At 48.3% G+C, this 230686-nt stretch carries 169 protein-coding genes, 1 tRNA gene, 3 pseudogenes, 2 CRISPR repeat arrays and 1 riboswitch (2 of these 176 running past the window's edge); of the genes and pseudogenes, 137 read left to right on the top strand and 36 right to left on the bottom strand.

Going from position 1 to position 230686, the window contains the following annotated elements; all coding sequences use genetic code 11:
* Positions 1 to 118, bottom strand: partial view of a ketoacyl-ACP synthase III gene (locus KJS63_RS16410; RefSeq protein WP_213620059.1) — the beginning only. It extends 869 nt beyond the left edge of the window; 118 of the gene's 987 nt are visible here — the first part of the coding sequence; the start codon lies at positions 116 to 118; the stop codon falls past the left edge of the window.
* Positions 119 to 535: 417 nt separating this feature from the next.
* On the opposite strand from KJS63_RS16410, the gene KJS63_RS16405 reads away from it, so the two are divergent.
* From KJS63_RS16405 to KJS63_RS16330, 17 genes are all read left to right on the top strand, one after another.
* Positions 536 to 2671, top strand: a complete 2136-nt coding sequence (locus KJS63_RS16405; RefSeq protein WP_213620058.1) for a DNA topoisomerase III — start codon at positions 536 to 538, stop codon at positions 2669 to 2671.
* Positions 2672 to 2756: 85 nt separating this feature from the next.
* Positions 2757 to 2888 carry a hypothetical protein gene (locus KJS63_RS26450; RefSeq protein WP_262363142.1) on the top strand — a complete coding sequence of 44 codons (132 nt, stop codon included), beginning with the start codon at positions 2757 to 2759 and terminating at the stop codon, positions 2886 to 2888.
* Between the two features lie 310 nt (positions 2889 to 3198).
* On the top strand, positions 3199 to 3462 hold the full coding sequence (locus KJS63_RS16400; protein WP_213620057.1) for a DUF1294 domain-containing protein: 264 nt from the start codon (positions 3199 to 3201) through the stop codon (positions 3460 to 3462).
* Between the two features lie 101 nt (positions 3463 to 3563).
* Positions 3564 to 3998, top strand: a complete 435-nt coding sequence (locus KJS63_RS16395; RefSeq protein ID WP_068614385.1) for a universal stress protein — start codon at positions 3564 to 3566, stop codon at positions 3996 to 3998.
* A 174-nt stretch (positions 3999 to 4172) separates the two neighbouring features.
* A riboswitch (purine riboswitch) is annotated at positions 4173 to 4274 on the top strand.
* 224 nt (positions 4275 to 4498) lie between these two features.
* A complete protein-coding gene (gene purE, locus KJS63_RS16390; RefSeq protein WP_213620056.1) occupies positions 4499 to 4996 on the top strand; it encodes a 5-(carboxyamino)imidazole ribonucleotide mutase in 498 nt (165 codons plus the stop codon).
* Positions 4993 to 6204 carry a 5-(carboxyamino)imidazole ribonucleotide synthase gene (purK, locus tag KJS63_RS16385; RefSeq protein WP_213620055.1) on the top strand — a complete coding sequence of 404 codons (1212 nt, stop codon included), beginning with the start codon at positions 4993 to 4995 and terminating at the stop codon, positions 6202 to 6204. Before purE ends, purK begins: the two co-directional genes overlap by 4 nt.
* The gene (purB, locus tag KJS63_RS16380; RefSeq protein WP_068614395.1) at positions 6201 to 7499 is read left to right on the top strand and encodes an adenylosuccinate lyase; all 1299 of its coding nucleotides are present in this window, start codon (positions 6201 to 6203) and stop codon (positions 7497 to 7499) included. Before purK ends, purB begins: the two co-directional genes overlap by 4 nt.
* A 30-nt stretch (positions 7500 to 7529) precedes the next feature.
* Entirely contained in the window at positions 7530 to 8411 is an 882-nt protein-coding gene (locus tag KJS63_RS16375; RefSeq protein ID WP_213620054.1) for a phosphoribosylaminoimidazolesuccinocarboxamide synthase, read from the top strand.
* An 850-nt stretch (positions 8412 to 9261) separates the two neighbouring features.
* Complete coding sequence (gene purS, locus KJS63_RS16370) at positions 9262 to 9504, top strand: phosphoribosylformylglycinamidine synthase subunit PurS (protein ID WP_068614404.1); 243 nt, start codon at positions 9262 to 9264, stop codon at positions 9502 to 9504.
* 5 nt (positions 9505 to 9509) lie between these two features.
* Positions 9510 to 10199: a phosphoribosylformylglycinamidine synthase subunit PurQ gene (purQ, locus tag KJS63_RS16365; RefSeq protein WP_213620053.1), complete on the top strand. Its 690-nt coding sequence runs from the start codon at positions 9510 to 9512 to the stop codon at positions 10197 to 10199.
* Complete coding sequence (gene purL, locus KJS63_RS16360) at positions 10177 to 12423, top strand: phosphoribosylformylglycinamidine synthase subunit PurL (RefSeq protein WP_213620052.1); 2247 nt, start codon at positions 10177 to 10179, stop codon at positions 12421 to 12423. The genes purQ and purL overlap by 23 nt, the downstream gene beginning before the upstream one ends.
* Positions 12408 to 13886, top strand: coding sequence for an amidophosphoribosyltransferase (purF, locus tag KJS63_RS16355; RefSeq protein WP_213620051.1), 1479 nt, complete (start codon positions 12408 to 12410; stop codon positions 13884 to 13886). Before purL ends, purF begins: the two co-directional genes overlap by 16 nt.
* A 343-nt stretch (positions 13887 to 14229) precedes the next feature.
* The gene (purM, locus tag KJS63_RS16350; RefSeq protein WP_213620050.1) at positions 14230 to 15273 is read left to right on the top strand and encodes a phosphoribosylformylglycinamidine cyclo-ligase; all 1044 of its coding nucleotides are present in this window, start codon (positions 14230 to 14232) and stop codon (positions 15271 to 15273) included.
* The gene (gene purN, locus KJS63_RS16345) at positions 15273 to 15887 is read left to right on the top strand and encodes a phosphoribosylglycinamide formyltransferase (RefSeq protein WP_213620049.1); all 615 of its coding nucleotides are present in this window, start codon (positions 15273 to 15275) and stop codon (positions 15885 to 15887) included. Before purM ends, purN begins: the two co-directional genes overlap by 1 nt.
* Positions 15888 to 16144: 257 nt before the next feature.
* Positions 16145 to 17692 carry a bifunctional phosphoribosylaminoimidazolecarboxamide formyltransferase/IMP cyclohydrolase gene (purH, locus tag KJS63_RS16340; RefSeq protein ID WP_213620048.1) on the top strand — a complete coding sequence of 516 codons (1548 nt, stop codon included), beginning with the start codon at positions 16145 to 16147 and terminating at the stop codon, positions 17690 to 17692.
* A 398-nt stretch (positions 17693 to 18090) separates the two neighbouring features.
* Positions 18091 to 19356 (top strand): phosphoribosylamine--glycine ligase, encoded by a 1266-nt coding sequence (gene purD / locus KJS63_RS16335; RefSeq protein WP_213620047.1) that lies wholly within the window; start codon positions 18091 to 18093, stop codon positions 19354 to 19356.
* Between the two features lie 449 nt (positions 19357 to 19805).
* Complete coding sequence (locus KJS63_RS16330) at positions 19806 to 20720, top strand: muscle M-line assembly protein unc-89 Uncoordinated protein 89 (protein WP_213620046.1); 915 nt, start codon at positions 19806 to 19808, stop codon at positions 20718 to 20720.
* 176 nt (positions 20721 to 20896) lie between these two features.
* On the opposite strand, the gene KJS63_RS16325 is transcribed toward KJS63_RS16330, so the two are convergent.
* Positions 20897 to 22945 (bottom strand): PTS fructose transporter subunit IIABC, encoded by a 2049-nt coding sequence (locus KJS63_RS16325; protein ID WP_213620045.1) that lies wholly within the window; start codon positions 22943 to 22945, stop codon positions 20897 to 20899.
* Between the two features lie 172 nt (positions 22946 to 23117).
* Positions 23118 to 25070 carry a BglG family transcription antiterminator gene (locus tag KJS63_RS16320; protein ID WP_213620044.1) on the bottom strand — a complete coding sequence of 651 codons (1953 nt, stop codon included), beginning with the start codon at positions 25068 to 25070 and terminating at the stop codon, positions 23118 to 23120.
* Positions 25071 to 25332: 262 nt separating this feature from the next.
* Here KJS63_RS16320 and ilvA point away from each other — a divergent pair, with 262 nt between their 5' ends.
* Complete coding sequence (gene ilvA / locus KJS63_RS16315; protein WP_068614445.1) at positions 25333 to 26595, top strand: threonine ammonia-lyase IlvA; 1263 nt, start codon at positions 25333 to 25335, stop codon at positions 26593 to 26595.
* Positions 26596 to 27186: 591 nt separating this feature from the next.
* Here ilvA and KJS63_RS16310 read toward each other — a convergent pair.
* Complete coding sequence (locus KJS63_RS16310) at positions 27187 to 27891, bottom strand: DUF1129 family protein (RefSeq protein ID WP_213620043.1); 705 nt, start codon at positions 27889 to 27891, stop codon at positions 27187 to 27189.
* A gap of 648 nt (positions 27892 to 28539) precedes the next feature.
* On the opposite strand from KJS63_RS16310, the gene KJS63_RS16305 reads away from it, so the two are divergent.
* The 11 genes from KJS63_RS16305 (at position 28540) to corA (ending at position 40275) form a co-directional block, all read left to right on the top strand.
* The gene (locus KJS63_RS16305; protein ID WP_213620042.1) at positions 28540 to 29427 is read left to right on the top strand and encodes an ABC transporter ATP-binding protein; all 888 of its coding nucleotides are present in this window, start codon (positions 28540 to 28542) and stop codon (positions 29425 to 29427) included.
* The gene (locus tag KJS63_RS16300) at positions 29428 to 30240 is read left to right on the top strand and encodes an ABC transporter permease subunit (protein WP_213620041.1); all 813 of its coding nucleotides are present in this window, start codon (positions 29428 to 29430) and stop codon (positions 30238 to 30240) included.
* A gap of 437 nt (positions 30241 to 30677) precedes the next feature.
* The gene (locus KJS63_RS16295; protein ID WP_213620040.1) at positions 30678 to 31256 is read left to right on the top strand and encodes a TetR/AcrR family transcriptional regulator; all 579 of its coding nucleotides are present in this window, start codon (positions 30678 to 30680) and stop codon (positions 31254 to 31256) included.
* Positions 31257 to 31403: 147 nt separating this feature from the next.
* A complete protein-coding gene (locus KJS63_RS16290; protein WP_213620039.1) occupies positions 31404 to 31727 on the top strand; it encodes a hypothetical protein in 324 nt (107 codons plus the stop codon).
* A 127-nt stretch (positions 31728 to 31854) separates the two neighbouring features.
* Positions 31855 to 32685: an alpha/beta hydrolase gene (locus KJS63_RS16285; protein ID WP_068614463.1), complete on the top strand. Its 831-nt coding sequence runs from the start codon at positions 31855 to 31857 to the stop codon at positions 32683 to 32685.
* A 295-nt stretch (positions 32686 to 32980) separates the two neighbouring features.
* A complete protein-coding gene (locus tag KJS63_RS16280; protein ID WP_213620038.1) occupies positions 32981 to 33652 on the top strand; it encodes a hypothetical protein in 672 nt (223 codons plus the stop codon).
* Positions 33653 to 33826: 174 nt separating this feature from the next.
* On the top strand, positions 33827 to 34618 hold the full coding sequence (locus KJS63_RS16275; RefSeq protein WP_068614468.1) for a DODA-type extradiol aromatic ring-opening family dioxygenase: 792 nt from the start codon (positions 33827 to 33829) through the stop codon (positions 34616 to 34618).
* Positions 34619 to 34830: 212 nt separating this feature from the next.
* Complete coding sequence (locus KJS63_RS16270; RefSeq protein WP_213620037.1) at positions 34831 to 35895, top strand: DUF3048 domain-containing protein; 1065 nt, start codon at positions 34831 to 34833, stop codon at positions 35893 to 35895.
* 338 nt (positions 35896 to 36233) lie between these two features.
* Positions 36234 to 36848: a DUF47 domain-containing protein gene (locus KJS63_RS16265; protein ID WP_068614471.1), complete on the top strand. Its 615-nt coding sequence runs from the start codon at positions 36234 to 36236 to the stop codon at positions 36846 to 36848.
* 164 nt (positions 36849 to 37012) lie between these two features.
* Positions 37013 to 38002 (top strand): inorganic phosphate transporter, encoded by a 990-nt coding sequence (locus tag KJS63_RS16260; protein ID WP_213620036.1) that lies wholly within the window; start codon positions 37013 to 37015, stop codon positions 38000 to 38002.
* Positions 38003 to 39315: 1313 nt separating this feature from the next.
* A complete protein-coding gene (corA, locus tag KJS63_RS16255) occupies positions 39316 to 40275 on the top strand; it encodes a magnesium/cobalt transporter CorA (RefSeq protein ID WP_213620035.1) in 960 nt (319 codons plus the stop codon).
* 288 nt (positions 40276 to 40563) lie between these two features.
* On the opposite strand, the gene KJS63_RS16250 is transcribed toward corA, so the two are convergent.
* On the bottom strand, positions 40564 to 41091 hold the full coding sequence (locus KJS63_RS16250; RefSeq protein WP_244862632.1) for a hypothetical protein: 528 nt from the start codon (positions 41089 to 41091) through the stop codon (positions 40564 to 40566).
* A gap of 207 nt (positions 41092 to 41298) precedes the next feature.
* Here KJS63_RS16250 and KJS63_RS16245 point away from each other — a divergent pair, with 207 nt between their 5' ends.
* The 15 genes and pseudogenes from KJS63_RS16245 to KJS63_RS16175 all read left to right on the top strand — a co-directional run bounded on the left by KJS63_RS16245 (position 41299) and on the right by KJS63_RS16175 (position 57571).
* A complete protein-coding gene (locus KJS63_RS16245; RefSeq protein WP_068621942.1) occupies positions 41299 to 41589 on the top strand; it encodes a YerC/YecD family TrpR-related protein in 291 nt (96 codons plus the stop codon).
* Positions 41590 to 41594: 5 nt separating this feature from the next.
* The gene (locus KJS63_RS16240) at positions 41595 to 42362 is read left to right on the top strand and encodes a sirohydrochlorin chelatase (RefSeq protein ID WP_213620033.1); all 768 of its coding nucleotides are present in this window, start codon (positions 41595 to 41597) and stop codon (positions 42360 to 42362) included.
* A 22-nt stretch (positions 42363 to 42384) separates the two neighbouring features.
* Positions 42385 to 43266 (top strand): diacylglycerol kinase, encoded by an 882-nt coding sequence (locus tag KJS63_RS16235; RefSeq protein WP_068614492.1) that lies wholly within the window; start codon positions 42385 to 42387, stop codon positions 43264 to 43266.
* 587 nt (positions 43267 to 43853) lie between these two features.
* On the top strand, positions 43854 to 45608 hold the full coding sequence (rlmD, locus tag KJS63_RS16230; RefSeq protein ID WP_213620032.1) for a 23S rRNA (uracil(1939)-C(5))-methyltransferase RlmD: 1755 nt from the start codon (positions 43854 to 43856) through the stop codon (positions 45606 to 45608).
* Positions 45609 to 46174: 566 nt separating this feature from the next.
* Positions 46175 to 48139 (top strand): lamin tail domain-containing protein, encoded by a 1965-nt coding sequence (locus KJS63_RS16225; protein ID WP_213620031.1) that lies wholly within the window; start codon positions 46175 to 46177, stop codon positions 48137 to 48139.
* A gap of 131 nt (positions 48140 to 48270) precedes the next feature.
* A complete protein-coding gene (locus tag KJS63_RS16220; RefSeq protein WP_213620030.1) occupies positions 48271 to 48612 on the top strand; it encodes a hypothetical protein in 342 nt (113 codons plus the stop codon).
* Between the two features lie 81 nt (positions 48613 to 48693).
* Positions 48694 to 48804 (top strand): annotated as a pseudogene (locus KJS63_RS26600) (S-layer homology domain-containing protein); the annotation flags it as partial.
* Between the two features lie 15 nt (positions 48805 to 48819).
* Positions 48820 to 49050: an S-layer homology domain-containing protein gene (locus tag KJS63_RS16210; protein WP_244862650.1), complete on the top strand. Its 231-nt coding sequence runs from the start codon at positions 48820 to 48822 to the stop codon at positions 49048 to 49050.
* An 817-nt stretch (positions 49051 to 49867) separates the two neighbouring features.
* A complete protein-coding gene (locus KJS63_RS16205) occupies positions 49868 to 50905 on the top strand; it encodes a PIN domain-containing protein (RefSeq protein WP_213620028.1) in 1038 nt (345 codons plus the stop codon).
* 633 nt (positions 50906 to 51538) lie between these two features.
* Entirely contained in the window at positions 51539 to 52489 is a 951-nt protein-coding gene (locus tag KJS63_RS16200) for a hypothetical protein (protein ID WP_213620027.1), read from the top strand.
* A 241-nt stretch (positions 52490 to 52730) separates the two neighbouring features.
* Positions 52731 to 54242, top strand: a complete 1512-nt coding sequence (locus KJS63_RS16195) for a DUF3800 domain-containing protein (RefSeq protein ID WP_213620026.1) — start codon at positions 52731 to 52733, stop codon at positions 54240 to 54242.
* 475 nt (positions 54243 to 54717) lie between these two features.
* Positions 54718 to 54894: a hypothetical protein gene (locus tag KJS63_RS16190; RefSeq protein ID WP_213620025.1), complete on the top strand. Its 177-nt coding sequence runs from the start codon at positions 54718 to 54720 to the stop codon at positions 54892 to 54894.
* Positions 54884 to 55381: a hypothetical protein gene (locus tag KJS63_RS16185; RefSeq protein ID WP_213620024.1), complete on the top strand. Its 498-nt coding sequence runs from the start codon at positions 54884 to 54886 to the stop codon at positions 55379 to 55381. Before KJS63_RS16190 ends, KJS63_RS16185 begins: the two co-directional genes overlap by 11 nt.
* Position 55382: 1 nt before the next feature.
* Positions 55383 to 55715 (top strand): hypothetical protein, encoded by a 333-nt coding sequence (locus KJS63_RS16180; protein ID WP_213620023.1) that lies wholly within the window; start codon positions 55383 to 55385, stop codon positions 55713 to 55715.
* Positions 55712 to 57571 carry a coiled-coil domain-containing protein gene (locus KJS63_RS16175; RefSeq protein WP_213620022.1) on the top strand — a complete coding sequence of 620 codons (1860 nt, stop codon included), beginning with the start codon at positions 55712 to 55714 and terminating at the stop codon, positions 57569 to 57571. Before KJS63_RS16180 ends, KJS63_RS16175 begins: the two co-directional genes overlap by 4 nt.
* A gap of 344 nt (positions 57572 to 57915) precedes the next feature.
* Here KJS63_RS16175 and KJS63_RS26265 read toward each other — a convergent pair whose 3' ends face one another.
* The 8 genes and pseudogenes from KJS63_RS26265 to hcp all read right to left on the bottom strand — a co-directional run bounded on the left by KJS63_RS26265 (position 57916) and on the right by hcp (position 67959).
* Positions 57916 to 58140: a hypothetical protein gene (locus KJS63_RS26265; RefSeq protein WP_244862631.1), complete on the bottom strand. Its 225-nt coding sequence runs from the start codon at positions 58138 to 58140 to the stop codon at positions 57916 to 57918.
* Between the two features lie 29 nt (positions 58141 to 58169).
* Positions 58170 to 58427, bottom strand: coding sequence for a hypothetical protein (locus KJS63_RS26260; protein ID WP_244862630.1), 258 nt, complete (start codon positions 58425 to 58427; stop codon positions 58170 to 58172).
* A gap of 398 nt (positions 58428 to 58825) precedes the next feature.
* A pseudogene (locus KJS63_RS16165) lies at positions 58826 to 59702 on the bottom strand (anaerobic carbon-monoxide dehydrogenase catalytic subunit); the annotation flags it as partial.
* A gap of 158 nt (positions 59703 to 59860) precedes the next feature.
* The gene (gene cydC / locus KJS63_RS16160; RefSeq protein WP_213620021.1) at positions 59861 to 61603 is read right to left on the bottom strand and encodes a thiol reductant ABC exporter subunit CydC; all 1743 of its coding nucleotides are present in this window, start codon (positions 61601 to 61603) and stop codon (positions 59861 to 59863) included.
* On the bottom strand, positions 61600 to 63468 hold the full coding sequence (gene cydD / locus KJS63_RS16155) for a thiol reductant ABC exporter subunit CydD (RefSeq protein ID WP_213620095.1): 1869 nt from the start codon (positions 63466 to 63468) through the stop codon (positions 61600 to 61602). The genes cydC and cydD overlap by 4 nt, the downstream gene beginning before the upstream one ends.
* 71 nt (positions 63469 to 63539) lie before the next feature.
* Positions 63540 to 64553, bottom strand: coding sequence for a cytochrome d ubiquinol oxidase subunit II (locus KJS63_RS16150; RefSeq protein ID WP_213620020.1), 1014 nt, complete (start codon positions 64551 to 64553; stop codon positions 63540 to 63542).
* Positions 64550 to 65914 carry a cytochrome ubiquinol oxidase subunit I gene (locus tag KJS63_RS16145; protein ID WP_213620019.1) on the bottom strand — a complete coding sequence of 455 codons (1365 nt, stop codon included), beginning with the start codon at positions 65912 to 65914 and terminating at the stop codon, positions 64550 to 64552. The genes KJS63_RS16150 and KJS63_RS16145 overlap by 4 nt, the downstream gene beginning before the upstream one ends.
* A gap of 356 nt (positions 65915 to 66270) precedes the next feature.
* Complete coding sequence (hcp, locus tag KJS63_RS16140) at positions 66271 to 67959, bottom strand: hydroxylamine reductase (protein WP_213620018.1); 1689 nt, start codon at positions 67957 to 67959, stop codon at positions 66271 to 66273.
* Between the two features lie 262 nt (positions 67960 to 68221).
* Here hcp and KJS63_RS16135 point away from each other — a divergent pair, with 262 nt between their 5' ends.
* The 6 genes from KJS63_RS16135 (at position 68222) to KJS63_RS16110 (ending at position 74734) form a co-directional block, all read left to right on the top strand.
* Positions 68222 to 69244 carry a 2-oxoacid:acceptor oxidoreductase family protein gene (locus KJS63_RS16135; RefSeq protein ID WP_213620017.1) on the top strand — a complete coding sequence of 341 codons (1023 nt, stop codon included), beginning with the start codon at positions 68222 to 68224 and terminating at the stop codon, positions 69242 to 69244.
* A complete protein-coding gene (locus KJS63_RS16130) occupies positions 69241 to 71535 on the top strand; it encodes a thiamine pyrophosphate-dependent enzyme (RefSeq protein ID WP_213620016.1) in 2295 nt (764 codons plus the stop codon). The genes KJS63_RS16135 and KJS63_RS16130 overlap by 4 nt, the downstream gene beginning before the upstream one ends.
* Before the next feature lie 528 nt (positions 71536 to 72063).
* Positions 72064 to 73053 (top strand): tRNA dihydrouridine synthase, encoded by a 990-nt coding sequence (locus KJS63_RS16125; RefSeq protein WP_213620015.1) that lies wholly within the window; start codon positions 72064 to 72066, stop codon positions 73051 to 73053.
* Between the two features lie 137 nt (positions 73054 to 73190).
* Entirely contained in the window at positions 73191 to 73760 is a 570-nt protein-coding gene (locus tag KJS63_RS16120) for an SF0329 family protein (RefSeq protein WP_213620014.1), read from the top strand.
* 51 nt (positions 73761 to 73811) lie between these two features.
* Positions 73812 to 73994, top strand: a complete 183-nt coding sequence (locus tag KJS63_RS26595; RefSeq protein WP_374706292.1) for a DUF4368 domain-containing protein — start codon at positions 73812 to 73814, stop codon at positions 73992 to 73994.
* Between the two features lie 11 nt (positions 73995 to 74005).
* Positions 74006 to 74734, top strand: coding sequence for an HNH endonuclease (locus KJS63_RS16110; RefSeq protein WP_213620012.1), 729 nt, complete (start codon positions 74006 to 74008; stop codon positions 74732 to 74734).
* Positions 74735 to 74808: 74 nt separating this feature from the next.
* On the opposite strand, the gene KJS63_RS16105 is transcribed toward KJS63_RS16110, so the two are convergent.
* Positions 74809 to 75558 (bottom strand): WecB/TagA/CpsF family glycosyltransferase, encoded by a 750-nt coding sequence (locus KJS63_RS16105; protein WP_213620011.1) that lies wholly within the window; start codon positions 75556 to 75558, stop codon positions 74809 to 74811.
* Between the two features lie 217 nt (positions 75559 to 75775).
* On the opposite strand from KJS63_RS16105, the gene KJS63_RS16100 reads away from it, so the two are divergent.
* The 4 genes from KJS63_RS16100 (at position 75776) to KJS63_RS16085 (ending at position 84484) form a co-directional block, all read left to right on the top strand.
* Complete coding sequence (locus tag KJS63_RS16100; RefSeq protein WP_213620010.1) at positions 75776 to 76003, top strand: hypothetical protein; 228 nt, start codon at positions 75776 to 75778, stop codon at positions 76001 to 76003.
* Positions 76004 to 76032: 29 nt separating this feature from the next.
* Entirely contained in the window at positions 76033 to 76602 is a 570-nt protein-coding gene (locus KJS63_RS16095) for a GNAT family N-acetyltransferase (RefSeq protein WP_213620009.1), read from the top strand.
* 468 nt (positions 76603 to 77070) lie between these two features.
* Entirely contained in the window at positions 77071 to 83688 is a 6618-nt protein-coding gene (locus tag KJS63_RS16090) for a DUF7601 domain-containing protein (protein WP_244862628.1), read from the top strand.
* A 19-nt stretch (positions 83689 to 83707) separates the two neighbouring features.
* Positions 83708 to 84484, top strand: coding sequence for a class B sortase (locus tag KJS63_RS16085; RefSeq protein ID WP_213620008.1), 777 nt, complete (start codon positions 83708 to 83710; stop codon positions 84482 to 84484).
* Between the two features lie 155 nt (positions 84485 to 84639).
* Here KJS63_RS16085 and KJS63_RS16080 read toward each other — a convergent pair whose 3' ends face one another.
* The 3 genes from KJS63_RS16080 to KJS63_RS16070 form a co-directional block, all read right to left on the bottom strand.
* Positions 84640 to 85020, bottom strand: a complete 381-nt coding sequence (locus KJS63_RS16080) for a VOC family protein (protein ID WP_213620007.1) — start codon at positions 85018 to 85020, stop codon at positions 84640 to 84642.
* 145 nt (positions 85021 to 85165) lie between these two features.
* Positions 85166 to 85945, bottom strand: a complete 780-nt coding sequence (locus KJS63_RS16075; RefSeq protein ID WP_213620006.1) for a class I SAM-dependent methyltransferase — start codon at positions 85943 to 85945, stop codon at positions 85166 to 85168.
* Positions 85946 to 86143: 198 nt separating this feature from the next.
* Positions 86144 to 87013: an SDR family NAD(P)-dependent oxidoreductase gene (locus tag KJS63_RS16070; protein ID WP_213620005.1), complete on the bottom strand. Its 870-nt coding sequence runs from the start codon at positions 87011 to 87013 to the stop codon at positions 86144 to 86146.
* A 178-nt stretch (positions 87014 to 87191) separates the two neighbouring features.
* On the opposite strand from KJS63_RS16070, the gene KJS63_RS16065 reads away from it, so the two are divergent.
* The 5 genes from KJS63_RS16065 to KJS63_RS16045 all read left to right on the top strand — a co-directional run bounded on the left by KJS63_RS16065 (position 87192) and on the right by KJS63_RS16045 (position 92710).
* Positions 87192 to 87698, top strand: a complete 507-nt coding sequence (locus KJS63_RS16065) for a MerR family transcriptional regulator (RefSeq protein ID WP_213620004.1) — start codon at positions 87192 to 87194, stop codon at positions 87696 to 87698.
* Between the two features lie 397 nt (positions 87699 to 88095).
* A complete protein-coding gene (locus KJS63_RS16060; protein WP_244862627.1) occupies positions 88096 to 88806 on the top strand; it encodes a formylglycine-generating enzyme family protein in 711 nt (236 codons plus the stop codon).
* 223 nt (positions 88807 to 89029) lie between these two features.
* Entirely contained in the window at positions 89030 to 90034 is a 1005-nt protein-coding gene (locus tag KJS63_RS16055) for a carbohydrate-binding protein (RefSeq protein WP_213620002.1), read from the top strand.
* 338 nt (positions 90035 to 90372) lie between these two features.
* Positions 90373 to 91554 carry an oxalate decarboxylase family bicupin gene (locus KJS63_RS16050; RefSeq protein ID WP_280520819.1) on the top strand — a complete coding sequence of 394 codons (1182 nt, stop codon included), beginning with the start codon at positions 90373 to 90375 and terminating at the stop codon, positions 91552 to 91554.
* A 58-nt stretch (positions 91555 to 91612) separates the two neighbouring features.
* Complete coding sequence (locus KJS63_RS16045) at positions 91613 to 92710, top strand: L-dopachrome tautomerase-related protein (protein WP_213620093.1); 1098 nt, start codon at positions 91613 to 91615, stop codon at positions 92708 to 92710.
* Here the strand turns inward: KJS63_RS16045 and KJS63_RS16040 are convergent.
* On the bottom strand, positions 92705 to 93181 hold the full coding sequence (locus KJS63_RS16040; RefSeq protein WP_213620000.1) for a GNAT family N-acetyltransferase: 477 nt from the start codon (positions 93179 to 93181) through the stop codon (positions 92705 to 92707). The genes KJS63_RS16045 and KJS63_RS16040 overlap by 6 nt on opposite strands.
* A 160-nt stretch (positions 93182 to 93341) precedes the next feature.
* Here KJS63_RS16040 and KJS63_RS16035 point away from each other — a divergent pair, with 160 nt between their 5' ends.
* The 4 genes from KJS63_RS16035 (at position 93342) to KJS63_RS16020 (ending at position 96117) form a co-directional block, all read left to right on the top strand.
* Complete coding sequence (locus KJS63_RS16035) at positions 93342 to 94049, top strand: DNA alkylation repair protein (protein ID WP_213619999.1); 708 nt, start codon at positions 93342 to 93344, stop codon at positions 94047 to 94049.
* 267 nt (positions 94050 to 94316) lie between these two features.
* Complete coding sequence (locus tag KJS63_RS16030; RefSeq protein ID WP_235847570.1) at positions 94317 to 94688, top strand: hypothetical protein; 372 nt, start codon at positions 94317 to 94319, stop codon at positions 94686 to 94688.
* A gap of 159 nt (positions 94689 to 94847) precedes the next feature.
* The gene (locus KJS63_RS16025) at positions 94848 to 95405 is read left to right on the top strand and encodes a PadR family transcriptional regulator (RefSeq protein ID WP_213619998.1); all 558 of its coding nucleotides are present in this window, start codon (positions 94848 to 94850) and stop codon (positions 95403 to 95405) included.
* A complete protein-coding gene (locus tag KJS63_RS16020) occupies positions 95398 to 96117 on the top strand; it encodes a CPBP family intramembrane glutamic endopeptidase (RefSeq protein WP_213619997.1) in 720 nt (239 codons plus the stop codon). Before KJS63_RS16025 ends, KJS63_RS16020 begins: the two co-directional genes overlap by 8 nt.
* Before the next feature lie 94 nt (positions 96118 to 96211).
* Here the strand turns inward: KJS63_RS16020 and KJS63_RS16015 are convergent, their stop codons facing one another.
* Positions 96212 to 100681 (bottom strand): AAA family ATPase, encoded by a 4470-nt coding sequence (locus KJS63_RS16015; RefSeq protein ID WP_213620092.1) that lies wholly within the window; start codon positions 100679 to 100681, stop codon positions 96212 to 96214.
* 268 nt (positions 100682 to 100949) lie between these two features.
* On the opposite strand from KJS63_RS16015, the gene KJS63_RS16010 reads away from it, so the two are divergent.
* From KJS63_RS16010 to KJS63_RS15990, 5 genes are all read left to right on the top strand, one after another.
* Complete coding sequence (locus KJS63_RS16010; protein ID WP_213619996.1) at positions 100950 to 101120, top strand: hypothetical protein; 171 nt, start codon at positions 100950 to 100952, stop codon at positions 101118 to 101120.
* 98 nt (positions 101121 to 101218) lie between these two features.
* Entirely contained in the window at positions 101219 to 104878 is a 3660-nt protein-coding gene (locus tag KJS63_RS16005) for an invasin domain 3-containing protein (protein WP_213619995.1), read from the top strand.
* A 509-nt stretch (positions 104879 to 105387) separates the two neighbouring features.
* Positions 105388 to 106791 carry an MATE family efflux transporter gene (locus KJS63_RS16000; protein ID WP_213619994.1) on the top strand — a complete coding sequence of 468 codons (1404 nt, stop codon included), beginning with the start codon at positions 105388 to 105390 and terminating at the stop codon, positions 106789 to 106791.
* Positions 106792 to 107112: 321 nt separating this feature from the next.
* The gene (locus KJS63_RS15995; protein WP_213619993.1) at positions 107113 to 107430 is read left to right on the top strand and encodes a DUF6442 family protein; all 318 of its coding nucleotides are present in this window, start codon (positions 107113 to 107115) and stop codon (positions 107428 to 107430) included.
* A 1-nt stretch (position 107431) separates the two neighbouring features.
* The gene (locus KJS63_RS15990; RefSeq protein ID WP_213619992.1) at positions 107432 to 107641 is read left to right on the top strand and encodes a helix-turn-helix transcriptional regulator; all 210 of its coding nucleotides are present in this window, start codon (positions 107432 to 107434) and stop codon (positions 107639 to 107641) included.
* 232 nt (positions 107642 to 107873) lie between these two features.
* Here KJS63_RS15990 and KJS63_RS15980 read toward each other — a convergent pair whose 3' ends face one another.
* From KJS63_RS15980 to KJS63_RS15970, 3 genes and pseudogenes are all read right to left on the bottom strand, one after another.
* Complete coding sequence (locus KJS63_RS15980) at positions 107874 to 108602, bottom strand: suppressor of fused domain protein (RefSeq protein ID WP_213619991.1); 729 nt, start codon at positions 108600 to 108602, stop codon at positions 107874 to 107876.
* The gene (locus KJS63_RS15975; RefSeq protein ID WP_213619990.1) at positions 108556 to 109044 is read right to left on the bottom strand and encodes a hypothetical protein; all 489 of its coding nucleotides are present in this window, start codon (positions 109042 to 109044) and stop codon (positions 108556 to 108558) included. Before KJS63_RS15975 ends, KJS63_RS15980 begins: the two co-directional genes overlap by 47 nt.
* A 271-nt stretch (positions 109045 to 109315) precedes the next feature.
* Positions 109316 to 110207, bottom strand: a pseudogene (locus KJS63_RS15970) (DUF2268 domain-containing putative Zn-dependent protease).
* A gap of 224 nt (positions 110208 to 110431) precedes the next feature.
* Between KJS63_RS15970 and KJS63_RS15965 the strand changes: the two are divergent.
* The 6 genes from KJS63_RS15965 (at position 110432) to KJS63_RS15940 (ending at position 122779) form a co-directional block, all read left to right on the top strand.
* A complete protein-coding gene (locus tag KJS63_RS15965) occupies positions 110432 to 111901 on the top strand; it encodes a type I restriction-modification system subunit M (protein WP_213619989.1) in 1470 nt (489 codons plus the stop codon).
* Positions 111894 to 113039: a restriction endonuclease subunit S gene (locus tag KJS63_RS15960; protein ID WP_213619988.1), complete on the top strand. Its 1146-nt coding sequence runs from the start codon at positions 111894 to 111896 to the stop codon at positions 113037 to 113039. The genes KJS63_RS15965 and KJS63_RS15960 overlap by 8 nt, the downstream gene beginning before the upstream one ends.
* A gap of 31 nt (positions 113040 to 113070) precedes the next feature.
* Positions 113071 to 116418 (top strand): DEAD/DEAH box helicase family protein, encoded by a 3348-nt coding sequence (locus tag KJS63_RS15955; protein ID WP_213619987.1) that lies wholly within the window; start codon positions 113071 to 113073, stop codon positions 116416 to 116418.
* A gap of 270 nt (positions 116419 to 116688) precedes the next feature.
* Positions 116689 to 119259, top strand: coding sequence for an ATP-binding protein (locus KJS63_RS15950; RefSeq protein ID WP_213619986.1), 2571 nt, complete (start codon positions 116689 to 116691; stop codon positions 119257 to 119259).
* Entirely contained in the window at positions 119249 to 121582 is a 2334-nt protein-coding gene (locus KJS63_RS15945; RefSeq protein ID WP_213619985.1) for a hypothetical protein, read from the top strand. The genes KJS63_RS15950 and KJS63_RS15945 overlap by 11 nt, the downstream gene beginning before the upstream one ends.
* Before the next feature lie 12 nt (positions 121583 to 121594).
* Positions 121595 to 122779, top strand: a complete 1185-nt coding sequence (locus KJS63_RS15940; protein ID WP_213619984.1) for a DNA cytosine methyltransferase — start codon at positions 121595 to 121597, stop codon at positions 122777 to 122779.
* Positions 122780 to 122837: 58 nt separating this feature from the next.
* Here the strand turns inward: KJS63_RS15940 and KJS63_RS15935 are convergent, their stop codons facing one another.
* Positions 122838 to 123062: a helix-turn-helix domain-containing protein gene (locus KJS63_RS15935; RefSeq protein WP_213619983.1), complete on the bottom strand. Its 225-nt coding sequence runs from the start codon at positions 123060 to 123062 to the stop codon at positions 122838 to 122840.
* A 107-nt stretch (positions 123063 to 123169) separates the two neighbouring features.
* Here KJS63_RS15935 and KJS63_RS15930 point away from each other — a divergent pair, with 107 nt between their 5' ends.
* The 7 genes from KJS63_RS15930 to KJS63_RS15900 all read left to right on the top strand — a co-directional run bounded on the left by KJS63_RS15930 (position 123170) and on the right by KJS63_RS15900 (position 130726).
* Positions 123170 to 123646, top strand: coding sequence for a hypothetical protein (locus KJS63_RS15930; protein ID WP_213619982.1), 477 nt, complete (start codon positions 123170 to 123172; stop codon positions 123644 to 123646).
* Between the two features lie 114 nt (positions 123647 to 123760).
* Positions 123761 to 124663, top strand: coding sequence for a prenyltransferase/squalene oxidase repeat-containing protein (locus KJS63_RS15925; protein WP_213619981.1), 903 nt, complete (start codon positions 123761 to 123763; stop codon positions 124661 to 124663).
* Between the two features lie 168 nt (positions 124664 to 124831).
* Positions 124832 to 125416: an RNA 2'-phosphotransferase gene (locus KJS63_RS15920; protein ID WP_213619980.1), complete on the top strand. Its 585-nt coding sequence runs from the start codon at positions 124832 to 124834 to the stop codon at positions 125414 to 125416.
* Positions 125413 to 126198: a TatD family hydrolase gene (locus KJS63_RS15915; RefSeq protein ID WP_213619979.1), complete on the top strand. Its 786-nt coding sequence runs from the start codon at positions 125413 to 125415 to the stop codon at positions 126196 to 126198. Before KJS63_RS15920 ends, KJS63_RS15915 begins: the two co-directional genes overlap by 4 nt.
* 34 nt (positions 126199 to 126232) lie before the next feature.
* A complete protein-coding gene (locus KJS63_RS15910) occupies positions 126233 to 127111 on the top strand; it encodes an ADP-ribosylglycohydrolase family protein (RefSeq protein ID WP_213619978.1) in 879 nt (292 codons plus the stop codon).
* A 742-nt stretch (positions 127112 to 127853) separates the two neighbouring features.
* Positions 127854 to 130082, top strand: a complete 2229-nt coding sequence (locus KJS63_RS15905) for a DUF1430 domain-containing protein (RefSeq protein WP_213619977.1) — start codon at positions 127854 to 127856, stop codon at positions 130080 to 130082.
* A gap of 2 nt (positions 130083 to 130084) precedes the next feature.
* Entirely contained in the window at positions 130085 to 130726 is a 642-nt protein-coding gene (locus KJS63_RS15900) for an ABC transporter ATP-binding protein (protein WP_213619976.1), read from the top strand.
* 68 nt (positions 130727 to 130794) lie between these two features.
* Here KJS63_RS15900 and KJS63_RS15895 read toward each other — a convergent pair whose 3' ends face one another.
* Both KJS63_RS15895 and KJS63_RS15890 read right to left on the bottom strand, forming a co-directional pair.
* Positions 130795 to 131619 (bottom strand): WYL domain-containing protein, encoded by an 825-nt coding sequence (locus KJS63_RS15895; protein WP_213619975.1) that lies wholly within the window; start codon positions 131617 to 131619, stop codon positions 130795 to 130797.
* Positions 131606 to 132916, bottom strand: a complete 1311-nt coding sequence (locus KJS63_RS15890) for a helix-turn-helix transcriptional regulator (RefSeq protein WP_213619974.1) — start codon at positions 132914 to 132916, stop codon at positions 131606 to 131608. Before KJS63_RS15890 ends, KJS63_RS15895 begins: the two co-directional genes overlap by 14 nt.
* Positions 132917 to 133096: 180 nt before the next feature.
* On the opposite strand from KJS63_RS15890, the gene KJS63_RS15885 reads away from it, so the two are divergent.
* The 3 genes from KJS63_RS15885 to KJS63_RS15875 all read left to right on the top strand — a co-directional run bounded on the left by KJS63_RS15885 (position 133097) and on the right by KJS63_RS15875 (position 135855).
* Positions 133097 to 133156, top strand: a tRNA-Ser gene (locus tag KJS63_RS15885).
* 331 nt (positions 133157 to 133487) lie between these two features.
* Positions 133488 to 134987, top strand: coding sequence for a TROVE domain-containing protein (locus KJS63_RS15880; protein WP_213619973.1), 1500 nt, complete (start codon positions 133488 to 133490; stop codon positions 134985 to 134987).
* A 79-nt stretch (positions 134988 to 135066) separates the two neighbouring features.
* On the top strand, positions 135067 to 135855 hold the full coding sequence (locus KJS63_RS15875; RefSeq protein ID WP_213619972.1) for a nucleotidyltransferase domain-containing protein: 789 nt from the start codon (positions 135067 to 135069) through the stop codon (positions 135853 to 135855).
* 160 nt (positions 135856 to 136015) lie between these two features.
* Here the strand turns inward: KJS63_RS15875 and KJS63_RS26590 are convergent, their stop codons facing one another.
* The 3 genes from KJS63_RS26590 to KJS63_RS15860 form a co-directional block, all read right to left on the bottom strand.
* Positions 136016 to 136243 (bottom strand): DUF4181 domain-containing protein, encoded by a 228-nt coding sequence (locus KJS63_RS26590; RefSeq protein ID WP_213619971.1) that lies wholly within the window; start codon positions 136241 to 136243, stop codon positions 136016 to 136018.
* Complete coding sequence (locus KJS63_RS15865; protein ID WP_213620097.1) at positions 136159 to 136371, bottom strand: hypothetical protein; 213 nt, start codon at positions 136369 to 136371, stop codon at positions 136159 to 136161. The genes KJS63_RS26590 and KJS63_RS15865 overlap by 85 nt, the downstream gene beginning before the upstream one ends.
* 212 nt (positions 136372 to 136583) lie before the next feature.
* Positions 136584 to 137783 carry an MFS transporter gene (locus tag KJS63_RS15860; protein WP_213619970.1) on the bottom strand — a complete coding sequence of 400 codons (1200 nt, stop codon included), beginning with the start codon at positions 137781 to 137783 and terminating at the stop codon, positions 136584 to 136586.
* 237 nt (positions 137784 to 138020) lie between these two features.
* Between KJS63_RS15860 and KJS63_RS15855 the strand changes: the two genes are divergently transcribed.
* Together KJS63_RS15855 and KJS63_RS15850 are read left to right on the top strand one after the other, a co-directional pair.
* Positions 138021 to 138569 (top strand): PadR family transcriptional regulator, encoded by a 549-nt coding sequence (locus KJS63_RS15855; RefSeq protein WP_068614703.1) that lies wholly within the window; start codon positions 138021 to 138023, stop codon positions 138567 to 138569.
* Positions 138570 to 138600: 31 nt separating this feature from the next.
* On the top strand, positions 138601 to 139050 hold the full coding sequence (locus KJS63_RS15850; protein WP_213619969.1) for a hypothetical protein: 450 nt from the start codon (positions 138601 to 138603) through the stop codon (positions 139048 to 139050).
* A gap of 299 nt (positions 139051 to 139349) precedes the next feature.
* On the opposite strand, the gene KJS63_RS15845 is transcribed toward KJS63_RS15850, so the two are convergent.
* Positions 139350 to 139871, bottom strand: a complete 522-nt coding sequence (locus tag KJS63_RS15845) for a VanZ family protein (protein WP_213619968.1) — start codon at positions 139869 to 139871, stop codon at positions 139350 to 139352.
* 601 nt (positions 139872 to 140472) lie between these two features.
* On the opposite strand from KJS63_RS15845, the gene KJS63_RS15840 reads away from it, so the two are divergent.
* The 11 genes from KJS63_RS15840 to KJS63_RS15790 all read left to right on the top strand — a co-directional run bounded on the left by KJS63_RS15840 (position 140473) and on the right by KJS63_RS15790 (position 154133).
* On the top strand, positions 140473 to 141630 hold the full coding sequence (locus tag KJS63_RS15840; RefSeq protein ID WP_213619967.1) for an ROK family transcriptional regulator: 1158 nt from the start codon (positions 140473 to 140475) through the stop codon (positions 141628 to 141630).
* A gap of 94 nt (positions 141631 to 141724) precedes the next feature.
* A complete protein-coding gene (locus tag KJS63_RS15835; protein ID WP_213619966.1) occupies positions 141725 to 142735 on the top strand; it encodes an asparaginase in 1011 nt (336 codons plus the stop codon).
* Positions 142736 to 142817: 82 nt separating this feature from the next.
* Positions 142818 to 144428, top strand: coding sequence for a glutathione ABC transporter substrate-binding protein (locus KJS63_RS15830; protein ID WP_213619965.1), 1611 nt, complete (start codon positions 142818 to 142820; stop codon positions 144426 to 144428).
* A 333-nt stretch (positions 144429 to 144761) separates the two neighbouring features.
* Positions 144762 to 145688, top strand: a complete 927-nt coding sequence (locus tag KJS63_RS15825) for an ABC transporter permease subunit (RefSeq protein WP_068614717.1) — start codon at positions 144762 to 144764, stop codon at positions 145686 to 145688.
* An 11-nt stretch (positions 145689 to 145699) separates the two neighbouring features.
* On the top strand, positions 145700 to 146611 hold the full coding sequence (locus KJS63_RS15820) for an ABC transporter permease subunit (protein ID WP_068614718.1): 912 nt from the start codon (positions 145700 to 145702) through the stop codon (positions 146609 to 146611).
* Positions 146612 to 146625: 14 nt separating this feature from the next.
* The gene (locus KJS63_RS15815; RefSeq protein WP_213619964.1) at positions 146626 to 147648 is read left to right on the top strand and encodes an ABC transporter ATP-binding protein; all 1023 of its coding nucleotides are present in this window, start codon (positions 146626 to 146628) and stop codon (positions 147646 to 147648) included.
* On the top strand, positions 147626 to 148609 hold the full coding sequence (locus tag KJS63_RS15810) for an ABC transporter ATP-binding protein (RefSeq protein WP_068614723.1): 984 nt from the start codon (positions 147626 to 147628) through the stop codon (positions 148607 to 148609). The genes KJS63_RS15815 and KJS63_RS15810 overlap by 23 nt, the downstream gene beginning before the upstream one ends.
* A 173-nt stretch (positions 148610 to 148782) precedes the next feature.
* Positions 148783 to 150480: a leucyl aminopeptidase family protein gene (locus tag KJS63_RS15805; protein ID WP_244862626.1), complete on the top strand. Its 1698-nt coding sequence runs from the start codon at positions 148783 to 148785 to the stop codon at positions 150478 to 150480.
* A 76-nt stretch (positions 150481 to 150556) separates the two neighbouring features.
* Positions 150557 to 151249, top strand: a complete 693-nt coding sequence (locus tag KJS63_RS15800) for a copper homeostasis protein CutC (RefSeq protein ID WP_213619963.1) — start codon at positions 150557 to 150559, stop codon at positions 151247 to 151249.
* Between the two features lie 336 nt (positions 151250 to 151585).
* Positions 151586 to 152533 (top strand): ROK family protein, encoded by a 948-nt coding sequence (locus tag KJS63_RS15795; protein WP_213619962.1) that lies wholly within the window; start codon positions 151586 to 151588, stop codon positions 152531 to 152533.
* A gap of 316 nt (positions 152534 to 152849) precedes the next feature.
* Complete coding sequence (locus KJS63_RS15790) at positions 152850 to 154133, top strand: alpha-L-fucosidase (RefSeq protein WP_213619961.1); 1284 nt, start codon at positions 152850 to 152852, stop codon at positions 154131 to 154133.
* 235 nt (positions 154134 to 154368) lie between these two features.
* On the opposite strand, the gene KJS63_RS15785 is transcribed toward KJS63_RS15790, so the two are convergent.
* A complete protein-coding gene (locus KJS63_RS15785) occupies positions 154369 to 155334 on the bottom strand; it encodes a bifunctional helix-turn-helix transcriptional regulator/GNAT family N-acetyltransferase (RefSeq protein WP_213619960.1) in 966 nt (321 codons plus the stop codon).
* A 313-nt stretch (positions 155335 to 155647) separates the two neighbouring features.
* Between KJS63_RS15785 and KJS63_RS15780 the strand changes: the two genes are divergently transcribed.
* The 13 genes from KJS63_RS15780 to cas2 all read left to right on the top strand — a co-directional run bounded on the left by KJS63_RS15780 (position 155648) and on the right by cas2 (position 174023).
* Positions 155648 to 157024, top strand: coding sequence for an amino acid permease (locus KJS63_RS15780; protein WP_213619959.1), 1377 nt, complete (start codon positions 155648 to 155650; stop codon positions 157022 to 157024).
* Between the two features lie 389 nt (positions 157025 to 157413).
* Positions 157414 to 158439, top strand: coding sequence for a LacI family DNA-binding transcriptional regulator (locus tag KJS63_RS15775; RefSeq protein WP_213619958.1), 1026 nt, complete (start codon positions 157414 to 157416; stop codon positions 158437 to 158439).
* A 232-nt stretch (positions 158440 to 158671) separates the two neighbouring features.
* Positions 158672 to 159922: an ABC transporter substrate-binding protein gene (locus KJS63_RS15770; RefSeq protein WP_213619957.1), complete on the top strand. Its 1251-nt coding sequence runs from the start codon at positions 158672 to 158674 to the stop codon at positions 159920 to 159922.
* Positions 159923 to 160007: 85 nt separating this feature from the next.
* Positions 160008 to 160877 carry a carbohydrate ABC transporter permease gene (locus tag KJS63_RS15765; RefSeq protein WP_068614741.1) on the top strand — a complete coding sequence of 290 codons (870 nt, stop codon included), beginning with the start codon at positions 160008 to 160010 and terminating at the stop codon, positions 160875 to 160877.
* Positions 160874 to 161698: a carbohydrate ABC transporter permease gene (locus tag KJS63_RS15760; RefSeq protein WP_068614743.1), complete on the top strand. Its 825-nt coding sequence runs from the start codon at positions 160874 to 160876 to the stop codon at positions 161696 to 161698. The genes KJS63_RS15765 and KJS63_RS15760 overlap by 4 nt, the downstream gene beginning before the upstream one ends.
* A gap of 88 nt (positions 161699 to 161786) precedes the next feature.
* Positions 161787 to 163934, top strand: a complete 2148-nt coding sequence (locus KJS63_RS15755) for an alpha-galactosidase (RefSeq protein ID WP_213620090.1) — start codon at positions 161787 to 161789, stop codon at positions 163932 to 163934.
* A 389-nt stretch (positions 163935 to 164323) separates the two neighbouring features.
* Positions 164324 to 165839: direct repeats of the CRISPR family, unit length 33 nt; unit sequence GTCGCACTCCGTATGGAGTGTGTGGATTGAAAT.
* Between the two features lie 236 nt (positions 165840 to 166075).
* On the top strand, positions 166076 to 168511 hold the full coding sequence (gene cas3, locus KJS63_RS15750; RefSeq protein ID WP_213619956.1) for a CRISPR-associated helicase Cas3': 2436 nt from the start codon (positions 166076 to 166078) through the stop codon (positions 168509 to 168511).
* Between the two features lie 16 nt (positions 168512 to 168527).
* Positions 168528 to 169250, top strand: a complete 723-nt coding sequence (gene cas5c / locus KJS63_RS15745) for a type I-C CRISPR-associated protein Cas5c (RefSeq protein WP_213619955.1) — start codon at positions 168528 to 168530, stop codon at positions 169248 to 169250.
* Complete coding sequence (gene cas8c / locus KJS63_RS15740; RefSeq protein ID WP_213619954.1) at positions 169247 to 171166, top strand: type I-C CRISPR-associated protein Cas8c/Csd1; 1920 nt, start codon at positions 169247 to 169249, stop codon at positions 171164 to 171166. Before cas5c ends, cas8c begins: the two co-directional genes overlap by 4 nt.
* Positions 171167 to 172045, top strand: coding sequence for a type I-C CRISPR-associated protein Cas7/Csd2 (gene cas7c, locus KJS63_RS15735; RefSeq protein WP_213619953.1), 879 nt, complete (start codon positions 171167 to 171169; stop codon positions 172043 to 172045).
* Entirely contained in the window at positions 172032 to 172691 is a 660-nt protein-coding gene (gene cas4 / locus KJS63_RS15730; RefSeq protein ID WP_213619952.1) for a CRISPR-associated protein Cas4, read from the top strand. Before cas7c ends, cas4 begins: the two co-directional genes overlap by 14 nt.
* Positions 172688 to 173719, top strand: a complete 1032-nt coding sequence (gene cas1c / locus KJS63_RS15725; RefSeq protein WP_213619951.1) for a type I-C CRISPR-associated endonuclease Cas1c — start codon at positions 172688 to 172690, stop codon at positions 173717 to 173719. Before cas4 ends, cas1c begins: the two co-directional genes overlap by 4 nt.
* A 13-nt stretch (positions 173720 to 173732) precedes the next feature.
* Positions 173733 to 174023 carry a CRISPR-associated endonuclease Cas2 gene (cas2, locus tag KJS63_RS15720; protein ID WP_213619950.1) on the top strand — a complete coding sequence of 97 codons (291 nt, stop codon included), beginning with the start codon at positions 173733 to 173735 and terminating at the stop codon, positions 174021 to 174023.
* A 181-nt stretch (positions 174024 to 174204) separates the two neighbouring features.
* Positions 174205 to 176531: direct repeats of the CRISPR family, unit length 33 nt; unit sequence GTCGCACTCCGTATGGAGTGTGTGGATTGAAAT.
* Positions 176532 to 176610: 79 nt separating this feature from the next.
* Here the strand turns inward: cas2 and KJS63_RS15715 are convergent.
* A complete protein-coding gene (locus tag KJS63_RS15715; RefSeq protein WP_213619949.1) occupies positions 176611 to 178164 on the bottom strand; it encodes an acetate--CoA ligase in 1554 nt (517 codons plus the stop codon).
* 358 nt (positions 178165 to 178522) lie between these two features.
* Here KJS63_RS15715 and KJS63_RS15710 point away from each other — a divergent pair, with 358 nt between their 5' ends.
* The 9 genes from KJS63_RS15710 (at position 178523) to KJS63_RS15665 (ending at position 190364) form a co-directional block, all read left to right on the top strand.
* Positions 178523 to 179095, top strand: coding sequence for a class I SAM-dependent methyltransferase (locus KJS63_RS15710; RefSeq protein ID WP_213619948.1), 573 nt, complete (start codon positions 178523 to 178525; stop codon positions 179093 to 179095).
* 6 nt (positions 179096 to 179101) lie between these two features.
* On the top strand, positions 179102 to 180253 hold the full coding sequence (locus tag KJS63_RS26530; protein ID WP_306432914.1) for a phosphatase PAP2 family protein: 1152 nt from the start codon (positions 179102 to 179104) through the stop codon (positions 180251 to 180253).
* Positions 180254 to 180271: 18 nt separating this feature from the next.
* Positions 180272 to 180889, top strand: a complete 618-nt coding sequence (locus KJS63_RS15695; protein ID WP_306432912.1) for a DedA family protein — start codon at positions 180272 to 180274, stop codon at positions 180887 to 180889.
* Entirely contained in the window at positions 180889 to 181584 is a 696-nt protein-coding gene (locus KJS63_RS15690; protein ID WP_213619947.1) for a response regulator transcription factor, read from the top strand. The genes KJS63_RS15695 and KJS63_RS15690 overlap by 1 nt, the downstream gene beginning before the upstream one ends.
* Positions 181577 to 182668, top strand: a complete 1092-nt coding sequence (locus KJS63_RS15685) for a sensor histidine kinase (protein ID WP_244862624.1) — start codon at positions 181577 to 181579, stop codon at positions 182666 to 182668. The genes KJS63_RS15690 and KJS63_RS15685 overlap by 8 nt, the downstream gene beginning before the upstream one ends.
* Positions 182669 to 182934: 266 nt before the next feature.
* Positions 182935 to 183393: a CcdC protein domain-containing protein gene (locus tag KJS63_RS15680; protein ID WP_213619946.1), complete on the top strand. Its 459-nt coding sequence runs from the start codon at positions 182935 to 182937 to the stop codon at positions 183391 to 183393.
* Positions 183394 to 183454: 61 nt separating this feature from the next.
* On the top strand, positions 183455 to 184708 hold the full coding sequence (locus KJS63_RS15675) for a sensor histidine kinase (RefSeq protein ID WP_213619945.1): 1254 nt from the start codon (positions 183455 to 183457) through the stop codon (positions 184706 to 184708).
* Positions 184708 to 185385: a response regulator gene (locus KJS63_RS15670; protein ID WP_213620086.1), complete on the top strand. Its 678-nt coding sequence runs from the start codon at positions 184708 to 184710 to the stop codon at positions 185383 to 185385. Before KJS63_RS15675 ends, KJS63_RS15670 begins: the two co-directional genes overlap by 1 nt.
* A gap of 167 nt (positions 185386 to 185552) precedes the next feature.
* Positions 185553 to 190364, top strand: coding sequence for an MBG domain-containing protein (locus KJS63_RS15665; RefSeq protein ID WP_213619944.1), 4812 nt, complete (start codon positions 185553 to 185555; stop codon positions 190362 to 190364).
* Positions 190365 to 190669: 305 nt separating this feature from the next.
* On the opposite strand, the gene KJS63_RS15660 is transcribed toward KJS63_RS15665, so the two are convergent.
* The 3 genes from KJS63_RS15660 to KJS63_RS15650 are packed head-to-tail and all read right to left on the bottom strand — an operon-like array spanning position 190670 to position 194716.
* Positions 190670 to 191782: a GerAB/ArcD/ProY family transporter gene (locus KJS63_RS15660; RefSeq protein ID WP_213619943.1), complete on the bottom strand. Its 1113-nt coding sequence runs from the start codon at positions 191780 to 191782 to the stop codon at positions 190670 to 190672.
* A 53-nt stretch (positions 191783 to 191835) separates the two neighbouring features.
* Positions 191836 to 193077, bottom strand: coding sequence for a Ger(x)C family spore germination protein (locus tag KJS63_RS15655; RefSeq protein WP_213619942.1), 1242 nt, complete (start codon positions 193075 to 193077; stop codon positions 191836 to 191838).
* 13 nt (positions 193078 to 193090) lie between these two features.
* Positions 193091 to 194716: a spore germination protein gene (locus KJS63_RS15650; RefSeq protein WP_213619941.1), complete on the bottom strand. Its 1626-nt coding sequence runs from the start codon at positions 194714 to 194716 to the stop codon at positions 193091 to 193093.
* Positions 194717 to 194966: 250 nt separating this feature from the next.
* Between KJS63_RS15650 and htpG the strand changes: the two genes are divergently transcribed.
* From htpG to KJS63_RS15615, 7 genes are all read left to right on the top strand, one after another.
* Positions 194967 to 196850: a molecular chaperone HtpG gene (gene htpG, locus KJS63_RS15645; protein WP_068614783.1), complete on the top strand. Its 1884-nt coding sequence runs from the start codon at positions 194967 to 194969 to the stop codon at positions 196848 to 196850.
* A gap of 279 nt (positions 196851 to 197129) precedes the next feature.
* The gene (locus KJS63_RS15640) at positions 197130 to 197981 is read left to right on the top strand and encodes a manganese catalase (protein ID WP_213619940.1); all 852 of its coding nucleotides are present in this window, start codon (positions 197130 to 197132) and stop codon (positions 197979 to 197981) included.
* 576 nt (positions 197982 to 198557) lie between these two features.
* Positions 198558 to 203039 carry an S-layer homology domain-containing protein gene (locus KJS63_RS15635; protein ID WP_213619939.1) on the top strand — a complete coding sequence of 1494 codons (4482 nt, stop codon included), beginning with the start codon at positions 198558 to 198560 and terminating at the stop codon, positions 203037 to 203039.
* A gap of 250 nt (positions 203040 to 203289) precedes the next feature.
* Complete coding sequence (locus KJS63_RS15630; RefSeq protein ID WP_213619938.1) at positions 203290 to 204477, top strand: MFS transporter; 1188 nt, start codon at positions 203290 to 203292, stop codon at positions 204475 to 204477.
* A 325-nt stretch (positions 204478 to 204802) separates the two neighbouring features.
* On the top strand, positions 204803 to 205486 hold the full coding sequence (locus KJS63_RS15625; RefSeq protein WP_213619937.1) for an IseA DL-endopeptidase inhibitor family protein: 684 nt from the start codon (positions 204803 to 204805) through the stop codon (positions 205484 to 205486).
* 75 nt (positions 205487 to 205561) lie between these two features.
* Positions 205562 to 206515 carry an AraC family transcriptional regulator gene (locus KJS63_RS15620; RefSeq protein ID WP_213619936.1) on the top strand — a complete coding sequence of 318 codons (954 nt, stop codon included), beginning with the start codon at positions 205562 to 205564 and terminating at the stop codon, positions 206513 to 206515.
* Between the two features lie 154 nt (positions 206516 to 206669).
* A complete protein-coding gene (locus KJS63_RS15615) occupies positions 206670 to 207569 on the top strand; it encodes an SDR family oxidoreductase (RefSeq protein ID WP_213620085.1) in 900 nt (299 codons plus the stop codon).
* A 290-nt stretch (positions 207570 to 207859) separates the two neighbouring features.
* Here KJS63_RS15615 and KJS63_RS15610 read toward each other — a convergent pair whose 3' ends face one another.
* Positions 207860 to 209302, bottom strand: coding sequence for a DHA2 family efflux MFS transporter permease subunit (locus KJS63_RS15610; RefSeq protein WP_213619935.1), 1443 nt, complete (start codon positions 209300 to 209302; stop codon positions 207860 to 207862).
* Positions 209303 to 209578: 276 nt separating this feature from the next.
* Between KJS63_RS15610 and KJS63_RS15605 the strand changes: the two genes are divergently transcribed.
* From KJS63_RS15605 to KJS63_RS15570, 8 genes are all read left to right on the top strand, one after another.
* Positions 209579 to 210475: a TetR/AcrR family transcriptional regulator gene (locus KJS63_RS15605; protein WP_213619934.1), complete on the top strand. Its 897-nt coding sequence runs from the start codon at positions 209579 to 209581 to the stop codon at positions 210473 to 210475.
* A 589-nt stretch (positions 210476 to 211064) separates the two neighbouring features.
* On the top strand, positions 211065 to 213284 hold the full coding sequence (locus KJS63_RS15600; RefSeq protein ID WP_213619933.1) for a sensor domain-containing protein: 2220 nt from the start codon (positions 211065 to 211067) through the stop codon (positions 213282 to 213284).
* Positions 213285 to 213482: 198 nt separating this feature from the next.
* Positions 213483 to 214283: an AAC(3) family N-acetyltransferase gene (locus KJS63_RS15595; protein ID WP_213619932.1), complete on the top strand. Its 801-nt coding sequence runs from the start codon at positions 213483 to 213485 to the stop codon at positions 214281 to 214283.
* Between the two features lie 112 nt (positions 214284 to 214395).
* Positions 214396 to 214848, top strand: a complete 453-nt coding sequence (locus KJS63_RS15590) for a HEAT repeat domain-containing protein (protein ID WP_213619931.1) — start codon at positions 214396 to 214398, stop codon at positions 214846 to 214848.
* Positions 214849 to 214926: 78 nt separating this feature from the next.
* Entirely contained in the window at positions 214927 to 215718 is a 792-nt protein-coding gene (locus KJS63_RS15585; RefSeq protein WP_213619930.1) for a DUF4261 domain-containing protein, read from the top strand.
* A gap of 260 nt (positions 215719 to 215978) precedes the next feature.
* Entirely contained in the window at positions 215979 to 222824 is a 6846-nt protein-coding gene (locus tag KJS63_RS15580; RefSeq protein WP_213619929.1) for an alpha-amylase family glycosyl hydrolase, read from the top strand.
* Positions 222825 to 223091: 267 nt separating this feature from the next.
* Positions 223092 to 224300, top strand: a complete 1209-nt coding sequence (locus KJS63_RS15575) for an MFS transporter (protein ID WP_213619928.1) — start codon at positions 223092 to 223094, stop codon at positions 224298 to 224300.
* A 237-nt stretch (positions 224301 to 224537) separates the two neighbouring features.
* Positions 224538 to 225140: a restriction endonuclease gene (locus KJS63_RS15570; protein WP_244862623.1), complete on the top strand. Its 603-nt coding sequence runs from the start codon at positions 224538 to 224540 to the stop codon at positions 225138 to 225140.
* 160 nt (positions 225141 to 225300) lie between these two features.
* On the opposite strand, the gene KJS63_RS15565 is transcribed toward KJS63_RS15570, so the two are convergent.
* Positions 225301 to 227439 carry a glycoside hydrolase family 52 protein gene (locus KJS63_RS15565; protein ID WP_213619927.1) on the bottom strand — a complete coding sequence of 713 codons (2139 nt, stop codon included), beginning with the start codon at positions 227437 to 227439 and terminating at the stop codon, positions 225301 to 225303.
* A gap of 220 nt (positions 227440 to 227659) precedes the next feature.
* Between KJS63_RS15565 and KJS63_RS15560 the strand changes: the two genes are divergently transcribed.
* The 3 genes in view from KJS63_RS15560 to KJS63_RS15550 are tightly spaced (at most 55 nt apart) and all read left to right on the top strand, a layout consistent with a single transcriptional unit that may run on beyond the window.
* A complete protein-coding gene (locus KJS63_RS15560; RefSeq protein WP_068614841.1) occupies positions 227660 to 228553 on the top strand; it encodes an AraC family transcriptional regulator in 894 nt (297 codons plus the stop codon).
* A 55-nt stretch (positions 228554 to 228608) separates the two neighbouring features.
* Positions 228609 to 230414, top strand: a complete 1806-nt coding sequence (locus KJS63_RS15555) for a sensor histidine kinase (protein ID WP_213619926.1) — start codon at positions 228609 to 228611, stop codon at positions 230412 to 230414.
* Positions 230389 to 230686, top strand: the 5' portion of a protein-coding gene (locus KJS63_RS15550; RefSeq protein ID WP_213619925.1) for a response regulator transcription factor. The gene runs 491 nt beyond the window's last position; 298 of the gene's 789 nt are visible here — the first part of the coding sequence; the start codon lies at positions 230389 to 230391; its stop codon lies off the right edge, out of view. The genes KJS63_RS15555 and KJS63_RS15550 overlap by 26 nt, the downstream gene beginning before the upstream one ends.

The raw sequence follows: 230686 nt of genomic DNA, 5'->3' as shown, positions 1-230686 counted from the left end.
CTGTGCGCTTAACAATCCATTCGTCATTAGTATCGACCAGCTTTTCAAGGGCCTCGTTAGTCAAAATATGCTCAGGTACATAGGAGCCTATGGCGGAAATACGTGCAGCAGATTTCATAATCAGAATCACTCCTTGATTAATTTTGATTTGATTATAACACAAGGTACTAGAACCTGGTACTAAAAAGCGAAAAAACTTGTTAAATTTATCATAAGTACCGGCTGTCCCGATTTCAAGAAAGGCAAGGCGCGATATAAGCTAACTTAAGCATTACTAATAGGCAGTGTGTGAAATGTTCATGAGAATCATAGCGTTTCCCTTGATGGCCGAACTTCTGTCTTATAAATTGAAATCAAGAAATCTGGGAGCAACAGCTGCCCTAAACAACATTTCACGTTCCGCGTTATTTATAAATCAATCGTTCAACTTTAAAATCTAATCTAATCTAATCTTGATTCAAAACCAGGCGGGTCGAACACAGGTAAGCATCGATGTTATAATAAGTTTAAGAAGAAAGGGGAGCTTTTATTTATTATGAAAATTTTAGTATTGGCTGAGAAGCCCTCGGTAGCTCGGGAAATAGCCAGAGTTATGGGGAGCCGCGAAAAGCATAAGAGCCATTTTGAAGGTCCTAAATATATAGTTACCTGGGCGCTTGGACATTTGGTTGGACTTGCCGAGCCCGAGGATTATGATCATAAATACCAAACCTGGAATCTGGAGGATCTCCCAATTCTTCCAGGTAAAATGAAGCTCAAGGTCCTGCGCGAGACGAATCACCAGTTCAAGGCTGTCCAACAATTGATGAGACGTGCGGATGTGGGCGAGCTAATCGTAGCGACAGATGCGGCCCGGGAAGGTGAACTGCTGGCCAGATGGATCATGGATATGGTGAAGTGGAACAAGCCATTTAAGCGTCTGTGGATTTCGTCGCAGACCGATAAGGCTATTAGAGAAGGCTTCGCCTCATTGAAACCGGGCAGCCAATTCGACCGCCTGTATCAGTCTGCACGATGCCGGGCAGAAGCGGATTGGATGGTTGGGCTTAATGTAACCCGGGCGCTTACGGTGAAATTTAGTGCCCAGCTCTCGGCGGGACGGGTGCAGACGCCTACCCTTGGCATGATTATGCAGAGAGAGAATGAGATTGTTAACTTCAAATCAGACGCTTATTCGCAGCTGGCCTGTGATTTGGGCGATTTTGAAGCCTTGTGGCGTGCACCTGGCGGGGATTCCAGAATTTTTGACGATGAGAAGACTGCAGGATTGAAGAGCAAGCTCGAAGGACGTAGAGGACGGATTGCCAAATTGAATAAGAGCGAGAAGGTGGTCCCTCACCCGCTGGCTTATGACCTCACCGAGCTGCAGCGTGATGCTAACCGCAGATACGGCTTCTCGGCCAAAATGACCTCCAACGTGCTGCAGAGGCTGTATGAACAGCACAAGCTGGTGACCTACCCGCGTACAGACTCCCGCTATCTTACTTCCGATATGACGGGTACACTCAAAGAACGTCTTGAGAGCATTGCCGTGGGGCCGTATGCTGCTCTGGCACGCCCGCTGCTCCGTAAGCCTCTACCGCTCACCAAGCGGATTGTGGATGACAGCAAAGTGAGCGACCATCACGCCATCATTCCTACGGAAGAAACAGTAATCCTGAATGCTCTGAATTCGGATGAGCGCAAGCTTTATGATTTGATCGTAAGACGATTTATCAGCTTGTTTTACCCGGCTGCCAGATACGACAACGTTAATGTCACGGTTGAAATTGATAAGGAATCGCTTCATGCCAAAGGTACAACGATAAAAGAAAGCGGCTGGCATGCTGTGTATGATGGTGAAGGGTTCGACGAGAATGAATCTGATGATAATGAGACAGATGAGGAGAAGACGGGACGGACGCTCCCTGAGCTCCATGTTGGGCAGGAGATTCAGGTTAAACGCGTCATCATTACCAAGGGAAGAACACTTCCACCCAAACGCTACACCGAGGCTGCCCTGCTGTCCCAGATGGAGAAGCACGGCCTTGGCACACCAGCGACCCGCGCGGATATTATCGAGAAGCTGGTGAACTCTGATACAATCGAGCGTCAGGGCAATTCGCTACATCCAACCGGAAAAGGAAAGCAGCTGATCGAGCTTGTCTCTGCGGATCTGCGGACCCCTGATCTTACCGCCAAGTGGGAGAATGAGCTGGAGCGGATTGCAAAAGGGCAGGGGCAGCCGGAACCTTTTCTGAAAGGTATTCGTGAAATGGCCGAACGTCTTGTACAAGAGGTTAAGAAGAGCGCTGCCTCGTATAAGCCTCACAATGTATCGAACAGTCATTGCCCGGATTGCGGCACCCGGCTGCTTGAGAAGAAGAGCAAGCGCGGGCTTATGCTGGTATGTCCAAGTGAGGACTGCGGATACAAGCGCTCTGGCGAGAAGCGGCTGTCCAACCGGCGGTGTCCGCAGTGTCATAAGAAGATGGAGATGAAAGAGGGCAAAGCTGGGCTATATGTCCAATGCCTGTCTTGTGGCATCACCGAAACCATGAACAAAGACAGCAAGCATATGAACAAGCGAGAAGCGCAAAAGCTGGTTAAGCAGTATGCCAAACAAGAATCGATAGGTTCCAATCTGGGGGAACTGCTCAAAGCGGCCATGGAGCAAAAACAAGGAAAATAGAACCCGCGCCAAGCTAACTTTTTGCCACGACAATCCCGCATAAAACGGCTCTTCCACAGGAACATTAAGTTCGGAGGTGTTGATCATGCCGCATCACGAGCCAAGAAAGATCAATAATCAAAAGAACAACTCAAGCATCATGGAAGAACCGACACAAGCCAAGCCAAAAAAGCAGAACGAACGCCCACCCAGCCTGAACGGTGTTCCGAAGCTGTAAGATTGGCCAGAAGGTTGTAACCGAAATCCAAGCTGAGTTAAATCGCCATAAGTGTGCTGCAAGTTGTTGGATAAAGCCTTCAATTCCGTTTTGAGCGGATTGGGGGCTTTTGCCTGATTAAGTCCAGGGATAATCCGGGTCAGGCAGAAATGATCTGAAAATGATCCGAAAATAGTTCAAATATGTCCTAGGCTCTGCAATGTAGGAGAACAGGATGCCGGGTTTGTTATTCCAGCCGGTTTGGAACTATAATAGAAGCAGATTTGATTACCCGCTTGCTCAGAGCAGGATTGGGGGGATGTGGATACATATGAGGTTGGTAATTGGGATATGGTTTATTATCATTAATTTAATTGGTTATTTTGTGATGTCTGAGGATAAGAGGAAAGCTCGACGAAGGCAGGAAAGGACACCTGAGCGAACCTTGTTCCTGCTGGCACTGATTGGCGGAGCGCTTGGGGTGCTGATTGCCATGTACCGTTGGAGGCATAAGACGAAATATCTCAGCTTTGTTGTGGGAATCCCGGTACTGCTGTTCATCAATGCGGTGCTGTATGTCTATTTTCTAAGGTAGAAATAATAAGCAGGATAAGAATTAGATAGTTTCTTATTACCGCATTTGGGTTTATTATGTACTTATTTAATAATATATATATCTAGAGAGAGGTGCTTGTCATGCTGTTCAACAAAATTCTGGTTGCCTACGATGGATCCAAAGCATCAAATAAAGCGCTGGACAAAGCTGTCGAGCTTGCGAAGCTGTCACCTGAATCCGAGCTGGCTGTACTGCACGTGTATGATTTCCCGCGGTTCTATATTGCTGAAGGGTTCGCACCTGTGCCTGATACGGTTAATATGGAATTCTACGAGCTTGCGGAGAAGACTGCCGACGAGGCGAGGAACCGCCTGGCAGCTGCCGGTGTGAACGGAAAGGTTGAGCTGGCTCAAGGCGCTGCGGCAGAGGTTATTCTTCGTTATGCGGGAGAGCAATCCTGTGATGCCATAGTCATTGGAAGCCGGGGACTTGGCGGCATTCGGGAATTTGTGCTTGGAAGCGTCAGCCACAATGTGGTTCAGCATGCACAGATTCCGGTGCTTGTAGTTAAATAACGTAATGGAGAGGGAATGCTTGCGGAGCATTCTCTTTTTTTATGGCAATAAAACGGATTATAAGTTTGTGATTTATTGTAAAATACGAACGTTCAGTTTTTACCTGTTTTTATTGTTCGTGTTTAGGTTGACAGCCCTAGGTCAGATTGCTAAACTAGGAGAGAAGAAAGCGCAAGAAGCGCTGCATAATGCTCTCGTATATCGCCGGGAATAAGGCCCGGAAGTTTCTACCTGAAAACCGTAAATTTTCGGACTACGAGTGACGTGTTGGGAAAGGTCGATGGCATGAACAGACCTTCTTTTGCTTTGTGGGCAGGGTATGTGCTCCAAGCAAAGTGCAGATGTCCCTTATTCATGTCCTCCAGTAGTCCGGTAGCCTGAAAATACTCGGTATTTTCTCAGGTACCGGATTTTTTTAATGAAATAAGCAGTCCCGGATGGGAAGGGTATAACTTCTGGGCTGCATAGATAGATTATCCTAATAGAAAGCGGGTTGGAACATGACAGCGCAGGTATCAGTGATTATGGGGAGCAAGTCGGATTGGGAGACGATGTCCCATGCATGCGAAGTGTTGAATGAGCTGAATATCCCGTATGAGAAAAGAGTCATCTCGGCGCACCGCACTCCGGATCTGATGTTTGAATTTGCGGAATCCGCTGCACAGCGCGGAATTAAAGTAATTATTGCCGGAGCGGGCGGAGCCGCTCACTTGCCAGGAATGGTAGCGGCCAAGACGGTTCTGCCGGTCATCGGCGTGCCGGTCAAATCCGCAGCCCTAAACGGTCTTGACTCCCTCTTGTCCATTGTGCAAATGCCGGGAGGAATACCGGTGGCCACGGTGGCCATTGGGAAAGCTGGAGCCACCAATGCGGGCCTTCTCGCCGCGCAAATGCTTGGAGCGTTCGATCCGGCCGTCGCAGCGAGAGTGCAGGAACGCAGGGACCGGATTCAGCATGAAGTTCTGGAAGGCAGCTTTGACTTGGGAGAGACGAAATGATGACGAAGAACCTGCTGCAGCCGGACAAGGTTATTGCTCCTGGCTCAACCATCGGCATCCTGGGCGGAGGACAGTTGGGACGAATGATTGCCCTGGCTGGGACCAACCTCGGCTACCGTTTTGTTACCTTGGAGCCCACGGAAGACTCCCCTTGCGGACAGATTGCGGATCAAATCACCGCTTCTTATGGGGATAAGTCCGCAGCTAGAGAGCTGGCTTCACGTTCGGATGTCATCACCTATGAATTTGAAAATGTGGATTCCGAGGTTGCCGCCCTGCTTGAGGATTTATCGTATGTGCCGCAAGGAAGCCGGCTTCTGTACACGACCCAGCATCGGCTGCGTGAGAAGAGAGCGATTGAAGCCGCAGGCGTGCCGGTCGCCCCTTACCGGGAGGTCGTCAGTCTTCAGGATTTGCAGGCGGCGGTGAAGGAGCTGGGCCTGCCGGCCGTACTTAAGACGGCAACAGGCGGATATGACGGGAAAGGCCAGTGGGTGATCCGCTCTGAAGCGGAGATCACCGAGGCTTTTGATACATTAATGAAGGCGGGTACGGAGCTGGTTCTTGAGAAGTTTATCCGCTTTGACAAAGAGCTGTCGGTCATTGCAGCCCGCAGTCCACGTGGTGAGATAAGGACGTTCCCGGTGGCAGAGAACATTCATGTGGATAACATCCTGCATGCCTCTATTGTTCCTGCTAGAGTGGACGAGCGTATACAGCAGGAGGCGGAGCAGCTGGCAGCCCGGATTGCGGAATCGCTTGAAGCTGTAGGACTGCTGGCGGTGGAGCTGTTCCTGACAGGGGACGGTGAGTTATATGTCAATGAGCTTGCTCCAAGGCCTCATAACTCCGGACATTACACGATGGAAGCCTGCAGAACCTCCCAGTTCGAGCAGCACGTCAGAGCGGTATGCAACCTGCCGCTTGGGAATACTTCCCTTATGACCCCGGTGGTGATGGTGAATGTGCTTGGCGAACATATGGAAGAGGTTGAGATGAGGCTTATGGACGGGAAATGGACGGACAATAAGGATCAGGAACAGAAGGGCGTGAATCCTGTTTCCGTAGTACCGAAGGTTCATCTGTATGGCAAGAGCGGCGTGGTGGCCAAGCGGAAGATGGGACATATCAATCTCTTATGCGATAATGTAGAAGAGGCTGTGAGTTTTATACAGCAAACCAAAATTTGGAGGAATCAGCAAAAATGATCGAACGTTACAGCAGACCGGAAATGAGAGCGATTTGGACGGAAGAAAATAAATTCAACGCCTGGCTTGAAGTGGAAATTTGTGCAGCTGAGGCATGGGCTGAGCTGGGGGTCATCCCGAAGTCTGATGTGGCTCTGCTTCGCCAGAACGCTTCTTTTGATATTGAACGGATCTATGAAATTGAACAGGAAACCCGCCATGACGTGATCGCGTTCACACGTGCAGTGTCCGAGAGTCTTGGGGCAGAGCGCAAATGGGTGCATTACGGGCTGACTTCTACCGATGTGGTGGATACCGCACTGGGCTACCTGCTAAAACAGGCCAATGAGATTATTGAGAAGGACATTATTAATTTCATTGGGATTTTGAAAGATAAAGCCATTGCTTACAAGGATACTCCAATGATGGGGCGTACGCATGGCGTTCATGCGGAACCGACCACATTCGGTCTGAAGATGGCGCTGTGGTACGAGGAAATGAAGCGGAACCTGGAGCGTTTCCGTCATGCGGCAGCAAATGTGCAGTTCGGCAAAATCTCCGGGGCAGTGGGCACCTATGCCAACATCGACCCGTTCGTGGAGCAGTTCGTATGTGATAAGCTCGGCACCTCTGCCGCGCCGATCTCTACCCAGACGCTCCAGCGTGACCGCCATGCTGAATATATGGCTACACTGGCACTGATCGCGACCTCCCTTGATAAATTCGCCACTGAAATCCGCGCATTGCAGAAGAGTGAATTCCGTGAGGTTGAGGAAGCTTTTGCTAAGGGACAAAAAGGGTCATCGGCGATGCCGCACAAGCGCAACCCGATCGGCTGTGAGAACATTTCTGGCTTGGCGCGTGTAATCCGTGGGCATATGATCACCGCTTATGAGAACGTGACGCTGTGGCATGAGCGGGATATTTCCCACTCCGGTGCAGAGCGTATCATTCTGCCGGATGCGACCATGCTGATCAACTACATGCTGAACCGCTTGGGCAATATCATCAAGAACTTGACGGTGTTCCCGGAAAATATGAAACGCAACATGGCGCGCACCTTCGGGGTTCCTTTCTCCGGCCGTGTCATGACCAAGCTGATTGATAAGGGCTTCAGCCGCGAGCAGGCATATGACACCGTTCAGCCGCGCGCGATGCTGGCCTGGGAGACTCAGCGTCAATTCCGCGACATCATTGAAGAGACTCCTGAGATTACCGAGGTGCTGAGCAAGGAAGAGATTGAGGATGCGTTCAATCCAGCTTGGCATTTGAAGCACGTGGATACGATCTTTAAGAAGCTTAGACTTATAGACTAGTTACAGATCAGGGAAGAGGAGGACGGCTACATGTCATCACAGGCTGTGTCCACGGCAGTGGATTACGTCGACGCACCGCTGCTCTATAAAGGGAAGGTCCGCGAGCTGTACGATTTAGGGGAGCATTATCTGATCGTCGTGACCGACCGCATTTCTGCCTTCGATTACGTGCTGGAACCGCCGGTTCCTGAAAAGGGAAACGTACTCAACCGGCTTAGTGCTTACTGGTTCAAGCTTACAACTGATCTGATCGAGAATCATGTGGTGCACACCGATGTGGAGAAGCTGGGAGAGGTCATTAAGAATAAAGAGCTGCTGAAGGACCGCATCATGGTTACCCTCAAAGCTGAAAGGATAGACATTGAGTGTGTTGTCCGCGGTTATATTACGGGCGGGGGCTGGCGTCAATATGAGCTGAACGGGGCGATCAACGGAATTCAGCTGCCTGAAGGGCTTCGCAAGAATGACAAGCTGCCGGAGCCGATCTTCACCCCCGCGGCCAAGAACGATGTGGGTCACGATGAGGACATCCCGTTCGAGCGGATGCAGGAGCTGGTAGGCCGCGAACTGGCGGACAAGCTGAAGGCCAAGAGCCTAGAGCTTTACGGCTTTGCACGTGACTATTGCGAGGAGCGTGGAATCATCCTGGCAGACTGCAAGCTGGAGTTCGGCTTGATTGATGGGGAGCTAATCCTCATTGATGAGATCTTCACACCGGACGCCTCCCGCTTCTGGGCCAAGGAGAATTATGCCTTGGACATCGAGATCGACAGCATGGACAAGGAGCCGGTCCGCTCTTACCTGGCCGGCACGGACTGGGACAAGAACAGCCAGCCTGATCCTCTTCCGCCGCATGTGGTGGAGGAGACCACCCGCCGCTACCTGAACATTTACCGCCGTCTCACGGAGTAATCGGGTAGAAGCCAATTGCTGTCGCTAAAAAGACATATTTCGTTAGTCTAATAAGATAAAGGGGTGAGGGACTGGCCGCGTACAGGGTTGTTAGGGTCTCCGATCGCTGTTATCCCTGGATTTCCTGATTGGAATAACCGCCGAATGCGGATGAAATCCAGGGATAAAGGCGAACGCTGACGCTTCTCCGACTCCTAACATCCCTTCCCGCTTCACCCTCACTTTGTAAGCTATCAATAGACTAACTCAAGATGGGGTGCCGATCAGCAATTGGTAGATGGAGAGATAGTAATTTAATTGGTTATGTTGAAGAACTCAACACCCCGTTTAATTAAGTAGGTTGTATGCGGAGAGCATCCAACTGCATCCAACAAGCACACTCTGCTAGCTAATCTAGCTCATTTCTTGGTTTTAGATAGGTGCTCGGCAGGCCGTCCTTATACGAATTCAAGAGGTTTCATCTAAGTTAAATTGCTAAAGACGAAGCACCACAGTAAAGCGGGTCCCGAAAGGGACGGCAAGCGGCTCATTCACAAATCATACAGTTACCAATCCCAATTAACTCCTTCCACCAAACTTTCGGGTGTCCAGAGGGCAAAGCCCTTGGGGCCCTCCCTTTCAGGGAGGGTTTGGGAGGGTGGGAACTGTTGGTTTGGGAGGGTAGAAACAAGAGGAGTACAGAGGGCGTAGCCCTTTGAAGTGTGGTAAGGGAGTCCCAGAGGGCGCAGCCCTTTGAGTAAGCAGGGATTACAGAGGGCACAGCCCTTTGTCAAAAACACGGGTTTTATCAAATTTTTCGGGTGTCCAGAGGGCAGGTCCTCGGCGATAACCCTTCCGGAGGGAATTTCAAGTGAAAGCAATCGTCTATGTTACTATCAAGCAAAGCGTACTGGATCCACAAGGCGTAGCCGTACAAAACGCGCTGCATTCTGTAGGTTTTCAAGAAGTCGAAAGCCTGCGTATCGGAAAATATATCGAGCTTGAGCTGAACACGGACGACCGTGCTGAAGCGGAGAAGAGAGTGGCAGCAATGTGCGAGAAGCTGCTGGCAAACACTGTTGTCGAAGAATACCGCTTTGAACTGGAGGGCTAACCAACATGAAATTCGCAGTACTGGTATTTCCGGGCTCCAATTGTGATATTGACTGCTACAAGGCGGTTGAAGATACGATTGGCGAACCTGTTGATTATGTATGGCATACAGCAACCGATCTATCGGCATATGATTGCATTCTCATTCCGGGCGGGTTTTCTTACGGGGACTACCTGCGCTGCGGCGCCATTTCCAGATTCGCTCCGGTTATGGCGGAGGTCGCCAAGGCTGCGGAGCAGGGCAAATACGTGCTTGGCATCTGCAATGGCTTCCAAATCCTGACCGAAGCTGGCCTGCTTCCGGGTACTTTACGCCGGAACATGTCGCTGAAGTTCCTCTGTCATGATGTTGTGCTCCGCGTAGAGAACAACGAGAATCCTTTTACACGTGAGTATGCCGAGGGGGAAGAAATTGTGATTCCGATCGCCCACGGTGAAGGCAATTACTACTGTGATGACGAGACGATGGCCAAGCTGCAGGCGAATAACCAAATTGTATTTACGTACGCAAGCAACCCGAATGGGTCGCTGAACGATATCGCAGGCATTTCTAACGAGCAGGGTAACGTAGTTGGCATGATGCCTCACCCGGAGCGTGCAGTGGATAGTCTGCTGGGATCAGAAGACGGTAAAAAGATGTTTACATCCATTTTGAAGACATGGAGGGATCGACATGACGCAGCAGTTGTCCGCTAAAGAACCGACGGCGGAGCAAATCGCCGAACAGCAAATTTACAAACAGATGGGTGTATCTGACAGCGAATATGAGCTGATCTGCGGTTTCCTCGGCCGTAAACCGAATTATACGGAAATTGGTGTGTTCAGCGTAATGTGGTCCGAGCACTGTGCTTACAAAAACTCCAAACCGCTGCTTCGCCGCTTCCCGGTAACGGGACCTCGCGTCCTGATGGGACCGGGGGAGGGAGCAGGGATTGTCGACATTGGCGACAACCAGGCTGTGGTGTTCAAAATTGAGAGCCATAATCACCCTTCTGCTGTCGAGCCTTATCAGGGCGCGGCAACCGGGGTGGGCGGGATTATCCGCGATATTTTCTCCATGGGTGCAAGACCGGTAGCGGTACTGAATTCCCTACGGTTCGGGAAGCTGGAGAGCGACCGGGTAAAATATTTGTTCGAGCATGTGGTGTCCGGGATTGCCGGATACGGGAACTGTATCGGAATTCCGACTGTCGGCGGCGAAGTGATGTTTGACGACAGTTATGACGGCAATCCGCTCGTTAACGCAATGTGTGTCGGTCTGATCGACCATGACAAAATCCAGCGCGGTGTCGCCAAAGGTGTAGGTAATCCGGTGTTCTACGTAGGTCCTCCAACCGGGCGTGATGGAATTCACGGTGCGACTTTCGCATCCGAGGAATTAACGGAAGAATCTGAAGCGAAGCGTACGGCTGTTCAGGTCGGCGATCCATTCATGGAGAAGCTGGTCATGGAATCGTGTCTGGAGCTGATTGATTCCGGCATTGTGCTGGGAATTCAAGATATGGGCGCAGCAGGTCTAACTTGCTCAAGTGCGGAAATGGCAAGTAAGGCAGGAAATGGTCTGGAACTGTACCTTGACCAGGTGCCTCAGCGGGAAGAAGGCATGACACCATACGAGATGATGCTTTCGGAATCCCAAGAGCGCATGCTGTTCGTGGTGGAGCCGAAGGATGAGGCCCAGGCGATGGAAATTTTTGAACGGTGGGGCGTAATCTGTGCCAAGGTCGGCAAGGTGACAGACGATGGACGTCTGAAGCTGTTCCATCATGGTGAAGTGGTTGGAGATATGCCGGTAACTGCGCTTGTTGACGAATGCCCAATTTACAACAAACCGTCTGCAGTCCCTGCTTACTATGAAGAGAATGCCAATGTGGATACCCTGCGTTACCCTGAAGTTACGGATCTTGGCGGCGCGCTTGAGACGGTTCTGGCTTCCCCAACTGTAGCCAGCAAAGCATGGATCTACGAGCAATATGATTATATGGTGCGCACGAGCACTGCCGTACGTCCGGGTTCGGATGCTGCTGTAGTGACCATTCGCGGAACCCGCAAGGGTCTGGCCATGACAACGGATTGCAACGGACGGTTCGTCTACCTTGACCCTGAAGTTGGGGGCCGTATTGCGGTGAGTGAAGCAGCGCGCAACATTGTATGCTCCGGTGCTGAGCCGCTGGCCATTACGGATAACTTGAACTTCGGAAGTCCGGAGAAACCGGATATTTTCTGGCAAATGGAAAAAGCGGTTGACGGCATGGCTGAAGCCTGCCGGGTGCTGGACGCGCCGGTTATTGGCGGTAATGTCAGCTTGTACAACGAGAATGCCAAAGGCGCCATTTACCCGACTCCAGTTGTCGGTATGGTAGGTCTTGTACATGATGTAGACCACATTACAACACAAGGCTTTAAGCAAGAAGGAGATGTGATCTTCCTTCTGGGAGAGACCAAGGCAGAGCTTGGCGGCAGTGAATTCCAAAGTGCTGTTCATGGCGTAACGGAAGGCCGTCCGCCAGAGCTTGATTTGAACGTGGAGCGCAGATTGCTGGATACGGTGCTTGCGGCAATCCAACAGGGACTTGTCCAGTCTGCACATGATTTGTCCGAGGGCGGTCTGGCCGTGGCTCTTGCAGAATCCTGCATCAGCGGCGGCGGATTGGGTGCCCAGGTTAACCTCGATACTAACCTTCGTCCCGATGTGGCCTTGTTCAGTGAATCGCAATCGCGCATTCTGCTGACGGCTGCACCTGAGAAGGCAGCTGAGCTTGAGAAATTCATTTCGGAACGCAGTGTTCCGGTTGCAGTGATCGGCCGTGTGGAAGGAACAAGTCTTGTAATTGACATCAACCGCGCTTCGGCCTTGAACAAACCGGTGGAGGGCTTGAAGCAGGTCTGGGAGGAAGCTATTCCATGTCTGATGAAGTAATACCGCAAGGGTTATGGACAGGAGACTATTTCAACGAGGGCTCTGGACGGGATGGAGTTTTTGACAAGTTAAAAGAGGAGTGCGGCGTCTTCGGCGTGTTCGGTCACCCGGATGCTGCAAGTCTCTCTTATTACGGACTTCACGCGCTTCAGCACCGCGGGGAAGAGAGCGCCGGACTCTGTGTCACAGACGGTGGCGACTTCAATTACCACCGCGGCATGGGCCTGGTGAAGGAAGTGTTCGACAAGGATCGCCTAGCTTCGCTTATCGGTGACCGGTCGATCGGCCATGTCCGCTATTCTACCAGCGGGGACAGCAAGCTGACGAATGCCCAGCCGCTCGTATTCAAATACCGCGATGGGGACCTCGCGGTGGCGACAAACGGTAATATCGTCAACGCGCCGAAGATCCGCCGTGAATTAGAGAGAAGCGGCTCGATCTTTCAGACAACGAGTGATACCGAGGTCATTGCCCATCTGATTGCGCGGTCACCGAAGGATTTTGTGGAAGCGGCCAAAGATGCCCTTCAGCAAATCGTCGGGGGATACGCCTTCCTGTTGATGACAAATGACAAACTTCTCGTTGCATCCGACCCGAACGGCCTGCGGCCTATCTCGATGGCCCGGCTTGGGGACGCTTATCTGTTCTCATCTGAGACTTGTGCATTCGAGACGATCGGCGCGGAGATTATTCGCGACATTGAGCCTGGTGAGCTGCTGATCTTGGACAAAGACGGTCTCCATGAGGACCGGTTTGCCGAGCCGCAGCGCAAGGCGCTGTGTGCAATGGAATATATTTATTTTGCAAGACCGGATAGTGATTTGAATGGCTCCAATCTGCACTCCTCCCGCAAAAGAATGGGGCGCCGGATGGCCCAAGAGTCATTCGTGGATGCGGATGTAGTCACGGGTGTTCCAGACTCTAGCATTTCCGCTGCGATCGGTTACGCGGAGCAGACTGGGATTCCGTACGAGCTTGGTCTTATTAAAAATAAGTACACTGGACGCACGTTCATCCAGCCGAGCCAGGAGCTGCGCGAGCAGGGCGTGAAGATGAAGCTGAGCGCCGTGCGCCGTGTTGTTGAGGGCATGCGCGTTGTGATGATCGACGATTCCATTGTGCGCGGTACGACCTCCCGCCGGATTGTGAACCTGCTTCGCGAAGCCGGTGCGGTCGAGGTACACGTGCGGATCACATCTCCGCCGTTCAAGAATCCGTGCTTCTACGGAATCGACACGCCGGACAGTCGAGAACTGATTGCTTCCTCGAAGTCGATCGAAGAGATCCGTCAGGAGATCAACGCGGACTCGCTGGAGTTCATCAGCCCGGAAGGCTTGATTGAAGCGGTTTCCGGCAATAACGTGAACGATTATAAAGGCGGGCTTTGCATGGCCTGCTTTGATAATGACTACCCGACCCGGACGGACTTCGACGGGGAAGAGCAGTTCGGTTGCAGCTGTTAGGGAGCTGTTGGGTGGATAATCTTTAGGCTTATCCTCCTTGAACAACCCAGCGGAGTGGACGGAATCGTCCTGAAGAAGCGAAGCGTGCGCCTAAAAGCTTTCTGAAAGAAAGCTACTTCGAAAGCATATGCTTCACCGGATTTCTACCGTGATAAGCGGTTCAAATCAAGAAATCTGGGGGCAACAGCGATCGTAAGGATCATCCGTTGGCGGAGCGGGCTTTTAATCTACTATTTTCCCATTGAATACTTCACCATCTTAACCATTAACACCAACAGCATGAATTATACAGTAGGTGGTTCTATTTAGAACCTCAATTAAACCATAAGGAGCGTGTCCTTACGTGTCTGAAGCATACAAAAGCGCCGGGGTCGATATCGCGGCAGGCAATGAAGCAGTGGAACGGATGAAGAAACACGTCAAGCGGACCTTCCGTCCTGAAGTGATGACGGATCTTGGAGGGTTCGGGGCCTTGTTCGGCCTGAACAAGGATAAATACGAGGAGCCGGTGCTCGTATCCGGCACCGATGGAGTCGGCACGAAGCTGAAGCTGGCGTTTGCCATGGACAAGCATGATACCATCGGGATCGATGCCGTGGCGATGTGCGTGAACGATATTATTGTTCAGGGCGCGGAGCCGCTCTTTTTCCTCGATTATCTGGCATGTGACAAAGTCATCCCTGCGAAGATTGAAGCGATTGTAGCCGGTATTGCTGAAGGCTGCGCACAGTCGGGATGCGCCTTGATCGGCGGCGAGACAGCGGAGATGCCAGGCATGTACAGTGAAGGCGAGTATGACATTGCCGGGTTCACCGTGGGTGTGGTCGATAAGAGCAAGATTATTAACGGAAGAACAATTAAGGCAGGAGATACGGTCATCGGGCTGGCGTCCAGCGGAGTTCACAGCAATGGCTTTTCCCTGGTCCGCAAAGTGCTGTTGGAGCAGTCGGGATACAGCCTTCAAGACAAGCTGGATGAGCTGAACGGTGCGGTGCTTGGGAATGTGCTGCTGGAACCAACCAAGCTGTACGTCAAACCTGTGCTTCAGCTGATTGAGCAGGTGGAGGTTAAAGGCATGGCTCATATCACCGGCGGTGGGTTTATTGAGAATATCCCACGGATGCTGCCGGAGGGTGTGAATGTCGATATCGAATTCGGTTCTTGGCCGGTTCTGCCCATTTTTAGCTTGCTTCAAGAAAAGGGCGGAGTAAACAACCGCGACATGTTCACCACGTTTAATATGGGAATTGGGCTTGTGATTATCGTCCGCGCGGATCAGGCGGATCAGGCTGTACAAGTATTGAAGGAACAAGGGGAAACTCCTTATATCATCGGAAAAGTTACCGAAGGTGAGAAAATCGTCACGTTTACAGGGGCTGAAGTGTAATGGGTTCTTACCGGATCGCGGTATTTGCTTCAGGCCAGGGTACGAATTTTCAAGCCTTGGTGGATGCGGCAGAGCGGGGGCAGCTGGGCGGCGCGGAAATTGCGCTGCTCGTCTGTGACAAGCCACAGGCTCCGGTGGTTGGACGGGCCGAGAAAGCAGGGGTGGAACAATTTCTGTTCCAGCCAAAGAGCTATGCCAGCCGGGAAGATTACGAAAGGGAGATTGCTGCCGAGCTTGAGAAGCGCGGGATTGATCTAATCGTACTTGCCGGCTATATGCGTCTGATTACTTCAGTACTTGTCGAACCTTATGCGGGTCGGATGATTAATATTCACCCTTCTCTGCTCCCCTCTTTTCCCGGTGTGAACGCTATAGGACAAGCTTATGATTATGGCGTGAAGGTGACCGGAGCAACCGTGCATTTTGTGGATGGCGGTACGGATACCGGGCCAATCATTGCTCAGCGAACCGTGGAGATTTACGAAGGGGAAAGCATTCAGTCTGTAGAAGACCGCATTCATACCGTGGAGAAGGAAGTCTATCCCCAGGTGGTCACTTGGCTGGCTCAAGGCCGTGTAAGGCTCGAGGGACGTAAGGTGATCGTGGAGAACTAAAGTCCCGCAGGCAGCTTGCCGGATGATTCAGGGGATTGATAAGGATCTTTGACGTCTTTGTATAATTGGCGGGAATGGTGAAACCTTGATGAGGCTTGGAATCGACGCTTTGTTCAGTTTCGATATTTCCCGAGAAATATTGCCGTATATTGGAAGAGTGTGGCCTTGCTGCTGGCGGGTTCAGACATGCTGTAGAACCTTGATGTAGAAGATGATTTAAGACAAAACATGCTGTCAAATCAAAGGAGGAGCCAATCGTGAGTATCAAAAGAGCACTGGTCAGCGTATCGGATAAAACAGGTATCGTGGAGTTCTGCCGAGAGCTGTCGCAATTGGGAGTGGAGATTATTTCAACTGGAGGAACCAAGAATCTTCTCGCAAAGGAAGGGGTTCCTGTCATTGGAATTTCAGACGTAACCGGATTCCCGGAAATACTGGATGGACGCGTAAAAACTCTTCACCCTGCTGTACACAGCGGCCTTCTGGCTGTCCGTGACAGCGATGAGCACCAGGCTCAAATGAAGGAGCTCGGACTGGATTATATCGATCTGGTGGTCGTTAACCTGTATCCTTTCCAAGAGACGATTGCCAAGCCAGAAGTAGCGTATGAAGATGCCATCGAAAATATTGATATCGGTGGGCCTACGATGCTTCGTTCTGCTGCGAAGAACCATGCTTTTGTCAGTGTGGTTGTGGATTCCTCGGACTATGCTCAGGTGTTGGACGAGATTCGCACTCAAGGCGACACGACTCTCGAAACCCGTAAGCGTCTTGCCGCCAAAGTGTTCCGTCATACGGCAGCTTACGATGCGCTGATCTCTGACTATTTGTCGAACGTGACAGGAGATCCGCTTCCTGAGCGTTTTACTGTGACCTATGAGAAAATTCAGGACCTCCGTTATGGGGAGAACCCTCACCAGAAGGCCGCATTCTACCGCAAGCCGCTGGCTTCGGAGGATACGATCACAACGGCTGAACAGCTGCATGGTAAGGAGCTTTCCTACAACAATATTAATGATGCGAATGCAGCCCTGCAGATCGTGAAGGAATTTGATGAGCCTGCGGTTGCGGCAGTCAAACATATGAACCCATGCGGCGTGGGAGTTGGCCGCAGTGTGCTGGAGGCTTTCCAAAAGGCGCACGCGTCCGATCCTACGTCAATCTTCGGCGGCATCGTTGCGGCCAACCGGATGATTGATGAGGACACGGCGGTTCTGCTCAGCGAGATTTTCCTTGAAATCATCTTGGCTCCAGGCTTCACGAAAGAAGCGCTGGAGGTGCTGACGAAGAAGAAAAACATCCGTCTTCTCAAGGTCGGAGAGTTGAAATCAGGTCAAAGCAGAAAGAGCCAGTTCATTGTCACTTCCATTGATGGCGGTATGGTTGTGCAGGAGAGCGATGTTCATTCCCTCGATGCCTCCGATTTGAAAGTAGTAACAGACCGTGAACCGACAGAAGATGAGCTGAAGCAGCTCCTGTTTGGTTGGAAGATTGTGAAACATGTGAAGTCCAATGCGATTCTGCTCGCCAAGGATAGTATGACCGTAGGTGTCGGAGCAGGTCAAATGAACCGTGTCGGTGCGGCGAAGATTGCTATTGAACAAGCCGGAGAGAAGGCCAAAGGCAGCGTACTGGCTTCAGATGCCTTCTTCCCGATGGGAGATACCGTCGAAGAAGCAGCGAAAGCGGGAATCACGGCGATCATTCAGCCAGGGGGTTCGGTGAGAGACGAGGAATCGATCAAAGCTGCGAACGAACATGGCATCGCCATGGTGTTTACAGGGGTTCGTCACTTTAAGCACTAGGAGCTGTGAGAGCCAGGCCTAGGCAATAGGCCGGAAATTACGGCTAGCTTTTGAATGGATTGCTGGGCCCAGGATTGAGCAAGTGAAGATTTGTTATATAAAATGAACTTTAAGGATTAACCGATCTCAGCGGGGAGGACGAGTGATTCTGAAGAGGCGGAGCGTCCACCTTTGTTTCCGAATGCCCCAATGGATATCTAGTTCAAGCATTTCGGGGACAACAGCGGCCTTAAAGAACATTCGGCATCGCAGCGCCTCCAAAAGGGTAACCTTCATAAGTTCATTTTATATAGATGGCCTGATAGTCTGATACTTGGTTAATCCAAGGAAGAATTGTATGGGACGGTCATGGATAATAACCAACCGCAGCTCTGCTGTCGGATAGGGGGATTTTTAGTATGGATATTTTGGTAATTGGCGGGGGCGGGCGTGAACATGCGATCTGCTGGGCGCTTGCGAAGAGTCCTAAAGCCGGAACCATATACTGCGCTCCAGGCAATGCCGGGATCGGCGAAGTGGCGGAATTAGTGCCTATTCAGGTAGGCGAATTTGACCGTCTGACGGCTTTTGCCAAGGAGAAGCAGGTAGGGCTCGTTGTCGTTGGACCGGATGACCCGCTTGCGGATGGGATCGTAGATGCTTTTGAACAGGAGAACATTCCTGTCTTTGGACCACGCAAAAACGCGGCTCATATCGAGGGCAGCAAAACATTCATGAAAGACCTGCTGCGCAAATACAACATTCCGACGGCCGCATATGAGAAATTCGACAATTATGAAGCTGCGCTGGAGTACCTGCGCAGCCAGCCTGTGCCGATCGTAATCAAGGCAGACGGACTTGCAGCAGGGAAGGGTGTTACAGTAGCGTTCACCCGGGAAGAGGCGGAGAAGGCACTGTCAGATATTATGGTAAGTCAAGTTTTTGGAGCGGCAGGAAGCCAGGTCGTTATCGAGGAGTTCATGAGTGGTCAGGAAATGTCGATTCTAAGTTTTGTCGATGGGGAGACGGTGCGGCCGATGTCGGCAGCGCAGGATCATAAACAGGTGTTTGACGGGGACAAGGGCCCGAACACCGGTGGAATGGGGACTTACTCCCCGCTGCCGCATATTCCGGAGTCGATCATTGAAGAGGCGGTGGAGACGATTATTAAGCCTACCGCCAAGGCGATGGTGGCTGAGGGTCGGCCGTTCCGAGGCGTCTTGTTCGCGGGTCTAATGATTACACCGGACGGCAAACCAAAGACGATTGAATTCAACGCCAGATTCGGAGACCCGGAGACTCAGGTCGTGCTTCCGAGACTGAAGAGTGATCTGCTTGAAATTTTCCTCGCTGCGGTCAACGGCACCCTGGATCAGGTGGAGATTGAATGGAGTGAGGAGGCTGCCGTCTGTGTGGTCCTAGCTTCTCCAGGATATCCAGCCTCCTATCCGAAGGGGCTTGAGATTAGCGGCCTGGATCAGGTGCAGGAAGCGCTGGTGTTCCACGCAGGAACTGCCAGAAATGTGGACGGCGGCTGGACCACCAATGGAGGCCGTGTGCTTGGCGTGGTGGGGCTTGGACGCGACATCGCGGAGGCCAGAAGCAAAGCCTACGCAGAGGCTGAGCGGATCACATTTGAAGGCAAGCACTTCCGTACGGATATTGCCGCGAAGGCGCTGAAGTAGCCGGTTTTTATGGGGGAAACAGAACGGATAACAGACTAGAGATAGCACTAAAAGCGAGGACTTCATCACAGCGGATCGGGGTCTTCACAGGAATGATTATTAATCAGGTTAAAAGGAATAAACAATTATAGCCTAATTGATAAGAGAGGCTCTCCCTGAACGTGCGGGGGGAGCCTTTTGTAGACTCTTGTTTTAAATCCACTTTGGTATCAGGCTGTGGATTAGCGATTTTCCAAATCGTTTTGTAAGAGTTGGGCCATGTAGTTATTTTAATCGTCTGCTTACGGACCTTCTGCCAATTATAAAAGTTCCTTTGGCCATTTTGGCATTGCTATTGGTCTATAGCGCTATCTCAATTATTTTACATTAAACAAAATCTACAAAAAGGCCGATATATAAATTGTATTTATTTAGTACAATATATTACAAAATAGGAGGCTGAAAGTGGAATGAGAATATCTACCCCCGGGCCGCACCCGATACCTGGGTTGAACGACCATGGTCGTTCGCAGCGCAGTACGATTACCATGGGACAGCGGCTAAACTCAAATTTGAAGAATTCGGACAAAGAGCAAGTGAAGCTGATTGACAAATTGAATGAGCAGAAGCAGGCCCTAATTGAACGACGTACCAATTATATGAGTAATGCGGTCAAAAATGGGGTCAATCCAAAGGTCATTAAGGCAGAAACTGACTCGATAGACGAGCAGATCAAGGAACTGGAACAGAAAATAGCAGAGCAATCTCTTGAGCAGCAGCGTAAAGCACTCGGTATGGATGAAGACAAGAAAAAGAAGGAAGCCGAGAAAGATCCAACAACTGAGGATCCTGACAAGCAGACCCCTGAAGAGCAGAAGAAGGCCTACACGACGTACGTGATGAATAGCATTGTGTCTGCCAAAAATGATTTGAAAAAATTCGAACCTGTCCAGACAGCACAGAATATCCTGCGGACAGAGGCAAAGTCTTGGGAGCACAATGACCCGGCGAAGTCGGCAAGTCTGTTGAAAAAAGCCGCAAATCTGGATGGAAAATTGGGCGATATAGCTAAGAAAGCCCAGGAGCAGGTGACAGAGAGCACCCAAGCAGCAGAGAAGGCTCAAGTGAAAGAGAGCGCCCAAGCAGCAGGGAAAGCCCAAGCGACTACAGAGAACACCCAAGCGGCAGAGAATACCAAAATGACAGAGGGTACCCAAGCTGCAGAGCAGCAGGTGAATTCAAAGGAATCTCCTTCTGAACTGAAGAACAGTGACAAGCAGGACCCAACTGCCAAGGACAAGGAAGAACGCTCAGCTGTTGGACCCACTGTAGAAGTCAAAAGACAGTCAGCCCCTCCAGGCAGCCACATCGATAAAATCGTTTAGCATCTTAGATTACATAACAGCACCCTTTAATAAAGTATCTCATAAATAACGTAGCGTAGTAATACTTTAGAGTATCTTACGTCCTTCAAAGTATACCAAAGAGACTCCCCTAATAGGCGGGGAGTCTCTTTGAGCTTTATAGATTTGATTAGCAATCGACCCGGAACCCGGTTAAATTATCGTACTTCATCCAGCAATCGGTAAGCTTCTTCCTTCGTCTTCACGGCAAGCAGCGCCTCTCTGAAAGGATCGTCCATCAGTTTGCGGGAGAGCATCTGAAGCACTTTCAGGTGGGCATTTCCCTTACTGCTGCGTGGTACGGCAATCATAAAGACCAGCTTGGCCTCGCTGCCGTCCAGACTACTCCAGTCGACCCCGTCCTGCTTAATGCCAAAAACTACACTTGGCTTCAAGACTGCGTCCGATTTACCGTGAGGAATAGCGATATTCATACCGATGCCTGTCGAGCTTTCTTCTTCGCGGGCCAGAATGGCCTTTTTAAAATCATCGGGAGAGCTTACTGCTCCGGTTCTATCCAATGCCCCGATCATTTCATCAATCACTTCATCCCGGGAAGCTCCCTCGAGATCCAGGTTAATCAGATCCAGGTTCATGATATCTGTCAGTTTCTCAATCTGAACAGCTTGCGCTTCATCTCCGGTCTGTTCTTGATCTGAGGCCGATACAGTTGTGGCTGTAGGGGAACCAGGAGCAGGAGTTGTAGGAACTGTCGGATTCGCTGAAGCTGTAGGAGTTGGAGCTACAGGAGTCCCCACAGCAGACGCCGCAGGATGATTAAGCTCGACTCCTTCGGCAGTAACCGGACCAGCCATTTCGATGTCTTTCTTCAGCAGACTGATCAAGATTACCGAGACCGCTGAACCGACAATAACAGCAATGAAGAACATGACTACGTTATCTACTGCACCAAGCAGGGCAACAATCGGTCCCCCATGGGCTACGCGGTCTCCGACATGCCCAAGCATTGCGATGACGGAGCCTGCCATCGATCCTACCATGATACTTGGAATAACCCGGAGCGGATCTTGGGCTGCAAAAGGAATTGCCCCTTCGGTAATTCCGAACAGCCCCATCGTAAAGGCCGCTTTGCCAGCCTCCCGCTCGGCAGGTTCGAATTTGCGCTTATTCAGCATAGCCGCAAGGCCCATACTGATAGGCGGAATACAAATGGCCGCCGCAATGGGACCCATAATTTCGTAGTTGCCTTCTCCAATCATGGCTGAACCGAACAGGAAGGCAACCTTGTTCACGGGCCCGCCCATATCGAAAGAGATCATAGCTCCGAGAATCAGGGCGAGCAGAACTGAACTGGTTCCCTGCATGCCCGCAAGCCATGCTGTTAAAGCCTCAAACAGCTGGGCGATTGGTGCCCCAATAAGGAAGATGAAGATTAAGCTTACAATCAAGGAAGCCAATATCGGGATAATGATGATAGGCATAATAGGCTGAAGGGCTTTTGGAATCTTAAGCTTTTTGATCCCGAGCGCAACATAGCCTGCCAGGAATCCAGCGATAATCCCGCCAATAAAACCGGCTCCCGCTTCACTTCCATAGAAGCTGCCGTTCGCTGCGATAAATCCGCCGACCATACCGGGAGCCAGACCCGGTCTGTCCGCAATACTCATGGCGATGAAACCGGCAAGGATCGGTACCATGAAGGTAAATGCGGCAGATCCGACATTCTGGATCGTCTTCCAGAACGAGCCGTCGGGAATCACAAGCCCGCCCGGCGTCTTATGTCCCCCTAGAGTCAGGGCAATTGCAATAAGAAGACCTCCGATTACGATAAACGGCACCATATAACCTACTCCGTTCATCAAATGGCGGTACACCGGATTCTGCCGGGATTTCTTCTCCTGTTTGATATCCTCGGCCGATCTCAACTGAGCCCGGTACACGGGGACGTCTCCACTAATCACACGCTGGATGAGCTCTTCTGGATGACGAATGCCTTCTTGCACGCCAACCTCAAGCAATTTTTTGCCGACGAACCGGTCCTTCAGAACCTTTTTATCCGCCGCGATAATAATTCCGTCCGCTTCACGGATTTCCTGCTCGGTTAGCTGGTTCTCCACCCCGATGGACCCTTGGGTTTCGACCTTCATCTCAATGCCAAGCTTGGCCGCCGCCCGCTGAAGATTCTCAGCAGCCATATACGTATGTGCAATTCCGTTAGGACACGAGGTAATCGCTAATATTTTCATGGCCATTCTCCTTTTAACTTAATTGTTTACGCTTACATGATTAAGTATAAACACCAGATGGGCCGTTATCAGACTAATCTTTTACCGGAACTTCCGGAAAAAATCGTTTTTTTGCCTGCATAAAAAAGCAGGACCCTCGGGTCCCGCCTTCTCATTAGCTATTATTATCCGGTTAAAATTCACCTTTCAGCTTGCTAAGGAAGCTCATCACATGGGTCTCTTGAGATAATGTCCCTACATAGGCTGGACGTTCACTGATCAGGGATAGCTCCCTAAACAGCTGCCTCACTTCTTCCCGTTCATCATTCTGTACCGCAAGCATGAAGACAAGCTGCACCTTCTCAGTTCCCCATTTGAGGGGCTGCTTCAATGTGGCAATCGCAATGGCCGATTCCCGGATCAGCTCAGGACTGCCATGGGGAATGGCAACACCTCCCCCGATGGTTGTAGAGGACAACTTTTCTCTGGCAAGTGCGCTCTGCGAATACCCAGGTTCCACATATCCCTTGTCGATCAGCACTTGAGCCAGCTTGGCAATCAGTTGTTCCGGTTGTTCAGCATCCTGCTGGAGAAAGACAAGGAATGGCGTTGTGTACTTCAGGAAGGCAGATTCCTCTCTGTGACCCGGTTCATCCAGCTGCCGGATCTTCTGCTCCAGCTTTCGTTCATCCCTGGCTTCCAGAAGGGGAGAGACCAGGATGTGTGGAAGCTGCAGATTTGGAAGATCAACTGTGGAAATGACCAAGTCCACCTTGTGATCCGCCAGATAGCTCTGGACTTCCGCTTTAGCCATGGAGGCTTCCACCTGTACGGACGGAAATTTACGTTCGATCTTTGATCTAAGCAGTTGGGACATGCCAATGCCCATGTGGCATACAATGATGACTTTTTTGGGATCGGGTACGCCTTGATGCAGCCGTTCAACCGAGGCTTGAAAGTGCAGGGTCAGATAGGCTGCTTCCTCCTCAGGTATGGAGACTTGCAGCAAATCGTGCAGATCCCCCAGGGCCACGATGATCCGGTCAAACATATAAGGATACATCTTCTTGATCTCGGCCAACATGGGATTGGACACGGGAAGCCCGTAGCGAAGACGGTTCAGGGTTGCGTATAAATGCACTTTTAAGCCATGAATCAGCACCTCGTCCTGGGAGAACTGAATCCGGTTCAGCTCTGACATTCTCTGGATCAGAAGGGCCACCAGATTGGACAGGTGGGAATCCCGATCCACCAGCTTACGTTCCAGGCCCTCACCCTTCTCCTCACGATAGTGGAATTTTCCACCTAGCAGGTGCAGGGTCAGATAAGCAGCTTCCTCCCTTGGAAAAGGAACGGCAAATACCGGCTTCAGCGCTTCCAAAAACTCCTCTGCCCAAGCAAACTCCGCTTTTTCCTCTAATGTGTCAATTTCTAAGTCTGGAAGAGAGATGGGCTGTTTAAGCTTGGTTCTCTTGATCATCAACAGAATATGCAGGATCAGGCTTTCAAAGGTTTCATCTGTAAATGGAAGCGAATGCCGCTTCTGAAGTGCCCTTAATTCATGATAGACCGCAGATACCTCGTGCGGCTCGAACTGCTTCCTGAGCATCTGCCCTGTGAGCTCGGGACTGTCGATCAATTGATCAAGGCGTGCAAGAGCGGTCCGTTTGCTTTTCTCAGAGCCTTCAACCCCGAGGCCAACCCTTTGCTTGGAGAACAAAGTTAGATCAAAGCGCCGCAGCCACTCCCTGATTTGATCCAGATCCTTGCGGATCACGGCTTTGTTCACATAGTATTCTGAGGCTAGATCCTGAATGGCCACAGGCTTCGCGTTCATCAGCAGCCGGTAGGCCAGATGCAGGACTCTTTCTTCGTCGGACTTGTGATCGGTCAAGATCTCCCCGGCATACAGACGGTCTATAAGATCGGCGCGGTCAGCTTCCTCGACCTCCAGATAAATGCCCAGACCTGGTTTCCGGATCAGACTGGCCCCCGAGTTTCTGTCCAAAAATTCCTCTATTATGTTCAGGTCGCTTCGGATGGTCTTCTCAGAACATCCCACCTCATCCGCAAGATCCTGAACCAGCCATAGCCTGTTCTCTTCGTTTAAGAGCATGCGCAAAATTTCTCTTTGCCTATTGTTCATCCGGGTTCCCCTGTTATCCAAGTGTGATGGAGAGTCCGCCCTCACAGGGCGGTATAATCTATTTGTATAATAGCCCAAGCCGCTGTATTAATCCATTGTCCTTAAATATCCAATTGCCTGACCTGCGGATAATTTGACCATTCCTTGTAACAGGGCTTGAACAAAAGCCGAGATAAGTGTATTTTAGACTTCAAATGTATGTACAGGCTCGGCGTTAGCGCTTTGAAGTCCTATATCTGTAAATAGAAGTGAGGAGAGAGAAATGGCACAAGGGGAGAACCCTGCTGTAGGGATGGAAGACATTGTACGGGCACATCATGTGCTAAGGGAAGTGGTGACCCGCACACCGCTTCAACTGGATCAGACGCTGTCTGCGAGGTATGACTGCCAGGTATATCTGAAAAGAGAGGACCTTCAGGTCGTCCGCTCCTTCAAAATCCGGGGCTCCTATAACCTGATCCGCAACCTGACTGAAGAACAGCGGGAGAAGGGCATTGTGTGCGCCAGCGCAGGCAATCACGCTCAGGGCTTCGCTTTGTCCTGCCACACGCTCGGGATACGCGGGCATATCTATATGCCAAGCACCACACCGAATCAGAAGGTGAAGCAGGTCAAGCGGTTTGGCGGAGCCGATGTCGAGGTGATTCTTACCGGAGATACGTATGACGACGCTTATGCCGAGGCGATCAAGGCGTGCCGGGATCACGGCATGACATTCGTGCATCCGTTTGACGATCCGATGATCATTGCCGGGAACGGGACTATCGGTATGGAGATCATGGAGAATTTGAGCACTCCGGCTGATTATGTCTTTGTGACTATTGGTGGGGGTGGGCTGGCTGCCGGGATCGGTTCTTACTTGAAAATGGTCAGCCCCAACACTAAAGTTGTCGGAGTGGAGCCGCTGGGGGCGGCTTCCATGAGTGAAGCGCTTAAGGAGAAACAGGTGGTTACTCTGGAATCGATCGACAAATTTGTCGATGGAGCGGCTGTGAAACGCGTGGGGGATTTGACCTATGAGATTTGCGCCAACGTACTTGATGATGTCGTGACCGTTCCGGAAGGCAAGGCCTGTACCTCGATCCTGGAGCTCTATAACGACAACGCTATTGTTGTAGAGCCTGCGGGATCACTGCCTGTGGCCGCACTCGACCTGTACCGCGAGGAAATCAAGGGCAAGACGGTGGTGTGTGTGATCAGCGGGGGCAATAATGATATCGACCGGATGCAGGAGATTAAGGAACGCTCGCTAATTTACGAGGGATTGAAGCATTATTTCCTCATTAACTTCCCTCAGCGCGCCGGAGCTTTAAGGGAATTCCTACAGGACGTGCTGGGGCCGAATGACGATATTGCCCGCTTCGAGTATACGAAGAAGCATAACAAAGAGAATGGGCCGGCGTTGATCGGCATTGAGCTGACGTATCAAGAGGACTATGTGCCGCTTATTGAGCGCATGAGAGCCAAGGGGATTGCCTTCACGGAACTCAACCGTGATTTGAATTTGTTTAATCTGTTGATTTAGGATCACCAGCTGGAACCGGATGACGGGATAAGTAGTGGAAGTTAAGATGTAGTAAAAGTAAATGTAAAAGTAAAAGTAAAAGTAAAAGTAAAAGTAGGAGTTAGAAGCAAGGAGAAAGGAGAAGAGAAAGAGAACGAGTAAGAGCCTGCCGTTAAGCGGTCAGTCCCATTTAACGGCAGGCTCTATTCATTGCGTTGTAAAGCTAAGCGCCCGGTCTGTGACATGAACGAGTGTGGACACAGAACCAGGCGGACATATAGGGGCACAAAGCACACCACAGACCATAAGTAACATCACAGTATAAAAAATACATCATGTCACCACAGCACACTACAGCATCAAAAGTACATTATGTCACCACAAGCACACTACAGCATCAAAAGCACATCACATCAGCTAAGTCACATCATGTTATCACAAATATCGCAGCATCAAAACATCACAGACGATTCACAATTCACAAGCAAGATTACAGATTACTAGCACCTCACAGCATGATAAGACATCATCACAATCCATCACATTATAAGGACATCACACAAGCTAATCACAAGCAAACTAGCTACAAGCAAGCATTTCGGAAAGGTCTTTCTAAGCCTCACCCGATGCTTGTCTTGATCGTTCCGGCTTGCGCAGGAAGAAGAAACGCTGCCCGAGAAGGCCTACGATGAAGATGATCAGGCTGTTCCAAGGCGACACGACAAAAGCCGGTAGGAAGATAACGAGCAGTACCCCGACAACCACAATGCCGCCCATGATGCCGATGTATATGCCCATTTCCCTCGGGGTAAGCTTGATCTGCTCGGCTGGCTTGCCCTTCTTGGATTCGGGCTTGAGGAACCGGGTCATAAGTTCGACAAGCAGGATTGAACCTACGGCGATAATCAGCAGGGTTGCGGTACTAATGCGCGTGTAGGTAAGATCACCGCCAAACCATTTGCTGAAGAAGCCTGTCAGCATCATGATGAAGAACACCCAGGTGAGGGCCACCCATGGGATCATTGCGTAATATTTCACTTTATCCTTCATGCTTCGGGGCTGTCTGATGGACATATCCGCGACCAGCTGGGCGCAGTAGGCATTGGGGCTATCCCCATACAATTCCTGAATCGGACGGTTTCGGTTCTGGGCTTCCAGTATCTCCTTAGCCAGCCTGAGCAGCACTTCCTCGCCTTTGGCTTCCGCCAGGGAGCTCGAACGCAAGCTTCGGACCATCTCCCCAAAGTAAGCGTCATTCTCCGGGGTCATATAATCCCTTAAGCGGTTAGTTTCCTTAATCATTTCGTGGATGTACATGGCTTTTTAAATTCTCCTCTTCGTGTATGTTTGCTGTATACACTTATTTTCTAGGTGACTCGGCTATGAAATCCTATTATTACCATTCAGAACACTTCACAACAATAGACCAGGATCGTACCGGTTAAGTAAGTTTACCGGAAATCCAGTGTTATTCTTGCCCAAAGTATACTTAAGGCGCTTTAAGTTCACAAGGGACCAGGGAAGTGTTCTGAAGTCGAAAAAGCAGGAAATCTGAATCACAAATTTTACATATATAACAAAAAAGCTATCTTGAGATAGGGGATGCGAAAATAACAGGCTGCGGACCAGGAACCCTGCCTCTTGCGAATCAGTACAATTTTCCCGGTAGAGTGATGTCAGGAATACCTGCCGGACTTATAACAGCTATTATGAACGAGACAGACTCCAGCTATGTGCTGCCGCTTCCGTGCCTTAATGCCAATAAGTAATGGTAAGGCCACGATTGCTAGCTGGAAAAAGGATGCACAGATATATTTTATCGAAATGTACTTGATTATATATCATAGTACAAAAATGTATTGATTATTTTTAATGTAGGTATATACTGTACTTATTACATTTATCGAGTATAAAAATTGTAAATGATATCCCGCTCGGTAAATATTACTTTGGGAGGGGCTAGCCATGCTGAAGGTTCAACGTTTAAGCAAGCAATTTGCAAATGGCAGGGGTGTATTTGATCTATCGTTCTCTGTGGAACGTGGGGAGGTATTTGGCTTCCTTGGACCGAATGGCGCGGGAAAGTCCACGACGATCCGTCACATCATGGGGTTTATGAAGCCAGACCAGGGATCGGTAGAGGTCAACGGACTGAACACCTGGGAGAAGCAGGGGAAGGTACAGAAATTCATGGGATATCTGCCTGGAGAGATTGCTTTTATGGAGGGCATGACTGGCCGATCCTTTTTGGGCTTTATGAGCCGGATGCAGGGGTTAAAGGACACAGCCAGACGTGAGGAGCTTATTGAACGCCTACAGTTTGATGTAAATACCCCGATCCGCAAGATGTCCAAGGGGATGAAGCAGAAGGTGGGTATTGTTGCCGCGTTTATGCACCGGCCGGATGTCATTATTTTGGATGAACCCACTTCAGGGCTTGATCCGCTTATGCAAAAGGTATTTGTTGAGCTCGTGCTTGAAGAGAAGAGGAGGGGCACCACATTCCTCATGTCCTCGCACAGCTTCCCGGAGATTGAGTCCACTTGTGACCGGGCTGCCATTATAAAGGACGGCCGTCTGGTAGCGATCAACAATATCCATGATCTCCAGCAGATGCAGCGGAAGATCTTCGAGGTGGTCTTCCATAATCGTGAGGATGCGGAGCGGTTCGCAAGCTCGGAGATGCTTGAGATCGAGTCACGTTCTGATCTGCGTGTAAGTGTGGCAGTGCAGGGCAATTATGATCTTTTTACGGCAGAGGCGGCTAAGTATAAGATCCGAAATATTGATATTCATACCCAGAGTCTGGAGCAGATCTTCATGAATTATTATGACCGGAAGGGGAATCAGTAGATGAATCTCTCACTCTATGCACAAATGCTTAAGAACAACGCAAAGGGCATTAGCAGTTATGCGCTGGGCTCGGCCTTCTATATTATGTTGATGCTCTGGCTGTACCCGAGCATTGCGGAGCACGCTCAGGTTATGAACGACCTGCTTAAGTCGATCCCTTCCGGAATTACCAAGGCCTTTGGGCTTGAGAATGGAATGGGGGATCTGGAGTCGTTCCTTTCGGGTGAATATTATGGACTGATTTTCATTATAATTCTGTCTATCTTCAGCCTCATGATCTCCACCCAGCTGATGGCTCGCATGGTCGATCAGGGCTCTATGGCTTATCTGCTGTCTACACCAACGACAAGAGCCCAGGTGGCAAGCACCCAGGCCGCCGTGATGATTACCGGTCTGCTCATCATTATGGCAGCAACCACACTGGCCGGTTTTGCAGGGAATCTGCTGTTCATTTCTGATCCTGGGGCTTTTCATGCGGGTAATTTTCTTCGCCTCAATCTAATGGGCTTTCTGATGTTCTTTGCACTGAGCGGGGCAAGCTTTCTCGTATCCTCGGTATCGAATGACGAGAAAAGGGCGATGTCGATATCCGGTGTGATCGTGATCGGCTCGTACTGTCTTGATCTGATTGGAAGGTTGAGCGAGCAGACCGGCTGGATGCGGAATCTGTCGGTTTTCTCTCTGTTCAGACCTAGCGAGCTGGTCAAGGGAAGTGCGGAATGGACTGGACAGCTGTGGATTCTACTTAGCATTGGCGCCCTCTTCTACATCCTTGCCGTGGTGTTGTTCAGGAGAAGAGACCTGCCTCTATAAAAATGCTGGCTTAGAATTACAGCGGGTACTCCCTTGGAAAGCGGGTCCGTCCGGCCCCTGGCCCCTCCGCGTGCTGCAGTGCCGGCTTGATTGTTATTGCCTGCTGGTTGTCACTGTACCCGGAAGGCACCTTCGGTCTTTATTTCGCTTCATATATTTAATAAACTAAGGACAGAGGGCGAAGGTTGATCCGGCGCGTTAATCGATTTATATAAAATGAACTTTAGAATTAATCGATCTCAGCTTCGATCCCGAGTGATTCTGAAGAAGCGGAGCGTCCGCCTTTGTCTCCGAAATGCCTCTACTTGGATATATAGTTCAAGCATTTCGGAGACAACAGCGGCCTTAAAGAACACCCGGCATCGCAGCGCCCCTAAAGGGTAACCTTCATAAGTTCATTTTATATAGTTGAATAAATCCAAGGGAGCCAATATCCATTGAAGGCAAAAGAAGAACAAATTCTGCTTACGGCCCAGCGCCTGTTCTATGAGAAGGGGATCGCTGCTACAGGGATGGAAGAGATCGCTGAAGCTGTGCCTGTCTCGAAGATGACGATTTATAAATATTTTGGCAGCAAGGAGGGCCTTGTCCAAAAGGTCATTGATCATTTGGTGGAGGCAACCACCACCGACTTTAAGATGATGGTCGAGGAGTCGAAGGATACGCTGGAGCTGCTTCATAAGCTGCTGCATTACCGGAAGGTGGATGACATCTCGATCCTGTTCCTGAACGAGCTGATGAGTGATTACCCCCATATCGCTGAGCAGGTTAGGGCGTATAGTGAGCAGTACATCATTCCATCCTTTGAAAATGCGCTTTTCAAAGGACAGCAGATGGGGCAGATTCGAAAAGACATCTCCCCGCATCTGCTCGTGATGTACCTGATCTCCATGAAACAATTTCTGTTTCAATCCGGCAAGCTTGAGAACATTATGACCATGCGAACCTTGTCGGAGCAGATGCTGTCTCTGCTGTTCCATGGGATTGTGGCCAATCCGGCTGATCTCAGAGAGTAGAGGACCGAACCGGGCTGGCGTTGTGTCCGCCGGGAGGAAGCGGAATAAAATAACTCCTTGTCTCTCACACTAGGTGAAATGAATTGGATTCAATTCAATTCAATTCAATTCAATTCATCCTCAATTTGGGACAAGGAGAATGCATACATGAGCAAATTCAAATCGGAGCTTACCCGGCGCTACCTGCTGAACAGCAATTCGCGTGAAGTGATGGACGAAGTGGTCAAGGACCATGAGGATGTGGAATTCGGAGGCGACCCCGAGGCGGTGAGCGATATCCGTAGGATAAGAGGAACGGGTTCCGACCGGAACTTGGTGATTGGCAAGAATGTGGAATTCGCGGATGAGGCTGACCTAACGGGCCGCTCCGGAGACGAGCTGGACCTGTCTAAGCATGGGAACGAATCGTTCCTGAACGAGTGGGATGGCAAGGAAGAGACACACGCGATGTATCGCCGCTCATATGAATAACGAGCTTTTGTTACCGTAAGGATTGACACCTTGTTCCGGTGATGCTAAGATGAGTTTAACTAATTCATATTAAACTTATCGGATTTATGTATATATGTTTTACCGGAACAAGGAGGCGTCCGCAATTATGGAGAGACAAATTGTGATTCATCATGGGAATGAAGAGATAACGGCCAGTGTCCATTACCCGGCTGAGGTTGCTAAGAAGAGCGGCCGCTGCAAGGACAGGGTGCCACTGGTTGTGATCTGCCATGGTTTCGTCGGCAGCCGCATCGGCGTTGACCGCCTGTTCGTGAAGACAGCCCGTGAGCTGGCCGCAGAAGGTTATCTGGTGGTCCGTTTCGACTATATCGGGTGTGGTGAAAGCACGGGATACTATGGCCGGGAAGGATTAGAATCTATGGTGAACCAGACGCGCACAGTGCTGGAGTATGTGCTCAATCTGGGTGATGTCGATCCGACGCGGGTTACGCTGCTTGGCCACAGTCTGGGGGGAGCGGTGGCACTCCTGACCGCAGTTCGGGACCGGCGTGTGAAGAATCTGGTGATGTGGTCCTCCGTAGGCTACCCGTTCAACGATATTGTGAAGATCACGGAACGCAAGGTATACGATGATGCGGTGAAATACGGGCATTCCGATTATTTAGGGTATGAATTCACCCCAGTCTTCTTCGAGTCGTTGGGAATCTTCCAACCCTTCCAGGAGGCTATTAAATTCACAGGGGATGTGCTGGTCATTCACGGCACCTCCGATGATGTCATTCCTGTGGACTATGCCTTCTTATTCCAAAAGGTGTTCTGGATGCGTCCGGAAGGGCGATGCGACAAGGAGATTATCTTTCAGGGCGACCATACCTTCTCGGTGGGGGACCATCGGAGCCAACTGCTTAAGCGGACCAAGGATTGGCTGAATGAGCAGGAGGCTGTGCAGACCGATTGGCAGCATTGGATGATCTAATGGGTAATGAAGAGGGCAGGCGTGTACCGCGGCAGTTGGGCGGTGTGCGTCTGCTTTTTTTTTGCTGATGATAAGGAAGGGGAGGAATTAGCGGGGAGAGAGAAGGTTGATAGCGGTAAGCGCTAAAAACAAAAGCCGGTGGCATTCATGGCAAAGGGAAAGGATATACTGTGCCTTTACCACTCTCAGCATATTTTCAGGTAGCCAGGCCCTTTTTCTCAGTTTAATTTCAGATAACTTAAGTAAGCTGATCTTGCATGCTAAGAGTAATGATTGAAGGAGTGAATGATGCCTTATGAATAAAAGCCGAAAAGTGTTTATCCCCGCCGTCCTGCTTGCTTTGGCGGCCTTGGGCTTGATCCTGTATGCTGTTGTCGGGCTTAAGGAGACAAGGCCTGCTCACATGAAGCCTCCAGCTTCCGCTTCCGCTGGGTCAGCTTCGGTGCAGCAGTCCGGAGACGCAGCAGGTGCCCCAGGCAGACCGAATCGTCCGGACCATGGGGCAGAAGGAATCTATAAAAATCTCGGTACGGCTGCGGTGTTTCTCTCCGCTATCAGCTTTGCCTGGATTTGCCTGAAGAAGAAAAGACGCTCAGCCAGTAAATGGCTGCGTAAGGGAGCCAAGTTGTTCTACGCCGTGCATACGTATGCCGGTTACCTGGCTGTGCTTCTAATCGTGGTGCATGGGATTTATTTCCTGATTAAAGGCAGCCATCAGGATGCGATATATACCGGGATAGCGGCATTTGCCCTGCTGCTGGCCGGGGGAGTGTACGGCTTCCTGATCAGACGTGTGAGAAACAAGTATATGCGGGTGATCCATTTGGGATTAGGATCAGCTTTCTTGGCCGCTTGTCTTGTTCATGCGGGAGGTTCAGCCCTTCTTGCCGTCGGAGGAATTGTTGTGCTGTGGGTTTTGGTTGGTATTTTGGATCGTACCGCTGTGGCCCCGCAGACTGCGGCTTAATACAAGGATACATGTCCTTTATCCTAGGCGGCTGTTATATGGTTAGAGATCGGGCCATAATGATCATAATGAACCCGTAAGCATGGACCTTACAGGATATGTGGTATTCTGCTGCGGGAAGCGATACAATGAAGATGTACCTATATTTTTTGGCGCAAGGAGGTTGGCATTATCGTGACATTACCCGCATTTTTTGTTGCACACGGTTCGCCTACACTAGCCTTGGAGGATAATGAATACACCAGGTTTCTACAGAGATTGGGGCAATCCCTGCCTGCGCCGAAAGCCATTGCCGTCTTCTCGGCCCACTTCGATTCACCCGATCAGCTGCTGACGGGGGATCAGGACCTCGAGACCATCCATGATTTCTATGGATTTCCGCAGGAAATGTACGAGATCCGCTATCCGGCACCCGGCAGTCCCGAGTTAAGCGAGGAGATTGCCAGCCTGCTCAAGGCAGGAAATCTGCCTTACAGGATTGTTACGGGCAGAGGGCTGGACCATGGGGCCTGGGTGATTCTCAGAATCATGTACCCGCAGGCCAATGTGCCTGTGATCAGCCTGTCGGTGGACTCCAAGCGGTGCCCGCAGGAGCAGTATGAGATTGGACGCATGCTGCAGAGTCTCAGAGAGCAGGATGTGCTGATCATCGGCAGCGGGGGCACGGTGCATAATTTGCGTCTGCTTGGACAGGGTTCTGCGGAGCCTTGGGCAGTCGAATTCGATGATTGGATTGGAGCCCATCTGGAGCAGTGGAACCTGACGGCCCTGTTCAATTATGAGAAAAAAGCGCCCCACGCCAGGGAAGCCGTACCGGAATATGGCCAGGAGCACTTCATTCCCCTCTTCTACGCGATGGGTGCCGCTGACAATGACCGCCATGCCAAGCGGCTGTTCCAGGACTATCAGTACGGAACGCTGAGTCTGAACTGCTGGCAGTTCGGCAGAATGGATTTGGACAAGTGATTACATCAATGAATAACTTAGGCGCAGAACCGCTGAGCGGGTCTGTGCCTTATTTCTCGTTCTGCTTGGTGCGATCGCTTGTCCAGAGGCACTTGTTTGGGTGGTCAGGCCCTGGTTCATTCTGGATAGGAGGTGTAAGTAGAGTTTAATTCTTCCACCTGGGCATGATTACAATTATAATGTTGTCAAATAAGATTTCCCGGAGGTATTTCATGCAGATTCGTGCTCTGAATAAAATGCTGCTGATTCTGTCAGCGGCTGCAGTGCTTCTGGCTGGCTGCCAGAACGGCGGCGAGGCGGCAGCGCCGAACGCCCCGGTGCAGACGGGGGAGAACCAGGCCCCTGCCGAGCCGGCGGTAACCCAGCCGGCAGCGTATGTATCGCCGCTGACCGGAGAGCCGGTGGATGCGCCGCTCGAGACGAGGCCCCTGGCCGTCATGATCAACAACGCCCCGGCGGCACGGCCTCAGTCCGGGCTGATGGACGCGGACATCGTGTATGAGGTGCTGGCAGAGGGCGGGATTACACGCCTGGTTGCCATTTATCAGAGCGCCGAGAAGGTAGAGAAGATCGGACCGGTGCGCAGCATCCGGCCGTATCTGATTGATCTCGGCGAGAGCTATCACGGCGTGCTTGTGCATGCCGGAGGCAGCACGGACGCTTACGCCCTGATCCAGAGCCTGCATAAGGAGGATCTGGATGAGATCTCCAATGCGGGCGCCTACTTCTGGCGGGATAAGTCCAGGAAGGCCCCGCATAACTTGTACACAAGTGTGGAGAAGCTGCGGGCGGGGGCGAAGAAACGGGGATACGGGCTTGTGGACAAGCAGGTGCCCGCCTACACGTTCCGTGAGGCCGATGATCCTGTAGAGGGAGAGTCCGCTTCCCAGGTGGAGATCAAGTTTCTGTTGAACAATTACCGGGTCTCCTACCATTACAACACGAAGACAAGGCTGTATGAGCGCTATGTTGGCAAGAAGCCGCACAAGGATCTGGATACGGGGACCGGGCTTACCGCCGCGAATGTGGTCATCATCGGCGCGGACCATCAGACGCTGGACAAGGTAGGCCGGCTTAGTGTGGATCTGAATTCCGGCGGCAAGGCGATGCTGCTTCAGCGGGGCAAGCTGATCCAGGGACAATGGGTGCGCAAGAAGAACGATGTGATCCGGTTCGTGAAGGATGGGGCGGAGGTCCCGCTCTACCCGGGAAAGACCTATTTCAACATCGTTCCGAATACCGGAGGCTTCAGCAGTCACGTTACAATTACAAAGTGACAGAAAGGGTAATCTGAAGCGTGTATGTAAGATATAGGATTGATAGGGATTACAGTGGGAAAATTGGGGCAATCCTATGAAAACTGGGGATAAAATTGTTTGCTGTAAATATTACATTTACTTTACAATCGGATATAGCTTTATGGTAAGATAACAAAGGTTATCTCGCTGACATGCAAGTGGGATCTGGGAAGGCCGAGTCATTTGGCATGGACTGAGGATTTGACGTTCTAGAAGAAACATTACCTATATATACAGCAGGAGCGGTCACACAGCCTTTGGTTCTGGCATATAGGTCTTTCTGCAGGCCGGCAGACTTATTGAAAAGGGGACTTCACATGCGAGTGAAAAAGAAAGATATCTTTTTCCAGACGTTAGAGAATATGGCGGAGGCTGTTGTTAAGGCGGCGGATTATTTCGCCGAGCAGGTGTCCAAGTTTAACAATGTGGAAGAGTTCGCCAAGGAAATGAAGGCGTTCGAGAACCAGTGTGACAATTACACCCACACCATTATTATTGAGCTTAATAAGACGTTCATCACGCCGATCGAGCGCGATGACATCATGAACCTGACTACGACGCTGGATGATGTGCTGGACGGTCTTGAGGCCACAACCTCCCGTTTTTATATGTACAATTTAAGTGAGCCGGATGAGTATATTGTGAATTTTGCCGAAATCCTCAAGAACTCCGCTTATGAAATCCAGAAGGCGATCCGGCTGCTGTCCCAGAAGAAGCTGCTGGCCATCCGGGAGCATACGATCCGTCTGAATGACCTGGAGAACCAAGGGGACGAGCTGCTGCGCATTGCGATTAAAGAGTTGTTCGTGAAAGTGCCTGACCCGATTGAACTGATTAAGAAAAAAGAAATTTACGAACGCCTGGAGACGACGACAGACGCCTGTGAGCATGTAGCGAACATGCTGGAATCGATCATCATGCGCAATTCATAATTCGAACACATGGAGGAGGCTGGAATTGCGCGGATTGGTTCGGTACTACGGGGAGGATTCAAGTTCGGCTTCCGTTTTAGTTATAGGGGCCAGTGCCTGCAGAAGGCGGCTTGATTCTTAAGAATACCTCCGTATACAGGTATCCTCTGTGCAATGATATAACCATGGATACAATGTTTATTATCATGCTTGTAGTCATCGTGCTTGCACTCGCCTTTGACTTCATTAACGGATTCCACGACACAGCGAATGCGATAGCCACCTCGGTATCCACGCGTGCGCTTAAGCCAAGAACGGCGATTCTGATGGCGGCCGTGATGAACTTCCTTGGAGCGTTAATGTTCACGGGGGTGGCCAAGACGATCGGGGGCAAGGTTGCCGATCCGACAAAGCTCGATAACGGTCTGGAAATACTGATTGCCACACTGCTGGCGGCAATTATCTGGAATCTGGTGACCTGGTGGTTCGGGATTCCCTCATCATCTTCCCATGCCTTGATCGGGGCATTGGCTGGAGCCGTGTACGTGGGCGGAGGTCATGACAAGGTCAACTGGGGCGGATTCAGCACCATCATTGAAGGACTGCTGATATCTCCACTGATTGCTTTTGCTCTAGGTTATATCGTCATGACGATACTCAAGTGGATATTTGCCTCTAAGAGCCCGCATACCGTGAATAAAGGCTTCCGGACGATGCAGATTCTTACGGCGGCGCTTCAATCCTTCACTCACGGAACGAACGATGCCCAGAAAGCGATGGGGATCATCACTTTTGCCCTGGTTACGGCCAAGTACCAAAGCACGATGGATGTCCCTCTGTGGGTTAAAATCTCTGCGGCTACAGCCATGGCGCTGGGAACCTCGATTGGCGGCTGGAAGATCATCAAGACGATGGGTACGAAGATTTTCAAAATCGAGCCAATCAATGGCTTCGCGGCGGATATGTCCGCAGCCTCGGTTATTTTCTCCGCAACCCTGACGAACCTGCCGGTCAGCTCTACACACGCAATCACCTCGGCTATTCTGGGTGTGGGCTCTGCCAAGCGTTTCTCCGCAGTGAAATGGGGCGTGGCTGGAACGATCGTAGTTTCCTGGGTTATCACCATTCCAATTTCGGCGGTACTCTCGGGACTGATCTTTACTGTTCTTTTCTAAAATAGATAAATAGCATTGAGCTGAACATACAACGAGGAGCCAACTTTAGAGGTTGGCTTTTTGCGTGGGAAGATTTAAGAGGGCTGTAGAGGCGCGGTGAATCCGGTGTTAGGGAAGAGGTCAGAACACATGTCACGGGAAGTCAGGGGCTGCGGGCCTTGAAGAGTCTTTTGCAGCAGCATTCGGGGTGGCCGGTATGGCGGTATTGCGGTTTGTTATGTTGTGCAAAACTGGGTAAGGTAGTCTGGTTCTGATTTGTGCGGTCTGTTAAAGTGGCATGAACTCCCGGGGAGCGTGGGGTGCACAAGGGAGTATGGGAATGGACAGCTGATTAAATGGCTGTAGATAAGTTGGGTATGGGGAGCATAGCCTGACTAAGGTGTTTAGATAATGAAGCAGTTTGGTGTGCATGGCTGATTCATGTGTTGTGGGTGAGTGGGAATTTGTGTGCATAGCTGATTAAAGTGATGTGTACAAGTGAATGCATGCGAGGTACAGCGGCTAAGTGGTGTAATAAGCTAGGATGTGGAGAGTATTGCGGTTAACGTGCTATGCACGGGAGTGTGGGTTTGCGCAGCCGATAAACGTATGTGAATAAGTTAAGTATGCAAGGTGCATAGCCGATTACATGTTGTGTATAAGGAGCAGCTTGGTGTGCATAGCTGATAAAGGTGTGTACAAGTTAATATGCGGGGTACGTAGCAGCGAGAATGGGAGAGCATAGTGGTTAACGGTGTGTGTGTGTAAGCAAGTGTGTAGGGTACCTTGTGGTTAACGTGATTGTATCAAGCGAGTATGAGGTGCTGCATATCGATTAGCATGTTGTGTATAAGCGAGGATAGGGTGTACATAGCGGTTAACGTGGTATGTAGAAGCCAGTATGTTATGTGTATAACCCGAGTAACATGGTGTGTATAAGCGAGTGTGTGAGGTACATAGCGGTTAACATGGTGTGTACAAGCCGGAATGTGACGTGCATAGCTGATTAAAAGGGTTGTATGAGTGAATGCTTGCGGGGTACAGCGGCTAAAGTGGTGTGAATAAGCTAGTATAAGTGTGTATGGCGGATTGATGTACTGTGTACAAGGAACCAGCTTGGTGTGTATAACTGATTAACGTGGTGTGCACAACTGAGTACGAGTACTACAGCAGCATGGCCAAAAGCAATGCTGACCTCGAGTATCTTTTTACAGCGGCACGCAGGGAGCAAATGCTGTACCCCCCGGCGGGATCGGGCGGGACGGGCAGCGCCTCTGATCATGGAATAGATTTTTGAAACGGGAAGATTAACGACGATAAAAGGGGCGAAAGCCATGATACGTACACTGGGTATCACACATCAGCATCAGGTGGATGCAGATGTCCCGCTGGATCAGCTGGACAATCCCAAATATGCTTGGGTCTGGACAGACTTTAACGAGCCGACCAAGGAGGAGTCAGCCCTGCTGGATACGCTCTTCCATTTTCATCCGCTTGCCATAGAAGACTGCCTCCATGTGCTTCAGCGGCCCAAAATGGATTATTACGAGGACATGGAGTTCATGGTCGTACATTCGCTGGAAGCAGACACTCTGGATACGACCGAGGTCGATTTGTTCATTGGGCGCAGGTTCCTGGTGACCTACCACCATAAGGACCTGATCGAGGTGAACAATGCCTGGAACAAGGTGATGCAGCGGGCGCATGACCGGAAAATTTGGGCCAGGGGGCCGATGGCCGCAGCCTATCTGGTCATTGACGAGCTCGTGGACCTGTACTTCCCGTGCGTCTTTGCTATTGAAGACGAGCTGGATGAGTTAGAGAACAAAGGCGGCCACGAATCGGTGGAGGATCTGATGAACCAGGTGTTCGACCTGCGCAGCCGTCTGCTGAAGCTGAGACGGACGATCGTCCCGATGCGGGACCTGATGTACCGGGTTGTGAACTCCGAGCATATTCAGGGTGAGCGGGAGCCAAGGGCATATTTTACGGATATATACGATCATCTGCTCAAGCTGACCGATATGATTGAAGCCGACCGGGAGATGACGGCGGATCTGCGAGACTCGTATATCTCGCTGAATTCCAACCGGATGAACAGTATTATGAAAACCCTGACGGTCATCACCACGATCTTCATGCCGCTAACTCTGATCGCGGGTATCTACGGAATGAACTTCATTAATATGCCGGAGCTGCATACGCAGTACGGGTATTTTGTAGTGCTGGGTGTGATGCTGGCCTTGAGCGTCTGGATGATTCTGTGGTTTCAGCGGCGAGGCTGGTTCAAGTAGCTGGGGGAGGTTGGGCGCGATTGATGCTTGTCCTGAGGATTTGGCGTTCGGTTATTGTTAGTCAGTTTAATGTTATAGTTATCTAAAATTAAGCTGAGAAAGAGTCCTTTGATGTGGGCGCCTGTGGTGAACCTCAGTCTGTAATCTGTAATACCACTCCGGTCGCCGCGAAGTGTACCACGTGCGATCGGGTACTTAAGATAACTGAAAGCACGACGATATATGTTATAAAACACCGGCCGGCGTGCAAGCGGCGCCTCGTAAAAGCGGAAAGCCCGCCGATATCTGTTATCGGCGGGTCTTCTTCTTGCTAGTCTGGCTCTTGGAGGTAGAGCGTGAGCTGCTGCCTGAGCCAGTTTTCTTTTTCTTCGAGCCGGATTTAGAACTTCTGGAGCGCTTGCGCTTCGGTCTGAATTCGTCCAGCTTACCTGAGCTGGCCCCGGTTGTCTTGCCCTTGCCTCCCGGCAGCAGACCCATGAACAGCTTCGCCATCGGGGCGAACTGCTGGATGCCCTGCATGACCTTCTGTACCTGGCCCATCGTGGAAATGACCCCGTCAATGCCGCCCATCTTGTCGATGATGCCTTTAAGATCTCCAAGCTTGGGCAGGGAGAGTCCGCCGCCGCTCTTCGCAGGGGATGCCGCCGGGAGCACTGTTGGGGCTGCTGCATTCTCGAGCGGAGCTGTATACGGAACGAGTGATGACGACTCGAAAGGGATGGAGGGGTCATAAGGGGTAAGGCCTGGGTAGGAGGAAGCGCCGTACGGATAGCCCGGCGGAACGACACTCCGCTGCTGGTGCTGAAAATGTGGCATGGAAATCACATTCCTTTGTTATTTTTTCCAATTCTTAATACAATGTATGTGGTAGGCTAACGCAGGGTATAGACGAATGTCCCGGTTTTTGAGGCAAAAGCGGAATTGGGCGGTTCTTTTCTGTACTGCGTGAAATCGTTAATGCTTGAAAAGGATACGTCCGCAAAGTACAATGAGGGTACAGTAACCGTAGGGGATGATAAATCAGTGCAGCTGAAGAAGTTGAATGATAAAAGTATCGACCAATTATTCGAGGCCATTCTTACACTTAAAAATGTCGAGGAGTGTTATGTGTTCTTCGATGATCTTTGTACCGTTAACGAGATTCAGTCGCTGTCCCAGCGCCTGGAGGTTGCTCGTATGCTGGGCAAAGGATGCACTTATAATCAGATTGAAGCGGAGACCGGTGCAAGCACGGCCACCATTTCCCGTGTGAAGAGATGTTTGAATTACGGTAATGACGGATATAAAATGTCTCTGGAACGACTGGGACGTTAAGTCAAATGAAGCCGGGTGTACTTATCATTAGCCACGGCTCCCCCGATGCCGCCTGGGTGCGGCTCGTGGATGACTCTGTAACGAAGCTGGAACTGCCGGCAGAAATGCCGGTAGCGGCTTCGTTTCTTGAGGTTGTGGAAGGAAGACTGATTCAGGATGGAATAGACCATCTGGAGGGGGCGGGCGTAACGGATCTTATTGTGATTCCGTTATTCGTCTCTTCCGGCAGTACACATATTGATGAAATAGCTTATGCGCTTGGGGTGAAGCCGTTCCCGGAGAAGGAGACGGATTTGGAGCCTTTTCGGGTGCGGGCTAGGGTACATTTTGGCGAGCCGGTGGATGATGATCCGGTGATCGCTCATATGGTCTGGGACAAGCTCAAAGCGATATCCGCCGAGCGGGAGAGAGAAGTGGTGCTCCTGGTCGGCCATGGGAGCGTGCATGACGGCTTCCGCCAGCGCTGGGAACGCGGAATCAGCTCGCTTGCCGAGCATGTCCGCGAGATTGGCGGGGTGAAGCATGCGGATTATGCGCTGCTGAACCCTGACAGTCTGGCCGCCAAGACGAGGTACTGGTCTGAGGAGCGCGGCATGGACGTGCTGGTGGCTCCGCTGTTCTTAAGCGGGGGATATTTTACGAAAAAGGCGATTCCCGGCAGGCTTGAGGGGCTGAAGTACCGCTACTCTGGAGAAGCATTACTGCCGCATCCGATGCTGAATGACTGGATTCAACGGCAGATATTCACTATAATGAAGTCATTGACATTATGATAAACGGGTGGCGTTACAATATATGAAGAGAGCTAGGCTGATCTATAACCCGTCCTCCGGACGGGAAGAAATGCGTCGCCTGTTACCGGACGTCCTGCACCGGCTTGACCGGGCAGGAATTGAGACATCCTGCTTCGCCACAGAAGGCGAAGGGGATGCAACCCGCGAGGCCGCGGAAGCGGTGGACCGCGGATACGATATTATTATTGCCGCCGGCGGGGACGGCACGTTGAACGAAGTCGTCAACGGCATGGCCGGCAAGGAGAACCTGCCGCCGCTTGGCGTGTTCCCGCTCGGGACGACGAATGACTTCGCCCGTGCCATGGGCATTCCGCGGCGCTGGGAGGATTATTGTGATCTCGTCATTGAGAACAAGACGAGATATATCGATATCGGCAAGGCGAACGGCCGCCACTTTATCAACATTGCGGGCGGAGGCTCCCTTACCGAGCTGACCTATGAAGTGCCCAGCCGACTGAAAACGCGCATTGGCCAGCTGGCTTATTATATGAAGGGCATCGAGAAGGTGGCCAGCCTGTCACCGACCGAGCTGCTCATCAAGGCCGATGGCCAGCCGCAGATGCACGGCGAATTCATGTTATTCCTCATCGCTAACAGCAACTCCGTTGGCGGATTCGAGAAGCTGGCGCCGGGCGCGGTTATCGACGACGGCTTGTTCGATGTGATCGCCGTCAAGAAGTGCAACCTCGGCGAGTTTCTGCGCCTGATGACGCTGGCGCTGCGCGGGGAGCATTTTAATGATCCGCACGTCGTCTATTTCAAGACGAACCGGATGGAAGTGACTTCGCCGAGCATGGTGCAGCTTAACCTGGACGGCGAGCTCGGGGGCGAGCTGCCGGGCGTGTTCGAGATGCTGCCGCAGCATTTGAGGATTTTTGCATAAGGTGTAGTTGACTTTGGGGCTGAGGCACAGCTCGGCTGTATTAAGCATATGGCCGACCAGCTATCCAAGCATGCTCCCGACCACGCAGCCGTGTTGTTCACAGGGAGCCGTGCGCACGATGTTCAAGGGAGCAGCTAGCAGGTTAGTTGGTTTTTGGTTGACGGCGTAGCAGTTGCTTAAGCAGAGAAGTAAGCTTACGGGATAACTGTTGCTTGAGTAGAAATGTAAGATTACGGGATAACAGCTGCTTGAGTAGAAAAGTAAGATTACGGAATAACAGTTGCTTGCGCAGAGAATTTAGAGATGGTTCTAACTGACGGCATAGCTGCTTGAGCAAAGAATTATTCGGTCAGTTTTAATGTTTAAGAATTTGCAGTTCTTTTGTGCTGGGTATAATCATACATGCATCAAGCTTGTGGTAAAATAAAGGAAGTCACAGATGGAATGGAATGACCGGGATGGAGGAGAACGCCTCTTGGCTGGCCCTGACGGCAGCGGGATGGTTGTTCTTTCTTTCGTTTTAGTGGTCTGTAATATAGATGGCTAGTGGATATCAACCTAATTGGAGAAAGAAGTGAAGCGGCAGGATGAACAAGCAGCAGGGCGGACGGTCTGGGAGCAGAAGAGGGAGCGGGCGCGGTCCGTCGGGAGTGAAGGGCAGCGAGCGTGAGAGAGGGAGAGGAAAAGGAGCAGGCCTCGAAGGCCGTAATCTTCGTGGATCACGGCAACAAGGCAAAGGCTTAGTCAGTCATAACCGTAGGGGAGAGCAGGAGTCGGCCGTAATTGCGGGCCTACCTGTAGCTAAGAACGATGAGCTCGAAATCGAGATCATCGGTATGAACCATGACGGTGAAGGCGTAGGTCGCGCCGACGGCTACACCTTGTTTGTCCCTGGAGCCCTGCCCGGCGAGAAAGCACGGGTCAAAGTGCTCAAAACGAAGAAGCAGTATGGCTATGCCAAGCTGCTTGACGTCGTGCGGGCCAGCGCGGACCGCGTAGCCGCGCCGTGCGCGATCTACGACAAGTGCGGCGGCTGCCAGCTGCAGCACCTGAGCTACGAAGGCCAGCTGGCCTGGAAGCGCCAGCATGTGGTCGATGCGCTGGAGCGGATCGGGAAGCTGCGCGTGAGCGGGAGTGGAAGCGGGGCAGGCTCATCTGCTGCAGGAGTACGGGTGAACGAGCATGGGAGTGCTTCAGGTGAAAAGGTAGCAGCGAATGATCTAATGGCTGGACAGGTTGGTGGAGTAGTGGGAGATGGAGCGGACGTGGCCCATGGCAGTATCACAGCAGGTAGCCATGCTGGTGGTTCTGGCGACGGGATTGTTGTCCTGCCTACCCTCGGAATGTCCGATCCTTGGCGTTACCGTAATAAGGCACAGGTGCCTGTCGGCGTTCTGGACGGCGCTTTAGTGGGCGGTTTTTACTCCAAGGGCAGTCATCGTATCGTCGATATGGAGACCTGCCTGATCCAGCATGAGCATAACGATGAAGTGGTGAACCGTGTCAAAGAGATCGGCAGCAGCCTAGGCATCAGCGCCTACAACGAAGAGACAGGCCGAGGCCTGCTCCGTCACGTGGTTGTGAAGAAGGCATTTCGCACGGGTGAAATGATGCTTGTCCTTGTCACTAACGGACGAGACATTCCGCATGTAGATGCCTGGATCGGCAGTATCCGGGAGTACATTCCGCATGTCGCGAGCATTTGCCAGAATGTGAATACGAAGCAGACTAATGTTATTTTTGGTGATGAGACCCGTACCCTCTGGGGACGTGATGTGATCTACGATTACATTGGAGACGTGCAATTTGCTATATCGGCTAGATCGTTCTACCAGGTGAATCCGGTACAGACCGAGGTGCTGTACGGCAAGACCGTAGAGTATGCGGGACTCACAGGCAAAGAAACCGTAATCGATGCTTACTGCGGCATCGGGACCATTTCACTGTTCCTCGCCCAGCATGCGGATCAGGTGTACGGGGTCGAGATCGTGAAGGAAGCGATTGAAGATGCACGCATAAATGCCGAGCTTAACGGCATGCGCAATGTGAAGTTCGAAGTAGGAGCATCTGAGGTCGTGATTCCCCGTTGGAAAGAGCAGGGCATTGAGGCGGATGTGATCGTGGTCGATCCACCGCGTAAAGGCTGCGATCCGCAGCTGCTGGACACGATCCTGGCGATGAAGCCGGAGCGGGTGGTGTATGTGAGCTGCAACCCGTCGACCCTGGCGCGGGATTTGAGGGTGTTGGAGGATGGTGGGTACCGGACAGTTGAGGTGCAGCCGGTGGATATGTTCCCGCATACCGTGCATGTAGAATCGGTTTGCTTGCTGGTGAGAGAGTAGTACAGATATATTAATTAAATAAAGTACCCAAAAGAAAACAAGATGCAGGCTATTAGCTTCCAGCATCTTGTTTTTTTGTCCTTTATTTTTGATTCCTCAATAATAACAGCACCTTTGAGCGCGTATATAAGCGATTGCCCTACGTCAATGGCGCCGTTCTTCCAGTCTACATACTTTTATTCCAGCCCCAGCAGCTTGCCCCCTACGCTTTCCTGTTGTCAATGCTAGTGTTATCATCATGCGCCAAACCTCGGTTTTCCGTGTAATTACATTCAGATAACGAGCCATCACAGAACGATTGGGAAAAGCTGTAACACATCCATTATATCAATCTCTCGAAAGGCATACATTACACTATAATCGGAAATTGGCTCACCATCTCTTATGAGATGGAATAAAGTGATTGCGGATTTAATAAACTTATTACATAAAGTACATTTAAATTTTTCCATTATGCCCCATTATTACCATGACGTTCGGAATAAAGCTTGGTTTACGAGTCCATATATGATTGTGGCGTTTCGCAAGTGTCTAATAAAATCATAAAATGAATAAGGAGCGGTGAAATGAAAAACAGGAAAATAGCAATGAGTATGTTAACCAGGTTTATTATTGCATCCATAGTATTATTTCCAATGCAGTATGTACAGGCATCAGCTTATGCAGTTGGTACATATTCAAGGGTTTCAGACGGTACAGGAGAATTTGTTGATCAGGGACCAGCCAAAGGTAAGTTAAATATTGTAGAGAAAGAAGAGTTACCTCAACATAGAGTAATAATTAATGAGATTAATTCTTCACCGGATGATTGGGTAGAGTTTATTAATCTAGGAACAGGAGAAATAGATCTTTCTGGTTATGAAATTCGTGCCAATTCTGATGACCATCGTTGGAGATTTGCGGAAGGAACAAAACTGCCAGCAGGTGAATTATTTGTAGTTGATGCAAATACGGAGGGTCAAGTATATGATGATCAGACAGATGCTTATGTTGCAGGTAAATTCGCAGTAGCAATTGGTATTGGTTCAGGAGATTCTATTCGTTTATATGACAAGGCAGGGAAGCTACTGGATGAATATTCATGGACTGAACATGCTAGTTATAATGGCGATGAAGCATTGGCATCTTTCGGAAGATATCCAGATGGAACAGGCGAATTTATGGAATTTCCCACTTCGACTAAGGGAAAAGCAAATATGATAACAAATCCAGTTATATTAAATGAAATCCAGTCAAATGACTTAAAGGGTGGATATGATTGGATAGAACTTGCTAATCCAACAGGAAAAGTGTTAGATATTTCGGGAATCGTAATTAAAGACAGTGATGATACTCATCAATATGTTATCCCCAAAGGCACAACTATCCCCAAAAATGGGTTTTTGGTATTGACAGAGAAAAAGTTAGGTTTTGGACTTGGAAAGAATGATTCTGTACGTCTGTTTGAAAAGGAGAAATTAATAGCCAGCACAACATGGAAAGATCATACAAATCCTACTTGGGGATTGTATCCTGATTTAACTGGAACTGAGTATAGAAATACAAAAGAAGCAACCCCTAACGCACCCAATAAATTTAAAGAAGTAACTAATGTTATTGAATGGCCGGGTAACGGTAAAGTTGTAATTTTTGATCAAAAACCAACATTTTTAGAAGATTCTTCAGGGTTGGATTTCTTTAAAGGCCAATTATATGCGGTTGATAATGGTGCAGGTAAGTTTTGGATTTTAGACGTTTCGAAAAATGGAGAGTTAAGTTTTGCAAAAGGCTTTGAAAAAGGTAAGCGTGTTCGATTCCAAAAAGATGCAAACAATGCAAAAGCAGCAGGTCCGGATGCAGAAGGAATTACAGTAGATGGAGATGGGTTTGTTTATATCGCTTCTGAACGTGATAGTAATGTTAAGGATGTTAACTTTAATATGATTTTGAAAGTTGATCCACATAAAGAAGGCAACGATTTAGTTGCATTACAGCAGTGGGATTTAACAGCTTCATTACCACAGGTTTCTGCCAATATGGGGATTGAAGCTGTAGAATGGGTATCAAACGCAGATGTTGTTGGTAAGCTTTATGACCAAAATACGGGTAAAGTTTTTGATGCAGCTAAATATCCAAATGCAATTGCAAATGGTGTGTTCTTTGTGGCATTGGAGGATAATGGTCATGTATATGCCTATGTTCTAAATAAAGATGGAAGTTCTGTACAAATTGCTGATATTGACGGAAAAATTGGTGGAGCAATGGCTCTTGACTATGATACCTATGAAAAAGTATTGTGGGCTGTTGCAGATGATGGATATAAAAACCGTGCAGCAAAAATATCACTCAATGGAAAGAAAAATCCGGATATTGTTCATGTATTGCCTCCAAGTGGTGTCGATATTAGTGCTAATAATGAAGGATTTGCAATTGCAGAGGCAAGTTTTACTAAAGATGGTCAAAGACCGGTGTATCGATTTAAGGATGGCGATAAATCGGGCTCTTTATCTATAGGTTCTATTGCATCAGATTATAAAGAAGGTGTAAATTGATGACCCTGGAAATGGAGGCAGCAACAATGGAATAGTACTCCAACACCAGGCAGACCGAAAGTAGATCAGAACAAAATCAACGTTACTTCCGTGTAACACAAACTTCAAAAGGCAGCATAGCTGCAGCGGCTTTGACTGATCAAGCATTAGCCGAAGCCATTGCTTTCGTGAAAGCAAACCCAACAGAAACCACTGTTCAGGTTAAAGTAGAAGCTGGTGCAAATGTCAAAACCGTTGAAATGATCATTCCAAACAAATCGATCAGAACATTAGCCGATGCTCGGGTAGAAGATTTAGTAATTGAATCACCAATTACAACCATCATGTTTGACGATAGAACTCTACAAACAGTTGCCGAAGCGCTAAGGCCCGATGTAAAGATATCTGCTAGCGTTGTTGATTCGAGCACGCTTTCAGTGTCTGGAGTTACCAAAGAGCGGACTGCGGACAGACCGATATCGATTTTACAGTAACAAGCGGTGATGCAGAGATCCGAAATTTTAAAGGTGGTTTAGCGAGCGTATCCGTTCCGTACACATTACGCCAAGGATTGAATCCGAACGCTAGATGCTTGGTATGGCGCTTCAATTGCCTGGGCAGCTGATAATAAGATTGTATCAGGTATAGGAAATGGAAAATTTGATCCAAGTGCACCTATCACTCGCGAGCAATTGGCTGTGATGATCTATAACTTTATTGAATACAAGAGCGCTAAATTAGTAGGCACAAACAAGCCAGCCTTTCCAGATGCAAATGCAGTGAGCGATTGGGCAAAGGATGCAGTGACAACACTTCAAAGTTATGGCATTATAAGCGGAATTACCGGAAACACATTCGCACCAAAGGCAAATGCCGACAGAGCAGCAGTGGCCACCATATTCAAAAATTTTGTAAAAGCGTTTGTTAAGTAAATGAAATAGAAAATCTCCCTTTGGAATTAACAAAAGGGAGATTTTTGTGGTGCGCCAGCTTGGGGGCAGTTGTAGGGTGAGAGTCGCGAACTGTGAAGGCAAAGTGGCAGTCGCTTAACGCGGGCGGTGTCTGCGGTGACGCAGAATCTGAAGTAAGTATGGCAACCAGCAAGGTGCATCGGTTGGCGTCAATAGCTTTAAGCGTGTGTGAAAAAGTTACCACCCCCTGCTTATGTTTGGAGGCCAGTCCAGGATGTTTGTCAACGCTGCACTTCGCTCAAATGGCACTTATATCGTATATAAAACCGTAGAAGGTCAAGTTGTAAAGGAATACAACAACGGGAATATTGTTCTTGTTGTCAACTCGGTTGGCTCTCATTCATGAGCAATCGCCAATAATAATATTTGAAATCTATTTATAATAGCTCGATAACTGGCTTAGGTATCCCTTTTTATTTTGTAATTTCATGTGTCGAGTCTGTTTACTTAACATATGTGGAAACAGTTGTATTTCTTATACACAAGTAGTTCTAATGAATTTTGTTCATATTAAAACCTAAGCGTGTTAGTTCCGCTTAGGTTTTGTTTATGTCTGGATAAATTAAAAAAGACATCATAAAAACACTCGAAAATTGAAAAGATTGACTTACACACGTCTAAGTATTGAGATACAATAGATTTGGGTAGGATGTTCAAAGCTATAAAACTAATATTAGTCTCTTATGCTTGTCGAAAAATGTGTTTTAATAAACTAATTAAATTTCATTTTTCTATGTGATTCGTAGAGAAAGATTCATACTCAAAAAGGAGATCATTCATGTCATATTTAATATTTTTAGACACAAATATAATTTTCAATGATTTCTTTTTCAAATCCTCGGATATGAAGAAGTTACTTAAATATACTCGACATGAACCAGTAGATCTTTGTATTACAAAGTTCAATTATAATGAAATAATAAAAAAATACAAAGATGAAATTAGACCGCTTGTTAAAAAGGTGAAGAGTACAAAAAGTGATCTATTAAAACTTGAGGCAGCAGAGATTATTGATTTTGAGAGTTTAAATGCTAATAAAATAACTTTAAAATACAAAGAATTCTTAGATAGAACAATTAAAGAAAATTCAATAAAGGTAATTGATTACCCTATTTCTAAAAATATTACAGAAACTATTTCTAACAAATACTTTAATAATATAAAGCCTTTTGATGAGAATAAAATTTCTTTTCAAGACGCTATTATATGGGAAAGTATTGTTGAATATTGCAATATTAATAAACCAGATAATGTAGCGTTTATATCTAGCAATCATAAAGATTTTGCTAATAAAGATCTAAATAGTATTCATGAGGATTTAGCTGCTGATATACAAGATTTAAATTACTATAATTCAATATCAGTATTCTTAGAAAGTGAAGAAGATAATTTAAAAGATTATTTTACTGACAATTTTGAGTACAACAAAGAATTGTTAGAAGATGAACTAAAACTATATTTTGAGAGAAATGATTACCTTCAAAATACTGTTGATGACCTGCTAATGAATTCTGAATTTAAGGGGGATTATTTTACTGGCTGGGGTACTGATGCTTACATTGATGACTACATAATAACTTTGAATGAAACCACTCTAGATATTGAAGAGAATGCAATTCTAATATCTTTTGATATTGAAATAGAGGTGAGTTTTAGTATTGAGACAGTTGATCCTACATATGACAGAGGAGATCCTGGTGATGGTATGATTTCAGAGGGGAGCAGTACAAGTATATTGATACAGGGTAATATTACGTATTTGTTAGATAATAAAGAGTTTATAGATTATGTTGAATTGGACATTGAATTTAATTAAAATGCATGAAATAGTAAGTAAAGTATCGATTTACAAAATTAAAGTATTAATAATACGGTTTAAGCTTTTTCAACCAAAAACTATGGGGAAAATTCATTTTGATTTACAACTGAGCAACATGAATTGTCTACTTGACACCTCTGGAGTGCTGTGCGTTGCTGGTTAGGGAGTAGTGTTTGGAAGCCACATTTACCTCCTTTAAAATAGCTACTTTGCCCGAAGATTCTAGAGTTCTGGCTATATTTGTTATAATCGAAGCAATTAATTGAGCGTAGAGGATTCAATGAGCCTTGGTTTATCAGTGAAAGAAATTGTTTTGGATAATCATTAGTAGAGTTGATGTTCGTCCGAACAATATCAAGTTTTCCAGTTTATCAGGCGTATGAGTGTTGGGGTGCGAAGTTAGATGTACATGTTTATATTGACTGAATAAGGTCTATAGAACTAATTGAAAATGGGGCTCCTGTTACATGCAGGAGTCTTTCTTTTTGTCGAAAATGGGAATATTTTCTGGAGTTTAAAACATAAATGGTCTATGATTATTGTAGAATAGCACATGGCTAAATCGCGATTTCGGTAGCGAAACCGAGCGGCAATAATCGAGTATTTTAAACTAGAATGTGGAGGGCTAGTATGAGTTCAAAAATAAAGATGAGTTGGGCACTACACCCTACTGCTGGAAGAGTGTCAGTCGATGATATTCAATTAGATGAAACATTAAATGATTCACTTAAATGTGAATTTTGTCATGTTGATTTAAGTTTTGTAGGAACGTATATAAAGCAGGACAAATATGTTGCACCCATTTTACGATTGAAAAAAGGTAAGAAGAACCATTTAGAATATGACGGTGGAGAATGTCCTTATAATAAATCCAACAACCAAACTCAGACACTTCGTAAGAGTAAAGTGGCGGGTGTTGTCCTTGATAAGGAAACTGTTATTAGAGTTAACATCCCCGTTGAATTAAAAAAATCTTTGATGGATTTATTATCTCAAGACTTAATTCCTAATAAGGAGAAAGTGGAGAAGCATAAGGCTAAAAAATCACCAGGGAATTATTCAAATAGTGAGGGTGAACTATCAGACTACATAAACTCAGCAAGAGCTTTCGCAAAAATAGCTAAATATTTTGAGCAAAATAAAGTTCAAAATTATCTTGAGTTTAAGTTTTTTGGGATCACGGCAAGATGGATGGATATATATTTTGAAGAGTGGGATAAAGTCTATGAAAAATTCCAATCAAAATCACCAAAAGAATTGGTTTGCTTAAGAGGAGTCTATGCTTCAACGGGTCAACCATATGTAGATAATAATGGGTACGAGTGGGTGCATATTAAATTAATAAAGAAATCCATAACATCACAAACCACTTCTCAGACATTTACGCAAATCAAACTGTTTAAACCGATGTTCACCAATTTTTTAAAACAATTAGATGAAGCAAAGATAAAGGCTGAGCCTATAGAAATAACCTTCTTTGGAAGGATTGAAAGATATGAAAAGGATGGCAATAAAAACATAAAAGGGGTTGCAGTGTTAAGAAGACAGATTCATTTTGAAAAAAGAAATATAAAGCATTAATCAAAGTTATGAAGGGTCTATATTGGAAATGCCAGAATTAAATGATCCTTCCTCATAGCAAGAGTCTCTATCACAGAAAATACGGATAGTGCGCATTTGCTAGAGGTAGATGGGATATGTCCGATATATGGAAATTACTTGCTTATACAAAAAGGTAAACGTATGAAGTTCTTAGTTTACTAGAAATAACAATGACAAGTACTAATAAAGGATTGATTGGAAAAGAGCAAGGGAGAGAGGTATGTTTTTGGGAAAAAACTTCAATTTTTATTATGATGAATCTGAGCACAGTAGAAAAATCAACCATTCTACAGTTGTTTCGGATAATTACTACGATAATTTTGTTACAACGATTGTTGGGTGGCGAACTGAAGATGAAAATTCTATACTTCAACGATATCTTGAGTTTGAAGAGAAGTATTCATACCGTAAATCAAATGGAGAGTTAAAAAGCTTGACATTGAAGACAAAGCAACTTAAAAATGGATTGGCTTCTTTAAGTTGTGACAATGTAGCATTTATCCTTGACTTTTTAGATGTGTTTGATGATCGTATCTTTTTGTATTTTTCTGTAACAAGCAAAGTAGAATATATCGTTAATCAACTCTTTCTAAATTATAAGAATAGTATATTTGTAGATGTGGATGCGATGAAGTATTCAATCGTTAAGGCAATAGTAATGTACCAGCCACTAGAAATTGTTAGTGGAATGTATGAAAATACAGGCGAATTGGTTCGGTTATTAAAAGCGTTTTTCCATAAACGAATCGCTGCCAATCGAACAAACCCAAGTTTGAAAGAGCGTGAAAATTTAGCTTTTTCACAAATCTTGATATTATTAGAAGATATTAATGAACACATGGATATTAATTGGAATTATCAAATTGCTTTTGATGGATTTAAAAAATATTTGCTAGAGAAAGGCATTTCTAATTATGCACTGTTTATAGATAAAGAAGGTGATGACAGCGATACATTGAAAGCGGCAAAACAAATAGGATTCTCCCCTGTTACAGAGGTTGATTCAAAAGAACATGTAGGGGTTAGGATAGCGGATATGCTTGCTGGTATAATATCTAAATTGCTTAAATCCTTACATACTGAATTGAAATATGATTCCTTTGAAGATGGGGTCAATAAAAAAACATTAGGAGGAAAGTGGTTTGAATTAAATGATCATCAGCTCTATTTATATAAACGATTGATGTATATCATATGCCATATGAATAATGCGTGGTATAAGGCTTTTTCAGGAAATTACTCGGATGACTTGATTACCTTTATTTCTTTGCTCAATTATATGAGTAGCTACAGAACAATTGATAATGTTAGAGCCATTGATAAAAAAATGCATGGCGAGTACTTTAATGCACATGTATGTGAACGCTTAGCAAAACATTATGATGATATGAGATCAAAATTGCAAGTTGAACCGATAGGAGAAACTGATAAGGTTTATTACTTTAACCGAAGAGGAGGAAAAGTATTCTTTGATTCGAGTAAGCAACCGTCATTAAGATTAAATGAAGGTTCCTACACTTTGGATGTTTTATCAGTTGGTTTTACAAAGGATGGGACTCCCATGGTTATAGTTAGTGAAAGAGAGGGTCCTATTTGCTATAAGCTGCCGCATGAATTATATGCGTGGGCAATGGACTGTGTAGCTCTTGCAAACATGGGAACTAATAATTTTCCTTCAAAAGTAGAGTTTACAAAATCTAATGGCTATTTTTATGCGAATTTTATAGTCTAATAGGTTGAAGAAAGTATTTATTGATAAGATTGAGATAAACACTTTCCATAAAGAGGATATTAGCTTTTTGAAGCATCGTTATTGTTTACTCAAGGCACGTGGGTGCTGTATGTCGCTTATAAGGGAATAGTTTATTGGACCATATTAACCTGCAAGTTGAAGCCTGACCTTATACGGTTTGGGCTTTTATGTATTTATAGATATATCGGGATAATTTAGGATTTGATTTTGGTAGACATTTTGTACCGCACTTATGTTTAATTTCTAATATTGATGGCTTGAAATGAATAGATGATTTGTGGCAGGTAGACTCAAGCGGTTTCTATTTTTCAGTAGCTAAATCCGAGCTTTTCAATATCTCAGGTTTCTACTGCATGTAGTGCAAAAGTAGCATAAAAGTTTGACTCGTTACTATTCGAGGCGAAGTGATTGTGATAGAATTTAGGTAATATATTCAAGTGGAGGGGAAAAATTCATGGATACTTGGCTTCGAGAACTATTGACACATGTACTTGCATTTTCCGGGGGAGCCACCATAACTATGGTATTAAATAAAATCAGAATAAGTAACAAGAAAAATTATAAGGTAAATCAGAATAATAACACTGTACATGGTGATTTAGTTGGAAGGGATAAGAGTGTTGGAAAATAGTGTAGAGCAAACTCATAATACTGTCTCAGGTGATTTGGTCGGAAGGGACAAGTATATAATTCAGACCGTTATGGCATCTAAGGCTAAGAGTGCTATTAGACTAGAAGAAGACTTCTTCATAAACTCTGATGAAGATAATAGTACTTTACTAAGAAAGCTTAAAGATGGAAAAACGAATGGCCTCACTCGAACAAGGGCTATTACCTCAAAGCTAAGCGCCATGAAAATTATTTTTCAACTAAACAAATCGGAAGAAGGGAAGCGAATACTGGCAGACATATATGAAAACCTTTTGACCTGTGTTTCTAAAGTTACAATGCCAATGGAGGACGGGGAATTATTAAAACATAAAAGTGATGACATATTTTCTCATTTCCCCGCTCTAGTTTCAAGATATGAAGATATAATAGAAATTGATGAAGCATTTCTAGAAGGACTTCTATATATTGCTACTTCAAACTGTGCAATAAGATGGAAGGTGGAATGAAATGAGCACATATATGTTAGTTGACCGTACATTTGATTGGTTTTTTGATGAAGATGTCGATTTAGATCCTTATCTTTGTTCTATACAAATTTTGAGAGCTGCTTCAACAAGACCAGTAGTTGGAATTAAATATAATAGAGTGCAAATGGTTCATAATGTATTAAAGAGGAGGTCTCAAGAAGCTTTAGATACCCTTGATAATGCTATCGTTATTTTGGTTAGTAGAAATCTATTGAAAATAACTAAGAGTGCGGGAAATAGTTTGGACTCAGTAATTCATATAACTGACAAAGGGCTAGAAACCTTGCAACAATTTATGGAGAGAACGACATGATTCTAAAGAAAATAGTTGTTAAAGGAGAAAAAGGTCTTTCCCTTAATTTTGGAAAGATAAACTACATTCTTGGTGAAAATGCTACAGGTAAGACAACTTTTATTAAACTGGTTCTTTATGCTTTAGGAACAAATATTGACTCCTTTATCGATGAAATAGATAAAGAAAATATGACTGAGCAAGTGGAACTTGACGTCGAATTAAAGAGTGGTAGCGTTTATAGGTTTATTAGGAAACTACCTCGCTCAGAAACTATCTTGGTAGTACCACTAAATGAATTAAATGAAATGATTGAAGAAAATGTACAAATAATGAACCTTGAAGAATTCTCTGATATGCTATTAATTGAGGAAGGCTACGGAACGCAAGAAATACCTTATGGTAACAATCATAAGGCTAATATGAGATATTATTTTATGCTAAGAGCAGTGACGGCGGATCAAGATACTCCAGCTTACAAGATTTTGGCTGACCTTGGTGGATCAATCAGGAATTACATAAATAATCAAATGTTGATTAAAAAAGCGATCGTTGAGGCGTTGCTAGGGAAAGAAAACACCGAAGTTCAGAAGGCAAGATTGAAATTGCAAAAGTTGTTTAAAGAGCGTAGCTCCTTATTATCAAAAATTCAGATTATGGGAGAAGTAAGCTCGTCAAATATTTTTAGCAAAGAAGAGTTTTCTGAAATATTAAAATTAAGAAATAAGAGTAAAATTGTTGAGAAAATCGAGGAAATAAAAAATGAAAAAAATAGACTATCAGTAGAACAGTCAAAATATATTTCCAAACTTGAAACGTCTAATTCTAAGCTTGATGATAAAGTAAGTCTTGAGTTGGCTAGAAAGATTGCAAAGATTCGTCAAAATATTAATGAACTTATTTTGCAAAGAGATGATATAACAAGTGTAAGTCAAACAATTAGTGCAGAAATAGAGAAATTGAAAAAGATGATTGTTGCACGACAAGTAATAACATTAATTCCAGTTGAAGTGTGCCCAGTTTGCCTACAAAAAATGAATGTACTCGAATCATCTGATGAACACTGTAGCTATTGTAAAAATCAAATAAATAATAATGATCTAGAAAGAATATCACAATATAAGAGAATGTTAGAAGAGTCGTTGTATGAAGCCAATAAAGTTAGGATAGAACTTTTGAATCAAATTAAAGAAGAAGAAAAAAATAAAAAATCTACGGAAAATAGAATAGAGAAAATGAAAGAAAAATTTATCAATGAGCAAAAAGAGAAGAACACTCCTATTGAAAACTTAATTATCTCAATAAAGCAACGTGCGGAAAGGCTTACTAAAGATGAGCAAATGTTAGAGGTTCATTTAGGTTATTTAAATGCAGTAGACGAACTGAAACTTGAAAAAAATAAGTTGGAATTTGAAATAAATACACTAAAGGATGAATTGGAGCAACTGGAGAAAAATATTTACTATTCTGATGTGGATAAATTAGAGTTATGGGAGGAAATATTTTGTGAAGAACTGAACTATGTATTTGGAACTGAAATGGATGTTACTTTGGACTCAGAGTACACTCCAATAATTGATGAGGTAAATATAAGGAATATTTCGTCTGCCAGTTTGAAAGTTGCTACAAGATTATCTTATATAACATCTTTGTTTCATTTACATGAAAAAACTAATATTAATCATCTCGGTTTTATATTACTTGATTCCCCGAAGGATAAGGATTTGGATATAGATAAATATGGTCGTTTCCTCAAAAACCTTGAAAAGGGGGATACTGGGCAAGTGATATTGACAGGAAGTATTCTTGAAATGGATTTATATAATAAAGATCATATTATAATGACACTTTTATCTGATCGTAAGTTGTTGCAATAATTTGTGATTCTATATACTCCAAAATATTATTATTTAACTCAAGCTCTTGAAAAAACCTCCCAACCAAGTTATAACAAGAAATAACTTGTTTAGGAGGTTTTTTAGGGTCTGTCAAGTTCTTTGTGTAAACTCAGTTAAGCTAATTCTCACCGAGGGGAGAATTTTGCCGTTTAGCGGAGATGTTGACCGACTCGATCCGGGAAAAAGACCGGTAGCTGCAGCAGTACCGGAGGAACTCTGATATTTGCTAGCGATACAGGAGGTATATATTTCAGTGAGGATTTGATATGTAACCTAGGAGTTACAGCTGATTCCAGTTGAACGATGCTAGATGTCATTATTTATCATCCATATTTGCTTGTTATAACGTCCACCCAATTTGTATTATGCATCATCTCGGCAGAATCCCCATGAAATGCTTTCATGGCTTCCTGATCATCAAGCAGCCAATATCTCATCCAAGCCGTCAAATAACCCCTATGATTGCCGCCATTACCTTCAATTACTGTATGAGCTGCACCTTTGGCCATTCCCATCATAACAGGCGTGCTTGCGTTAGTATGATGCAAGGCTAATTGATTCGTTGATACCAGTGAGATTAGAAAATCTCGTGTTCCCCCCCCATAATGAGGAAAGGTACGGTAATACGAGCTGTATCGTACACATCTTTTGGATCACAATACTTCAAATCCGGGAGAGCTATGGATACAACCGTCTTAATCAACGATCCACTTTTATAGTTGGTATGCGCATTAATGACCCCCGTAGACCCTTGAGAATGTCCAGCTACACCAATCTGTTCCATTTGTACTTTTTGATAAAACAAGCTGCTTGTTCGTTGGTTCTCATTTCTCAAATAATCAATAGCCACCACAATTTCTTTGCCTGTTCCTGTTGTCTTGCTATAGGAATCCCCAGCTAGCAAGATGGGTTAAGAGCTTATCATAAAGATCTGGCGTGGCATCGGTTCCATTCCCCCAAGAAATAACTGGATAAGATTCGTCTCCTTGAAATGCTGGGTAATAAATTCTAAATAAAGCCTCTACGCTCGCATGCTTAACTTCTTCTACCTTTACACGATAGCTTCCTTGCTGTGCATACCGCTGCTCAATGCTTCCTTCTGCAAGTTCGGGTACATTACTTAGATAAATTTTATGGCCAAACTGTTCTTTGTGTTTAGATGCATTCGCGGTAAACCATATCATAAGTAGAACAGTTTTTTAAAAAAATGCCCCTACCCGGGGCATTCCTCCATCAAGCACCCAAAAACATCTTCATGTCATCCTCCACATTGTTAGTGCTACCGATCAGGAAGTTCTCTACGAGGACTTTGGCAACGTTAGGTGAGAGGAAGGCAGGAAGCGTAGGGGCTAGGTGAATATTTTGACGCCAAGATGGAGCAGCACGATAACTGCTTTTTGCTCGTACCAGGCAATGTTGTAGGAAATCGGCAGTTCGTTGATATCCTCAAGGCCGAAGACTTCCTTCAGCTTCAACGCAATGACGGCCAGGGAGTATGAATCATTGCACTGCCCGGCGTCGAGAACCCGCGGGATTCCGCCCGATTTCGCCGAGGTCCAGCTTGTTGTATTTGTATTTGGCACAGCCTGCGGTCAGGATGACCGTATCCTGTGGAAGCTGGGCTGCAAAATCGGTGTAATAATGAGCGAAGTCGCCGATGATCTCACCGGTTTTCAAGCTCCGTTGGGGCAGGGCAGCCTTTCGCTTGTTCGATCAGTACGGAGAAGTCTTTGGCAGCCCCATCCGTTCCCTAAGGGATATGGCGGAGGCCCGGAAAGCCTTTGTTGCCCGTCGTATAAATGCGGTCCTTATAACTATCCCTCGGTGGAACGATACAGTTGGTCGTCATCATAATTGTTCCGTTAAATGTTTCAAATTCGCTGTTCTGCTTCCACCAGGTATTTCCGTAATTTCCTACAAAATGCTCATATTTCTTAAATGCTGGATAATAGTGGATAGTGAGTATCTCACCGTGCGTGTACACGTCCACGTCGGTTCCTTCTGTCTACTTCAGCAGTTCTTCCAAATCGTTCAGGTCGTGGCCGCTAATGAGAATGTTGGGTCGGCTTCTCACCCCGATATTTACCTTCGTAATTTCCGGATTTCCGTAACGGCGACGACATCTTTATTGCGAAGTTCTCTTTCCAGATAAGCTTTGGCGTTCGATTCTGAATCAAAGCCGTGGAGCACTTGAACATCTTCATTCCGAACCAGAAGTTCTCTCGTCAGTGCCCCTTTTGTTAACATTCTGCAGTTTATAAGTATGGGCTACGCTTCCCCCCATCCATTATCCCCTACCAGCTGCTGTTCAAGTTGCTTCAATTCGTAGAAATATCCTTTTCGCTCTATCAGTTCATTGTAGGTGCCAGCCTCTACAACGCATCCGCGATCCATTACGACAATCCGGTCCATCTGCTCCAGCCCAGTCAGGCGGTGGCTGACCATAATGAGCGTATCGTCTGCCGCGCGCTCTAGCAAGAGCTTTAGTATCCGGCGTTCTGTCACGTAGTCCAGTGAGGAGGTCGGTTCGTCCAGCAGCCACAACCGGCCTGATTTCAGCAATGCGCGGGCGATCGTCAGACGCTGTTTTTCGCCGTCGGAGAGGTTTTCGCCTTTTTCCAGCACGGGATCGTCCGGTTTTTTGTCTGCCAGATCGACCTGCTCCAGAACTTCAAGCAGTTCACGATCGCCGAGGCCTTCGTCCTCCAGCAGCAGGTTATCCCGGATCGTGCCCAGGAAAAAATGCCCCTGCTGCAGCACGACGTTCGTCCGGCGCCACAGGTCTTCTGCATGAAGTTCACTTACGGTAGTGCCGTTCAAGCGGACCTGTCCGCCTGTCGGAACGTGCAGTTTAAGCAGCAGTTCCAATACGCTTGTCTTACCCGAGCCGCTAGGGCCGACGATTGCTGTTTTCGACCCGGCCTTCAGCGAAAGCGATACGCCGTTCAGCACCGGCCGCCAGTCGTCCGCGTATTGGAACGATACGTTGTCGAGTTCGACGGAGACGGTGGTATCGTCCTCAAGTGTGCCAGACGGCTCTCCGGAAGCTTCTACAGTACCGTCCGCCTCGAACGTCTCGGACAGCCGATTCGCAGCAAATTCGCTGTCCTGCTTATAAACTGGGAGCGTCGCCATGGGCGCCGATTCGTCGAACACGGTCATTGAGGCCATAATTAACATGGCAAGGAACACACCGGCTAGTAGGCCCTGCACGATCAGGTAGGCGCCGAGCACTAGCACACCCCAGGAAACGAAAAAAGTCACAAAGCTGTGAAGTGATTGGCCCCGCAGCAGCCGCAGCGAATCTTCATGCTGGGCAGCCGTCAATTTATCCGAAGCGGCCAGCAGCTGTTCTTCGCGCTGCTTCAGCCGACCGTACAATTTCAGGTCGATAAAGCCCTGAAGCATCTCGGCCGTCTCGGCGGAGAAGTCGGCGCGTTGCTGGCGGACCTGGCCGTACGCTTTGCGTTGGCCCATTCGTACGACGGCTGGTACGACGAACGCTGTAATCAGCATACCAATGACGAATAACAGTGATATCCAGATTGAGAAGAAGGAGGTGAACAGTACTGTCGCCAGGAAGACCGAGACAACAATGATCGGCGGATAAGCGACGCGCAGGAAGTAGAACTGCAGGCTCTCGATATCCCCGACTATGCGCGCCAGCAGATCGCCGCTGCGCTGCCGGTTCAGAATCCGCGGTGTGAGCGGCACCAGCTTCGCGAAGAACGAGGTTCGCAGGCGGCTCAGCAGCGAGAAGGTGGCCCGATGCGAAAATAGGCGTTCCCCGTAACGGCTCGCCGCCCTCGCCAGCCCGAGTATTTTGACCAGTGATGTTAAAATGATCAGTGTATACAGTGGGGGCACGAATACCGTTTTCGAGATCAGGTATCCGCTCGTTGAAAACAGCACGACTCCTCCAATACCGGCAAAAAAGCCGCACAGAATGGAGAGCAGGATATCTCTGCGCTCACGGAGCATCGCTTTCGTAAAAATGGACAATTCGCTCATGACACTCCCCCCTTAGGCCCTAAATTTACCATGTCGGCGTATTGAGGCAGGCGGTTCAGCAGCTCCTGGTGAGTGCCGCTGCCGATCAGCTTGCCCCGTTCCATGAACAGGATGATGTCGGCGTGGCGGATTGTGTGCAGCCGATGCGCGATCGTAATCATGGTCGCATTCTGTGACAATTCGCTGATTGAGCGCAGCAGGATGCGTTCCGTATGCAAATCGAGACCTGTCGTCGGCTCGTCAAACAGCAGCACGGAAGGCCGCTTCAGGAAAGCGCGCGCCAGCGCCAACCGCTGCTTCTCGCCACCTGACAGGCCGCGGCCGCCTTCGCCGACATTCGTATTGTAACCATGCTCCAGCTCGGAGGCCAGCCTGGCCAGTCCCGCCGCTTCCGCGGCCCGGGCGATTTCCTCGCGGGATACACTACGGTCTGTGCCGATAGCGATGTTCTCGGCAAAGGTACCCGAGAAAATATATGGATGCTGCGTTATGTAGCTGACGCGGCGGAACCATTCCTCTTCGCAAGCCGGTGTCAGCGGACTCCCGTTTACCCGGACTTCGCCGGAGGAAGGAGGCAGCAGGCCGGCGATCAGATGCAGCAGCGTGGTTTTACCTGAACCGCTTTTGCCAACGATAGCGATCTGCTGTCCGGGCAAAATTGATAGTGAATCGGCATGCAGTTCGAATGCTCCTTCACCATAGCTAAAGCTCAGTTCACGAAGCTCAATCGCGGGTGGATGGCGGTCGGACGGATTAAGGCTAGATAACAGATCCCAGGTATCCCGTCCGCCGCATACGGCTGCCTGCTGCTCCTCGCCGTTGTCCGGGCGTTCCGGAACTTGAGAGATATTCGCTGATGTCTCTTGACTGGTCGCGCTCCCACCTGCTGAAGCAGCCTCCTCCAGACCTTCGTTCGGGCTCTTGTTTTCCCGGGCCTCAGCTGTTTCTGCCAGCAAAACTTCGATATTACGGATCGCCCCCATGCTGGTGCGGCCGCCATGGAATGCTGTACCCATAACTTTTAGCAGATTATAGAATTCGGGTACCAGCAGCAGAACCAGAAACGCGGTATGGAACTGCATGCTTTTAAATACAACCAGCTGCAGCGCCAATTCCAACGCTACGATGCCGATTCCAAGCATTACAATTGCTTCCAAAGCAAATGTATTGGTGAACGCGATCCGCAGGATGCTCATCGTTGCGTCGCGGTAGGACAGGCTGGAGCGCTCGATCTCCCGTTCTCTCTGCTTCGTTCTTCCGAACAGCTTCAGCGTGATCAACCCTTGCAGCGAATCGAGAAATGTGCCGGAGAATTGCGCGAGCTGCTCAAACTTTTCCTCCGACTTCTGCCTCGTTTTTATGCCGATCAGCGCCATGAACAGCGGAATGAACGGAGCTGTGAACAGCAGAATGAGTCCCGACGGAAAGTGCAGAATGAAAACGGCTGCGAGGATCAGCAGCGGCACGATGGAGGCTTCGATCATTTTCGGCGTGTATTGGCTGAAATAACCGTCCGCCTCGTCTACGGCATCCAGCGTTACACTGATCTTGCTGCCTGCCTGTCCCTGCCGGGATAAGGTCAGGGGATTAGCGGTCAGCGCACGCAGCAGTCTCGACCGAAGATCGCGCTTGGCGTCCGCTGCAATCCGTAAGCCGATCCTATCGTTGGCATAAGCCAGCAGCGTGCGCACGATCATGATGGCCAGCAGTGCAGCAAAAACGGCGACCATCGACACCAGCGCGGCCTTTTCCACGAAAACGCGCTGCACCGCCTCTGCCAGCAAGACCGCCTGCCCGATCGTTGCAGAGCCGAGCGCTAACGAAATCAGCCGAATCTGGCCTGTTCGTTTCTTCTGCGCGGCCATCAGCTCTGGCAGAAGTCCGGTTTTACTGTTCGATCTTCGTGGTTGTCTCCTCTTCACGTCGGGGACCCTCCTTATTTTTTTCCTTTTACGTAATCTGCGTCGAACAGGAACAGCCGGAACACCAGCACGAGCGAAGGGATCAGCAGCACAAGGCCGCCAATAAAAGCCCCGATCAGTGCAATGCCCATGGCTTCCTGTGTCGCACCGCTCTGAACTGTAATGTACGGATCGAGGATGTATGGATAATGTCCGATCCCGTAGGCGAAGAACGCACACAGAAACTGCAGCATGAGAGAAATAAACGCCAAACCGTAACGTTGTCCTTTGTACAGTAGTCCTAGTGTGATCAGGAAAAAGACAACGGACAGGCCCAGCAGCCACCACAGATCCATCATGTTTTGGAAGTGGCGTTTGTTATACTGGCTCAGATACAGGAAGGCTGTAAAGGCAGCGATGATGGTCGGCGTGCTCCAGAAGAGCGCATAACTACGTAAAAGTTTCAGCGCCGGCTTGTCGTCTGCACGGGAAGCGTAGAAGGCCAGGAACGAAGCGCTGATGAACAGCACCGACGTCAGCGCCAGACCCACGATGCTCCACGTCAGCGGACTCGTGAACAGTTTGAAATACTCCAGCGTTACGATGCCGTTCGCTGCCACGATAAAGCCACCTTCGGACAGAACAAGCGCCATGGACAGCGATGCCGGAATCAGCAGGCCAGTCGCACCGTACAGGAACAGAAATACGATATTTTTCTTGGAGCCGTAATTCTCGAACGCGTAGAACGAGCCCCTGATCGCAAGCAGGATAATTGCGATGCTGCCCGGAACGAGCATTGCGGAGCCATAATAATGCGCGGCGTCTGGAAAAAAGCCCAATAAACCAATATAGAAAAAGACAAAAAAGACGTTGGTGATCTCCCAGACCGGCGACAGATAACGGGAGATCAGGCGGTTGATTAGATGGTCCTTTTTGGAGACACGGGCATAATAGGCGAAGAAGCCCGCGCCGAAATCGATGGATGCCACGATCAGGTAGCCGTACAGAAACATCCAGAGTACCGAGATGCCGATGATTTCGTAGCTCATGTGAGATCCCCCGCTTCCTTCGTAGCATTCTGTTTGGCCTTTGCGGCTTTCTCCAGTTCAACTTCGGCTGGATTATTGCGGAAAAGCCGTCGGAGCACGAAGACGCATATCGTACCGAGCAGAATGTACAACAGCAGAAACACGAAGAACAAGATGGCAATGTTCGGTGAAGTCGTGGCCGCTTCCTCGACTCGCATATAACCGCGGATTATCCAAGGCTGCCGTCCTATCTCTCCGTAGAACCAGCCCAGCTCAACGCTGAGGAATGCCAGTGGCGCGCCGACCACGATGACCCGCAGCATCCAGCGGTTGAGTTCGTTCCGCTTTTTCCAAAGCAGCAGGAGGATGTAAATTGCCGAGACGGCCAGCAGTGCGAAGCCAATGCCGACCATGAAGTCGAACAGGTAATGCACCACCAGCGGCGGCTGTTCGTCGGCAGGGAATTCATTCAGGCCAGTCACTTCCGCGTTAAAATCGCCAAAGGCCAGGAAGCTGAGCGCACGCGGGATATGCAGCGCCCCGAAGATCTCGCGTTCGGCATTCATCCAGCCGAGTAAAATCAGGTCGGCGCCTTTTTCAGTTTCAAAGTGCCATTCGGCGGCGGCAAGTTTTTCCGGTTGATGCTCTGCCAGGAACTTGGCCGATGTGTCGCCGGCAAGCGCAGTCAGGAAGCTGAATATTAGTAGAATGCTCATAGTCAGCTTTAGCGCTTTCCTGGTATAAACCGTCGCGCCCTTTTTCAGAATGGAGAAGGCAGCAATGGCAGCCAGCAGCGCGGCTCCGGTCATGTAGGCGGAAGCCAGAACGTGAAACACTTTGGATGGTGTCGCTTCGTTGAACATGGCCTGCAGTGGATACACGGCTGTAAAATGTCCTGCTTCCAGCTTGAAGCCGTCCGGTTGATTCATGAAACCGTTGACCGAAGTAATAAAGAATGCGGACATGGCAGCCCCAAGCACGACAGGAACACTAAGCAGCCAGTGCAGATAAGGATTGCGGAACCGATCCCAGGTATACAGATAAATGCCTAGGAAGATCGCTTCGAAGAAGAAAGCGAATACCTCCATAAACAACGGTAGTGCAATGACGTTGCCCGCCAGCTGCATGAAGTTTGGCCAAACGAGCGCCAGCTGCAATGAAATCGCTGTACCGGTCACAACACCGACAGCGACGGAGATGATGAAGCCCCTCGTCCATCTCTTGGCCATCAGTACATAATGTTGATCTTTTTTACGGATGCCAATCCATTCTGCGATTGAAGTCATTAATGGAATCGCAACACCAATCGTGGCAAAGATCATGTGGAAGGATAGGGTTAATCCCGTAACGAGTCTGCTCCATACAACCGTATCAATTCCCATTTCATCGACTCTCCTTTCACTTTTCAAAATTTCCAAAAAATAAATTCAATTGAATATAGTTATAAACCTATCTACAAAAAAAACTTGCGTTACAAAGTTCTTTTCAATAAATGATCAAAGCTTTAGGTCAATTTGGTGAAAAAGAAAGCAATGACTCTTTCGAGTCATTGCTTATTAAGGTGACACGTGATATGTAACTTTTCATCATAATACTAAATAAGTAAGACGGGTATTACATTTATCACAGTTGAGTGAAGGGTCTTTATTGTAATAGAGATGATCGTAGCAGAGATGAAATGTGTTGTTTTTGAATTTTAAAAAGAAAAATGCCCCTACCCGGGGCATTCTTTCCTCCATCACGCACCTAGGAACATCTTCATGTCATCTTCCACATTGGTAATCCCGCCGATCCCGAAGTTCTCTACGAGAACTTTGGCAACGTTAGGCGAGAGGAAGGCGGGAAGCGTAGGGCCTAAATGAATATTTTTGACGCCAAGATAGAGCAGGGCGAGCAGCACGATCACCGCTTTTTGCTCATACCAGGCAATGTTGTAGGAAATCGGCAGTTCGTTGATATTCTCAAGGCCGAATACTTCCTTCAGCTTCAAAGCAATAACGGCTAGGGAGTAAGAATCATTGCACTGCCCGGCGTCCAGAACCCGCGGGATTCCGCCGATTTCGCCCAGGTCCAGCTTGTTGTATTTGTATTTGGCGCAGCCTGCGGTCAGGATGACGGTATCCTGTGGAAGCTGGGCTGCAAAATCGGTGTAATAATTGCGGGATTTCATCCGCCCATCACAGCCGGCCATGACGAAGAAGCGGCGGATTGCGCCGGATTTCACGGCATCAACGACTTGATCGGCCACGTTCATCACAGCGGCATGCGCGAAGCCGCCGATGATTTCGCCGGTTTCAAGTTCCGTTGGAGCAGGGCAGCTTTTTGCTTGCTCGATCAGCGCGGAGAAGTCCTTGGCAGCCCCATCTGTTCCTTCAGGGATATGGCGGAGGCCCGGGAAGCCAGTGTTGCCCGTTGTATAAATGCGGTCCCTATAACTGTCCTTCGGTGGAACGATACAGTTGGTTGTCATCAGAATCGGCCCGTTAAAGGCTTCAAATTCGCTGTTCTGCTTCCACCAGGCATTTCCGTAATTGCCTACAAAATGCTCATATTTCTTAAACGCCGGATAATAGTGGGCAGGCAGCATTTCACTGTGCGTATACACATCCACGCCGGTGCCTTCCGTCTGCTTCAGCAGCTCTTCCAAATCCTTCAGGTCATGGCCGCTGATGAGAATGCCGGGCCGGTTTCTCACCCCGATATTTACCTTCGTAACTTCCGGATTTCCGTAAGCGGTGGTGTTGGCAGCATCAAGCATCGCCATGGCATCTACACCGTATTTGCCGGTCTCCATTGTCAAAGCGATCAGATCCTGCACCTCAAGGCTGTCGTCGAGCGTAGCCGCAAGCGCGCGGCGCATAAACCGGTTCACTTCGTTGTCGTCCTTCTCCAGGTGAAGCGCATGGTACGTATAAGCGGCCATCCCCTTCAAGCCGTAAGTTATCAATTCACGCAGAGAGCGAATGTCTTCGTTGTGGGTGGAGAGCACACCAACCGTACGTGCTTTTTCATCAAAAGCAGCTTCGTTATCCGCTTCCCAGACAGCAGCGTCAGGGAGATTGGCCGTTCCTTCCGGATATTGCTTATCATAATAAGCGCGCACCTCGCCGCGAAGCGCAATCGCTTCCCGGATTTTCCCCACAAACACCTCGCGGTCAAAGTTGGCATTCGTAATGGTTGCAAACAAGGAGTCCATGATAAACAGCGATACGCGCTGTTCAAGCCCTTCGGGCAGCCGGACATCCAGACTGAGAAAAGCGATACCCTTCAGCAGATAAACGAGCAAATCCTGCAGGTTCGCCACGTCATGCGGTTTGCCGCATACCCCGACAATGGTGCAGCCTGTTCCCTTGGATGCCTCCTGGCATTGAAAACAGAACATGGATGGCTGATGGTTCAAGGTCATTCCTGCCTCGTTGTTATTCATTATTTCTCCTCCCGATTTCGTGTTATCTTTGTCGTTATCGTCAGATTAAGTCGCCTTGTAAATGGACGGTCAGACAGAAGTATACCCCCCTGCCAAGGGAGGACTAGTGATTAGAATCACTATTTTTTCAGTTTGTGATTAAAATCACCAATCCTGGTCGTTTCTTCTTTTAAACTGGATTCAATACCCATTATGGAGTGAGCTAAAGATGCGTGATTTCTTAATTCATTCCATATAGAACAAGAAGAAATGAGGAGAGAACGTGTCGATTTTGCCTCAAAAAAATGAACTGGGCTTTTACGAGATTCGTCTCGAATCCATCGGTGGGCTTGGCGCCAATCTGGCGGGAAAAATGCTGGCCGAAGCCGGGGTAACCGGCTCTGGGCTTAACGGCTCCAATTTCTCCAGCTATGGTTCGGAGAAAAAAGGGTCGCCGGTCAAGAGCTTCGTAAGATTCTGCGATCCCCAGGTGGAGATTCGCGATCACAGTCCCATTGAGCAGCCGCATGTAGTTGGCGTATTTCATGAAGCGTTATATAAGACAGTAGATGTGATAAGCGGTTTACGGTCTGATGGGACGGTGCTTGTGAATACACCGCGAAATCTTTCCGAAGTGGCCGTGGATCTGAAGATGACGCAGGGAACGCTGGCCGCGATCGATGCGCTGAGAATTGCCGTCGAGGAGAAAACCAAAGTCAATACGGCGATGCTTGGCGCGTTGTTCCGCATTTGCAGCTTCCTTGACCCGGACGATATGCGGCAGGTGATCCGTAAAACTTTTGAGAAAAAGCTGCCTCACCTCGTGGAACCGAACTTGCGGACTTTTGACAGAGGATATAACGAAGTCCAGTTCCTGTCCCTAGGGAACGGCACAGGGCTTATGGACCAGACCGCTTTCTCAAGATCGCAGCCGGTTCTCGGATATGAAACGCAGGAGCTGGGCGGAGTACTGAACGTCACGGCAAACAGTGTGCTGAAGGATCTTAGCGGATCGCGGCAGGGGTATCTGCCGGAGTACAAGATGGAGGACTGCATTAACTGCGCCGCCTGCGATACGGTATGCCCGGACTTCTGCATCGTATGGGAGCAGAAACCGGATAAACGCGGCAACCTGCAGATGTTTATGAAGGGCATCGATTACCAGTACTGCAAAGGCTGTCTGAAGTGTGTGGAAGCTTGCCCGACGACCGCTTTGGCCGCCATGTTGGAAGAACCGCATTATGCGGAGCAGCACCGTGTGCCGCAGGTCTTCCCCTATTTAACTGTGGAGGGAGTCAGATCATGACCGTACAAACCAAAGAATCAACGGAGCAAAAGGTTCCGGCCGCTCAGACGGCTGTCTTCGAATCGGGCAATGAAATGGCTGCCACCGCAGCCGCCCAGATTAACTATCACATCATGGGTTATTTTCCGATTACGCCGTCTACGGAAATCGCCCAATATCTTGACATGATGCGTACGCGCGGTGAACACGACATCAAGCTGATTCCGGCCGACGGTGAACACGGCTCGGCGGGAATCTGCTACGGTGCAGCCGCAGCCGGAGCGCGAGTATTCAACGCCACCAGTGCGAACGGGTTCTTGTATATGATCGAACAGCTTCCCGTGCAGGCAGGCACCCGTTTCCCGATGGTCATGAACCTGGTGACACGGGCAGTCAGCGGCCCGCTCGATATCCGCGGCGATCATTCGGATCTTTACTACGGCCTGAACACCGGCTGGGTCATTCTGACCGCCCGTTCACCGCAGGCAGTATATGACATGAATATCATGGCGCTGCGTATCGCCGAGCATGAGGATGTACGCCTGCCGGTTATCGTGGCTTATGACGGCTTCTTCACCTCACACCAGAAGCGCAGGGTGCAAATATTTGCGAACCGGGAAACCGTTCAGGAGTTTGTAGGCGAACAGCCGGAATTCCCACACGTACTGGACGAGAACAAGCCGATCGTCGTTGGGGCTTATATGAACGGTGACGACTTGATGAACAACCACTTCCAGCAGTCGGAGGCGATGTACCGTGCGGGCGAGGTGTTTAAGGAAGTGGCGGAGGAATACGCGGCTGTGTCCGGAAGATCGTATTCGCCGCTTGATCTGTACCGCATGGAAGATGCGGAGGTGGCTTTGTTCCTGCTCAATTCGGCGGCCGAATCCTCCAAGGACGTAGTGGATCGGCTGCGGGCCCAAGGGATCAAAGCGGGCGTGATCAGCCCGAATATTCTTCGGCCGTTCCCGGCACGGGAAATCCGCGAGGCGCTGACGGGCGTCAAAGCGCTGCTGATTGGCGAACGCGCCGATTCTTACGGCGCGAACGGGGCTAATTTGACACATGAGGTCAAATCAGCCCTGCAGGAAATCCGCGGCCCGCAGCCAATTGTGCTTTCCCGCATATTTGGTCTTGGCGGGAAAGATTATTACGCGGATGATGCGGAAGCCTTTTTTGCCCTGACGCTGGAGGCTATGGAGTTGGGTTACGCCAAGGTGCCGTTTGACTATTACGGGCAAACGCCGGGCAATGAGGCGCAGAAGCTGCAGCCAGTCATTGCGCCGATGAACGGGGACAGCTTTAAATCCGGACTGATCACCGTCAAAGTGGATGAGGCGACGGGCAAGCTGGCCGTAAAAGTGCCGCCGATGCGGTCGCTTGCCGCCAAGCCGAAACGCTTTGCTTCCGGTCACGGAGCCTGCCCGGGCTGCGGTATTTTCCCGGGGCTGGAGCTATTTTTCAAAGGGATCGAAGGCAATGTCGTAACTCTATTCCACACCGGCTGCGCTTATATCACGACAACGGGTTATCCGTATAACTCGCACAAGCAGAGCTTCATTCATAACCTATTTCAGAACGGGCCGGCTACGTTATCCGGTACGGTCGAGGCGTTCCTCGAGAAGAAACGCCGGGGGGAAATCGAAGTTCCCGAGGATTTCACGTTTGTCATGGTGACCGGCGACGGCGGCATGGACATCGGGATGGGTTCGGCCATTGGTACGGCGCTGCGGGGCCATAACCTGATCATTTTGGAATACGATAACGAAGGCTACATGAACACCGGGGCACAGCTTTCGTATTCGACTCCTTTAGGCCACATGACCAGCACTTCTGGCGTCGGCAAAAAGCAGCAGGGCAAAACGTTCCATCACAAGGATACGGTGCAAATGATGGCGGCGGCGCACGTTCCGTACGTATTTACAGGCACGGAAGCATTCCCGCAGGATCTTGTGAAAAAGGCGGCAAAAGCGCAGTGGTACGCTCAGAATGTAGGTACCGTCTACGGCAAGCTGCTGATCACATGCCCGCTGAACTGGAAATCCGACGACAAAGAAGGCGAGAATATTGTGCGCGCGGCCGTTAATTCGTGCTTTTTCCCGCTGTATGAAGTGGAGCAGGGAGAAACGAACATTACGTACAACCCAGAAGACAAGAACAAACGGGTGCAGCTCGGCGACTGGCTGAAATACATGGGCAAATCCAGACACTTGCTCAAGGAAGAAAACAAAGAAATGCTTGGCGAATTCGAGCGCGAAGTGGAGCGTCGCTGGTCGATTCTAAAAGCGAAACATGAGAACCCGCTGCTTTAGTGGCGGGGAGCTCACTTATGATAAACCGGCAGCTGACCAAATGGTTGGCTGCCGGTTTTTTTGTGCACCTGTTCCGCCTATGCACCTGTTCCGCTTACGAACCTGTCCTTCTTACGCACTTGTTCCTGCACACCGTTCAGATTTGAGGTAAGGCAGTGCATCCAATGATTTTTAAGACGCAGGGTGCTAGTTGACTGACCATTGGAATACTCAAGCGATCGTCTATCTTTGGGCTGTTCTTAACGAGAGCACTTCGTTAGCTTGTTCCGCTGGTTTACTCGATACTTATGAAATCTGTGGCGCCACTAGTGCGGAAGTACAACTATAACGGAAATCTTTTGGCGAAAATATCAAAGAAGGAATACCCCTCTCTTTTTTTGAACTTTTTGGTTGAGTATGCTTCTCCCAGGGTTATGATATACTTTGATTAACATGCTGTATGTGAAGAAGAATTAAGGACAAAGACAGGTTAGTTTTACTACTTCGGGATAAAAATTTGTCCTGGAATGCTAGAGAGAGGTTTTTGAGATGACAAATAATTTTTGGCGTGATTTACCACGGCCGTTTTTTATACTGGCGCCCATGGAAGATGTGACGGATGTTGTTTTTCGCCATGTTGTAAGTGAAGCAGCCAGACCGGATGTGTTTTTTACGGAGTTTGCGAATACAGAGAGTTATTGTCACCCGGAGGGAAACCATTCTGTACGCGGGCGGTTGACGTTTACAGAGGATGAACAGCCTATGGTAGCTCATATCTGGGGAGATAAGCCGGAATACTTCCGTCAAATGAGCATCGGTATGGCAAAGGAAGGCTTCAAAGGCATTGATATTAATATGGGCTGTCCTGTAGCGAATGTAGCAGAGAATGGGAAGGGAAGCGGCCTGATCTGCCGTCCAGAAACCGCAGCGGATATTATTCAGGCTGCCAAAGCCGGGGGGCTGCCCGTCAGTGTAAAAACAAGGCTCGGTTTCACGGCCGTAGACGAATGGCGCGGCTGGTTAACCCATATTTTGCAGCAGGACATTGTTAATCTGTCCATTCATCTGCGCACAAGAGAGGAAATGAGCAAAGTAGCTGCCCACTGGGAGCTGATTCCAGAGATTAAGAAGCTTCGTGACGAGGTGGCGCCGGATACACTGCTGACTATTAACGGGGATATCCCTGACCGTCAGACCGGCCTGCAGCTCGCTCAGCAATACGGTGTGGATGGTATTATGATTGGGCGGGGGATTTTTCATAATCCATTTGCTTTTGAGAAGGAACCGAAGGAGCACAGCAGTGAAGAATTGCTTGATCTGCTAAGGCTGCATCTGGATCTCCATGATCAATACTCGGCAGTGGAACCCCGTTCGTTCCGCCCGCTTGCCCGATTCTTCAAAATATATGTCCGCGGCTTTCGAGGCGCAAGTGAACTAAGAAACAGCTTAATGAACGCCAAGTCAACAGGTGAAGTGCGTGCGCTGCTGGATGAATTTCCAAACAAGAAGACAGATGAGCCGGAGGAACAGGGGAATTAAGCTGCCAAGAATGAGGAAATTCGTGTAGACAATAGACAAAAAAAGATCTGAAAAGTTAGAGGATTGGATGAGTGGAGAGGGATGTAAACCCAGAGCCAACAAGCCTTTCCTCTGTTTTTTATATGAAGGAGGATTTCATGTCCTGGAGCAAATTAAAGCAGCAGTTGGAGGGATTTCTCAGTCCTTCGTTAAAAGGAAAGGTAGAATACCGTGCACAGGGTTACCGTTATTTAGCTGATAAACCGGGGATTTGTTATATCATGGTAGATAACAAGAACGTGCTCAATATGAGTGATAAAGCCAGCTTTATAAGGTGGTATCAGACGGAGCTGGAAATTAAGAATGACCCGGACATCCAAATTCCTGTCACCCATGACGAAATTGAAGCGGTGAGAAAAGCCAGCAAGGGGACCGTGCCGGAGGATCGTCTAATAGTTATTGCCAGAAGCAGAAAAAGTTCAGAGCTTGCAAAGGAGCTTTTGTCAGCACAGGCTTCCTTAAGTAAATCGAATTTTGTCGTGGTGGCTAATCAATTTCTATCTACTTCTATAGAGGAAAGCATAGAGAGCAAGGATATTGTATTGAATGTTCTAGCTTTGGTGGACAGACGAATGGGGAAAAAGCGGATTGTAAACATGTCCGAGCAAATGAAGCTAAAGCATCCGATTGTGCAGTACTTTTATGAGCTGCGGCGTAATACGTTGTGAGTCAGAAAAGACGCTCTTACTACTTCCATAAAAATCAAAGGATTAGCAGGAATGATTAAACGGATGAAAGAAGAACTTCAAAGGTTCATGAAAATGAATGAACTTACACCCGAAATGCTTCATAGGCTTGTTGAAAAAATTGAAGTTAAGCAGATGAAACTCCGCAAATCTTTTATAGATTTGCCCTTCGTCTGCTTTTCTTTAAGTCTAAGGCCAGTGACCTATCCCAAATAGGATGTGATTTTATGAGAGAACCGAAATGGGCAGATGAAATAAGGGAAGCTATTCTTGAGCTAGGTGGAGTTGCTAGTCTTGAGGATATATATACAAAACTTGTTGAAAGAAATGTAAGAAGTCGAACAGCTAATTGGAAAGATACAGTTAGAGATGCTATTCAACAACATTCTAGCGACTCTAAATCGTACAGAGGTATAAACAACTATTTTTACTCCGTGTATGGCAAGGGGAAAGGGATTTGGGGTGTTAGAGATGTTGTCACACCCGAAGTAAAAAAAAATCTAAATTCATTATTTGAAGAAACCAGAGAATTCGAGTTGGAAGAGTTAATTCAACAGGGGACGGATGAAGAAATTGAACAATTGATTAATAACTATAGTGGTCTTGGTAGTCAGGCAAAAATTGAAGTTAAAGAGGGATTACAAAAAATAAGAAAAGCCAGTAAGGTAATTATTGATAAATTAAAGGAACTCTATGACTATTCTTGTCAAATTTGCGGAATTAATCCAAGTTCAATTTACGGTGTTAATATAGTTGAGGCACACCATATCGAATATTTTTCAGTTTCTCAAAACCATAATCCTAACAATATTATGATTCTTTGTCCTAATCACCATAGATTAGTTCATTCAGCAAAAGCCAAATATTGTCGAGAAAAAAATAAAGTTGTTTATGAGAACGGTTATGAAGAAGTATTGAAATTGGAAAAGCATCTGCTAGTACGGAAGGACAATTGAATCGGAGATGTATTAACGAAAAATGCGACGAAGAGGGGCGATAACCCCCTCTTTTTTCATCTTATTCTGATTTACTATTTCTTAATGATTGCCCGATAAAAAAATTTAGGCAGCGCGGATTGCCGCCGCCATCGTGATCGTTGTCCCTTTGCAACAGGAACAGTAAGCAAACGATGAAGCCACTCTAATTTCATTGACTTCCAAATCTGTGGTGTAGGTTTTACCTTTCCTGCGATTACGTCAAGGCTTCCCCCTACGCCAAAAACAACCTTTACACCATCAAGTTTATGTTTATTCTTATGAATCCACTTGTCGGTGTAAGGTGCTCCCATTGCAATTATTAATACATTGGGTTTGGATTGCTGAATTTCATTAAGTATGTATTTTTCTGTATCTTCGGAGAAGAATCCATTATGCCGACCTGCGATTACAACGTTTGGATAGCGACTGTGTATCTCGTTCACAGCATTAAGGCTAGTCTCTTCATCTGTACCAAGAAAATAGAAACTCCATCCTTGTTCGTTTCCTCTTTCCAACAGTCGAAGAAGCAAATCATAACCAGTGACACGTTCTGGGATAGGATCACCTTTTCTTTTTGAGGCAATTACAATTCCTATGCCATCTGGTGTAATTAAATCTGCCTCTTTTACGATTGTTTGAAGTAACTTATCCGTTTGGTGGACTATTGTAATCTCAGGGTTTGCTGTGATTAAATGAAACAATTTTGGTTGTTCTTTTTGGATATGTTCGGCTAGTAGATCTATCGTTTCATTAAACGTTAATTTGGAAAAGGGAACTCCCAATATATTTATTGAGCCTGTCATGTACTCACCTTTCAACTCATAGTATATAGCCCAACTTTACCACAAAGTGGAATTAGATTCACTGTTGGAGGGAAAAGCCAATAGTTGTAAGAGTTTATTCGACCAGAGGAAATTGCACTGTTTACCACATACTTGCATAGCCATCTTTTATCGGCCATTATTTGATTTCATGCTAGATACACTCGAGGCCCTTCCATTCATACGAGGAGGCATTAACTTGTATAAAGTTTCGGAGCGATATGCAGATGTGTTTCGTTCCGCTTATCTAATGGAAAATGATACTCAGGAGAAAGAACTTGAAGTTTTTGAAGCGTTGGCTTGTCTTAGATGGATATTGCTTAATAGAAAGGGTGGAGTACCCAAACGAACTAATACAATACAGAGGGTAAAAGGCTTAATAACCAATAATTCATTTTTGAAAGAGTTGGAGTTAAGGATATTCTGATAAAAAAAGAAAATATGGAGGATGACGAAATGAACATTGAAGCAGTTTTTGGGCAGTTTCCTAACTTGAAATCAGATGGTTACATATTGAAAAAGATTGAAGATCATCATCTTGAGGAAGTTTTTGAAATCTATAACAATGACAACGTGTTTGAATACTGCGGCATCATACCCAAGCATAATAAAAATACTGTTAAAAATATGATTGGCCATTTTGAGAGAGATTATAATAAAAGGTCAAGGGTTAAATGGGGGATATTCGCCAGCCCCGAGCCCGATCGGATGCTTGGGATTATTGAAGCTGCCGACTTTAATCAAAAGGTGAACGTAGTGACGATTGGCTACTTTTTGTCTGAAGCACATTGGGGAAAAGGTATCGCCACTGAAGCGGTAGCGATATTAGTTGACTTTCTATTTACCGATGTCAACGTCAACAGAATCCAGGCTGAAGTTATGCCTCTAAATGAGAATTCTAAAAAGGTATTGTTGAAGAATAGCTTCATCAAAGAAGGGACATTAAGACAAGCAGCACTTTGGGCAGGCAAAGGAATTGTCGATTTAGAGATATACGGTGTTTTAAAAGAAGACTATGTAAAATAGTGAAGAAAGTGAATATGTTATAGTGTCAACATAACGAATTGACCATTAACGAAGCACTAAATCAGCCAATACAAAAAGCCTAATTCTCAACTAAGAGGATTAGGCTTTTAGTCCTTTTTTGGGGATATAAGCCTCATGTTGATTTGTGTCGTAGATTGTTTAGAATTTGTCGAGATCGTGATAATACAATGTTGAGATGCACTGTGTAAATTGGGCTTGCTATGTAATTTCACAGTGTATGACTGGTATTGATGAGCGAATGAGAGGGGGGAAGTTACTTAGCATGGGTCACGAGCCGGAAGTAGGTCTTATGGCACTTACTCGGTCATTCAAGAATTCTGCAAGATTCTGACGACGAAGAAGGGCTATTTGAGTCAAGCAAATAGAAATGAATCTATTTGTTTACGCACCATATTGGCAGATGATCTTGCTATTGACAACATGTTGGGAAACGGAGGGGAATCCTGCTTGAAACGAAAACGAAGTGTAAGCAAATCTGTATTATCTCTCTTCCTGGTAATTGTGCTTGTCTTGCAGACAGTGATGTTCTCTGCTTCTGCATATGCTGAGACCGCGCCAGGCGGTTCAGGGACGGATACAGTGAGCGAAAATGGTGTGCCGGACACGGCTGCACCGGACACGGCCGCACCGGACACGGCCGCACCGGATACGACTAAGCCGGACACGAGTGTACCGGATACGACTGTGCCGGACACGACTGTACCGGATACGACTGTACCGGATATGACTGTGCCGGACACGACTGCACCAGACACGACTGTACCGGACAAGGTTGAACCGGACAAGATTAAGCCTCCGGTAACTGAGTCGCCAGATGGGCTTGCTGCACCGAAGCTTGCCCCTGTAGCTACGATGGCGGCAGTCCCAGGTGACAAAACGGATGTGTTTATGGGGGCTAATGCACTCTTTCCGCTGGAGATAAAGCAGGGGAATCCCCTTGCTGTTATTGCACCGGGTGGAACTATCCAGGGGAGACAGCAATTCACGCTCAAATCGGATGGCCTCAAAGTGCCGGTGAACGGCGATGCTGCAGATCCGACGAATGCGGATCCCAGTCTGTACATTCAGCGTGGGGACTGGATCGAGCTGAAGAGAGATGACTACTTCAAGGAAGTCATCCTGCCAACAGCTACCAAACCCTTGATGGCACAGACTGAATTTGGCATGAAACAGCTTGGTACCGTTAAATTCACCCCGGATAGTATCAGGATTGAGTTTAATGGCGACGATAGCTTTTTTAATGGGGTGGGACGAGCAGTTACCTTTGGCTTTGAAACCACTGCCAATTCGGATTTGAATGGCATAGGCTATGGCGACTCAAAGCCTATCAACATTTTCGGGGGAGCTTACGAGCTGAAAAACCCGGATGTCGATGCTGCGTACAGCCTTACATTGACCTCACCGGGAATGATCAGGTGGGATCAGTGGAGCTATCGCGGAATTCAAGCCGCTCAATTTGTTGAAGGAGCGGTTACCTGGCAGTCAACTGTATCTGCTTTCGATAAGTTTGATGCAACAATCAAGCTGCCGCTGGATGGCAAACAGTTTTTTACGGACCCATCCACTTATAATACTGGCTTTGGTAATGTCAAAGGTATCTATGTGCCGGGTTCCTTCAAGGTCAATGGCACTGCGGTAGAGCCGAATGTCGATCCAGATGGCAAGGTGAGCTACATCTTCCCGGCCGGCACTGGTATAGACCCTAAGGTTGAGTACAAGACATGGATTCCAAAGGAAGCTTACTATTACGAGTACAAGAACCCGCCGGGGAATCTTGGACGCGGCCATCGGGACATGCAGGGTAAAGTGCAATTAAAACAGGGCACTGACACTGTTTTAGCGAGTGCTGGCCAAGAAATTACTTTTGCACCTGACTGGATTCAAGCATCTGGTGTGTATGATCATGCAAATGAAGCTATCACATGGACAACCACCGTCAACTCATATGGCAAAAAGGGACTTAATAACTTCACCATTACAGATGTGCTGCCCGCAGGTCTTGAGTTCGTGTCAGCGACGTATCAGAAATGGGAAGATGGTAATGTTTCTGGTCCAGAGTCGATTACTCCCGATGCAAACGGAGTTTACTCCTTCGGGAATATTAACGGTAAAGTCCAATTGGTGATAAAGTCCAAGGTGCTAAGCGGCTCGGGCTTTACCAACATCCCTCGTGCCAACTGGGAATTGGATACACCAGGTGGCATACAGAACAATGATGTAACAACAGGTACAAGACCTAGCGCAGTGACTGACGAGGCAGTTGTCACCATCGGCGCACATACCTTTACCAAGGCTGGCTCTGTATCGATGGAGGACTTCAATCTCGGCGGCGTCACATGGACAGTCAGCCTGACTCCACAATATGCCCTGCCCGATGCGGTGGTATATGATGTGCTGGTGCATGGCGGAGATCTGAACGTTTTGAACAACGCTGTGGATGCAACCGGCGAAGTCAGCCGGGATACCATTGCAAAAATCAAAGCAAATGTAACCAACTCACAGCTGTGGAAGCAGTACCATAAGGGCACCCTCAAGAGCCCGAACGGGCTGACCTTGAAGGCTATTCCTTTGACAGTGAACGGTGAAGTTGTAGCTGATTTGATCAAGGTGACCGGATACACGACCGACCAGGCGGCATCCTTCAGCTTCCGTGAACTTGAGACCAACCCTGACATCCTCTTTAGGCAGGATATTAACGTAGGGAAAGGGATTTCGAATCGGGCTTTGCTCTTTGATGGCGAAACCGTAAAACCAGCGGATAATTCTATCAACCTTCACCTGCGTATGCTGAACAAGGACATGCTCTTTGCGTCGAAACCATTGAAGGCAGATGGCACATTTGAAGGCGTTAGCCCAAATAATGTTCATAGCTACATTAGAAACGACAGCAATGAAGCATGGACGATTTCTGCCTATGACCAGACGACCAAGACGGTCACCTTCCGTCTAGGGGTCAATATGCCGGGTTACAATACGGACGAAATGGCGAAAGACGGCGGAAGCCGGGTCATCACCAATGTGAAGCTGGTGGACACTCTGCCGGAGGGCTGGGAGTTCGTGCCGTTCTCTGAGGGGAAGGATTTTGAGCTCTGGAAAGGCCTTTCGGACAATGGCAGCGGGACCGAGTATGGCGTCAGAAACGATGCCAAAACTATTATTGAACCAGGCACCAACGCTCATGTGGTGAGCTTCTCCCATAGCGGCAACGTAGGCACCTTCAGCTTCTCCAAGCTGGAAAGCCCTTATGTCATTCTGGTGAAGGCAAGACCATCCAATGCGGCGTTGGAGAAATACTTGGAGGAATACTCCACAAACGGAACAACTAAGCAGATGCTGTATAACAAAGCCGACCTGCACATGACATGGGGCGGAGTGGAAAAGGTTCTCACCGAACAGCGCAAGGTCATTGTGCCTGTTCAAGCGCTAAGCAAGTCGGTTACCAAGCCGGTTCCTGGCGTGCTGGAATGGACAGTGAACTATTATCCGCCATATAACATGGAGAATGGTGTGTATCTGCAGGATACCCTAGGATCGGGTATGAATCTGCGCAAGGACGAAAGCGGAAAGCTCGTGCTGACATCGCCAAGTATGGCGGTCTACCGTGCCAAGCTAACCGCAAGCGGCGCTTTGGAGCGGGATGGTGCTGCACTGAACCTTAGTGACCCGAATAGTGAAGTTAAGGTAGAAGCTGAAGCGGGTGCTGATGGCACGACAGTTCTGAAATTCAAAATGAACGACCCTAATAAGTTCTACCAGTTTGTCTACCAGACAGAAGTTGACACTTCCAAGGCAAAAGCCGGCGACAAGATGAGCAACGAGGTAAAACTGATGGGCGATGACAAATTGAAATCTGTCAGTGCCAAAAGCGAAAGCACGTTGGACAATTCGGACGTAGCAGGAAGCTCAAGCTCCAATGCGCTGTTGCCTCTGAAAAAAGTGGACCCTGACGGCAACCCGCTTAAGGATGTAGAATTTACGCTGTATAAGAAAGACAGCGGAGCGCAAGTAGCTAAGGGTAGAACAGGCATTGATGGAAAGCTCAATCTGTTATTTCCAGATCCGGGTTATTATGAACTGAAGGAAACCTATATTGACACCAACACCTGGCTGCCGACTACGAGGATTTATCAGGTGTACGTAGGAAATACGCCAGGCAAGCCGATCTGGGTAGACGGCGTAAAAGTAACCTCTGGTGATCCGCTGGTTGTGCCAACTCCTATTACAGGCAAGCTGACGATCAGCAATCAAGTAGAGGGGAACGCCGGCGATCAGAATAAGGATTTTGAGTACACTATCAATTTTGGCGGTGAGGGTAAGGATGACAGCTATCCTTATACCAAGCCTGACGGCACCAGCGGAATGATCAAGAGCGGGGATACGTTCAAGCTGAAGCATGGACAAACCGTGGTCATTCCGAAACTGCCCAAAGATCTGGTCTACACCGTTACTGAAGCTGATTACACGACAGGTGACGGCTACACCATTGATCCGGCGAGCCGTATGTATACCGGAACGATCGCCCCGAGGGGTGACCACAAGGCACCGTTCGTCAACACCCGTATGGTGTACGGGGGTTTGCTGATCGGCAATACCGTGACCGGCAGCGGCGGTGACAAGGATAAGGAGTTTGCTTACACAATAACCTTCGCAGACTATGGTGCAGGTCAAACGTATACCTATACAAAGTCAGACGGTACGAGCGGAAGCATCAAGTCCGGTGACTCCTTCACACTCAAGCACGGACAGACAGTCATCATAGATAAACTACCTGATGGTCTTGCTTACACGATCGTGCAGACGGATTACACAGGCGAGGACTATGATACCAACCCGGCAGGTTTGAAGGCAGCTGGACGAATTGTGCACGATTTGCCTTCCGAAGCCAAGTTCGTTAATCACAAAGACCTGCCTGGCGGTCTATTGATCAGTAATACGGTGACTGGCAATGGCGCTGACATGAGCAAGGAGTTCGAGTACACGGTCACATTCACTGGACCAGGTGCAGACAGAACGTATGCTTATACCAAGTCGGACGGTACGAGTGGAAACATCAAGTCCGGCGATAAAATCCAGCTGGGGCATGGACAGACCGTCACCATTCAGGGCATCCTCAAGGATACGGTCTACACCGTCACACAAAAGGACTATACCGTTGACAATTACTCCACCAACCCGGCGGACAGGGTGCGTACAGGCAGCATCAAGGAGAATGAAATCGTGCAAGCTCCTTTTGAGAACGCTAGATACCTTCCTGGTACACTAGCGCTGGAGGCCAACCCTAAGAAGGTGCCTGGAGACGGTAAAACCCCATCTGAGCTGACAGCCACCCTTACCGGAATGGATGGACAACCGGTGGAAGGCAAGGAGATTGTATTTAAGCTAGTGGATGGAACGGAAATCGGAAGGGCGACGACCGATAAAAACGGCAAAGCCAAGATTTCCTATACACCGCCGAAGCTGACCGAAACCACACCGAAGGAGCACGAGATCATTGCGACCACCACGGCCACCAGCCCATCAGGTGTGCCATATAAGGAGGCCAAGGCAAGTGTGACCGCCATGCCGGCGGCTCTCACAGGTGTTCTTCGGGACAACACAACGGGAGAAGTTATTCCCAATGCAATCATTAAAGTGAAGAACGTCAAGACGGGTGAAGAGCAGACGATCACTACCGATGCGGGAGGTAAGTATTACCACCCAGTCCAACGGGACGAGGAGTATACAATTACCTACGACAAGAAGATTGACATCGGCGGTGTGCTCACATCCATTCCTTTTACACAAAAGGCATTTATTGAGAGCACTGATCCCACAATCGAGGGTAACCTGATTCCGGCAGAAATTACGGCCGTAGGTATCGTGCTCCTCAAGCAGCCGGATGGGAAGACTTCACTGCTTAACAACAACTTTACCGGCAATCTGTATGTTTACTTGAAGGACGAGAATGGCAAATATATTTCGGAGAACGGCGTTCCGAAAGCATTCGTTTTGCAAAAAAACGGCACATTCTCTGTGGAAGGACTAACCACCGGTAAATATACGATGGAAGTGCGTTATAAATTTGACTCAGGCAGCAATATGGGCAAAGAATTGACGCTCATCCAGGATGCTAAGCTGAATGTCGCTGCGAATGGCGAACTGAATATTTCGCAGCAGCTGGTTGACCCGTATGGCAAAATAACGGACGCAACGACTGGCGCAAAAATCGAAGGTGCGGAAGTGACGCTGTACTATGCGGATACACCTAAGAATAAAGCGAACCACATCGTGCCGGGCACGAAAGTAACGCTGCCTGCGATCCCGGGCTTTGCACCGAATGATAATGCCAGCCCGAGTCAGAACAGTGATGCAACAGGCTCTTATGCCTACATGGTGTTCCCGGATACGGATTATTACCTGGTTGTAACCAAAGCCGGGTATGAGACGTATACGAGCACAACCATCTCGGTTGGAAGTGACATCGTACGCTACGACGTAAAGATGAAGCCAGTAACTTCCGGCGGCAATAACGGTGGAACTGGCGGTAACGGTGGAACTGGCGGTAACGGTGGAACTGGCGGTAACCCAGGAACCGGAGGTAACCCAGGAACTGGTGGTAACCCAGGAACTGGTGGTAACCCTGGAACAGGCGGCAACACCGGAACCGGAGGTAACACCGGAACAGACGGTAACCCAGGAACTGGTGGCAACACCGGAACAGACGGTAACACCGAAACTGGCGGCAACACCGGAACTGGCGGTAATACCGGAACTGGTGGCAACACCGGAATAGGCGGTAATACCGGAACTGGTGGCAACACCGGAACAGACGGTAACACCGGAACTGGTGGCAACACCGGAACTGGCGGCAACACCGGAACAGATGGTAACATCGGAACTGGTGGAAACGCTGCAGCTGACAACGGCAATAGCGAAGCTGGCCAAACCAACAACGAACTGGACGATGTTCCGAAAACAGAAGATCATAGCACATCGCCAAACTTCTATTTGGCTTTGGCGCTGCTGTCTTTAGTAGTAATCGGGTTCTGTCTGTCCACTAACAAGAAGAAAAAGCACATTCAATAAACGGAAAGGCGGTAAGAAAATGAGTAAAATCAAAAAAATTCTTATCGCCTTTTCCATTCTTCTGTTGGTATACTCTCTCTACTCTGCCGCAACAATTTTCTTGGGAGATTATGCTGAACAGCAGCGGATGAAGGAACTGGCAGAAGTCTGGAACAAAGGATCAAACACAGGCGAGGGTGCTGCGGCACCCTCACTTGTTATCAACAAGGCGAATGGGTCGGCCATGCTCCCTGAATTTCAAGAGCTTTACCAAAGAAACCCTGATATCATCGGTTGGCTGCGAATAGACAGCCCCCGTATTGATTATCCGGTCATGCAGAACCGGCAGAATGCCCAATTCTATCTCAACCATGATTTCGATAAGAAGACGAGCAAAAACGGGCTTCCCTTTTTGGATATTCACAGCAGCGATTCAAACATTTTGCTGATTCACGCACATCATATGAAAAGCGGCATGATGTTTGCCGGTTTGATGAAATACAAGGAAGAAAGCTACTATAAGGAACATACTACTTTTGAATACAGTACGCTTTACGAGAAGGAAGAGTTTGAGATTGTGGCAGTTATTCTCTCGCAGGTGTACCGCAAATCGGACAACGTTTTTAAATACTACCAGATTGAAAAGGCAGGAACCCCTGCAGGGTTCGATTCATATATTCAGAACATCAAAAAACTCGCTCTTTACGACACCGGTGTGACACCCCGGTACGGCGACAAGCTTATCGTGCTGTCTACGTGTGAGTACTCAACCGAAAACGGTCGGTTAGCGGTAGTTGCCCGAAAGCGTGCAAGATGATGTTGAACCAAGGAGTGAAGCTGCTTCATAGGCTGTCCCAAATGAGTTCGAATAGAATGGCGACACCCCGATTTATGTGCAAAAGGACCTCGATTTCCACTGATTAAATGGAGATCGAGGTCCTTTGTTTTAAACTTCTGGAACCTTTGTTAGCTCTACATTTCTAAAACCGCCAGCATGTTCCCAGCCGGATCCTTAAAGATAGCCATATCCGGACCTGCTCCCACAGCTTTGCCGCGGATAATACCAAGTTCGTCATGCTTCATTCCGGGGATACTCTCAATGGCAATACCTAATTGCCTTAGGCCGGCGACAGCTAATTCAATATTGCTAACATTAAAGTTTAATACATGGTAAGCGGCGGGTTGATAATTTTGCCCCATGGGCATGACATACACTTCGGTACCGGTAAGAGCTAGTTTAAAACCATAACCATCCTCTTCGACCTTGAGACCGAGCGTATTCCTATAGAAGTCGACAGCCTTGGCGATGTCGTTGACCCCAAAGCTGCTGTATGTGTAATTATTTTTAAACATGAACATCCTCCTTTACTAGTTTTGATTTGTGTTACGGTTTCGTCAGTATACGTATGCATTTCTTTGTTGTTCAATAAGCTTATTATAAGCTTATTATTTTTCTAGTGTTTCTTATGGATTGCTAATTTGTATATTAAAAATCATATTACTCTTTAATCGCAAACCATACCGTCCACGAATCCTTCTCAATGATGGGCGGTTGACTATCGCTGAGCTTTTCTTCTATGAAAGATATCAATTCTTGAAGCTCCACATCCGTCAATTCATGAAGAATAGAACGTCCGGTTCTCAGCAGTAAGTCTTTATTTAACTCTGCATAATCCTTGTAAATACGTCTTGTTTCCCAAAGTGAAACTTTGTTTGCCAACCGAAATCCACTCGATTTGAGCGCTTGCTGTACTTGTTCGGAATCATACCTGCGGGAAATCTCTTTATCCATTAGCCGAGGAAATTTTTCAAAAAAATAGCCTCTAATATGATGTTCATCCCCGGGCAGTAAACAATCTTCAGGGGTTCTATCCTGTACGATGAGAACACCGCCATCTTTAAGGATGCGGTAGGCTTCTTTGAAACAAGTATCTAAGTCGTCCAAATGGTGGATTAATGCTCTTTCTAATACCATGTCCATCTCATTTGCAGGGAGGTTGGATTGGTAAGCCTCCCCCTTTAGAAATGTTGCGTTTTGAATGTCACTACAGTTGGTAGCCGCCCCTTTCAACATCTCATCCGAGAAATCCACACCAACCACATGAGATGCCCCCATCTTAATAAGAGCCTTGGTGTAAATCCCCCCTCCACAACCTATATCAGCAATCCGCTTATTCGATACATCTACTGTGCTGTTTATTAGAGATATCCAAGATTCATCCGCGTTTCTTGCCGCATACGTCTGCCTGTTTTGTTCATCATGAAAGTTAATTGGCATTTGTAAATTTCCCTCCTATCATCTTGTTTCATCTAATGAAATAGTGTTTCGTTTTTTCTCCATTGTATCACATATTTACGCTAAACGCTTTATGTATGGCGCTATAGCATTCAGTGTTATGTCAGAACATTCACTGACCATAAGGGGATGCATCTCCAGCTTGAATTCTGACCGTTTTTTTCCTAGATTTATGAGCCATTAGGTTAATGAGTGAGGGCCAGGTTGTGAAAATTCGCGCTCGTAAATCGCATGTACTCTTTCCAAAACGTTCCGTGCTTGATCTTTAAACTTTAATTCCGCAGCCTGATCTTTCAGCAAAAACACGCCGGACTCATGACGGTGTTCTCCGAGAGCACCTTCGTACAGCTTATTAGCGCCGTGGGTCGGCGGAGAGAAGAACAGCTTCATCAACGGTTTAACCAATAGGGGAAGCCCAGACTTTTTCCCTTTTCTTAACGTATTGTTGCCTCCCGGGTCCACGCTGCGGATCTTGATGCCGTCATGGGCAAGCTGTGGCGCGATAGCCTGAGTCCATAGCGAAAGGGCCAGCTTGGAAGTGGCGTAAGGACCAATCAGCTTGCGGAAGGTTTTGGGGCGCTCAAGGATTTCGATAGTAAACTCCTTCGTGAATTTTAGCGCTGATGATGAAGTGTTGATTACCGTTTTTAAGCGACCGTTTATTAAGAGTTCCTTCAATTCCATCAGAATGATATACGGAACGACCGTCATCAGCTCATAATGCTGTTCACGTCCTTGTTTCGAATAGCTCAGATCGGGAAAGGATCCGCCGGCATTGTTGAACAAAATATCGATCCGCTGCTCTTTTCTTTTGATCTCTTCTAATGCCCCTCTTAAGTTGGCATAATCAGCAAGATCAGTCGTTTTATAAATTCGCAGCCACCCACTCTTGATGGCTGTTTGAATGCTCAAATCGTCCGCCGGAAAGTCGGAACGGTTCAAAGCAACAACCTGCCAGTCCTCCGATAGCAATTTTCTCGCTAACTCTAATCCGATCCCGGCGCTTGCGCCCGTAATCAAAGCGATATTTTCACGTTGCTTCTTGTTCATTGTACGTCTCCTCCTTGATATCGGGGTACCTCCCCAGATAGCGCCATTCTATAAGTTGGAGTCGGCTCCAAGTCAAGACGCGAAAACAAAGTTGTTGTCCCAAGGAGAAGGGACTTGACTTGGAGCCAGCTCCAAGATGTATAATGCACACAAAAAGCGATCTTCGGGAGGGAGCAGCATGAAGGCAGACCATACTTTTACGATAAAACAAACCGCCAAGCTAACTGAGGTTTCTGAGGATACGATCCGTTATTACGAAAAGATCGCGCTGCTGCCCCGGGCTAACCGGAAGGACAACGGACACCGGGTCTACCAGCAGGAAGACATCGATAGAATCCGGCTGATAGCTTGCTTGAAAAAGACGGGGATGCCGCTTGAGGAAATGCGGCCTTTTTTGGAGGTCTCCGCCGATGCCGATCCGGCGGAATATCCTGAACTGGTGGAGCAATTAAGAAGCCATCGGGAAAATATCGTCAGCCAAATCGCCTCTCTGCAGCATGTTGTCGATTTTATCGACATGAAGTTGGAGGAGGGGAGATACCGACGGGAATGCCCGGCTGAAAGTCAGGACGGCGAGTCTGAGAAAATGACGAAAGGGTCAAAACTAAAGCCTGTCTCTCCCGTTGAGATGAGTTATTTTTCCGGATCGGCTAGAGTGGGCAACTCACCGGATTCCGTAAGATAAGTTTAGAACGAACAGATGAAAGCTCCCCTGGCCAAGGGGCTTTTATCAAATTGATACTAAATAACGGATTTTAGCCATCCCGAATTAGAACCAAATGTATGTTCTCAGCGTTAGGTTAAGGAGGTATTTATGATGAAAAAAATAAGCGGAACAATGGGCTGAAGGTGAATGGAATATATATGATGGTAATACGGATGCAATAGTGACATTTGAAGATGGTTCAAGATGGGTTGCTTCTTTTTATACATATAAAATAGGACTTTGAGTTTTTATTTGATAAGTGTAATGAGGTCAATTTGTACGAATAAAATCACATATTGCAATAGACAGGAGGTCAATATCCATCGAAAAGCACAGGAGTGACAGAGAGCGTTTTCTAGCGGATTTAATGAATTCTATGGTACCCGTAGAAGGCGGGACCGTTGAATTACGCGATTATTTTAATATGAATAAATGGCTTAGTTCGGATTACACTTTATCAGACCCCGGAAGCGGAAGTGATAGAAAGGTTATTACATGGACTGAAAAGATAGACCCTTTCTATGTAATGAAGTATCCGGTAACACGACAGTTATATCATTTTGTCATGCGAAAAGAAGAAGTAGAGTCGAGTGGGATTAACCTGCCAATTACAGAAGTTTCGTGGTTAGATTCGCTTCTCTTTTGTAATGAATTGTCCAGATTACTTGGCAGGACTGAATGCTACACAATCACAAATGAAAGTGCGAACACTACATATAATCAAAAAGCGAATGGCTTTCGATTGTTAACAGACGCGGAATGGCAGTATGTATGCAAAGCGGGTACACAGGGCTACCGGTATGAAAAAATTGATAAGATTGCGTGGTATCGAGAGAATTCCAATGGTTCAGCTCAACCAGTCGGAAGACTACTTCCTAATCCCTGGGGGCTTTATGATATGATCGGCAACGTTTGGGAATGGTGCTGGGATCTATATGATCCTGAGCGATATGGGAACTATAGAGTCTTTCGGGGTGGCAGTTGGGCTGAAGTTGAAAACAATTGTGGTTCTACGGTTAGAAGAAAAAGTATGCCTGATTTCAAGATAGACGACCTTGGTTTTAGGATAGCACTCACACAACCATGAGAACGCATATGCGAGATCATATTCAGTGCAAATGGATAAAGCCCTGACAATCGCAGTCAGGGCTTTAGTCGGTAGGATCTATCGTATAGCATGTTCACACTATAAAAAAACAGTAACTGTGTAATTAATTTCAAAATTGAAAATAAGATAATACTGCAGTTAGAACCCGTGGGATGTCTCATGGGCGATCTGCAGATAACTAAAAATACAAGGAGGTTTGAAAATGATTGGTAGAAGGGTTCCTTTTAAGTCCTTATCACTGCTGGTAGTTTTAGCTGTATTTCTATCCACATTTTGCGCAGCCATACCGTCAGTGAGCGCGGCCGCTAGGGGAGCATGGGCTCCAAATACTGCATATGCAGTAAATGACACGGTAACATATAGTGGTAGTACTTATACTTGTCTTCAGTCACATACTTCTCTCGTAGGCTGGGAACCACCCAATGCTGCTGCTTTATGGCAAAAAGGCGGTAGCGGCGGAACTACACCACCGGTAACCAACGGAGTGACGTTCTATGCAGATATAAACTATGGTGGAAAGGCAGTAAAACTCGGAATAGGCAGTTATACACTATCTCAGTTGAATGCAAACGGGATTCCGAATGACTGGATGTCCTCTCTTCAGGTTCCTAGCGGTTGGACTGTTGAAGTATATCAGAATGATAATTTTGGAGGAACAAAATGGACCTTTACTTCAAGTTCTTCCTGGGTTGGCGACACGGTCAATGACAAAATGTCATCGGTAAAGATTTATACGGGTTCACCATCTCCTTCAGTAACAAAGCCTTCCGAGGTTCCAAGCCATATATGGACATATGTAATGAATGTGGACAATAAATTTGGTAAAGGCGGAGATTTTGCTTTATTGCTAAGTGCTGTTATTAAAAAAGAAAGTAGTTTTGGAGCAGGTCTACCAGGTAGTCCATCAGCCGGCGACGGGTTGATGCAGGTAGAACCAAACACACGCAATGCTTATTTATCTCAATTCAGTGTGAAATTTGGCCGTGCGTATAATCACAGCAGTGAACAAGATCAGGTATGCTTGGGCGCATTGATTTTAGATGAGAAGATTATTAAGTTCGGAAATATATACAAAGGATTATTACACTATAACGGGGGAGATAACTGGTATCCGGGAGCTACGGATTCTTATGGCCGTCCTATTCTGGCAAATCTATATGCAGATGCAGTTTACGCCACTTATAAGGGTTATGGCGGTAAGAATTAAGGTAGTATATGTGGAGTACAGCTCACTGTTGGTCAGGAAAGATGAATAGTTGAGTCTGCTATCGAAATAGTGCTGATTTTCGAACAAAAACATGACCGCCAGCTTATGGCGGTCATGTTTTTGGCATTTATAACCTCCCGCTTCTATAGTTATTTAGATATTCGAGATTCCCGTCAAATAACCTTTATGAAGCTCACATGTAGAGTGCTGCTGATGTGAACGGTATGTTCTGAGATAAATGTGAAGATAAGGACAATTTCTAAACTCTTTATTCTATTCATAACTTAAATTAGCGCGTTGACGAATATGAAATGAATAGAACGAGAGGTGTAGTTTATTTGGGAATTGAACCAAGGAACGAAAATATACCGCAGCCCATCAGGAAGGATGGCGCCGGTTGGTGGGACTTTGGACCACGCGATGTCATGCGGGATCTTGAGAATCCCGACTTGCTGGTTCCACCTGACACCGATGCTGGATCGCTTCCGAATCTAAAGTTTTCTTTCTCCGATACCCATATGCAGTTAAATCAGGGCGGATGGTCCCGGGAAGTGACCGCAAGGCAGCTTCCGGTTGCGACCACGATTGCGGGAGTGAATATGGCTCTGACTCCTGGTGGTGTGCGTGAGCTGCATTGGCATCAACAAGCGGAATGGGCTCTTGTACTTGTGGGGCGGGCACGCATTACGGCAGTTGACCAGAATGGCAGAAACTTCATTGCGGACGTTGGGGTAGGAGACCTTTGGTATTTTCCTCCGGGAATTCCGCATTCCATTCAAGGTCTGGAAGAAGGCTGCGAGTTTTTACTTGTTTTTCCCGACGGGAATTTCTCGGACCTGAATACATTATCTCTCTCGGATTGGTTCGCACATACGCCAAAGGATGTACTTTCGGCGAATTTTGGTGTTTCAGCAAACGCATTTGCCGATATCCCTGATCGGCAGCGGTACATTTTCCAAGCTGAGGTTCCCGGTCCACTTCAAAGCCAGCAGGTGCATGACCCACAGGGTACGGTACCCCAGACATTTACACATCGGTTATTTGCGCAAGAGCCGATTGTAGCTCCGGGCGGCACGGTACGTATCGTGGATTCAACCAATTTTCCTATTTCCACTCAAATTGCCGCATCGCTGCTTGAGATCAGGCCAGGTGCAATGAGAGAAATGCATTGGCATCCCAACAATGATGAATGGCAGTATTACATTTCAGGTACGGCCCGCATGACGGTTATGGCCCCCAATGGAACGGCTCGTACTTATGATTACCGGGCTGGGGACGTTGGATATGTACCGCGTGCCTTTGGCCATTATATCCAGAACACAGGCGATCAGAGTGTGTGGGCCTTGGAGATGTTTAAGAGTGACCGCTTTGAGGATGTTTCACTGAATCAGTGGTTGGCGCTTACACCTGATCTGTTGGTTCAGGAGAATCTGAATGTTGGGCTGGAGTTTACGGAAGCATTGCGTAAGGAAAAGCAATTTATAGTGAAATATCCGGGTTTCAGTTATTACCCTAAGTGAATTTTTGATTTATAGAAGGAAGTCTCTGTTCCATCTCGCCCTTAGGAGGATGATCATGATGAAGCCTTTACTGCCTGTTGAACAACATTTCGGGAATATCGAACCCGTCTATTTATTTTATGGGGCAATGCCTACAGGGGTTAGTGTGTCAGAAACCGGACGTATTTTCGTTTGTTTCCCGAAATGGGGGGACAAGGTTGAATTTACGGTGGCGGAAATAGTTGGGGGTCAACTACAGCCTTATCCTAATCTGGAGACTAATATGGTGAGCCCCGCAAATGTCACAACGTCTTTCATAAGTGTTCAAAGTGTAGTTGCGGATGGCAGCGGGACACTTTGGGTGCTGGATACAGGAGCTCCGAACTTCTCGGAGCCGATTAAAGGAGGGGCCAAATTAGTCGCTGTGGATTTAACAACAAACACAATAAGAAAAATATACACGTTTACAGAAGATGTTGTCCTCCCGACTACTTATCTGAATGATGTGAGGTTTGATTATCGCGTTGGCCGCGCAGGCTACGCCTATATAACGGATTCTTCTACCAAAGGACCGGGAGCTATTATTGTCGTAGATTTAGACAGTGGAACTGCGTTCAGACGGTTGAATGGGGCAGATTCAACTTCGCCCGATCCCTGTATGCTGCCAAAAGTAGAAGGTAGGATTCTAATGAATCGTAGTAGAGAGGGCGTAATTTCACCTTTTAGGTTGGCCTCAGATGGGATAGCAATTTCTCCAGATGGAAGGGTCTTATTCTTTTGTCCCCTAACCAGCCGCCATTTGTACGCGGTCTCAACCGAAGCCCTAAGAGACAGAACGATACCAGATGCGGATCTGTGCTGCCGTGTGGAGTATTGGGGAGAAAAAGGCGCATCTGACGGGATGATCACCGATGCTCAAGGAAATGTGTACGCCGGAGACTATGAAAACAACAGTATTCGTAAAATATATCCGGACGGCGCTATGGATACCATCGCGCATGACCCGAGAATTTTATGGCCGGATACATTCTCCATTGGTCCTGATCAATACTTATATGTCATTGTGAACCAATTACACCGGCAGGCAAGATTTCACTATGGCAAGGACTTACGGCAGAAGCCTTACAGCTTACTCCGCATAAAAATAGGCGAGCTTCCGGCTCCAACCTTTTCATAATTCCTTCATATACCAAGCATCACAGGCATTGTGCTCGGATTCATCTAACCCTTGTTCAAGCTGGCGGAAACCGAATTTAAGGTACAGGGAATTCGCGGCCTTCAGCTTCTCAAAAGTCTCCAAGTAGCAGTATTTATAATGCTGTGTTGCAAAATCCAAAGCAACCCTCATCAGTTCTTTAGACAAACCTTTACCTTGGGCTTGGGGTGAGATATACAGCTTTTGCAGCTCGCAAATCTCCGGATTCTGCCCAAAAGGACCGATTCCTGCGCCGCCCACAACTTCATCTTGATCCGTGACAACAACCCAGTATTTCGAGCCTGGCTGGTTCTTGTAATACTCAGCCAGGCTGCCAAGTTGAGGATCGTAGTAGGCGGTTCCTGGCATGTTTAGTTCAAATGACTCCAATGAGCTTTTAATAATTTGTTCAATGGCCTGATTGTCTTTCTCTTCAATCTCTCGGATGTGCATGAATTCATCTCCATATCTAGGTGATTAATGATTAGGTTGATTCGAATTTAAGGAATTATTTTAATGCCGACTTTTTGAAATGTCAATTTGATATCTAGTATACTCGAACTAAAAGAAAGTCTAATGCAGCTTCTATTCCCAAGAAAGAAGTGATCAACCAATGGATTTGGATAATGTTATGCAGGAGCTCGAAGCTCTTGGGAAGGAACGGACCAAGAAGATTTATGTATCCAACGGCGCGCGGGAGCCTCTTTTTGGTGTGGCTACTGGCCATATGAAGCCGATGTCCAAGCTCATCAAGAAGAATCAGCCTCTGGCTGAGCAGTTATACGCCACGGGGAACTATGACGCGATGTATTTTGCCGGTGTAATTGCGGACCCGGATGTGATGACTGAAGCGGATTTTGACCGTTGGATAGATAGCGCGTATTTCTATATGCTGTCTGATTATGTGGTTGCTGTCACTTTAGCTGAGACAGATATCGCCCAAGAGGTTGCTGACAAATGGATTGCCAGTGGTGAGGAGCTGAGGATGTCCGCGGGCTGGAGCTGCTACTGCTGGCTGCTCGGGAGCCGCCCGGATCGTGAATTTGACGAAAGCAAAATTGCCAATATGTTAAGAAGAGTGGAAGAGGAGATTCATGAGTCTCCCGAGCGGACAAAGTATGCGATGAACAATTTTATCTATACGGTGGCTACGTCCTATTCACCTCTTCATGACCTGGCGGTTCAGACCGCCCAAGCTGTTGGACCGGTGGAGGTCAATAAGGACAAGGTCAAGAGCAAATTCTTGAATGCGTCCGATAATATCCAAAAGGCCATGGATAGGGGACAGCTTGGTTTCAAACGCAAGCATGTGAGATGCTGATAGGGCACCTCGAAGCAGCTTGATTAACTTCATTAATAGGTTAGAGAGTCGAACAATCTGATGACACGCGAGTATTTTGGCGGCAAAGAACGTCTTCAGTTACATATCTACGGTTCAGAATGTACAGCCATAACGATGCCAAGCCCTCCTTATCTAAGGAAGGGCTTTTTGGCTTCAGCCGCATTGAAAAATCAGCCAATCCATCAGAGGTTTTGTCCATTCCAAAACGTCTAACTCTTCATTAACTATAGTAAACCAGTTAAGGAGATGATTTCTTTGAGAAAAGCAACCTTAGTGAAAATCAAAAGAGCAGAAGCGAAGCTGGGCAGAAAATTGAAGAAGCGCAGCCATGTGATTAAAAATATCAGAAAAGCCCTGCGTTCAACTCCACTCGGAGATGGGTTTGCACGCTTTACGTTCTCTGCGGTTACGCTTCCTCCTAATAGCTTTAGAAGCACGACAATCAACGGGAACGGCTACAATATTATTAGCGGCTCCTGGATTTTCTCTGGAAATGACCAGGGATTTCTCCTCGATAACTATTCCCTTGCTGAGGACCAATGGTTCTTCACGGCATGGAATCCAACGAATACAACCAGAACAGTAAGCTATGCTGTTATCGCAAAACGGAAGCCATGACCTCAGTGTCATAGATTACAGCACAAGAGGAGCCTATGGCTCCTTTTTGGTTATCAGATTGGACGAGGATTTATTTTTCCTAAAAGGATTGTAGTCTATGCCTGTATGATGTATGATCTGACTTATATATCTTAAAGATACATAAAGGGAGGGGTAAGTGTGAAAAGAATCAACACCACCTATTTTGCCATTCTCGGCCTGCTTAGAATCAAGCCTATGAGCGCTTATGAACTGGTTAAGTTTTCAAAGGAGAGTATCGGCTTATTTTGGAATGAATCCTATGGGCATATTCATAAGAGTCTGAAGCAGCTGGAACTGGAGGGAGCTGTGAAGATTGTAGAAGAGACAACCTCCGGCAGACAGAAGAAGGTGTATGGCGTTACAGAGCAGGGATGTGACCAGCTTGATTCCTGGCTCGCCCAGGCACCTGAGGAGCCTGTGATGCGCAATGAGCTGCTGATGAAGGTCTTTGTCGCGAAGGAGAGTCAGATTCCCCAATTGATGTCTTACATCAAGGCGGAATTAGAAGGGAGCAGAGGGGTGTTAGAGGTTTTAGCGGGAATTAAAGCAGCGGTAAATAGCATGGAAAGCAAGCAAGCTCAGCTTTGGCTGCTTACGCTCGATTACGGAGAACGATACATACGCATGACTATCGAATGGTGTGAGCATGCATTGAACATTTTAAGCAAGGAAGACAGGGGACATAGATATGAATGAGAGCAGATTTAGAACACTGCCTATCTTGCTCATCACCGTGATTGTGATTGCGATGGCGCCAGCCCTTGTATGGATTAAAAAGAATCAGCCCCTGGTTCTAACGTTGTTTGAGAGAGAAGTGTACAACCGGGAATTCAGCTACCAAGTCACGGTCTTATTCCTTGCCCTTATTCTTATTGCTATTGTGTATGGGCTGACAGGCAAAGAGGGGCTTGCCTATTTGAACCTGAAGAGGCGGGATGGGCAGATTCGGCCTGAGCCGTGGATTGGCATCACGCCCAAACAGAAGGAGTCGTGGAAGAGCCTAGGGCTGAATTTTGCGGTTGTTATTACAACGGTAACGGCTATTGTAATTTACTTTCAGGTGATTCATGGGGGAAGCTTGAGCCTGGATTTGTTCCCAGGGATCTTACTTATCCTCTTGTTTGCGCTCACCAATGCTTTTACCGAAGAAATTATATTCCGGTTCTCATTTGTTGCTGTTGTGAACAAGTATGGCGGCTCCCCGTATTTGGCCCAGGGTTTAGCCGCAGCTACCTTTGGCGTGATTCATTACTTTGGAACTCCAAGCGGGATTCCAGGTGTGTTGATGGCTGCTTTTATAGGCTGGATCTTGGCCAAATCTATGATTGAGACCAAAGGCTTCTTCTGGGCGTTACTGATTCACTTTCTGCAGGATGTGGTGATATTTACGGCTTTATTTATGAAGTAGGTGTTCAGTTGCTATACCTCCGATTAATTCTTGAAGTCTCAAAAAATCCACAACCAACAGGTTGTGGATTTTTTGAGTCTATACCAGAGCATGATCAAACGGATCGCCGGGTATGGTCGCTGATCAGCCTGAGTTCTTTGGCTTGGGCAATGGCATTGATTCGCCGGTTGACCTTGAGCTTGGCAAAAATATTCTTCACGTGAACCTTCACGGTACCAATAGCGATAACCAGACGTTCGGCAATTTCCTTGTTGGTTAACCCTGCGGCTAATAGGGCAAGCACCTCAAGCTCACGTTCGGTTAGCGGTTCTTCAATGGTGTCAGGCCCAAGGTGCTCTTCTTCTCCGGACTCCCCGGTATCCGGCTGCACGTAAGGAAGCTCAGGCGCACTTTGAAGCACACACATAAAGATGCCGTGGGACGCCATCGCTTGAAGAACAGCGGTGCGGCCGGGCATAAACACATGCTGGGCAAGCTTGTTCTCTAGATAGAGAACCCCCATCATCGTGCCATGAACGGTTACGGGAATACAGAGCGCTGACTGAGGCTGGTGCTGAGCAATATAAGGGTTGTGAATCAGCCAGCTTTCCTCTCCTCCGTTATAATAAATATCCTCCTGGCTTCGAAACACGTAGCGGATGATTCCTTCCGGCAGCAGCGAGCTGTCGCTTAGCTCCGAAGATGACGTAATGGGGGAGGCTCCTGAATCGGAATAGACCTGAATCACAAGCGTGTCCTCGGTGCCTGTAAGCAGGGCACCTTTGCTGGCTCCGGCATGCTTCATAATGGTATTCATGATCTCCGCAAGCACGGTGTCCAGGGTCATCTGATGGGTGATGGCCTGCGTAGTTTTTAGAATTGCGGCAAGGTCTATGCTGTCCACCGAATGAGGAGCACTCCGAAGTGTTGAGATATCCCCTGCGGCCTGATCCGCTGCCGCAATCTCCTGGTCCTGAAGGGCTAAGGTACGCTCATATGTAGGGAGGCGTTTCTCCTGACGCTGCACCTGCTGAATGAGTTCCTCCAACTCCGATACCTTCAGCTGCACCCCCCACTGCTTATACCCTTCAACTGCCAGCTGCAGATAATACCCCGCTGTCTTACTTTTGCCGCACTCCAAGTAGTAGTTGGCCGCAGCTTCACCAGCCATGCTTGTCACATGGAAGTCCTCCAGCTCTCTCGCCGTGCGGATGGCCTGATCGTACATCGCTTCTGCTTCCCGCCATTCTCCTGAGATACGGGCAAATTCCGCTTGAAGCAGATCGTACCGGGCCTGATGATTCTCCGGGCCGCACTGTGTCCATCGTCTAAAGCGCTGAAGATGGCGGTTTAACTTTTGGGCATCTGCCCGCGATCGGGAAGGGGCCGCCATGATGGCGAGCGAGGCATAGAACAAGCATTCCGGCAAGTGAGGCAAATGAGTTGCGTAATCCTCATAGATTTCCGCTTGCTCGGCCCATTCCATGGCCTCTGCGTATTGGCCTGTCAGATAGCTGAGCTGAGTTTTGTATGTGCTGAACTGAAACAAGGTGGTAGCCGAAGTCTCTTCCCGGCGAATTTGTTCCAGAAATTGCTCTTCGTCGAAATCCGGTCCGCTGAAGGATGCAGGTACAGGCTTCTTTCCCTGAAGGGCAAGGATGACCTGCTGGTACAGGTAAAAGTTCTTCCTGACGAACTCATCCTTGGTCGTATCAAGCACATCCATGTATTCGGCAATGGTTCTAGTCAATTCACTTAACGATGCTCTGGTGTATAAGGAATTGACATGAGCACCCATGGCATAGCTCGCAAACACGTAATCTCCCGAATCCAAGCCGTATTGAAGAGCTTTGATTAAATAAGAGTCTCCTTCACGGGCATTTCCGCCGAATTGGCAGAGCACACTGCCGAACATGGTATAGGTGTTGCTTTTAATTGAAGTGACATTGTAGCGCTCGGAGAGCTCTACACCCAGCTTGGCAATAGCATAACCCTTCTCGAATTTGCCTAATGCGGTTCCGAGCAGCATCCCCATCGCGGTATAAATCGCCGCAGAAGCGGGAGTATTGCCGTGCTTCAATGTAAGCTGAATGGCTCGGCACGTCAGCAGGAAGAACACCTCTTTATTAGTGAAGAAGGTGGAGGGAATGATCGCATAGATCAGATTCATCGCACTGATCCGCTCCTGGTCCGACATCTCCTCCAGGTAGACAAGCTGGCCGAATTCCTTACCGAGATTAGCCTCAATTCGCTTGCCTTCCATGAGCAGCAGGTATTTGCTCGGATGAGGTGAGATATAGATTTGATGCTCCCTCAGACTCGCAAGGCCGAGAGCGGTGCTCTCATGATACCTGCCTTGATTAATGTACTGCATAATCCGGATCATCTGCACACGGCTTCGCTCAACCGGACTGCGTGCCCTGCCAAGCAGGAAGTCGATGTCCCGCTCTGAATCAGCCGAATTGCCGCACAGGTACTCACATTCCGCTTTCTGGGCGTGCAGCTCGAAGATCAGTTCGAACTCATGGTCCCAGTCCCCCGGTGACAGCAGCTCCACCCCTTTTCTGAAATAACCTAGGGCAATGTCGTAAGCGGTGGAAGATTTGGCCTGGTGTCCCGCATCCAGATTTAATCTGACGAGCTGCAGAATGTCTTGCGGATTCTTCATTCTTGCCGATCCCCGGTTCAGGTGGTTCACCGCATCAAAGAGAGAGTTCTCCCCATATGCATCGTCCTTGCCGTATAAGATCTGGCCGATACGGATGTGAATATCCTGCCTCGATTCGTCATCTATTCCGTTGTAGATAAGCTTCTGGATATTATCGTGAGTAAAGCGGTACATCTCCGCTTCTAAAGCTACAATCATCCCCTCCGCTTCGATAGCAGACCAATCTATACCCTCCACATTCTCACTGCCTTGATAGTATACGGAGGTGATTAGTGAAGGGTGGAAGGTGCTCCCTACACAAGCGGCTATTTTCAATAGTTCCTGGGCATCCATGGGCAGACGGTGTAATTTGTGCTCCATCAGCTCATGAATGGCATAACGGGGAACCTGCTCAAGAACCTTTTCCAGATTCCACTGCCAGCAGCGTTCCTCATGATTGTAGTTCAGAATATGGTCATCCTGTAAACGAAGCAGGATTTGCTTGAAATGGAACGGGTTGCCCTTCGATTGATGATATAAGAGCTCTGTAAGAGAACGTGTCGTATCGGCAGGACTATGAAGCGTCTCCATCACAATTTGATTCATTTCCGTTAGTCCTAGCTGACTCAGATGAATGTGACGGACTACCGCCTGGGCGGTAATACTTCCGTCCGCCTCGTATCCCGGCAGCTTGGCCCGGTCTGTCTCCGTAGGGCGAAATGCACAGACAATCATCAAATACTGGCATTCGGGATCGGATAACAACGCGTGAATCAACTGGAGGGAGGAAGCATCGGCCCACTGCAAATCATCAATGAATAGAACAAGCGGGTGCTCCTTCGATGCAAGGGCCTGAACAAATTTTCGAAAAGCATAAATGAACCGTTTCTTCGATTCATTCGCCTGCAGTTCCTCTAAGGCAGGCACATCGTCACTGGCCAGAATTAGCCCAGCTTCAGGAATAATATCCGCGATGACATGGACATTGGCCCCAAGTACCTCCTGAAGCTTCTGTCTCCACAGTATGGACTGGTCTTTCCGCTGCCCTAACAAATGCCGCATCAATCCGCGGAATGCCTGAATAATGGGATAATACGGGCTTTCCTTGGAGAGCTGCTCGAATTTCCCGGTGATATAGTAGAAATCCCTGTCCTGCTGCTGCTTCCTGAGCACCTCTTCAATCAGGCTTGTTTTGCCGATACCAGGTTCACCTGAGACATAGACCATCTCTGTTGATCCAAGGCATGCGGAATAGAAAGCCTGAGTCAGCATGGACATTTCATGTTCCCGCCCGCGAAGCCCCTGCTCGATCAGGTGGATATCATGGGGTCTTCCGATTTTGTCCAAATCCGCCAGCAGAACGCCCACACTGGGATAGCGCTTATCCGGATTCTTCTCTAATAGCTTCATAATGATCGCTTCCAGGCCTTCAGGCAGAGGCTGTGTAAGATTCGCCAGAGGCGGCGGACTTTGAGCCAGATGCATGTAGACCCATTCTAGCGGCTGATCCGATTGAAAAGGCGGACGACCCGCCAGCATTTCATAGAAAATCACGCCAAGTGAATATAAATCACTTCGCTCATCCACACTTCGGTGCATTCTTCCTGTGTTCTCAGGTGAGCAATACGGCAAGCTTGATTCCAGAACTCCGCCAGACAGATAGGGGTAGCCCTCGGCCGTGCGGTGAACGGCATAACCCGAATCTATCAAATAAGCCTCATTTCCACTGGGGGAAATACCCACCCGCTCCGGCCGCAGGTCCAAATGAATCATCATCTGCTGATGGAGTCTGCCGACACTAGCCGCCATAGATCTCGCAAGGAGGAGAAATAGGTCTAGGTCCATTCCCCTAGGTCCACGGATATAATCTCTTAATGTTAGATCAGCTTTAAACACTTGCTCACTGGGAAGATCTGTTTCACTCACAGATCTGCCCATGGATTGTCCAATAGGATGGTTGATTTCCAATTTCCGAACACCTCTGATTTCGCGTAGCCTTCATACCTCTTATTGTAATGCAATGGCTGGTCTTGTTACAGATGGAAAATGGAATTTTGTGGTACGAAGTACCTGAAATATAGCTTGCAGACGAGGTTTGAAACGAAAAATACTCCATTGTAGGTATGGAGGTAGAGAAGGCTTTTGGATTATTTTAAATGGCATGAGTTCGTAATTTTCGGATGGTAGGGAGGGTTGAAATAGGAAGATGGAAAATGGTCTGATTGCGCTGGTTAGTGTCCTTCTACTAGGCATAGTGATCTATGCCAAGCTGTGGTGGGACGGGAGTACAATGAGCTTTCGATTTACCAAATGGTACTTTGGTCTGTTTTTGCTTGGGGCGCTGATTGTTGGGGGCTATTTCTATATTACTGCTTGATGCCTTGATGAGCAGAGGCGAGATCAGCAGGATATCACTTCAGGCCTTACGCCAAGCAATTTAGTATCGGAGAACAAGGATGGAGGATTGGAATATTAATGAGAAGTTTTAAAAGAAGCAGGCGATGGATGTCCATTGCTCTTGTGATTGCCCTTATATTCGGCACGATAAACAGCGCTGCTCTTGCGGCAGACGCGGCCCTGCTGGATCAGGAGCAGGCCCAGAAAAACGGAAATGTCTGGGTGAATAAAGACTATCCGCGTTCTCAGACCTTTACACCTGCCGTTGCGGGTAATTTGGATAAAATAGAATTATATATATCTGGTTCATTAGGTACCCCAGGGGCTATTCGTGTAGATCTGTATAGGGAAGGAGATTCGACCCTTCTTGCACAAGGACAGTCGGTTTCGGGGTACCCTGATTACAGTTGGGTGACGGTCGACTTCTCCGGGACACCGCCTTACTTGAAGAAGGATACGATGTATAAAATGGTCGTGTCCACAGAGAACGGAACTCCTTCTGGCTGGGGCTGGTACGGTAGTAGTGGCGATGTTTACAAAAGAGGGAGCAGCGAAGGGGAGGGTTATGATTTTGCTTTCCGAACGTACATGATTGCCGATCATTCCGTTTCCGAGATAGAAAGTGAAATCATGACAGCTTCCAGCCTTGTGGCAGATGGCTCAAGCCAGACACCGATTACGGTAAAGCTGAGGGATGTTCAGGGCAATGAGATCACAAGTGGAGGAGAAACGGTGGCGGTCACCTCGACACTAGGGACGGTTGGTCCTGTGACCGACAACGGGGACGGCACGTATACGGCCACGCTGACGGCGCCAACGGCAGTAGGGACAGCAACGGTGAGTGCAAGTGTTGGCGGCAAGCCGCTGACGAGGACGGCTGCGGTACAGCTGGTAGCCGGAGCCCCGTCGGCAGAGACGAGTACAGTAGAAACGGCAGCAGCGGTGCTGCCTGCGGATGGAACGCGTCAAACCGTGGTAACGGTGAAGCTGCGAGACGCATACGGCAATGAACTGAAGACCGGAGGGGCCGCGATAGCGATTACCTCGACGTCAGGGACAGTGAGTCCTGTAACGGACAATGGGGACGGCACTTACACGGCGAGGCTGACGGCGCCAACGGAGGTTGGGACAGCGACGGTGAGCGCAAGTGTTGGCGGTACGCCTCTAGCGTCTACCGCCAGTGTCCAGTTCGTGGTTGGAGCCCCGTCGAAGGAGACGAGCACGATTGAAGCGGCAGATGCAACGCTTCCTGCTGATGGAACGAGTCACACGGAGATCACCGTGAGGTTGAAGGATGCGCAGGGTAGGGCGTTGACAAGTGGCGGAGCCTTTGTATTCATCGATTCGACATTAGGTGAAGTCACCGAAGTGAGAGATAACGAGGACGGCACGTATACGGCGAGACTGACGGCACCAACGGAGGTTGGGACAGCAGAGGTGAGAGCATTTGTCAATGAGAGACCGCTGACCGCCACGACTTTTGTGGAGTTCCTTCCAGGGGAAGTTAGCGCAACTCACTCGACCCTTACCGCAAGCGATCTCGTTGTGCGGGCGGATGGAAGCAGCAATGCGCAAATCCTTGTAACGCTGAAGGATGACTATGACCATCCCCTTGCCGGGAAGAAGGTGAAGCTTGAAGCCAGCGGTGGACAGTCTTACATTGAAGCCGTGTCTGCTATTACCGATGAGAATGGGACAGCCAAGTTCTTGGTGATTAATACAGCTGCAGAGGAAGTAACTTATACTGCCAAGGACGAGATCAGCGGGACTTCGATTGATCAATCGGTAAAGATTACATTTACCTACGATCAGCCACCTACGATTGGACTAATCCAGGACCCAATCATGCCAACCTTTGAAAGCGTGAGCATCACTGTAACAGCTTTGGCCTATGGACAACTGAACAAGGTTGCCGTCGTGAAGTGGGCGCCGGGCAATCAGCAGGTATCGTATTTTGAGAAGGAAGGTACGGTATTTACAGACCGGTTTACCGTTGAGAAGAACGGGGTCTATTCTATCTATGCGGCAGATACGGCGGGTAACGCCAATGTCCGGGTAATTGAGATTAGTAATATTATTCCCAAGAGTATCAATAACAACTTAAGCGGCTGGCAGGTTACGGGCGTGGGGGGAACGCTTGGTTTTAATTTTGATCCGGAGAGGACGAGTTATTCTATAGCCGCCAATTCTGCGGTGAATGGATTGAAAATGCTGCTGACCTCCGTAGACAGTCACGCTGTGATCTATGTCAACGAGTCGGAGATCAAGAGCGGCGTGGTCACAGATGTATATTCTCTGGTCACGGGCACTAACACCTTTGTAATCCGTGTCAAAGCACAGGATGGTTCGATGAAGACATATAAGCTTCTAGTCGTTCGTTCCAGTCCAACCCCGAATCCAGATCCGGGTAGTTCTTCAGGTTCGTCTGGAGCGGGGGCTTCAAGTCCTTCAAGTCCTTCGAGTCCTACCAATTCGGCAAGCAAGCCGGAAGACGACGATTCATTGAAGGTACGTGTGAACGGGACTGAAATTTCAGGAATCGCCAAGCTGGCGAAGGACGCGAACGGAGCGAAGTACATCGATATTGAATTGAAGCTGGATGCGCTGAGAAAAGTGCTGGATTCACTGCCCGCTGCGCAGAATGCGACTTTAGCAGTTTCGGTGGAAAAGAACGCCGATCGGACCGTGCTGCGGGTTCCCGGTGAGGTTGTTGGACTCCTAAGCGGAAAGTCCGCAACCGTAATATTGACAACCTCTCACGGTCAATACCGGCTGCCTTTGGCTGAAGTCGTCAAGCCGGATTCGGTCTGGCCCAAAGATGCCGAACTCCAGCTGTCGATGGAGCGTGGTGAGCTTGCGTCCCTAACTGGACTACAGGCTGCAGCGAGTAAGAGCGGGCTTAAATTAGTGTCAGACCCGATAGGGGGGCGTGTCTATGTGGCTCGTCAAGGTGAGAAGAAGGAGATCACCTCGTTCGGCCAGTATGTTGAACAGATTATGTATTTGCCGGATGCTTCTGCCAAAGCGGCCTCAACCGTTGTAATGTGGGATGGCAAGGAGCAGGGCCTGCGTCCCGTGCCAACGAAATTTGCTAAAGTTGACGGGAAGCCGGCTGCCGTTGTTCGTAGTCTTACGAATAGCGCGTATGTCCTGGTCTCCAAGCCAGCCCAGCTAACAGATCTACAAGGGCACTGGGCAGCGGATGAAATTCGTGATATGAACAGCAGACTGATCGTTCAAGGCATCGATGACACCCGGTTCGCCCCGGAAGCCGCAATTACCCGTGCCGAGCTGGCTACTCTGTTATCCAGAGCGCTTGGTTTGCCAGAAGGCGGCGGAGAGTCATCCCAGTTCCGCGATGTAAGTCCATCAAGCTGGTACAGCGGAGCTGTTGCAGCAGTTCACGCACACCACATCATGGATGGGATGAGTGATGGCGCCTTTGCTCCGAATCAGAAGGTATCGCGGCAGGAAGCAATCGTGACGATCATCCGGGCACTTCAGTTCACCGGAGCCGCTCCGTCTGGCAGCAGCGCTGGGGAGGGTGTGAACCTATCCGCCTATTCGGATGGTGGCGAGGTCAGCGAGTGGGCCAAGGCCGCGATAGCCACGGCTATCCAGCAAGGCCTGGTGAAGGGCTACGGCAAGGAGCTGCGTCCACAGAAATTGCTGACGCGAGCTGAGACGAGTGTCCTTTTGTACCGGATGCTGGAGAAGTCGGGAATGATCGGGAAATAAGGAGCTATATAAAATGAACTTATAAGGTTACCCTTTTGGGGCGCTGCGATACCGAGTGTTTCTACGACCACGGTTGTCTCCAAAACGCTTGAACTAGATAGCCAATGGGGCATTTCGGAGACAAAGGCGGACGCTCCGCTTCTTCAGAATCACTCGGGATCGAAGCTCAGATCGGTGAATTCTAAAGTTCGTTTGATATAACTTAAAAAATGAGCAAATGAGACGAGCCATTGGGGGGCTCGTCTTTTTTAATGGGGCTGCATATTTATTCGCAGGGATATCAGAGTCTTTGGCGATGAAGTATGAAGCAGGTTTAATCAGAGTGATGAGAACCAGGGCTGGTATTATACCAGCTTAGTTGAGAGTCTAGGGTATGACTTGAGATGTTAACCAAACTACAGAAGTAGTGTGAATTAGTTGCGTTAGGAGAAACTTGTCATAGAGGGCCCATCCTAGGAGAAATACATGTTATAATAAATCGACGTGGTTGACAACATACGGAAAAAGAGATGATTTTCTTGGGTACCATAGCTCCAATATATAAACAAAAGACAAATGCTTTTTTGAATAAGCATTTTACGGGCAGCAAGCTTGATTACAAGCAAATTATCGGGATTATTGTCCCGATATTTGTGGATCAAGCTTTTATTATTTTAATGAGCTTGATTAATACGGCGATGATTGCCTCCTCAGGTGTGGCTGCGGTGAGTGCGGTGAGTATGGTGGACTCGCTGAATATATTTTTGATCAATGTCTTTGTCGCAGTGGCGACCGGAGGAACCGTCATTGTGGCGCAGTACAAGGGCAGCGGGAACCAGAACATGGTGTCCAAAGCAGCATCGCAGGCGATCTCGGCAGTGGCTATTTTGGCCGTGATGTTAGGAATTGTCGTTATCGCCTTTCACACCTCGGTATTGAATGTATTATTCGGACAAGCTGATGCGGAAGTGTTCCAGAATGCGCGGGTCTATTTGATCGGCAGCTGCATATCGTACCCTTTTATCGCTATTTTTCAGGCTGTAGCGGGTGCGCTGCGGGGGATGGCCGAAACGAAGGCCTGCCTCGGGCTGTCGCTTATTATGAATTTGACTTATCTGGGTCTGAACATCCTGCTGATCAGTGTGCTGCATATGGGCGTGATGGGGCTTGTCATTTCCGTGATCACGGCCCGGGTGCTCGGGATGATCATCTCACTGGTCTATATCATCAAAATGAACCAGTCCCTGCAATATCGCCTGCGGCACGCGCTGCAGCTGGACTGGTCCATTCTCAAAAAAATTATGGTTATCGGTGTGCCGTTTGCGGCGGAGCAAATGTTCTTTAATGGCGGCAAGCTCTTAACCCAGACCTTTATCGTGCAGCTCGGAACGCTGGCGATCACCGTGAATGCCATCAGTGGTTCGATTGCCATGCTGTTCCAGATTGGCGGCAGCGCGCTGAGCATTGCCGTGGTAACTGTGGTGGGGCAGTGTATCGGCAACGGCAGCATCCCGGATGCACGCAAATTCATCAGGTCGTTCATCGGGCTGTCCACCGCAATTTTCATTGTGTTGACTGCCATCATTTTGCCGTTATTCCCGTACATTATCAAACTGTTCTCGCCGCCGGCCGAGATTGTACCCGATATCTTCGACTTGATGGTTCTCATATCCGTGACGCAGCCGCTCCTTTGGTCCATCAGCTTCATTATCCCCGCGGCACTGCGCGCGGCCGGCGACTCGAACTTTACTTCGGTGACATCTTTGCTGAGTATGTGGGTGCTGCGGGTTATTTTGGGATACGTTCTGGCGATCCCATTCCATCTTGGCATCATGGGCGTATGGATCGCCATGGTTACCGAGTGGGGCGTACGCGGTTCCATCTTCGGGTTGCGTTTCCGTGGGGATAAATGGTATCGGCGTAAGCTGATCTAAGACATTCGGAGTTGAATCTTACTGATTAATGCTGATATCGTGGCAAAAAGTAATCATCCCAAAGGCTTGATAATAAAAAATCTGGTTTATAAGTAACAATGCTCAGAGAATAATCTCTGGGCATTGTTTTGTTGGGGGAGGTTGTCTAAAACAGTCCACAATTGCGGATGATCTCAGCTGTTCCAAGTAATGTGGCTTCAACGTTGGTCTAGTTTTCCAGGAAAATTTTGTGAACCGTATTGCCAAGTAAACTTTGCATGTTATAATAAACGTGACAAGTTTTCTTGGCATCGTTTTATTAATCTGAGGGGAGTCCTTTTTATGAAAAAGGAAGAGATCTTAGAAAAAAGCAGAAATGAAAAACGGGATGAAGGCAAGGAATATGTCTTTGATAAAGGCAGGAAAAGTGGTTTTTTCGGTATGTTGTTTGTCTTTTGCATTTTAGCCGTTTTCAATTTGTATACTAGTCGTCAGGAAACAAACTCTGCATTAATAGCCGTGATGTTTGGATATCTGGGTTGTGAAGGTCTGGGCATGTACTCTGTAACTAAAAAGAAATTGCATTTATTAAATTTCATTGCAGGAAGTATTATAGGAATTTCTTTTTTAGTGGTATACCTTTATAGGGTGAGTAGCTAATATGAGTGAACAATTGGTTTTGAAAAATAGACTCCGCGAGGCAAGAACTGAGCAAGAACTATCTCAGGCCCAGTTGGCGGAAATGGTGGGTGTTTCGAGGAATACAATTAGTTCTATTGAAACAGGGCAGTTTAATCCTACGGCAAAATTAGCTTTAATTTTATGTATTGCTTTGGATAAAAAGTTTGAGGAACTGTTTTATTTTGATTAGGGCGCTAATTTATCATAGCGAGTCGCCAGACGGCGGTATTTTTTTACTTTATTGAGGAAACATTCTACTAAGTGTCGTTCTTTGTAGATGTCCCGATCATATTTCGGGGCACTCGGAGGTTTTTCTTACGCGGAATCACGGAGACGGCCCGTTGTTCTTCCAAAAAGGCCCGGATTAATAGCGTAAAGTCATTTCGTAACCTTTTAATCTCGCTCTTTTTAGTCAGCTATTTTTATCCCTGTTTACACGTATTCAACCTATTAATTTCAACAATATCATTTATATTATATTCATCAAACTTTTCAAGAAGGGCCCCAAAGCCTTTGGATAGCTGATATTCCATTTCTTCTTGATATATTGGACAAACAACCAAAAATTGTATTGTTTTATCTTTACTTAACATTAACGAGCTAAATCCTTCATCTTCGCGAATTGGAGGTAATAATAACATACCAGTAAAATCATTGTTATTTGCAATGGGTTCAGGAGGATCCCCATTAGGTATAGTATCTCCATAACAAAACCAAGTGTCTCTTTCATTCGGAAACTTGCCAAGTTTCCTTAGCCAACCAAATGGCCAATAATCTTTAAAATCTATAATATCCTCTATAGCCACAGGCCATGATGGTGGAAGATACATGATGAGTTCTGTATATTCCCAATTTTTATTATCTTCTGAAACTTGTGCAGGTAATGAGCTCATTCCTGACGGTATAATAGTATGAAAGTCTCTTTGGTCGTTTGCTTGAAAAATGATTAAGTTTATATTTAGACTTTCTGAAATAGTCTCTATATTTATTAAATCTGGTTCACCAATGTATTTTTTATAATGTTCTAATAGTTGATTATTTATATCCAAAGTTCTCATTCCTCTTATAAGCAGTCTCTTTGTATTAAAGTCAACGTATAGGCTGTTAGAATACCAATAGGCTTCCTTGGGGCCATCTACCTTTCCAACCACAAGGTATATGTCCTGAATTATATATTTCCAACAATTCTGTATGAAAACCAGGTTTTACATACGCGCTATAGGCATATTCCATCATTGCAGTAAGAAAATCCCATTCAACGCTTTCATATATACAATTGTTTAACTTATTTCTTTCGATAAACGTAGAAATATTTTTAAGGACTCCGTCCTTAAGTAATAATTTTGCCTCCATAGTAACTTTATTCCACTGTCTGTATTCTTCTCGCCAGTTCTCATGTAAAGTCGAGGTTAATTGATTTCTTATTTGAAGTCTGACATTATCCCAAGTAGAATTAACCTTTTTTTCAACATCAATCCAGTTTCGCACTTGCGTAACATTAACTTTAATTGTTGCATTAATAGCATCCCCACAGTTACTGAAAAAGTCAATTTTTGATATTTTATCTTCATAAAAATCCTTTACTTCATTCATTGTTTTCTCCTCAGTTTAGTTTTATTTTTTGAAACAAATATTTATAGATAGAATTTATTTGCCCTGGTATTTTTGGTATTGGATCATCATCTGGCAAGCCATATTTTAACCGTTGATTTCTAGCTTTTTCAACCACTTCTAAAGTTTATTCTCTAGACCAATAGTAGCGCACTTGTTGGTATAGAACGTCAAAAGAGCGGAATGACCATTCATATGGTTGTACCGTCTTTTTGTTGAATTTTTAGGCATTGTTTTTGTTGAGGGATGTTATTTAAAACAGTCTACAATTGCGGATGATCTCTTCTGTACCTAGTAATGTGGCTTCATTGATTCTGACGTTATTAATTTGCATAAAAGACTGCACCGCTCTGTATCCAACCGCATAACCTGCGAACGGGGATAAACCAACAGGCTGGTAGCCTTGCTCTTTGGCAATGGTGTCGCCGAACAAATAGCTGCTGACTTCTGCAAATCCTTTAACATCTAATGCATTCTTAATGACTTCTGTGGAGTATTGTAAATTCTCGTCATCAAAGGAAGTAACCCACGGACCTAACAAGTCTTCCCCATATAATTCCCTAGCGAATGATTCGGCTAAGCCCTCAAGATCAAATAGTCACCCACCGTAACGTGCCATGATCCCAATTGAAATAAGAGAAGCGGATGTTATGATGGAATTCGTGAGCAATGACGGCGGGGATTTTCGGGATATTATAATCATTAGGATAGATGGTAACCTGAATGAACCCCGGAATTCCCCCAAACCCGCAGTAGCCTTTCTGTAATTCCAGTTTGTGTGGATCGGCGATATACAGGCCTAATTTTAATTCTTCTGCATTAATTCGAAGTTCATTGTTGCTCATGTAGTCCACACATTCTCGCAAAGTTTCCTGTGCAGTTCTTAAGGCTTGGATTTCTTTTAACTGCTGAAGAGCTTGTAATCCTGTATCAGTAGCATTCACATCCAAAAATCCAAGCATTTTCGCGGCCATGATGACATCATAGCCTCCGGGTTGTTTGGCTTTAAGAGGGACGTTAATGGTGTGCCACATCTTCTCGAATGGGGTCATCATGGTGTACCGAAAAAAGTCTGCTCGTTCTGTTTCTGCTATAGAGTAGAGTTTATCGTATTGCTCGATTGTGTTTTGGATTGAGAGTTTCAAAGAGATCACCTATCTGAATATTTATCATGGATAGGTATAGGGTAAGGTATGACGCAGCGTGAAGGTCAACGGGTTAATTTATGGCTAGAATTAAGATATTATTCCCTCAATATGCCTTTGAAAATATCTACTTTTGTCAGATACTGTCTCTACAATGTTGTATAATAATATAGAACTAGAATTTAGATCTAATGAACTGTTTTTGAAAATGGAGGAAGTCACGAATGCTTACAGGAGAAGTCCGCAACAAGGTTGATAAAATATGGTCAGATATGTGGGCGGGCGGAATTACCAACCCATTAACCGTTATAGAACAACTAACCTACTTGATGTTTATCCGTTCTCTCGACGAAAAAGAAGAGGCGAATGAGAATTTTGAATCCTTAGGTGGTGCAGCAATACAGAAGATTTTCCCGCAGGATGAAGAAGGGCAAGCCATGCGTTGGAATAAGTTTAAAACGAAAGATCCCCGTATCATATACGATATTGTCAGCACGAGAGTGTTCCCATTTATTAAAACATTGAATGGAGCCAACACTACGGCCTTCTCGCGATATATGCAGGATGCTATGTTCCTGGTTCCAACCCCTCAGATATTGCAAAAGATGATCACAGGCTTAGACGAGCTGTACGAACATGATATTAAAGATTTGGACATGCAAGGTGACCTTTATGAGTATATGCTGGGTAAATTGGCTACTGCCGGACAAAATGGCCAGTTCCGTACTCCAAAACATATCCGCGATATGATGGTGCGTCTGCTTGCCCCAACACCAGATGATAAGATCTGTGACCCGGCTTGTGGCACAGCGGGGTTCCTTGTCTCTTCTGCTGAGTATATCAGAGAGAAATACGAGTCTGAAATGACGAGCGAGCAGTGGGAGCATTTTGCAGGGGAAATGTTCGCAGGCTTTGATACCGATAGAACGATGTTGCGTCTTTCGGCGATGAATCTGATGCTTCATTCCATAAACCAACCGCATATTGATTATGTGGACAGTGTATCTAAGCAAAATAATACAGCTTCCGCCTATGATATTGTGCTTGCCAATCCTCCGTTTACCGGAACAGTGGATGCTGAGAGCATTCACGATAACCTGAAGACCGTGACGGATACGAAGAAGACGGAGCTTTTATTTGTGGCACTCTTCTTGCGGATTCTGCGTAAAGGCGGACGGTGCGCTTGTATTGTGCCGGATGGCGTGTTGTTTGGATCTACTAAGGCACATAAATCTTTGCGAAAAGAATTGGTAGAGAACCATCAGCTTCAGGCTGTCATTTCCATGCCAAGTGGGGTGTTTAAACCGTATGCGGGTGTTAGCACAGCGGTGCTTATTTTTACAAAAACGGATGCAGGCGGTACGGATAAAGTATGGTTCTACGATATGAAAGCAGATGGATATTCCTTGGATGATAAGCGTTCCCCTGTTGCGTCCAATGATATCCCTGACATACTTGCCAGGTTCCATAACCTTGAAGGTGAGGCTGATCGCCAGCCTACCGAGCAGAGCTTCCTGGTGGATAAGTCTGCAATTGAAGCGAATGACTATGATCTGTCGATTAATCGTTATAAGGAAGTTGTCTATGAAAAAGTGGAGTATGATGCTCCTGCGGTGATTATGGACCGACTGGATCAACTGAACCTTGATATTGCCGCTAAGATGGCAGAGTTGAGGGGGGTTATTGGTGAGTAAGTGGGAAAAAGTGAAGTTGATGGATATATGTGATTTGAATATGGGGCAGTCACCCGAATCTTCGAGTTACAATCAAGAAGGAGAGGGCATTCCATTTTATCAAGGTAATGCAGATTTTGGAGATTTGCACCCTAAAACAAGGTATTTTTGCAATAAACCTACTAAAATAGCAAAAAGAGATGACCTATTACTTTCTGTGCGAGCGCCTATTGGAGCATTAAATATTGCCACAGAAACTTGTTGCATTGGTCGTGGCCTTGCAGCTCTAACTCCAAGAGGGGATTTATTAGATACAAAGTTTCTGTATTATGTTTTAAAACTGAAGCACACTGAATTGAATCTAAAAGGAACTGGTAGCACATTTAAAGCTATAAATAAACAAAGTCTTAGTGAAATCTTATGTCCTCTCCCGCCATTAGAAACACAAAAGAAAATTGCCAAGACCTTAGACACCGCCGCAGAACTGCTTGCCATGCACAAACAGCAACTTGCGGAGCTGGATAAGCTTGTTAAATCCACTTTTTACGATTTATTCGGTGATCCTGTTGCCAATGAAAAGGGATGGAACATTGGAATAATAAAGGATTTAGCTTTGAAAATCCAATACGGAACAAGTGAGAAGGCTTCTACAGAAAAATTGTCATATCCAATATTAAGAATGAACAATTTAACATACGAAGGTAATATGGACTTTTCAGATATGAAGTATATTGATTTAAGTGAAAAAGATCTAGAAAAATATCTTGTTCATAAAGGAGAAATGTTGTTTAACCGAACAAACAGTAAAGAGCTTGTCGGAAAAACAGCTGTTTTCAGAGAAGTTAGGCCAATGGCCTATGCTGGATATTTGGTTCGATTAGTACCTAATGATAAGGCGAATTGCGAATTTATATCTGCATATCTTAATTCATCATATGGAAAAAAACTGCTATTCAAGATGGCTAAAAATATCGTTGGAATGGCAAACATTAATGCAAAAGAGTTAGGTAATATCAAAATTTACATTCCACCAATTGAACTCCAATCCCAATTCGCGACCATCGTCACCCAAATCGAAGAACAAAAATCCCTCGTCAAGAAGGCGATCAACGAGACGCAGTACCTATTCGACAGCCTAATGAGCGAGTATTTTGAATAACGAGCAATTACTTTAACTTGAGGTGAAGCTAATGACAGCAAATTTCGAGTTTTTACAAGGACAATCAGAATATGCGTTGTTTGCCAATGCTTGTATTGAAGCGGAGCGAGTACTTGCTACCGCTCCCGCCATGGCGGCGGTGGGAAGCCGGAAGGCCTTTGAGCTTGCGGTTAAATGGGTTTACGCTGCCGACAACACCATCACCATGCCCTACAAGGACAACTTACAGTCATTAATTCACGAACCTACATTCAAATTCGCAATGGAGAACCAGACTTGGAGCAAGCTACCCTATATCATCAAGCTGGGGAACCTTGCGGTACATACCGACAAAGCAATTAGCCGAAGTGATGCTGTTTTATCTCTTGCTGCCTTATTTGAATTTGTGCAGTGGATTGATTATTGCTATGGTGCTAACTATGAAGAGAGGCATTTTGCTGAAGCTAACATCCCAGCCGAAAAAGTTATTCTCGACGAAGCCAAGATCAAGGAGAAAGATAGCTTAATCGAGCAAAAGGATTCCGAAATTGAGGCCCTGCGTGCCAAAATCGCAGCCATGAGTGATCGGCTCACTGCTGAGAAAACGCAGCATCAGGAAGAGCGTCATTTTACCCCTGAGGATATCTCGGAGTTCCAGACTCGCAAAAAGTATATCGATGTAGATCTGAAATTGCTCGGCTGGATCTTCGGGGATGATGTGCGGGAAGAAGTAGAAGTATACGGAATGCCTAATCATGAGGAGAAAGGTTACGTCGATTATGTGCTATACGGCAAAGACGGACTTCCCCTTGCCATCATCGAAGCGAAACGAACCTCTAAAGACCCGAAGATCGGTAGCCATCAGGCCAAGCTATATGCGGATTGCTTGGAGAGAATGACCGGCAGAAGACCCATGATGTTCATCACCAATGGTTTTGAAACCGAACTGTGGGATGACATCACCTCTCCACAGCGCAAGGTAAGCAGTATTTTCTCCAAGGCTGATCTGGAGAAGCTGATGAACCGCCGGAACGAACGTAAAGTATTAGCAGAAGTAGTCATAGATGACAATATCACAGACCGTTACTACCAGAAGGAAGCCATTCGAGCGGTATGCGACAATATTACAACAGGTCATAGACGGTCACTGCTTGTCATGGCAACAGGTACGGGGAAGACCAGAACGGCATCAAGTTTAACCGATGTTTTATCCCGTGGCGGATATGTCACGAACACGTTATTTTTAGCTGATAGAACAGCACTAGTTAAACAGGCAAAAGATGATTTCAAGAATTACCTGCCGGATATGTCTTTGTGTAACTTGTTGAGTAATAAGGATGATAAGACGGCCCGAATTGTTTTTTCGACCTACCCAACGATGCTTAATGCTATTGATAAGGCGAAGAGCGATGATGGCAAGCGCTTGTTTACCCCTGCCCATTTTGATCTGATTATAGTGGATGAAGCGCATAGAAGTATTTTCAAGAAATATCGTACGATATTTGAGTATTTTGACGGCATCATTGTGGGTCTAACAGCAACTCCAAAGATGGAGGTTGACCGCAATACCTACGATTTCTTCGAGATGGAGAGCGGTGTGCCAACCTATGTCTATCCTTATGAAACGGCAGTAGAGGTCGACAAAGTGTTGGTGCCTTACCATAACATTGAAACTACAACGAAATTCCTAGAGCAGGGGATCACGTATGATGATCTTTCCGCTGAAGATAAGGCACGTTACGAGGAAGATTTCACGGATGAGGATGGAGCAATGCCTGATTTTATTCCATCTCCTGCGGTGAATGAATTTATTTTTAACGAACCTACCGTGGATCGGGTGTTGGAAGATTTAATGACCAAGGGTATTAAGGTCGCAGGCGGGGATAGGCTGGGGAAGACGATTATCTTTGCGCAAAATAAAAAACACGCCGACTTTATTGTTAAGCGCTTTAATAAGCTGTATCCGCAGTATAACGGTGCTTTTGCCAAACGAATCATCTCAGAAGACAATTATGCTCAAAGTACCATCGATGAATTTAAGGTTGCTGAAAAGGTACCACATATTGCGGTCTCGGTGGATATGCTGGATACGGGCATTGATGTGCCGGAGATCGTGAATTTGGTGTTCTTCAAGCGTATTCGCTCGAAGACGAAGTTCTGGCAAATGATCGGCCGGGGGACAAGGCTCTGCAAGAACCTGTTTGGAGAAGGAGAAGATAAGACAGGTTTTGTGATTTTTGATTATCTCGGGAACTTTGAGTTCTTCCGTCAGCACAAGGAAGGCATGCCCGGCAATGAGACTCAAAGCCTATCCGAAGCGATCTTCGCGAAAAGGGTTCGATTGATTCATCATCTGCAGCAGTCCGTTTTTATTGAAGAACCCTACCAAATGATCCGTACAGTTCTAATAGGAACGATCTTACAGCAGATAATAGCTCTAAATACAGAGCTGGTCTCTGTGCGGCTGCAACTGCAATATATTGAGAATTATAACCATGCTGCTGCTTTCGTTTGTTTGTCAGATGAAGATAAGCATAACCTAATCAAATACCTCGCACCTATTGTTTATATGGATGATACAGATGAGCATGCCAAACGATTTGATAATTTCATGTATGGGTTGATGATCGCTCAGATTGAGGGATCTACACAATTCAATAAGGGCAAGAATCAACTGATAGATGTTGCTACTAGGCTATTAAAACGTGCTACCATTCCTCAGATCAAAGAAAAGTTGGTTTTTATCAATACGATCGGAACGGATGAGTTCTGGGAGAACTCGGATGTATTGAATTTTGAGAAGGTGCGCGTGGAGCTTCGTGGTCTAGTTAAGTTAATTATAGATGAGGGTGGGAAGAATCCGATCTATACGAGGTTGGCTGATGAAGTCCTGACCGTCAAAGAGGGAGCGGCCATGCATGCGGCCTATGAGTTTGAGGATTATAAGCTGAAGGTCAATCGCTATATTGAGAAGAACCGCGACTCTCTTGTCATTCATAAGCTTCGCAATAACATTCCGCTAACGGCTCTCGATTACGAGAGCTTGGAGAGAATTTTTACAGGGGAACTTGGTACAGCGGAAGACTATCAGCGGGAATTCCAAGATACGCCGTTCGGCCTGCTGGTACGCAGAATTGCCAAGCTGGAATATGAAGCGGCAATGGTTGCCTTCTCCGAATTTATCAATGATCAGTCTCTCAGCCAGGCGCAAATCGTATTTGTGAAGAAGGTTATTGATTATATTGTGCAGAACGGCTACATCGACAATGTATCTGAACTCATCAAGCCACCTTTTGATAAACCTCAGAGTTTCGTTAAGTTGTTCGATGGTACTAAGCAAAGAAAGCTTGTTGAGATGGTTACGCAGATTAAGGAGAATGCGGTAAGGACCTTGGGTTAATGAAGCCGATCTCCTAAACATCGATAACCATATTAAAGTAAAAGATAATGATTAAATTTCTTTTTTAGTTAGGGCATACTATATCGGTGCGGCGCTATATAAGAATTAGATATATATTCTAAAATCATAATAACTGTCTTGAATTTAGGAGATCGGAAATTCCTTGGTTAAGGTATAACTGTGTAATTAATTCAAAATATACTGGAAGATAGATAGTATCATTTTTACATGAAAGCGGGAGCTATTTTTAACAAAAAAAGGAGATGTATTATGAAGTTTACTTTCAATTCAAGAGTAATTGAGCACCTTGGAAGCGATTTAATAACTAAGGATGAAATAGCAATTACAGAGCTTGTAAAAAACTCCTACGATGCAGAAGCAGAAGAGATACGTCTTCACTTTATAGAAAACCCAGTTACACATAACTTCGAGTCTTTTTTAAGGCCAATAGGTAATCAACTTCTAGAAAAAATAAAGAAAAAGTCGAATGATCAACAAATTGTAATAATCGAAGATAATGGGATTGGAATGAATCAAGAAGATTTACAGAATGGATTTTTCACAATAGGAACAGATATTAAAAAAAAGCAAAAGAACGAGAAGAAAATAAATTCTAGAATGCCTTTAGGTGAAAAGGGCATTGGTAGACTAGCTGCTCAAAGATTAAGTAAAGTGTTATTTATTGAAACTACTAAACTTGATATGAATTCTACCTTATTAATTATGATTGACTGGGATAGATTAATAAGCACAAATAGCAGAATAGATGAGTTGGAACTTGAGGTTCAACAATTTGAGAAATCAAGCACTAACTATACGAGATTATGGTTTGTAGGACTAAATAGTAATTTTTCACAATTTATAGATGACCGACGAGAAGAGCAACTGAGCCTGTTTGACGACTATACAAAACAGTTGAAATTAAAAGAGGAGTTATTGTCTTCTCTTAGTTTTTTATTTTCACCTTTTGATAACTATAAGACCAATAATTTTACTATCAGCGCTTTTCTAAATAACGATGAAATATCCACAGATTTTCAAAATCAAGCCATAAAAATTGCTGAATCTGAGCATCAGTTTAAGTTGATTTCTAAAAATGGAAAACTATTTTTAACACTGTCAATGAGTATTAAACCATGGTACTTAGAACGGATACATTTGAAATTATTAACCAAAGATATTTCAGCAGATTGGATTAAAGAACCTTCCTATTATCGTCATCTCTTAGAAAAGTATCAAGAAAGATTCAGTAAGAGCCTGTACATGGAATGGGATGAGCCCGAGATCAAAAAAAGATTTGAAGGAGTGGATTTAAATTATTTGAAAAAAATCACACCAATAGAAGGAAAAGTTTATTCTTTTAAAAGAGACCTAAAACTATCTGCTCTAGCAATTAAGTCAGCAAAGGAAAACTTGGAAATACCCCAAAATTATAAAATTCATAATATCAGAGCATTACTAGATAATCATAATGGCATTAGACTTTATAGAGGGAACCATAGGATAGCCAATTTAGGAAATAAAGGCGATGACTGGTTAGAACTACAACAAGCACGTACTAGAGGACAACAGTTTTATCGTTTTGAGCTAGGTAACACTATTGGTTATATTCGTATCAATGATCCTTATCAAGATTTTATTACTGAGATCAGTTCTCGCTTAGATATGAAAATGAATGAATATGCTACATCATTAACGGGATGTGTAAAAAGAATATTTAATTCATATTTCTATCAGTTTAGTCAAAGAGCATATAATATTACAAAATTAATAATAGAACAGGAAGGACTGCTTCCAGAAAACGTATTGCCGAAATTAAATGAAACAATTCATGCTACTGATAAAGTTGCTAAGGAGAGTCAAGATCACTTAAATGAATTCTTGAATTTATTAAGTGATACATTAAAGACATCTAAAAATATATTTAATTCTAATACTCTCCAACACCTTTCCATTGTTGGTGAAAAAGTAAAGACATCTCTTGATAGTACTATATCTCAGTTGAATGAATCAAAATCTATAGTTAAACAAATAGAAAATGAATACAAGAAAATAGAATTAGAATCCTATAACAATTATAAGCTAATGGCCAATGGACTTGTTACCGAGGTATTAACTCATGAGCTACACTCATTGCTTTCTAATTTCGACTACTCTGATAGATATGAACAACATTTTAATGAATTGAAGAAGTATTTATTAGTATCTTCACGAGATTTATACACAAAGCATTTGCGTCCTTTAAACGATAGATTTGTTTTTTTCGATAAAAGAGCTAAAGAATTGAGAAGATTCTATTCATTTCTCGAGGATACATTTTTGTATAACGGTACTGCAGATGATTTTGTTATGGAGAATATGTCTAGTTTTCTGGCTGATATGAAACAGCGTGTTTCAGTTAGATTAATTGAAAACAAAATAGATTTTGATTATTCAACAATAGACATGTTTTGGGAAGTTCCGAAAGGAGTTTTAGTGCACATTTTTTATAATTTAATTGATAATTCGATATATTGGATCAGGGAACGAAAAAACAAGCAATTGTTTGATAAGAGCCTTGAGAGAATAGAGCCGGATATTATTCAATTGGAGAAGAAGGATAATGATACTATCTATTTTAGTGACTCAGGAACGGGAATTTTCCCATTTATGGAGAATACATTGTTTCAACCATTAGAATCCGGTAAGGAAAAAGGGCGAGGAATGGGATTATATATAACAAGGCAATTAATTCGATCCTTTGGAGGAGAAATAGAATTATTAAAAGATAGAAATAAACATGGGAATAGGTTTATATTTGCAATTTACCGGTATAAAAGGGAGATTGAATATGACGAGTAAATTTCATTCTTTAGTTAATTACTTAAATGCTGAATTATTTGTTTTTATTGAGAATGAATTTGAAGTTAGAGATAAGCCAGAAGAGATATTATCATGGTTAATATTGATGCCTATTCAAGATAAAAACTTATTGGTTGAAGAATTGAAAATAGTAGATTCAGTAGAATTATCTGATGAATTTAATGATATGTTTAATGAATTTTCCAAAGTTGAGATCGACGATACACAATATGAGCTAATTAATGCAGGTGAATTAGAACTTGCTTTGGAAGATTCAAAGTATGAATTCTTGTTAAACAAGATAAAATATTTGAAAGAAATACTTGAACCTATTATGGAAAAAAATTATGAACTAAAGCCGTTATTTTTGAAATATGGCTGCGGTATTTATCCATTATATTGTGATGATATACTTAGTGAAATAACTACCCCAAGAAGATCTATTCGGATATATAAATCGCTACCTGAAGTTAAGTCGTTTTTAGAACAGGTGGAAGAAAGATTAACCACAAGTCAGTTCTGTGTTTGTATTGTTGATAAAGCAATTGATAACGAGATGGAAGCGGGAGTTAACTTTGTTAGGAGTTTATTAGAGCAAAGGGATAAAAAAAGGGAAAAAGGGCACTCAGTTGTAAATATAGCGAGTGTGATTTTTACAAGTAATGAGGAAGTTTCTCAGCCAAAATCTAGAGAAGATTACTTTATAATTCAAACTAGTAAGTCAGAAATTAATAGTATGGCTAAAGGCTTAGCACTGTGTGCGTACACAGAGGTGTTCGATAAGCTAAAATATATACACCAAGAATCAATAGAGTCTGCAACGAATGTAGCGTGGACAAGAAAAGAAAACGTACGTTACTTGATTGAAATGGCAAATATAGAAGGTATTACTCCGTTTGAAGCCATTCAATATTGGTTCAAATTAAATATTGAGAATGGGATAAGTAGGAAACTTATACAGGGACAAGCAGATACACAGAATCAATATAAATATGTAATTGGTTTAACACACTTTCTTAATGAGGAATGGATTGATATTTATGAGGATGCACACTTTGAGTTAGAGACCGAATTTCAAGAATTAAATACATTTGAAATTTTCGATTACACTGTCAATTTACAACACCTTCCTCCTGCCCCGGGAGATATATTCAAAATTAATGACACCTATAGAGTATTAGTTGGACAAGATTGTGATTTTATAGTTAGACAAAAAGAAAAAGGAATACTTAGAAATGCAAAAAATGCTGATTTGTTAAAAGCTACATTTGAACATAACGGATCAGTAGATAAAATTACTCATGGAAGTAACGAAATAAAAATTAATCATTTTAAAAACAGCGATGGAAGAATAGGCAAACTTAATATTAGTTTTAATGGTCAAGAAACCAGTGACTTTTTATTGTTAGATACTTGCGCTTTTAATCAAGATGGGAACTGTGAAATATTACTCAATGAAGACTTAAGAGAAGATGTAAAGAGGTTATTACCGTCGTTTTGGCATGATTATTATAAAACAATACAACTTAAAATATTAAAGGCAAAGGAAGTAAATGATAAAGTTAAAGATTTAGAACTTTTAAAGAATAATAATAAAACTATCTTCGACTATCAAATCAATGGTAATAAAATAACGTTTCCTTTTAAACGTGTATGCAGAATAAAAAAGGAGTTTAGAGACGTAATTCTTAAGTTTTATTGGAATTATCGCGGCAGATCAGGTATAAATACTATTGGTAACACGATTGGTCAGGAGATCAATATTCCTAAATTTATTTACGGTACACCTGGGAATTTTTCAGAAAAAGAGAATTTCGGAGAATTTCAGACATATCAAGTTAAGTACTCGGCTAATCAGGAAACGATAATTGTGCTTAATTTACAAAGTTGTTTACGTCATATTCAATTTCTTCGTGATATCGAGTCTGAACAAATTGTGATAAAGGACGAATCCTATATTGATGAGAAGACGAATATTTCTTTTGAAAAGATAAAGGATGATAGTGGGGAAATTATTAGTTTGAAAATTGTTAGACCACTTGTGGTAGAGAATACGGGGAATTTTATTGTTCGGGATTACTTTAATTTCAGTGAATTGTTAACAAGAGAGCAAATTGAGAGACTCACCGTGTTAGGTAATTTTACTTTTAGTGATTTTAATAGTCAATCCCATACTATGAAAGATGAAAATATGCTGTTCATAGAGCTACCTATTCATGTTCTTCGTTCAGGGATCAGAATATTATCATTAGGAGTTGAATTTTATTTAAATAGAACCAAAATATCATGTAGAGAAATTGATATAAATCAAGTTGCAAAATAAGGAGTTTTACATGTGGATGAAGTCATGAAAGAGAGGGTGCCTGGAAAAAAATCTATCTTATCTCTCTTTTCCGGAGCGGGGTTTCTTGATTTAGGTTTCTTGAATGAAGGTTTTCAAGTAGAAAGAGCCCTTGAGGTGAATGAACAATTTATTTATGGTTATAATAAAGCTTTTGAAGAATATGCAAAACGTACAAGTAATTTATACTGGTCAAAAGGAATGATATCTCATAAACACATTTCTGAGACTATGGATTTATCGGACAAAAAGAATATTATCAGCATTTCAAAAGAGTTTAAAGGAATTACTGGAATAATAGGCGGGCCTCCATGTCAAGACTATTCTATTGCTGGAAAAAACTTGGGGATTCTTGGTGAGAGAGGCAAGCTTATTTACAGTTATTTATCATTTGTTAAAAAGATTAAACCTGAGTTTATTTTTTTTGAAAATGTAGAAGGATTATCTAAAACAAAGGATCATCGAGAAAGCTTTAAACTTCTCCTAGAGACATTAGATCAACTAGGCTATAAAGTTTGGCACAAAATAATAAATCCATTAAATTACGGATTTCCTCAAGACCGCCCTAGGATTATTGTAGTGGGATTTAAAAAGAAAATATTTAGGAAATTAGTAAGAAATGGATATAGGGACAATTCTGTTGAAAGATTAATGAATGATGATAAGTCGATATTTAAATTTCCAGAAGCGAAACTAATATTACCAAAAAAAAGCATCAACTGGCCTCAGGTGTGGCCTTACAAATCTAGTGTTATTGAACATGAGATTACTACAATACCTGATATTTATAAATCATTAATGGTTATTCAAGCTTTTAAGGGCTTGACAGAAGAAACGCCTAATCAAAATGATGTGTTCAACTCTTATTCTGAGAAATTTCATTATATCCAGGAAGGAGATACTAGAAGGAAATCCTTTAAAAGATTACATCGGTTTAGATATAGTCCTACTGTTGCATACGGTAATAATGAAGTACATCTTCATCCAACGGAACCAAGAAGACTATCTGTACGTGAATCATTAAGACTTCAAACAGTTCCGGATGAATTTGTTTTTCCAAGAGATTTACCATTAACGGCAAAGTTTAAAATGATCAGTAATGGAGTGCCAACTAAAATTGCTGAATTAATTGCAATCGAAATTAAAAGAACATTAAGAAACTATGAAGACTGTTTATAAATAGATATTATTAAGTGCCGATAAAATAACAGGGAGTAAGTAGATGTGTTGAGATAATTCATTCATTCCTAACCTCAACCAAATCAATAATCTCCCTTATATCGTCGATGCCAAGTGCGTCGGCGATTTTTTCGATATGAGAGAAGTTGATGTTTTCTCGTTTGCCATTGGAAAGTTCACTTAGGGCAGCGTGTCTTACGTCGGAAAGGCGGGACAACTCACGAAGTGAGATGTTGCGACTTCTTAGTAGTTCTGGAATTTTGATAACAACTTTCTTGGCCATAGGAACAATCACTCCATAAGTTTGACTATACGCAAAAACGTACCATAAAATAAATTTTGGATTGGTACGCATATGCGTATACATGAGGGATTCAGGAGAATGCTTTTATGGGAAACGAGCTCCATTTTATGTATGAAGAAATATCAGTATGCCATTTGGATAAGCCTCTCATACAGAAGCGGCTAGAACAGCAGCGATATCTAGTTCAGACCTACATGAACATTACCGCAATATTTCTTGATCTCAATATGCCTAAACCATGCTTCATTTTGAGCAACTGGTCTTTAGATGCTATGCTCAAGGCCGTATACATGAAGGAGCGGGGAAATGTTTTTCCGCCGCGTATATTTTCGCTGGAGGATACGTTGTTACTCACCTATGACGACCAACATGGAGAAAGTCTTAAGGCTGCAAGTTTAATTGAGGCCATGAGAATGTTAGCCAACTGCCCGACTATTTCAATGCGAAGTATATGTCCGGCACATCTTGAGACTCTTATCCGTCATGTGGATCAATTATTATGTCGCCTGTCTCCTAAAGTGTCGGACTTCACAGAAGAAGTTTATCAATCTATTTTTCATTAAAGATGAACCTGACTCAGCCTATTTTCTAAAGGACCAGCAATAACCTTTCTTTTCCACAAAATGATATAATTACGGCAGATTTTAATCCGCGATAGACCAAAGGGAGATCCCTATATGGAAACAAATCAAACGATCCGACTGGCAATCGAAGACTCCATCCGATTGCTTGAGACAACTTCGGATTTTGATGAGGGAAGAGGGGAGATGAGCCGCAGGAAATGGGATGGGCCCTGGTGGCACATGGCTGCTCTGTATGAAATGGGGGAGGTGAAGCAAATTCCCCAGTCTGCGATTGTCAAAGCCAAACTTTTGCTCGAAAAGCAGGTATGGCGAACCTTCATCATATCCGCGGAGGACTATCCAACAAGTAAGTCGGACAAACTCAAAATGGATTGCTGCCACTGTGAGCTTGCCGTATTTTATATGATTCTGATGGCCTATGGCTGTGATTTGGACAAGGAACTGCCTTGGATTCGCGAATGGCTCTTAAAGCACCAGCTGCCTGATGGCGGATTGAACTGTGAGCCTGATGCCTATTTACACTCGAAAAAGAGCTCTATCATTTCAACCCTGCCTCCGCTTGAAGCTATCCTGTGGTTCACCGACCGTGAATTTACGGAACAGGAGGCCCATTTTTTAGATGAAGGCGCCCGTTATTTAATCGAACATCAACTTGTATGTTCCAAGCAAAATGGGAATGTCATCGATACGGAGTGGCTGAAGCCGTGTTTTCCGAGGTTTTTTGAATATGACATATTGCGCGGCATGTCCTTCTTGGCAGAGTGGTCCCGGCGCAGGAATAAGGCGCTGCCGTCCGGGCTGCTTGTCCAAGGATTGGAACGGTTGAATCGTTACGTCGTTGCAGGAGGCCTGCGAATCGGCAGACAAGTCTCTGATCCCCAAGGCCCTTGGGGTGGGCATACTTTTCCCCTGTTCGAGGCCGTTTCCGGGGGAGGTGAGGTTTCACCTTATCTAACTAGACAGTTAAATCGGGTTATCGAGCAATCATCCTTATAAAATTTGATAAGTGCCTGGGTCCGCTAAGGATTCAGGCCTTTTTTACATGTTAGGGATAGGAACGTTTGGGTCTAACCAAAAAATCCCACCAGAACTCAACCGGAACAGGTATAATTCCAATTACATAAGAAGTTTAATGCAAGAAACAATAGGAAGTGAAGTGAGAACATGTTAAATCAAGCGATGGAAAAAAGCTTAAGCAAATTCATGACCAAAGTGCTCCGTCATTCGCCTAAGGCTTTTGGTGTGGTGTTGGACCCTGAGGATGGTTCATGTCCGGTGGATTCCATATTGAAGGCTATTCGGAAGCAGCCTAAGTGGTCACGGGTTACTGAGGAAGATATAGAGCAGGTAGTCCGCAATTCGGATAAGCAGCGTTTTGCAATCGAAAATGGCCGGATTAGAGCCAGGTACGGGCACAGTCATGATAAAGTCAGCTATACCCCAGGTGAGCCACCGAACGTGTTGTATCATGGCACGAATAATATGGCGCTGCCGTCAATTGTAGAAGAAGGGCTGCGTCCCATGGGCCGGCAGTATGTTCACTTATCAGAGGGCACCCATTTTGCCACATTGGCGGGCAGCCGCCGGGGCGAGCTTGTGATTCTGAAGGTGGATACAGGCAGTGCGAAGCAAGCAGGAGTCACTTTTTATTATGCGGGTAACGAAGTATGGCTGGCAGATCGTGTTCCACCGGAGAGCTGCTCGGTATGGGACGGCACAGAAGTAGAAGGAGGAGCTACCCAGTCATGAATAATCAAATTATAGATATTGGTGTGAATTTAATGCACCGGTCATTTCACCAGGATCGGGAGCAGGTCGTCGAAAGAGCATTGGCGAACCACGTGACCCCTCTTATTATTACAGGGACAAGCCTGAGGAACAGCGTTGATGCTGCCCGTTATGCCGGGCGTTACCCAGGCAAGCTGTATGCTACAGCCGGGATACATCCTCATGATGCCAAGAATTGCAATAGGGAGACGGTTGCGAAGCTGAAAGAACTAGCGGGACTTGAGCAGGTGGTTGCCATAGGGGAATGCGGCCTGGACTATAACCGGGACTTCTCACCACGAGACGTCCAGCGAACATGGTTTACCGAGCAAATTCGGTTGGCGGCTGAGCTTGATATGCCCCTGTTTTTGCATGAACGGGATGCCTTTCCAGATTTCACGGCGATTCTTAAGGAACACGTTGTCTCTAAGGCGGTGGTCCACTGTTTTACCGGGACTCAGAGCGAGCTTAAAGCCTATCTTGAAATGGGCTTCTACATAGGGATTACGGGATGGATCTGCGATGAACGAAGAGGCAAGCATCTTAGGGAGCTTGTCCGGATGATTCCGCTGGACCGGCTTATGATTGAGACGGATTCCCCATTCCTAACCCCGCGTGATTTAAAAGTAAAGCCGTCAGGTGGACGGAACGAACCAGCGTTTCTGCCGCATATTCTGCAGACTGTAGCCCGGTGTCTCGGAAGACCTGTGGAAGAGGTGGCCAGTGCGACAACGGAGACGGCAAGGGAGTTTTTTGGTATCTGAAAATAAGCACAGTGAGAGGAGAGGGACGAAAGAAATGGAGGATCATCTATACGATAGAATCAAGGGCGGGTTATACGGGGTGGCCGTTGGGGATGCCCTAGGAGGAACGACAGAATTTATGACCCCGGAGGAGATCAAGGCCAAGCATGGGTATCTCCGGGATATTGTTGGTGGAGGAGTATGGAGGCTGGAGCCCGGCGAAGTTACCGACGACACGATGATGACACTATGTGTGGCCGAGGGCATACTGGAAGACCCGGCCGAGCCTATGGAGCCGATCGGGCGCCGTTTTCTGAAGTGGTACGAATCGAGGCCTAAGGATATTGGGAACATCATTCGCCGGGTTTTTGAAAATTATCGGGGTGATTGGTTTGAAGCTTCTTTCCTGACGGACTTTGAGATGGGCAAGAGCGGGGGGAATGGAGCTTTGATGAGATGCCTTCCTGTTGCATTAGCCTATGCAGACCTAGCTGACATGGAACGGGTAACCCGAATGCAGTCGAAGATGACCCATTATGAAGAGAGCAGCAGTGAAGCGTGTCTGATCTATAACCGGTTAGCGAACCGGCTGCTTCAGGGTGAAGACCTGCGAAGTGCTATCCTTAGCGAGGTTGCAGAAACCTCCTATGAACACATCATCCAAGAGCTGTCGGATTGTGAACCCAGCGGGTATGTTGTACATACCTTCAGGTGGGTTTTGCACATTCTTTTGCATTCGGAGGATTTTAGTGAAGTTGTGCAAAAGGCGGCCAACCTAGGCGGAGACTCCGATACGATCGGCGCGATTGCCGGAGGACTCGCGGGGATCTACTTCGGATATGACGGGATTCCCGGGAAATATTCGGAGGTTATTTTGATCAAAGAGCGGTTGGATGAGGTTACGGAAAGGTTGTATCGGTTGAGGGTTGGTTAGCTTTTTTTAACGAGGGCCGAATGAGGAGGGAGGGGGTAACCAACCCAGACTGTTGGACATCAAAAAAAGAGACCTGGGGGTTTACTTCAAGTGATCGACTTCCATAAAAATAAAGCAATAAAGGCTTATAGCGAAATAATAACCATAACTGGGGACCCAAGTTTATTATTTTCTAACGACAGAAAGCAATGTAATGCTGAGGCGGCCTATAATATGTATACCATTCAAACATTAAATAAATTAATAAAGAAAGACAGGATTTCTGTATCTGAATTGGAACTGGGGAGATTATATGATCCCGGCCATAAGAGTCTCTGTGATTTCCCATTTTGAGGATGCGGAACTTCCTTTTAAATGTAATATAGCAAAAACAAATAATATGGCGGAGGCCTTATCTCACTATAGAAATCATGTTCAGTTCCCTGATATTGATATGGCCACTATAAAATCAGTTGAGAATGATTGTGATAGTAAGATGGTCGAAGCAGGCCCTTACCTTTTGCCGGTATATTCACAGATATTAAAGTGTTATCCTGTTATATGAGCTTATGCTTATGCTGAGATAGTGGTAATAGTCACCGAAAAACTTCACCAAGTTGGGGTGAAGTTTTTTTGTGCATGGAAATAGCATAACTTTTAACTCTATTGATGCATTATAAGAAGTGAAACATAATTCAAGATCATCATCTTATGATGGTCTTCTTCATTCAAAATAAGTAATTTTTAAGGAGTCGTTACGATTTTGAAGAAAATCATAGCTAGTTTTCTTGCGTTAATGACTATTCTCACTATTGTTCGTGTCTATATTCAGGCAGATCTAACGGAAATCAATAGGATAGCTAGTCTGGAACGTTCAATAGGGCTTGCATTTGTGATTCCAGATCAGCTGATTCTTGCTGACCCAGATATAATCTATCCGATCCTACATAATTCTGCTTCCAAGGCTAAAGTGAATTTAATAAGACCTGGGCTTAAATCCACAGTTAATAATCAGACCGAATTAGTTAAATATGTCCTGCTGACAAATGGAACGACTCATTTGTTCAAAAGTCTCCATCTTGTAAAAGGCAGATTACTAACCCCAACTGATATGGAGAAAGATGAGCATTATCTCTCTACGTCACCAATGGGTGAACCGAATCAAGTTGGTCGGATTGCAGAGTTTGGCGGTAATGACTCTATTCGGGTTATGCCATTGCGGTTAGCGTATCAATATGTTCCGGTGGCTGGTTTGTATTACGTGGAGACCAAGAGTTCAAAGATCTATGAACAATTTATTCATGAGTTCGTGAGTCAGGTGAATACTCATTTCAAAAATGAATTGAAGGAACCTTTCAAGGCAGACTCCTTCAAGAATCAGGATATGGATTTAAATAACGCCCGGTCATCTTCACTTCCTACAATTTTAAAGAATATCCAAGTCGTAGTAGTTGTTCTTTTCTTACTTCTACTAATCTACAGTTTATTTCATCAATTTAACGTAATAGGTATCTACCATATGTTTGGTGTTTCAAGATATCGGATTTGGTATTTGATGACGGGCAAAACATTGTTAGTCGGAGGGTTGCTTTCTCTATTAATCTCGCTGATGGTTTACTTTATTATTCCTAATTCTAGTTTTGATTTTCTGCTTACACTATTAAAATCAATTCTCATTGGGTATGCTGCCATAGTTGTGGTCTCACTGCTCCCCTATGTTCTTCTCCATAGAATGCAGATTTCACAAATGGTGAAACGCCGTAGGAATACTACTTTTGTATTCTTGCTGAATGCAACTGTTAAGTTAGTATGTTCGCTCCTTCTAATCTTAATTGGAGCTCAGGTTATTCTTCAGTACTCGCAAGTGAATAATCAGGAACAAATGTTAAAGGATTGGGAGAAAAGTAAGGATTACGGCGTGTTTTATCCGTTATACCAAGGACAGGATAAGGAGGATTTGGCCAGGGACAACGGCCATGTCTTCTCGATAATTGCAAATCGTTTGTATCCGATTCTGAATGATATGGGCTCCTTGCTAATCAACACGCGTGCTTATGAGCAGAATGCTTTAAAGCTGGATTCTGCTTACAAAGGAATACGCACTGTAAAAGTGAACAACAATTATTTAAAGGCCTATCCGCTTTTGGATATTCATCAGAAGCAGGTAGATATCCGCGAGGACGAGGCATCCTGGATCATTCTAGTACCTGACAAGTATCGTTCCCATGAAGATGAGATTATGAAATTTTTTCGGGAAAATAGACAAGTATGGTCAAGGTATGAGGAGAATCATTACAAACTAAAGGTTCCGGATTCTCTAATGAATCAAAAGATTCGTATCGTATGGCTTGCAAATGAGCAGTCTGTATTCAGCTTTAACCCAGATGTGTTCCCTACGGAGAAGTTCTCCATTCTTGATCCTATTATTGAAGTCGTGACAGAAAAGAATAGTTTCACCTCCGATCGGAATACGATCCTTGGCAATGGGAGTGCTGACCCTATGAAGGTGAAGTTGATTCAAAGGGATACTGCCCTTACTTATGAACGGCTTAAGCCTGTTCTTCGAGAGCTTGGACTAAGTGATAATTTGAAGACGCTAGTGTCTGTTAATGAACAGTTACTTAAGCAGTTACATGACTTGCAGACCGAATTAAAAGTCTCCATACTGATTTTGGTTGCATTAACTCTAGGCTTTGTTATTCTTGTTATTCAGTATTTACTGATTTTGTTCCAACGCTATCAGTCGGCCTTCGTTGTGCGAAGACTTTTTGGACTGGGAATTTTCAGGGCTTATCGAGAATTTTTCCTTGGGTTCTTGTTCTTGTGGCTGCTGCAATTAGTGGCTTCTTATCTGCTTATGCAGGAGGTTACACCGATTCATGCAGTTGTTATGGTGATCATCTTCATGACTGAACTCATAGGAAGTGTACTGGGGTTAATTATTGTCGGGAGACAAGCTCTGATTAAGGTGATTAAGGGAGGCGGTCTATAATCATGAATCCCATTTGTCAGGTGATCAATGTAAATAAGTCCTATCATCAACATCGTGTGCTAGAAGGGGTCAGCCTTGCCATAGAGCCGGGAGAAATGGTTGCAGTCATGGGACCGAGCGGCTCGGGTAAATCAACTCTGCTTAATATAATTGGAATGCTGGAGAAACCAGAATCGGGGGAAATTAAATTGTTCGGTAAATCGATTCCTTCTCCTCATTCTCAGGGGGCTCTTCATCTATTAAGGGACCGCATTGCATACCTGTTCCAGAATTTTGCGCTAATAGAGCAGGCTACCATTGAGGCTAACCTTGAGATCCCTCTCCTATATCAAAATATGTCCAGAGAGAAGCGGAAGAAGATGAAAGAAGCTGCTTTAGCAGAGGTTGGCCTTAGCCTACCGCTTAAGCAGCATATTTATGAGTTATCTGGCGGGGAGCAGCAACGTGTGGCTATTGCAAGGATTTTACTCAAGAAATGTGATTTCATTCTCGCTGATGAACCAACCGGATCTCTGGACGAGAAGAACAGGGACGAGATATTAATTCTATTAAAGCAACTGAATGACAAGGGCAAGACGTTGATGATTGTGACTCATGACCCGGTCGTTGCCCAAGCGTGCAGCAGAACGATTTATTTATCATGATGTTGGCTTAAGCGTTTAAATGCCAGGGGTAGAGTTTTTCGCAATCTGTAGTAGGTATTCAGTGCTATCTAAGACGACAACTCCTCCGCCCCCGAACCAACCCCATACCGCTCCAACGCCTTCGTCGAAGCCTCCAGCATCCGCTGTTTTAAGTAATCCCCCTGGGCTACACGGACCCGCTTCCCGAGAAAACGAATCTTGGAAAGCAGATACTCGCTTTCCCCCTCGGGCAGGCATATCGTTACCTGGTAGGTATCGCTTTCCGGGTCATACTGTACCGACTTCTCGAAGCTGGAGAAGGCATACAGAATACGGGACAGCTCCCGGTTGTACTCCCGGACCACTTCAACGACAACTTCTCTTTTCCGGGAGTCATGGAGTTGGGTCACCTTCTCCAAGATGGAATCTGCTGTGGACGCTTTGATCGGCTCGGCTGTGACGGTGCGGATGTTCTTCAGCCTCGTGCACATCATGGCCTGATGCCGGAGACGGTACCAGAGCAGATACCACTCTCTTTTGACCATGGAGTATTCCAGCTTGTACGGGAGACCCGCATGGTCGGTGTTCACACGCCCACCCTTGATTTCGTAAGTTAGACGGATTGCGGATTTATCCGTAATATGACGGCGCAAGGTCCGCAGGAGCGGATGGTACACCTGCTTCTCCCTGCTCTTGGCTTTCTCCACCAGATGGTGAGAGATATCCATGACCTCATCCGGCTCAAGGATGCCGCGCAGCTTACTTAGAGTCTCTTCTGTAAAAGCATCTGCCGCCGCGGGATGATCCAGCATTGTCTTCAGCCAAGCACGTTCGTGCGAGGTGACCATGAAGGTGCCGGAATCCTCTAGCCGAGAGAGGATCTGGTGGTTAAATATTTTCTCAAACAGGTTCATAATAGGTCTGAATCTCCTTCCACTCGACAATCATTTCTCTTCGCAGCTGAAGGGGCTCCAGAACCTCACAGCTTGATCCGAAGCTGCGCAGCCACGGGCGGATCTCCGTAGTTCCGTTGACTGTGATCTCATAGATGAAAGAATCTTCTTCCTCCTCCACGATCTGTCCCCATTGTCCCTGCAGATGGACCCGCTCTCTTACAAAATTCGGCTCCGACCCTCCCGGGTTATAGAACCGCGCACGCACCTTCACGGGCCGCCCAGTATCGATCAGCCAGCTGTAGCGCGTTCTTTCGGCAAGCTCCTCCAGCCTGGCCATAAATAGTTCCTCGGCTACCGGCTCATCCTCCTCCACGATCTGGGTGATCCCTTCCATACGGTATTTTCGTATGCCTTCTCTGCCATAGGAGAGCAGGTACCACCGCCCGTATTGATGATCGTAGACGATCTTGAGCGGGAGTGTCTTCTCCTGCTTGCCCTTCGTCTCCCGTTCGAATAACGGGTTCGTGTTTTTGGAAGCATAGCTTTTCTCCGATTTCGGGGAGAAGTAGAGGAACTGGACTTTGCGGCGGTGACGAATGGCGCTGAGCAGGGTGAACAGATGCGCCTCGTCCAGAATCCGCGAATAATAATGGTACTTATATAGAAAAGGCTCGGCTGCGTGCGGCTCCATCTCACTACGGAGAAGATGCTTCTTAAGCCCATCCCGCAGCAGGTAACCTTGGACGGAAGGCACCTGGGTGTTCGCCATCACATCCACAAAATCATACAAATCGATAAGCTCCTCATCGGTTAAACACCGGACGAGATCGTCTTGAATGCGGTACCGATAGGGACGAGGTCCCGGCTCCCTCCGAATTACGCCAACCTGTTCCAGATACTTGAGATCTGACCGTATAGTCTTCTCGTCCGGCAGCGCAAGATCTGCAGGCAGACTGTCACAGCAAACATCCAGGAGCTCCATCGCGGTCCGAGCCTGCTCATTCATGGCCCCAAGCAGCAGCGATATCCGTTGGCTTTCGGTTTCCTTGACCGACTTGGCCCGGAACAGGAACAGCAGCAGCGGGTCCGTGGAGTCATAATAGCTGTACCGCAGCGTCTCGGAAATTTCCTGGCTCTGCTCCTGAGAAGAAGGATGCACCGAGCCCGCCACTTCCTTGAGCCGCCGTATCGTTTTATCAAAGGTATGTACGGAAATGCCCAGCCGCTCCGCAAATTGCTGTCTATTAAATGCCCCGCTGGTCAGCACCAGCATGCGCAGGAATTGGATCTCTTTATCAAAGCTTTCCTTAGCCACAATAATCCTCCGTTCAAGAAAGAAACTTCTTATATTGTACCAGCCAATTGGGCCAAAATGGAAAAGTTTATGCCGGTCGTAATACTTTTGCCGTGTTCGCGGCTTCTGAAATCAGCGACAATAGCTTCAGAAGGCCGAACGCGATTCAAGCGTCGGCTGACTGAAGAACAACCGAGGCGCATGGAAGGGTTACTTCGACTTTTAATCGGCTGGTCGTTGGTTCGAGTCCAACTTTCCCTAACGGGGAATAGCTCAGTAGGTAGAGCGGCATTGTTCCTTTCCGACCCACTTCCTCGGTTCTTCATTTAAAGTAAATCATGAAGCGAGGCGCCAGAAAGGGTTCCTTCGACTTATTTGGGTTAAGTACTGATGGTGCCTACAGGGCACTAACGACCTTTTCACTTTATTCCCTCGCTTCGTTTTAATGAACTTAGGCTTTGTGAGGCGCTGGGATGGGCTACTTCGAGCTTATCGAGCAATGACAACACGCTGGGCGTTATGGCAGGTTCGACTCCTGCAGCAAGCCTATCCCGCTTTTTCCTCACCAAGTATGATAAGGAGGTTTCAAATTATGAGTATGGCTAAGAAATTATTCGGCTCCTTGAGACCGGATACTCTAAATAAAGATCGTTACCCGGCATTCACAAGGTCTGCGGAGGAGCAGTACTTGCAGACTCTGCTGACCAACACTTTGAGCAATACCTTCTATGCGGATCAAAATGAGCTGCTTGCGGGAGCGGAGCAGCTGCACCATGAAATGGCGGCCGGCAGCCCGGAATTTATGGCTAAAGCAATTGTGTTTGCCCGGAACGAAGGTTTTATGCGGCTGCAGCCTTTGTACGGATTAGCCGTTCTCTCCATGTATCGGCAGGATCTGTTCGCGAAGATTTTCCTGCAGGTGGTACGCATTCCTTCGGATTTATCCGATTTCTTGACCATACTACAAGGACTGGGACGCGGAGAAGGGGGCCGGGCGGTCAAACGCCAGGTCAACCGCTTTCTATCCCAAGTGTCTGAATACTGGGCTATGAAATATAACGGACGGGGTCGCGGATATAGTCTGGGGGATGCTATCGCAACGGCGCATCCGAAGCCGCAGGATCTGAAGCAGCAGGCTTTATTCCGGTATCTACGGGGACTAGAGACGAATCTGACGCTGCTGCCGCAGGTGGAAGCTCTGGAGCAGTTAAAGCTAACGACTGACGAAGAGGAGCAGATCAAGTGGATTGAGCACGGCAAGCTGCCGTACGAAACGGTGACCGGGGCGATCAAGCCGTCCAAGATGGTGTGGGAAGCCCTGCTGTTCCAGATGCCAACATTCGCTCTTCTGCGGCATCTAAATACGCTCCAGCGGGCCGGAGTTCTGGAGAAGCAGGCCAATGTGGACTATATTGTGAACCGTCTAACGGATGAGCAGGCACTTAAGAAAGCCAAAATCCTGCCGTTCCGCCTGGCAGCAGCCTTCCGTCAAGTGGAACATCCGGAACTCCGGGATGCACTTCGCGAAGCTGCTGAGCTGACGTTTAACAATCTGCCTGAGCTTGGGGAGCAAACAGCGATTTTCCTGGATATATCCGGCTCGATGAATGGGCAGTATTTGGAGATTGGCTCCGTATTTGCGCTTGCTATGTATAAGAAGACACGGGGGAACTCCCTGTTCTGGTTGTTTGATACAGAAGTGGTGGACGCGAAGCCTTCGCGGAAGGACAGCATCTTAACGCAGGCGTCGCAAATTCATGCGCGTGGGGGAACCGATACGGGGGCGCCTGTGCGGAAGCTGATTCGGGAGCGGCGGAAGGTAGATCAGATTATTATTATCACTGATGAGCAGCAGAACAGCGGCAGCCCGTTCTACGAGCAGCTAAGACTTTACCGGTCCAAGATCAACCGGGATGTAAAGGCGTTCATCATCGACATTGCTCCTTACCGGCACGCGATGGTACCGGATCACGATCCGCAGACCTTTTACATCTACGGTTGGAGCGACACCGTGCTTTCTTATATCGCCCAATCGGTGCAAGGGTATTCTCCGCTAGTGGAGCAGGTTAATCGGATGGATGTAGATGAATAGTGAGGATTTGGGCGGACGTGAAGCTATCTCATCCACGGTCCGCTCTTCCTGATGAATGTACAGAAGGAGGCTAACGAACATGACCGACATCAAACAGCAAATCCTAGAAGAGCTACAACGAATTGAGCAGGAAGAACAAGTCCGAATCTTATACGCCTGTGAGTCCGGCAGCCGGGCGTGGGGCTTCCCATCCAAGGACAGCGACTACGATGTCAGATTTATTTATATTAGGCCGGTCTCGTGGTATTTATCGATTTTTGAGAAACGGGATGTGATTGAGCGCCCGATCAGTGACATGCTGGATATTAACGGCTGGGATTTAAGAAAAGCCTTACAGCTGTTCCGCAAATCGAACCCACCGCTGCTCGAGTGGCTTCAGTCCCCGATTGTGTACACCGAGAATCATGCGGTGGCCAAACAAATTCGCCGTCTTTCTACATATACCTTTTCCCCGAAGTCGTGTGTGTACCACTATCTGCATATGGCAAAGGGGAACTACCGGGATTATCTTCAAGGCGACCAGGTTAAAATCAAAAAATACTTCTACGTGCTCCGTCCGATTTTGGCCTGCGAGTGGATTGAGAAGCACGGCACCATGCCGCCGATGGAGTTTGACCGTCTCGTGGATGATTTAGTAGTGGAGGGAACGCAGCTCAGGAGAGTCATTGGTGAATTGCTGGCGCGGAAGAAAGCAGGGGATGAGATGGACTATGAGCCGAGGATCAATCCAATTAACGACTACTTGGAGGAGCGAATAGAGCATTTTAGTCAGACTGCATCCGGGATGGAGTCGGCTGAAGGGGACCGGGATCAGCAGCTTGATGATCTGTTCCGCTCAGTGGTAAGAGAGGTATGGGATACCGAGTGACAGGAGTTGAAAGACTAAATGGCTGGTTATGACATGCCTGGGGCGACAAGGCTGTGAAGACCCAGTTGGATGCCAAGGTTACCAAAAAGTCTAAGACAGGTTTCATGATTAAAACATTGGCAGCCATGGACGAGAAAGTATTGTCCTGACTGCCCACCAGCTAGAGAAGAGAGAAAAATAAAGTTACACCGAGAATAAGTACAATAAGTGAAACCATATATTCTTTGGAATCTCGTAGATACTTCCAATCTATAAATGATCGGAAACCATACGCTATTGTTATGAATAAAATAAAAAACCATTTTAGAGTATTGCCTTCCTGTTTATGTTCAACAAAAGAACAATACAAGTGGTAATACCCATGAGAGCTAGTATAACCAGACCCCATGTATCTACCCTCCTGCCTATACGTGGAAGTTCTTCTTTCTCATTAGTTCCAACAATCCACCTTCTCAAGAAATAACGAGAAATAATGAGAATTATAACTATAATGCTACTCATTGTGGTACTCCACATAAAAAATCCTCCCTATTTCACCTCTTGAAAATAACATTACCATAATATGTATTATTATCGGGAACAATTATATGTGAGCCACTGCCCTTAAAGATGGCTTGTTCCTTTCCAAATGAAACAGCCCGTAAGGATGACATTACGTCCTTTACGGGCTGATTCTTTTCTGGAACTATGAAGGGATCTAGAGATACACAGCATCCCGAATGGATGCCTCAAAGCTTAAATTGCCTGTTTGTTTTCACAGCAGTTTTTCGGGTTAATGGCAGCAGGATCAGCATATACAGAAGGGCAACACCGCCTATGCACAGGTACGAGAGCTTTAGGCCGAAGGAATCCGCAAGTAAGCTGCTTGAGATCGGCCCGATCATCATACCGATGGAGTAGGCTGTGTTATATATGGCAAAGGTGGTGCCGTAAGAAGCCTGCCCGCTTTGTTCCGAAATGTCGGCAAGCTCAGGAAGGCAGGGGGCAAGTACAATCCCCATACTAACTCCCAGCAGGGCCAAGGCCGCCGCTTGTATCCAGATCGAATTTGGAAGGGCGGCTAACGGCAAGCTGACGGAGACCATAACAAGTCCAATGAGCAGGGTTTTTATATTGCCCATTTTGCTAGATAGAGCACCTATTAAGGGGGTGGCCATACCGTAGGCTAAAGTAGGAATGATAAACAGCATGCCAATGTAACCCGGTTCAGCTTTAAATTTCTCCTGCAGATGCAGCGGCAGTGTAGGCTCCAGGACGCTGGGTACAGCCGCGCCAATAATGATGACCCCTGCAATCAGCATGATTTTTCGGTTGCGAAGCATGCCAAAAGGAGATACGAAATCACGGGATTTCCTCTCCGGCAAGTCACGTAACAAAAAGAGACGAAGCAGCCCATCCACGATGGCAAGGCCGGCCGCAAGGAAGAACGGCAGCTTATAGCCACCTAATTGATACAGCCATCCGCCTAGCGCTGGCCCTAGTAACATTCCCGCCGCTTGCCCTGACAGGGCAAGTCCCATAGCTTTTCCACGTTCCTCGGAAGGATAGAGGTCGGCAAGAATGGCGAGGCCTGAGGTCCAAGTAACGGCTGCGGCCAGCCCCTGCAAAGCTCTTGCAGTTATGAGCATCCCGAAATTCTCCGCAAAAGCAAAGATAAGCGTGGACGCAGCAAGACCAAGCAGTCCCCACAGCATAGGACCCCGGCGCCCAATCCGGTCAGATAGTGCCCCGAAAATTGGAGTTGCAATAAACAATACCAGGGCATAACTCCCGAATAGAAGCCCTATTTCTGACTGTGAGACACCAAGCGATGCCGCATACTTAGGAAGGATAGGTACTACAAGCCCGTAAATTAACATGTCCAAGAAAATAGCTAAACCGACAACCAGCAGAGCAGATTTCTGTTGGGTCCTAGAGATAGTACTCATACAAACCTCCAAATATAATCTGACTTAATTACTATACGTTGAATACTAAAATTATAGTATTCGTCATGTCTGAATTATAAAACAGGGCAACCGGAGTGTAAAGAGGAGGAAAGTAAATATATGTAAGAATAGATATCGCGTAGTGGTTATAGAGCATAAATTCACTTATACTAATTGAGAGAGGGAATACTATAATTTTAGTATTTCAGAACTTCATATGGAGTGGAGCGAAGAGGAATGACAATTGTTATGGTGCTTGGACTTTTATTAAAATACGGTCCCATGTCCGGTTATGAAATTCAGCAGACAATGCAATCAGCGAAAACAGACAAATGGGCTTACGTGCAGCCCGCATCCATATATCATGCTTTAAGAAAACTGGAAAAAGACGGATTGGTCATCTTGCAAAATTTGGAGCAGACCGGAAACCGCTCAAAAGCTATTTACTCCATTACGTCTAAAGGGAAGGAAGAGTTTGACAGCATGCTTATTAGTTCGTTTAAAAAAGCATCTGTTGTTTTTCCGAGTGCCCTGTATACCGTTCTTACTTTTATGGATGAAGCACCAAGAGAAAGTATCCTTGATGCCTTGAGCGTGCAGCAGCAGGCGATTCAAAGTATCTATGATGAGATGAAGGAGGGGCAGCGGGAAAAGGAAAAGTACTCGGAAATTCCGCAAAATGTATCGCTAATTTTTGAAAATATGTACGATCAGTGTGAACTGCAATTGAAATTCCTGGAGGAGCTAAGACAGGGCCTGCTCAAAGAAATGGATAAAGAAAGCTGAGGGTTATTTTCTTGGAAAGGAGCAATTCAATTTGAACATGCGCAAAGCCAGTATGCATGAAGCTGGTCTTCTAAGCGATCTATCCTTTCGTTCTAAAGCCCATTGGGGCTCTATGGGCATTCCTATCTTAGCCATAATCGTGCTTTATTTAGGGTTTTCAATCTGGATAGGGGAAAGCGCGCGGGCAATTGTTAAGCATGCCATGGACAATAACTATAATTTCTCAACGACGACTGCTGAAATGACGGCTGAGGTGTTTAATAAAATCAATCCACAGAGACGCGGGATGAAATCCAGCAATTATGAACCGGCAAATTATAGTTCTAAATTTACTCTGGGTCTTCATTATTTCTGGGGAGGTCATGTGTGGGTCTCACATCAATACGAAACGAAGGATACGGGCTTTAAAGAGTGGGTTTCGTTAGATCTAAGGCTTGTAGATGGAAAATGGAAAGCAGTGAATGTGTATATAGCTCCTTAATAAAGAACCGCTCCTTTGGTAAATGGTGGGCCATACTTCCAATTTACCAAAAGACGGTTTCTTTTTGTGTTTTTAATTGGGGATACATGTTGAGGAAATCTTCGTTCGGCAGCGTCCTTAGTACAAAAAAAGGGCCACCCCGGATCAAACGATCCTTAGGGCGGCCCATATCATTCCCAAAATTTAAAACATGCTGTAAGGAATACTTGGATATCTAGTTCAAGGATTTCGGAGACCACAGTAGTCGTAAGATCACTCGGCATCGCAGCGTCCCAAGGGGGAACCTTCTTAAGTTCATTTTATATAGCCGGTTTTCCATTATTACGAGGCAGCGGCGATCTTGTCATTATCCAAGTCCGGTACACTCCATACCCCAGCAAGCCCCCAGATGTGTTCAAAATCAGATCATCCACGTCAAACGTACCGATCGCCAGGATCAACTGGGAGGTCTCCAGCCCCAGGCTGAAGGTGAAGGACAGCATCAATACCTTGGACCAAGGGTTCGACATGCCTCTTAACAGAAGCGGCAGCAGCATGCCAAAGGGCATGAAGATTAGGATATTCCCGGCGAAATTCACCCAGCTGTGCAGGGTAGCCTGTTCGAAATACGTGAAAATCTCATGGAAAGGAACAAGATTCGCCCTGACCGTCAGCTGGTCCATAATGATCTCAGGACTGTGCCAATGCGCCTTTAGCTGCTGCTTGATAAAATGCAGGTCAATGCTGTGGAACTTAAACAGAATAATCCTAACTACAATATACATATAAGCGGCAAACATCGCCGCAATCACTAGGCTGCTGCTTATTCTTTTAGTATTCACTTAAATCCCTCATTTCGTGCTGGTCTTTGTCTTGTATTTCAAAGATAAAGCACAAAATTTAAGATTAAGTGGGGAAAAGATAAAGATTTCCTTAAGCTTTCATAGACGGACTTAAAGGTTTGCCTACCTATGTGTTTCTTTTATGTTTCTTTGCTCTTTAACTCTCTGGATAAAAATCGGCGTACCCCTTATTTATTTCTCCACGTTAAAAAATCTAACCTGGCCCTCCTATCCCATTCGCTCACTGGATTACAATGTACCTTTTTTGAAGGTGTTTCTAACCTATATGGTGTTTTCTTAGGTTTAAAACGGTTCTATAATGTCATATATATGTTAGGTATATGATAGATAAAGACAAGTTGTAGCGTAAATTCGAAAGTTCAACAATATTAAACCGCTTACATTTAAATATTAAAAGTTTTATCCGCAAATCATGTTATTTATATTGACATAATATAATGCTATGACTATTATTATAAATATCACTGGAGAATATAAATATAAATAGACATTTTTTAAGTGGATTATTTCGTTAAAAACATTAAAAACAGTCAAAATCCTCGTTAATTAATTCACTGATGAAAATAATGGAGGATGAATAGTGAAAAAACATGACCAGGATTTCATGAAACGCCAGAACCGGCTGACGGTGTTTGAGATCATCAAGAACCAGCAGCCGATCTCCCGGGCTTCAATCGCTAAGCAGACCGGGATGAGTCCGACCACGGTAAGCCGGATTGTTGGGGAGCTGACAGAAGAAGGGTATCTGCTCGAATCTGAGCAGGTCTCCGCGGGATTGGGCCGCAAATCGACACTGCTGGAAATGGTGGATGCCGCAGTGCTCTCTGTGGGTGTCGAGTTGGACCGCCATCAGGTGAACATCGGGATTGTGGATTTGCAGGGCAATGTAATTGCGGGTGCCCAGTATCCGAGGTCCCTGGAGGAGAGTGCCGAGGTTACCCTTAAGCGGGTGGGGGACGAGATTGTCCGGCTGACGAAATCAAATGAGATCGAATGTGACCGGATCATTGGGGTTGGCGTAGGGCTACCGGGCATCGTGGACAACGATACGGGAGAGGTTATTTTCTCCGTACAGCTTGGATGGAGGAATGTCCCTATTGCGGAGAAGCTCAAGGTTATCACCGGGTATGACGTGGCAGTGGATAATGAGCTTAAGGCTAAGGCCCTTGCTGAACATATGAAGGGGGCCGCAAGCGGTTCGCAGCGGACGGTACTGCTGGGCTTCGGGAACGGAGTCGGCTCTGCGTTCATCGTGGAGGGAGAGATCTACCGGGGCAAAACGAACAGTGCCGGAGAAATCGGCCATACCACGATTGACCCGAACGGTATGCTGTGCGACTGCGGTAAGGCCGGCTGCCTTCAGACCTACATCAATATCAACTCCCTGCTGTCGGAGGCGAACAAGGTCCGGCCGATCCGCTCGATTGAGGAGCTGTTCGCAGCCAAGCATGCAGGGGAACGCTGGGCCGTCTACCTTATTGAACGCGCACTGATGTATATGGCGATCACCATTAACAATGTGGTGTGTATGTACAACCCGGACAGCGTTATCCTGAGCGGGGAGCTGGCGGACAAATTCCCGGAGATTTTCGATGAAGTGGTTGATCTGTGTTATTCAAAGTACGTATGGGAGCCACTGCGGGGTGCTTTCCGGATTTTTAAGTCTGAACTGCATGACCAGGGCGTGGTGATCGGCTCGGGATTGATTTCACAGAATTGTTTTTTCGCTTTGAAATAGACGGATTTTGAAATAGACGGATTTTGAAATAGACGTATCTTGGAAGCCGCTGAGCCGTTCAAGAACGGGCTTGACACCTAAGGAGGGGATGACGATGAGATTTACACCATTAGTTGAGGAGTATCGCGGCGGTGTATTGGAGAACGTGCATTACGGGGCGGTCAGCATCGTGGACGAGAAAGGCCGGATCTTATACTCGGCGGGTGACCCGGAGCATATGACCTTCTTGAGATCGGCCGCTAAGCCGTTCCAGGCTATACCAGCCATGAAGCGGAGAATTGACGAGGTGTACGGGCTCACCGGACAGGAAGCGGCCCTGTTCGCAGCGTCCCACCGGGGCGAGAGCTTCCACATCAAGGCTCTGGAATCGATGCTGCGCAAGACCGGTGTCAAGGAAGAAGGTCTTCACTGCTGTGAGACCTATCCGCTGAATGAAGATGCCAAGGCCGAGAGACATCAGGCGCGGGAAGCCAAACGGCGGATCTTCCATAACTGCTCAGGCAAGCACACAGGACTCATTGCCCTCAGCAAGCATATGGGCTGGGATGAACACACCTATTATGAACCGGAACACCCGGTGCAGAAAGAGATTTTGAATACGCTCTCATATATCGCGGAGGTGCCTGAAAGCTCAATCCCGCAGGGTATAGACGGCTGTGGTCTTCCGATTTTCGCCCTTCCACTGCATAAAATTGCCTACTCCTTCCTGAAGCTGGCCTGCCCAGACCTCATTGAGGACCCGCAGACACGGGAAGCCGCAGCAAGGATTGCCCGGCTCATGAACGAGTACCCGGACATGATCGCGGATACCCGGTTCGTCTGCTCCGAGCTGCTGAAGGACCCGAACCTGGCTGCCAAGGGCGGGGCCAAAGGGGTCTATGGCATTGGCTTGAGACAGGAGAGATTGGGTATTTCCCTCAAGGTGTCCGACGGCTCCGAGCAGGTGTGGCCGTGCATCATCGCTTCAATTCTGGAGCGCATCGGGTATGGCAACCAGGAGACGATCGAGCGATTGTATAGGCTTGTTCCGAATACGATTGTGAATGACGGTGGGACAGAAGTGGGCGAACGCCGGGCGGTGTTCGAGCTTACGCCTTCATCTTAAGCAAGAATAATCTCCTAATCGGTGCCTTGGGCATACCGGACATGGAGCGATTCTATAAAACTATTTTTGAGGAGTGAAGCGAATGAAGGTTCAAGGAAAAATGTGGTCCACGCTAATGCTGCTGCTGATCTTTACGGTTGTTGCCGCAGGCTGCTCAAGCAGCTCAGGCAGCTCGAATACCGGCACAGGAAGCGCAAGCACTGGTCAAAGCGGAAGCGCGCAGACGGTGTCCAAGAACAAGAAGGATATCGTCATTGCCATTAATGCCAACTTTATTACACTGGACCCGCACAACACGAGTGACACCCATTCGATCACCGCGGCAAGAACCATGTACGAAGGCCTGATGGGTTTCGACAAGGACATGAATGTCGTTCCGGTGCTCGCCGACTCCTACAAAATTAGTGATGACGGTCTGGTATACACGTTCACACTCAAGCAGAACATCAAGTTTCACGATGGGACCGACTTTAACGCCGAAGCGGTGAAGGTTAATCTGGACCGGATCCGTGACGAGAAGAACAACCTGAAGATGCGCAAGAGCTTCGCTAAGGTCACCAAGGTGGAAGCGCCGGATGCGAAGACGGTGGTGATTACACTCAGTGAGCCGTACAACGCGTTCCTGAACAAAATGGCGATGGCGCTGATCGTCAGCCCGAAGGCGCTGAAGGAGCAGGCCGAGAACATCGGCAAGAACCCGGTTGGCACAGGCCCTTTCAAATTTAAGGAGTGGGTGCAGGGCGACCGCCTTGTGGTCGTGAAGAACCCGGACTACTGGCAGAAGGATCTGCCGAAGGTAGAGAGCATTACGTTCAAGCCGGTGCCGGAGAACGGCTCCCGGATTGCAATGCTGAAGACAGGGGAAGCCGACTTCATCTACCCGATGCCAACGGAGCAGGTGTCTGAGGTTCAAGGGGACAGCAATATTGTGATAGACAAAGTGGATTCCACAATCGTTCGTTATGTCACGCTGAACACGATGAAGAAGCCTTTTGACAATGTGAAGGTCCGCCAGGCCATCAACTATGCGATCAACAAAGACGCCTATATCAAGGTCGTAAAGTCCGGTCTTGGAGCGAAGCTGGATTCGACGATGTCCTCCAAGACGCAGTACTACTCGAAGCAGAGCGGTTATGACTATGACGTGGAGAAGGCGAAGAGCCTGCTGGCTGAGGCCGGTTACCCGGAGGGTTTTACAGCTGAAATCTGGGGAGAGAATGACTCCGAGACAATGAAAGGCATGCAGTTCATCCAGCAGCAGCTCGCGTTGGTTGGCATTAAGCTGGACGTGAAATCGATGGAGGGCGGTACTTTGTCGGAGCAGATCAACTCTGCGGCAACACCGGAGCAGGCGAAGATCCAAATGTGGTACGTGAGCTGGTCACCATCGTCCGGGGATGCGGATGGGGCAACAAGAGGACTGTTCAGCAGCGAAATGTTCCCTCCGGCCGGATCGAATACCGCTTATTATAAGAATCCGAATGTGGACAAATGGATCGCGGACGCCAACAAGGCAACAGATCCGAATCAAGCTAAAACGATCTATGCTGATATCCAGAAGACCATCTGGGAAGATGCCCCGTGGGTATTCATGGGCGTGGATCAGGTTATCTCAGGTCAAAGATCCAATCTCAGCGGTGTGAAAGTGTTCCCGGACGGCTCGATCAGCGTTCGTGATGCTGAGGTGAAGTAAAGAAATTGTGAGTTTTAGAAGTAGGAAGAGGCAAGAAACAACAACGAAACGTGAAGCAAGCAACGAAACTAGAAACAAGAAACAAGAAACAAGAAACGACGAAACAACGAAACAACGAAACAACGAAACAACGAAACAACGAAACAACAAGCAAGAAATATGAAGTAAGTAGTAAGCATGAGTAATAAGTTGGAAGGCAGCTGCGAGTAACAAGCAGCTATTGTTGGTAGCAAGCCAGTTTTTATGTATGAAAAAGAAAGGGGCCGTTTCTGTCTGTTCATGAAGAGACCGGCCCCTCTTATGTACCTGTTCAATCTAAAGGGGGCTCATTTCTTGGGAAGATATGCGCTACAAAGACTTCTTGGGGTCATTCCACTCATGTTTGTCGTCTCGGTACTGGTCTTCATGTTCATCCATCTGATCCCCGGTGATCCAGCCCGGCTGGTTGCAGGCAAGGAAGCCACGCTGGAGGAAATTAACGGCATCCGTGCCCAGCTCGGGCTCGATCTGCCGCTCTGGCAGCAGTATCTGAGTTATATGGGACGGCTGCTGCATGGCGATCTGGGGACTTCGCTGCGCTCAGGGCTCCCGGTTTCAGATATGCTCATGAGCCGGCTGACACCAACCCTGATCCTTACGTTCATGAGCTTGGGTTGGGCACTCATCATTGGCCTCTTAATCGGGACATTATCTGCGGTGAACCGTAACAAGTGGCCGGATTACGTAGGAATGCTGACGGCCATTTCCGGCATCTCGGTACCGGGCTTCTGGTTGGGACTGGTGCTCATTCAGATCTTCTCGGTACAGCTTGGCTGGTTCCCAACGGGCGGGGTGGATTCCTGGAAATCCTATATCCTTCCTTCCATCACCCTCGGGGCGGGCATCATGTCCATGCTCGCAAGATTCTCCAGATCATCCATGCTGGAGACGATGAGGGAGGATTACATCCGGACCGGACGTTCGAAAGGTCTGAGGGAAGTCATCGTTGTGGGGCGGCATGCGCTGCGCAACTCCCTGATCCAGGTCGTTACGGTGGCAGGTCTGCAGTTCGGATTCCTGCTGGGCGGTTCGGTTATGGTAGAGACTGTATTCAGTATCCCGGGACTTGGGAGACTGCTGGTGGATTCGATTTCTTTTCGCGATTACACCGTAATTCAGGCGCTTCTGCTGCTGTTCGCCACCCAGTTCATTCTAATCAACCTGATTGTGGATTTGCTTTATGGGGTGCTGAATCCAAAAATCAGGTATGCGTCTAGCTAGGAGGGAAGAGGATGGACAACAATACAACGATTATGGGCACCGATTCCCAAGGGGCCGGTATTACGCTTGCCGCGAAACCGGCCAAGGGACGTGTCAGGGAGTTCATTCATAAGTTCTGCCAGCAGCGGGTGGCGCTGGTTGCAGGGATCTTCATCATCCTGCTGGCAATTATCGCGATATTCGGGCCTCATCTCACCCCGTATGATCCGAATGAACCGGATTACGATGCCCTGATGACCGGGCCGTCAGCCGCGCACTGGGCGGGGACCGATGAATACGGGCGGGATATTCTAAGCCGTCTGATCGACGGCACGCGTCTGACCCTGGCGGTCAGCTTAAGCTCGGTTCTGATTGCGGCTGTTGCGGGAACTGTGCTCGGGCTGCTCAGCGGTTATTACGGAGGCTGGTTGGACCGGCTGATTATGCGGGGCAGCGATGTGCTGTTTTCTTTTCCTGACCTGCTGCTGGCTATTGGGATTGTGGCGATTCTAGGCCCGGGCCTTTCCAACGTGGTCATTGCGGTGGCGGTATTCGGCACGCCGTCCTTCGCCCGGATTATCCGAAGTGTAACGCTGTCGGCCAAGGAGAATTTGTTCGTGGAGGCGGCCCGCTCGATGGGAGCGAGGGATGCGCGGATGATCTGGAAGCATATTTTTCCGCAGACCGTACCGAGTGTGATTGTCAATGTGACGATGAAGATCGGCGGCGCGATTCTGGCAGCTTCTTCACTCAGCTTCCTGGGTATGGGCGCCAAGCCAACTGAGCCGGACTGGGGCGCGATGCTCAGCATGGGGCGGGATTACCTGAGTATTGCCCCGCACATTGTGTATTTTCCGGGAATCGCGATTTTCTTGGCTGTGCTTGCTTTTAATCTGGTTGGGGACGGACTGCGTGATGCGCTCGATCCCAAGACGAAAAATTAAAGGGGGACAGGGCCATGGCGTCCAGATTGCTTGAAGTGGAGGATTTGACAACGGAATTCCGGCGGGACGGCGGAAGCGTAAAGGCCGTGTCCGGCATTAATTTTCATATCAATAAAGGTGAAGTACTGGGGCTCGTTGGCGAGAGCGGCTGCGGCAAAAGCGTCACCTCCCTGTCGATCATGCGCCTGCTTAAGGATACTCCTGGACAGATTGCCGGTGGGGCTGTCCGGTTCGAGGGTACCGATCTGACTCGAATTCAGGAAAAAGAAATGCGGAAATTCCGCGGCAACGAGCTGGCGATGATCTTCCAGGAGCCGATGACTTCCCTGAATCCGGTACTGCGCATCGGGCGGCAGCTCGAAGAGCCGATCATGCTGCATCTGGGGTACAGCCGCAAGCGTGCGCGGGAGCATGCCATCCACATGCTGAAGCAGGTGGGAATTCCGAGGGCGGAGGACGTGGTGGATGAGTATCCGCACCAGCTGTCCGGAGGAATGAGGCAGCGCGTGATGATCGCGATGGCGATGTCCTGCGGTCCGAAGCTGCTCATCGCCGATGAGCCGACGACCGCGCTGGATGTGACGATTCAGGCACAGATTCTCGATTTGATGAAGCGGCTGAAGGAAGAGCAGGACATGGGTATGCTGCTGATTACGCATGATCTGGGCGTGGTTGCCGAGATGTGCGACCGGGTTGTAGTTATGTATGCGGGGCGGGTTGTAGAGGAGGCCAGTGTAAAGGAATTGTTCGAGAATCCTCAGCACCCGTATACCAGAGGATTGATCCAGTCCGTGCCGAAGCTGCGTCAGAAGGTCCGCCGTCTGGCATCGATCCAGGGCAATGTGCCGGACCTTAGCGCTATGCCTCCCGGCTGCAAGTTCGCACCCCGCTGCGCCCATGTGATGCAGCAATGCCTGGAGCGGGAGCCTGAGCTGCTTCCAGTCCCCGGACAGACGGAGAGAACCAGCCGCTGCTGGCTGACACAAATGGACAAGGCGGAAGGGGGAGAGGACGATGGCAGATACACCGCTGGTTGAGGTTAGAGGATTACGGAAATCTTTTGCCGTGAAAAAAGGCTGGTTCGGCGCGTCCAAGTATTTGCGCGCGGTGGACGGGATCTCGTTCGCGATCCGCAAGGGGGAGACATTCAGCCTCGTTGGCGAGAGCGGCTGCGGCAAGTCCACAACAGGCCGTCTGGTCAACCGGCTGCTGAAGCCGAGCGGCGGAGAGGTCTGGTTCAACGGGCATAACATCAGCGAGCTGAGCGACAATCAGATGCGGCCGCTGCGCAGGGAGATGCAAATGGTCTTCCAGGACCCCTACGCTTCGCTCAATCCCCGGATGAAGGTGAAAGAGCTGGTGGCCGAACCGCTGATTATTCATACGAAGCTGAGCGCCAAGGAGCGGGATAAGCTGGCCCGGGAGCTGCTGGAGACCGTTGGACTCAGCAGCATTCATGCCGAACGCTACGCTCATGAGTTCAGCGGCGGGCAGCGTCAGCGGATCGGCATTGCGCGTGCCTTGTCCGTACGTCCCAGCCTGATTGTGGCGGATGAGCCGGTATCGGCGCTGGATGTCTCCATTCAATCCCAGGTTCTCAACCTGATGCAGGATCTTCAGGAGGAATATGGCCTGACATATCTGTTCATCTCCCACGATCTGAGTGTAGTGGAACATATCAGCGACCGAATCGGCGTGATGTATCTGGGCACGCTCGTGGAGACAGCGGATAAGGATACGCTTTATGACCGCCCGCTCCATCCGTATACCCAGGCGCTGCTCTCTTCGGTTCCGGTGCCGGACCCGAACCAGAAGCGGGAACGCATCATTCTAAAAGGGGATCTGCCAAGTCCCGTAGACCCGCCAACCGGCTGCCGGTTCCATAACCGCTGCCCTGCTTGTATGGAAATTTGCAAGCAGCAGGAGCCGGTGTTCCGGGAGGTTGAGCCTGGGCATCAGGTGGCGTGCCATTTATATAATGACGGATTGCAAATGTAGGACTTTAAAGATGTAGATGTATACGGGGATTTAGGCGCGGTAGGTTTGTAGATATAGAAAGACATTGGTAGACACTGTCGATATGTAGCCTTGAAAAGGCTTATCTGGATATTGAAGGCTTGTAAGAACGGATGGGTTCACATCCCACTTTATTGGTAAAGGATTGAATCGCCATGCAAATATATACAGATTTGACCGGAGAGGACGAGGTCCTCATCCAACCAGTCTATGCGGGAGAGGACTCGGCTTATCCGATGAATGAGCGGCGCAAACGACAGGGGAGTATTACCTGGTTGTATGGCCGCTCGGCAGAGGAGGCCGATGTGCTAGCCGCTGGACTGGGCGACCGGCAGACCGTGACCTTAGAGCAGGTGCGCCGGGCTGGGGGTGCTGCGGCCCGGACCCTTTTGCAGGAAGGGAGGGGCTGTGGGACGCTGGTGCGGAATCCGGGTAGGGGCTCTGATGGTGCGAAGAGTGTCCCGCCGGAGGAGGATGGCGAGAGATCGGAGGCCCTGAAGGATTCGGGCAGTTATGGAACCCCTGATACTCGCCATATCCGTTACACTCCCGAAGCCCTTAATACCGATGAAATCCAGAAGAACCCACAGGACTATGTGACTCCCGAGCGTGCAAAGTATCTGGAGAGTGCGGTCGATCCGACAGCTGGGCAGCGCCCAGCCGTTCATAATATTACTGGAAGCGAAGGGGTTCGGGAGGGCGAACCTGAGGCGGCAGCTTGGCTCCAGGCCTGGATCGAAGGCTGGCTGCATGGTCTGTACCGGTTCGATAAGTACAGAAGCGCCACCAAGATTGGTGGTAGGGTGAAGCTGAACATCCGCTCCGCAGATTGGCCTGAGCTGTCCGCAGGAGAGCTTGACAAGGTAATCACAATCGCTGAACAGCGGGCGGAGGCTGTGAATTTGACCCGGGACTGGGTCAATGAGACGCCGGGTGTTCTGAACCCGGATGCTTTTGTGGCCTGGACGGTGGAGCTGTTCAAGGATCAGCCAGTTCAGATCCATGTGTACAAGGGACAAGAGCTGATCGATCGCGGCATGAACGGCCTGCTGGCTGTAGGGGCCGGGAGCAAGCACGCTCCGGCGCTCATTGAGCTGAGATATGAAGCCCTGCCGGATGCGCCAATGCTGGCCCTGGTCGGCAAAGGCATCACCTTCGACATGGGCGGCATGAACGCCAAGACGGGCGCGGATATCAGCGACGCCCGGATGGATATGGGCGGCGCCGCAGCTGTGATCGGCGCGCTGGATCTCCTTGTCCGCCAGCGGGCCAAGGTCAGAGTGACGGCATTGATTGCCGTAGCCGACAATCTGCCGGATGCGCGCGCCACGCTGCCGTCCTCCGTCATCGCTTATCCGAACGGTTTGACCGTTCAGATTGCGAACACCGACGGGGAAGGCCGCCTTGTGCTGGCGGATGCATTGATCCACGCCGCCAAGCTCGGCGCGGCCCAGGCCATTGACATTGCCACGCTGACGGGCAATGTGGGCGCTGCGCTGGGACTGGGCATCGCAGGCATTTGGGGCGATGCGGATATGACGCGCGAGCTGGTCCGCATCGGCGAGCGGAACGGCGAGCGGCTGTGGCCGATGCCGCTGATGGATGAGTATGAAGCGGAGCTTAGAAGCAATTATGCCGATCTGCGCAATGTGGGCACGTCCGGCATGGCAGGTGCGATTATGGCGGCGCTTTTCATAAGGCGGTTCGTAGCCGAGTCGATGAATTGGGTACATATCGATATGGCTGGCACGGTGCAGTATAAGCAGGATGTGGAGTATGCCGAGGCGGGAGCGACAGGCTATGGCGCAAGACTGCTTGCGGATTATGCCTGCGGGTATTTCCGGCAGGTTTAGACTCTCGCTGTCATCATGTCTTTTGCTGCTATCATGTCTCGGACTGCCATCATCTATCGAATAAGGAGGGTTTGTTATGAAACTGGAGGTTATCGCCACTTGTATCGGTGACGCCTTGGTGGCGGAGGAGAATGGGGCGGACCGGCTGGAGCTGATTACCGCCGTTACAGAAGGCGGCTTGACGCCGGGCATCGGGCTGGTCCGGCAGGTGGTGAGGTCGGTAGGCATTCCAGTCCATGTGATGGTCAGACCGCACAGCCGCAGCTTTGTGTACAGCGCCATGGACCTTGAGACGATGCGGGCAGAGGTAGAAGCCATTGCGGCGGCTGGAGCTGCCGGTATTGTAGTCGGTGCGGTAACGGAGGAGGGACTTGTGGATGAGCAGGCACTCGAAGCGCTGCTTCCATTGACGGAAGGCATGCAGGTAACTTTTCACCGGGCCTTCGATGAGCTGGAGGATCAGCTAGTGGGACTACAGACATTGAACCAATATCCACAGATTACCCGTATCCTTACCTCAGGCGGGCTAAAGCCAGCACCGGCGGCAATTCCTCAAATCCGAGCACTTGTGGAAGCATCCGAGGGCACCTCCCTGCGCATCCTGGCAGGAAACGGCCTGACCCCGGAGACAGTCTGTTCCTTCATTGAACAAACCAGGGTTCCCGAAGTGCATTTCGGTTCTGCCGTCCGGTATGGCCGCTCGGGCCTTGCGCCAATTGATCCCGTGCAGCTGCGTACGCTGGCGGACAGCCTGGTCCGGTATGTCTGAACATCTGGCTTGGCATCCACAGACCAGGGCGGTATCATTCACGCAAAAGTTAAGCCGACGAGCGTAGCATTGAGCGCTGTATAGCGTGAAGAAAAGGATCGGATGTCCGGGCTATCAGACCCGCGTGTTAGAAAGCAGAATAGAGTCTGTGGGAGCAGGCAGGTGCCCCAGGCTAAGTTGTTCCCAATGAGGCCGTCCGTACCAAAGCTATTAGAGTAGAGCAGACTCATTCATAATCAAGGTTATTATCTGGCAGACCAAGAACTGTCTCAGAAGCGAACTAACCAGCAAGGTCCTTAGTTCCATCCATACAGATCAGAAAACAGGTGATAGAGATTGCAGAACACGGACAGATATGTAGTGGGGATCGACTTGGGCGGAACGAAGATTGCGGCCGCTCTTTTTAATGCGGATGGAGAAATTCTAAACCGCGAGCGCATGGAGACGGCAGGGCTCTGCACTGCCAAAGAGGTTGTGCAGCGTATGGAGGATATGATTCATTCCGTTTCCAAAGGGTATCCCATCTCCGGTGTGGGGCTGGCTTCACCCGGCATGGTGAACAGCAGGGACGGGATCGTTCTTCAGGGAACGAATCTTCCCGAGTGGAGTAATGTTCCTTTGAAGCAGTGGGTGGGCGAAGCTCTCGGCGTTGACGTTGAGGTTGTGAATGACGCCAATGCGGCTGCCTGGGGGGAATATATCCGGGGCGCGGGAGCAGGCTCCGGGAATATGGTGTATGTGACGTTCAGCACAGGAATCGGAGCCGGAATTGTTCTGGACGGCAAGCTGCTGCTTGGCGCTAATTCTTTTGCCGGGGAGCTGGGCCACAACATTGTCGAGCCGGATGGCCCAGCTTGCATATGCGGGAACAACGGCTGCTGGGAAATGTATGCGTCCGGGACTGCGATCCGCGAAGCTGCGCTGGAGCTTATGGAGAGCCGCCCATCTATGATCCGGGAGCTGGCGGAGGCCTCCGGGGAAGCCGTGTCGGCGAGACATGTGTTCGAAGCGCATAAACAGGCTGATCCCGTCGCTATCCAAGTCGTTGACAGGACAGTGCATTATATGGCACTCGGGCTTGCGAATGCGATTCACACGTTCAATCCTGACCGGATTGTTATCGGGGGCGGGGTGAGCAAGGCGGGCGACCAGCTGTTTCCGGCCCTGCGGGCCGAGACGGATAAGCTGGTGATGAAGGCTTACCGGGGCACATATGAAATCGTGCCTGCTGGTCTTAGGGATGACGTTGGACTCATCGGTGCGGCGGCTTTGTTCCATGCTTGATATAGCTTGATTTCAAGAGAATTTTTTTACGGGAGGGGAGCACGCTTGGTGAGTCAGGCTGCTCTGCTCAAGCAAGGCCAAAGGTTCTAGGGTTCCAACAAATGCTTTAAACGTTAGCATATTCGGCAATCGGCTCCTCAGCCGGATTTATATTTGAAGTTATTTGCTGGTTCTTTTGATGATGTGGTCCATGTCATATCCATTGTCAGGCCTATATTCTAAATTCCGTTTGCAGTGCAAATTTTGAGTTTATTCATTTCCAGTTCATTTAAAGAGTACAGATCAAGCCATTACTTCTAGAGACGGAGGTAGCTGCATGAGTACAAGAGATCAGAGAACCCACTGGTTCCTGCAGGACCGGTTCGGAATGTTCATTCACTGGGGTCTGTATTCCATCCCGGCCCGGGGGGAGTGGATTCGCGGCAATGAGCGGATGAGTTATGAGCAGTACAAGGTGTATTTTGACGAGTTCGACGCTTCCCGGTATGATCCGAAAGCATGGGCCCGGGCTGCTAAAGCCGCCGGTCAGAAATATGCGGTGCTGACCACGAAGCACCATGACGGCTTCTGTCTGTTCGACAGCAGGCTGACGGACTTCAAAGCAACAAATACCCCGGCTGGACGGGACTTGGTCCGCGAATATGTGGATGCGTTCCGCGAAGAGGGCATTGCGGTTGGATTGTATTACTCGATTATCGACTGGCACCATGATGATTACCCGGGCTACGGGGATAAGGCCCATCCGGATAGGGATAATGAGGCGGCCAAGGATAAACCAATTGAATTTGACCGGTATCTGACTTATATGCACGGCCAAGTGAAGGAACTGCTTACGAACTATGGCAAAATCGATATTATGTGGTTCGATTTCTCCTACGACGATATGACGGGAGAGAAGTGGAAGGCGACCGAGCTGATCCGTATGATCCGTTCGATCCAGCCGGATATCATCATCGACAACCGTCTTGGCGGCAATATCCGGGCGGAGGAGCCGGAGGAATATGCCGGTGACTTCTTCTCGCCGGAGCAGATTATCCCGCCTGGAGGCATCGTAGATGTGAAGGGGCGGCCTGTTCCTTGGGAAGCATGCATTACTTTGAACGATAACTGGGGTTACCATTCCACGGATAAGAACTACAAGTCAGCCAAACAGGTGATCCGCACGCTCGTCGAATGTGTCAGTAAGAACGGGAATTTGCTGCTTAATGTGGCCCCTGATGCGAAGGGCGAAATCAACCGGGAGACGCTGGAGGTACTGAATGAGGTAGGGGAATGGCTGAGGCTGAATGGCGACAGTATATATGGCTGTAAAGCCGCTGATCTGCCTAAACCTGAGTGGGGAAGGTACACACAGAACGGGGAGCGGTTATATGCCCATGTCTACGACCGGGGAATCGGCCCTATCTACTTCGAGGGCTTGAAAGGCAAGATCCGCAAGGCCAGACTGCTGCGGGACGGAACCGAGCTTAAGGTTGAGGTGCCATGGATGGCGCTGGAGTACTCCAACATTGAGAACGGAGCCTTTATCAATCTGGCTGGTGCCCGGCTGCCGGACGAGAATGATACGGTGATTGAACTGTTTTTGCACACGGGACTTTGATGTAAGAGCACATAAGAGAGCGGATAGCTAAAAGGAGAGACACGGAGAGAACCCGTGTCTTTCTTAATCACACCGAGCAAATAAGCGCACCGCCCGAAGCTCCCGGTGTCGTGGTGTGGCGTTGCACGACGGCTGTCAACCACATGCTTTTCCGGGACAAGTGAGGATTAGCTCCGGGACGGCGACCGTTCCCTTTCCGCATTTTCATTCAGATGAGCGGCTCAGGTCCATCATCTCAATTCACCTCAACTGCTGAATCTGCAGGTTGTAAAGAAGCTTCCTGAAGGTGGAGCTCATAAGTCTGCTCGATATGATGGACACCCCAGTCGTTGTTCTCTTGTTCCGCAACCTTTCTAAACCCTGCTCTCGTATACATACTGATGGCCGTTTTTTGATCTTCCGTCGTTTCCAGAAAGACGCTGCGGAAGCCTCTTTCTCTGCAGTAATGAAGGGACTCCTGCAGAAGCTTCTTACCAAGTCCCATGCCTCTGAATTCGGGGTGGAGCATAAACCATCTTAGCTGTGCTTTTTCATCAGAATGGCTAATCATCGCAATACTACCGACAATTTCTCCATCCACTTCGGCGATCCAGAAACGGTCCTTCTCCGCGCTGTAGGTGAGGAGCATATCATAGAACGTCTTACATACGTATGCTTCGAACACATGATTATATCCGCACTTCCTGGCATAAATCCAACCATGCATATGAATAAGAAGACCGATGTCTCCCGGTTTAAGCTTTGTTCGAATACTTATGTTTCTTTCATTATTGTTAGACAGCTCCCGTTCGATGATGCTCATGCTTCTGGCAATACTCCTCTGGCTCTGCTCCGGCAGCTCGATAATCATCTTGCGAATTTGTTCATTAGATAGCGCGTCCATCTTGGCGAGTGTCTCTTCTCCAGCGGGTGACAAAAACAAAAAGGAGGATCTTGCATCCTCATCGGATTGGACCCTATACGTCAAACCAAGCTTTTCAAAGTGCTTCAGAATCCGGCTTAAATAACCCGCATCAATCCTTAACTGCTCAATCAGTAATTTGGCTGTGCAGCGTTCCGTATTCCCGATTTCATAAAGCACCCTGGCTTCTGAAAGTGAAAAATCGCTAGCCAGAAGGTGCTTATCGAGCAACCCGAGCACCTTTGTGTAAAATCGGTTAAATTTGCGGATAATTGGAATTAAAGAAGATTCATAACTCATTAGTGTACCCTCACTCTCCATTAATTGACTCAGTCAACATTAATTTAGCAATATTGATTGACTTAGTCAACAAATTAACTTGACTTTGTCAATTAAATTAAGAAATATCATTTAAAATGCAGCCCGAATGAAGTTCAATTGAACTTTGTGTGAAAGAGGCATGACTTTACCAGTGTGTTCCACTTTTTCCTAGCGGATATTTGTTGAATTTACTTAATTTTTGTCATAAAATTTCAGTAATGCTGGAGAAAGAACGGTTTCCGAATCCTTAACTACAGTCAGAGCATGAACACATTTGAAGGGGAGCGTTCTTGTGGAGTCAAAACAATTAACGAGAGGGCTAAAGCCTAGACACATTGAGCTTATTGCACTTGGTGGCACGATTGGTGTAGGGCTGTTTATGGGTTCGGCCAGTACGATCAAGTGGGCAGGGCCTTCGGTGCTGCTGGCTTACTTGCTGGCTGGGATTGTGATGTTTTTTGTAATGCGGATTATGGGGGAAATGCTGATTCTGGAGCCGGTGACGGGCTCATTTGCTACGTTCGCGCATAAGTATGTCAGTCCGCTCGCTGGATACCTGACCGCCTGGAGCTATTGGTTCCTGTGGGTAACGGTGGGCATGGCCGAGGTGACCGCGATTGGCATTTATGTGGGCTACTGGTTCCCGGACATTCCACAGTGGCTGCCAGCCTTGGCTGGGGTAGCCATTATTGCGGCTGCGAATCTTGCGGCGGTGAAGTTCTATGGTGAATTTGAATTCTGGTTCTCCCTGATTAAGATTGCGGCGATTATCTTCATGCTGATCGTTGGAACCGCGATGATCTTCTTCGGCCTCGGGAACGGATGGCAGCCGATCGGGCTGTCGAACCTGTATAGTCATGGCGGCTTTTTTGCCGGAGGGTTAAAAGGGTTTCTGTTCGCCCTGTGTATCGTCACTGGGGCTTATCAAGGTGTTGAGATGGTGGGCATTACGGCAGGAGAAGCGGAGAATCCGAAGGTTACCCTGCGTAACGCGATCAAGAACATTATCTGGCGCATTCTGATCTTCTATGTCGGCGCGATCTTCGTGATTGTCACGCTCTATCCTTGGAATCAGGTGGGCACTATTGGCAGCCCATTCGTTCTTACTTTTGCCAAGGTGGGTATCGTAGCGGCTGCGGGAATTATTAATTTCGTGGTGCTGACGGCAGCCATGTCCGGGTGCAACAGCGGGATTTACAGTGCGGGAAGAATGCTGTACACCCTGGCTAAGAACGGGCAGGCTCCGAAATTCTTTGGCAAGATATCCAAGAACGGAGTGCCGAGAAACAGCCTGATCACCACGATCTCTCTGCTTTTGATTGGCGTGCTGTTCAATTATATTGCGCCTGAATCGAAGCTGTTCTTGTATATTTATAGTGCAAGTGTTCTGCCGGGGATGGTGCCTTGGTTCGCCTTGGCCTTCAGCCAATTCCGGTTCCGCCGCAAGTGGAAGGACGAGATGGCGAATCATCCGTTCAAGTCGAAATTCTTCCCTGTGAGCAACTACATCACAATTATCTTCCTGATCCTGGTCATCATCGGCATGTGGTTCAACCCGGATACCCGGACATCCCTGATTGTAGGAGCTGCGTTCATTGCAATTGTGGCGGTGGGGTATTTCGTATTCGGCATTGGGAAGCGGCAGCAGGTGGAAGGTACTGAGGAGTAAGTAAAGGTAAAGGGATTAGAAGTTTGTAGAGAATAAAGTGCATGTGAAAGAGGAGAGAGCTATCTCCTCAGGCTGTCGAGAAAGTCTCGGCAGCCTTTTTTTGTAGAGTAAAGCCGCAAACAATCTGGTTTTGCTGAAATAGGAAGGGGAATATATGCTGGAGGGAGGATATTTTCACATGGAATTAAGTAAATTTGTAATGTTATTTAGTAAAAATTTTACTAGAAATATCGTTCTTTGTTAGTTAAAAAACAATTATCAAGGCCTATTTCGATAAAAATTTATGATTTTCCTATGTTTTCGCTAATGAAAGTGCTTGCAAGATGGGTGAAGCGTTGATATACTTACTTCATAATTAGTTAAAAAATTTACTAAAGGTGCTGGAGCCAATGGCTACAATTAAAGAGATAGCTAAATTAGCCAATGTATCATCCGCAACGGTCTCACGTGTGTTAAATAATGATACGTCCCTTTCCGTAGGGGAGGAGACCCGGGACCGGATTTTTGATATCGCGGAGAAGATGCAGTACAAGCCTCACCGTGTCAAAAGAATGAAAAAAGAGAGCGAGCTGTCCACCAAGCAGGTTGGATTGCTGCTGTGGGTCTCGCCGGATGACGAGAAGGAGGATACGTATTTCTCCGAGATCCGCCAAAGCATCGAGAGACGCTGCGAGGAACTGAATCTTAACATAGGCAGAATGGTAAGAGGGAATTATGTTGATGCCTCCGCATTCCAGGACATGGATGGACTTATTATTGTAGGTTCTGTTGATATAGAGGATATCGAGAGAATCTTTCCAGACCGGAAATCGGTCGTATTGGTCAATCATTTGCTGGATGTCAGAGGTTACGACTCTGTGAAAATCAACTTCAGGCAGGCCGTGGAAGAGGTAGTTGAGCATTTCTACCGGCTGGGCCACCGCGAAATCGGAATGATCACCGGTCATGAATACCTTTATAAGCTGGGACCGAACAAGAAGGGACAGACACTTCTGGATGCCCGGCAAAGGCATTTTGAACAGCTGATGAAGGAGAAGGGTCTTTATAATCCCGAGTATGTGGTTACCGGGGATTGGAGTACGGCAAGCGGTTATGAAACCATGAAGGAGCTGTTAAGCAAGCCGAAGCGGCCAACCGCCTGCTTCATAGGCAATGATCCCATGGCTATCGGAGCTCTTCGTGCTCTTCATGAGAGCAGCGTGAAGGTACCTGAGGAAATGGCGGTGGTAGGGTTCGATGATATAGAAGTTTCGGCTTTTGTGAATCCGCCTCTGTCCAGCATTAAGGTTCACCCGGTTCAAATCGGGCGCACGGCGGTCCAACTGCTGCTGGAACGTCTGGAAGGACGCGAGGCTGCTATTCAAGTCACTGTGGAGCCAGAGCTTGTCCTTAGGGAGAGCTGTGGAAACCGGTAATCCGGTGAATTATGGAACACATCCTTTGAATTCTGATTAGGAGGTGATATGGAACTTACAGGCACGGCTTTTGGTTTCATCCGGATACATTAGAGAGAGAAAATGAGAAGAGAAAAAGAAAAAGGCCCCAGCAGACGGCTGGGGGACAGAAGAAAAAAACATTCAGTATTCATTCTAAACCAAAACAGAGCTTAATTCAATTCAAATGACAACAACTGAGGGGGCATGACAGATGGTAAAAGGACTGAAAGTTGGGGCAGCAGTTTTGATAGCGCTCTCTTTACTGAGCGGTTGTGGAAGTAACGATAGCAGTGGGGGCTCCGGCGATTCGGCTGGCAGCGGCAAGGTGGAGCTTCAATTTCTTCAATATAAGCCGGAAGCCCGTGACACCTTTGATAAGCTGATTGCTAAATTTGAACAGGCGAATCCTAACATTCATGTTATCCAGGATAATCCGCCAGATGCTTCAACCGCACTCATGACCAAAGCAGCCTCAGGTCAGCTCCCGGATGTGATTGCCAACGGGGGCGACAACGTACATGCCTCTCTGGTGCAATCGGGCGTTCTGGCTGATCTGTCCAGTGACCCGAATCTGCAGAAAGTATCGGATGTGTATGTAAAGATCCTGCACGATATCTCGGGCAGTGACAAAACTTACGGTATTCCTTACGGCGTTAACGCCAACGGGGTGATCTATAACAAAGCCTTGTTCAAAGAAATGAACCTTACGATTCCTCAGACCTGGGATGAGTTCATAGCCCTTTGCAAAAAAATCCAGGATGCCGGCAAGCTTCCTTTCTACTTCTCATTTAAAGATGCCTGGACGTCCCAGCCTGCATTCAATGCGCTTGCGGCCAGCACACAAGGAAGTGACTTCTACAAGAGACACAGTGAGGGCAAGACAACCTACACAAGCGAGTATAAGGAAGCTGCGGACAAGCTGCTTCAACTGGTTACCTTCGGTCAGAAGGACAGCTTCGGCAAGGGCTACAATGATGCCAACGTAGCTTTTGCCAAGGGAGAGTCCGTTATGTATGCGCAGGGAGTCTGGGCTATCGCGGAGATCAAGAAAGCGAATCCATCCATTGAGCTGGGGATCTTCCCTTACCCTGCAACGAATGATCCAAGCAAGAACAAGCTGATTTCCGGTGTAGACCAGCTGCTGTCGATCTCAGCCAGCACCGAGCATCCGAATGAGGCGAAGAAATTTGTGGAGTTCCTGCTTGATCCTGCGAACGCCAAGGAATACGTGAAAGGGGTTAACACGTTCTCTGCGGTGAAGGGGGTTACCCAGGACGATCCGTCAGTAAGTGATCTTGCACCTTATTTCGATAAAGGCCAGATTGCAGACTTTGTGGACCACTATACACCAAGCAACATGAAGCTGGACCAGCTGCTGCAGGAATTGATCATGAAGAAAGACGTAGCGGGCTTCTTGAAGAACATGGATGACGAATGGTCCAAAGCGGAAAGTAGAAAATAATCAGCAAACGGAGAGCGAAGGGGATGAAGGAGGGAGTTGATTCTCCTGCTATCGTCCCCTTCCTACTCTCTCAAAGGAGCTTACTATGCGAAAGAATATGACACCCTTTTACCTCATGGTAATCCCGGCTTTTCTGCTTTTCTTTTTCTTTCATACCCTGCCGATGCTCATGGGGGTATTCTACAGCTTCACGAATTGGAATGGTCTCTCTCCGTCGTACAAGATGGTGGGATTTAAGAATTTCCTAAATGTATTTCAGGACCCTCAGGTCTATAGTGCTTATGGATTTACCTTTAAATTTGCGATTCTGACTACGGTTATTGTGAATATCATCAGCTTGGCTGTTGCGGTTGGACTTAATTCGCGGATTAAACTCAAAAATACGCTTCGGGCCGTGTACTTCTTGCCCAATATTCTGAGTATGCTGATCATCGGTTTCATCTTCAATTACTTCTTCTCGAATATCCTGCCGGATGTCATGTCCAAAGCGGGCATGAGCGGCTTGGCCTTTAATATTCTAGGCAGTGAGAATACGGCGTGGATTGGCATTGTGATCGTGACGGTATGGCAGGCCACGGCCTTCAACATTATTCTGTATCTGGCGGGGCTGCAGACGATTCCTGCAGATTTGTATGAGGCTTCCAGCCTGGACGGTGCATCCAAATGGAAGGAGTTCTGGCACATTACGTTTCCGATGATTGCCCCGTTCTTTACCATTAATATGGTGCTTGCACTTAAGAACTTCCTCATGGTCTTCGATCAGATCGTAGCTATGACGGGCGGGGGACCGGCGAAGTCCACCACTTCAATCTCGTATCTGATTTTTACCGATGGATTCCAGGGCGGCTCTTTCTCGTATCAATCGGCGAACTCTGTCATCTATTTTATTGTGATTGTGGTCATTTCTATGATCCAGCTTAAGATTCTGCAGAAAAGGGAGATGAGCCTGTCATGAGTATGAAACGGACCAATTGGCCGGTGACCATCTTACTTGTCATTGGCTCACTCATTGTATTGTTTCCTCTCTATATGACTCTGATGATTGCTGTCAAAAGCCCGCAGGAGATGGCCGACGCGGTATTGGCTTGGCCTAAGGAGTGGCATTGGAGCAATTTTAAAGAAGCGGTCGATATGACCAACTTCTCTCATGCTTTTCAGAACAGCTCCATCATTACGGTATTCGCAGTGATTTTTACCTTGCTGACAAATTCTCTGGTGTCCTATGCCGTGGCGCGCAATATGGATAAACGCTTGTTCAAAATGCTCTATTTCTACTTTGTCAGTGCGCTGTTCGTACCATTCCCTATTATTATGCTTCCCCTGGTAAAGGAAGTTTCCAAGCTCGGGATGAACAACCAGACAGGCCTTATCGTTCTCTATGTCGTATATGGAATTGCATTTAATCTATTCCTGTATGTCGGCTATTTGAGAAGTATCCCTGCGGAGCTGGAGGAAGCGGCAGTGATGGATGGAGCCTCGGTATGGGGTACCTTCTGGAAGGTAATATTCCCACTCTTAAGCCCGATTAACGCAACGGTGGCGATTCTGACCTGTATCTGGGCGTGGAACGACTTCCTGCTCCCGCTGATTATACTGAGCAAGCCTTCGATGGCTACGCTGCCTCTGGCACAATATATTTTCCAATCCAAATTCGGGGTGCAGTACAATTACGCTTTCGCCTCGTACCTCATGGCCTTGCTGCCGATGATTATAGTATATTTGGTGGCCCAGCGGTGGATTATCAGCGGGGTTGTCCGCGGCGCGGTGAAATCATAGATAAAGAGAAAGATATAGATTAGGAGTGGTGCAGGTGGCAATTTTTTATGATCAAGAACAGCAGCAGTTTCATCTTCAATCCAAGGACATGAGTTATATCATCCAGCTGGTCCAGGGATATCCGGCCCATATTTATTGGGGGAAGAGGCTGAACCGGCAGGGCAATCTAAGCGATATCCTGGTGAGAGTGGAGCGCTGCTCCTTTTCTCCTAACCCGGTTCCTGAGGATAAAACGATCTCGTTGGACACCCTTCCTCAGGAGTATCCGCAGTACGGAACCAGTGATTTTCGCCATCCGGCCTACCAGCTTCAGCTGGAGGATGGAACAAGAATTACGGAGCTTCTATATCAGACCCACAGAATAATAGAGGGTAAGCCCGAACTTGAGGGGCTTCCCGCAGTGTATGCGGAGTCTGGTCAGGAAGCCCAGACGCTGGAGCTGGAGCTGGTGGATGCACATTCCGGGGTTACGGTTATTTTGAGTTATACCGTCTTTGAAGCATTTAACGCGGTGGCCAGATCGGTCAGATTTGTGAATACGGGTAAGCAGCCGGTCAGCCTGCTGCGGGCACTAAGCGCCAGCGTGGATTTCCCGGACGACCAGTATGAGAGCTTGTATCTCAGCGGGGCATGGGCGAAGGAGCGGCATATCCAGCGAAGAGCCCTGAGACCGGGATCAACGGTGATCGAGAGTCGCAGGGGGTCCAGCAGCCACCAGCAGAATCCGTTTATGGCCCTGCTTCGACCGGATACCAATGAAGAGCGCGGGGAAGTCTACGGCTTCAGCTTGGTGTACAGCGGCAATTTTGTGGCTGAAGCGGAAGTGGACCAATTCGCGACAACCCGGGTGTCGATAGGGATCAACCCGTTCGATTTCAAATGGCTTTTGTCTCCGGGTGAATCGTTCCAGACTCCGGAGGCCGTTATGGTCTATTCGGATGAAGGGCTTGGCGGCATGTCGCGGACTTACCACAAGCTGTACCGTACCCGGCTGTGCCGGGGATTTCACCGCGATAAGGACCGGCCTATCCTCGTCAACAACTGGGAAGCGACTTATTTTGATTTCAACGCTGATAAAATCGAAGATATCGCCACAGAAGCGGCACAGCTCGGAATTGAGCTGTTTGTCCTGGATGACGGTTGGTTCGGCAAGCGGGATAGCGATAATTCCTCACTGGGGGATTGGTACGAGGACTCGCGTAAGCTTCCAAATGGGCTGAATGATCTGGCCCAGCGGGTCAACAATCTGGGACTCCAGTTCGGACTATGGGTAGAGCCGGAGATGGTGTCTCCGGACAGTGATTTGTACCGCAGCCATCCAGACTGGTGTCTGCATGTCCCTGGGCGGCGGCGTACGACCGCCCGCGATCAATTGATTCTGGATTACTCCAGAGCCGAGGTTCGGGAGTATATCTTTGAGTCGTTAAGTCAAGTCTTCCATTCGGTTCCGGTCACCTACGTGAAATGGGATATGAACCGGAATATGACAGAGATCGGCTCAGCCTTCTACGGACCTGAACGTCAGATGGAAGTGGCGCACCGCTATATTCTGGGACTCTATGAGCTGATGGGCAAGCTGGTTGATGCGTTCCCGCATATCCTCTTCGAGAGCTGCTCCGGCGGCGGGGGAAGATTCGATCCGGGCATGCTGTTCTATATGCCTCAGACCTGGACCAGTGACGATACCGATTCGGTGGAGCGCTTGAAGATCCAGTACGGGACCAGCATGGTCTACCCGATCAGCTCGATGGGCGCGCATGTCTCCGCGGTGCCTAACCACCAGGTGGGACGGATGACGTCGCTGGCAACCCGTGGTGATGTAGCTATGTCTGGAAACTTCGGGTACGAGCTGGATCTAACCCAGCTGACTCCGGAAGAGAAGGAGCTTGTGAAGCAGCAGGTGAGCTCATACAAAGAGGTTCGGCAGCTGATTCAGAATGGCGAGCTGTACCGGCTGAAGAGTCCGTACGAGGGAACTGGAAATGAGACAGCTTGGATGTTCGTCTCCGAGGACCAGACAGAAGCGGTAGTTTACTACTTCCGCGTCCTGGCCGAGCCGAATGAGCCGCTGCGCAGGTTAAAGCTCAGCGGGCTTAACCCGGAGGTCGAATACCATGTCGACAAGCTGGGAGCCAGCTTTAATGGGGACCGACTGACTCACATCGGCCTGCCGCTGAAGCCGGTGCAGGAGGATTTTGTGAGCGAATGTTATCGGATCAAGGCTGTGAAGAATTGAGATTGTTGTAGGCACATAGTGTGAGTAGAGGGAAAACCGCGAAGTTTGCGGTTTTTTTCTTTTGGTGGGGAAGGCTATAGGCCAGGTGAAACTGCGTTTTTGTTTATTTAGAAGGATTTATAGGGTGTAACAAAGAAATTAGTTATTACGAGATTAAGTAGGATTTTGGCTGATAGAAGTAATGCAGGGAAGCCTGTTATATTAAGTGAGTGCGAATCGGAAGCTCACATGAATTTCCTGGATCTCTCGCACCTCAGATTTTGTCGAAAAAGTAGATATTTAGTCGCAATAGAAGGGGCTAGTTTAGTTGTATTGTTGTGTTTATACGATTTTATTAAAAAAAGATCCCTATTCATACCGGAAATGGAATGAAAATGGGTATTTTCGCTGTCGCACTCCGTATGGAGTGTGTGGATTGAAATTTATAAAGGGGTGAATGACTTGGACGCGCTAATGTCGCACTCCGTATGGAGTGTGTGGATTGAAATCGCATGGCACGGTTGTGGACATGAACAATCCCGAGCGTCGCACTCCGTATGGAGTGTGTGGATTGAAATCTTTTTACGAAGTGCAGCATAGCTCTTACCAAATGGTCGCACTCCGTATGGAGTGTGTGGATTGAAATTTCGGAATTGCGTCTGCTACCTCGACTAACATACCGTCGCACTCCGTATGGAGTGTGTGGATTGAAATCGATCAACGGGAAGAAAATAGCGAGCCGGATAAAGTCGCACTCCGTATGGAGTGTGTGGATTGAAATATGCTCCTTATCGAACCAAAACATTCTGCTGCCACAGTCGCACTCCGTATGGAGTGTGTGGATTGAAATAACTCAACGCCGATCATTCCCCCGTGTAGTAGAGTGTCGCACTCCGTATGGAGTGTGTGGATTGAAATATATCGGAAATTTGCTTGGTAAACTGGTCCGTGGTCGCACTCCGTATGGAGTGTGTGGATTGAAATATAAGTACTTTATGTTGGTTGATGTTGTAAATTATGTCGCACTCCGTATGGAGTGTGTGGATTGAAATCCCAAAATCATACGAAAAGAGGTAATTTATCCAGTCGCACTCCGTATGGAGTGTGTGGATTGAAATCGCATGGCACGGTTGTGGACATGAACAATCCCGTCGCACTCCGTATGGAGTGTGTGGATTGAAATCGCATGGCACGGTTGTGGACATGAACAATCCCGGTCGCACTCCGTATGGAGTGTGTGGATTGAAATCCCTGCGTTGCCCAGATTGATACGAAGGGTGACGCTGTCGCACTCCGTATGGAGTGTGTGGATTGAAATTTGGCAAGTACGAAAAATAATGCTTGCCAAAGATGTCGCACTCCGTATGGAGTGTGTGGATTGAAATCCACATACGGGTACGACACCAACCCCGGAGGACAGTCGCACTCCGTATGGAGTGTGTGGATTGAAATAAGCACACGTTTACCAGGAGAGATTACGGTGGAGTGTCGCACTCCGTATGGAGTGTGTGGATTGAAATATTGCTGGACTTCACATACTTGAATAGGCGAATCTTGTCGCACTCCGTATGGAGTGTGTGGATTGAAATACGTATCCGCATTGTTTCCTGCACTATTGGCCGCAGTCGCACTCCGTACGGAGTGTGTGGATTGAAATAAGAATGGTAAGGGCAAGTTGAAAGATGATACTGTCGCACTCCGTACGGAGTGTGTGGATTGAAATAGGGGAGATCCGGAGCAGCACCGGCCGGGGAAGCTGTCGCACTCCGTATGGGGTGTGTGGATTGAAATTTAATATAGTTCTGTGTTTCTTTCGGAGCGTGCTCTGTCGCACTCCGTATAGAGTGTGTGGATTGAAATAGTCCTCACCCGCCCTGACCTTTGTGGCCTGCAGTCGCACTCCGTATGGAGTGCGTGGATTGAAGTAAGTAAGGAACTTAAGGCTCCGCCAGATACTCTAGCGGTGTCGACTCCTTTTATAAAGCAATCCAACTACAAACTTTGAGACGTGGATCATTCACGTCTCTTTTTTTTGACTGAAGATATAATTTTGAAAATTATTGAAGGAAAAAGTAATGATATGTCGAACTGGTAAATTAAACCTAATGGATTCAAGTTGAGTGGTTCTTAAGTCTGTAACTACTTTCTTAGTAGGAGGTATTATGGAGTACATTGCCCACATACGTCAGAAAGATAAGAAGATTCAAACGGTAAAACAGCATCTTGAAGAGGTACAGCGCGGTTGCGAGCATTATGGAGCCAAGATTGGGGTTCGTCATCTGGCAGGTTTGGCCGGACTGCTTCATGATCTTGGCAAGAATACGGGGGCCTTCAAGTCATATATTCAGGAAGCTGTTGAACATCCGGAGGCTCCACCTCGTAGAGGTTCCGTGGATCACTCAACAGCCGGAGGCCGTCTCATCTATCGTCGATTTCATCAGAATGCTGTTAAAGCTGAAGACAAAGTGACTGCGGAGTGGATCGCAAACTGTATCATTTCTCATCATCAGGGATTGCGGGACTTCTTGGACCCCGATGCCAAGTCTCCTTTTCTCGAGCGAGTTGCCGTTAAGACTGAAGGGATGGAGGAGTACGAGGACGCTGTCACCGAGTTCTTTAAGCATCTATCTGAGGAGAAATTCGATCGTTATTTTGATAAGGCAAGAGCTGAAATGGAGCACATTGTGAAGGAGATTCAAAATCATAAGCTTCCGCCCATTGCTGCTTCACTAGCCATAAAATATATTTTTAGTTGCCTTATTGATGCGGATCGGACCAATACCCGGCAGTTTGAGGAGGATGAACGGACAGATTGGGCAGCTACCTCTAACCGTGAGTTTTTTACCAGAAGCTACGATCGGCTCATGAGCAAAGTTCACTCTTTTGAACAGGGCGATCAAGCGAGTCATCCGATCAATCGGCTGAGGAGCGAGATGTCTACACAATGTGATGAATTCGCGGAGCAGCCTTCCGGAATATACACGCTGTCAATCCCCACCGGCGGTGGCAAAACATTGGCAAGTTTGAGATATGCTCTTAAGCATGCCATAGCTCATGGCAAAGAGAGAATTATATACGTCGTGCCGTACACGACAATCATCGAACAGAATGCCGCAGAAATTCGGAAAATTCTCCTTGAGGATGAGCTTATTCTAGAGCATCACTCCAACGTAGTGGAAGAGAAGGAACCTGAATCCGAGGACTATGATATACGTATGAAAAAGATCCGGCTTGCCAAGGACAGCTGGAGCAGTCCGATTATTTTCACAACGATGGTGCAGTTCTTAAATACGTTCTATGCCAGGGGAACCCGTAACAGTCGCAGAATGCACCAGTTGGCCAATGCAGTGTTGATCTTTGACGAGGTTCAATCTGTTCCCGTTAAGTGTGTATCCTTGTTTAACTCTGCACTTAATTTTCTGAATGTCTTGGGGAATTCAAGCATTGTGCTGTGTACGGCCACCCAGCCTGCTCTGGATTTTGTGAAAAATAACCTTCACTTACCGGAACAAGCCGAGATCATCCGGAATTTGCACGAGGTAAGCAGAGGGTTTAAGCGGGTGGAGCTTATAGATCACACAACAGCTCAGGGATGGGGAGCAGAGGAACTGACAACTTTCATTGAACAAAACATGAGTGAAGTTAACAGCGTATTGGCTATCCTTAACACCAAGTCGGCTGTGCGTAAGCTATCCATTCAATTGGAGCAGACGGAATGGGTGATGAATAAGGAAGTACTGTTGTTTCACCTGAGCACCAATATGTGCGCGGCTCATCGTAAATCAATACTGGATGAGGTTAGAAAGGCGCTTGAAAATAATAAGAAAGTAGTGTGTGTCAGTACCCAGCTTATTGAGGCGGGGGTAGATATTAGCTTTGAGTGTGTGATTCGTTCTCTGGCGGGATTGGATTCTATAGCCCAGGCAGCTGGGAGATGCAATCGGCATGGGAAGGACCCATCACGCAAAGTGTTTATTGTACGGTCTTCGGATGAAAACTTGAGTCGGCTTCCGGAGATACGTATTGGAGCAGAGAAGACGGAGCGAATTCTGAGTGAGTTTCGACGGGAACCCGAACAGTTTGATCATGATTTGCTCTCCGCATCAGCAATGAATCATTATTTCAAATATTATTTTGACCATATCAAAAATGAACTGGACTACTATATCCCGAAGCTGGACAAGCATATGTTTGACTTGCTGAATACCAATAAAGATCTTGTTACTCACTATAAAAATAAGCACGGTCGCAAGAGGCCTGAAACTTTAACTCCTACTTCTTTTGCAACCGCAGAGCAGTATTTTGAAGTGATTACTAATACGGCTACATCTGTTGTTGTACCTTACAACGAAGAGGCGTGGGAATTAATTCTTAAGCTCAACGGGGATATGGACATATCTGAACTAGGGGTAACATTAAGGCGACTTCAACAGTATGTGGTCAATATATATGACCATGAGTTGAAACAACTGGAGAAGAACGGGAATGTTTATCCCCTACTTCATGGTCAGGTACTGGCTTTAAGGAAGGTTGCCTACTCAGATAGTTTTGGTGTGGAGATAGAAGGCGAAGGTGAATGGTCATTTGCATCAGTATAGGAAGGGAGGAAATAGATTGAGAAATCAAATCGAGTTTAAAGTAACAGGCAAATACGCCCTGTTCACGGACCCCCTATCCAAGATAGGGGGTGAGAAATTCAGCTATCAAATACCAACCTATCAAGCCTTGAAGGGAATAGTTGAATCCGTATACTGGAAGCCAACTATTATCTGGTATATCGATGAGGTCAGAGTGATGAAGGCGATTCAGACAGAGTCTAAAGGGATTCGGCCAATTGACTACAGCGGTGGAAATACTCTTGCGTATTACACCTATCTGAAGGAACCTGAGTACCAGGTACGAGCGCATTTTGAATTCAACATGCATCGGGAGGATCTGGCTCACGACCGTAACGAACACAAGCATCATAATGTGGCGAAGCGTTCTGTGCAGGCAGGCGGCCGAAGAGATATCTTCTTGGGAACCCGGGAGTGCCAAGGGTATGTTGAGCCCTGTGACTTTGGGGAGGGGGAAGGGTTCTACGATCACGTCCCTGAGCTTGATTTCGGCCTCATGGTTCATGGAATTAGCTATCCCGATGAAACGGGCAGAGAGGACCTGGAAACACGGTTATGGCGGGCCAAGATGGAGAACGGGGTGATCCGTTTTATTCGTCCAGAGGAATGCACCTTGGTTCGTAAGACTGGTCAAGGGGTTGCCAAGAGGTTTGACGCTCAAAATGTACAATCTGTGGACCTAATGTATGAGGAGTGGTTCGGAGGGGAGGAGCATGGATGACTTGGCTTGCTAAACTATATGATACTTTCGAAGACAACGCCCATGTGGTAGGGCAGTTTGAGAAGAAGAGCAACGATCGGGAATATGCCCTAATTCCTGTTTCCCACACAACGCAGAGTGCCCATATAGAAGTGAACTTAGATGAGAAAGGGAATTTTGTGTCTGCTAAAGTTGTGGACAAGAGTGATGGAAGCACGATCATTCCGTGCACAGAGGCTTCCTCAAGCAGGACAAGTAAACCTGTTCCTCATGCTCTTTTTGATAAGTTGGTCTACGTCGCTGGAGACTACTCCCAATATTGTGGTGAAGCTAAGGGGGGGACGCAGCACTGTGATTATATGACTCAATTAAAAGAGTGGTGCGAGTCTCCAGTTGCTCATCCAAAAGTTCAAAGCGTTTACTCTTATTTGCTGAAGGGAACGTTGATGACGGACTTGATTCGTGAAAAGATTCTATGGGTGGATGAACATGGGAAACTGCTGGACAAGTGCACTCCATTACTAGAAGAGCAATATGGCGGGAAGCCAGACATATTTAAAGTACTTGCCGGGGACCAGAGTGCAGCTTTTGTCCGGTTCGCGGTACAGGTGCCCGGGGAGCCAGAGGCGAGATTGTGGCGTGATCCTTCTGTTCAAGAATCTTTTATTCAATTCAATGAGATGAAGCTAGCAGATCAGGAGCTATGCTATGTCTTGGGTGAGAAGCTTCCTTACGCGGACAAGCATGCTTCGAGAATTCGTAATTCTGCGGACAAATCCAAGCTGATCTCGGCAAATGATACAAGTGGATTCACTTATCGAGGAAGATTTACTACAAGCCGTGATGCAGCCGCGATTAGCTACCAGGTCTCCCAGAAGGCCCATAATGCTCTGAAATGGTTGATTGAGCGGCAGGGGTACACTTTAGATGGAAGAGTGTTTCTTGTCTGGGGGACAGGGGAGCAGAACGAAGTGCCTGATCCGTTTCAGGACTCGTTCCCACTATACCAGGATGAAGAAGAAACTGGTGGTGATCGCACACATAAAGAGTTTGCGAACCAAATTAAACGGGGAATAAGCGGTTATCGGTATGAGGGCGATTATAAATCGGAAGTAATTATTATGATTTTGGACGCTGCAACCTCCGGGCGTATGTCGATTGTTTACTATAGGGATATCAACAAGGAGATGTTCCTTGATCAGCTTTTGAACTGGCATACAACATGCGCATGGCTGCATCGGTACCGGAAAGATTCGGACAACCGTTTTATAGCGTTTTACGGGGCTCCGGCAACACGGGATATTGCCTTTGCAGTTTACGGACCGAGGGCAAACGATAAACTCATCAAATCGTTGATGGAGCGTATGCTTCCTTGTATCGTTGATGGACGTAAGATTCCGTTGGATATCGTGCGGAGCGCGGTTCAGCGTGCCTCCAATCCGGTTGGTATGGAAGAATGGGAATGGGAGAAGTCGCTAAGCATTACATGTGCGCTAGTCAATAAACACTATGAACAGGAGGGCTTTACCGTGAGCTTGGATATGGAGAATACAAATCGCGATTATTTGTTTGGCCGAATGCTCGCTATCGCAGACGTACTTGAGAGACGAGCACTTGGTAGAGACGAGAAACGAGCATCAAACGCTATTCGTTATATGAATGCTTTCGCGCAGCGGCCAGGTCGGACTTGGACAATCATCCAATCTAATTTGCAGCCTTATCAGGCAAAGTTGGGTACTGATGCAAGATATTATAATAGCTTACTGGACGAGGTTGGTTCAAAACTCAGACCGGAGGATTACAATGATACTTCGCTAAGTGGGTTATATCTGTTGGGATTCTATAGCCAAAGGCATGATCTATATACAAGCAAGAAGCAGAAAGAACAAGAATCTACCGATATGAATGAAGCTCAAAATGAACAGGAGGATCTATAAATGAGTATTCTAGATCGTAAAATCGACTTTGCTGTTGTTATGTCTGTCCGTAATGCGAACCCGAACGGCGATCCGCTAAACGGAAATCGCCCCCGGCAAAATTATGATGGACACGGTGAAATTTCAGATGTGTGCCTCAAGAGGAAAATTCGCAATCGCCTTCAGGATATGGGGGAATCTCTACTTGTGCAGTCCGACGAAAGACGCGGCGATGCTTACCGCAGCATCAAAGATCGTGTGGACGCTAACCCAGAAGTGCAGGAGTTTGCCAAGGGGAAAAAGGCTAACAATGAACTATTTGCCGAAGCAGCTTGTAAAAGCTGGATCGATGTTCGCAGCTTTGGACAAGTATTCGCCTTCAGCGGATCGGACTCAACGGCAGGTGTATCCATAGGCGTGCGGGGACCTGTCTCTATTCATACCGCCGTGAGTATTGACCCAATTGACATTTCCAGTATGCAAATTACCAAAAGCGTAAATGCGACTACACCCAAAGATCCAAACAAAAAAAGCTCGGATACGATGGGGATGAAGCATCGGGTAGATTTTGGCGTATATGTTTTCTACGGAAGCATTAATACCCAGCTGGCAGAGAAAACGGGATTCACATATGAAGATGCTGAGAAGATTAAGCAAGCGCTCATTACTTTATTCGAGAACGATACCTCATCTGCCCGGCCAGATGGAAGTATGGAAGTACATCAAGTGTACTGGTGGGAGCACAATTCGAAGCTGGGGCAATATTCCTCCGCGAAGGTTCACCGTTCATTACAGATTCAGCTTCAAGAAGGTGTAACCACAGCCAAGTCTATTGACGATTATTGTGTTACAATTCATCCGCTTGAAGGGCTTGAAGTTCAAGAGTATGCCGGCTTATAACGAAGAGGACTTTTTGCTGCTTTCCGGGATACAGCATTTTAATTTTTGCAGAAGACAGTGGGCACTAATTCATATTGAACAGCAGTGGGAAGAGAATGTCCGTACACTCGAAGGAACTTACATACATAGGAAAGCGGATCAACCTCTTATCCGGGAGAAGAGAGGGGACAAATTGATTGTCCGTGCAATGCCAGTACAGTCCAGGGAGCTTGGGATTACAGGCATCTGTGATGTTGTTGAATTTATTCGGCATCCTGAAGGAGTTGCTATTACGGGTGAGGAGGGTCTATACCTTCCTTACCCAGTTGAATATAAACGGGGTAAACCTAAGCGGGATGATTCGGACCGTTCGCAGATCATAGCTCAGCTTATGTGCCTGGAGGAAATGCTAGCCTGTGATCTTACAACAGGCTACCTTTTTTATAATGAGATCAAGCATCGGGTGGAAGTTTCAGTAAGTGATTCAGATCGGCAACAGGTCAAGGAAGTGCTGTTTGAAATGCATCAATATTTCAAGAGATCTCATACTCCTAAGGTCAAGACCGGACCGCATTGCCAGAGTTGCTCTTTGAATCAGGTATGTCTGCCAGAACTCATGAGCAGGAGAAGTGTGTCCAGTTATATCGAAAGCAGGTTGAGTGAATGAAGAAGCTGCTTAACACCTTGTTTGTTACGACACCAGATACGTATCTGTCTCTGGATGGCGAGAACGTGGTTATAAAGGGGGAAGAACGGGTTCTGGCGCGTTACCCTTTGCATAACCTAGAGGCTATATGCACATTTGGTTATGCTGGAGTTAGCCCGGCTTTAATGGGAACCTGTGCAGAACGCAGTATTGGGATAACCTTCATGACGAGGAGCGGGCGCTTTCTTGCCCGCGTCATTGGGGAGAGCAGAGGAAATGTGGTGCTCCGTAAGGAACAGTACCGAATTTCTGATGATGAGCATAGAAGTGCTGTTGCTGCAAGGAATATGATTCTAGGTAAGATATATAACAATAAGTGGATACTGGAACGAGCAACACGAGATTATCCGATGCGTATCCAAGTTGAACGAATGAAGCAGGTAACAGCTTCTCTGACCGGAATCATGAATCACGTACGAAGTAGCGAGGACTTGGAATTGCTCCGGGGGTTTGAAGGTGCTGCTGCAGTACAGTATAACTCGGTGTTCGATGATTTGATTTTGCAGCAGAAAGAGCACTTCTTCTTTCGAGGTCGAAGCAAGAGGCCGCCTCTTGATAACGTTAACGCGCTCTTATCTTTTGTCTACACCCTTCTTGCCAACGATATGAAGTCAGCTTTGGAAGCGGTTGGCCTGGATGCCTACATGGGGTTTCTACACAGGGATCGTCCAGGCAGGGCTTCTCTTTCCTTGGATATGATGGAGGAGCTTAGAGGCGTCTGTGCAGATCGGCTGGTGGTATCTTTAATTAACAAGAAGATGGTGCAGCCAAGCGGATTTTATAAGAAGGAGAACGGGGCCGTAATTATGGATGATGACACACGGAAGATTGTTTTGAAGGTGTGGCAAGAAAGAAAGCAAGAGAAGATTATCCATCCGTATCTTAATGAAAAGATCTCATGGGGTCTCGTTCCCTATGCACAGGCTCTGCTATTAGCAAGGTACATTCGGGGAGATCTCGACGAGTATCCTCCATTTTTGTGGAAGTAGGTGATGTGTTCCAATGTTGGTTTTGATTACTTATGATGTTAGTACCTCGACGCGGGAGGGAAGAAGACGACTAAGTCAGGTGTCTAAGAAGTGTTTAAGCTACGGTCAGAGGGTTCAGAATTCAGTGTTTGAGTGCATTCTTGACTCTACTCAATTTCGGAAGCTCAAATATGAATTAGAAGAACTGATTGATGAAGAAACCGATAGTCTACGATTTTACAATTTAGGTGACAAGCATAAAAGTAAAGTAGAACATTTTGGTGCGAAGCCCTCTTATGACATGGAAGGGCCTCTCATCATTTAGGTGCGAATGGGAAGCTCACATGATTTTCCCGGACCTTTCGCACCTCACAATTTGTCGAAATTCAGGATATTCAGTTCCCTATAATTGAAGTTTTAGTGATTAATATATCGTAATGATATAGATTAGTAAGGATAAGTCACTTCTTGATATCTGAATTAGATCAATAATACCCTTTTTCGCTGTCGCACTCCGTATGGAGTGTGTGGATTGAAATCTCGTTCTCACCCTCGTTATCACGGAAACCCTGGTCGCACTCCGTATGGAGTGTGTGGATTGAAATTGATTGACCCCGGCCAGCGTATCCAAGCGGCTGGTAGTCGCACTCCGTATGGAGTGTGTGGATTGAAATCGCGATAGGCTTCGATCAGACGGTTGATGATCGGGTCGCACTCCGTATGGAGTGTGTGGATTGAAATGCCTTACTCAGCCATGTTTGGTCACTGATCACCTGTCGCACTCCGTATGGAGTGTGTGGATTGAAATTCCAGCCTGGGATAGTTATACAGCGGCAGGAGACAAGTCGCACTCCGTATGGAGTGTGTGGATTGAAATAGGTACTGGCTAGTGGGCCGATCTGGACAGAGGAGTCGCACTCCGTATGGAGTGTGTGGATTGAAATACAATGGTACGGGTATTCCCGTTGAGGATATTAGTCGCACTCCGTATGGAGTGTGTGGATTGAAATCGGAAAATAGATTTTTTACATTATCGCCAACGTGGTCGCACTCCGTATGGAGTGTGTGGATTGAAATTTTAGGCAGTGGCATTGATCCAACAATGGTTTTTCGTCGCACTCCGTATGGAGTGTGTGGATTGAAATATGTGGATGGCCTGTCATTCACCGGACCTCCAGACCGTCGCACTCCGTATGGAGTGTGTGGATTGAAATTTTTATCATGCGCTCTGACTTGCAGCCGATCTGCGTCGCACTCCGTATGGAGTGTGTGGATTGAAATAAATCCGTAAAACGCCGTATTCGGCGATTATTTATGTCGCACTCCGTATGGAGTGTGTGGATTGAAATACTAGCCATAAATGAAGCAGGAACAGAATTACATGCGTCGCACTCCGTATGGAGTGTGTGGATTGAAATCGTCTGCTCCTTCTTGGCGCCGCGCATCTTTTCGTCGCACTCCGTATGGAGTGTGTGGATTGAAATTGACGGAGCATACCCGCCAGTAATCCGTGTATACGGTCGCACTCCGTATGGAGTGTGTGGATTGAAATCTTGGTCGTGGCGCATATGGTATCCCGGACATTGAGTCGCACTCCGTATGGAGTGTGTGGATTGAAATCACCAAGCGAGTCCGCTGAACCAACGCCGGAAGAGTGTCGCACTCCGTATGGAGTGTGTGGATTGAAATACCCGGGAGCAATCGTTATATTGATCATGACGCGATGTCGCACTCCGTATGGAGTGTGTGGATTGAAATCTTGCACTCTGCCGCCGCCCCGCTTGGCGTGACCGTCGCACTCCGTATGGAGTGTGTGGATTGAAATAAACTCGGCGAGTTCCTTTGGGTCAATGTCATGGTCGCACTCCGTATGGAGTGTGTGGATTGAAATTGACGGAGCATACCCGCCAGTAATCCGTGTATACGGTCGCACTCCGTATGGAGTGTGTGGATTGAAATCGCGATAGGCTTCGATCAGACGGTTGATGATCGGGGTCGCACTCCGTATGGAGTGTGTGGATTGAAATATCGATCCATTCACCGATTAATTCACTGTTTTGCGTCGCACTCCGTATGGAGTGTGTGGATTGAAATAGCTGGTAAGCACGAAGGTTGGAGAAAGGGGCTAGTCGCACTCCGTATGGAGTGTGTGGATTGAAATAGCATAGAAGACGTGAAAAAAGCCCTCATGAAGGGTCGCACTCCGTATGGAGTGTGTGGATTGAAATCGTTACGGTCTTGGAGTCCAGTGTATTGACCTACGTCGCACTCCGTATGGAGTGTGTGGATTGAAATATCTGACACTGCTGAAGATACTGAACATACCCTTGTCGCACTCCGTATGGAGTGTGTGGATTGAAATCGGCCCCGGATGTGGTGTTAAGCTGCGGGTCGAGTCGCACTCCGCATGGAGTGTGTGAATTGAAATATGCGTGTCTGTTTCTACCCATTCCCATGGTGTAGGTCGCACTCCGTATGGAGTGTGTGGATTGAAATTCCAGGAGTATTAAACTTAATTTGGTTTAATTCGGTCGCACTCCGTATGGAGTGTGTGGATTGAAATATTAGTCCTTTAATTAATTATGTGATTGATAATGTCGCACTCCGTATGGAGTGTGTGGATTGAAATAGCCTGTAAGCTTTAAGCTACAGCAGGCGGAAGGGTCGCACTCGGTATGGAGTGTGTGGATTGAAATTTGATAAATCGGATCAACCCACACCTCACTGTGCATGTCGCACTCCGTATGGAGTGTGTGGATTGAAATAATCAGGAAGAGCAGGCGGCTTTTGAAGCTTTTATGTCGCACTCCATATGGAGTGTGTGGATTGAAACCACGTCCCTCAACCCCCCCTCAAACCACCAAGCCCCCAATCCGTCCGGATCGGGGGCTAATCTCATTCCATATAAAACTTTATTTCCCCGCATACTCCTGGGCCCGCAGCTCGACCCGGCGGATTTTGCCGGAATTAGTCTTGGGCAGGGAGGAGATGAACTCGATCTTCCGCGGGTATTTGTACGGCGCGGTTAGGGCTTTGACGTGGCTTTGGAGCTCCTTGATCAGCCCCGGCGTTCCTTCGGTGTCTTCCATCAGCACGATAAAAGCCTTCACCACCGCGCCCCGGATTTCATCGGGGCTGGCGACTGCGGCGCATTCCTTCACCGCCGGATGCTTCATCAGCGCTTCCTCGACCTCGAATGGCCCGATGGTATATCCGGAGCTGATGATAATGTCATCACCCCGGCCTTCGTACCAGAAGTAGCCGTCCTCGTCGGCACGGGCGCGGTCGCCGGTGATGAAGTAATCGCCGCGCTGATTGTTCTTTTTGCACTCAGGGTCGTTGTAATAGCCCTTGAAGAGAGCGGGCATGTCCACATGAACGGCAATGTCGCCCACAACGCCCGGCGGTACGATCTTACCCTCATCGTCCACGATCTCAATGAGCCCTGGCGAGATGGCTTTGCCCATGGAACCGAGGCGGACCGGACTGTCCATCAGGTTCCCGATGAGCAGTGTGCTCTCGGTCTGTCCGTAGCCGTCGCGGATCGTAAGATTGTGCACCCGTCGGAACACCTCGATAACCTCCTGGTTCAGCGGCTCACCCGCAGAAACCACGCTGCGCAGGGAAGAGAGGTTGTAATCTCTTAGATGCTCGAGCTTCGCCATAATGCGGAACTCGGTTGGCGTACAGCACAGCACTTCAATGCCGTACTCCTGAATCAGCCTCAGGTAATGACCCGGATGGAAGGAGCCATGGTACACGAACCCAGTCGCGCCTCTGCCGAGCACGGACAGGAACGGGCTCCAGATCCACTTCTGCCAGCCGGGTGCAGCCGTCGCCCAGACTATGTCCCCGGGTTTGATGTCCAGCCACAGGGTCGAGGCGATCCGCAGATGGGCATACGCCCAGCCGTGGCTGTGAATGACGCCCTTCGGGTTGCCGGTTGTTCCAGAGGTGTACGCCAGAATCGCCGTGTCGTCCCGGTGGGTCGGAACCGTCTCGAATACCTCCGGCTGATCCTCCATAAGACGGGCCAGGCTATGCCAGCCTGGGACCATCCCCGCAGCCGTGCTTGTAGAAGCCTCGTTCGCAACGGCGATGCGGAACTCCAGATTCGGATGCCCTTCATCGTAGGCGCGGTCGACTTCCCCGGTCAGGGTAGACCAGGCAATGACGGCACGGGCCTGGGAGTGCTGGAAGCGATAGGACAAGTCCTTGGCGCGCAGCATTTCCGATGAGGGAATGATCACGAGGCCAAGCTTCAGACAGGCCATGTAGATGACGTACGCAATAATCTGCCGGGGAACCATAACCAGAACCCGGTCGCCTTTGGTCAGGCCGAGCTGCCGCAGGCCTCCTGCCAATTGATTGGCCTTAGCCAGCAGGCTGCCATACGTAATTTCTTCATATTCACCCTGCTCGCTAAGCCACTTCAGGGCTAGCTTGTCCGAGGGATGGTTTTCCATCTCTGAGGTGAGATTATATTGTTCGGGTGCGATCCATTGTTGAAAATTCAGGGGGAACCTCTCCTTTTAAATTAGGATGTACGTAATAATCTTATTATAGCACTTAATATTAGTACCAGGTACTATGACATAAAAGATTTTGAAATTAAACGTATAAGAAATGAACTTTTTGACACAACTCCATCTAACTATGTTAACCAATTTCATCGCCAAAACCACATTATACAGCCGGCATAACTAACGAGAATCTGCCAAGAGATAATAAACTTCTTAAGAAAACTTCAGTTTTTCCTCCAGAGAATCTAAAGAATTTTAGTTTAGGATTGAGGCTAATCAAACCTATGGAGGAATAGTCTCAATGATAAATAAAGATTTGATCCAGGAGAAGTTTTTGTTCTTTTATAAATTTCTGCAATCTCCGGGGCGTGTAGGCAGTGTGACGCCGAGCTCCAGATTTCTGGCCAAAACAATGGTGGATGCCATTCCATGGAACGAGGTGGACAGCGCAGCGGAACTTGGTGCTGGTACAGGGGCAATAACCAGGTACATCTGGTCTGCCAGGAAAGAGTCAACCCGGGTGCTGCTCTTTGAAGCAGATCCCCAGATGAGGGGCAGATTAGAGGACCTTTATCCCAAATTTGCTTGTTATCCCGATTGCCGGGACATTCAAGCGGCCGTCCACAAGGAGAAACTGGGGCAGCTGGATTGTGTGCTTAGCGGGCTGCCATTCTTCAATTTTACCCAGGAATTGCGGGACCGTATATTGGAGCAGGTTGTCTCGTCCCTTAAGGATAACGGCTTGTTCGTCGCCTTCCAGTATTCGCAGCAGATGAGGAAGCAGCTTGAAGAGGTATTTGACATCGAGGAGATCAAGTTTGTTCCGATGAATGTTCCGCCAGCGTTTGTGTATATTTGCCGGAAAAAGGGTTGATTGGGAATGAAGAATAAGCTTGCAGGCTATAAAGCATTACTCTGGATTCTAGCTATTCCAGTATTAAATGTTTTTTATGGAATTTTGAATCACGGGAACGGTGATGTATCCAGCCTGTGGACATCATGGGATGATCGGATTCCTTTTGTTCCGGTATTTATCATTCCCTATCTGCTCTGGTATCCTTTTGTGCTCATGATGCTTGTTGCCTTGTTTATGAAAAAGGCGAGTGCATACTACCGCACATTACTTGCGTTATGTCTCGGACTATTGGCGAGCTATGTCACCTTCTATTTCTTTCAGACGATGGTTACCCGGCCCGATGCCTCGGGTACAGGCGTATTCCTGTGGCTGGTCAGATTGGTGTACGGAACGGACGGGGCATACAACTGCTTTCCCAGCATTCACGTCCTGACCAGTTATTTGATGCTGAAGGGCATGTCGGAATGCCGGGATCAATTCTCCGGAACTTCCCGTTTCTTCATCCAATTGCTTTCATGGTCTGTGACGATATCCACCGTATTCGTAAAACAGCACGTGCTGCTGGACATTATAGGGGGGATTGTCGTTGCGGAGATAACGTTTTTTGCCGCTGGAAAATGGCTTTCCAAGCTAAGAAAAGACATGCTCCGGGAGAGCCCATTCTGGCGCTGGCTGCAGACCTGGGAACAACGTGTGTTCAACTGGTGCAATCAGTCGATCAGCCACCCGGTGCTGAGCCGCGTCCTAGCTGCTATGACCCATATGGGAGGTGCGTTGTTTACACTGACATGCTCGTTATCCATCTCCCTGCTAGCGCCGGAGCCATGGCGAACGGCGGGCATTCAGAGCTTCGCGGCATTAGCGGTGAGCCACCTTGCTGCGGTGTTACTGAAGAAGTTAATTAGAAGGCCAAGACCTTACTTGGCCTTGCCTGACACGAACCTCATTCTTAAGCCGTTAAAAGACCACTCCTTCCCTTCAGGCCATACAACCGCGGTCTTTTCAATTGTTGTTCCCTTCCTGTTTACCCTGCCCGCTCTTGCTATTATTCTGCTGCCGTTAGCGGCAGGTGTTGGATTATCGCGGGTCTATCTGGGAGTTCATTACCCTTCCGACTGTCTGGCTGGGGGCTTAATCGGGATCAGCTGCGCTTTGCTCGCGATCTCGCTAATTTAGATCACTGGAGGGATCACCGTGAATTACAATACAATGCTGGAGCTGGCTCATAACTTCGGATATGCCGCATTGTTCTTTGCTTTATGGCTTGGCATTGTAGGAATGCCGATTCCCGATGAACTGGTGGTGATGGCTGGAGGCGCGGTGACAAGCGGAGGGCTCCTGCTGCCGCTGCCCGCTTTTCTGCTGACTTATCTGGGGGTCATATCGGGCTTGTCTGTTGGATATTTGCTGGGCAGGTGTATAGGGGTGCCTATATTGAATAAGCTGAGGCGCAATTCCAGGATGGACAGATACATCCGGTTCTCGGAGAATATGATGACCAGGTATGGCAGCTATGCCCTTTGTGCCAGCTACTTTATCCCGGTCGTCCGGCATCTGATGCCTTATTTTGCGGGAATCAACAAAATGAGCTTTGGCAGGTATGCCAGATTCTCCTTCACTGCGGGGTTCGTGTGGACGCTCCTTCTTTTTACTATAGGCAGTTATGTGGGAGAGCATATGCAGGATATTGGGGAGACTTTGTATAATTATGGATTTAGATTTCTGTGGATTCCATTTCTGGTTGTTATGATTGTTCTGATTGTCAGAATGTCTGCCCGCTCCAACAAAATGCATAGGAGAGATCGATCTTAATGAACAATACGATTCTGGTTGCTGACGATGACCCGGAGATCCGGGATGTGCTCCATATTTACCTGCGTAATGAAGGCTACCGTGTGTTGGAGGCTGAGGATGGCTGGAAGGCGCTGGAGCTCATGAAGGAGGAGTCTGTTGATCTGATTATTCTCGACATCATGATGCCCGGACTGGATGGGATCAAGGCCTGTCTGAAGATCAGGGAGGATTCCAACATTCCGATTATCATGCTGTCTGCCAAGGGGGAAGCTATAGACAAGATAACGGGTCTATCCACTGGAGCGGATGATTATGTGACGAAGCCGTTTAATCCGCTGGAGCTGATTGCCAGGGTTAAGGCCCAGTTGAGGAGGCAGAATTTTGCCGGTCCGAATGCTGTGGCGGACAGCTCTATCATCCACATTGATGAGGAATTTAGTATCAACAAGGAGCAGCATAGAATTACCGTCCGGGGCAAGGACGTGCCGTTAACCCCAACCGAATTCTCTATCCTTCTACTGCTTGCAACGCATCGGGGACAGGTGTTCAGCATCGATAAAATATACCAAAGCGCATGGAGAGAACAAAGCGTGTTCTACTCTGACAATACGGTGATGGTTCACATCAGGAATCTGCGGGAGAAGATTGAAGCGAACCCGAGGGAGCCGATGTATATCAAAACCGTATGGGGAGTGGGGTATAAAATTGATTGATAAAATATGGACCTTCCTGAATGCGAAAAAAAGCATCCGCGGCAAGATGCTGTGGGCGCTTGTGCCGAGCCTGCTGCTTGCTATTTTGGTAAGCGGTTTATTGGATACTGTCCTGGTTTCTCCTGTCAAAAATCTGTTTGAACAAGTGGTATCCTTTGGTTATTTCATTGCCCTTTTCGTGTTCTTCTTCCTTTTGTTCACCCGCCCTATTGTACGTTATTTCAAGGCGATTACCGATGGCTTGAAGACGATTGCCGATGGAAATCTGGATTACCGCATCCTGCTTCCAAGGGAGGATGAGCTTGGGGATGTGGCGAGCAATATCAATCAGATGGCAGACCGGCTGGAGAGCCAGATGATCCGCGAAAGGCAGCTGGAACAATCGAAGATGGAGCTCATTACATCGATTTCCCATGATTTACGAACCCCGCTTACGAGCATTATCGGGTATTTGAATTTGCTGAAAACTCATGCCTACGATAATGAGGGAGAACAGGAGCGGTATATCGACAATGCGTTTCGCAAGACCGAGCAGTTGAAGAAGAGGATCGACGATCTGTTCGAATATACACGCCTGACGAGCAGCGATGTGCGTTTATCGCTTCAAGAAGTGGATTTGTGCAGCCTGCTGGAGCAGATGATTATGGAATTCGAACCCGTTGCCAAGGATCAGGGGATTACGGTGTTTAAGGAGCTGCCTCATGAACCGGTCATTATGAAGATAGATATACAGATGATGGTCCGGGCCCTTGACAATCTGCTGATGAATGCGCTCAAATTCTCCACAAGGCCAGGGGATATCAGGGTAAAGCTGGCCGCAGGGGAAGATTGGGTTCTATGGTCAGTCGAGAACTTCGGACCTCCTATCCCGGATGAGGCGGCCAGTCATTTGTTCGAGCGTTTCTATAAAGTAGAGCCTTCCCGGTACGACAAGGATATGCCGTCCGGCTCTGGGCTGGGGCTGTCGATCACCAGGAGTATTGTAGAGCTTCATCAGGGACAAATATGGCTCGAACATAACCAGGGCCACTATAAATTCTGTATAGAGCTGGACCGGGCCGGAGTAAAGGCTACGGGCTCATAGCCGCCCTCCAATCTATGTGTAGTAGAAGAACCAGGGAGACACAGCCGTCTGCCCTGGTTCTATTTGTGTTCTGCGGTGTTCTGCTTAGTTATGTTGTCCGCCAGAAGCACCGAATCTAACATTAGCCCCGTTGACCCTTGACCCGTGTCATCCACCTCCAGGTGGATACACCCTTTGGTAATTCAACCTGGGGGTAGACTTCTTTTATCTGTATTGCGCTTATACTCAAAGTATGAAATACAGATCACGGAAGGAAGAGACACACGATGATGGATTCACCGGTATATTTAATTGTTTTGGTAATCATACTGCTGAGACTTGGACGGGAGAGAGAGGTGCGCCCTGCGAACATGTGGATCGTACCGGCGCTGTTCACGTATATGACGATTGGAACGCTTGCCGAAACGCATGATTTTACAGCTGTCCATGTTCTGATGTATCTGATGGGAGCGGCAGTCGGGACAGGAATTGGCTTCTTGAGGGGAAAACTGGAACGGTTCCGTGTCCACCCATCAACAGGAAACATCACGACTCAAAGCTCAATAGGAAGCATCGTTTTATTCGTGGGTGTGATTCTTCTTCGTTTGCTTGTAAAATATATGGGGAGCGCAGACATGCTGATTCCTATTGGAAATGCACTGCTGCTTGTGTCACTGGCCAGCATCTGCACCCGCCGCTGTTATGTCTATTTGAGATACCGCCAGCTGCAGGGGCAGCGGTACTAGAAAAATATATAATTCAACTTATAATCAATTATGTTATTAAAACAGAAAGTGTGATACCCGTATGACATCTCAGTCCCCCTCCACGGTGTGGGCCAGATTTACTGCATTTATCGAAAACCGCAGCCGGACCTTAATCTTCAGCCTGCTGCTCATATTCATGTTTATGCAGAATACGTTCTTCTCCTCTCTGCCGCATGCTGTGCATGGGGCAGTTCTTTGCGTCTTATATTTGGCGTTCCTCTGGTCCGCCCGCAGTCTGAATTCGAACTGGTTGAGGATATGGACGATAGCGGCTCTGTGGGGGATGACGGTGCTGCTCGGCATCGGATTTGGGGATTACACCTATTCCTTGGTCCTGATCTATTATATTCTGGTCTTTACAGCGGTGCGGCTTCCAGGCCGGGTTTCCTTTATCATGGCAGCCTTGATCATCCTGGTTGATGCCGGTAGCTGGCTGTATATTCATGCAGTTCCGTCCCAGGAAGTTCTGGTCTACTCGCTTACCCGTGTATTGGTGTTCGTTTTCATATGGGCGATCCGGGTAAGAAGGGAAGCCAAGGCCAGCAAGGCGCTCCATTATGAAGAGCTGCAGGAAATGCATATGCGTCTGGAAGAAGCTCACCGTGAGCTTCAGCAGGCTCATCAGGAGCTTGAGGCGGCAACGGTCCGCTCCTTAAGGTATGCGGTGCTCGAAGAGCGGACCCGCATCGCCCGTGATATTCACGACAGTATTGGACACGGGCTTACTTCGGTCATCGTGCAGCTCCAGGCGCTGCCTTTTATCATGAAAGCGAGCCAGGAGGAGGCGGACCGGACCTTGTCTACGGTGCTGGAGGTGGCCCGCGGCTGCCTGACAGAGGTCCGATCGGTGGTACACCAGATGGCGGTGGACGATGCCGATCTGGGACTTGTCGCCTTGAAGAGCTTGATCACAGAGGTACAGGAGCAGAGCGGTCTCCTAATTGCCTTTGATGCTCCGGAGACTGTGAGTGAATGGAGACCCGAGATTGCAGAGCTTCTGTACCGGGTGCTTCAGGAAGCGCTGACGAATGTGATCCGGCATGCCGGAGCAACCCGGGTGGAGGTTACCTTGCGGGATAATGGGAGGTATGCCCAGATGAGTGTGAAGGATAATGGAAGCTTTAGGGATGGTACGGGCCAGCTCCCGGAAGGGTTCGGTATTAGGGGAATGAGAGAGAGATGCGTGAAGGAGGGCGGCTCCTTCTCCGCCGGGATATGTGAGCCGCATGGCTGGATGATCCAGGTGGAGGTTCCGCTGGACAGTCCAAGTGAAGATAAGAAAGGTGTGGAATGATGAGTACGGATCTGATCCGGGTGGCTCTTGTGGATGATCAGCATTTGGTGAGGCAGGGGCTGAGCTATATTATTAATGCCCAGGAGGATATGGAGGTCGTGGGCGAGGCCGGCAACGGACTGGAGGCAGTGGAACTGGCGAAGCTGACCCGTCCTCATGTGCTGCTTATGGACGTACAGATGCCGGAATACAGCGGAATCGAGGCCACCCGTGATATTATGGCGGCTCTGCCGGACAGCCGGGTGGTTATCCTTACCACCTTCGATACGGAGGAGTACGTGTATGATGGCATCCGGTATGGAGCGGTCGGGTATCTTCTGAAGGATGCGGCTCCCGCCGATCTGGTTGATGCGGTCCGTTCCGCTTATCGGGGAGAGGCTGTCTTCCGGACATCGGCCGCAGCTAAAATGATGACTCAAGCTCTCCGCGCTGAGGACGTGAAGCCTGCTGCAGCCGCTGGCTTTCCGGTTGTTGAGCAGCTGGAAGCATTTACGGAACGGGAGCTGGAGGTCCTTCAGCAGATGGCCTATGGGCTGCGTAATGAGGAGATTGCAGGCAGGTTGTTTATCGGCGTTAGCACAGTGAAGACTCATGTCCACCGGATTTTACAGAAAATCGGAGTCGACGACCGTACCCAAGCGGTGGTGTATGCGATAAGAAACGGAATAGTTCGATAAGCATAGGGAGTCAGTGCTCAGGCAAATCTATGAAACCCGGTGGAACTTAAGATTCTGCCGGGCTTTTTTTCATGTGAATTAACATTTGTTAATAGGAATTAAGGAGGTAATCCGTATGATAGTAGATTAGAACTATACCAAAATGACTGGGTTAAGTTGGGAGGCATATGATGCAAGTTGGGGAACAGCATGGACGAACAAAATCGATTTCATATACTAGATGGCTTATTCCATTAATATTGATTCTGCTGACGACGGCATTCATTCCGGATTTCCAGACGGCACGTGCCGAAGGGTCACGGGACCCGCTGGATCAAGCCGGCGACAATCTGCCGATGAATACGGCAGCATTTCTGGAGGATGCGGCACAGAGCTTCACCGCAGGGAGGACAGGCTGGCTTCATGATCTTGAACTATTTATGTTCCGCGGACAGGAGTACCCGGAAGGGACGGTTACCGTGCAGATTTTGGATGGGGAGACCGTGGAGGAAAGTGCTCCCGTGCTGGGCACGGCCACATTTCCGGTTGCGGATATTGTTCCCTCTTCAAGCGGAGGAGGATGGAAGCTGATCACCTTCAAAGAGGGGGTACAGGTGCAGGCTGGCCACACATACACCATCCGGACGACGACAACAGGTGAAGACAGGGATGCTCATGCATTCTGGGGAGCAAAATCCTCTGACTCCTATGCAGGAGGCCAAGGTTATACTCCTTGGCCTGGATGGGAGGCTTCGAAGGATTTCTTGTTCCGCACTTATGTGGCTAGATCGCAGCGGGTTTATAAAACCTATTTGTCGATTTCCGATGCTGAAGTCACGTATAAGGGTACCGTAAGCTTGTTGGCATTGCTGAGAAACGGGTTGGATTTTTTCCCGGGACAGCGGGTAGTTTTCACAGTAAACGGCACCGAGGTAGGCTCCGCGGTTACCGATTCCTATGGGAGAGCCAGACTGAACTACACAGCTGATCTGTCTCCGGGAAGTTATAAAATCATGGCTATTTATAAGGGACAGGGCTATTATGAAGCATCGGATGGCTATAATGCACTGCGAATTACACCTAAGAAGGTAACTGTCACAGTGAATAACGTGTCGCGTGCTTACGGGGCGCAAAATCCAGGGTTTACGGCTTCATTTAGCGGGCTCGCAGGAAGTGATACCCCTACATCAGTTGGGGTAGGAAATATCAAATTCAACACCAGCGCGGCAGTGGACAGCCCGGTCGGCAATTATGCGGTTAACGCGAGCGGATTGTCCTCCAATAACTATAGCTTCACATACATACCGGGGAATCTGACGATTACGCCGGCGCCGCTCGTTATTTCGCCGGATCATGTCTCCAGAGTATACGGGGATATGAATCCGCGGCTTACGGGGGCCATATCCGGCCTCAGGAACGGGGATGTGATTAACGCGGAATATTCAACCTCTGCGACTACGGCCAGCAATGTGGGCATGTATGATATTACGGTCAGCAGCACGGGTCCTGCGGAGGTTAGGAGGAACTACTCCTTAGTCCAAAACATAGGCAAGCTGACCATCATGCCAGCGCCGCTAACCATTAAGCCAGCCAATGTCATGGTGGAATACGGTGAAGATACCCCGTCTTTAAAAGGAACGATATCTGGCCTCAAGAACGGGGATACGGCGGTAGTGGCCTATACTACTACCGCGACCAAGACCAGTGGAGCAGGAACCTACAATATCACCGCAACCGTTACGGGTCCTGCGAATGTGTCCACGAATTACAGTACTATGGTGATTTTTGGCAAATTAACTGTTTCCAAGGCGCCGCTTCTTGTAACTCCGTCTAATCTGTCCAGATGGGAAGGTTATGATAACCCGGAGCTGTCAGGCACATTAACAGGCATCAAGAACAGTGACGCTGTTACAGCGGCCTATCGTTCTGACGCGGACAAGACCAGTCCGCCAGGAGAGTATCCGATTAGCCCGGAGCTGTCTGATCCGCAGAGGAAGTTGGGCAACTACAGTGTCACCCAGAATAAAGGGGGACTGAAAGTGTACTCCCCTCCGCAGATTACTTACAGCGGCAGTGATGATGTCAATCATGTGACCAAGGACGTATCGCTCCCGGCAACGGATGCGGTAGGAACAGATGTGATCTGGACTTCATCAGACAGTGGGCTTCTTGATCCCTTAACCGGAAAGGTTCAGCGGCCAGCTCATGGTTCTGGATCGGCAGCGGTTACGCTGACAGCGGAGGTCCATAAGAACAACACCACCTACTCTAAGCAGTATGAGCTAACGGTACAAGAAGCTGATCTGACCGACCAAGAGGCGGTGAATAAGGATAAGTCCTCCCTTCGCATTGGCTACGCTTCGGGAGATGACGCTGGTCATGTGACAGGCAGGCTTACCCTGCCGGCCGCAGGACAGTTCGGATCAGCTGTGGAATGGACTTCCTCACAGCCGGATGTGATTGATCCGAAGACTGGCCAGGTTGTCCGGCCAGACAGCAGCCAGAAGGATGCGGTGGTTACGCTGGAGGCTGTACTTACCCGGGGATCGGCCAGCGTTAAGATCAGCTTCGAGCTTACTGTTCCGCATCTTCCGGTTGGGCTTACTTCGATAGCCTTTGACAAGCCGGAGTACAGTGTCGCTGCGGGTGGAGAGCAGCAGTTCGAAGTCAGGGTGGAATACTCCGACGGTACTTCTAAGACGCTGCTAGAAGGGGTGGACTACACAGTGGAACATCCGGAGCTGGTGCAGATCGACGCCAACGGACGGATCAAAGGCATTGCAGTAGGCCGTACCGTGATCCATGCCGGTTACCAGGGCATGGAGGCTTCGTCTACGGTTAAGGTCACGACGCCAGAAGGGGGCGACCCAGGCAACCCGGGCGACCCAGGCAACCCTGGAAATCCAGGTAACCCAGGTAACCCAGGGAATCCGGGTGACCCGGGCGATCCCGGCAACCCCGGCAACCCCGGCAACCCCGGCAACCCAGATGACCCTGGCCCATCGGTGATCCAGAAGCTGGTCTTCGGCCAGCCGGAATATACACTTACTCCGGGAGATACAGTGAATATCGTGCTTACAGCGTACTACAAAGACGGAAAATCGGCGGATGTCAGCGCAGAAGCCGAATACACAGCTGCCGATCAGACGGTGGCACGGGTAAAAGACGGCAAGCTGACCGCTCTGAAATCCGGCGAGACTATAATTAACGCCGTATACGGAGACGTTCGTGCCGAGCTTAAAGTGAAGGTTACAGAGGAAGACGGTAATCCGGGCTTGCCGGATGATTCTGGCTCGCAGCTCGCCAGCCTGGCGGTGGATCAGGGTGCAGACACATTCACCCCCGCGTTCTCCGGAGTGGTTACGGATTACTCGGTGAATGTCGCAAACGAGGTGAAGTCGCTGAATGTAACCTTCGCCAAGGCGAAGGCGGACGCTTCGGTTAAAGTGACGGGGGCCGCTTATGTCTCCGCGACAGATAGCGTGTATACTTATGCGGCTGCCGATTTGAAGGAGGGGGAGAACGCCATCCGAATCGAGGTAACTTCCCCGGATGGAAGTGCCAGCCGAACCTATAACCTCACCGTTACCCGCTCAGCAGGCGGGAACCAGAATCCCCAGCCTGATCCTGACCCGACTCCTGTTACCTATACGGTAAGCTTTGACAGCATGGGAGGGTCGGCGATCAGCAGCCAATCGGTCAAGGGGGGCCAGAGAGCTTCTGAGCCACCCGCGCCAGTCCGAACTGGCTATATCTTTGCAGGCTGGTACTCAGACTGGGGTCTTACCCAGTTCTATCGTTTCACGGACGTTTTGGTGAACGTCAATTTGACGCTGTATGCCAAATGGAATGTGAGCATACCGCCTCAGCCGGGGAACGGAGGGAATGGGGGAGACGGAGGCGGCTCCACACCGGTGGAGCCCACACCTGCACCGCCGGCTTCATCGGAAGGCCCGACTCCTGGGGCAGTTCCACCGCCGGAGAAGCTGACTGCTACAGACGGGAAGCTGACCGTTCCCGTGGGAAGAGAAGGGGAGGTTAGCCTGGATGATACGGTTAGCATCTTGATTCCGGCTAATGCGTTCAGTAAGGAATTAGGCATTACAATTGAGAGGATTACAGACTCTGACTCAAGGAGTCTCCTGACGAATAATGAGATTGCCGTCAGCCCGGTCTTCGAGCTGCTTAAGAGTGTGCCGGATTATTTCATTAAGCCGGTTACCTTAGTCTTTACTTTTAATCCATCCAGATTGGCTGGCGGTCAGACGGTAGGGATCTTCTATTATGATGAAGTGAGGAAGACATGGACAACGGCAGGAGCAGGAACCATTTCGGGGAACCGGATTTCGGTGCCGGTTAACCATTTCACGAAATATGCTGTGCTTGCCGTTGACCAGGCCACCGGTCTTCCTGTAAGAGGTGGCAGCTCCGAGGTCAAGCCAGAGACGAGCGCTCCTGCTGAAGTTTATTTTAGTGATACACAGGGACACTGGGCTGAATCAGGGATTAAACAGGCAATCATCGCAGGTATTGTAAAAGGCTACCCGGACGGTTCCTTCCGTCCCAACCAGACGGTGACACGTTCTGAGTTCGCAGTGATGCTGATAAACGTGCTGAAGCCAGAGAAGGTGGAGGCCGCTCTCGGCTTCACGGATAAAGACGGGATAGGTTCTTGGGCTAAGCAGGCTGTAGCCCAGGCGGTCCGGGCGGGGATCATCAAGGGCTATGCGGACGGTACCTTCCGTCCGGATGCTGCCATTACCAGGTCTGAGATGGCCGCCATGATCGCGGCTGCGCTTCATTTGAAGCCTTCTTCAACACCCTCTTCCGGCTTCAGCGACGACAAGCAAATTCCTGCTTGGGCAAGAGGCGCCGTGGAACAGTTGAACCGGCTTGGTGTGATTCAAGGGAAAGGAGCACATCAATTTGACCCGGCAGGTCATACTACCCGGGCTGAGGCAGTGACTGTACTGCTGAAATTAAAGGTACATGGCCAGTGAAGCTGGAGCCTTGAAAGTTCACCTCGCAGCAGCATAAATACAGGTGGCTGTAGTCCAGCGAAACGCTCCGCTATGTTAGTCAGCAGGAATTCCATTCTTACGACTGAAATTACATTAGATCATAGAGAACATTCCTTATTAGAGGCCGCTGAGTGATCAGCGGTCTCTTGGTTATTGGAGCAGTTGAAGTTGGAGTAAAAGTGTTTGAGCTGGAGCAGTTGGAGTAGGAATAGGAATAGGATTAGTTTGACTTGGAACTGTTGGGAGCTTGAGTTAGCTGGGAGTACTTCTTCCCTCCACCGTTATTATCCCCCACTCTTGCTCCCGCCCTCCGCTCGTTTCTTTTTACGCAGGAGCATCACCACGAACAGAAGAGCGGGGAGCGCTATTTGGAAGATAGGCCAGACTTTAGTTACAGTCAAATGGAGCCCTATCCATACAAACTCGGTATACGTGGGAGAGACGAAGGAGACGGCATAGATCACGATGCCAAGTGGTATAACCCAGATTTTGTACTTAAGCCAAGCAATCTGCTGAAGACCGATCACTGCCCCGGCATAGAACAGGATGGCTTTGGTTCCTATCCCGATGAACAAGATTAAGATGAAGAGAGCATCGGCTCTTTCGAATACCCGGGTCATCTGAATAACTTGTACAACCTCCAGAAGCGGATAGGTGCAGATTGCAGCTAGTTCCGGACCGAGCACAAGAACGATCAGTTGGTTGAATAGAGTCAGAAGAATCGCAACTCCACAGTAAGTGAGTGTCATAGCTTTATTTAGGTTCTTCTTCTCAGTGACGAGGCTGAAGAAGGCCAGGAACAAGACGGCTTGGCCAAATGGAAAAGAGATAATCTTCGGTATGGCTGCATCCCATACGGGCTTGAACCCGTTTTCGAGGATAGGCTGCATAAATTCGAAATGAGCTACACCGGTAGTGAGGATTAATACAATTAGGCTTCCATAGCCTAAAATCATAACCGGGAGCAGAGCTATACAGGTTAAGAAGTTAATCTTCGGTCCGTAGCGGACACAGTTGACAATGACCAGAAGAGCGATAGCCGCGACCACAAAGAGGGGGGTCCGGTTCAATAAGGTGGCCACCGTCAATTCGCTCAAGTCACGGAGATTGCGGGAAGCCTCATAAGTGAAGTAAGCAATGAAGGCCAGACCAAAGATACTTCCAATGATTTTACCGAAATAAACTTTGTTTAACTCATATAGATCATACCTTGCGTCCAAATGATGAATCCCCAGGTACATGGCCAGAAGCAGTAATCCTGCGGCAGCTCCCAGAAGCATGGCCAGCCAAGCATCCTGCTTGGCCTGGCTGCCGAGGAAGAACAATGTGGTGCTTCCCACCTGAAACATAGAAAATGTCACAGCCAACGCATGTAACCCGATACTGTTCTTGCTCATTTGCACATAACTCCTTCTTAACAAGGTGCAAACCAGGCCGGACGTATTGCCGGCTATTTCTTTTCCTTCTCTTTCTGGAGCTGGTCGAACGATTTCTGAATAAGTCCCGGGCGTCTGATTTTTGCCTGGACTTGCACATCCAATTTCATCCTATTCAATTCCTCTGGCCACCGGTCCTTCAGACCCCGCCAGTCTGACGGAAATTTCCGGTGTACTTTATCAGCAAATCCTGCAGCGTCTACTTTAAGGCGCTGTATCCCGGACCAGGCCTTAAAGATTGTTTTCTCAATTTCCTTGTCCAATTGGGTCTCTAGCTGCTTGATGACCTCAGGATGGGTCAGATCCAGTGGACAGCCAGATTCAACGAGATTGCCTCTGATATTTACCTTAAGGCGCATCACATAATGTTCACCTTCCTTTACCGGCACTGCTTTGGTCTTTGAGGAATTTACGAGGAAAGTGGCCTTGTTGGAATTCTCTGAACTAGGGGAACAAGGAAAGGGGATCTCTGTCTTTCTGATCTGGCCTGTCATCCAGGATAAGCCCAGCCCTTCCTCGTGATTGAAATAACCTGCAAACTTGTCACCTTGAAAAATACCCAGTCCTGACAAAACTAATTTGATGGGTGGAGAAGTCACCTTGTACACCTCAAGAGACTGCTGCTCAGCTCCGCTGTGTTCTGACCTGTCACCAGATAATTTGATTATCGGCATCCATGCGCCTTTACTGTCCGAGTTTACGCGCAAAGCAAATTCGAGAACGTTAGTAGAAGGGAAGTAAGCGAGCAGCCGTTTCTCCTCATCCACAATATCGGACAGGCTTGTGCCCGGAAGCTTCTCCGGCGGATTTAACTGCTTCACGATCTCACTGGCTTGCCCTTCATATAACAGCATTAGCACGGTCTCCCGGGGTTCCGGATTGCGGAAATAATAGTCCAGCAGATTATTGATCCCGTGCTCTGCGGCTTCTTTTCCAATAACAACCACCTTGTTATGAGCTACAAATATCCGGCGGGGATTCTCCAGGCTGCTTAAGTTCCAGGCCTGATGAATGGTCTTGGCCTGTACCGAGAAGACATGTACAGCGGGCTGATTCGTACTTCCTGATGGTCCACCGGTTCCAGAGGTCATAGCTGAAGGAACTACGATTTGGTAAGTGATATTCCAGCCATCTTCTCCGTAATCAACACCAACTGCGTTCACAATTCCCAGCTGATTCAGTTCAATCCGGTTCCAGCAGCCGGAGAGCAAGCCCATCATGACCAGGGAGATGGTTACGAGTAAGACACGTGCCACTTTAGAGCCCTCCTTATTTCATTGAATCCCGTTTGTGATCCACTGCTTTTTGGGCATAGGCAGCCGGTTCGTCCGCCGCTCTCTGCTTGTTCTCTTCCCCGATCAGCTCAGGACGGTTCTTCATCTTCCACCAAGGCGCACGGAAGAATAAATCTTTAAAGTTCGCAAATTTGAATGGAGCCAGCGGCATCATGTAAGGAACTCCAAAGCTCTGCAGGGATGTCAGATGCAGCAGGATGGGGATAATTCCGGCCAGGATGCCGAACAGGCCGAAATTGCCCGCCAATATCATAAGCATAAAGCGCAGCAGCCGGATGGAAGCGGACATATTGATTGCTGGCAGCACAAAGTTGCATATCGCGGTAAAAGACACTACGATCACCATCGCCGCTGACACAATTCCGGCCTGGACCGCGGCTTGTCCAAGCACGAGAGCGCCTACAATCGAAATTGCCGGCCCTACGGCTCTGGGCATACGCACCCCAGCCTCCCGGATCAGGTCGAAGGTAAGCTCCATGATCAGCGCTTCCATCAGTGCGGGCAGCGGTGTGTTCTCCCGCTGGGCCGCTAGTGTAATCAGGAGGGTTGTCGGCAGCATCTCCTGCTGAAACGTGGTTGTTGCTATGAAGACGGCAGGCAGCAGCAGGGCGACAAAGAACGCCGCGAACCGGACAAGCCGGAGGAAGGAGGAAATGTCATATCTTTGGTAATAATCCTCGCTGGATGCAATAAATCTGAAAAAGGTCACCGGTGCAATCAGAGCAAACGGCGTCCCATCCACAAATACCGCGACCAGACCTTCCAGCAGTCCTCCTGCAACAGTATCGGGACGTTCTGTGTTGTACAGGGTTGGAAAGGGGGAAATCACACCGTCTTGTATAAATTCTTCAATATATCCGCTCTCCAGAATACTGTCCGTGTGAATAGAATCGAGCCTGGAGGAGATCTCTTGGACGACCTCAGGATTCGCCACACCCTTAATATAAGCAACGGTCACTTGGGTCTGGGTGTAACGACCGAGGATACGGGACTCCAATCTTAGATCAGGTGAACGGATTTTGCGCCTGAGCAGCGCGAGGTTTACTGCAATATCCTCCGTGAAACCTTCCTTGGGACCGCGGATAACGGTCTGGGACGAAGGTTCTTCCACAGAGCGTCTTGCTCCGCCGGCGATATTTGCCGAGAAGGCCGTCCTTAATCCATCGATCATGAGAACAGCATTGCCACCCAAAACGGAGCGGAGCAGGTGGTTCTCCGTATGCAGCATATGGATACTCCCCACGGGGAGATGCTCTTTGATCCAGCCTTCAGCTCTAAGGGAATCGCCTAGTTCATTCCTGCTTGAGTTAACCAGGGCTTCCATTATGATGGACAGCCTGTGAATGTCTACTAGACCTTCAATATAACTAATGGCGATTGCCGGACCAGTGGAGGAGGAGCTGCTTATCTTCCGTATCACAAAGTCAGAGCTGCCCCCCATCCTGTTTTGAAGATGAGAGATTTTGTCCTCGAGATCCACGGGTAAGGCCCCTGGCTGGATATCTGTGGGGAAAGGGGGCTGCCCGCTGTGGGCAGGCCGGTTACGATTTTGGTTGATTTGGCGGCTGAAGCCGAGCAACAGACGGAGAAGCTGGAACATAAGCGGATGCCCTCCTTCTTCACCTTATTTCCATGTAATTTGCTCCCAATCGGGAATTCTATGCATGGTGTCAGCGCTTCCCGGTACATAGACTGATCCGCAGCTTCCTTAACTTGACACTAGGTTAGGACCATGTTATATAAAAAATATGAATTAGCACTCATGAATGAAGAGTGCTAACACGCCAGCGGTGTGCAGGCTGTACACCGAAGCATCCTTTACTTTTAATATAGAAAGGAACTAATAAGTCATGGCAAAAAAACAGTTTCAGGCTGAGTCCAAGCGTCTCTTGGACATGATGATTCACTCCATTTACACCCAGAAGGAAATTTTCCTCAGAGAGCTGATTTCCAACAGCAGCGACGCTATAGATAAGATGTATTACAAGGCCCTTAGCGATGATTCCCTGGTCTTTAATCAAGGCGATTACTTCATTAAGATCAAGGCGGACAAGGCCAACCGGACATTGACCATTTCGGACACCGGGATTGGTATGACGCAGGAAGAGCTTGAGAACAACCTCGGTGTCATTGCGAAGAGCGGCTCCCTGGCCTTTAAGAACGAGAATGAATTGAAGGACGGACATAACATTATCGGCCAATTCGGGGTAGGTTTCTATTCTGCGTTTATGGTCGCGGATGTTGTTACCGTTACGAGCCGGGCATTTGGAAGTGAAGAGGCCTTTAAATGGGAGTCCGAGGGAGCGGATGGATATACGATTGAGCCTGCTCACAAGGATACGGTAGGAACTGAAATTGTGCTCAAGATTAAACCGAACACGGAAGACGACCAGTATGATGAATACCTGGATGAGTACCGTCTGAGATCGATTATTAAGAAATATTCTGACTTCATCCGTTATCCGATCAAGATGGATGTTACCACCCAAAAGGCAAAGGAAGGCACCGAGAACGAGTTCGAAGAGGTTGTGGAAGAGCAGACCATCAACAGCATGGTTCCGATCTGGAGGAAGAACAAGAGCGAGCTGAAGGATGAGGACTACGAGAATTTCTATCACGAGAAGCGTTACGGCTTCGATAAGCCGCTGTCCCATATTCATATCAAAGCGGATGGCGCGGTTGTCTACAACGCGATTCTGTTCATTCCAGAGAACACCCCGTTCGATTATTATACGAAGGAATATGAGAAGGGTCTTGAGCTGTACTCCAACGGTGTATTGATCATGAACAAATGCGGCGATCTGCTGCCGGATTACTTCAGCTTTGTCAAAGGTATGGTCGATTCGGAGGATCTGTCGCTGAACATCTCCCGGGAGATGCTGCAGCATGACCGCCAATTGAAACTGATCGCGAAGAACATTCAGAGCAAGATCAAGAGCCAGCTTCAGACTCTGCTGAAGGACGAGCGCGAGAAGTATGAGAAGTTCTACAAATCCTTTGGCCGTCAATTGAAGTTTGGTGTATATAACGACTACGGCATGCACAAGGAAGTGCTGCAGGACCTGCTGCTGTTCTACTCTTCCAAAGAGAAGAAGCTGGTTACGCTGGATGAGTATATCTCCCGGATGCCGGAAGAGCAGAAGTATATCTACTATGCGGCAGGTGAATCTGTAGAGCGGATCGAGAAGCTGCCGCAGATTGAAGTGGTTACAGACAAAGGCTACGAGGTTCTGTATCTGACCGATGATATCGATGAGTTCGCTGTCAAGATGATACAATCTTATAAGGAGAAGGAGTTCAAGTCCGTATCCAGCGGAGACTTGGGGCTCGAGTCAGACAATGACAAGGAGCAATCCGATTCGGAGGAGAATGCGAACAAGGAGCTGTTTGAGGCAATGCAGGGCGTGCTCGCTGGCAAGGTCTCCAAGGTGAAAGCCTCCAAGCGGCTGAAATCCCATCCGGTCTGCCTGTCCACGGAGGGTGAGCTTACGATCGAGATGGAGAAGATTCTGAAATCGATGCCGAACGGCCAGGATGTGCAGGCGGATAAAGTGCTGGAGATCAATGTGAATCATGAAGTCTTCAAGTCGCTGAAAGATGCGAAGGATGCCAGCAACCAGGAGAAGCTCGAGCTGTATACCAATCTGCTGTACAACCAGGCCCTGCTTATTGAAGGCCTGCCGGTTAGTGATCCGGTGGAGTTCACCAACAATATCTGCAAGATTATGGTTTGAGAATAAACCTGACAACCTGAATTCAACCCGCTGCTGGAGTTATCCGGCGGCGGGTTGTTTGTGCTGAGGAATTTCTGTCGTGAGAGGGAGAAGGGACCGCTCTGTAGTCAACTTCCCTGGGCTGAAGGTTTTTTTGGTGGAATATGATCACTCCACTGGGGGGTCCAGTTACCCAACACAGCTTGTTCATCGGGAGCTGTGTTGTTTGAATAAACGCAGGCAGGGTAAAAGATACTCGGACAAACAAACAACCACGCACCCGAAGGAGGAAGTTATTATATGTTTTTTCATGTCAAAGAACTTCAATTTCGTGCAAAACCTGAAAGACCCGATCCTGCATACGCAAGAAAGCTTCAGGAAGTGTTAGGTGGACAGTTTGGCGAAATGTCTGTAATGATGCAGTATCTGTTCCAGGGCTTCAACTGCCGGGCGGAACGCAAGTACCGCGACATGCTGCTTGATATCGGAACCGAGGAGATCGGTCACGTTGAAATGCTGTGTACGATGATCTCCCAGCTGCTTGAGGGTGCGCCTGCTGACCAGGTGGACGAGATGGCGAAGGACCCGCTGATCGCGGCAGCGCTAGGCGGCATGAATCCCCAGCATACGATTGTATCCGGCTTGGGCGCAGCGCCAACGGACAGCAACGGGTTCCCATGGAACAGCCGTTATATTGTATCCAGCGGCAACCTGCTGGCGGATTTCCGGGCGAATCTGAATGCCGAATCTCAAGGCCTGCTGCAGGTTGTAAGATTGTACGAGCAGACGACAGACCCTGGTGTAAGGGACATGCTGTCTTTCATGATTGCGCGTGATATTATGCACCAGAATCAGTGGCTGGCGGCGATTGAAGAGATTGAGCAATTGGACGGGCCGATCGCTCCGGCATCCTTCCCGCGTGATCTCGTGGCCCAGGAAGCTACCCGTCAATTCCTCAATTTCTCCGAAGGGGAAGAGAGCCGAGAAGGCCGCTGGGCGAGCGGTCCGATGCCGGACGGTACGGGCAACTTCGAATATGTTGTGAAACCGCAGGCCCAGGGCGGCGTTCCTGATCTGAAGCCTGCTGCTGACCATCAGCATTCCACACCTGGAACCGGGCCTTATGTGGTGAACGCGGGGCTTTCAAAGTAATAGACTGAAAGTATCAGAATTCGCGGCCTTAATGTTTGCGATCCGGCTGTTCTACGAGATGATTCAGCATAAGCGGAGTGTACAAGAGGCATATAGTATAGCCAGAGAAATGGATGAGGAAATGGCCGTGTATCGGATCTACCAGCGTTCTTGCATCAATAGATTTTGCTGGCAGAGCCTTTCCCTGTATGGGAAGGGCTCTTTCTCTTGAAGATCAGTCTGAAGATGGGCGGGGCTGTGGCCGGATGATAGAGTCTTCCCCCTTCCATTGCCTTGTTCACATGGATGAACAAACAGTTTGTCGACGTAACAGATCCCTTCCTCCAACAAGGCTTTTACTGAACCCACGATTACATGATCCCTGACCACTGACCAGTTTAAGAACCGCCTGATGCTCAAACTGGTGCCTGAGTTCATCGGAGGTTTGAACCAGCGGTTCCATCCGGTTGTTCCGGTTCAGCTCAGGGCACAGAGAAAATTATCGAATGATGTCGAAAATTGTATTTTATTTCGATTTTAGCGTGTATAATTCTAGAGCAGTATCATACATAACCTGAGAGGGATGGGAAATCAACAATGTACCGAAGGTTCAAAAAGTTAAATGCACTTCTTATTCTGGCCTTAGTGGCCTCGGCTTTTTCATTTGATACTCAGCATGCGGGCGCCGCATCTATAGTTCCATGGAAAAGCGTCGTTCACGTTGGGGATACGGTGAGCTTCAGCGGCAGAAATTGGATCGTTCTGGATCCGGATGCCGGATATCTCCTTGCTTCTGATCTGGATTCCGGGGGGCCGCGTTCATTTGATTCCAGCAATAAACAACTCTTTGATCCGGGAAATAGCGAGAACCTTGCATACTGGCTCAACAGGGATTTTTATAACAGCCTATCTGACCGTTTATGGATTCAGAACTACGGCTGGAAAGCGGGCAATGAGCAGGATGAGTCGGGGAGAATTGTAAATGCGAACGTGGGTCTTCTCAGCTATTTCGAATTAAGATACTACCGGCCATATTTGTCCGTCCCACCCGATAGGTACTGGTTGATTACTCCTCATAAAAATAATCAATTTTATGTTTGGTTTGCTAATAACAGCCTATCCTCCGCGATCGGGGCTAACAGGTCTTATGGGGTCCGGCCGGCGGTTCATCTGAAATCTGCGCTGTCCGTCTCTTCGGGCTCGGGCACATCCGTTGATCCGTTTGTGATCATCAACCAGATCCCGGAAATCGAATTGTCAGATTCGAACGGGAGACACATCCTCTCTTCTGGGAATGGAAACGAGACTTTTACCCTAACAGGAAAAGCCGCAGATAAAGACGGGGGTGACGTAACCGTCAGGGCAACCCTCGGTGGTGTCACCAAGACGGCAACAGTGACCGGGGCGCCTACTGCGCTTCCGGGAGCGGATAATTTCACGTTAACGTGGAACGCTGCGGCTGACCATCCCGCAAATGGGACATTTAACAATCTATCCGTTACGGTTGATGATGGAAACGGCGGAACCAGCTCCGCTTCTTATGGTGGAACTCTTACAGTCGATACGATAGGACCAAATGAGCCAGCATTCCAGTTCAGTTCGCCTGCTGGTTACAGTTCTGGAGCCGCAACCAAGGAGGATGTTGTCTTTACCGTTCAGGATGGGGCTGATGCGGGAACCGGACCATTCAAGTCGCAGTACCGGACACGGTTGAACGGTGGCGGCTGGAGTGACTGGGCCGATTATAGTGCCGCAATTCCTGTTTCACAGGAAGGCAGGACGGATGTTGAGGCTGTGACGTATGACAAGGCAGGAAATGTGTCTACGGCAGCTCCGGCTCAAGTGCTAATTGACCGGACTTCTCCGTCGGCACCGGGCATTAACTTTACTTCGCCGGCGGATTATTCATCCGGCAAAGTATCCTATCAGAACGTGACGTTCACCATTTCAGATGGTACGGATACGGGCTCAGGAATACTGAAGTCGCAGTACCGGACCAGTGGTGATCATGGTGCTACTTGGAGCCTTTGGACAGACTATTTGACCCCTGTATCCATCACGCAGGCTGGAGCTACGGAAGTGGAAGCCAGAACCGTTGATAAGGCGGGGAATGAGTCGGACTCTGCAGCGGCTCAGGCTCAGATTGTTAAGGCGGCTCCTTCAGCTTCGAACGTTGAAGTGACGGGCACACCGGTGGAGGGTCAGACGCTGACCGGCAGTTACAGCTATGGCGATATGAATGGAGATGCGGAGAGCGGAACTACTTACCAGTGGTACCGTTCAGATGATGCGGCGCTCACGGTGAAGCATATGCCGATCGCCGGTGCGGTGAGCCAGGCTTACGTGCTGCAAGCCGGTGATATCGGCAAATACATCTCGTTTGAAGTAACCCCGCGCAGTGCGGAAGAGCCGATGGTGGGCACACCTGTAGAGAGTGCTGCCACGGCCAAGATTGGCGCGGCTCCGGCAGCACCGGCCGCCTCGGATGTCTTGGTGGCGGGGAGTCCGGTGCAGGGTCAGACCTTGACCGGAAGTTATGCCTACGCTGATGTGAACGGGGACACCGAGAGCGGCAGCACGTTCCAGTGGTACCGCTCGGACGATCCGGCCTTGACGTTGAACCATACCGCTATTGCAGGAGCAACTGGCCGTAATTATGTGCTGCAAGCCGAGGATATTGGCAAGTATATCTCGTTCCAGGTCACACCGCGGACGGAGACGGCGCCAACGACCGGTACTGCTGCTGAAAGTGCGGCAACGGCCAAGATTGAACAGGCACCGGCTGCACCTGTGGCAGCTGGAGTAATGGTTACCGGCAGCGCGGTACAGGGTCAGACCTTAACCGGAACATATACTTATGCGGATGCTAACGGCGACAGCGAGACCGGCAGCACGTATCAGTGGTACCGTTCAGATGATTCAGGTCTGACGAAAAACCATACCGCGATTGCGGGTGCTGATCAAACCGCATATATCTTACAAGCAGACGATATCGGGAAGTATATTTCTTTTGAAGTAACTCCCCGCAGTTCAGTTGAGCCTAAGGTTGGACAGGCTGTAGAAAGTCCGGCGACATCCGTCATCTTAGCTGGGCCATCCGCACCGATGGCTTCAGGCATTACAGTAACGGGTACACCAGCGGAAGGCCAGACGCTGACCGGCAGCTACATCTACTCCGATGTGAACGGGGATGCGGAGAGCGGCAGCACGTACCAGTGGTACCGTTCTGATGATTCGGCGCTGAAGGTGAATCACAAGGCGGTCGATGGTGCGGTGAGCCGGACGTATGTCCTGCAAGCCGGTGATGTTGGCAAGTATATATCGTTCCAGGTCATACCACGAACGGAGACAGCGCCAACCACGGGTACGACGGTTGAAAGTGCTGCTACCGGCAAGATCGGTGCCGCACCGGCCGCCCCTGGCGTCTCGGGGGTATCAGTAGCGGGCAGCACCGTGCAGGGACAGACCTTGACGGGCAGCTACATCTACTTTGATGTGAACGGGGATGCCGAGAGCGGCAGTGCGTACCAGTGGTACCGATCGGATGATTCTGCCCTGAAGGTGAACCATACCGCGATTCCTGGTGCGGCAGGCCGTATTTATGTCCTGCAAGCGGAAGATGTCGGCAAATATATCTCGTTCCAGGTCACACCGCATACGGAGACGGCGCCAGCTACAGGCGAAGCGGTTGAAAGTGCGGCTACCGCCAAGATTGAAGCGGCGCCAGTGGTTCAGCCCCCTGGTCAAGATCAGAGTGGGTCCTCGGGCTCTTCGGATTCCGTTCTCACACCACCGGCCGTACCTGGCAAAGAGTACATCCCAATTGATGTGCAGATTACCGGGATCAGCGGAACGCTGGTATCCACCCTCGTGGTAGAACGGACCTTGAATGCGGATGGAACCAAGAAGGACGTTATGAATCTTACCGCGGATCAGGTGAGGCCGGCTGTAAATGGTACATCTGCAGCAGGGACATCATCGGTTACCGTATTCATTCCGGATACTAAGGATGAAGTCGCGGAGACGAATGTAACGCTGCCCAAGGATGTGGTTAAGCTATTGGATGATGCTCATATCGGTCTGAACATTCTGACCGCCAATGCCGGTCTGCAGATCCCGGCTCAATCCCTGCAGGGCTTCACCGGTGATCTGGTCTTGGACCTTAAAACGGTCAAAACAGAGGATGCGAAATTGGCTATTCTCGGACGGATCAGCAAGGACCCTGGTGTTACCAAATCTGCTGGAGGCAAGGAGATTAAAGTGGTAGGGCGGCCGATGATGATCGACACCAATCTTCACGGCCGGGATGTGACCTTGACGCTGCCTTTGCGGGAAAGTGGTCTGAGTCAGGCGCAGTTGGATCACCTGGCGGTATTTATTGAACACAGTGACGGACAAAAAGAGCTCGTAAAAGGCACGCAGGTTCCTTTGGTCAATAATGGAGGCATGGGTTACCAATTCGCTGTGAAGAAGTTCAGCACATTTACGATGATTTATGCGGATGGTCTGACGGTAGCCAACCCGCAGCCTGCTTATATCACAGGTTATACGGATGGGACCTTTAAGCCGGAAGCGCACATCACGCGCTCGGAGATCGCTGAGATTCTATCACGGGTGATCACCAGGGACAGCCAGGGGGAAGAGGCAGTCTACCGGGATGTGAAGCCAGGAAGCTGGGCTTATACCGCGATCTCTAAAGTCACCACTATGGGACTGATGCACGGATATACGGACGGAACCTTCGGCCCCGAACGCCCGTTGACCCGTGCCGAGATGGCGAAGATCGTATCGGCCCTGCTTACCGGCGGGACAGGAAGCGGTCATGGATTCTCGGATACGGCAGGCAACTGGGCGGAAGCGGAGATTCGCAAGGTACAGGGCGCTGGTATCATTAACGGATACAAGGATGGAACGTTCCGGCCTAACTCACCGCTCACACGGGCGGAGGCTGTCGTAATCATGAACAAGGTACTGCACTGGAGTCCAGTGAACGGACCGGCTGCTTCCCACTGGAAGGACGTTCCGGACAGCTACTGGGCGCTTCATGACATTGCAGCCGCCGCAGGCAGCTCCCTGTAAAGTGATGAATCAGACAAATACCAAACCGTAATAAATACACCGGCGCTCTTCATTTTAGAAGGGCGCCGGTTTGCTATGTGGCCTGCATTTATAAGGGCAAGGCACTATTTTCACATTAAAGCATTACCGCGATGTGCTTTACGGTAATTTGACACAGCAGGTAAACTATATAAATGTGCCCGTATCCATAAGATTTGCTTACGGGTTGTTTGCAGCGTTTAACCGATTTTGCAGCAAAGGAGTTGATTTTGTGGCGTCATCCATCTCTATTCCCCGTCTCGTGTCGTCCAAATACCGGCTGGTGATTCTGCTGCTTGTCGTGATTGTATCGGGTGCAAGCCAGGGGCTGCTTCTGCCGCTGCTTTCCATCCTGCTGGAGCGTCACGGCGTGTCATCGGATCTCAACGGTATGAATGCGGCCGCTTTATATATCGGAATTTTCTGTACGATGTTTTTTGTGGAGAAACCGGTGGTCCGGTTCGGTTATAAAAAAGTAATTGTAACAGGGCTTATTCTGGTGACCGGCTGCTCCCTGCTGTTCCCGGTAAATTCTTCGCTGTACCTGTGGTTTGTGCTGAGGCTGCTCGTCGGCGTGGGGGACAGCTCGCTGCACTTCGCCACCCAGCAGTGGATTCTCAGCAGCAGTCCAGCGGATAAGCGGGGACGCTTCTTCTCCCTGTACGGGATGGCCTATGGGATTGGCTTTAGCATCGGCCCGCTGGGCATTAATCTGCTTCCTTTCGGGGAAGCGGCACCGTTCTTGATCTCGGGAGGATTATACGCGGTCATTCTCCTGCTGATGCTCCGGATTCCGAATGAGATGCCGGAGCAAGCCAGCCCGGGCGAGAATGCGGAGAACCGCTTCGTCCGCTCTTACAAGCTGGCATGGTTCGCGCTGATCCCGCCGCTGCTGTATGGTGTCATGGAGGCTTCGATGAACAGCAGCTTCCCGCTTTACGGGCTCCGAATTGCGCTCGGCAAGGAATGGATCTCCCTGCTGCTGCTGACTTTTGGGCTGGGCAGCATTATCCTGCAGCTTCCTCTAGGGGTCTGGAGTGACCGGATTGGCCGGAAAAAGGTGCTGATGATCTGTGGATTCACGGGAGCCGCTTTGTTCCTGCTCATCCCGGCCGCAGGAGCCTTTATTCCGCTGCTGTTCCTTTTGTTCGCCCTGGCGGGCGGTGTGGTAGGTTCGTTCTACTCGCTAGGCATGTCTTACGCCGCCGACATTGTACCGAAGACCATTCTGCCTGCGGCGGGTGTTATTGCCTCGGTTCACTACAGCGTCGGAAGTGTGCTTGGCCCCGTATTTGGCGGGTATGGAATTCAGTATGTGTCGATTCACAGCTTGTTTTATTTCCTGGGTGCGGTGTTCCTGGTGTTCGCGTTGATTGGTTTTGGGTTCAAGCGGGAACCGAAGGAAGATGTGGGAACCTGACAAGTCGGCTTGTAAATTGGCGGGTTATATGCAAGTACAAAATATTGGCGGGCTGGGTGCCAAGTACAAAATAATAGGAGGGGCTGCCTATGACTGGCAGCCCCCTTTTGCTGATACGCCCCGGGCCATCGCTATTCCCCTCCGTTTCCCGGTTCATATTAATAAGGCGAAATAGGGTCAGGGGTGTGACACTATCAATTCGCCTATTTCAGTATGCTGCTCCCGAGCAGGAATCTACCTTCACATCCCGAACTAATTACAAGCCGAGTGAATCTATATTCAGGGCGAAGAAACATACATAGAGTAAGAAGGGATATGGAGCATCATGAGAAAAGCTGTATTGTTGTTTGTTATTGCAGCAGTTATTTTAACAGCCTGTAGCTCAGGTCAAAAGCAGGGAGCAGGAACGGACAGCAGGTCACAAGAAAGTGTCCGTATGACAGTACCTCGAAGTACAACTGGAAATGATCTATCAGAAGGAGAAGGAGAAGCAAAACCAGACCAAAAGGCACCTCAAATTGAGAAGCTGAGAGCTTCAGATATACTCCAAATTCGAAGAAAAGCAGAAAAACTCCGCAATGATATATTTGTGTCCAGCTCCGCATGGGACTGTAACAAGAATAATGAACCGAAAATCGCTGTCCCTTCAGCTGAGAATGGTCAATTCGATATTATGTATATGTGCACACCTTATGACACCAAGGAGAAGATATTGAACTATCTATCGAAGGCTGTAACGAAGCGGTATGCGGAGACTATGATTCGTGATCATATCGAGAGTGGATTAATGGCCGAAGTGAATGGAAAGATGGGAGTAGCTCCATTCGAAGGGGTGGATACCCTGAATTGGGATAAATCAAAAGTGGTTGAACTTCATACTGAGGACAATCAGGCTGAAGCGGTTATTCAGGTCTGGGACGAAGCAGACCAAGTGTACGATAGATATAGAGCCACCTATCTTTACGAAGAAGGCTGGAAAGAGAATTCTCTCGAATCTGCCAGTTCATAGGGTATCCTATGGTTGTAGCTAAGGGAGTACGATACAAGCTGGAAATAAACATAGCAAGGAGATGTATATGAGTGTATGAGCATGCAGGAGACGCATTCGCTTCCAACGGAGTCCCGAAACAAAAAAGGTCTTGAAACAGAAACGGCCCGATTGGCTCGTCTGATCGATACCTACACCCCTCATGACGGAATTTTTCGACAGCGCATTCCCGACTTGACGCTTGTGCGCTTCTCTACAACAAGTACCGACTCAAGAACGTTCTACACGCCCTCATTTGGCATTGTGGCACAGGGGGCGATCTCCTTTACAGTCGGGCAGGAAGTCTACGTATTCGCCAAGCCACGCATCTTCATGCTCCCCGTTGCCCTTCCCCTCACGTTACGGATTCTGCAAGGCAGTCCTTCCGAGCCTTTTCTCAAGGCAGGATTGAATCTCGATCCGAAGAGAATCGGCGAGCTGGCCTTGAAGATGTTTCCTCGGGGGCTGCCGCCCATTCGGCAACGCAGCGCAGGTTATGGGTTTGAAGCCGATCTGGACTTCGTAAGTGCAATGATCAGATTGATAAATTGTCTAGGGAATCCCGACGATGCCGAGTGGCTCGCGCCGCTTGCGATGGAGGAGCTGTTGATCCGGCTGCTGCGCAGCCCAATTGGGGTTTACGTTGCGGAGATGGGCTTCGCCGACTCGGGGGTGCAGCGCGTGTCCAGGGCCATCGAATGGCTGCGCTGCAACTTCGCGGAAGCCATAAAGGTCGAAGATCTGGCCGGACTGGTCCATATGAGCGTATCGAGGTTCCGCGAGCATTTCAAAGCCGTTACAGCGATGAGCCCGCTGCAGTACCAAAAGACGCTGCGCCTTCAGGAAGCGAGACGTTTGATGGCCGTGAGCCACCTGGATGCGGCGGCCTCCTGTCAGCTGGTCGGGTACGCCAGCGCTTCCCAATTCAGCCGGGACTACAGCCGCTTCTTCGGCAGCCCGCCCGGCCGAGACATCGCCCGCCTGCGTCAACAGGAACCGTTCGAGGCATGACTCGAATCGGCTAATCACCCGCTCTTCCCCCGCAGCCGCAGGCTGGGGGTATTTCTTATTCCGGCGAAACAGGCAAGAAGTCGGGCGAAACAGGCAACTTGTCAGACGGCGGGGACCCTATAATGGGGGTATCCACATGAAGGAGGAATTGAAGATGCGAGTTTTTGTTACAGGTGCAACAGGTTTCATTGGAAAGGCGGTGGTCCGCGAGCTGCTTGATGCCGGACATCAGGTGCTGGGCCTCGCCCGCTCGGACCAATCTGCCGCCGCATTGACGACGGCCGGAGCCCAGGTTCATCGCGGCGCGCTCGATGATCTCGACAGCCTGCGTGAAGGCGCAGCTGCTGCGGACGGCGTGATTCATCTGGCCTTCGTCCATGATTTCTCAGACTATGCCGGCGGGATCGCGACAGATTTGCAAGCCGTTAAGGCCATAGGTGCCGAGCTCGAGGGGACCGGCAAGCCGTTCGTGATCACCTCTGGAACCGCGGCGCTCTCCTTCGCGCTCCCGTCCGGTCAGGTCGGGACGGAGCAGGATACGGTCACCGATAACGAACCTCGGGGCGCCGCAGAGAACGTGGCGCTTGCACTGGCTGGACGCGGAGTACGGTCCTCGATCGTTCGCCTCTCCGCTTGCGTGCACAACGAGGCGTTGGCCGGGTTCGCCACGTTCCTCATTGGCCTTGCCCGCGAGAAGGGCGTTTCTGCCTACGTCGGAGACGGGTCGATTCATTGGCCGGCCGTCCACCGCCTCGATGCGGCGCGGCTGTTCCGCTTAGCACTGGAGTCCGCCCCGGCGGGATCGATCCTCCATGGGGTCGGCGAAGAGGGGGTGCCGCTACGCGACATCGCGGAGGTCATCGGCCGCCGCTTGAACGTGCCGACGGTCAGTATTTCCCGCGAGGAGGCAGACGCCCACTTCGGTTTCCTCGGCCCCTTCATAACGACCGACAACAGGTCCTCCAACGCACTGACTCGGGAACGTGTAGGCTGGGAGCCCACACATCCTGGACTCATCGCGGATCTGGAGCAAGGTCAGCACTTCAGCCAGTAAACGGAGCTTTGGAGCGGGGAAGAATCGCCAGCTAACCAATTACCATGAATCATTAAAAAAGCAGCACGCTGTGAAGTTCCCCTCGTTAAGTAGACAGATATAATAAGAGCACTAAATAACCTTAGTTCGGTACTCCACCGAACTAAGGTTATTTCTTTCCGAAATCTTCCTTCCATAACCCATTTCTCACGTGGACGTGTCGCTTGGAACTCGCGGTTCAGCAAGTTTTCTGAAATGATGTATGCCTTCTCTTAGAGCCAAAATAAGGCTTGGCAGTGCGCAGCCCCGTTTTAACTATCAGAAGAAGAACTGCCTGCGTCTTGTGTATCTTCTTTCTGTGATATTTTCATCGGTTTAATAAAGAATGACAATGCTAAAGTAAAGAATGCTAAAACGGTGGAGAATGTAAAGGCAACTGAGACCCCATGAATCATTGGATTGGGAAGTTGTTGCTGAACCGCAGCCGTTGTATTGTTCGTCATAACCGTAACCAGCAAGGCTGCTCCAACAGAAGCAGCCACTTGCGTCAACGTGTTACTCATTGCGGTTCCATGTGGAATCAAATGGTCAGGTAGTTGGTTTAATCCGGCTGTCATGACTGGCATCATCATAAGAGAAATTCCAAACATTCGTATGGCGTAAATCACCATCATATAGATGTATGGCGTTGAAGCGGTCATATTACTGAACAAGAACGTCGTACCTACTAAGATAACCGAACCGATAAGAGCCAATGGTCGTGCTCCTATCTTATCAAAGATTCTCCCGGTAATCGGCGACATAACCCCCATCACAATCGCACCAGGTAACAGCAGCAGACCCGATTCCAGAGGTGTAAAGCCTCTTGCTGTTTGTACATAAAGCGGAAGAAAAAGCTCTACGCCGATCATCGTCACCATAACGACCATACCGATGAATAAGGTCAATAAGAAGGTCCAGTTTTTTAGCACCCTGAACTCAAGCATCGGTTTTTCAACAGCCAGTTGCCGCCAAACAAACAAGCCAATTGCGACCGTACCGACAATCAAAGCAATGACCACTTCTGAACTGTTCCAGGTATGATTACCTGCGCTGCTGAAGCCGTACAACAATCCTCCAAATCCAAGGGATGACAAAATAATGGACATGATATCAATTTTCGGATGGGTCACTTTCGTAACATTTTCAAGCATAAACGAAGCAAAAATGATGATAAGTACAGCAATTGGGAGAATCATATAAAAGAGTGCCCGCCATGAAAAGTTGCCAACAACCCAACCGGAAAGTGTTGGTCCAATTGCAGGAGCAAAAGCCATCACCAGCCCAACCATACCCATTGCTGATCCACGTTGCTTAACTGGAAAAATCATTAAAAAGATCGTTTGCATTAACGGGAGCATGAGCCCGTCACTTACCGCCTGTAGAATTCTGCCGAATATTAAAACAGGAAAGTTTGGTGCAACAGCAGCCAGCAATGTCCCCAACGCAAACAGGCACATGGCCGTAATAAATAGTCTTCTTGTCGAAAATTTTTCTATTAGAAAAGCTGAAACCGGAATCAACACCCCGGTGACAAGCATGAACCCGGTCGTTAACCACTGAGCTGTATTAGCGGAAATGGATAGATCCTTCATGATTTGTGGCAGAGCAGTATTGAGTAACGTCTGATTTAACATGGTAACAAATGCACCTGCAAGCATAACGACCACAAGTACATTCCGCTTAAACGTTGGAAGAGACAGTTCTTTCTCCATGTTGGTTTCCTCCTATGATCTTCTTGTATTGTTCAGGGTGCCAAGTAAATAAGCATTCAAAATGAATAAATATCAACAAACTTCTTTCTATACTTACTGCGCAAATAATAAACCCCTCTCTGCATATACATTGAGTATAAAAATGTACTTTGAGTTCACTGGGTCTATATTATACTTGAATGTGAAAAAAATCAATCACCAAATATACTTATGGTATATATTTGAACAGAGAGTATGTGGTGTATAATGTTAACAGAAAGGATGATAATGGTGCAGGTGAAAAAATCCGATATATTAATTACGGCTCTTCGTCTTTTTATTGAACAAGGTTATCATGCCACATCAATCCAGGACATTCTTGACCAGACAAATATTTCAAGAGGAACTTTTTATAAACACTTTCAAACCAAAGGAGAACTATTTAGGGATGTACTTGTCTATTCCGAAGAAAAAATGTATGTGGATCGTGATCAACTTTTAGTCGGACAGGATGAAACGAACAAAGATATCTTTATTCGTCAGTTAGAAGTTATGATGAACTATCGCATAGAAAAAAAAGTCGATGCATTGCTCATGGATGCTTTAGTTTCCAATGATAATGAAATTATTGCTTTCTTAAAACAGATTAGGCAACAATGGGCCTATTGGTTCTTCACAAGGATGAAGCAGATTTATCCGGAATACCTGGATTATATTGCGGATGCTACAATTTTTTTAACGGGGATTCTGCATAATGCCAATGAAATAAATAATGTTCAAATCCAACCCAAACCCATGATTGATATTTGCAATTATTGTTTTAATCTAGTCGATGAAGTACTTCCATTACTCAAACATAAGCGTATACGGCTTTTTAATATTGAAGATTTTGAACAGTCTTTACTTAGCATAGGACAAGTGGATTTCCCTTATAATGACCTCATGTTAAGTACTGGGAATTTAAAAAAATTGATTGAGAAACTTCCTGCGAATAACGATAATAAGCAGCACGCTCTTGATTTGTTACAATTTGTGCAGAATGAAGCAATGTCTGAGAATCCGCGGAAAGCCGTAATCTCAAGTTGCTTGAAATCTTTAATGAATATAAAAAGTATTATGAATACTGACGAATTGGTAATTTATATGAATACAATAAAAAAGCTAGGGTTTTATCCTGCAGACTTGAATCCGTAATGAGATAGAGGCCGATTTTCAAAAATGGGGTCAAAACGAAGCCTGGACGGAGTGGCCAGGCTTTTTTTGTTGTTGCACACGGAATCGCACTTGTACATAGGGAGGATGAATGTACTTGGGGAGCTACTCGAATTTGAAACCGGTGGATCATTATGTATATCTGCAAATACGAAGGAGCTTTATGAATGCATGAATAAGCTGTTGGAAGTGACAGTCTATTTTCCAAAGCAGAGTAATGAATACTTTATTTTCACCGAACATTACGCGCATGGGTATCATCCCTAAGGTGAAGGTCCCTATACGATAGATCCAAATTTTATGGATGAAAAGTGAGTGCTCCCTTACCGATATATCATCTATATAAACTGAACTTTAGAATTAACTGAACTGAGCGGAGAGGCCGAGTGATTCTGGAGAAGCGGAGCGTCCGCCTTTGTCACCGAAATGCCCCTACTTTGATATCTAATTCAAGCATTTCGGAGACAACAGCGGCCTTAAAGAACACTCGGCATCGCAGCGCCCCTTAAGGGTAACCTTCATAAGTTCATTTTATCTAGAGACTTATTTGCAGCAGGGAGAGGACAGCAGCGTGAAAATACTAGATAAATTGCTTCATAATAAGGGTGTTTTGATTCTAATTATTCTCATTATTATGGGATCATCCGTAGATATCCTGTTTGACCCGATCAACAAGACGATAGATGTTGTTCTGCCTACGTCTGTGCTGGCCGTTACGATTTATGTGATTTTCTCCATCTGGAGGGAGATGGGCCGGACCAAGAAAGAGCTGACGGTGAATAGCCAGAAGCTCTCAGACATTTTTGAAACCCTGGACGTGGCCATCTGGTCCCACGATTTGGAGACAGATACCTTGCTGATTACTCCGGGAATCGAGCGTTTGTACGGGTACCCGCTAGAGGCTTTTTACCAAGATAAAGATCATTGGAAAAAGGTAATTGTACTCGAGGATATGCCGATCATATCGGATCGGGTTCAGCGGATTGCTAATGGAGAGACCGTGACGAGCATATATCGGATTGTGCGGCCGGACGGGGAAGTCCGCTGGATTCAGGACCGCGGAATCCCGAAGATGGGGCCGAGAGGAAATATGGTGAGCTTCTCAAGCGTTATTTTCGATATCACGGACCGGAAAGAAAGTGAAGACCGCTATCAGAGTTTGGTTGAAATGTCACCGAATCTTATTGCAGTGATCAGCCGCGGACGAATTGATTATATTAACAAAGCTGGCTGCAGCCTGGTTGGAGAGAACTGCCCTTCGGGATTAATCGGCCAGCCGATTGAGAAGATATTCCCGGCAATGGTTCTGGAGGAGATTAGAACGATTGAACAGAAGAGGGTGCACAATTATGAAAGCCTCAAAACGGTAGAGTTCGAGGTTAACCGGATGGATGGGAAGAGCATTCATGTGGAAATGTCGGCCAGACCGATCCATTTCGAGGGCAGGTTTGCAGTTCAGGTTATGGGAAGTGATATTACCCTGCGTAAAGAGTCGGAGAAGATGGTTGAATTCATGGCTTATTACGATGCTTTAACAGAGCTTCCCAACCGGTATAAACTCAGGGAGCATCTGAATACGATTCTGGGTCAGGCACAGAACCGGATGGTGGCTGTTCTGTTCCTTGACCTGGACCGGTTCAAGATCATTAACGACACGAAGGGGCATATGGTCGGTGATTTGCTGCTGCAGAAGGTAGCCAAGCGGCTCGAGCAAGCGGTCCAAGGAGACGGAATGGTCTCCCGGCAGGGTGGCGATGAGTTCATTATTTTGCTGGAGGATACGGACAAGAGTAAAGCAAGTGCGGTTGCCAAGCGGCTGCTGGATGCCTTAGCGAGTCCGATCATCGTGGATCATGAGGAATACTTTGTTACCGCAAGTATAGGGATCAGCATTTATCCAACAGATGGTGTGGATGAGGAGACCTTGATCAAACATGCGGATACCGCCATGTACCTTGCCAAGGAGCGCGGCAAGAACAACTATCAGTTCTATTCATCCGATTTAATCGGCTTGTCGAGCCGCAAGATGGAGCTGGAGAATGCACTCCGCCGGGCGCTGGAGCAGGATGAAATGATCATTCACTACCAGCCTCAAGTGGAGCTGGCTACAGGGCAGCCGATTGGGATGGAGGCCCTTCTACGCTGGAAGCATCCCCGGTACGGGATCATCTCTCCGCTGGAGTTCATCCCGCTGGCTGAGGAGACCGGGCTTATTGTGCCCTTAGGTCAATGGGTGATGCGTACAGCAGTTCTTCAGAACAAGGCGTGGCAGGATGCGGGCCTTCTACCGCTGCCGGTTGCCGTCAATATATCGGTCAGACAAATGGAGAATGAGCACTTTGTCGATTCGGTATGTGATGTGCTGACCGAGACAGGCCTCAATCCAAAATATCTGGAGCTTGAGATTACAGAGAGCATTGTGCAGAATATAGAAAAATCGACCCTTATTCTGAGATTATTAAGAGTTCTCGGAGTTCGGCTCTCGATCGACGATTTCGGAATGGGTTATTCCTCGCTCAGTGTGCTGAAGCATCTGCCGATTGACCGCATCAAGATCGATAAGTCTTTTGTGGACGATATTATTTACCACTCTAATCAAGGCGCCATTGTCAAAACGATTATTGATATGGGGATTAATCTTCACTTTACGGTGATTGCCGAGGGGATTGAGAAGCAGGAGCAGGAGAACTTCCTGATCCGAAATGGCTGCAGAATTGGTCAGGGGTACTATTACAGCCCACCTTTGTCGGTGGAATACATGGAGGAATTTCTCCGGAAAAACACTCCATAACCAGCTCTCCGTTCTGGATTTATGTTATTGAAATTTTAGAAGGCTCCTTGTATGATGGGAAGCATACACCTTATGTTATTTGAATATGACTTAGATTGAGCTATCAATTTAAGGGCCATGTTTGTTTCTTGAGACAACAACCCCGCATTATTATTGCGGGGTTGTTTTTATTTTATTTATCAAGGAGGAAGATGAGTTATGAAGAACAAGGACACAGGATTAATTTTGACCAGGGAAGATTTGGTTCAGCAGTTCAGAGCCTGCGGAGTGAGCCGAGGACAGGTGATATTTGTTCATACATCGCTCAGCAGTCTCGGATTCGTTGTTGGCGGAGCGGAGACGTTAATCCGGGCGCTGCTGGACATTGTCGGGGAGGAAGGGACACTCATGATGCCGTCTCAGACGTGGAAAAATCTCGATCCGTCCACAGGTGTGCACGGAGATGTGCCTAAGGATTGGTGGCCGGTTATTCGCGAGCATTGGCCGGCCTATGACAAGGAAATCACACCGGCCATCGGCATGGGCGTGGTTGCCGAAATATTCAGAAAGTGGCCTGGGGCAAGAAGAAGCTCACATCCGGCCAGATCAGTGGCTGCCGTAGGAAGGCATGCGGATTACCTTACAGAGGAGCACGATTTAAGTAATATTTTTGGAGAGAACTCCCCCGTGGATAAATTGTACGAACTGGACGGGTTCGTGCTGCTGATCGGAGTTGGTTATGACAAGAACACTTCCCTGCACCTGGCAGAGACCCGGGCCGATTTCCCCTCCAAAACATTTGCGGAGGAGAGCAGTGCTGTGATGGTTGATGGAACAAGGCAGTGGGTAACCTACAGCACCCAGGTTGTAGACGATGCTGACTTCCTTACAATCGGGCAGGATTATGAACGTGAGCATCATATTCCAGTACATCGTGTCGGGAATGCGGAGGTGCGGCTGCTCAGACAGAGACCGCTGATCGATTGGACGGTGGAATGGATGCAAAAGAATCGGACATGAATGTATGGTGGGGGCGTAATTCGGGTGATCCTGAAGTTGAAGTATCCAGAGGCCCATAAATCGTTATATAATAGATACTTACAGAACACGTGAACAAAGGAGATTGATCCGTTTGAATAACGAAGAACATTACGAAGAACTACCCGAGAATTATACTGAGCTGAAGAAGGCGGCTAACCGCACCTCGGACTGGAGAGCCAGACTGGAAGCTGTGGAGGAACTGGGAAAATACCCTGAGGCCATCGCCGTCCTGAGAGGAGTTCTGAAGAACGATCCTGTGCTTCGGGTGCAGGAAGCGGCTCAGCGTCAGCTTCAGGCGCATGGGGAACAGGTGTCAATCCCTAAGCGGGAAGCGGGAGATCTGATTCCGGGCATCACGAAGCTCCTGGTGCGGATCAAGAAAAGCTTGCCGAAGGATCACACTTATGAGGAGTTCAAGGAGAAGCTCAAGAAGATGCGTATCGATGTATATGACGTATACGAGGGTAATCTGGGCGACAGCTTTGACAAGTGGCTGGAGGAGAAGTGGGCTTCTCTTCGGACAAGCCGTAATCAGGAGCAATAGGATAACAGTGGACATCTCCAGCATATTGCGATTGCAGCGATACTGGAGATGTTTTTGCAGATAGGGGAGGATTCATTCATGGGATTATTCGATAAATTACGCAAGAATAAGAATAACGGGGCAACAGAAGAACGAGAGCAGAAGTCGTTCGGACCTATTGTCGGATTTGTGCTGCTGGACAGCCTGGACTACAGCTTTGATGCCTTTACCCGCCATCTAAAAGAAGAATGGAACCTTGACCCTGGAACACCAGCCAGCCCGGAGAGCCTGGTGTTCGAGGTGGATGGCATGAAGGTGGTCTGCGGTTATATGCCGGCAGCGGTTCCGAACCGTGAGGTTGAGGAGAACTGCAAATACAACTTTCTATGGCGGGAAGCGGAGCAGGTCGTCTCCCGGCATAAGGCCCATGTCATTGTGTCGGTGCTCGGGCATGATGATCCTGTTGAGGGACACAAGCTGTTTACTAAGGTGGCTAGCTCACTTCTGCAGACGGAGCAAGCCATAGCGTATTATTCGGCTCCTATGGTCATGGAAGCTTCGCAGTATGTGGACTTGGCCCATGCGTTGAAGGACGGTGAACTGCCTGTCGTCCTATGGGTATTTATCGGGATGTATCAGGGTGAGAACGGCGTTGGGGCTTATACGGCCGGACTTCAGAGCTTTGGCAAGGACGAGCTTGAGGTGGTAAATTCCGCGCAAAGTCTCGGTGATGTATTCGAGTTCATGTCCATTATAGCCAGCTTTGTAATCGAGAATGATGTAACCTTGAAGGACGGGGAGACGATCGGATTCTCTGCAGAACAAAAGCTGCCTCTGACGCGATCTGCAGGAGTTGCAGCCCAGGGTGAAAGTATCAAGATCGGTTACTGACCGTAAATATCAGGAATGAAGCAAGCAAGCGCCAGTCACTTACGACAGGTGCTTTTTTATTTTCGAAAACGATTAAAATATTTAATATCCGGATTGACGAGAAAGCGTTTTCATAATAAGATGTATTCAGTTTACCGGTCTGTCGCGGTAAATCAACTCATTTTAAGAAAGATAGGGGGTAGTTTACTGTCATTTGCGCAAACGTTTGCTCCAATTTTGATGAAATCTGCTTGTATTTTACTAAACAGAGGAGGTCTTAAATGAAGCTCGTGATTGGAAAAAAACAGCTACGAATCTGGTCCATGTTTACTGCTGTGGTTATGGTGGTGCAGTTGGTTGCAGGTTCTTTAAGTCCCGTATTCGCAGATCAGGCAGCACCCGGGGCAACGGGTTCAACCTATTCGGACGCGGGGAAAATATATTTCAAGCTTCCCAAATCAGCAGTGAACGTGGAGGCTAAAGGCAGCTGGAATGCAGGGGGAGACCCTGCCGCACAGTTAAAGGATGACAACAGCGATGGGAATTTTACTGCCGATATAACCGGCCTTACTCCGGATACGGATTACACCTACAAGGTTCAAGTCAACGGAATTCCTGCCGGGGAAGAACAGAGCGCCAAGGCGGATTCAGACGGGAACCTTAAGCTTGCCTATAAGCCTGCATTCTCTGTATCGGGGACATTTGATAATCCTGAATTTAGTGTGAAGCACGAGATGAAGGCTGAAGGGGACCAGTACACGTTCACATCAGCTGAGCTTCCTGAAGGGACTTATAAGTATAGATATACTGCTTCGGAGGGAGCCCAAGACATCAATTTCAAGGACCCGACCCGTGTTGAAGATGATGGAGATTACAGTACAATCTCCGTGGCGGGTACGATTGCACCCGCAGCTCCAGCAGTTCCAGCAGCTCCAGCAGCCAAAGGGGAGCTGCAGCCGGATGTTCTTGTGGATCAGCCGGGGGCGAAATCCAAGTGGGTGGTCGCGGGCAGTTTCCAAGGGTGGGATAATACCTCAAGCGCAACACAGCTTAAACATCTGGTTGGCGACTTTTATGAATATTCCACGGTGCTGGAAGCAGGGCATTACGAATTTAAGATTGTTAAAAGCGGTACCTGGAAAGGTTTCGCCAACGATAATGACAGCAACTTTTCATTTGATTTGGCGGAAGCAGCCAAAGTGAACTTCTATGTGAATGAAGCCCTGAATCAGGCTCGCATTAATATTCCGGGTGTGCAAGGACTTCAGCAGTACACTCCAAAGTATACTGAGGCGAATTGGCCACGGTTGACAGGGGATATACAGAAGCTGTTCCAGGAGAAGGAATGGAGTCCGGAAGAGGCTAGGCAGATGTTCGTGGATACGCATTTTGACGGCTCTGTGTTCGAACTTCAGCGCACCCTGCCCGTTGGCCGGTACGAAATGAAGGTGGTTCTAGGGAACACGTGGGAGAATACTCTATCGTACGGGAACTCAACTGGAGGCAACTTTGTTCTGCAGACCATTGATCCTGCCAATGTTACCTTCTCCATTGATCTCAGCAAGGAAACGAAAGAGCTGACTTCGAATTACTTACCTTCGGACAGTCAGTGGGACGGCAAGATTGACAAGGGCAAGCTAGCGTTCGATTCCCGCTTGGTCACTTACAAAAAGCCGTTTGGCGCGATTAAGGAAGAGAGCGAGGATCTTACCCTGCGGATTGCAGCGGCAGCTGGCGATGTGCAGTTAGCCAGGGTGGAACTTACGAACCCGCAGGGCGTTGCTTCAGCCTACGATATGCACACCTCAACCTCTGTAGGGGGGCTGGATTACTGGGAAGTTACCATTCCCAAGTCGGTCTTTAAAGGCATTGGAGTCTGGAATTATAAGTTCATACTTATTGACGGTGCAGCTAAGGTGGAATATGGGGATGACAATGCGCGCGGAGGTACGGGAACCACAGCGGATGAAGGTGTAGTTCCGTACGATTTAACCGTCTATAAGAAGGACTTTACCACACCGGACTGGATGAAGAATGCGGTGGTGTATCAGTTATTCCCGGACCGGTTCTTTGACGGGGACCAGTCGAACAACCGGGCCAAAATTGTAGATGGCTACCGGGGGGGTGAGGCTCTTCCAGGAGAAACCTTAACGACCAAGAACGGTCATAAGCTTCAATTTTTCGACGGTGGGGTTCCCGATGATCCAGCCCCGGATCAGGTAGCCGGGAAATGGCCGGATGTTCCGGAGAACCCTGACCGGACCAAGCCGGAGAAAAAGCCTTATTTTCCGAATGCCACCACCGACGGGATTTGGACAAATGAATTCTATGGCGGGGACATTCAAGGGGTTGGCCAAAAGCTGGATTATTTGAAATCCCTGGGGGTTACTGTAATCTACTTCAATCCGGTGGCTTGGGCAGCTTCCAACCACAAGTATGATGCGACGGATTACAAACATCTGGATCCGATGTTCGGAGAGCCTGTATACAATACCCCGGGAGACCCTGCGTCAGGACTTGACTATGAGAAGACACGGGTAGCCTCGGACCGGGTATTTACCGAATTCGCGAAGCAGGCCCGGGCCAAAGGCATCAAGCTGATCGTGGACGGCGTATTTAACCATGTCGGCGATGACTCGATCTATTTCGACCGGTATGAGAAATATCCGGAGATTGGGGCCTATGAATACTGGTCCAAGGTCTATGACAAGATGAATGCCGGGAAAACACAAACTGCTGCTGAACAGGAAGTCATCGATTCCTTCACTTCCCAGATCAATCCGGCAACAGGCAAGAATTATGCGTACCCGGATGATTTTGATTTCACCCACTGGTTCAAAGTGACCAATGAGAAGGTGGATGGGCATTACAAGTATGAAGGCTGGTGGGGATATGATTCCTTGCCTGTCATTGATGCGCCGGAAGCCGCGGCAGGGGATGCTGATGGGCTGGCCGGTAACCATGAATGGAACGTGCAGGGATACCGCGATCAGGTGATCGGCCATGATTTGACAGGGATGTCCGATATGGAGGCTGCATCGAAGATGCAGTATGCCAATTCCCAGCGCTGGGAATGGCTCGGCGCGCGCGGCTGGCGCCTTGATGTGGCTCCGGATGTATCCGCGGGGACCTGGGAGAAGTTCCGCCAGGCGGTGAAATCAACCGGAGGGCGCAGCGACGCCAACGGCGAACGCATCGACGACCCGATCATTCTCGGCGAAGAGTGGGGCGTTGCCACCAAGTTCCTGCTTGGCGACCAGTTCGACTCGGTGATGAACTATCGCTTCCGCGGTGCCGTACAGAGCTTTATTATGAACGGCAACGCCCAGCAGTTCAACGATGCGCTGGAATCGATCCGGGAGGACTATCCGAAGGAAGCCTGGGAAGTGATGCTGAACCTGGTGGACTCTCATGATACGATCCGTTCCATCACGAAGTACGATAAACCTAATTGGGAAGAGGAGCACTTGGAGATTGCGCCGATCCCTACGGACCAGGCCATTCAGAAGCAGGCTCTTACGGCTATTTTCCAGATGGGGTATCCGGGAGCCCCAACAATTTATTATGGGGATGAAGTGGGGATTGAGGGCACCAAAGACCCGGATTCCCGCAGAACGTTCCCATGGGAGAGAGTGACGGGTTCTGACGGACAATACAGCGGTACGGGGCGGTATGAAAGTCTGTTTAACACCTATAAACAAGCAGCAGAAGTGCGTAATACGAATGAAGTATTCCGTACAGGCGATCTAAAAGTTGTGTACGATAAGGGCGATGTTATTGCGTACGCCCGCAAGACGGACAGCAAAGCGGGGCTGGTCGTTATTAACCGCGGCAGCTCGGATGCGTCGATCGCTGCGGATGTGACCGGGTATCTGCCAGACGGGGTGAGCCTGACAGACCAGTTGGGCAGCAAAGCTGCGGCTGCAGTAGTTCAGGGCAAGATCAGCCTGACCGTCAAAGCCATGAGCGGCATGATGATGATTTCAGATTCGGATCTGACGAATGTGCCCGTAGTGTCCAACCTGAAAGCGGCTCCGGGTAACGGTTCAGTAACGCTCACCTGGGATGCTGTGCCGGGTGCTGCTGAGTATCGTGTCTATCGTGCGCCGCTTGAGGGAGGCGAACTTGAAGTTGTTGGAAGTGTAACCGACAGCTCATGGACGGATACGAAAGTTAATAACGGAACGAAATATTATTATACGTTGACCGCAAAGACCTCCAGTGGGGAAAGCGGCCTGAGTGATTATGTATCGGCAACACCTTTTTTCCCTGTTCAAAGTGTGGAAATTACGCAGCAGTCCGCTTCCGTTGTGCTGGGGGCTGGGAATAAAACCTCAGAGATTCAGGTAACTCTCGATATTCCCGGGCTTACAGATAACGCGAGTTTTGCCGGAAAAGAAGCACCTGGTGTTAATTCGAAGCTTGCATACTACAAAGAAGGGACATCCAAAGACAATGCTTCCGAAGTGAAGCTGCGTTACAAGAGTGATACTTCTGATGGTAAAAAGGTATATTGGGCGGTGTTTGAGCCTACAGAAGCAGGCACTTACTATTATTTTGCCCGTATATCCACGGATAATGGACAGAAGTATACGGATTCTGCATCGTCTTATGTCGATGTGCAGGCCGACGAGAATGATACCACAGCTCCAGCTGCTCCTAAGCTGAGCCCGATCCAAGTTGAATCTAATCGGGTACAGCTGAGCTGGACTGAAGAGGATGACACTGTATATCAGTATGAGATCTACCGGAAAGCCGGAGGAGCGGAATACAAGAAGATCGCTACCGTGGACAAAACGGCCAAATCCTATGTGGACCTTACGGTAAGCAATGATACAGCTTATACCTACAAAGCTGCGGCCGTAGACAGCTCCTATAACCGGGCATATTCCAATGAACAGGCTGTAACGCCTAAGCTGGTGATGGTTGACGTCAAGCTTCGCGTGCACCTGCCTGGGTATACGCCTGCAACAGACGATATTTATATTGCAGGAGATTTCAACGGCTGGAACCAGGCCGGAGGCAAGCTAAACGTGCCGAGCGGTGCGACCACCCGGGATGTGGTGGAATACAGCTTTAAGATGATGGCCGGCAAGTCCCTCCAATATAAATACACCAGAGGTACTTGGGCCACCGAGGCATTAACCTCCCATAACCGGAAGGCTAATGACACCGAGGATTACAGTAACTATGCGTATTCTTCCACAGACACGAACATGAAATTAACCGTGAGGAACGAAGGCAGCAACCAGATGGTTGTCGATGATTATATCCTCAGGTGGGTGGATATGCCGATGATTGTGACGATGCCGCGCATCTCTTATGGGGATAATATCACTTATGAAACCACGGACAACAAGTTTACCTTAAAGGCCAATGTGCCTTACGGTGTGAAGTTCACCATTAATGATCAGCCGCTTCCGCCGGGAGCCATGGATGCCCAAGGCAATGTGGAATTGAAGGATATTCCGATTAACCCTGGCTCCAATAAATATACGCTGCATATTGAACCGTCAGCTGAAACCTTGAATCTCCCATGGTACGAGGATAAAGGCAGAGCAAGTCAGGCTACGAAGAGCTTAGAGCTGAGCATCACCCGCAAAGATGCTGGCGGGAATCCGGACCCTGTGGCTGTTACCGGAGTCAAGCTGGACCAAAGCAGGCTTACGCTTACGGCCGGGGGAGCCACAGGTCGCTTGAAGGCGACGGTAGAGCCGGAGGGTGCTAGCGATAAGACGGTTGCTTTCACATCCAGTGATGAGGCTATCGCGAAGGTGGATGCGAACGGTGTAGTTACTCCACTAAGGCCGGGAACAGCTACAATTACGGTGACAACCAAGGATGGAAGCCATCAGGCATCCTGTGTAGTTACAGTTACAAGTGTTGGCAATGGTGGGAACAACGGAAGTGAGGGCAGCAGCAATAATACGAATGCAGGAAATAACAGCAATCCAGGAAACAGCAAGGATACAGATAACAAATCGGTTACGGTTACCGAACAACAGCTTAAAGACGCTTTAATCAGCTCAGGCACTTCTGGCAGCAGGGTGGTTAAGATTGAGGCCGGGTCTTCTACCCGTATACTTCTGCCTGTTGACGCAGCCAACTTGCTTGGTGACAAGCCGCTCGAGATTGCACTGGGCAGCGATTCGATTGTGATTCCAAGCAAGGTGCTGTCTCAGCTTGTTCAGCAGGCCGGTACAGCAGGCACGGCAGGCACAGCCACAGCTGCGGCTGGCGCACAGATCCAGCTTCAGGCCGAGCCTCTGAGTGATCAGGCTGCCCAAGCGCTTGTATCCAAGGCGGACAGCAGCCAGACCCAGCTGAAGGCAGCATCCCGGATCTATGACTACCGTCTGCTCCTGATTGACAGCAGCGGTAAGGCAATTGCCGAGCTGACCCGATTCGATGTGCCGCTCCAGCTTACATTCAAAGTAGCGGACAATGCGAATAAGAACAACATCGGCGTGTATTATCTGCCGGATAAGGGGCAGATCGAATACATTGGCGGGAAGCTGAAAGGCGATACTCTAACGGCTGAGATTCACCATTTTTCGAAATATGCGGTGCTTGAAATGAACAAGAGCTTCAGGGATCTTCCTGCCGGTCACTGGGCCGAGAAGGCAATCCAGTCGTTAACTGCGAAGCATATCATTAAGGGTACAAGCGAATCCGCATATGAACCTGACCGCAGCATTACCCGCGGTGAATTCGCAGCTCTGATTGTACGGGCACTGGAACTAAAGGCGGTTCATCCAGCCGGGTTCACGGATATTTCGGTGAACGATTGGTACGCAAGCTCGATCGCCGCCGCGAATGAAGCGGGAATCGTTCAGGGCCGGACTGCATCCCGGTTCGAGCCGAATGCGGTGATCACACGTGAAGAAATGGCTGTGATGCTGGTTCGCGCGTACGACGTATTGAACAAAACAAAGGCCAGTCAAGCTTCCGAGCTTGCCTATACCGATGCCAAAGACATCAGCAGCTGGGCCGTGGATTCCATCAAGACAGCTTCGGGCCTTGGTCTTCTGAACGGTCAAGGAAACAACCGATTCATGCCTAAAGGCAAGACCACCCGGGCGGAGAGCGCTCAGGTGATCTATAAGCTGCTTAGCAGTCAGAAGTAAACAGCCTAAATCTTAATAACGGTAACGGTAGTAACGATAGCGTTGAGGTCAATGTATGTATTCTGAATACAGCCGCATCTCATATTAGACTGTGGTAAAAGTGACACCCGTACTTCCCTTGCAAGGAAGGCGGGTGTTTTCTTGCTGCCCGTGAGAGAGGATGCCCAGATATCAGGGCTGGGCATGCATATAACGCAAGCTCACTCTCTTGACGAAGGTGGTATACTGCCTACAGATAGAGAGACATATAGTAGAAGGAGAGACAGCATGGAATTATCCGTACATAACCAACCTCAATCCTCCCCGAACCAAGAGCGGTTTCCGCTTTCTCTGCTGTGCCTTACCCTTGGTGCTTTTGCCATTGGGATGACGGAATTTATTATTATGGGTCTGCTGCCGAATGTTGCATACGACCTGAGTGTGACCATTCCCCAGGCGGGTCAACTCATTACGAGTTATGCGCTTGGCGTGGCTGTAGGAGCCCCGCTGCTGACGGTATTAACCCACCGGATGCCGCAAAAAAAGCTGCTCGTTCTGCTGATGGCGATCTTCATCGCCGGGAATGCATTTTCAGCCATAGCCCCGACCTATTTCCTGCTCATTGGAGCAAGAATTGTAACAGCTTTGGCTCACGGCACATTTCTGGGTGTCGGCTCCCTGATCGCCTCCCGGCTGGTCCGGCCGGACAAACGGGCGGGCGCCGTGTCTATGGTATTGGCCGGATTAACCGTAGCCAATATTATCGGCGTTCCCTTTGGAACATTTATCGGCCAGCAGCTTGGCTGGAGATCTTCCTTCGGAGCGATCACAATTCTTGGACTCATCTCGCTGCTGGGGATTATCCGGTTCATTCCGGTTATCCGCCAGGACCAGCCGTCCAGTCTGGTTCAGGAATTCCGCAGCCTCATTCATCCGCAGGTGCTGCTGATGCTTCTTACCGGAGCGTTCGGATGTGCGAGCTTGTTCTCCATGTTCACCTATCTGACCCCGGCCCTGGAAATGATCAGCGGGTATAAGGAGCATGAAGTGACCTGGATTCTAGTGTTATTCGGAATCGGGGTTACGCTAGGCAATCTTGTGGGGGGCAAGCTGGCCGATTGGAGTCTTATGCCCTCCCTCATCACAAATTTTGCTGTGCTGGGCATCATTCTAGCGGTATTAACATTCACACTCCATTATGCGGTTTTGGCTGTTATTACCGTATTCGTATGGGGAGTTGCCGCCTTTGGCATTATGCCGGGCGTTCAGGTGCGCATCCTTAACCTGGCTCACAAGGCCCCGCTGCTTGCCTCCACATCAAGCCACTCCGCTTTGAATCTGGGCAATGCAAGCGGAGCCTATCTGGGAGGGCTTGTGATTACGTATGCAGGTCTGCCCAATGTGCCATGGCTGGCTGCAGGACTCGCGCTGTTAGGGTGTGGGGGAGCAATCTTAAGCTATTCCATAGAGCGAAGAGGGAAGAAACAAACGGGTTGATATGGTGAGGGCGTAAGCCCCTCCAAGAAATCAGCTGCCCGTGTGAGATTCGCTCCAATGAACAGCTGGTAAGGAAGAGGAGGAGAAGCCGCAGCGTACCTGAGAAGGTCCCGCGGTTTCTTTTTACTGCAACAGGTTGTGAGCGCGCCTTGGCACTTATCAACTCTCCCTCATTCACAATTTTCAAATCTGATATAGTGAATTGGGGACGGGTCAACAGGCAAAAGGAGGATAAACGTGTTCGGTTCTTACGAAATTTATATCGCTGCACTGCTGGTCATCATCGTCGTTGGCCTGATTATACGGGGGCTGCTCAAGCGAAGAAGCATCTACAACCGAAAAGGCATTATTGATCCCACGAAGGTAAGCATCAGGGATATTGACAAGATGGAGGACGGCAAGGAGTTTGAAGAGTATCTCTATCGGTTGTTCGTGGCCCTGGGATATGAGGATGCTTATAAAACCGTCGGCAGCCGTGATTTTGGAGCTGATCTTGTATTTACAGACCGCGGGGGAAGCCGGAATGTCATTCAGGCCAAGCGTTATGCCGAATCCAATCCGGTGGGGCTAAGCGCTGTTCAGGAAATATACAGCTCGATGCGCTACTACGGTGCCCAGAAGTCGATTGTGATTGCTTCAAGCCGTTATACCGAGGCTTGCGAGATTTTAGCTGGCTATAATGGAGTAAGATTAATAGACCGTTCTGAGCTTAAAGAGATGATAGATCTGTTTAAAGCAAATGAATGGATGGAAGTAATGGACATTATTGAGGCGGAGCCTGAGCTGATTCTTGATGCTTGGGACGAAGGTATGAAAGTAGAGAAGAAGGCTAGTCGTTGAGCTTGCAATATACGGTCTCCTTAATTCAACAGTAAGCCCCCTGTGATTGGAGGGCTTACTGTTTTTTACGTTTAAGCAGGGACGATGATTTGGACGGTGTGCTGTGTACACCTTAAGCTTACAACCACGGGAAGAGTCTCTTAATGGCCTCATCAGCAGCTTACAGCTGCTCTTCTACATTTGCCACTTCCTCATCCAGCCATAAGATCGCCGTAACGCCGCGCGGATAATACCGGCTGCCGCAGACGGTGCCTGCCATCATCTGGTCGCTCCAGCTCCAGAATGCATTGTCTTCCCGTATCAGCCAACCCACGTGAGCCGCATCTGCGGCATGCCCATCTTCATCCTGCGGCAGACCGAGGATACGCCGGGCGACGAACTGGCACAGATAAATTTTGCTCAGCCATGAGTTGTCACTGGTGGAAGAGAGCTTCCACCCTCCGTCCGGGAACAGGCAGATGCCCGGCTTGAGCACGGCGTAGAAATGCCGGCGGAGTGCGGTAATATAATCCCCGAAGCGCCCACACGGATCAAGTGCATCGCTGCAGCCGGTGAACAACGGGAACACGAGCCCTTCGATGGCAGGAATAATCCGGGAATCATTACCCTCCTGGATCACAGCAGGAATGTAACCCTCAGAAGTGGCCTGGGCCGTGATCGTTCGTGCACAGCGCTCAGCCTGTTCCCCAGCAGTACGCTTCAGGTCTTCCCGGCCGTTCTCCGCAAAGATGCGCTCCATCGCCACATAAGCCGCCCAGCACTTCCCGGCCAGATAAATGTTGTTGCGCGCCTGTCCAAGGGAGACATCGAGGCTGTCATAGGTTGTAATCTCCGCTCCGCCCATCGTCCGGGAACTGTCGAGGCCCATAATGCCATTTCGCTGAGCCGGATCGGGATGATCCCGGTTAACCATGCTCTCCAGACATTGCTGAAGCAAGCCGATATTCCCCTGCAGCCACTCCAAATCTCCAGTCTGATTGACATAAACCGCTGCAGTAAGCACCCAATTCACTAATTGCTCCTGGGTCATATGGGAGAAGCAGTCCTTGATGGCGTGCTGTTCATAGGCCGAATAGCCTGGCCTGGAGAAGGAATTGGCTACCCCCATGTCATGCGTAAAGCTTACACCACCGGGATAGTCCGTATCCTCTCCTGGAAAGCGTACGGTGTCCTCGTATTTATAACGGGAGGTGAACAGGTCCAGTTCGCTACGAACCGTCCACGGGTTCATTTTCAATTCAAAGAACAGCTGATCCACCGTCAGATCGAAGGTGTTCATCATCCGGTACTCACCCTCGTTCACGATCCAGAGCGGTTCATCCCTGCAAATTAACAGTTCCGTGCTGCCATAATAGCTGCGGATGGCGTGGGCCAGCATAAATTTCTGATTGTCCGACAGAGCGGAGGAGGCGATCAGATCATCATTTCGGTGGGAAATCTCCACTTTGCGGTCAAAATGCTCCAAGGCATAAGCCGCGACTTCCTCAATATTGGCGAAGTAACAGGTATAGAGATAAGCCGCATCCATTCCCGTAGTTACCAGTCCTCCCCGGTAAAAGCATAGGGCGAACCGGTAAGTCTCCTTCTTCCCGGCGGGGACATCCATAAGCAGGGCGCCTATTGGCCCCAGGCCGAAGCGCAAATTCTCCTCGACTTCGGGCTGCAAAATGTTCTCGATTGTAAAATGTCCTGCACTTCGCACACGCGGATCACAGGCGGCCAATGCGATATGGCGCCCCTGTCCTACCCCGCAGAGCTTGCCGCTGGTGGTATCCTCCAGCCGCCGCACTGCCGTGTAGGGGTCCGTCCCCTGGAAGCCGAAGAAGGCCCGGCGTGTCTGCCCGCCTGCTGTATTGTCCACGGTGATCTCCGCAAGCACCGCCGGCAGCAGGGCGAACCGCAGCTCCTCCTCATCCGCAGATTTCGGATCAGGCACGGAATCAAACGGCGAGTACAAGCGGAATGTGAGATCTCCAGCCGTCCAAGTGTCCGTGCCCGCGCTGAATGTCCGCCGAATCTCTGCCTGATCAAAAGGATGGATGCTGAAATCCGCTGACGCCGCCACCGGGCCTTCATTTCCGGCTGTATACCGGGTGGATTCATCCCCAGCCTGATCGTAGAAAGGCAGAGTCCGGTAGCTGTTCCCATCCTGCTCCTGGAGGCCGATATAAATATTCTGCTCAGGGGGTCTGCCGAATTCCAGATCGAAGCCTCCGCTTCTCCCCGGGAAGCCAAGTGTAAAGCTTGCAAACGCGCCGACCGGGGCGTGGTGGGCGTTGAAGAATTTGTGTTTATCCATTTTAACTACCTCCTATCCAATGACAAATGAATGTGATATGTTCATAATAACTAGGTGTTAAAGCGCTTTCTATACCCATACTCGGAGAGTATTTATCCAAATTAAGCAAGAATGAATGCTACCAGCTGGAGGTAGGAGAATCGTTGGAGGTGGATGGTTGAATGTCATTAGACGCAAGATCATCAAATAGTTGGCAGTCTTGTTTGAGAGGAGATGGACAATGAGAGCAGAGGACGAATATCAGATCCAGGAAGTGATGCTGCCCGATATGGAATCGACTTTCCGAATCTTTGCCGCCCACTGGCGCAAGGTGACAGAAGAGTGGACCTACCCGCATCATACACACCCGCTGTTTGAGATTAATCTGCTGCTGGAGGGCAGTCAGAAGATGACCGTGAACGGCAAGGAATATGTGCAGCATCCCGGTGATATCATGCTGCTGAAGCCGGAGGATGCACATGAGAGCCGGAATGGGGGGCCGGGAGCAATGACCTACTACTGTATTCACTTCGACTCCGACGAGCGTGCCTTAAGAGAGCTGCTCCTTCGTGACGAGCGGCGTGATTTCACGCACGATAGTCCGTTCGCCCGTGCCATCCGGCCAAGTCTGGATAAGCTCATCTCGCTTGCTCTGCATGAGGGCGAATGGAAGCTGCAGACCAAAATGATCACACTCTCGGTTGTGTTCGAGCTGTTCGGGGCCATCACCGGCTGTCTGTCGGAGCAGGGCAGCATGGCTCCGGCGAATCAGCGCTCATCCCGCATTGCTAAGACCATTGCGGCAAGCCTGGAGCGCGTAGTTGCGGAGCGGGCAGAAGGGGAAGCGGCTCTGGACGAGGATACGGGAGAGACGGTTCAGTCGGTCATTTCGGGTCTTGGTTACAGCCCGTCCGCCTGCTCCCGGATGTTCCAGAGCGTGTACGGCATGTCCCCCCGTCAGTATCTGTCCCAGCTTAAGCTGAAGAAAGCCAAGCTGCTGCTTATGCAGCCTGAGCTGTCTGTGGAGAAGATTTCCCGTCTGCTGGGATACGGGGATATTGCCCATTTCAGCCGCCAATTCAAACGCTGGACAGGAGAGCCGCCCGGGAAATTCAGAGCACGCAATCATATATAAGCAGTCATTGTTGGGAGTGAAAGTTAAAGATTGAAGTTACAGGGGAAGGGCGGAGATGATGCTGGGGCTTCAGAAGCTTAACACGCTGCGCAATCAGATTTTTATCGGATTCTTTCTTGTCGTGCTGGTCATCTTTAGTGTGGCCGGATTCTTCATCTATGACCAAGTTTCTTCACTGCTTAAGAACAATGCCGAGAAGCATATCCAGCAGACGGCCGTCCAAGCGGGCGGTCGGCTGGACGCGCTGATGACTCAGATTGACAGCCTCACAGCCCAGGTGTCTGGGCATCCGTATGTCCAGCAGCTGCTGCTGGACAAGGTGAACGGGCGGGCGATCACCTTCAATCAGCGGCAGCCCCTGCTGCAGATTGCGGGAAGCTACCAGGCGTATACGCCAGGACTGGAATCGCTTGAGCTGTACACCAATGATGGCAGTCAGGTCTACCCGATCCGGGAAGGACGCCTCGATACCCGAATTGACTCCCGGTACATTCAGGAGGTCAATAAGCAGAAGGGCCGTCTGGTCTGGATCGGAATTGACCCGGACAATGCCCAGTCGGTGCTTGCGATCCGCCGGGTCAATCTGTACGACCGCTGGTTCTCTCCCGGCGGATATCTAATTGCCCGAATTCAGCGGGGATACTTTCAGCTCAATGATCCGGCTCCCGGCGGTGGGAACGGAGAGTCCATTCTGCTGGCCAATGACCGGGGGCAGCTGCTCGGCATCGGGGATGTCTCTTCCGGGCTTGATCTGACCAGTCTGCTCCAGAATAACGAACAGACCGTTATGTTCCAGGGCAAGGAATATGTCATGGTGAAGCAATACTCGGAGGCGGCCAATTGGACCCTCATCATCTTGACTCCGGTCAGTTATGTCACCAAAGGAATATCTGCTTTGCGAACCGTTCTGTTGGTCTCAGGCGGAGTGGCCGTATTCGGGTTCGTCATCCTGTCCTTCATCTTGTCCACGATGCTGACCAGACCGATTATCCACCTGATCCGGGCGATGCGCAAATCCCGGCTCGGTGTGCTGACGCCAAATCCTGAACCGGTGTCGACGATGGAGCTGCGGGAGCTGAACCATTCCTATAATGAGATGGTCTATCATATTAATGAGCTGATCCGGGTTGTATACGAGAAAGAAATGCTGCAGAGCCGCACAGAGCTTAAAGCCCTGCAGGCACAGATCAATCCCCATTTTCTGTTCAATACCCTTGAGGCGTTCAATTGGTCGCTGGAAGACAAGGGGGAAGAGGAGTTGGCGGGCTTGGTTGTCGCTATGTCGAAGCTGTTTCGTTATATCATCAGCAGCTCACAGAGCAGCGAGTGGGTGACGATCCAGGAGGAGTTGGACCAGGTGGAACGCTATTTGATGTTAATCCAAATGAGACTCGGCGACAGACTAACCTGGAACATCCATGTGTCTCCGGAGACCGCGTTTGTGCCCATTCCAAAGCTGCTGATCCAGCCGATCGTGGAGAATGCGATCAAATACGGCGTTGAGAGCAAGATCGGTCCGGGTTCAGTGACTGTGAGCGTACGTCCGGCAGCGCAGAGGGGAATGATTCAAATCGCTGTACAGGATGATGGACCCGGAATGGACGAAGAGGCGCTTCATGCGCTCCGGCTTGGGCTGGAGGAAGGGAACTCTTTTGCCTCCAAGAGCACAGGGGTAGGGCTGGTCAATGTTCAGCAGCGCTTAAGACTGTATTACTGCAAGAGCGGAACCGCATGGGCGGGTCTCCGTGTGGAGAGCGGTATCCAGAAAGGAACCAGGGTGTATTTCGACATCCCGGAAGAAGACGATGTGACACAAATCGGAGGGAGTGGCACAAATGCGAACCATATTGGTCGTGGATGATGAACCGAGAACGAGGCTGGGCATCAAGAAGACACTGGATATTTGGGCGAACGGGAGCTGCCGGGTGGAATGCGTGGAGAACGGGGTGGAAGCCTTGGAATGGCTGTCTCGGGAGACGGCCCATTTGCTGATCACGGATGTGTGCATGCCGGAGGTCAGTGGTCTGGATCTGATCTCTGCCCTGAAGGAGCATCCGTTCCAGCCTGTGGCCGTTGTCATCTCCGGGCATGCGGAATTTGAATATGTTCAGGCCGCGCTGCGCCTCGGTGCGG

Origin of the sequence: Paenibacillus sp. J22TS3 (assembly GCF_018403205.1) — a bacterium.
GTDB classification, from domain to species: domain Bacteria; phylum Bacillota; class Bacilli; order Paenibacillales; family Paenibacillaceae; genus Fontibacillus; species Fontibacillus tuaregi.
This window is presented reverse-complemented; position numbering and strand designations above follow the sequence as displayed.

Coding starts and splice junctions, on each gene's coding strand:
- KJS63_RS15575 (WP_213619928.1), top strand. CDS start 223,092: ATGGAATTATCCGTACATAACCAACCTCAATCCTCCCCGAACCAAGAG.
- corA (WP_213620035.1), top strand. CDS start 39,316: ATGATACGTACACTGGGTATCACACATCAGCATCAGGTGGATGCAGAT.
- KJS63_RS15925 (WP_213619981.1), top strand. CDS start 123,761: ATGGAAACAAATCAAACGATCCGACTGGCAATCGAAGACTCCATCCGA.
- htpG (WP_068614783.1), top strand. CDS start 194,967: ATGGCAAAAAAACAGTTTCAGGCTGAGTCCAAGCGTCTCTTGGACATG.
- KJS63_RS15680 (WP_213619946.1), top strand. CDS start 182,935: ATGATGGATTCACCGGTATATTTAATTGTTTTGGTAATCATACTGCTG.
- hcp (WP_213620018.1), bottom strand. CDS start 67,959: ATGAATAACAACGAGGCAGGAATGACCTTGAACCATCAGCCATCCATG.
- cydC (WP_213620021.1), bottom strand. CDS start 61,603: ATGAGCGAATTGTCCATTTTTACGAAAGCGATGCTCCGTGAGCGCAGA.
- KJS63_RS16060 (WP_244862627.1), top strand. CDS start 88,096: ATGGTACCCGTAGAAGGCGGGACCGTTGAATTACGCGATTATTTTAAT.
- purQ (WP_213620053.1), top strand. CDS start 9,510: ATGAAATTCGCAGTACTGGTATTTCCGGGCTCCAATTGTGATATTGAC.
- KJS63_RS15875 (WP_213619972.1), top strand. CDS start 135,067: ATGACCGACATCAAACAGCAAATCCTAGAAGAGCTACAACGAATTGAG.
- KJS63_RS16130 (WP_213620016.1), top strand. CDS start 69,241: ATGACCGTACAAACCAAAGAATCAACGGAGCAAAAGGTTCCGGCCGCT.
- KJS63_RS16225 (WP_213620031.1), top strand. CDS start 46,175: ATGAAAAACAGGAAAATAGCAATGAGTATGTTAACCAGGTTTATTATT.
- KJS63_RS15690 (WP_213619947.1), top strand. CDS start 180,889: ATGAACAATACGATTCTGGTTGCTGACGATGACCCGGAGATCCGGGAT.
- purL (WP_213620052.1), top strand. CDS start 10,177: ATGACGCAGCAGTTGTCCGCTAAAGAACCGACGGCGGAGCAAATCGCC.
- KJS63_RS15620 (WP_213619936.1), top strand. CDS start 205,562: ATGAGCATGCAGGAGACGCATTCGCTTCCAACGGAGTCCCGAAACAAA.
- KJS63_RS16260 (WP_213620036.1), top strand. CDS start 37,013: ATGGATACAATGTTTATTATCATGCTTGTAGTCATCGTGCTTGCACTC.
- KJS63_RS15790 (WP_213619961.1), top strand. CDS start 152,850: ATGAGTACAAGAGATCAGAGAACCCACTGGTTCCTGCAGGACCGGTTC.
- KJS63_RS15810 (WP_068614723.1), top strand. CDS start 147,626: ATGGCAGATACACCGCTGGTTGAGGTTAGAGGATTACGGAAATCTTTT.
- KJS63_RS15880 (WP_213619973.1), top strand. CDS start 133,488: ATGAGTATGGCTAAGAAATTATTCGGCTCCTTGAGACCGGATACTCTA.
- cas1c (WP_213619951.1), top strand. CDS start 172,688: ATGAAGAAGCTGCTTAACACCTTGTTTGTTACGACACCAGATACGTAT.
- KJS63_RS15760 (WP_068614743.1), top strand. CDS start 160,874: ATGAGTATGAAACGGACCAATTGGCCGGTGACCATCTTACTTGTCATT.
- KJS63_RS16150 (WP_213620020.1), bottom strand. CDS start 64,553: ATGAGCTACGAAATCATCGGCATCTCGGTACTCTGGATGTTTCTGTAC.
- KJS63_RS15765 (WP_068614741.1), top strand. CDS start 160,008: ATGCGAAAGAATATGACACCCTTTTACCTCATGGTAATCCCGGCTTTT.
- KJS63_RS16195 (WP_213620026.1), top strand. CDS start 52,731: ATGTTTTTGGGAAAAAACTTCAATTTTTATTATGATGAATCTGAGCAC.
- KJS63_RS16200 (WP_213620027.1), top strand. CDS start 51,539: ATGAGTTCAAAAATAAAGATGAGTTGGGCACTACACCCTACTGCTGGA.
- purE (WP_213620056.1), top strand. CDS start 4,499: ATGACAGCGCAGGTATCAGTGATTATGGGGAGCAAGTCGGATTGGGAG.
- KJS63_RS16210 (WP_244862650.1), top strand. CDS start 48,820: ATGATCTATAACTTTATTGAATACAAGAGCGCTAAATTAGTAGGCACA.
- KJS63_RS16400 (WP_213620057.1), top strand. CDS start 3,199: ATGAGGTTGGTAATTGGGATATGGTTTATTATCATTAATTTAATTGGT.
- KJS63_RS16055 (WP_213620002.1), top strand. CDS start 89,030: ATGATTGGTAGAAGGGTTCCTTTTAAGTCCTTATCACTGCTGGTAGTT.
- KJS63_RS15975 (WP_213619990.1), bottom strand. CDS start 109,044: ATGAATGAAGTAAAGGATTTTTATGAAGATAAAATATCAAAAATTGAC.
- KJS63_RS15650 (WP_213619941.1), bottom strand. CDS start 194,716: ATGTTCCAGCTTCTCCGTCTGTTGCTCGGCTTCAGCCGCCAAATCAAC.
- KJS63_RS15670 (WP_213620086.1), top strand. CDS start 184,708: ATGAGTACGGATCTGATCCGGGTGGCTCTTGTGGATGATCAGCATTTG.
- purD (WP_213620047.1), top strand. CDS start 18,091: ATGGATATTTTGGTAATTGGCGGGGGCGGGCGTGAACATGCGATCTGC.
- KJS63_RS16320 (WP_213620044.1), bottom strand. CDS start 25,070: ATGAACAATAGGCAAAGAGAAATTTTGCGCATGCTCTTAAACGAAGAG.
- KJS63_RS15755 (WP_213620090.1), top strand. CDS start 161,787: ATGAGTTATATCATCCAGCTGGTCCAGGGATATCCGGCCCATATTTAT.
- KJS63_RS16330 (WP_213620046.1), top strand. CDS start 19,806: ATGAGAATATCTACCCCCGGGCCGCACCCGATACCTGGGTTGAACGAC.
- KJS63_RS16180 (WP_213620023.1), top strand. CDS start 55,383: ATGAGCACATATATGTTAGTTGACCGTACATTTGATTGGTTTTTTGAT.
- KJS63_RS15800 (WP_213619963.1), top strand. CDS start 150,557: ATGAAACTGGAGGTTATCGCCACTTGTATCGGTGACGCCTTGGTGGCG.
- KJS63_RS16235 (WP_068614492.1), top strand. CDS start 42,385: ATGAAGAGAGCTAGGCTGATCTATAACCCGTCCTCCGGACGGGAAGAA.
- cas7c (WP_213619953.1), top strand. CDS start 171,167: ATGAGTATTCTAGATCGTAAAATCGACTTTGCTGTTGTTATGTCTGTC.
- KJS63_RS16205 (WP_213620028.1), top strand. CDS start 49,868: ATGTCATATTTAATATTTTTAGACACAAATATAATTTTCAATGATTTC.
- KJS63_RS26450 (WP_262363142.1), top strand. CDS start 2,757: ATGCCGCATCACGAGCCAAGAAAGATCAATAATCAAAAGAACAACTCA.
- KJS63_RS16375 (WP_213620054.1), top strand. CDS start 7,530: ATGTCATCACAGGCTGTGTCCACGGCAGTGGATTACGTCGACGCACCG.
- KJS63_RS16190 (WP_213620025.1), top strand. CDS start 54,718: ATGGATACTTGGCTTCGAGAACTATTGACACATGTACTTGCATTTTCC.
- KJS63_RS15665 (WP_213619944.1), top strand. CDS start 185,553: ATGATGCAAGTTGGGGAACAGCATGGACGAACAAAATCGATTTCATAT.
- KJS63_RS15930 (WP_213619982.1), top strand. CDS start 123,170: ATGGGAAACGAGCTCCATTTTATGTATGAAGAAATATCAGTATGCCAT.
- KJS63_RS26595 (WP_374706292.1), top strand. CDS start 73,812: ATGATTAAACGGATGAAAGAAGAACTTCAAAGGTTCATGAAAATGAAT.
- KJS63_RS16125 (WP_213620015.1), top strand. CDS start 72,064: ATGACAAATAATTTTTGGCGTGATTTACCACGGCCGTTTTTTATACTG.
- KJS63_RS16270 (WP_213620037.1), top strand. CDS start 34,831: ATGCAGATTCGTGCTCTGAATAAAATGCTGCTGATTCTGTCAGCGGCT.
- KJS63_RS15565 (WP_213619927.1), bottom strand. CDS start 227,439: ATGGATAAACACAAATTCTTCAACGCCCACCACGCCCCGGTCGGCGCG.
- cas3 (WP_213619956.1), top strand. CDS start 166,076: ATGGAGTACATTGCCCACATACGTCAGAAAGATAAGAAGATTCAAACG.
- KJS63_RS15710 (WP_213619948.1), top strand. CDS start 178,523: ATGATAAATAAAGATTTGATCCAGGAGAAGTTTTTGTTCTTTTATAAA.
- cas4 (WP_213619952.1), top strand. CDS start 172,032: ATGCCGGCTTATAACGAAGAGGACTTTTTGCTGCTTTCCGGGATACAG.
- KJS63_RS16280 (WP_213620038.1), top strand. CDS start 32,981: ATGAATAAAAGCCGAAAAGTGTTTATCCCCGCCGTCCTGCTTGCTTTG.
- KJS63_RS16175 (WP_213620022.1), top strand. CDS start 55,712: ATGATTCTAAAGAAAATAGTTGTTAAAGGAGAAAAAGGTCTTTCCCTT.
- KJS63_RS15855 (WP_068614703.1), top strand. CDS start 138,021: ATGACAATTGTTATGGTGCTTGGACTTTTATTAAAATACGGTCCCATG.
- purK (WP_213620055.1), top strand. CDS start 4,993: ATGATGACGAAGAACCTGCTGCAGCCGGACAAGGTTATTGCTCCTGGC.
- KJS63_RS15555 (WP_213619926.1), top strand. CDS start 228,609: ATGATGCTGGGGCTTCAGAAGCTTAACACGCTGCGCAATCAGATTTTT.
- KJS63_RS16120 (WP_213620014.1), top strand. CDS start 73,191: ATGTCCTGGAGCAAATTAAAGCAGCAGTTGGAGGGATTTCTCAGTCCT.
- KJS63_RS15915 (WP_213619979.1), top strand. CDS start 125,413: ATGAATAATCAAATTATAGATATTGGTGTGAATTTAATGCACCGGTCA.
- KJS63_RS15830 (WP_213619965.1), top strand. CDS start 142,818: ATGAAGGTTCAAGGAAAAATGTGGTCCACGCTAATGCTGCTGCTGATC.
- KJS63_RS16240 (WP_213620033.1), top strand. CDS start 41,595: ATGAAGCCGGGTGTACTTATCATTAGCCACGGCTCCCCCGATGCCGCC.
- KJS63_RS16000 (WP_213619994.1), top strand. CDS start 105,388: ATGATTTTCTTGGGTACCATAGCTCCAATATATAAACAAAAGACAAAT.
- KJS63_RS15900 (WP_213619976.1), top strand. CDS start 130,085: ATGAATCCCATTTGTCAGGTGATCAATGTAAATAAGTCCTATCATCAA.
- KJS63_RS15660 (WP_213619943.1), bottom strand. CDS start 191,782: ATGAGCAAGAACAGTATCGGGTTACATGCGTTGGCTGTGACATTTTCT.
- KJS63_RS16015 (WP_213620092.1), bottom strand. CDS start 100,681: ATGGGCAGATCTGTGAGTGAAACAGATCTTCCCAGTGAGCAAGTGTTT.
- KJS63_RS15865 (WP_213620097.1), bottom strand. CDS start 136,371: ATGTGGAGTACCACAATGAGTAGCATTATAGTTATAATTCTCATTATT.
- KJS63_RS26530 (WP_306432914.1), top strand. CDS start 179,102: ATGAAGAATAAGCTTGCAGGCTATAAAGCATTACTCTGGATTCTAGCT.
- KJS63_RS15785 (WP_213619960.1), bottom strand. CDS start 155,334: ATGAGTTATGAATCTTCTTTAATTCCAATTATCCGCAAATTTAACCGA.
- KJS63_RS16095 (WP_213620009.1), top strand. CDS start 76,033: ATGAACATTGAAGCAGTTTTTGGGCAGTTTCCTAACTTGAAATCAGAT.
- KJS63_RS15965 (WP_213619989.1), top strand. CDS start 110,432: ATGCTTACAGGAGAAGTCCGCAACAAGGTTGATAAAATATGGTCAGAT.
- KJS63_RS16285 (WP_068614463.1), top strand. CDS start 31,855: ATGGAGAGACAAATTGTGATTCATCATGGGAATGAAGAGATAACGGCC.
- KJS63_RS16065 (WP_213620004.1), top strand. CDS start 87,192: ATGAAGGCAGACCATACTTTTACGATAAAACAAACCGCCAAGCTAACT.
- KJS63_RS15990 (WP_213619992.1), top strand. CDS start 107,432: ATGAGTGAACAATTGGTTTTGAAAAATAGACTCCGCGAGGCAAGAACT.
- KJS63_RS15995 (WP_213619993.1), top strand. CDS start 107,113: ATGAAAAAGGAAGAGATCTTAGAAAAAAGCAGAAATGAAAAACGGGAT.
- KJS63_RS16040 (WP_213620000.1), bottom strand. CDS start 93,181: ATGCACATCCGAGAGATTGAAGAGAAAGACAATCAGGCCATTGAACAA.
- KJS63_RS15635 (WP_213619939.1), top strand. CDS start 198,558: ATGTACCGAAGGTTCAAAAAGTTAAATGCACTTCTTATTCTGGCCTTA.
- KJS63_RS16290 (WP_213620039.1), top strand. CDS start 31,404: ATGAGCAAATTCAAATCGGAGCTTACCCGGCGCTACCTGCTGAACAGC.
- KJS63_RS26590 (WP_213619971.1), bottom strand. CDS start 136,243: ATGGGGTCTGGTTATACTAGCTCTCATGGGTATTACCACTTGTATTGT.
- KJS63_RS15820 (WP_068614718.1), top strand. CDS start 145,700: ATGGACAACAATACAACGATTATGGGCACCGATTCCCAAGGGGCCGGT.
- rlmD (WP_213620032.1), top strand. CDS start 43,854: ATGAACAAGCAGCAGGGCGGACGGTCTGGGAGCAGAAGAGGGAGCGGG.
- KJS63_RS16075 (WP_213620006.1), bottom strand. CDS start 85,945: ATGCCAATTAACTTTCATGATGAACAAAACAGGCAGACGTATGCGGCA.
- KJS63_RS16035 (WP_213619999.1), top strand. CDS start 93,342: ATGGATTTGGATAATGTTATGCAGGAGCTCGAAGCTCTTGGGAAGGAA.
- KJS63_RS16250 (WP_244862632.1), bottom strand. CDS start 41,091: ATGCCACATTTTCAGCACCAGCAGCGGAGTGTCGTTCCGCCGGGCTAT.
- KJS63_RS15805 (WP_244862626.1), top strand. CDS start 148,783: ATGCAAATATATACAGATTTGACCGGAGAGGACGAGGTCCTCATCCAA.
- KJS63_RS15835 (WP_213619966.1), top strand. CDS start 141,725: ATGAGATTTACACCATTAGTTGAGGAGTATCGCGGCGGTGTATTGGAG.
- KJS63_RS15715 (WP_213619949.1), bottom strand. CDS start 178,164: ATGGAAAACCATCCCTCGGACAAGCTAGCCCTGAAGTGGCTTAGCGAG.
- KJS63_RS15615 (WP_213620085.1), top strand. CDS start 206,670: ATGCGAGTTTTTGTTACAGGTGCAACAGGTTTCATTGGAAAGGCGGTG.
- KJS63_RS16005 (WP_213619995.1), top strand. CDS start 101,219: ATGAGAAGTTTTAAAAGAAGCAGGCGATGGATGTCCATTGCTCTTGTG.
- purN (WP_213620049.1), top strand. CDS start 15,273: ATGGGTTCTTACCGGATCGCGGTATTTGCTTCAGGCCAGGGTACGAAT.
- KJS63_RS15910 (WP_213619978.1), top strand. CDS start 126,233: ATGGAGGATCATCTATACGATAGAATCAAGGGCGGGTTATACGGGGTG.
- KJS63_RS15860 (WP_213619970.1), bottom strand. CDS start 137,783: ATGAGTACTATCTCTAGGACCCAACAGAAATCTGCTCTGCTGGTTGTC.
- KJS63_RS15625 (WP_213619937.1), top strand. CDS start 204,803: ATGAGAAAAGCTGTATTGTTGTTTGTTATTGCAGCAGTTATTTTAACA.
- KJS63_RS16300 (WP_213620041.1), top strand. CDS start 29,428: ATGAATCTCTCACTCTATGCACAAATGCTTAAGAACAACGCAAAGGGC.
- KJS63_RS15610 (WP_213619935.1), bottom strand. CDS start 209,302: ATGGAGAAAGAACTGTCTCTTCCAACGTTTAAGCGGAATGTACTTGTG.
- KJS63_RS15580 (WP_213619929.1), top strand. CDS start 215,979: ATGAAGCTCGTGATTGGAAAAAAACAGCTACGAATCTGGTCCATGTTT.
- KJS63_RS15585 (WP_213619930.1), top strand. CDS start 214,927: ATGGGATTATTCGATAAATTACGCAAGAATAAGAATAACGGGGCAACA.
- KJS63_RS16265 (WP_068614471.1), top strand. CDS start 36,234: ATGCGAGTGAAAAAGAAAGATATCTTTTTCCAGACGTTAGAGAATATG.
- KJS63_RS15935 (WP_213619983.1), bottom strand. CDS start 123,062: ATGGCCAAGAAAGTTGTTATCAAAATTCCAGAACTACTAAGAAGTCGC.
- KJS63_RS16305 (WP_213620042.1), top strand. CDS start 28,540: ATGCTGAAGGTTCAACGTTTAAGCAAGCAATTTGCAAATGGCAGGGGT.
- KJS63_RS16145 (WP_213620019.1), bottom strand. CDS start 65,914: ATGGGAATTGATACGGTTGTATGGAGCAGACTCGTTACGGGATTAACC.
- cydD (WP_213620095.1), bottom strand. CDS start 63,468: ATGGCCGCGCAGAAGAAACGAACAGGCCAGATTCGGCTGATTTCGTTA.
- purB (WP_068614395.1), top strand. CDS start 6,201: ATGATCGAACGTTACAGCAGACCGGAAATGAGAGCGATTTGGACGGAA.
- KJS63_RS15955 (WP_213619987.1), top strand. CDS start 113,071: ATGACAGCAAATTTCGAGTTTTTACAAGGACAATCAGAATATGCGTTG.
- KJS63_RS16085 (WP_213620008.1), top strand. CDS start 83,708: ATGAGTAAAATCAAAAAAATTCTTATCGCCTTTTCCATTCTTCTGTTG.
- KJS63_RS15775 (WP_213619958.1), top strand. CDS start 157,414: ATGGCTACAATTAAAGAGATAGCTAAATTAGCCAATGTATCATCCGCA.
- KJS63_RS16030 (WP_235847570.1), top strand. CDS start 94,317: ATGATTTCTTTGAGAAAAGCAACCTTAGTGAAAATCAAAAGAGCAGAA.
- cas2 (WP_213619950.1), top strand. CDS start 173,733: ATGTTGGTTTTGATTACTTATGATGTTAGTACCTCGACGCGGGAGGGA.
- KJS63_RS15920 (WP_213619980.1), top strand. CDS start 124,832: ATGTTAAATCAAGCGATGGAAAAAAGCTTAAGCAAATTCATGACCAAA.
- KJS63_RS15560 (WP_068614841.1), top strand. CDS start 227,660: ATGAGAGCAGAGGACGAATATCAGATCCAGGAAGTGATGCTGCCCGAT.
- KJS63_RS15895 (WP_213619975.1), bottom strand. CDS start 131,619: ATGAACCTGTTTGAGAAAATATTTAACCACCAGATCCTCTCTCGGCTA.
- purF (WP_213620051.1), top strand. CDS start 12,408: ATGTCTGATGAAGTAATACCGCAAGGGTTATGGACAGGAGACTATTTC.
- KJS63_RS16070 (WP_213620005.1), bottom strand. CDS start 87,013: ATGAACAAGAAGCAACGTGAAAATATCGCTTTGATTACGGGCGCAAGC.
- KJS63_RS16045 (WP_213620093.1), top strand. CDS start 91,613: ATGAAGCCTTTACTGCCTGTTGAACAACATTTCGGGAATATCGAACCC.
- KJS63_RS15675 (WP_213619945.1), top strand. CDS start 183,455: ATGACATCTCAGTCCCCCTCCACGGTGTGGGCCAGATTTACTGCATTT.
- KJS63_RS15945 (WP_213619985.1), top strand. CDS start 119,249: ATGACGAGTAAATTTCATTCTTTAGTTAATTACTTAAATGCTGAATTA.
- KJS63_RS16310 (WP_213620043.1), bottom strand. CDS start 27,891: ATGTACATCCACGAAATGATTAAGGAAACTAACCGCTTAAGGGATTAT.
- KJS63_RS16110 (WP_213620012.1), top strand. CDS start 74,006: ATGAGAGAACCGAAATGGGCAGATGAAATAAGGGAAGCTATTCTTGAG.
- ilvA (WP_068614445.1), top strand. CDS start 25,333: ATGGCACAAGGGGAGAACCCTGCTGTAGGGATGGAAGACATTGTACGG.
- KJS63_RS16010 (WP_213619996.1), top strand. CDS start 100,950: ATGGAAAATGGTCTGATTGCGCTGGTTAGTGTCCTTCTACTAGGCATA.
- cas8c (WP_213619954.1), top strand. CDS start 169,247: ATGACTTGGCTTGCTAAACTATATGATACTTTCGAAGACAACGCCCAT.
- KJS63_RS16405 (WP_213620058.1), top strand. CDS start 536: ATGAAAATTTTAGTATTGGCTGAGAAGCCCTCGGTAGCTCGGGAAATA.
- KJS63_RS15595 (WP_213619932.1), top strand. CDS start 213,483: ATGAAGAACAAGGACACAGGATTAATTTTGACCAGGGAAGATTTGGTT.
- KJS63_RS15770 (WP_213619957.1), top strand. CDS start 158,672: ATGGTAAAAGGACTGAAAGTTGGGGCAGCAGTTTTGATAGCGCTCTCT.
- KJS63_RS16105 (WP_213620011.1), bottom strand. CDS start 75,558: ATGACAGGCTCAATAAATATATTGGGAGTTCCCTTTTCCAAATTAACG.
- KJS63_RS15950 (WP_213619986.1), top strand. CDS start 116,689: ATGAAGTTTACTTTCAATTCAAGAGTAATTGAGCACCTTGGAAGCGAT.
- KJS63_RS16395 (WP_068614385.1), top strand. CDS start 3,564: ATGCTGTTCAACAAAATTCTGGTTGCCTACGATGGATCCAAAGCATCA.
- KJS63_RS16080 (WP_213620007.1), bottom strand. CDS start 85,020: ATGTTTAAAAATAATTACACATACAGCAGCTTTGGGGTCAACGACATC.
- KJS63_RS16020 (WP_213619997.1), top strand. CDS start 95,398: ATGAATGAGAGCAGATTTAGAACACTGCCTATCTTGCTCATCACCGTG.
- KJS63_RS15815 (WP_213619964.1), top strand. CDS start 146,626: ATGGCGTCCAGATTGCTTGAAGTGGAGGATTTGACAACGGAATTCCGG.
- KJS63_RS15640 (WP_213619940.1), top strand. CDS start 197,130: ATGTTTTTTCATGTCAAAGAACTTCAATTTCGTGCAAAACCTGAAAGA.
- KJS63_RS16325 (WP_213620045.1), bottom strand. CDS start 22,945: ATGAAAATATTAGCGATTACCTCGTGTCCTAACGGAATTGCACATACG.